This window comes from Pseudomonas sp. LBUM1679, from assembly GCF_059695565.1.
Genome location: NZ_CP166774.1, coordinates 122,501 through 353,186 on the forward strand (window position 1 = coordinate 122,501; position 230,686 = coordinate 353,186).

The following is a 230,686-nucleotide window of genomic DNA, read 5'->3' on the forward strand; positions in this document are numbered from 1 at the left end:
GAGGCGTAGCGAAAGCGAGTCTTAATAGGGCGTCTAGTCGCTGGGAATAGACCCGAAACCGGGCGATCTATCCATGGGCAGGTTGAAGGTTGGGTAACACTAACTGGAGGACCGAACCGACTACCGTTGAAAAGTTAGCGGATGACCTGTGGATCGGAGTGAAAGGCTAATCAAGCTCGGAGATAGCTGGTTCTCCTCGAAAGCTATTTAGGTAGCGCCTCATGTATCACTGTAGGGGGTAGAGCACTGTTTCGGCTAGGGGGTCATCCCGACTTACCAAACCGATGCAAACTCCGAATACCTACAAGTGCCGAGCATGGGAGACACACGGCGGGTGCTAACGTCCGTCGTGAAAAGGGAAACAACCCAGACCGTCAGCTAAGGTCCCAAAGTTATGGTTAAGTGGGAAACGATGTGGGAAGGCTTAGACAGCTAGGAGGTTGGCTTAGAAGCAGCCACCCTTTAAAGAAAGCGTAATAGCTCACTAGTCGAGTCGGCCTGCGCGGAAGATGTAACGGGGCTCAAACCATACACCGAAGCTACGGGTATCACTTAGGTGATGCGGTAGAGGAGCGTTCTGTAAGCCTGTGAAGGTGAGTTGAGAAGCTTGCTGGAGGTATCAGAAGTGCGAATGCTGACATGAGTAACGACAATGGGTGTGAAAAACACCCACGCCGAAAGACCAAGGTTTCCTGCGCAACGTTAATCGACGCAGGGTTAGTCGGTCCCTAAGGCGAGGCTGAAAAGCGTAGTCGATGGAAAACAGGTTAATATTCCTGTACTTCTGGTTATTGCGATGGAGGGACGGAGAAGGCTAGGCCAGCTTGGCGTTGGTTGTCCAAGTTTAAGGTGGTAGGCTGGAATCTTAGGTAAATCCGGGATTCTAAGGCCGAGAGCTGATGACGAGTGTTCTTTTAGAACACGAAGTGGTTGATGCCATGCTTCCAAGAAAAGCTTCTAAGCTTCAGGTAACCAGGAACCGTACCCCAAACCGACACAGGTGGTTGGGTAGAGAATACCAAGGCGCTTGAGAGAACTCGGGTGAAGGAACTAGGCAAAATGGCACCGTAACTTCGGGAGAAGGTGCGCCGGTGAGGGTGAAGCATTTACTGCGTAAGCCCATGCCGGTCGAAGATACCAGGCCGCTGCGACTGTTTATTAAAAACACAGCACTCTGCAAACACGAAAGTGGACGTATAGGGTGTGACGCCTGCCCGGTGCCGGAAGGTTAATTGATGGGGTTAGCTAACGCGAAGCTCTTGATCGAAGCCCCGGTAAACGGCGGCCGTAACTATAACGGTCCTAAGGTAGCGAAATTCCTTGTCGGGTAAGTTCCGACCTGCACGAATGGCGTAACGATGGCGGCGCTGTCTCCACCCGAGACTCAGTGAAATTGAAATCGCTGTGAAGATGCAGTGTATCCGCGGCTAGACGGAAAGACCCCGTGAACCTTTACTATAGCTTTGCACTGGACTTTGAATTTGCTTGTGTAGGATAGGTGGGAGGCTTTGAAGCGTGGACGCCAGTTCGCGTGGAGCCAACCTTGAAATACCACCCTGGCAACTTTGAGGTTCTAACTCAGGTCCGTTATCCGGATCGAGGACAGTGTATGGTGGGTAGTTTGACTGGGGCGGTCTCCTCCTAAAGAGTAACGGAGGAGTACGAAGGTGCGCTCAGACCGGTCGGAAATCGGTCGTAGAGTATAAAGGCAAAAGCGCGCTTGACTGCGAGACAGACACGTCGAGCAGGTACGAAAGTAGGTCTTAGTGATCCGGTGGTTCTGTATGGAAGGGCCATCGCTCAACGGATAAAAGGTACTCCGGGGATAACAGGCTGATACCGCCCAAGAGTTCATATCGACGGCGGTGTTTGGCACCTCGATGTCGGCTCATCACATCCTGGGGCTGAAGCCGGTCCCAAGGGTATGGCTGTTCGCCATTTAAAGTGGTACGCGAGCTGGGTTTAGAACGTCGTGAGACAGTTCGGTCCCTATCTGCCGTGGACGTTTGAGATTTGAGAGGGGCTGCTCCTAGTACGAGAGGACCGGAGTGGACGAACCTCTGGTGTTCCGGTTGTCACGCCAGTGGCATTGCCGGGTAGCTATGTTCGGAATAGATAACCGCTGAAAGCATCTAAGCGGGAAACTAGCCTCAAGATGAGATCTCACTGGGACCTTGAGTCCCCTGAAGGGCCGTCGAAGACTACGACGTTGATAGGTTGGGTGTGTAAGCGCTGTGAGGCGTTGAGCTAACCAATACTAATTGCCCGTGAGGCTTGACCATATAACACCCAAGCAATTTGCTGACCTGAAAAGGCACCAGATTGCGGTGTGTGAAGACGAAACGAACCGAAAGTTCGATCTCACAAAACACCGAAAACTATCACATACCCACTTTGCTGAAGCGAGGCCATCAGGCCGCGACTCGGTACCCGAATTTCTTGACGACCATAGAGCATTGGAACCACCTGATCCCATCCCGAACTCAGCAGTGAAACGATGCATCGCCGATGGTAGTGTGGGGTTTCCCCATGTGAGAGTAGGTCATCGTCAAGATTAAATTCCGAAACCCCTATCTGCGCATGCAGGTAGGGGTTTTGTTTTAGTAGAAGTCACTATTTTTTGCTGGCACGTTACAGCGTAACGGGCTGGTCACAGAATTTCTTGACGACCATAGAGCATTGGAACCACCTGATCCCATCCCGAACTCAGCAGTGAAACGATGCATCGCCGATGGTAGTGTGGGGTTTCCCCATGTGAGAGTAGGTCATCGTCAAGATTGAATTCCAGAACCCCTGTCTGCTAACGCAGACAGGGGTTTTGTTTTTGTCCGCTGTTTGTGTAGGCGCGAGTCACCCGCTGCTCCACCAGAGATGGATTCCCCTCCCCGCCAGGAAATTAGTTCAGGCCTTTCGCTCCAGTGTCACCCACCAGCGAGTGCGATAGCGCAGTTGCACGGGCAGGGTTTGCGGCAGGATGGCCAGCAGCTTGTCGGTGTCTTCAAGATGGAAAACCCCGGACAGGCGCAAGTCGGCGATGTCTGCCGAGCACTCCAGATAACCGTGCCGGTAGCGCGCGACTTCATTGAGAAAATCCTCCAGGCGCATATTGCGGGTCACAATCAGGCCGTCGACCCAGGCGCCTGCATCCATGTTCAGCGGCAGTACCGGTTTCGCCAGGTGATGATTGATCAAATAGCTTTGCCCGGCGGCCACCTGGATCGGCACACTGTCGGCAGCCAGCGGCGTATGAATCGCGACGATGCCACTGGTGACACTGAGTCGAGTGCAGTCGGCTTCCTGGCGCAGGATGTAACGTGCACCCACCCCTTCATACACGCCGTGGTGACTGTGCACCCGTAACGGTCGATCAAATGAAGAGCCTTCGTCGATTCCGCCACAGGTCACGATAATTTCCCCGCGAGTCAGTTTGATCTGCCGCTGCTGCGCGGTGTAATCCAGATCCACCGCACTGGCAGTGTTGAGCTCCAGGCGCGTGCCATCGGGTAACTGGAAGCCACGTCGCTCGCCGGTGGCGGTGGCGAAGTCAGCGGTCCATTGTTGCCAGCCCACTGCATCTTTGCCCAGCCATGCAGCAGAGCCTATCAGCAACACACCCGACAGCAGCTTCAGCGCCTGCCGTCTTCCCCGTCCCTGAGTGCTGTTTTCCAACGTATTGATGGCAACCTGCGCGCCAGGTACCGCTCGCGGGTTGCCGCTCAGTTCGGCATGCAGGGATTGCACTCGTTGCCAGGCCCGTTCGTGCTCAGGGTGTTCTGCCCGCCAGCTATCGCATTGCTGGCGCAGCCTGGGATTGGCTGCGTTGTTGCGCAGCCGCAGCAACCAATTGATCGCTTGCTGGACTATCTGCTGATGCGGCTCGCCGCGGGGATTCAACACTGAACTATCCATCGGAGCCCGAACGTCACAAATGATAATTAGTCGCAGTGTTATCAAGGGCTGGGGAATTTGCAACTGCTGCTGGGCGGAACGTCAGTGGGACCGCGTTATCGTTCTTCGCGAGGCTCGCGCGCCCATTAGATCTACGGCGAACACAGCATTTGTGTACGACGCAGATCCAGTGTGGGAGCGAGCTTGCTCGCGAAAGCGGTGGAGCATTCACCGCTAACTAATAGCCCTATACAAAAAGCTTCAACACATTGTTCATCGCATCATCGGCAAACCCCTGCACGAACGCCTCGAACCCCGCCGAGGTCCCGCCCTGCACCGGTTCGGCAATGATGGTCCAGGTCGCCCGGGCCTTGTCCGCACCCAACGCTTCAACACTCATCGCCGCCCACAAGTGGGCCACGCCCAACGTGTTGTAAATCGTGGTCCAGGTCATGTTAAGCGCCTGCTCATCCCGGGAATTGAGTTGTTCGACCACCAGATTGCCGTCCCTGAAGAATTTCTTGCGCAGGGACGACACGCCTTCGCCGGTCATCTCGATGTGCGACAGCGCCGGAATGAAGCGATCAAAGCCTGCAAAATTGCCGACCACGGCCCAGACTTGCGCGGCATCGGCCGGTACTTCTACCGAAGACAGGATCTGGCAGCCTTGAGGGTTTTTGATCAGGGTATCGGGTTGCAGAGTGCTCATGGTATTGCTCCGTTCTTGGTTGGGATGATCAGATGAAATTGATTTGTTTGAGGTAGTCGCAGCCACGACGCAGCAGCGCCGGGGATTTTTCCGGGTAGTGCGCGCCCATCTGGCGTACGCCGGCCTGGGCGTTGGCATGGCCAATCATGGAGATATCGCCGATGTCCTCTTCGAAGCCGTTGAGGTAGAAACCGAGTACACCGAACAGCGCGTTGTCGCTGTCGACCCGGCCCAGTTGCCGCTGCCAGTCGGCGACGCTGACCATCGAAAACGCCTGGCCGGCCTCGCGAAATGACGCGACGTAGGCGTCCCAGCTCAAAGGCTCGGGGTTGTGCAGGTTGAACACCGCTGTGTCGATCTGATAACGACTGGCGTGAAAGGCGATGAAGCGGGCGAGAAAATCCACCGGCATCAGGTCGAAATTCAGGGCGAATTCCGGTACCTGACCGAGCTGGATCGAGCCCTTGAGCATCAGCATCAAACGATTCTTGTGCGGTTGGCAGACCCCGGTGAGGCTGTTGAAACTGATGTTGCCGGGGCGATACAGATTGACCCGGACCCCACGCTCGCGAGCCCGCTCGAGGATGCGTTCAGCGACCCATTTCGACAGGTTGTAACCGTTCCTGATGTAGATCGGCGGGGTCTGTGCAGCGGGCACCTCAAGCACCCGGCCATCGGCGGAAAGGGTGCTGGAAGCCGAAAGCGTGGAGACGAAGTTGAAGATCTTTTTGCTGCGCCCTTCGCACAATCGCAGGCACTCGAAAATCGGCTCGACGTTGTCCCGGGCCAATGACTCGTAATCGAGGACGTGATTGACGTTGGCGGCGTTATGCACCAGTGCACCGAACTCCCGGTCCAGTCGCTCGTAGACAGCCTTGGCGAGCCCCAGTTCGGGACGGGTAATGTCCGCCGCATAAATCTGCACCCGGCTCAGGTCCAGATGCTCCAGACGGTTCTCTCGCAATGCGTGAGTGAAACGTTCGGTCGCCGATTGACCGCCTCCCTCGCGCACCAGACAGGCGACTTCGCTGGCGCCCCAGGCGAGCAGTGCCTCGACGATGTGCACACCGACAAAACTGTTGGCGCCGGTGACGATTACCTTGTGTACATCGCCCATGGAGCTCACCGGCAAGGGCTGCACATCCAGCTCGCGGAGGGCGTCGGCCATGGCCCGTTCGCTCAACACTGCTTCCGTGCCGCAGCCACGAACCAGTGTCGCCAGTTTGCTGATGGTCGGCAGTTCGATGAAGCGGTTGATCGAGATGCTGCGACCGAATTCCTCACGCAATCGCAGGAGCATGCGCGACAACAGGATCGAGTGGCCGCCCAGGTTGAAGAAGCTTTCGTCGGTGCAAATATCACTGGCCGGCAGCTCCAGCAACTCGGCCCAGATCGCCAGTAACAAGGCTTCATCGGCACTGACGGGCAACCGCCGCGGGTGGTTCTCAATAATGCTGACGGGCAGTTCCAGCAGCGCCTTGCGGTCGACCTTGCCGTTGCTGGCGAACGGCATGCTAGCCAGTTCGGTCCAGGCCGTGGGCTGCATGTAATCCGGCAGGCACCCAATGGCGTGTGCTTTGAGCGCTTCACGAGCAGTGCCGGGCTGGTCTTCCTGAGGCTGCGCGAGGAAGGCCAGGATGCGCCGCTGGCTGTCGATGACCACTGCCACCTGCCGGTACAGCCGACTGTCGCGCAGGCAGCGTTCGATCTCTTCCGGCTCGACCCGAAAACCGCGGATCTTCACCTGGTTGTCCTGGCGTCCGCACAGCTCGATGCCTTCGCCGGTCCACTTGGCCATGTCGCCGGTGCGGTAGGCGCGCAGGCGCTCACCATTGGCCAGGCGCACATTCAGATAGCGTTCGGCGGTCTGCTGCGGGTTATTCAAATAACCCATGCACACCCCCGGGCCGACGATGTACAGCTCGCCCGGGGTCTGTTCAGTCACCGGTTGCAACGCCTCATCGAGAATCAGCACCTGGCTGTTCGCAATCGGCGCACCGAGGGTGCGATTGCTGTCGCCGCTGCGCAGTTGTCGCGCGGTGATCAGCACCGTGGCTTCGGTCGGGCCATAGAGGTTGTAGAGCTTGCCCTGGCGAGTCAGTTGCTCGATGACCCAGGGCTCGCAGACATCGCCGCCAGTCATGACATGATCCAGGCACTGCAATTGATCCAGCGGCAGGATGCTCAACAGCGCCGGCGGCAAAAAGGCGTGGCTCAGTCGTTGGTGGCGGATCAGTTCCACCAGTTGCAACGGGTCGCGACGCTGATCGTCGCTGGGCACGATCAGCTCGGCACCCTGCAGCAGGGTCGGGAAAATATCGATCAGCGACGAGTCGAAACCCAGCGATGAAAACTGCAACACCCGGCTCTGTTCGGTCAGTTGCACGTAGTCGGCGTACCACGCGGTGAAGTGGGCGAGGTTGGCCTGGCTGAGCAATACGCCTTTGGGATGGCCGGTGGTGCCCGAGGTGTAGAGCGCCATGCAGGGCGCATCGAGATCGGGTCGCTGGCGTATCAAGGCTTGATCGACATCTGCATCGCAGATGTCGAGCCGGCTGATATCCAGACCGTGCATTTCGGCCGCGAGCGGGTGTTGCCCGTCGTGCAGCAGCAACACCGCCCCGGCATTCGACAGGATGTACTGCTGGCGTTGCAGCGGATGGCTGGGCTCCAGTGGCAGATACACCGCGCCGCTGCCAAGAATCGCCAGAATCCCCGCATACAGTGCGCTGCATTTCGCCAGGCAGATCCCGACCACCGCGGGTGCCGGGTGCTGATCGAGCAAGGGTTGCAAACGCTGCGCAATGGCGCGGCTCAGGGCATGCAGTTCGCGATAACTCAGTGACGTGCCGGCGACGTTCAGCGCCGGACGTTCGGCGCACTGAATGAAGCGCTGCTCGAGGCGCTCGATCATCGGCGTTTGCGCCCGTTGCAGCAGCCAGGGTTCTGCTGTGGTGTTGAGCCGATGGACAAAGGCCAGGCTCTCCAGAAACTGCAGATTTTCCACTCGCTCGAACGAGGTGCAGGTGCCAGGCGGGGCGAGCCGAAAATAATCGGCATCCCGGGAATAGCGGCTGATCAACAGCGCCACGTGGTCCACCAGTTCTGCCACTGCTCGCACACGCAACGCCTGACCGTTACCCGAAGGCTCATCGGCAATCGGTACGCGAGTCAGCCGTGTCGAGCCGTACAGGCACAGCAGGTCCAGCGGCGGCAGGCCTGAGGCTCCCGGCGTACCGACGCCCAGTTGCAGCGTCAGTCGCGGTACGTCGCCAAAGGAATCAACGGGCAGGCTGGCGTCGTCGATCAACACATCGACGGGCCCCGTGGGCTGCTCGTCGAGGGACGTCAGCCGCCTCGGCGCATGCCCCTGTTGTTCGAGTTCCAGCGCCAGGTCGATCAAGGCCTGGCTGCCTCCAATGAGCAGAATGTCGAGACGTCTCATGATGTGCTCCTCGTTAAGCCAGGTAGTCGCCCAGGGCGTCTTGCACGCACGGCGAATCAAGCAGCGAACTGCTGCGAAAAAACCGTACGATGTTGGCGACCAGCGGGTGATGGCGATTGATCGGGAAGGCCAGCCCCGAGACTTCGCCCTTGAGTGCGCGGCGTGCGCCATCGCTGATCGGCAACGACTCGATCAGGCGCAAGTCAAAGGACTGCTGGATGTCGTTGGTCAGGTACTGGCCGATGAACACCGGCAGGATGTGCGCAATGCATTGACGGTCGTCTTCGCTGGCGGTGTGCCAGTAGATGCGTACCAGCCGCGTCCAGAAGCCGGAGTGGCGGCCCTCGTCGAGCAAATGGTCGGCCATCAAACCCTTGATCGACTGCTTGACCGTGTCGTCCTTGGCGAACGCCGCGACATCTCCAGTGACGGTGTTCTCGGCGATGGCCACACAGATCAGTTCCACGGCGCTGCGCAGGTGGTGCGGTGCGAGTGCGACGGCCGCTGGAATGGCCCGACTCAATTCGATTTCATCCGGTAGCCCGATCGGCGTGATACCGGTCATGGCGATGGTCTGCTGCATGAAGTCCATGGCTACCAGCGCGTGGTAATCCTCGTCCACCACCACCGTCATGGCGTCGTAGCGGCAGGCGAACGGGAAGGCCAATGGGAAACGGTTTTTCGCGATGCTGCGGGCGGTCTTGTCGACGATCTCGGTTTCGAAGATCACCACGTCGTTGATGAACTTGTAGAGCGTCTGTACCAAGGCGAAATCGCGCTGCCCGGGGCACTCGCGCAGGAAGGTTTCGTTCAGCACCAGCGGCTGACGGCTCAAGGGATAGATCAGCTTGTCGTCGTTCTCCAGCACGCGGCGTGGGCGGGTGCGGATGGTGGCGCGGCTCTCCCAGGCGTCGGCGAAGGATTGGTAGTCGGCGACGTTCATGCGTTCACCTCGGCCACTGCTTCGCTAATGCTCAGGCGCAGGCCATCCCACAAGGCGATGCGGCTTTCCACGGCAGCGATGGCGCTGGCATAAACGTCTTCTTCACGCTGCGGATCGCCATTGACCCACCGCGCGAGCAGTGTTTCTGCCGCCGGGCCGTGGTCCTCGGAATCGACTTCGATGTGCCGCTGCAGGTAATAACGAAAGGTCGGTGCTTGCTCGATGCCGATGCCCCAGTCGTCGAGAATGCGCTGGAACATCTGCGGGATGACGCTTTCGCGACCGTGCAGAAAGGCCGCCGCGACACAATGGCCCGGCGCGTGCAGCGCGGTGTGCAAGGTGTGACGCACGAACTGCGCGGCCGCCGGATCGACCTCGACACTTCGCAACGCCACGTCATAGCTGACACCTTCGCGTTGCAGCGCCACGAAGCGTTCCACCGCGGCCGTACTTGCACCGACTTCGCGCATGGCATCCAGGTACAACTCGAAGTGGCTGTAATGACCCCGTGCCGGACGGTCATCGGACTCCTCGCCCAACACGATCTCGTTGATCAGCCGCGCGGCCTGCGGATCTCGTGGCGGTAGCCAGGGCAGTTGGACGCAGGTCAGCTCCTGTTGCAGGCGCTTGGTCAGCGACATGAAATCCCACACCGCAAATACATGGGATTCCATGAAACGTTGAAGTACCGGGAGCGACTGTATTTCAGCAAAGATCGGGTGCGCGCCAAGTTCTGCTTTCTTTAGATTAAGACGGTCTTTAGTGGATGTCATGGGTGAGCCTGTCAGTAGTGTGATCAATAAGTAACGGACACCTGAAGTTCTTAATGGCGAGCGAACGCCTCAAACTAATTGATACCGGATGGGTGTCTGTCATGCGTCTGGTTACGGCCGGCCAGTCAATATTCAATGGCGGCGGAGAAAAACTAATACATAAATAAAGTGCTGGGCAAGATGTTTCTAAACTATTTTAAAGTTCGGCTTTTTCAGATATGACAAGTTCCAATAAAACTTTTGAGCAAGGTTTTATTTGGATGCAGTTACTCCTTCCGGCTTATATAAGTCAGAATCGAATAAAGAGTGAATGCCTCACTCGAAGTAACTTTTTAATTAATTGCGTCGAAGTAATCCGAGGGGGTGGAAGTGGGCTGGGAATGCCGCCGATTCTTCCTTTCCCGTGACAAGACTCCTTCCGTTGGTCCTGGGTGCGAGGACGGCTCCGCTTCGTGCGGTGCGTCACCTGTTCATTATTCGTCGTCAGCCCAAGAGTGAGCGTAATTCGAGGCAGCCGCCATCATCGACGCGTGAAGGTTGTCGGTGCAATTATCGGGCGGGAGGGGGTGCGGATCGAAGAAAGGGGGCTTTGTGGAGGCGGGTGCATTCGCGGCAAACGAGGACGAGCAGTTCGATGTGCTTGCCCAGGCCTGCCGCAGGCGTTACTTCAAGGTTTTCCTGTTTTTTGCTTCAGGGCTGTCGAGGTAACGGGTGATGACCTCGACCGCGCGATTAAGGTGTTGTTCGAGCATCTTCACCGAGCGTTCGATGTCGCGGTCTTCCACGGCCCGTAACATCGCCCGGTGATCTTCCTGGGACAGTTTGCCCAGGCCCATGGCTTCCAGGTTGAAGCGCAGGAAGCGTTCTTCCTCATTCAGGCCGTCTTCCACCAGCTTCAATAGCCGCCGGTTCGGCGCCTTGCTGTACAGCGACATGTGGAACAGACGGTTGAGCCGGCCGATTTCGGTGTAGTCGTGTTGCGTTTCCAGTTCATCGATGTAGCGGGCGGCCTGCTGAAAATCCTCGTGGGTCAGCAACGGGATCGACAAGCGCAGGGCTTCGGATTCCAACAGGATCCGCAGCGCGTAGGTTTCAACGGCATCGCCCTGAACCAGCGGTGCGACCACCGCACCTTTATGCGCGGTCACGTTGAGCAGCGATTGGGCTTCGAGCTGGCGCAAGGCTTCGCGAACCGGCATGCGGCTGACGCCGAACAGGTCAGCCAGGTCCTGCTGGCGAAGGGCGGCGCCGCACGGGATGCGACCGTCGAGTATGGCAGCACGCAGGGTTTCTTCGATCACCGAGCGGGCCAGATGAGCAGGAATCGGCCCGTTGACCTTGATGCTGCTGAGAGGGTTGGGCTTCTGTGTCACTACAACGCACCCTGATTGACTGAGATAAATTTTGGATCCAATGGACACTAGTTAGTGTTGTACAAGATGTCAAACCATGTAGAAGACTGTATCAACAGTTTAGCGCGTCACCAGTGATCTCACCGTGCCATTGTCTTTTGCCGGGCCAGCCTTCACCATCAATCGACTCTATCTGCCCAACCTGGAAGCCTCGCCTTGGCAGCATGTTTCGCGATTCCACGGACGTTGCGCTGGCTATGCGGCGCGTTGCTGCTGGCTGGCGTCATGCCGGGCGGTCTGCACGCTGACTGGAACTTTTCCCTGATCAGTCGTCGGGCGCAGGCATTATACGGACCGCTGGGCGAAGGTCAGCAACGCATCGATGCCTGGCAGCAGTTATTGGCCACGCAGAAGCAGATCAGCGAGCCGGAACAGCTCAACGTGGTCAACCAGTTCTTCAACCGACAGCTGCATTACGAAGAGGACATCGACCTGTGGCGTCTGGTCGATTATTGGCAAACCCCGATCGAAGCCTTGTGGAAAGGCGCCGGCGATTGCGAGGACTTCGCTATCGCCAAATATTTCAGCCTGCGCCATCTCGGTGTTTCCAGTGACAAGTTACGCATCACCTACGTCAAGGCCGTGAGCCTGAACCGCGCCCATATGGTGTTGACCTATTACTCGAGTCCCGAGGCTGTGCCGCTGGTGCTCGACAGCCTGATTGATGGGATCAGGCCCGCCAGCCAACGAACCGACCTGCTGCCGGTCTACGCTTTCAATGCCGAAGGCGTGTGGCTACCGGGTGCCAAGGGCAGCAAACAGGTGGGTGACACCAAACATCTGTCCCGTTGGCAGGAGGTGCTGAAGAAGATGCAGGCAGAAGGTTTTCCTGTCGAGACGACCCACTAGGAACGCGCCCTCAGATGTCTCTGTTCAAACAACTGTTGATCGCTATCTGTCTGTTCCTCGTGGTCGCCTTCACCGGCAACTTTCAGTGGCGGTTGTTCGGGGAGCCCAAGCCTTGGGAGTAAGGCTTTCGACTTTGCGTCGTCAGTGAGTCCGCCTTCGCGAGCAAGCTCGCTCCCACATTGATTCTCGATCGAGCACAGAACTTCATTCACTGGAGATCCCTTGTGGGAGCGAGCTTGCTCGCGAAGACGTCAGCGCAGGCAATACCAAAGCTGGCGTAGGATCGGAGAGGGGGACAGCGGCGTCGGAGATTTCCTTCAAGTTGTAGCGGTATTGGTGAACTTGTCCGGCTTCAGGCCCGTGGTTAGTCTGGGATTGTCACTGAAAAAACGGTGACACGGATGTGCAAGTCCGACCAAACTGTTTAGGTATGCGCTCTGCCATTTTTTCGAGCATTTCGATGCTCGTTGCTTTATGGCGGCTGCGCGCAGGAGATCCTTGGATCTGCTGGGTGTCCTAAACAGTCCCGGTCTTGCACACCTGCGCACGGCCGCCACCCTATTCGCGTGCAAGCGAACGGTGACGGCCCCAACTTACTGTTTAGGGAAAATGGCCGATGGGGTTCATTTGTTGGTGGAACGGGCGCTGGATCACCTTGAATCGCCGGAGATGAGGTAGTCTCAGGCCAAGATTTAGCAGGGCAAACCTCGCGGTGAATTAAAAATCGCTTTCGCGAGCGGGCTCGCTCCCACATTTGATCGGGGTGATCACTGGATGTTGTACCGCACCAATTCAATGTGGGAGCGAGCCTGCTCGCGAAGGCGTCAGTGCAGGCAACGAAGCAGGTCGGCAGGTCAGATCAACCCCGCCTCATCCTCATCGACCAAACGACAACCCACCCAGCGCCTCACGGGCCTGGGACCGGTCCATGAGCTTGGCTTGCGCGGCGGCCGGAAGGTCGGTCACGCGAATCACCCCTTTGCTGGTCAATACCTGGATCAAGTCGTCGAGTACCCGGATCATGTCCAAGTCGCTTTGCTGGAGCTGCTGGCGGCCATGCCACGCCTGAATTTCCGGGTGATCGGCGGTCAGGCTTTCAGTTGCCTCGGCATAGGGCACAGCTTCCACGCGGACCAATTGACCCTGGGCATCTCGTTGCACATAGAACATGGCACTTCCCTCGAGCGTTGATTCCATGACTGCCAAGACCAGCATAGGCCAATCGCCGGCCGTGCACTCTATCGCACGGGCAGGTCGCCGGCGTACGGCGTCTGCAAATCACGCTCCGGAATTTCCCATATCAGCACCTTGGGTGGTGTCTGCAGATAGGCGGGGCGGGCGAAATAGTCTTTGGCAGCTCCCGAGAACTCGCCGCCGTCCTTGCCGAAATTGCCGATGGACGCACCCAGCGCCTCTTCCAGGAACCCGGCAAAGTTGGAGTTGCGCGAAAACGATGTGCCGATCAGTGCGGTGTTGGGCAGGTTGGCATCGCCGAATAGATCGTCCAGCGAATCAGCCTCCTCGGTGGGCGCGGCCAGCGCTTCACTGATCACCGATTGCACCGTCTGCTCGCCTGGTGGTTGCAGTGTCTGCGGCAGCCAATCGAGCCCGGCCAGACGAATCAGATCACCCGCTCGCGGCCGAGCCTCAGGTGAGTTCACCGAAAAGCGCTTTCGAGGCGACGCTTGCAACCCCATGTACCGAACCTGCGCTGCCACTGCCTGGGCGGCGGCTCTTGCGCCTGGTTCGCTCCAGTGGGTGTCGGTGCGCAGAAACGCCTGCTCGCCCAATGGCTGCAAGGTGCTCGTCAAGTCGAGCGCTGCGACGCCAGCAGCCTGCAAGGCGGCGGTCCATTGTTGTATGCGTTGTTGCAACACCTGCGGGCGATGCAGATCGCACAGCGCGGAGGTGGCGATGCGGCTTTTGTCCGGCACTACGCTCACCAGCAAGGTAATGCCTCGGGTGGCCAACTGCTTGTTCAGGCTGATCACCGCGTCCGCCTTGGCGTTGGCATTTCGCTCGGCGTGGCGATTGAGTTTCAGTTCGTCGATCAGGAACAGCCAGCCGGGGCAGCCTTGTCGAACCCGAGGGCCTGAGTCTTCAAGCAACAACCAGCTGGCGCCGCGTTCCAGATTGGCAGCGCCCACTGGCAGGGGCGCCTTGGACAATTCCCTGGCGATCCGGTGGGTGACGTCTCCCTCCAGAATGGCCTCGGTGGTGAGCGTGGGTGGTAGCAGTTCGACGTGTTGATGCCAGACCAGCCAGCTGCTGGACGCCAGGCCACCGATCATGAACATCAGCAATGCCACGCCCGCGACCGGGCTCGCACGGAGCGCCAGAGCGCTGGGCGGCACCGGTGCGGTGGAAGGCGAGGGCTCGGTCGTCGTCATCAGAATTGAAAGTACAGGAAGGGCACGGATTCACGGCTCGCGATCAGCGCGAACGAGAGCATGAAACCTGCCACGGGCCAAAGGGCCGCAGACACCGTGAGTAGCGCGGTGCCTGCGAATCGTCTTTCAACATAAGGCTGTAGCAACGGAGCGACAACACACAGCACCCCCAGCAAGGCCGCCAGGCTGTGATCCGGACGCAATGCCACACCCAAGGCATCGCCCAGAGCCAGGCCATGCAGGCCGAATTGGCCGGCGTACATGTTCAGCGCCGAGGCGAAGTCCGGGGCGCGGAACAGCGTCCATCCCAGGCACACGAACAACAGCGTCAGGGTGTGCGAGAGCACAGGGGGCAGGCTCGGCAGGTTGGACCTCACCCAGGCGCGATCAATGCACAGGGCCATGCCGTGGGCCGCTCCCCACAGCAGGTAGTTCCAGCTATCGCCACCGTGCCAGAGGCCGGCGATGGCCATGGTCAGAAACAGGTTGCGGTAGGTTTTCCAGGTGCCGCCACGGTTGCCGCCCAACGCAATGTACAGATAGTCACGCAGCCAACTGGACAGCGACAGATGCCAGCGCCGCCAGAAGTCCTGGATGCTGCTCGCAAGATAGGGGCGGTTGAAGTTCTCGGGGAAGTGAAAGCCCAGCATCAGGCCCAGGCCGATGGCCATGGCGCTGTAGCCGGCGAAGTCAAAGAACAGTTGCAGCGAATACGCAAGGCAGCCGATCCAGGCATCGACGAACGAAGGGTGCTCCAGGTGGAAGGCGATGTCGACGATGGGCGACAGGGTGTCGGCCACCAGCACCTTCATCGACATGCCGATCATGAACCGACGTGCGCCCAGCGAGAAGTTCTGCCAGCTGGCCGACCGTTGCACCAACTCGCGCCGGACCCAGTCGTAGCGGATGATCGGCCCGGCAATGGAGTGGCCGAACATGGAAATGTAGGTGGCGTAATTGATGAAGTTACGCTCCACCGGGACGGTGTGGCGGTGCACATCGACCAGGTAGGAAATCGCCTGCAGCACAATAAACGACAGCCCCGCCGGCAGCGCCACCCGCTGCCAATCAAGCGGCATGGCGCCGTACCAGGTGATCAGGTCACTCCAGGTGTAGGCCAGGATATTGGCGTATTTGTACCAGCAGAGCACGGCGGTGTTGAACACGATCAGTGCAATCAGCAGCCGTACCCGCAGCAGCGATTGCTCGCGGGTCCGGTCGATGACCAGGCCACCGACCCAGGCGACCATCGTCAGCAGCACATGCAACGCCAAAAACAGCGGGCTCAACCAGCCATAGAAGAACCAGCTGCCCAGCAGCAGGACGATGTTGCGCCAGGCCGGGCTGGCCAGCGCATAGACCAGCAGAAATGCCGGCAGGAACAGTGTCAGGAATTCAAGCGAGGCGAAAACCATGTCTGCGTCGCGATCCGGTCAGTGGGTCAGAGAATCCGTGATGGCCAGCAGTTTTGCGCCAGGCAGCAAGAATACGCTGTAGCGTTCCCCGGCCTTGAGTTCGCCAAGATCCAGGGTTGAGCCTGCATTGCTGTTGGCACACACCAGTTGCACGGACAACTTGACCGGATTGATGGATCTGCGTTGCACGCTTCCCAGGCTGACGGCTTTGAAAATATCGGCATTTCGCCCGGCAGGGCGCAGGCTTGCATCGCGGCAGCTGGCGTCCGTATTGAAAAACGCCAGCGAAGCCTTGAGGCCATTGAAGTCATCTGGCGTTTCACGAATAGTTGTCTGCGCAAGGCCCGCATTGGCATCGGGCAGGGCGACGATCGTCACAAACTCGCCGGGCGAAAAGCCAAGGGCCAGGGGTACGCTCTGCCCTTCAGCGTTCATCGTGCCCTCCAGCGATCTGCCCGGCTGGACGGGAAGGTAACCGGACACGGAATACAGCCCACCCAGTTCAACGCGCGTCGAGGCCGCGTCAACCGCCAGTGGCGCAGTCCCGGGCAGGGCATTTACAAAACGCACAAAGGCCGAGTCTTCGCTCGGCCCGGTGCTGTACAGCGGGATATCCGCACACGTGGCGGTGGTGCTCAGAAAAGCGCAAGCCAGGCCACCCGCCCTTGGGCGCCAGCCCTTCACTTATAGGCCCCTTTCACCGCCTCTTTGGGCAGATTGCCCAGGGCGGTGCCAATCGCATTCGCCCAGGATTTGTACCCGGCAATAGTGAAATGCTGGCCATCGATCGTGACCCACTCGCCGGGTTTGGAAAAACTCAGGGAGTCGATAAAGGTGCACGGCGCTACGTTGGTGGCGAGGAAATTCGACATCAATTGCGTGCGCGCATCATTCTTCTGATAAGGCCCGCCCGCCTTGCCCCACGCTGGACCGACCCAGGCGCACTTGGCACCGGTGGCGGCGATTTCCTTGGTCAGGCTGGTGACGTTTTGCCAGGCCCAGGCCTTGGGAAAGGCCGGTTTATCGTAGGACGCCATGGTGTCGGCAATGATGATCACCACCAGGTCCGGTTTTTCCGCGGCAATCAGCGTCGTGATGGGTGTGGTGCTGGCCTCGCGGCCTTTGATCACTTGCTTGCCGTTGATTTTATGTTCAGCGCCACAGTCGGCTTTCTTGGTAATCAGCCAATCGGCGGCATTCGCGCCGCAAGCGCCAATGGAGTGAACGAGTGCACCTTGGCGTGTCAGGTTATCGTTCAACGGCTCCATCAGCGTGTCTACGAGGCTCATGTGGCTCTCGCCCAAAACGAGAAGCGTCAGGCCGGCAATGGCTGAGGCAGGCATTGAGTGTTCCTTCGATCAATTGGAATAAGGAGATTGATAGGGGCTGACGGGCAAGGTCATCGGGCCTGTCATGTCCTCGAACATGTAGCGAAGGTACATGGCCCCCGAAAATTGTCGGTAATCTCGAGCGTTATCCAGGCCCATGTTGCCGCCCAGGAAGAAGTTGCTGCCCATGCGGTATTCACCCGAGGCGGCCAGGTTGTAGCCAACGCCGGTCTTGTTCATGCCAGGGTACTGGGCATCTCCGGCCGAGGCTTGCAGGGCCGAGTCGGTCGGAAAATAGTCGGCACGGTCCTGTTCGAAGTGCTGCACGCCCACCGAGCCTTTGAGCTGGTAAGAAAAGTTGGCCGTGCGCTGGCTCCAGGTGACCGGCATACCGATGGCAAAGAAGCTCTGCGGGCTGAAATAGCCGCCGTGGCCATAGGTATAGAAGCTTTGGTTGTTTTCATAGGACAGCGCGGTGGCGCTGACACCCAGGGTCAACGTGCTGTCAGGATCGTCATTACCCAGATACCAGTAGGCGCCGCTGCCGATCTCGCTACGGGCGTTGGATTCCACGTTGTTGCCTTCAAGCTTGTGCCAGGAAGCGAAACCATAGACGCCCACTTGCTGGTTGTCATAGCTCAGCTGACCGCGTGCACCATTGGCTGTTACACCCCCCCAGCTCTGGCCGGTACGTGCATCGCTGGTGCCTGCAAACGACGTCACACTGTCGGTGACCGGACGGCGTGAAGCATTCACCCCGTAACGGAAGTTGGGGTTAGCCTCGAAGGGGCGATCGACACGGACGCCACCCGCAGCGGTTGTGTAACGAAAGCCCATGGGTGTCGTGCCGATATCGGCCTTGATCCCGTGCTCGGGGTTCTCGATCGCAACGGACAGACCCACGCCGGTGTCTTTCTGTGAACCGGTAGAGTCCTCTGCCGCGACGGTCGGCCCGCCGCCAAAGCGTTGCGCCGAGTTCGAATTGGCACTGCCGGCGTTCACCGTCACCGGGGTCACACGAACGGCCAGACGGTTGTTGCCGGCCGGGAAGGTGGCTTCAAAGGGCGTTTCGACGGCCGTCATCTTGCTCAGGCCATCTTCGCTGTCGTTGCTGCGCACGCTCACGCCCTGCGCCACGTAGGCGCTGCGCTCTTGCAGAATGTCGTTGAGTGCCAGCTGCGCGGGCGTCATGTCGCTGCGTGGGTCGCTGGACGTTGTTGGTGCTGCGAAGGGGTTGTCCGAAGGGCCCTGTCCTGAAGACGGTCGACCATAGCCTTGCTGTACATAACCGGCAGTCTGCTGCACATGACCTTGCTGCACATAACCAGCAGGCTGCTGCGCATAGCCTTGCTGCGTATAACCGGCAGTCTGCTGCACATAACCTTGCTGCACATAACCAGCAGGTTGTTGAGCATAGGTCGGGGCTGCCTGGGGAGCACGGGCAGGCTGGGCGTACCCTGCGGGCGCTTGCCCGTAAGCCTGCGCCGGTGCCTGGTAGCTCTCGGCCACCGGGGCGGGAATGCCGTCCATCGAGCTCGCATAGCCTTGCGATTGTCCCGACTGACCGGGGTAGGCATCCGGCACCACTTGCGCCACGGGGTCAGTTGCGCTGGGGATCGATTCGGCCGGCAACGGAACGACTGCCCCCGCCGCCAGGGTAGTCGCACGGCGACGTTGACCGGGCATCCCGGCAAAAGGATTAGCCCCGGCATTTGCAGCATAACCTTGCGCCGGTGCGGGTGGATCGATTGCGTCCCGCTCTACGGCGACGGCTTTGCGCAGCAGTGTCGCGGCGTCTCCCGAACGGCCCATGCTGTTATAGATCCGTGCTGCCGTGGTCAGCAGTTGGGGGTCGCCGGGCGCGAGCTTCACCGCACGATCCACGGCTTTTTCCGCGAACGAGCGGTCCTGCGCCTGTAGCGCGGCATCGGCCGCACTGATCAGCAGCTGGGCGTTGTTGGCGTCTCGCTGGACCAGTGGGCGATAGAGCTCGAAGGCTTTTTTCCGATTGCCGCTGGCGGTGTACATCCGTGCCAGGGCGGAGACGGCGACACTGTCGCCCGGGCGCTGGGCCAAGGCTGGAGACAGGGTGTCATAGGCGGCTACCAGATCGCCGCGCTCGCGCAGGCGGTCAGCCTGACGAACACGATAGACATACAGCAGATCATCGTACTGGGCGCGTGCCTGCGTGCCCATCGGTTGCCCCTGCAAGTCATGCAGGATGCCGCTGACTTCCGCATCTTCGCCGCTCTTGAGCAATACGCCGGCGTATTGCAGCAACAGCTCCGCTGACGGTCTTGGCGTCTGGGACAGCAGGCTGCGCATCAACACCAGGCCACGGGCCGGGTCGCCGGCATCGACATAGGCCATCGCCAGGGATGCCAGGCGGGCCGGTCGCATTTGCCCGCTCAAGGACGATGTCAGCGGTTCGCTGCGCTCAAGCAGCGCCAGCGCTTCTTGTTTTTGCCCGCGCCTGGACACTTCAAGTGCCTTGCGGATCTGCACGTTGAGCTCGACGTCGGCGGCCAGCTCCTTGATGTCCGGGGTGCGTTCGGCGACGGGAATGCGCGAGAGCGCCGCCTGGGCTTTTTCCCATTCCTGCATCTGGGCGGACAACAATGCGCTGGTGTAAAGCGCATCGGGAAGGTCCGGCCGGGTTTTCAGCAGCTCATCGACGAGTTTACGAGCGGTTTGCGTCTCGCCGTTGCGAAGGTGGATGCGCGCCAGGGCGAATCGTGTCCAGGCGTCGTTCGGGTCTGCGCGCAGGGCCTCGCGATAAGCCTGCTGGGCGCCGGCCCAATCTCCCCGCTGCTCGGCAGCCTTGGCCTGTTGCGTAGCACGCAGGCCTCGCAAGCGGTTGGCATCGCCAAAACCGGCTTGCTCGGTGGGGGACAGTTTGTCCAGCCACTTGAGCGCTTCGTCAGCCTTGCCGGCCTGGGTCAACACACCAAGCAGACCGCTGCGCGCGTCGGCATTGGCAGGATACCGCGCCAGTACCTGGCGATATGTCGTTTCGGCGACATCCAGCTTGCCATCCTGAGCCTCAAGCCCTGCCAGTGCTACCAGCCCTGCCGGCTCGTTGGGCTGTTTTTGAATGGCTTGCTGGAACAATTGACGCGCCTGGTTCACGCGGCCCAGGCGTTGTGTTTCACGGGCGCGTTCCAACAACACCCAATACCGCACATTTTCCAATGCCGGTTGCCAGCGATTGCCGCCCGGTTGCCGGGTGGCCTGCTCAAGGTGCTTTTCGGCTTCGCCCAAACGGTTGAGTTGCTGGTACACCACGCCCATGCCACCGAGGGCGTCGACGTCATTGGATTTCTGTTGCAGGCGCGCCTGAAATTCTTTTTCAGCCGTGCGTTTGTCACCCGCATCGAGCGCCTTCAGGCCGCGGGCCACATGGGGGTCCTGTTGCCAGGCGGGGGCTTCTTTCGCCGTGACATTGGCCTTATTCATCCGCGCCCGAATGTCCTCATCGTCCGGGTGGACTTTGAGGAACTCTTCGAACAACGGCTTTTGTGCGGCTGTCGGCGTGTCGATCCAGGTCAGTGCCAGGCGCCAGCTTTCATCCGCATCACCACCGATATCGGCGCGGGTCGACAGTTTGGCCAGGGCACGAACACCTTCGGCACGACTGTCTTCGCGGCGCACCAACTGTTTGGCGAAAAACAGCGGTACGTACGGGTCGCTGGTTTTTTCCCGGATCAGCCGCTCAAAACCACGACGGGCCTCGGGCCAGCCGGCATCGGTATAGGCCAGGTTGTTGTAGTACTCACGCGCGAACAGGCCCTGCGGCTCGCGCCCACCCAGCACCTTGCGGTACTGCACAGCGGCGCCTTCGTGGTCACCGGCATCGACCAGGCGGCGAGCTTCCTGAAGCTGTTTCTGGCCCACGGCCGAGGCCATGGCGATCTCCTGCTCCAGGCGTTCGGCTTGCGGCGCAACTGGCTTCAACGCCTTGAGCCGGGTCAGATACGGCTGGGCCTGATCGGGCTTTTTCTGCTGGACAGCAACCATGCCGAGGCCAAAAAGCGCATCGGGTTGATTGGGCGAAAGACGCAGCAACTTCTCCCAGATCTCCGTGGCCCGTTGCGGGTTCTGGCGAGACTGCCAATAGTTGCCCTGCTCGATCAGCAGTGCTTGTGGATCGGTGGTCTCGGCCGGAGCGGAGGTACAGACCAGCGCAGCCAGGATTGCGACGGCTAGTGTGTGGCGGCGCGGGTACATGCGGACTCCCAGGATAGCTTCAGTGTTCCGTCGTTGAGGAACTGATAACGTTGTTCTGCCCAGCCCAGCCCGAACAGGCTGAGCATGTAGTGGTAATACATCGGTTGCACAGTGCCGGTGCGCATCTGCTCCTGCACCTTCTTCAAGGCCTGCTCGACAATGCGCTGCTGCTGCTCGGCCAGCCAGGGTTGCCCCTTGGCCAGAAAATACGGGATCAAGGCCGCCGAAAACCCGTACGGGCCATTGCCTTCGGTGCTGGCGCTGATGACTTGAACCTTTTCCGGCGGCATCCCGCTTGAGGCGGTAGCCGCGGCCATGCCGTCCAGGCGAGCGAGGATCGAGGCCGCCAGCGGGTCGCTCTTGGGCGTCATGCCGGCCCAGAGATAGACACGTATGGCGTCATAGCTGCCGAGCTGGCCTTTGAACGGATCGATGACAAACAGCCCCGAGGTGGCCGAGGTCCCGCGGTAGCCGACCCAGTCGGCGACAAAGCCATTGGGGCTGGAATCACGCAGCAGTCTGGCGGTGTTCTCAGCCACCTCTTGCCAAGGTCCGGCAGGTGTTTCCTTGGCCAGTCGGCGCAAGAGTGGAATGGGCAGGTAACTGGCATTCAAGCGCCACAGGTGGTCTGGCTGCACAAAGCCTTCCGGGCCTGGCAACACCATTTTGCCCAGGCCCGGCAAGTCGACCAGCAGGCGCGACTCGATAGTGGCCAGCAGGCGCTTGGCGTCCTCGCGGTAATCCGGGCGCTGCCAGATCCGAGCGGCTTCCAGCAGCGCGTAGACGAACCACAGGTCGGCATCGGCTGCGGAGTTCGCGTCCTGAATCGCCCACTTTCCGTCTTTACCCTGGCCCCACAACCAGCCCGGCAGATGCGTGCCGATGTCGCTGGAGGCCATGTTGGCCGCGGTCCAGCGCCAGAGTCGGTCGAAGGTCTGCGGATCGTTGCCGATCAGGGCGAAGAGCATTCCATAGGATTGCCCCTCTGATGTGCTTTGCTGTGGGTTCAGGCTGGAGCCGAGCATCCGCCCGTCTTCCTGTATGTAGCGCTGTGCAAAGTCCTGCCAAAGCGGCCAGTTCGAAGCGCTGCAAGCCTGGGCGTGAGCAGCGCCGGGCAGCAACACCAGGCCGCCGATCATGCCCAGCACTGTCCGCCGATACCCGCCCGTGCTCACACGCAGCACGCCGGTGAAGGCTTTAACGATCTCGCCAAGGCGCATCTCAGTGTTTCCCGACATCGGCATCGTCGGCCAGACGATGACGTGCGCGCGCGCGCAGCGACAGATAGGCCAGCACACTGACCAATGGAATGCACAGCGCGGTGATCAGCACCAGCAGAAACACATGCTGCGAGAGCATCCATTGCACGTACTTGAAGGGCCCGAGGTGACCGACGTAATACTGCTCGTCTGCGACCAGCGACTTGATGTGCTTGCCCTGAATCACGGCGAGGCTGCCTTGCAGCGCCTGGGTGTAGTCTTCACCGCCGATCAGCGCATCCGTTGCCTCAATCAAGCCTTCCGGCCGTGCACTGGCGATCAGTACCACGCTGCGCCCGCTTTTCAGGGGGGATTCGAAACCGGTCAGGTAAGTGCTGCTGCTCGTGCCCTTGAAGGTGAAAGTGCTGCGGGCCTGGCGCCGATTGGCGACCGGGTCGGGACTGATCCATTCGCGGATCCGCAGCGGCAGATCGGACAGATCAAACCGCTGGCGGTCACCGTCGACGCTGGCCGGCAAGTAGCTTGCCCATTGCTCCAGCAGCGGTTGGTTGGCGCCTGAAGCCAGGACAAGCAAGTCTTTATCCGCAAGCTCGCTGATCTGATCGGCCTGGGCTACGGTAACGGCAGTGGCGGGGTAACCGGTCGACTCGCCGAAGCGGCCCATCACCGTCAGGTAGGCCGCCAGTTCGGTGGTGCCGGCATTGTCCGGCAGGATGACCGCCGATTCGGACAGGTCCGCCATACGGGTGAACGGGAAGCCGCCGTCCTTGAAGACGCCCAGGTTGGGCATCGCCATGAAGTGCTCGTATTGACGCAGGTCCAGGGTCGATTCCGGATCGATCATGCCCCGCATGTTGTCGAGGATGATGTCGCGGCATTCGCCTTGTTTGGTGTAGTCGTAGACGAAGCGGATCTGCAAGCGTGACTGCAAGGCGACCGAGGTCAGCGGCAGCAACACATTGGTTTCCTGAGCCAGGCTCGGGTCTTTTTTCAGCATGGCCAAAAGGCTGGCGCCGCCGCCCAATTGCGCCACCGACGGCAAGGAAACGGACTTCATGAAGCTGTCGTTGAAGCTCACCATCAAACTCGATCCCGACACGCTCGGTGGTGGGGTGTAGCGATATTTGAGGTTCAGCTTGGCGCCGTCTTCCAGCCAGTTGAACAAGTCCGGTGGCAGGCGCATGGGCACGGTGACTGCGCCTGGGTTGATGCCCGAAACATTCAACACTTTGGGGCCAACCAGTTCACCGAGCTTGATCAGGCGATCGGTAGGCAGCCAGTTCGGCGCGTCATAGGGCTTGCGTGGTACCAGCGTATCCATCTGGTCGATTTCCACGTGGTTGCCGGTGAGTGCCTGGCTGCCCAGCGTCAGTGCAGCCGCAGCGCGCTTGAGCGCTTGCGAATCGGCACCCGAAATCACCAGCAGTTTGCCGAACGGGTCATTGGGGTTGGCAACCATGGACAGGCTCGGATCATCGGCCGTCGGCACCTGCAAGCCGGGGATCTGCGAGCCATCGGCACTGCTGATGAAGACGATCGCGTTACCTTTCTGCGGAATCTGGCTCAGGTTGGCCGTAAAGCGCGCGCCGCGATAGCTCGCCAACGCGCCCAGCCAGGAGGCCACCGTGCCAGCGGCTTCCAGGGTGGCGTTATCGGGCGCCTGGGCAAACACAAAGGGCATGTTCAGCACGCGGGCGTCGCGGCGATCGAAAAATGGCAGCGGCAGCGACGATAGATCATCGGGCAAGTCGATTTTCGACACGTTCAGGCTCAGGCGGCTTTCGTTGCTGATCTTCGCCCACAGGCTGGAGTGCATCGGGTCTTCGCATGCCATGGAGTAGTGGCCGATAAACTGCAAACCAAGGCGGTTGAATTCAGTGATCAGGTGCGCAGGGATATCAACGGTGGTCTTTTGCAGCGTGCCGGCGTTTTCCTTGGGCAGCGGCAGGCTGGCGGCGACTTCGTCGTTGACCATGACGTTGAGCTGCGAAAGTTCGCTCAGCAAGGCGGGCGAATAGGTGTACTGCAAGGTCACCTTGGCGCCTGTCACTACCTCATCGGCGCGCACGTCGAAGTTGACGCTGTCGGTCGCCTCCAGGCCGCGCAAGGTCATGGTGTAGTTTTTACCCAGCTCCTTGAGCGTCAGGTCGTAACGATCGCCGTTCGCGGTGCCCGCTGCAGGACTGGTTTCAGTGACCCCCCAGGCAGTCGAAGTCATGAGGCCGGCGCTGAGCAGCGAAGCGGCCATCAACATCCACGGGTAAGGTCGTGCATCGGCACGACGAAAGTGCTTGAGAGTCATTACTGATCCAGGAGAGGTTCGACGGCCTGAGGCACAGCACGTCGGCGCTTGAAAAGAAGACCGGTTTCTTTTGCAGTAGCTTTGAACAGTTCGATAATGCCTCGGACACCAATCAGGCTGATGTCTCGCAAGGCCCCCAGCGGGGTATCGACCTCGCCATTGCCCCAGGTCGAAGCCCAGGTATCGGCGCGCGAGAAGGTCAGACGCACCAACTCACTTTGCTGACGCAAGGTCATATGATCGAATTGGGCGCCGATCATCGTTTCGTTGCTGAACGCTACGGTGGCCGGGAACAGGCTGGTTTGAGTATTGCGAATGAGGGCGACCTGGATCTGCTCGCCACTGGCGAACCGGCTGCCATCGGACACGTGGATACCCAGCCCTTTCTGCGAGAAGTCCTGGGTCACGCCGTCGATTTCACTGCCGTCGGCACGCAGAATCTTGACCGGCAGATCGGCGCGTACCCGCGGCTCGGAGCGAATCTGCCGGGTTTCGCTGGCGACGGCCACCGATGCGCTGGTGATGATGATGTTGTAGACCGTCCAGGCCAGGTTGATCAGAACGGTGATGAGGGTATCGCCTGTACCCCAGATCAGTTCGTAAGTACCGAAGGCCAAGCCGGTCAAGTTCAGCAGCAACAGGATGATATAGGGGCGTGCCAGCTTCCATTCGAAGTATTCCTTGTCGATGATCCCGCCTTTGTCGGTCACGTTGAAACCACCGAACTTGGGATTCACCAAGGCCATCAGCACAGGCCGCATGATGTACCAGGCCAGTACCGTCTCGTAGACCTCGTTCCAGAACGAGTGACGGAATCGACCCTGAATGCGTGAGTTGGTCACGCTGGCATGGACGATATGCGGCAACACGTAGGCCATGATCATCAGCGCCGAGGCATGGTAAATCTGGGCGTCGAAGACCAGATAGGCCAAGGGCGCGGTCAGGAACACCAGACGCGGCAAGCCATAGAAAAAGTGCAGCATGGCGTTCGAATAGCAGATGCGCTGCCCCAGGCTCAGGCCCTTGCCGAGCAGTGGGTTGTCGGTCCGGAAAATCTGCGCCATGCCTCGGGCCCAGCGGATCCGCTGGCTGATGTGACGCGACAGGCTTTCGGTTGCAAGCCCGGCAGCCTGCGGGATGGCCAGGTAGGCGGTGTTATAGCCGGCGCGGTTGAGCTTGAGTGCCGTGTGGGCGTCCTCGGTCACGGTCTCGATGGCCACGCCGCCGACTTCTTCCAGAGGGGCCCGGCGGATGACTGCGCAGGAGCCGCAGAAGAAGGTCGCATTCCACAAGTCGTTGCCGTCCTGGACCAAACCGTAGAACAACTCGCCTTCGTTGGGGACGGTACGGAAGGTGTCCAGGTTTTTTTCGAACGGGTCCGGCGAGAAGAAAAAGTGCGGCGTCTGCAGCATTGCCAGCTTCGGATCCTTCAGGAACCAACCGAGGCTGATTTGCAGGAAAGAGCGGGTGGGCACGTGGTCGGCGTCGAAAATGGCAATGTACTCGCCACTGGTGACCTTCAGCGCTTCGTTCAGGTTGCCGGCCTTGGCGTGACGGTTGTTGTCGCGAACGATGTAGTTCACCCCGATCTGCTGGCAAAACACTTTGAAGTCTTCACGGCGGCCGTCATCGAGCACGTGCACGCGCAGCTTGTCCTTGGGCCAGTCGATGGCCTGGGCGGCAAAGATCGTCAGCTTCACGATGCCGAGGGATTCGTTGTACGAGGGGATGAACACATCGACCACCGGCCATTCAGCCGGAGGGGCGGTCAGCAGTATGGGTTTGCGCTGCAGGGGCCAGGCGGTTTGCAGGTAGCCGAACAACAGCACCACCAGGGCATACAGCTCGGCCAGGACCAGGCCGTAGCCGAAGAACATGTCCAGCCAGGTTTCAAACCCCAGGGTCGACGTCAACCGCCAGTACATATAGCGCAAGGACGCCACCACCGAGAACACGATCATTGCCAGCACTGGCAGGCGACCCGGGATCTTGCGGATCACCAGGATCGAGCCGAAGCACAGCAGGGCAAATACGACCTGGCTTTCCAGGTCCAGCGGCGCACAAATCATTGCGATCAATAACAGGCCGGCCACCAGGCAGGCACCGGCCTTGAGCAGCAGGCTCGCGGTGGGCGGCAGCTTTTCCACGCGCGCAAAAAGTGTGTCGAGCCACTGCTCTGAATTCAGATTGCTCATGAAAGTGACGACTCTTGAACCTGTGCGTGTGAAAGCAGGCCTGAAAGCGCCTTGGCAATCTCTTGAATGTCGTGACAACCCTGGCTGAGGGGCACTAGGTCCATCGGGTTACATTCGTAAGCCAGGGCTTCTCGGATACTGCGGTCCAGATGAACTACGCCTAGCAGGCTTATGCCCATGCGCTGCTTCAACACTTCGACCATGTCCATGCTGAAGCCATGAGTAGGGTCCAGCTGATTGATGATGCAGTGCAGCGTCGGGGGATGAAGTTTGCCCAGGCAAGGTTCGAGCCTGCGCTTCATTTGATCCAGTGCTCGATAAGATGCGGCATCAGGCAGCATAACGAGCACCAGGTGATCGGCGATATCCAGCGCTTGCTGCAAACTCTCGTCAATGCCGACGGGCAGATCCAGGATCACCACGTCTTTGTCGCTCAATTCCATGCGCTGCAGTTGTTGGAACAACCAGCGGCCATCTTTGGCCACGTTTTGCTGTACGCGCTGCAAGTCGGTGACAGCGGTCTTGCCATAAGGCACAAGCTGGCAATTACCAACGCCTGGCAGGCAAACATCGCGCCAGTTGTTGTCTCCCAGGCACGCCTGAGCAATGCCCGGTACGGTGTCCTGAATGCCGAAATGGAATTGCAGTGCATTCTGCGGGTCCAGATCGACCGCAAACACCTGACCGCCCTTTTGGGGGTGCAGGGTGCTGGCCAACATCGACGTCAACGTACTTCTGCCCACGCCCCCCTTGGCTGACACCACGGCCACTATCTGCGCTTTGATCCGCGCAGGGGCCACCGGGACTGCCTGGTCTTGAGCGCTCAGGCGCGCTTGAGCGGCTTTTTCCAGCAAGCTGCGCAAGGACCCAGGGGGCGATGCTTGAGTGGACGGGGCAAGGCTTGTCTCAGGCGCAGGCTTCCTGACAACGGGCTCGGCCGGCAACGGTGCCAGGGCCGTCGGAATGTTGACAGCAGCGTCGAGCACGGCGTCGATGGCCGCCTGTATTATGACAGATGCCTCAAGCGTCGTTTCAACGGTTGGAACGGAGGGCGGGATCGGCGTAGGCGTGGTGTCCGAAACCAGTACCGGGGCAGCAGGCTTTATCGGCAGGCGCACCGGTGGCACGAGCGGCAGTTCCTGATAGTCGTAGTGGGGCTCTATTTCTTTATAGCTATCCGCACTTGCCCCGAATGAGCTGAACAATGTTGCAATGTCATCTGCGCGATTCATGGAGTAGCCCCGTTCCTGCCTTCGGCGATCTGAAAATTTTCTTAGGCAGATTCGACCTAAATCACACACACACACAAAAACCCATATTCACGGCGGAATCTGGGAAAGAGGTGATGTCAGAGTGATGGTGTCAATAATTTGCTGTCAGGGCTACTTTTTTTTCAGATAAGCGCTAGAGTCAATTTTTTTGTGTCAAAAAAATGTCGATTCGTTCGCTGTTTGATGCACTGATCAGGAAAATCATTTTTCCGAAACCGTCGCTATATGCTTTATCGCGAGCCCTTCTAAGAGGGCGGCATCTTACTGCCTGGCGCGATTGAATGGCTGAGGTGCGTCAGCATTTTTACTTGTTCTGAAGAAATTTCCGACACAAGGAAGCGACCACGAGCTCTATATTCCCTATTGGAATTTAAGTCAATTCTATTATTCCAATATCTTGTAATCCTGCGCGCATGCGCAAAGCAATCCTTGCAGGAGCGAGGCTTGCCCGCGAAGACGGCCTAAAATACACCCCATCTTTAAGGCCATATCGTTATTCGCTAACGGTATTTAAATTTTAATTCTTATATCTATAAAGTCACTCTCCTGCGTACCTGCCGACCAATCGGCGCGCCGCACGACACGAACCAACACGGGACCTCCGTGAGTTTCTGATCGACGCGCGCCCTTGAGCGCCGTGCGTGGGAGTGATTTATGTCTGCAGCTACCGCTAGCCCAAGCGCCGCGACCATCGCGCCGCAAACCTTTGAAATTCGCCCGTTCAGTGGCGCCGTCGGTGCCGAAATCATCGGCCTCGATCTGTCCCGCCCGATCAATGACCAGGACTTCGCTCGCATTCACCGCGCACACCTGGATCATCACGTGGTGGTGTTCCGCGACCAGCGCATCACCCCGGAGCAGCAAATTGCCTTCAGCCGCCGGTTTGGTGTGTTGCAGATCCACGTACTCAAGCAGTTCCTGCTGGCCGGGCACCCGGAAATTCTCATCGTTTCCAACATCATCGAAAACGGCCAGTCCATCGGCCTCGGCGATGCCGGCAAGTTCTGGCACTCCGACCTTTCCTATAAAGAACTGCCGAGCCTGGGCTCGATGCTGCACGCCCAGGAACTGCCCGCCGAAGGCGGCGATACCTTGTTCGCCGACATGCACAAAGCCTGGGACAACTTGCCCGAGGCACTGCGCAAAGCCGTCGAAGGTCGCTCGGCCGCGCACTCCTACACGGCGCGCTACAGCGAAACCAAATTCGAAGGCAACTGGCGCCCGACCCTGACGCCCGAGCAGCTTGCTCAGGTCGCAGAAGTGGTGCACCCGATCGTGCGCACTCACCCGGAAAACGGCCGCAAGGCATTGTTCGTCAGCGAAGGTTTCACCACCCGCATCGTCGGTTTGCCGGAAGACGAGAGTCAGCAATTGCTCGCCGAGCTCTACGCTCACAGCGTGCTGGCGCAGAACATCTATCGCCATCAATGGCAGCCCCACGACCTGGTGTTCTGGGATAACCGTTCGCTGATCCACCTCGCCGCCGGATGCCCCAGTCATCTGCGCCGCAAGCTGTATCGCACCACCATCCAGGGCGACGCGCCTTTCTGATCTGTCGGAGAATTGCCATGTCCAAACGACTTCCATTTGCACCCTTGGCCGCGGCCATCGGCCTGGGTTTGAGCCTGATCGCCGGCAGCCTGGTGGCGCCGAGCGTGGCCCAGGCCGAAGGTGAAATCCGCATCGCCGAACAGTTCGGCATTGTTTACCTGTTGCTCAACGTCGTGCGCGATCAGAACCTGATCGAGAAATACGGCAAGCAGGAAGGCATCGACATCAAGGTCGACTGGACCCAGCTCTCCGGTGGCGCGGCGGTCAACGATGCGTTGCTCTCCGGTTCCATCGACATTGCCGGTGCTGGCGTCGGTCCGCTGCTGACCATCTGGGACCGCACCCACGGTAAGCAGAACGTCAAAGCCGTGGCTTCTCTGGGCAATTTCCCTTATTACCTGGTGAGCAACAATCCCAAGGTCAAGACCATCGCCGACTTCACCGAAAAGGACCGCATCGCGGTGCCGGCGGTAGGGGTCTCGGTGCAGTCGCGCTTCCTGCAATATGCCGCTGCCAAGCAGTGGGGCGACAAGGAATTCAATCGCCTCGACAAGTACACCATCGCCGTCCCGCACCCCGACGCCACGGCGGCGCTGATCGCGGGCGGCACCGAATTGAGCGGGCACTTCTCCAACCCGCCATTCCAGGATCAGGCGTTGGCCAATCCCAACGTGCATGTGGTGTTGAACACCTACGACCTGCTCGGCCCGAACTCGCCGACGGTGCTGTTCGCCACCGAGAAATTCCGTAACGAGAACCCGAAAACCTACAAGGCCTTCGTTGAGGCGCTGACTGAAGCGGCGCAGTTTGCCCAGAACGATAAAGGCGCGGCGGCCGACACTTACATCCGTGTCACCAAGGCAAAAATCGATCGCGCTGCGCTGTTGAAAATCATCGACAACCCGCAGTTCGAATTCAGCGTCACGCCGAAAAATACCTATCCGCTGGCTGAGTTCCTCTACCGCGTCGGCGCGATCAAGAACAAACCGGATTCGTGGAAGGACTACTTCTTCCAGGATGCCAAACCACTGCAAGGGAGCTGATCGAGATGAACGCCCCTTTGCAAGGCCACACGGCCAGCAACCCGATCGTGGCAGCCCAGGCGTTGCTGTCGGTCGACAAGGTCAGCCTGGAATACCGCACGCCGCAACGTGTGGTTCGGGCAACCCATCAGGTCAGTTTCGAAATCGATCCGGCGGACCGTTTTGTGCTGCTCGGTCCGTCCGGTTGCGGTAAATCGACATTGCTTAAAGCAGTCGCCGGATTCATCCAGCCCTGCGAGGGCGAAATTCGGCTGCAGGGGCAAACCGTCACTGCGCCGGGCCCCGACCGGATTGTGGTGTTTCAGGAGTTTGATCAGCTGCCGCCATGGAAAACCGTCAAACAGAACGTGATGTTCCCGCTGCTGGCCTCCCGAACCCTGAAGAAAAAGGAAGCCGAAGAACGGGCGCTGCACTATCTGGACAAGGTCGGGCTGGCGGCGTTTGCCGATGCCTACCCACATACCTTGTCCGGCGGGATGAAGGCCCGGGTAGCCATCGCCCGGGCATTGGCGATGCAGCCGAAAATCCTGCTGATGGACGAACCCTTCGCCGCGCTCGATGCGCTGACCCGACGCAAGATGCAGGAAGAATTACTGCTGCTTTGGGAAGAAGTGCGCTTCACGTTGCTGTTCGTCACTCACTCCATCGAAGAAGCGCTGGTGGTGGGCAATCGGATTTTGTTGCTGTCACCCCATCCGGGTCGCGTGCGGGCCGAAGTTCACAGCCATCAGTACGATTTGCACAGTCTCGGTGGCGTGGCTTTTCAGGCGTCAGCGCGACGCATTCATCGCTTGTTGTTCGATGAAGGCCAGTCACCGGAAACCGAGCGCGAGCTGGATTTTTCCGACATCCGCATCGCTTACTGAGCCATTGAGAGGAGTGCCCGATGAGCCAGTTTTCATCTGCGCGACAAGAATTCGAAACCGTTTTGCAGCCCCTGACGAGCGTGCCGCTGGAGCGTGAATTACCCCTTGGTCAGCGTTTGTGGCAACAGGGCTGGATTCGTAAAAGCCTGATCCTGATATTGCTGGCGGTGCTGTGGGAAGTGGTTGCCCGCATTCAGAACAACGACCTGCTGCTGCCGAGTTTCGTGCAAACCAGTCATGCGCTGTACGACGGCCTGCTCAGTGGCGAGTTGTTGGGCAAGGTGTGGATTTCCCTGGTGGTGCTGCTCAAGGGATACCTGATCGGCATCGTACTGGCATTTGCCTTGACCACCTTGGCAGTGTCGACGCAGTTCGGTCGCGACCTGTTGAGTACGCTCACCTCGATGTTCAACCCGCTGCCGGCGATTGCTCTATTGCCATTGGCGCTGCTGTGGTTCGGGCTGGGGCAGAACAGCCTGATTTTCGTGTTGGTGCATTCGGTGCTCTGGGCCTTGGCGCTGAACACCTATGCCGGGTTCCTCGGCGTCTCGGAAACCCTGCGCATGGCCGGGCGTAATTATGGATTGAAGGGCATGCGTTTCGTGCTGTTCATTCTGATCCCGGCGGCGCTGCCGTCGATCCTCGCCGGGCTGAAAATCGGCTGGGCTTTTGCCTGGCGCACGCTGATCGCGGCTGAATTGGTGTTTGGTGCTACCAGTGGTAAGGGTGGCTTGGGTTGGTACATTTTTCAGAATCGTAATGAGCTGTATACCGACAAGGTGTTTGCCGGGTTGGCGGTGGTGATTTTGATCGGGTTGCTGGTGGAGAATCTGGTGTTCGATACGTTGGAACGGGTGACGGTGAAGCGGTGGGGGATGCAACGGTGAGGCGGGAGCCGACGGCTAGCAACCGAAGAACGTTGCGGAGATTGTCCCAGATATTTCAAAGTATCCGACAATTTCGGTTGGCCTGCCGAAGCTGAGCAGCATCTCTTTGAACGTTGTCCAAAGCCGCTAACGCAGCCTGAAATTGAGCTTGCTGAGCTGCATGTTGCGCTGCCATTTGCGCTTGATGTTGCTCGAGGGCTCTCTGTTGGGCTGTAGGTACGCGCGGAACTGAGTTACCTGGATCATATGTACGAGGCGTGTGCATGCTATTAACCACATAGGTTTGAGGTTGTTGCGATCTGGCAAAAGTGTCAGCATTCGACAGAGCCATTGCTTCAGCATAAGACGGTGGCGGTGTATCAGTCGTTGGCAGTGAGTTTCTCCTGGTTACTCGCTGAGTGGAAGAACTTGCGCCTGAGCTTCTAAATCCACCTGCATTGGAAAAATCAGCGAATAACGCTCCGGGCCCTGTCAGCGCTGGACTCGGTGTAGAGACAACCTCTTGAACGTTGCTTGCACTCGAATGGCCGGATACCGTGCCCGTCCATTTACTGGTTTTCATGTTAACTAACAGTCCCCCAGCTGCCCTACCTAATTTCCTTCCTCCCCCTGAGACCCTGAATCCGGGGTCCCCAGACAAAAATCTTTTCACGCCGAAGATGAAGTCAAGCAGAGAATTGTGCCCCGTGGGGTCTGAGCGATTAATCGGATCCCCCACGCAATACATATACGGATTCAACCCACCCCGCCCAAACGGACTCCAGCTGTCCGGGCTATGGAAACGCATCAATCGCGGGTTGTACGCACGGTAGCCGTTGCCCAGCAAATACCAGCAGGTGTGCGCCTCGCGCAATTCGCCGTTGAAGCCCAGCCGCGTGGCGACTGCCTGTCGCGCGGACTGATGGCCGTAGGCGGAATAAGCCAGGCAATGGGTTGCGTTGCCAGCCACTTCGGCGAGTACCGAGTTTTGGTTATCAGTCGCCAGCAACACCGTGCGTTGCGTGTTCGATGGCTGTTGATCAACCGGATCTGTTGGCGGCATGGAACGGCTTCCTGGGTAAATGAGCGAAGTCAGTGCAATCCTTTGGTTTTACGCGCTTGCGCCAAGCTTGAGAACTATCAGAACTGCTAGGGTGTAGCATCGCAACCCGAACACGTTCACCCGTAGGAGCGAAGCTTGCTCGCGATGGGGGCGACTCGGTCACTGGGTAGACCGCGTTATCGTTCTTCGCGAGCAAGCTTGCTCCTACAGGGGGGGTAGGCTGTTAGCATTGCGTTTGAATCAATCCTGGTTAGATACGAGTGCTCAACATGCAGCTCCCGGACATGAACCTTCTGGTCGCCCTCGATGCGTTGCTCGACGAAGGCAGTGTGGTGGGCGCGGCGCGGCGGATGAATCTCAGCCCGGCGGCCATGAGCCGCACGCTGACGCGGATTCGCGAGGCCATTGGCGATCCGATCCTGGTGCGTGCCGGACGTGGCCTGGTACCGACGCCCAAGGCATTGGCCTTGCGCGAGCAGGTGCGGGATGTGGTCGAGCAGGCGGCGTTGCTGTTTCGCTCCGCCGATGAAGTGGAGTTGGGGAGCTTGCGCCGGCGGTTCAGTATTCGCGCCAACGATTTCTTCGTGGGTGTCTACGGCGGCAAGTTGTTCGACACGATGGAACGCCAGGCGCCGCTCTGTGAATTGCGTTTTGTCCCGGAGGGCGACGGGGATGACGAAGCGTTGCGTGAAGGACGTATCGATTTAAGCGTCAGCAACAACCGGCCGCTGATGCCGGAGGTGAAGGTGCAGAACCTGTTCTCCACGCATTTTGTCGGGTTGGTGCGCGAGGACCACCCACTGTTCGATGAAGAGATCACGGCGGAGCGCTATGCCGGTTTTTCCCACATCAGCATGTCCCGCCGCGGCATCGCCCGTGGCCCGATCGACACGGCGCTCAATGCCCTGGGGCTGGAACGGCGGGTGGCGGTGATTGCGCCGAGTTTCCATGCGGCCATGTTTGCGTTGCCTGATTCCGATCTGATTCTGCCGGTGCCCAAGGAGGCGTTGCTGAGTGTGCGGCGTCTGGGGTTGAAGCTGCGTTCATTCACCCTGCCGATTCCGCTGCCGACCCTCATGCTGACCCAGGCGTGGCACCCTCGTTTCGACAAGGATCCGGCGCATCGGTGGATGCGTGAGACGCTCAAGGCATGTTGCGATGCGACATGGCTGGCCGCACAACCCACCTCCAACTGAACGCCGACCCCTGTAGGAGCGAGCTTGCTCGCGATGAACCCGAGAGCACCGCGGGGTGTCAGGCTTGCAACGTTATCGTTGACGACCATCGCTGGCAAGCCAGCTCCTACAGGGGGTTTGTATTGCTGCATCCGACGCACTTATAACCTGCCAATAAGTTGATTTTCGTCAGCTACCACGTTTCTTAAAATGCTCTGGTAATCAAATCACCGGAGCTTGCAGTCAATGACTTCCCTCACGGTCACGGCACCTCTGGCCGCGGCCAGCCCGATTGCCGCCGTTACGCCACCGGTGTTCGGTCCGCGAATCATCATCGGCCTGCTGGGTGTGTTGCTGGCGGTGCTGGTGTCGGGCCTCAACGAGATGGTGACCAAGGTTGCCCTGGCCGACATTCGCGGCGCGTTGGCCATTGGCTACGACGAAGGCACCTGGCTGGTTGCCAGCTACACCGCGACCTCGGTGGCCGCCATGGCGTTCGCCCCCTGGTGTTCGGTGACGTTTTCGTTGCGGCGGTTCACCCTCTGCGCGATCAGTGCGTTCACCCTGTTGGGTGTGTTGTGCCCGTTCGCCCCGAATTACGAAAGCCTGCTGCTCCTGCGGACCCTGCAGGGCCTGGCCGGCGGCGCGTTGCCACCGATGCTGATGACCGTCGCGCTGCGTTTTTTGCCGGCCAGCGTGAAGCTCTATGGCCTGGCCGGTTACGCCTTGACGGCCACCTTCGGTCCCGGCCTTGGCACTCCGTTGGCCGGGTTATGGACCGAACATGTCGGCTGGCAATGGACCTTCTGGCAAATCATCGCACCCTGCCTGATTGCCATGGTCGCGGTGGCCTACGGCTTGCCCCAGGACCCTCTGCGCCTGGAGCGTTTCAAGCAATTCAACTGGCGCGGTTTGCTGCTGGGTTTTCCGGCGATCTGCATGCTGGTGATCGGCATCCTGCAGGGCAATCGGCTGGACTGGTTCGAGTCGAGCCTGATCTGCGGATTGCTCGGTGGCGGGCTATTGCTGTTGGTGCTGTTCCTGATCAACGAATGGTCGCAGCCGATCCCGTTTTTCAAGATGCAGATGCTCGGCATCCGCAACCTGTCGTTCGCCTTGCTGACACTGGCCGGGGTGCTGGTGGTGCTGTTGGCGGTGATCATCATTCCGTCCAGCTACCTGGCGCAGGTCCAGGGTTATCGCCCGGTGCAGACCGCGCCGATCATGCTGCTCGCGGCATTGCCACAGCTGATCGCACTGCCCTTGGTAGCGGCGCTGTGCAACCTGCGCTGGGTCGATTGTCGCTGGGTGCTGGGAATTGGCCTGAGCATGCTGGTGCTGTCGTGCATCGGCGGTTCGCAGCTGACGTCGGTGTGGATTCGCGACGATTTCTATGCGCTGCAACTATTGCAGATCTTCGGTCAGCCCATGGCGGTGTTGCCGCTGTTGATGCTCTCCACCGGTAGCATCAGCCCGCTGGAAGGGCCGTTCGCCTCGGCCTGGTTCAATACCGTGAAAGGCCTGTCGGCGGTGATCGCCACCGGTGTGATCGAAGCGCTGACCACGTCCAGGCTGCACTTTCATTCGACCATGCTGGTGGACAGCCTCGGTAACTCACCCCTGGCCGACAGCGACAGCGCGAGCCTTGCCCATCGATTGCACGAACAGGCCGTGGTGCTGACCGCTTCGGATCTTTATCTGTGCATGGCCGGCGTCGCCCTGGCGCTGATCCTGCTGATTTTCTGGCTGCCGACGCGGATCTATCCACCGCGCGCGCCGACTTGAATGCTCCACTGAAACAGAAGGTTTTTATGACGACTCAAGCAAAGCAAAAAGTGGCCGTTGGCGCCGTCGCGGTGGTGGCGGTCGGCGTGCTGGTTTATCTGCTGGTGCCGGGGATTTTCGGCCAGCGTACGCAACAGAGCACCAATGATGCCTTTGTCTCGGCGGACTTCACCCTGGTGGCGCCGCGCGTGGCCGGGTTTATCAAGGACGTGCTGGTGGAAGACAACCAGCAGGTCAAGGCCGGGCAGTTGCTGGCGGTCATCGATGACCGCGATCTGCGCGCCGCCGCCCAGGCCGCCGACGCCGAGACGCTGGTGGCGAGGGCGCAACTGCAAAATGCGCGGGCGACCCTCGAGCGTCAGACTTCGGTGATCGCCCAGGCCCAGGCCACCGTCGTTTCCGCCAAAGCCGAGGTGGCCTTCGCCGAGCATGAATTGAACCGCTACAACCACCTCGCCGGCGTCGGTGCCGGTACGGTGCAGAACGCTCAGCAAGCACGCACGCGCATCGATCAGGCCAGCGCGGGGTTAGCCAACGCCACGGCGGTACTGGCCGCGGAACGCAAGCAAGTGGAGATCCTTACCGCCCAGCGCGACGCGGCCGACGGTGGATTGAAACGGGCGCAAGCGGCGCTGGAAATGGCCAGTTATGAGCTGTCCTATACACGCATCGTTGCGCCTCAGGACGGCATGGTCGGCGAGCGTGCGGTGCGCGTCGGTGCCTATGTCACGCCCGGGAGCAAGATTCTGGCGGTGGTACCGCTCGCTCAGGCTTATGTGATCGCCAATTTTCAGGAAACCCAATTGACCGACGTACAGCCGGGACAGATCGTGCAGGTAAGCGTCGACAGCCTTGGCGGCGAAACCTTGCGTGGACGTGTCGAAAGCATCGCCCCGGCCACCGGGGTGACCTTTGCGTCGATCAAGCCGGACAATGCCACCGGCAATTTCACCAAGGTTGTGCAGCGGATTCCGGTGAAGATCGTGCTGGATGCCGGTCAGCCGCTGACTGAGCGGTTGCGGGTGGGGATGTCGGTGGAGGCGAGGATCGATACGGCGAGCGCTGGCGAGCATGAGGTTGCTCAAAGATGAAGATTTTTGTCGACTGTTCGGGCGCCTTCGCGAGCAAGTCGGATCGCCGCACCGCCGCTCCCACATTGGATCTGCTGAGTGCCCAAGCTTCATGCACAAAAGGAGATCCAGTGTGGGAGCGGGCTTGCTCGCGAAGAGGCCGGCTGCCTCAGCTAACCCTGTGCGCCTTACTCGTCATGAGCCTTTCAGCCTGCACCGTCGGCCCGGACTTCCAGAAACCTCAGGCGCAACAAGTCGCCGAGTGGTCGAAGCCGTCAAAAGCCGCCGCCAGTCAAGCCGTCACCGAAACCATGGGCGAACGCTGGTGGGAGGTGTTCCACGACCCGAAACTCTCGGCCCTGATCCAACGCGCCCAGATCGACAACCTCGACCTGAAACTCGCCAGCAGCCGCTTGCAGCAAAATCGCGCTGCACGTCAGGTAATTACTGCTGAGCGTTACCCAAATACCGCCGCCACGGGCAGCTACGGGCGTAAACGCAACAGCGGCAAAGGCCTGAACGATCCGTCGGGCAACAACGGCGACTCGGCATTCAATCTGTGGGACGCCGGCTTCTCCGCGTCCTGGGAGCTGGACTTCTGGGGCCGGGTGCGCCGCGAAACCGAGGCCGCCGATGCCACCCTGGAAGTCGCGGAAAATGACCGCCGCGGCGTGCTGCTATCAGTCCTCGCCGAAACCGCCCAGGACTACATACAGCTACGCGGTGTGCAAAGTACCCGAGTCGTCACCGAGCAGAACCTCGACGTCGCCCGCCATAGCCTGAAGCTCTCGCAGCTGCGCCTGGCCGACGGCGTCGCCACCGATCTGGATGTCGCCGAGGCCGCTGCGCAGGTCGCCGCCATCGAATCGCGCCTGCCGGCACTGGAGCAACGTCAGTCGCAACTGATCAACGCCCTCAGCCTGCTGATGGGCGAACCACCGCAAGCACTGCATGCCGAGTTATCTACAGAAGCCCCGGTACCGCAAACGCCGCGTCAGGTCGCCATCGGCCTGCCGTCGCAATTGGCCGAACGCCGCCCGGACATCCGCCAGGCCGAAGCCCGCCTGCATGCCGCCACCGCCAGCATCGGCGTGGCCAAGGGCGATTTCTATCCGCGGATCACCCTGTCGGGCAATGTCGGCGCCCAAGCCATGCAGCTGAGCGATTTTGGTTCCTGGGGCTCGCGCTCATTCGGTATAGGTCCGCAGTTCAGCCTGCCGCTGTTCGATGGCGGACGCTTGCGCGGCATGCTGCATCTGCGTGAAGCACAACAGCAGGAAGCGGCACTGGCTTATCAGCAAACCGTACTGCGCGCCTGGCATGAGATCGATGATCAACTGTCCGCCTACAACGCCAGCCAGCTGCGCCGCGACCGCCTTGCCGAAGCGGTACGCCAGAACCGGATCGCCCTGCGCACCGCGCAGCAGCAATATGTGGAAGGGGTGGTGGATTTCGTCAACGTTCTTACCGTGCAGGGTGAGTTGCTGGCGACTCAACAACAAAGGGTCGAAAGCTCGACCGGGGTTTCGCTGGCGATGGTCGGGTTGTACAAGGCGTTGGGCGGGGGATGGGAGTCGGTGTACCCGGCGGTAGAGACGGTGCAGCGTTAAGGTTTGGTACGGCCAAAAGATCGCAGCCTTCGGCAGCGCCTATAAAGGCTGCGATCTTTTGAGGCCGTCACGTTCAACTCATTCCTTCGCCGACAAATTCGCCATGCCCTTGAGCAACTCGATCGGCAGCGGGAAGACGATGGTCGAGCTCTTGTCTCCGGCGATCGAACTCAGCGTCTGCATGTACCGCAGCTGCATGGCACCCGGCTGGCGGCCGAGCATTTCGGCAGCCTGCATCAGTTTTTCCGAAGCTTGCAGTTCGCCTTCGGCATGGATCACTTTGGCCCGACGTTCCCGTTCGGCTTCGGCCTGTTTGGCAATCGCGCGAACCATCGATTCGTTGAGGTCCACGTGCTTGATCTCGACGTTGGCGACCTTGATGCCCCAGGCGTCGGTCTGGGCATCAAGCACTTGCTGGATATCGACGTTCAAGCGCTCGCGTTCGGCCAGCAGTTCATCCAGTTCATGTTTACCGAGCACCGCCCGCAACGTGGTTTGGGCCAGTTGGCTGGTGGCCATGAGGAAGTCTTCAACCTGGATGATCGCCTTCTGCGGATCGAGCACGCGGAAATACAGCACCGCATTGACCTTGACCGAGACGTTGTCGCGGGTGATCACGTCTTGCGGCGGCACGTCGAGGACCACGGTACGCAAGTCGACGCGAACCATCTGCTGGACCACTGGAATCAGCAGGATCAGGCCGGGGCCCTTGACCTGCCAGAAGCGCCCGAGCTGGAACACCACCCCGCGCTCGTATTCGCGCAGGATACGAAAGGTCGACCCCGCCAGTGCAATCAGCAGTAACAGCAGCGCGGCAAAACCCAGTTGCAGGCCCATGGTTATTCTCCACCCGGCGCCGCGTCAGCCGCGGCCACTTCCAACAGTAGTCCCTTGCGTGCCACCACCCGGACTCGTTGCCCGGGTTGCAGCGGCGTGGTGCTGAGTACCTGCCACTGCTCTCCTTGCAGGTGCACCCAGCCGTTACAGGCATTGCCGGCCTGCAACGACATCACTGCGGTCACGCTGCCAACCAGTCCTGCATCCCCACTGACGGTGTGGCGCGGCCGGGTTTTCAGGGCGTGGATCAGCAGGAAGATCAACAACAGGGCACTGATCAGTCCCAGGCCGATCATCAGCGGCACTGGCACCTCGGTATTGGTCAGGATCACCGCGCCGATCACGAACAACACAATGCCGCCCAAACCGATCACGCCGTAATTGGGCAGTGCCGCCTCGGCAATCAGAAACGCGATGCCAAACGTGATCAGCCAGATCCCGATGGGGTTGGGAGTCAGCAGGACCACCGTGTCCGCGGCGAAGACCGATCCGCTCAAGGCCAACAACAGCGCAACCGCACAGCAACGAATGTTCACTTGACCCTCCCTGCAGGAGCGAGCTTGTTCCGGGCGGCGTTCCGACGATGAACCTGAGAGCACCGTGCTGATTCAGGCAGTGCGCGTTGGCTCATCACTTCATACAGTCTAGTCGAGCTATTAATTGTACGAATTTTGATCAGTTGTTGACGTTGTCCGGTGGGCAGATTTCCCTCTTGTTTGCAGCAGCGGGCCTAGACTTTCAGTACAGAGAAAAAGCGTTAACCATCGTCCACCAGACACTGTCTGCGGACATCGAGGTGCATCATGCGTATGGCAAGAACCGTGCAGAGAAGCCTGGAAAAGGCTCAATGCGAATATGACATCGTCACCCACCCACACTCGGCCAGCAGCCTCGAAACGGCGCGGGTCGCGGGCATTCCTGCCGAACGGGTGGCGAAATCAGTCATTCTCGACGATCACCATGGTCATTACCTGATGGCCGTGCTCCCCGCCAGCCGCCACCTGGACCTGAGCAAAGTTCGCAGCAGTGGCGAATGGCAGGTCTCACGGGAAAGCAATCTGCCGCACCTGTTTGATGATTGCGAACGCGGCGCTGTGCCCGCCTTGGGTGAGGCCTATGGGCTCGATGTGGTTATCGATCCGCTGCTGACCCGGCAGAAAGATATTTATCTGGAAGCCGGCAACCACACCAACCTGCTGCACATGAACATGCCGGAGTTTCTGAAAATGGTGCCGCATGCCGAGGTGCGGGAGTTGAGTAGTTGAGTGTTGCAGCGCCCGTCGTATCGCCATCGCGGGCAAGCCGCTCCCACAGGTGATCACATATCCCTGTGGGAGCGGGCTTGCCCGCGATTGACCGCGCAGCGGTCATCCCATCATCAAGTCATAACGAAGGAACCCGACATGGAATCCCCAACCCACAGCCTCCCCTCGCTCTTCAAACAACTCGGCCTGCCTGATGACGCCGAAAGCATCGATAAATTCATCGCCACGCATTCACCGCTTAAACCGGAACTGCATCTGGCGGACGCTTTTTTCTGGAACGAGAGCCAGGCGGAGCTTTTACGGGACGAGATTCTGGATGACGCGGATTGGGCGGAAGTGGTGGATCAGTTGGACGTGCTGCTGAGGAAGGGGCGGGGGGTTTAAACCTGACCGGATGTAGGCTTGATGGTCGATACAAATTTGTTACAAAACTTGACCGGCTTTCCCTGCAGATGTCATATTGATAGTTAGCAAACTAACAGTGTGTATTGTCCTTCGTGCCGAAAACCCTCGACGCTCTCCAGATGAACATCAGCAGCTCCATGGTGGTGGCCGCCCGGCATTGGCGCAAAATCTGCCAGACCACGCTGGTCAACTATGGCATCTCTGAAGCCTGCGCCGTCCCGTTGTTGATGATCGGGCGTCTGGGCGAGGGTGTGCGGCAGGTGACGGTCGCGCAGGCAGCGGGGATGGAGAGCCCGTCCCTGGTGCGTCTGCTGGATCAACTGTGTCATGCCGGCTACGTCTGCCGTACCGCAGACGCCCATGACCGGCGCGCCAAATGCCTGAGCCTGACCGAGACCGGTCGGGAGTTGGTACAGGCCGTCGAAATCGAATTGGTGCGCTTGCGTCACGAAGTGCTCGAAGGCATCGAGCAGAGTGATCTGGAAGCGGCACTGCGGGTTCTCAAAGCCTTTGAATCGGCCAATCATTCACCGGTGGCCAATTCTTGAACGGTTTTTTCACCGGCATGCCCCCGGCCCGGGACTGGTTCTACGGTGTGCGTACGTTCGCGGCATCGATGATCGCGCTGTACATCGCCATGCTCATGCAAATGCCCCGTCCCTATTGGGCAATGGCCACGGTCTACATCGTTTCCAGTCCATTCGTCGGCCCCACCAGCTCCAAGGCGCTGTACCGCGCTGTCGGCACCCTGCTTGGCGCCGCCGCCGCGGTTTTTTTCGTGCCGATGTTTGTCCAGAGTCCGTATGTGTTGGTGGTGGTCATCGCGCTGTGGACCGGGACGCTGCTGTTTTTGTCCCTGCACCTGCGCACGGCCAACAGTTACGCCCTGATGCTGGCGGGTTACACCTTGCCGCTGATCGCCTTGCCGGTGGTGGATAATCCGCTGGCGGTATGGGACGTGGCGGAAGCGCGCACTGAAGAAATCTTTCTCGGTATCGCCGTTGCGGCGGTGGTGGGTGCGATGTTCTGGCCAAGGCGGCTGGCGCCGGTGTTCAACGATTCGGTGAGCAAATGGTTTACCGATGCTTCGACCTACAGCCTGCGATTCCTCAGCCGCAGCGTGCAGCCGGACGAGGTCAGCGCCCTGCGTTCATCGATGGTCGCGACATTCAATACCCTGGAATTGATGATCGGCCAGTTGCCCCATGAAGGTGCGCGGCCGCAAACCGTGCGCAACACCAAGGAACTGCGCGGGCGCATGATTCACCTGTTGCCGGTGATCGACGCGCTCGACGACGCGCTCTATGCCCTTGAACGGCGCACCCCCGAGCTGGTGGCCAGGTTTTCGCCGCTGCTGACTGCAACCACCGAGTGGCTTGGGCAGCAGAATGCCGACCTCGGCCGTTGGCAGGCACTGAAAAACCAGCTCGAAGCCCTGCAACCCTCCGCGGAGGCCTTGGACGATCGCAAGCAGTTGCTGTTTTCCAATGCCCTGTACCGTCTGGGTGAGTGGATCGATTTGTGGCAGGACTGCCGCAGCCTGCAATACGCCATCCAGTGCGAAAGCCAGGACAGCTGGCGGGCGGTGTATCGGCACTGGCGGCTCGGGCGGTTGTCGCCGTTTCTCGACCGTGGGCTGATGCTCTATTCGGCGGCGTCCACGGTCACTGCGATCATTGTCGCGTCGGTGCTGTGGATTCTGCTCGGCTGGACCGACGGTGGCTCCGCGGTGATTCTGGCGGCGGTGGCGTGCAGCTTCTTTGCCTCGATGGACGATCCGGCACCGCAGATCTACCGGTTCTTTTTCTGGACGGCGATGTCGGTGCTGTTCGCCAGCCTCTACCTGTTCTTGATCCTGCCTAACCTGCATGACTTCCCGATGCTGGTGCTGGCATTCGCCGTACCCTTCATCTGCATCGGCACCCTCACGGTAAAGCCCCAGTTCTACCTGGGCATGCTGCTGACCCTCGTCAATACCTCGTCTTTCATCAGCATTCAGGGGGCCTACGACGCGGACTTCCTCAGCTTCGCCAATTCCAACCTTGCCGGCCCCGTGGGTTTGCTGTTCGCCTTTGTCTGGACCCTGATCGCGCGGCCGTTCGGTGCGGAACTGGCGGCCAAGCGCCTGACCCGTTTCAGTTGGCGCGACATTGTCAGCCTCACCGAGCCGGCCTCGTTGGCCGAACACCGGCAGTTGGGCGTGCACATCCTCGATCGCCTGATGCAGCATCTGCCGCGGCTGGCCATGACCGGCCAGGACACGGGCATCGCGCTGCGCGAAGTACGTGTGGCGCTGAATCTGCTCGACCTGCTGGCCTATACACCGCGAGTGATCGGCGTACCACAAGTGCTGTTGCATCAAGTGGTGGCCGAAGTCGGCGAATACTTCAAGGCGTGCCTCAAGGCCGGCGAACGCTTGCCAGCGCCGAGCCCATTGTTGATGACTCTGGACCGCACCCGTCGCGCCCTTGACACCGAGTGCGATGAGGGCGCCCGTCTGCATTTGCTGCACGCCCTGAGCGGCTTGCGCCTGGCATTGCTGCCGGGTGTGGAGTTCGTCAGCGCAGGCGAACCTGAAGAACCGCTGCCCCATGGCATCGATGGAGCGCCTTTATGATCGGTGATCTGGATCTCAGCGGGGTGTTCCTGCCGACGCTGCTGGTGCTGATGGGTATTACGTACATGTTGTACCTGTTGGTGCACGGGTTGCTCACGCGCCTGCACTTTTACCGTCTGGTCTGGCACCGGGCATTGTTCAACGTGGCTCTCTACGCTTTGCTGCTCGGCGCCGTGGACTCACTCAGTCGATACCTGATGACATGAAAAAACCGTTTTTGACCCTCGGTCGCGTGGTGCTGACCCTGCTGATCGTGACCTTTGCCGTTGTCGTGGTCTGGCGCATGGTGATGTATTACATGTTTGCGCCCTGGACCCGTGACGGGCACATCCGTGCCGACATCGTGCAGATCGCTCCGGATGTCTCCGGGCTGATCCAGCAGGTTGCGGTGCGCGACAACCAATTGGTGAAACGTGGCCAGGTGCTGTTCAGCATCGACCAGGACCGCTTCAAACTGGCCCTGCGCCAGGCCAAGGCCGCAGTTGCAGACCGTCAGGAGACCCTGGCTCAGGCGCAACGGGAAGCCAAACGCAACCGTGGCCTCGGCAATCTGGTGCCGGGCGAGCAACTGGAAGAAAGCCAATCCCGGGTGGCTCGTGCGGAAGTGGCGCTGATGGAAGCCCAGGTTGCCGTGGATAGCGCCCAGCTCAACCTCGACCGCTCGACCATCCGCAGCCCGGTGGATGGCTACGTCAATGACCGTGCGCCGCGCAATCAGGAATTCGTCACCGCCGGACGCCCGGTGTTGTCGGTGGTGGACAGCAATTCCTTTCACATCGATGGCTATTTCGAAGAGACCAAGCTGGATGGCATTCATGTCGGTCAGCGCGTCGACATTCGGGTGATCGGTGACCGTGCACGCCTGCGCGGGCACGTGGAAAGTATCGTCGCCGGCATCGAAGACCGCGATCGCAGCAGCGGCAGCAACCTGTTGCCCAACGTCAACCCGGCGTTCAGCTGGGTGCGGCTGGCCCAGCGGATTCCGGTGCGGATCGCCTTCGACGAGGTGCCTGCGGACTTCCGCATGATTGCCGGCCGCACGGCCACGGTGTCGATTATTGACGATCAGACCGAGGAGCCCGCGAGATGAGCAAGGCTTCGGGTTGGGTGGTCGTCGGATTAGGCTTGCTGCTGTCGGCCTGTCAGGTGGTCGGGCCGGATTATCACCTGCCGGATGAAGCTGCCGTACACCGTGAAGATTTTCAGGGCGAGTTGGCGATGGATGGCAAAAATGTCGTTTCGGCACCGGTGCCCGGGGATTGGTGGCGCCTGTATCGGGATCCACGTCTTGATCAGCTGGTCCAGCAAGCCATGGCCTCCAACACCGATTTGCGCGTGGCGGCGGCGAACCTGTCCCGGGCCCGCGCTCTGGTCGACGAGGCTCAGGCTGCCGGTGGCTGGAGCGGTGGGGTGAAAATGGGGGCCCAGCGTTTACAGGAGTCCGGCGAAGCGTTCCTGCTGGCGGATAAAGTGCCGGTGGCCAACGTAGGTGACATCGGTATTACTACCTCGTATCAGTTTGACCTGTTCGGTACGTTGCAGCGCGGGATCGAAGCGGCCAAGGCCAATGCCGATGCGACTCAGGCCGCGGCGGATACTGCCCGAATCACCCTGGTGGCCGACGTCGTTCGGGCTTACACCCAAGTCTGCGCGGCCAACGAAGAGCGAGAAATCGCCCAGCACTCTCTCGACCTGCAAGCCCAGAGCACCACGCTGACACAACGGTTGCGTGACGCCGGGCGTGGCGATGAAACCCAGGTCACCCGCTCGCAAACCCAATTCAAGTCTTTGCGCGCCGACATGCCTCGCTATGAAGCGGCGCGCCAGGCTGGCCTGTTCCGCTTGTCGATGCTGCTGGCTAAACCGCTGGATCAGCTACCGGCCGGTACCGCCAGCTGCGCCGAGCTGCCGAAAATCGCGCAATTGTTGCCTGTGGGTGACGGCGTCACCTTGCTCAAACGCCGTCCCGACGTGCGGCAGGCCGAGCGCCGACTGGCTGCCGCGACGGCCGGCATTGGTATCGCCACCGGTGAGTTGTACCCGGACATCAGCATCGGCGCGACGGTCGGTACCGTCGGCATTCTGGAGAACCTCGGCAAACCGGCGACCAATCGCTGGGGCTTCGGCCCATTGCTGACCTGGACCGTTCCATCCAACGGCTCCCGGGCGCGAATCCGCGAGGCCGAAGCGACGACCCAGGGCGCGCTGGCGCATTTCGACGGCGTGGTGCTCAACGCCATCCGCGAAACCCAGACCGGCCTGGCCCAGTACTCCGCCTTGCTGCAGCGCCGCGACGCCTTGGCGGACGCAGAGCAGTCAGCGCAACTGGCCGCGGACCAGACCCACCGCTTTTTCACCGCCGGTCGCGCCTCGTTCCTGGCCGATCTGCAAGCCACGCGCACTTATACCGACGTACGGGCGCAATTGGCCGCCGCCAACACCCAGGTTGCCATGAGCCAGATCGATTTGTTCCTGGCGTTGGGCGGTGGCTGGGAAAGCGGACGAACGCAAGCCTCGAACCCCGGCAAACCCTGAGGCCGTTGCTATGCTTTGACTTGATGAGATCGCTTGCCGAGCTCATCGATCCAGGCACGCGTTGGTCATGGGGATACCAATAATGAAAAACCCTTATGCTCCCGGCTTCTGGTGCGCTATTGCGGCGTTGGTGCTGCTCTCGGCCACTTATTTCTACGGCATCATGCTGGCCCATCAAATCGACAAGGCACTGATTTTCCTCGACAGCGCCACTGCGCTGATTGCCGTGATGGCTATCGTGGTAGTGGCCTGGGCGTCGGTCCAGAGTCAGCGCATAAAAAAAAGACAATGTGAACAAGGCAAGACCCTGGTGCTGATCTGGGACACCAAGGTGGCGTTGCGTCGCGTCGAAACGGTGTTTGACCGGTATTTCTGGGGCAGTTACTGGCAACCGGGGCGCACGTTCCAGGAGGTCATGGGCGAACTCACCGGCACACCGCTGGAAAAAAGCCTCGAAGCGTTGAAAAAGCAATGTCTGGAGCTGGACAAGCAGATCGCCGAAGACGGCCGGCACTGGCTCAATAACGCCCGTGAACTCGCCGATGTCGCCACCGCCATGGCCCGAGAGCGCTATCAACTGGACTTCTGCGACCCGCGCGCGCAAGTGACGGGCGGGGCGGTGATCAATCGCGATTTTGAGGTGCTGGTTTATACGTGGACGGCGCGGCTCAAGAGCTTTGATCATCAGCTGGATGAGATTGAGGTCCAATATTCCTGACTTATGTCGCTTGCACTGACGCTATCGCGGGCAAGCCCGCTCCCACAGGTTGAGCGCAATCCCTGTGGGAGCGGGCTTGCCCGCGATGGCGATCTCATGACCACCGAAACTCTTACCCCCCACGCATGGTCCATAGACACTCTTTAACCTTTAATCATTGGGGCGCCCGGTGCGCCTGATGCTAATCTGCATTCCACTTTTCAGCGGAGTCGAGCCGTAACCCGTCAAGGGTTCAGGGAAGACGACCACACCTTCAACAACGGACATTGACTGGGTAACTCATGAATAAATCAGCAGGCGTGCTTCTGGGAATTGTCGTCGCCATCGGTGTCATCAGTGCCGGCGGTGCCTGGTACACCGGTACCAAGCTCGAAGGCGTGCTCAACACCTCGATCGCCGACGCCAACAAGGAATTGCAGGCCGCGCTGGTGGGTTCCAACGGCACGGCGTCCCTGGAATTGGTGTCGCTGGAGCGCAATGTATTCAGCAGCACCGCGCATTATCGTCTCAAGGGCGAAGGCGAAATGTTCGGCGAAGCACCGGTAGAACTGTTATTCGTCGATCACATCGAACATGGTCCGCTGCCGTTTTCACGCCTGGTATCGCTGAAGTGGCTGCCGGTCATGGCCACCAGTCACTACGAACTGGAAAGAACCCCGACCACCGAAAAATGGTTCGTCGCGGCCAAGGACAAATCCCCGCTCACTGGCTTGGTCAACATCGGCTACGACAATTCCACCAACGGCACCCTGCAAATGCTGCCGCTGGACGTGGCCCTGGATGACAAGTCCAACCTGAAGTTTTCCGGCCTCAACCTCGACGTCGCTGCCAGCGCCCAGGCGCAGAAGGTCAAGGCCAACGGCTACATGGATAGCCTGACGCTGACCACAGTGGCTGAAGACCAGACGCCGGTGAAGGTTGAGCTGAACGGCCTGACGTTTGCCAGCAACCTGGAAAAAAGCACCTACGGCTACTACACCGGCGAGAACACCCTTGAGCTGACCGACAGCCAAACCACCTTCGGCGCCCGGCAGTCGATACTGGGTTTCAAGAAATTTGAAATGAAGAACAAGACCGAGGAATCGGGCACCAGCGCTTCAGGGCGTGCCGATTACAAGGTGGGCGAAGTGTCCTTCAACGGCAAGACGGTCGGCTCTGCGCAGATGGCCATGAGCCTGAAGAACCTCGACATCCCGGCGACTCAGTCGCTGGTGCAGATTTACCAGACCAAACTGCAACCGTACGAGAAAGCCGCCGCTGAGGCCGCTGCCGCCGGTGAACCCGTGCCAGAGCTGGTCCTGACCCCGGCCGAAGAGGCCCAGGTCAAGACCGGTCTGGAGAAATTGCTGGCTGCCGGTCCGCAGATTGCTCTGGAGAATCTGTCGTTCCACACCACCAACGGTGAAAGCCGCGCCAATCTGGTGCTCGACCTGACCAAGCCCAAGTCGATGGACTTGCCACCGGATCAACTGACCCGGCAACTGATCGCCCTGCTGGACGTCAATCTGCAGGTGTCCAAGCCCATGCTCGTTGATTTGCTTAGCGTCCAGGGGCAGATCGACGGTCAGACCGATGCCAAGCTGATTGCCGACCAGGCCACCGCCACCGCCGACATGTTCAGCAGCATGGCGGTCGGTGCCCAGCTCGCAAAACTCGAAGGCAGTAGCATCGTCACCAAACTGCACTACGCTAACAATCAGGTGGAGTTCAACGGCCAGAAAATGACGGTCGAAGAATTTGCCGGCTTCGTGATGAGTAAGCTTGGGGGGGCTGGAAACATCCAGTAAAACCGGGGCTTACACACCGCACGCCCGGCCTCTGCTCCCAAGCAGACGTCGGGCGTTTTGCTGTCTGGCATTTGAGACGGGACGATGGATGACGCCTGCAGTTTCACGAATCTGAACAATTATTGTGTTCCCAATTACCCAGCGAGTTCGCATGCAAGACTGCCCTCAATAAAGTTTGGCTGGGTCACCTGGACCAGCTTTCCGTTACGAAAGGGCGAAGAGGGCATTGCGGCCCGGCTGGCCATGTAAGGATGCTGACGTATGCCGAGTATTGTTGCCCCTTTTGTTCAACGTGGTATGCGACCGCTGTTTCGCGTCGCGTTGTGCAGCCAGTTGATCTGGCCGATGTTAGCGTTTGCAAACACCCCTTACGATGAAATGGTGCTCGATGCCCGAGCCGGTCACTACACGCCCGCGCTCACCGCGCTGCGTCAGGTGCCACCGGACCAGGCCACCACCGATCAGATCAGCGATCACTTGCAGATCGCCAGTTGGGCCGGCCTGGACGCCGAAGTGATCAAGGTTTATGAAACCCAGGGGCGCACCCTGGACCTGCCCATTGCGGCCTTGACCGCGACTGCACGGGCTTACCGCAACCAGAAGCGCTGGGACGATGCGAGCCGGGTCTACAACAAAGCCTTGGCCATCGCACCGGACAACCAGGAGTTGCAACTGGGGCTGGCATTGACCCAGGCCGACTCCAGCAAGCCCGACCAGGCGGTAACGCGAGCCAGAGCGCTGGTGGCGGCTCAACCCAATGACGTTTCCCGCCGGATGGCCCTGGGCTACGCCTTGAATCGTGCCGGCAATCAATACGATTCGTTGTTCGAATACGATCAGGCCTTTGTCCGTTCCGGTAACGATCCACAAGTCGCCAGGGAGTATGTGGGTGCGATGCAACGTGCTCACCTGCCGGAACCGGCCTTGCGCCTGGCCCGTCAGCGCCCCGGGTTGATCGATCCGGTCACGATACGTCACCTCGAAGGCGACCTGGCCGCAGAACGTGTGCGGCTGGCTGAAATGCCTACCCGCAGCGAATCGGAGCGTTATGTGATCGCTGATCGCGCCCTGGCCGATTACGACAAATTGATTTCCACCTGGTCCGCGGATCCGCAGGCTAAAGATGACGTCATCCGCTGGCGCATCGACCGCATGGGTGCCCTCAAGGCCCGTTCGCGCACCGCCGAGGTCATCAGCGAACACCACAAGCTGCAGGCCGAAGGTGTGGAAGTGCCGACCTATGCCCAGCGCTGGGTGGCCGCGTCCTACCTGGACCAGCGCGAACCGGAAATCGCCACCGATATGTATCGTGCGATCCTGCTCACGCCGGATGCCGATCCTGGCAACCGTTTGCTAGACACCACCGCGCTTTACTACGCCTTGCTCGAAAGCGGCGAGGCCACCGAGGCGCGCGCAGTCGCCGAGGAGCTGGCCAAAACCCAGAGACCACGGGTCGAGCTCAAGGGCTTGCCTGGAGGCAACCCCAACGACGAATGGATGGACGCGCAACAACTCGCTGCCCAGGCCGGGACCTACAGTTCCGATCTGCCCCATGGCGAGGAGCGTCTGCAGGCCTTGGTCGAACAGGCGCCGGGCAACGTGAGCTTGCGTGTGTCTCAGGCCGACCTGTACCTGGCGCGGGGCTGGCCACGGCTTGCCGAGAGCAAGCTCAAGGAAGCCGAAAGCATGGCCCCGCGGGACATTAACCTGGAAATCGCCCAGGCCCACACCGCCACGGACCTGCAGGAATGGCGGCAGGTGGATGCCCTGACCGACGACGTGGTCGCGCGTTCCCCCGACAATCGTCAGGTCCAGCGCCTGCAACGTCAGCGTGAGGTCCATGACAAGTTCGAGTTGCGGGTAGAAGCGTTCGGCGGCAAGACTTATGGCGGCGATGACGACAACGTCGGCGCGGTCAACGGCAGTAAAGATTTCGGCATCGAAACCGTCCTGTACAGCCCGCCCATCGGTGAAGACTGGCGTGTGTTCGCCGGTGCCGGTTATGCCGAAGGCGACTTCCAGGAAGGAACCGGTAACCATAACTTCCAGCGCGTCGGGCTCGAACGCCGGACCCGCGACTTGACCCTGGAAGCGGAAGTCTCCAACCACTCCTATGGCTTCGGTTCCAAACAGGGCGCGCGTCTGGCGTTCGCCCATGACATCAACGATTACTGGCAGTACGGCGCCAGCCTGGAATACTTCGCCGCGGCGACACCGTTGCGGGCCTTGAACAGCGACATCACGGCCAATGGCGGCAGCGGTTTCATTCGCTGGCGGGCCAATGAAAGTCGCGAGTGGAAATTCGCGGTCAGTCCGTCTCACTTCAGCGACGGCAACGACCGCGTCGAAGCCTTGCTCACCGGGCGCGAAGGCATCTACAGCGCACCGACCGTGCAAGTCGATCTGGGATTGGAAGTCGGCGCCAGCCACAACTCCCTGTCTGACGACGTGCCGTATTTCAATCCCAAGTCCGATCTCAGCGTCCTGCCGATGGTCAGCGTCAATCACATGCTCTACGAGCGCTATGAAACTCGATGGAGTCAGCAGTTCCAGGCCGGCGCGGGTACTTACACCCAGCAATATCACTCCACCGGAGGCATGGCGCTGTTGGGCTATGGCCAGCGTTACAGCTGGAACGACGTGGTGGAGGTCGGCGGTATGTTAAGCGCAATCAACCGGCCATATGACGGAGAGCGGGAAACCGATCTGCGTCTGATGGTCGATCTTACTTTCCGCTTCTAGAGGGGTTTGAAAATGGCCTTGATGTCGCGTTTCTTCCTCCTGCTGGGAGTGCTGTTGATCAGCGCCTGCGCCCAGCAAGCACCGGCATTTGCGCCGCCGACCGAAAGGCCGGTGGTGACCAGCGAAGCCCCGTGGCCGAAAAACCATGTACTCGGCATCGCCTATCACGATGTCGATGACAAAGACCCCGACCAGGCGGTGGTGGCCGTGCGCACCGAGCGCCTGATCGAGCAGCTGGCCTGGTTGCGGGAGAACGGCTACCAGCCGGTCTCCGTCGACCAGGTCCTGGCGGCACGCAAAAAAGGAGGCCCCGACCTGCCTCCCAAAGCGGTCATGCTCAGTTTCGACGACGGTTATTCGAGCTTCTATACCCGGGTGATGCCGGTGCTGCGTGCCTATAAATGGCCTGCATTGCTGGCGCCGGTCGGAACCTGGGTCGACACCCCGCTGGACAAACCGGTGGATTTCGCCGGCATGCCGCGCAAGCGCTCGGAATTCCTGACCTGGGATCAGGTAAGGGAGGTTTCCCAATCCGGACTGGTGGAAATCGCTGCGCACACCGATGCCAATCACAAGGGCATCCTGGCTAACCCTCAGGGCAACCTGGAGCCGGCCGCCACGACCCGGCGTTACGATCCAGTCGCCAAACGCTATGAAACCGAAGCCGAGTTCCAGGCCCGTCAACGCGTGGATATCTTGGCGATCTCGGAGAAAATCCACAAAGTCACGGGTAAAAAGCCGCGAGTCTGGGTCTGGCCGTACGGCGCGGCGAGCGGCACCACGCTGCAAATCGTCAATGATCAGGATTACGAGATGGCCTTGACCCTGGAAGACGGGCTCGACACTCTGGATACCCTGATGAACAGCCCGCGTTACCTTGTTTCTTCTGACCCGGAAGGCGCGCGCTTCGCCAACAGCGTCGTCTCGGTGCAGTCGAAGAACGCAATGCGCGTCGTGCACGTAGACCTGGATAACGTCTACGACCCGGACCCGGCCCAGCAGGAAAGAAACCTGGGTAAATTGATCCAGCGCATGTCCGACATGGGCGCCAATACGGTGTTCCTGCAGGCCTTCGCCGATCCGAAGGGTGATGGCCTGGTGCGTTCGCTGTACTTCCCCAACCGTCACCTGCCGATGGCCGCCGACATTTTTGACCGCGTGGCCTGGCAGTTGCGCACCCGGGCCCATGTCAAAGTCTACGCCTGGATGCCAGTGCTGAGCTTTGCCCTGGATTCGAAGCTGCCGCGCGTGACGCGCTGGGACCCGGAAACCGGCACGACGGCGGTCGATCCGAACCAGTACAAACGCTTGTCGCCCTTCGATCCGAACGTACGGCGCATCATTGGTGAAATCTACGAAGACCTGGCGCGCATGTCATCGGTGCACGGCATCCTGTTTCACGATGACGCGCTGCTGTCGGACTTCGAAGACGCAGGCCCCGATGCCCTCAAGGTTTACGCCGCCAACGGTCTACCCGGCTCGATTTCCGCGCTGCGTGCCGATCCTGCAGTGCTGCAGCGCTGGACGCGCTTCAAGAGCCGCTACCTGATCGATTTCACCAAGGAACTGACCGCCAAGGTCCGCGCGATTCGTGGCCCGCAACTGGATACGGCGCGCAACATTTTCGCCGAACCAATGCTCAACCCCGAAAGTGAAGCCTGGTACGCGCAGAACCTTGATGACTTCCTCGTCACATACGACTGGACGGCGCCGATGGCCATGCCGTTGATGGAAAAACAGTCTTATGAAGACTCCGAAGCCTGGCTCGAGAAACTGGTCGCCACGGTCAAGGCTCGCCCAGGCGCGCTTGATCGCACCGTGTTCGAATTGCAGGCACGGGACTGGACGAAACAGGACCAGGCAGACATCGAAGGCGAACAATTGGCCGAGTGGATGCGAGTTCTGCAGCGTCAGGGCGTGACCAGTTTTGGCTACTACCCCGACAACTTCCTCGACAATCTGCCCGACCTGAAATCCGTACGGCCGGCCCTCTCCAACAAGTGGAATCCATAACATGCTGGATAGACTTCTGGCTTTACTGGTTCTGGCGATCGTCCTCGGGATTCCTCTGGGGCTGATCTTTCTGCTCACCGGACAATTCCTGATGGACTTCGTGTTCTTCTATCCACTGTTCATGTCGGGACTGTGGATCGCGGGGGGGCTCTATTTCTGGCTGCACTGGGAGCGGCACTGGCCGTGGAACGAAGACACCTTGCCGCCACCGCTGGCCGGCGAGCCGCTGATTTCAATCCTCGTCCCTTGCTTCAACGAAGGTGACAACGTCACTGAAACCATCCATGCGGCGCTGGGCCAGCAGTACCCGAACATCGAAGTCATCGCGATCAACGATGGTTCGAAAGACAACACGGGCGCGATACTCGACGCCTTGGCCGTGCAGGATCCGCGTTTGCGGGTACTGCACCTGGCGGAGAACCAGGGCAAGGCCGTGGCCCTGCGCATGGGCGCCATTGCAGCGCGTAGCGAGTACCTGGTGTGCATCGACGGTGATGCGCTGCTGGCACCCCATACCGCGGCTTACCTGGTTGCGCCGTTGCTCGAGAACCCGCGCCTCGGCGCGGTGACCGGCAACCCGCGGATCCGTACCCGTTCGACCCTGGTCGGCCGGGTGCAGGTTGGCGAGTTCTCCTCGATCATCGGTCTGATCAAACGTACCCAGCGCGTGTTCGGGCGGATCTTTACCGTCTCCGGCGTGGTCGTTGCTTTCCGTCGTACGGCCCTGCACCGGGTCGGCTACTGGAGCACGGACATGATCACCGAAGACATTGATATCAGCTGGAAGCTGCAACTGGACCACTGGAGCATTTTCTACGAGCCCCGTGCGCTGTGCTGGATCCTGATGCCGGAAACCCTGGGTGGTCTATGGAAGCAGCGTCTGCGCTGGGCCCAGGGCGGTGCGGAAGTGCTGTTCAAGAACATTCGCGGCATCTGGCAGTACCGTCATCGTTACCTCTGGCCGTTGCTGTTCGAATATTGCCTGTCCACCGGTTGGGCGTTCACCTTCCTGCTGTCGATAGTTTTATGGCTGGTGGGTCTGTACATCGCGTTGCCGGAAGTCATCGCGGTGCCCCGTATGTGGCCACCGGCGTTCACCGGCTTGCTGCTGGCAGTGGTCTGCCTGATGCAGTTCGGGGTCAGCCTTCTGATCGATCGGCGCTACGAAAAAGGTTTGGGCAAGACGATGTTCTGGGTGATCTGGTACCCGCTGGTGTTCTGGTTGGTCAGTCTGCTCACCACACTGGTCAGTTTTCCCAAAGTGCTGTTCCGTTTACGTCAGAAACGTGCGCGCTGGGTCAGTCCAGATCGCGGCATTCGGCCGCCTGGTGCCGATGAAGAGGAGATCGTCAAATGAAAATCATCACAACCCGGCAGCGGCCAGTGCTTATCGTGGTCGATACCTTGTTCACCGTCCTGGCCTGGGCCGGATTCCTGTATTTATTGTTTCTGGGTATCTGGCCATTGATCGGCAGCCACGACGGTCCGCGGATTGGCGCTTCAGCGTACGACGCCCTCGGCACCCTGCAGATTTATTTGTGGGTGGCGGTGTTCAACGCGGTGGTTCTGATCGGTTGGGCACGTTATCAACAACGTAAAAGCAAAAGCTACGCCCAGCGTCGACTCCCGGCCCCGGTCGTCGACGATCAGAGCTTGAGCAAAAGCTTCAAACTGTCCCGCGAACGGCTGCACAAATTGCGCAGCCCAGGTTCGATGACCATTCACAACGATCACGATGGCGATATCTCGCACGTGGTCAGCCACTTCTTTACTATCGATCCCCGGCAGCCGCTCTCCCTGCATCCTCTGGAGAATCCAAAAGTGGTCCGTCGTCCATCCGACGATGACGAAGGCAAAGAGCCGGTAAACCGCGCCTGAGCCTGACACGTACGCCCGTGTAGGAGCTGCCGCAGGCTGCGATCTTTTGATCTTGCTCTTTAAAGATCAAAAGATCGCAGCCTGCGGCAGCTCCTACACCGGTTATGCGAGGCTCATGGTCAGCCAACGTCCCGAATCAAGCGCCACGCCTCGTCCACCGGCAGTGGTTGTTTCATCCGTTCAGCGAGCATCGCCATCGCCCGTTCTTCATCGCAGGCGACGGCGGCTGCCACCACACCGTTCTTGCAGAACAGGCCGATAAAGGGCGGATGGTCGGGGTCACCCTTGAATTCGACTTCGTCCCAGGCCTCGGCATGGCCCAGGTAGTCGTAGTTTTTGCCGAAGTGCCAGGTCCAGAAAAACGGCACGTCGAGGTAATGCTCGTCGCCGCCGAGCATGTTCGCTGCCGCGATCCGTGCCTGTTGCTGGGCCAGGCGCCAATGCTCGATGCGCTGAGGCTGGCCATTGAGCGGGAAGGTCGCGATATCACCGGCGGCCCAGAGCCCAGCGGTCACGCGCATACCGCCGTCGACCGTCAGTGACTGATCTTTTTCCTTGGGTAAATCGGCAAACGGTGCGGTTGCCGGGCTGACGCCAATGCCGACCAGCACCAGGTCCGCTGGCAAACGTTGACCGTTGTCCAGTTTCACCGCTTCGACCTTGTCGGTGCCTTCTATCTGCGCGGCTTCGCTATCGGTGTGGAAGACCACGCCGTGGGCCACATGCCGGGCACGAATGGCCTTGCCGACCGCGTCGCCGAATTGCTTGGCGAAGGGTACGGCGTGGCGAGCCAGAACGGTGACGTCCAGACCGTATTCGCGCAGGGCCGAAGCAGACTCCAGGGCAATGAAACTGTCGCCGATGATCACCGCTCGCTGGCCAGGTTGCGCAGCGGCCAGAATCCGCTGCGCCTGATCCTTCGAGCGCAGCACGAAGACCTGCGGCAAGTCGGCACCGGGCAGAGTGAGCGGGTTGGGCGTGCCGCCGGTAGCGAGCAGGGCGGCGTCATACGTCAGCGACTGACCGTCAGCCAGTCGCAGGGTTTTATTCGCCGCATCCAGGCTGGCCACTTCACCCTTGATTCGCTCGATTCGCTGCTCGTGGTAGAAGCTTTCATCCCGCAGCGGTGGGACGTCCTCCGGCGGCATTTCACCGGCGATCACGAATTTGCTCAGCACCGTGCGGTCGTAGCCGGCGTCGGCTTCGCGGTCGATCAGCAGCACGCGGCCGCCAAAGCCTTTTTCGCGCAGCGCCGCCGCAGCTGCCGTGCCCGCGGCACCGGCACCGATGATCACGAACGTGCGCTCATCGTCAGCCGGCGGTGTGCTGCCAGCCGGCAGTGGCCGGTCGTCGACCCAAACCTCGTCTTCGCGCAGTTCTAGCGGGTAGCGCTTCAGGCTGTCCAGGGACGGCGGTTCACAGAGCGCACCGTCTTCGATCCGGTACGCGGCCTTGTGCCAGGGACAGATCAGCCGTCCGTTACACAGCGCGCCCTCGGCCAGCGGCGCCCCGGCATGGGGGCATTCACCCTGATAGGCGCGCAATTGATCGCCGACTCGCAGCAGGACGATTTTAGTGTCCGCGATCCGGACTTCCAGGCCACGGTTCTCGGGCACATCGGCGAAACGGGCGACGCGGTGCAGGGCCATGATCGCTTTCCTGACGGACGTTTCAGTTAAGAGTCCGGGGTTTCTTCCGAGGTTCAGCCAATTGCCGCTGCCAAGGCACGAACGGTCCGGCTATAGTTTGCACGCCGTCCATGGCCCCACCCGCACAAGGTGCTCCGGTATGACCCGATTGACCTCCCTGAACCCTTGGCTGGCGGCCGTTGCAGTCGCCCTTTGCGTGCAATATCCGGCGCAGGCCCAGGAGCGCTTCACCCTCAGTATCCCCGGTGTTACGGACAATCGCCTGTTCACGGCGGCAGCGGCCAGCGATGCTGCCGGTTGTGGCGGCAAGAATCAGTCACCGGCCCTGAGCTGGAACGCCGGCCCCCTGGGCACTTTGAGCTACGCCATTGTGATGCACGACCCCGATGGCCAGAAAGGCCTGGGCGTCGACCACTGGATTCACTATGGAATCAAGGCCGCGACCCACCAGATCCCGGCCGGAGTCGGCGCCAAATCCGCCCTCGAGGGCGTGGGCGGCAGCAACAGCAAAGGCACCACCGGCTACGTGGGTCCCTGCCCACCGGTCGGCGACAGCTCCCATCACTACATCATCCAGCTCTATGCCCTGGACCTGGCACCAGACGCCTTGCCCGCCGGCCTGAGCCGCGCGCAGCTGATGGAAAAGATCAAAGGCCATGTGTTGAAAAACAGCAGCGTGGTGCGGCGTTATCACCGCTGAAGTTTTTTCACTTCGGTTTAACCCGAACCGGTCGGGCTGCCCGTCTCAGAGGATGTATGGATCAATTTCCTCCTGAGGTCAGCCCCCATGTCCCTCCCTCTGCATTTCCTCCGCCCGGCCGCTCAGGGTTTCACCGTCGGGTTATTGCTGGCCGTGGCCGGTTGCGGTGTTTCGTCCAAGCCTGAATCCGCCTCGGTCTCGCCGCCGGCTCAAGGTGCGCTCAAAACAGAGGCGGTACGTAGCGAGGCGGTCATGGCGGACGCCACGATGGCCAAGCGCAGCGTGCGACCGGCACCCATGGCGGGCTTTGCGCCGATGCCTGAATCCGCTCCGGGAGGTTATCGAGACGAGCAGCGTGAGCAGTATCAAGCGCTGGCTGACAACCCGATTCATAGCGTGACCGAATCGCCGGTATCGACGTTCAGCGCCGACGTCGACACCGGCGCCTATGCCAACGTCCGCCGCTTGCTCAATCAAGGGCGCTTGCCGCCCGAAGGCGCGGTGCGCCTGGAGGAAATGGTCAATTACTTTCCCTACGATTACGCCTTGCCCGCCGATGGCTCGCCGTTTGGCGTAACCACTGAATTGGCGCCGTCACCGTGGAACCCGCATACCCGTTTGCTGCGCATCGGCATCAAGGCGTCCGACCGCACGGTGGCCGAACTGGCACCGGCAAACCTGGTGTTTCTGGTGGACGTGTCCGGCTCTATGGACCGTCGCGAAGGTTTGCCGTTGGTCAAAAGCACCCTGAAACTGCTGGTCGATCAGTTACGCGAGCAGGATCGGGTGTCATTGGTGGTCTACGCCGGCGATTCGCGCGTGGTCCTGGAACCGACTTCCGGACGGGAAAGAGCGAAAATTCGTACAGCTATCGATCAATTGACTGCAGGCGGCGCCACCGCTGGGGCGTCGGGGATCGAGCTGGCTTACCAAATGGCACAACAGGCGTTTATCCCCCAGGGTATCAACCGCATCCTGTTGGCCACCGACGGCGACTTCAACGTCGGCATCAGCGACTTCGACAGTCTCAAGCAAATGGCGGTGGATAAACGCAAGACCGGCGTGTCCCTGACCACCCTGGGGTTTGGTGTGGATAACTACAATGAACACCTGATGGAACAACTGGCCGATGCCGGCGACGGCAACTACGCCTACATCGACAACCTGCGCGAGGCGCGCAAGGTGCTGGTGGATCAGCTCGGTTCGACCCTCGCTGTCGTGGCAAAGAACGTAAAGCTGCAAGTGGAATTCAACCCGGCGCAGGTCAGCGAATACCGGTTGTTGGGGTACGAGAATCGCGCGCTGAAACGTGAGGATTTCAGCAATGACAAAATCGATGCGGGTGAAATCGGTGCAGGACATACCGTAACCGCGTTGTATGAAATTGTGCCCAAGGGTGAGAAGGGCTGGCTGGAGCCGTTGCGGTATGGCAAATCCGTGGCCGATGTTTCCGGGAACACCGGGGAATTGGCGATGTTGCGAGTGCGATATCAGTTGCCTGAGGGTGGGAATAGTCGCTTGATCGAGCGGTCGATCGTCGACAGTGAGGCCGGCAAAGCCAGTGATGACCTGCGATTTGCGGCGGCCGTGGCGGCGTTTTCCCAGCAGCTCAAGGATGGGCGTTATACCGGCGACTTCAGCCTGAAAGACACCGAAGCCTTGGCCCGCGGTGCTCGGGGTAATGATCAATTTGGTCTGCGGGCAGAGTTTGTGCAATTGGTGGAGTTGGCGCAGAGCCTGCGAATCTCGACCGCATCGAACCAACAGCCCAATGACCACCGGAAAGAGTGAAAGAGGCCAGCGCTGACATGTCCGATCCTGAAATCAGCTCAGCCGCCGGCAGCGACGAATCGCTGCTGGCCCGCTACCGTTCGGGCGACGGGCCGGCGTTCGAGATCTTGTACGCCCGCCATCGCCAGGGGCTTTATCGCTTCCTGGTCGGCCTGAGCGGCAAAGCCGAACTGGCCGAAGAGGTCTACCAGGAAACCTGGCTGAGCCTGATCCGCAGCAGCAGTCAGCCACAAGGTCGAGCGAATTTTCGTACCTGGCTCTACCAGATTGCCCGCAACCGCCTGATCGATCACTGGCGCAAACACGGCATCCACAACCCCTTGCACGACAGCTATGACGAACAACTTCACGCCCTGAGCGACGAGGCGGCCGATCCCGAACAACTGCTGAGCCTGAGTCGCGACAACCAGCGTCTCGAAGCCGCCCTGCAAAACCTGCCCGCCAACCAGCGTGAAGTGTTCCTGCTGCGAGCCCACGGTGACCTAGACCTGCCGCAAATCGCCACCCTCACCGAAACACCGCTGGAAACCGTCAAAAGCCGCTTGCGCTACGCCCAGCAAAAACTGCGTCGGCTGCTGGCCGAGGAGGTACTGACATGACTGACGCCCGTCCTACACCGGAAGAGGAAGTGGTGAAGCACTTTCGTGAACATGCTGCTGATGAACCACCGGCGCATCTCGACGCCTTCATCCTGGCCACCGCGCACCGCGGAGTCCCTGCGCCGAAACCCAGCCTGTGGCAACGCTGGGTTCAGGCATGCCAGAAGCCTCGTTGGCAGGTCGCATTTGCCAGCCTGGTCGGCGTGGCGCTGATGCTTGCTTTGGTGCAGCGCACGCCGGAACAAACGCCGAGCTACGACTTCGCCCCAGCGCCAAAAATATCCGCGCCGGTCGCTAAAAAAGAAACCGCACAAGCACCACCGTCGGCTGCACGCTCTCTGGCTGCCCCGGCCGGCGCTATGTCCGCACCTGCGCCCGCGGCGCCAATGGCCGATTTTGCCGCCCCTGCGCAGAGCGAATCGATCAACGCTGAAATGGCCGATGAAGCGAAGGTCAGCAAACGTGCAGCGGCTCCGGGGAAAACACTGGATGAACAGCTGCATGAGGTCCTGCGCCTGCAAAATGCCGGTCAGCAACAGGCCGCCGATGCGCTGTTGAAAACATTGCACAAGCGTTTCCCTGGAGAAAACCTCAAAGCCCGACTGAAGGAGCTACAGAAAAACTGAGGTACACAGCGGCCGCCAATTTGGCATCGACACCCGAAAGCGCGCACTATCGACCCATAGCCGATGCGTTGGAGGATGCCGTGGCAAAAAAAATCGACCGCATCGCCCAAATGCTCAACTGCCCGGTGAAGGGCGAAGAACTGCGGCGAGCAGTGACTGAGAGTCGTAAGGAGTTTCTGCTGGCCAAGCAGGAAGAGGGGGCTCCTGAAGAAGACGTCCCTGATGATGAGTTGATCGAGGACGAAGAAGACGATGATGAATACGACGAGTTCGACTGGACGACCGAGTGAAAGCCGCACACAAAGCACTACTCTTTCAAATTGCAGACCCCGACAAATCAGGACCCGCAATTTGAATGGTGGGTGGCGGCTATGTCTTACAAAAAACCGGAAGCTATGCCTGGTGCATCGCCGAGAGGCACACCGCGAGTGACTTGAAACACCGCCTGATCTGAGCAGTAGATGGCAGGCGTTAAGCCGATCGTTCCGGTCGGTCAGTATTACCGAACTCAAGCGTAGTCCCAGCACTGTGATCGAGCAGGCAGGCTCAGAGCCTATTGCTGTTCTCAACCACAATCGTCCCGCCGCTTATCTCCTGCCGCAGGCTGCTTATCAGCAATTGCTGGATCGATTACAGGCAGCAGAAATCCGTGAGGCCATTGCTGCCAGTCGCAATGATCCACGTCCGGCCATTGCGGCCGACACGGTGTTTGCTGAGCTCGATGCGTTTATAGATGAGGTCGCAGCTGAGCAGGGGCGTCCATGAGGCAACTGCTTTCTCTCCGCACATGCACGAGATGATTTGCAGCAAATCGCGAAATACATCGCCCGGGACAATCCTGGCCGTGCCAGGTCGTTCGTTGGTGAATTGCGAGCGCAATGTTCACGGCTGAATACGCAACCGCTGCTTGGGATTTCTCGGGATGACTACGCCAAGGGCGTGCAAATGATTACTCATGGCTGATATCTGATCTTTTACAGCGTGATCGCAAACGATGTTCACATTGAGCGCGTACTGCATAGCGCGAGAGACATCGGTCGACTGTTTGAATCAAGCAGCGTTGATCATTAGGCAAAACCACCCGGTTTAACAGCTAGATCGCCAGCGCCTACCGGTGGTTGACTAGAGACGCTCAGTTTACAATCGGCCTCAACAAGACCCCTGTCGGTTGATGCGCTAAGGCGCTGAGATTGCTCAGGGGTTTTTTATTGTCTGGTTTTTTGCGTTACCAGTCGTGTGTTGTCGATCGTGAGGGCTTTCCTGTTTATCAGCCTCCCTAAAGAGTGCACCCACAAAAAAGCCCCAGACCCTAAGGTCTGAGGCTTTCTCGTTGCTACGTATGGTGCACCAGGCGGGATTCGAACCCACGACCACTGCCTTCGGAGGGCAGTACTCTATCCAGCTGAGCTACTGGTGCAATGCGGGCGCCATGATACTCATAAGCGGTGCGGGCGTCCATGCTGCTGAATCGCCTGTGTTTTTAAGCGCCAAACGACCGTTCGCTACGCTGATCAGAAAAAACACGCAAATGCGCCGTTTTCGTTCTTTTTTTCGAACAGGCTATTGTCCTTTACCCCCTTTGATCCTAGGATTCGTTTGAGATTTCAAACGCTCTTGTCTGGGTGCTGAACCGCACGAGTCCAATCCGTGCGCTATTTATGTGCTTCAGCCCGGTGAATGATTTCCCTGACGGCAGCCTTCGAGGCGCCTTTCTACAATCATAATTCGCTCCGCGCTGGTCGCGGTGCTGTTAAGGAAAGCCGACATGCAGCTTAAAGACACCCAGTTGTTCCGCCAGCAAGCCTTTATCGATGGCGCTTGGGTCGATGCGGACAATGGTCAGACGATCAAGGTCAACAACCCGGCAACGGGCGAAATTCTGGGTACTGTGCCGAAAATGGGCGCTGCCGAAACCCGCCGTGCGATCGAAGCCGCTGACAAGGCGCTGCCGGCCTGGCGTGCACTGACCGCCAAGGATCGCGCGAACAAGCTGCGTCGCTGGTTCGAACTGATCATCGAGAACCAGGACGACCTCGCTCGCCTGATGACCCTGGAACAGGGCAAGCCATTGGCCGAAGCCAAGGGCGAGATCGTTTACGCCGCTTCCTTTATCGAGTGGTTCGCCGAAGAAGCCAAGCGCATCTACGGTGACGTGATTCCGGGCCACCAGCCCGACAAGCGCCTGATCGTGATCAAGCAGCCAATCGGCGTGACCGCTGCAATCACTCCGTGGAACTTCCCGGCCGCGATGATCACCCGTAAGGCGGGTCCAGCGCTGGCTGCCGGTTGCACCATGGTGCTCAAGCCTGCTTCGCAAACGCCATTCTCGGCATTCGCTTTGGCTGAACTGGCCCAGCGTGCCGGCATCCCGAACGGTGTGTTCAGCGTTGTTTCCGGCAGCGCCGGCGACATCGGCAGCGAGCTGACCAGCAACCCGATCGTGCGCAAACTGTCCTTCACTGGCTCGACCGAAATTGGTCGTCAGCTGATGGCTGAATGCGCCAAGGACATCAAGAAAGTGTCCCTGGAGCTGGGTGGCAACGCGCCGTTCATCGTGTTCGACGACGCGGACCTGGATAAGGCTGTCGAAGGCGCGATCATTTCCAAGTACCGCAACAACGGCCAGACCTGTGTCTGCGCCAACCGTCTGTACATCCAGGATTCGGTCTACGACGCGTTCGCCGAGAAGCTGAAAGTGGCCGTGGCCAAGCTCAAGATCGGTAACGGTCTGGAAGACGGCACCACCACTGGCCCGCTGATCGATGAAAAAGCCGTGGCCAAGGTTCAAGAGCACATCGCTGATGCCGTCAGCAAAGGCGCAACCGTGCTGGCCGGTGGCAAGGTCATGGAAGGCAACTTCTTCGAGCCGACCATCCTGACCAACGTGCCGAAGAACGCTGCCGTGGCCAAGGAAGAAACCTTCGGTCCATTGGCGCCGCTGTTCCGTTTCAAAGACGAAGCCGAAGTGATCGCGATGTCCAACGACACCGAGTTCGGCCTGGCTTCGTACTTCTATGCCCGCGACCTGGGTCGTGTGTTCCGTGTGGCTGAAGCCCTGGAATACGGCATGGTCGGCGTCAACACCGGGTTGATCTCCAACGAAGTCGCGCCGTTCGGCGGCATCAAGGCGTCGGGCCTGGGCCGTGAAGGCTCCAAGTACGGCATCGAAGATTACCTGGAAATCAAATACCTCTGCCTGGGCATCTAAGCTCGCAAGACAAGAGCCGGGCAAGGCATTGCTTCAAGCGGAAAGGGCACGAGAGCGCTGTCCCTTTCTGCGCTTCAAATGGAATTTTCTCTGTGGCTGGGAACGCTGCGGCAGTCGATCATCGCATGCTGCCGCAGTTGCCTCCCCGCCGCATTTTCCTTGAGCCACGCCGCCCGATGAGCGGCGAATGAGGACTGTATGAGCAAGACTAACGCATCTCTGATGAAACGCCGCGAAGCCGCTGTACCACGCGGTGTTGGCCAGATTCACCCGATCTTCGCCGAGTCCGCGAAGAACGCCACCGTGACCGACGTTGAAGGTCGCGAGTTCATCGACTTCGCCGGCGGTATCGCCGTGCTGAACACCGGCCACGTGCACCCGAAAATCATCGCCGCCGTGACCGAGCAGCTGAACAAGCTGACCCACACGTGCTTCCAGGTGCTGGCTTACGAGCCGTACGTAGAAGTGTGCGAAAAAATCAACGCCAAGGTGCCGGGTGATTTCGCCAAGAAAACCCTGCTGGTGACCACCGGTTCCGAAGCCGTGGAAAACTCGATCAAGATCGCCCGTGCCGCCACTGGCCGTGCCGGCGTGATCGCGTTCACCGGCGCTTACCACGGTCGCACCATGATGACCCTGGGCCTGACCGGTAAAGTCGTGCCTTACTCGGCCGGCATGGGCCTGATGCCAGGCGGCATCTTCCGCGCGCTGTACCCGAACGAACTGCACGGTGTGAGCATCGACGATTCGATCGCCAGCATCGAACGCATCTTCAAGAACGACGCCGAGCCGCGTGACATCGCCGCGATCATCATCGAGCCGGTTCAGGGCGAAGGTGGTTTCTACGTCGCGCCGAAAGAATTCATGAAGCGTCTGCGCGCACTGTGCGACCAGCACGGCATCCTGCTGATCGCTGACGAAGTACAGACTGGCGCTGGCCGTACCGGTACTTTCTTCGCCATGGAACAGATGGGCGTTGCCGCCGACCTGACCACCTTCGCCAAATCCATCGCTGGCGGCTTCCCGCTGGCCGGTGTCTGCGGCAAGGCCGAATACATGGACGCCATTGCTCCAGGCGGCCTGGGCGGCACCTACGCCGGTAGCCCGATCGCTTGCGCCGCAGCCCTGGCCGTGATGGAAGTGTTCGAAGAAGAGCACCTGCTGGACCGCTGCAAGGCGGTCGGCGAGCGTCTGGTGACTGGTCTGAAAGCCATCCAGGCCAAATACCCGGTGATCGGCGAAGTGCGTGCCCTGGGCGCGATGATCGCGGTCGAGCTGTTCGTCGACGGCGACAGCCACAAGCCGAATGCTCCAGCGGTAGCCGCGGTTGTGGCCAAGGCTCGCGACAAGGGCCTGATCCTGCTGTCCTGCGGCACTTACGGCAACGTTCTGCGTGTGCTGGTACCGCTGACTTCGCCGGATGAGCAACTGGACAAAGGCTTGGCGATCATCGAAGAGTGCTTTTCGGAGCTCTGATCGATTTGTGAGCTGATCGACAAAAAACCCGCTTCGGCGGGTTTTTTTACGTCCCCGGAACACCTCGTACTGTTTCCAGCGACCCGCATTGATTAAGGTGCACGCCTTGCCAATGGGGTGTGCAGATGACTGCTATGGTTTTACCCGCTGTACCGCGTGTGCTGATTGCCGAGGCCGACCCCTGGGCTCGTGACCTGCTCAAGCAAGTGCTGTTGAGCGTGCGCTGCGACGTACGGCTGGATCTGTGTGCCGATGGTCAGGACGCACTGCGCTTGCTCGCGGAATATCCCTACGACCTGGTGATCGCTGACTGGGCGTTGCCCGGCATCGATGGCTTGAATGTGTTGCGCAGTGTTCGCCAGCGCAAACGCAATCCGCCACTACCGTTCATTCTGATGAGCAGCCGTAACGACAGTGCCAGCGTGCGCCAAGCTTTGCCCCTGGCGCCTGCGGCCTATCTGACCAAACCCCTGAACATGGAAAGCCTGACCCGGCGTCTGCGGGGTTTACTGCTCAATGCTGGCGAGCAAGTGTTGTGCGATGGGCCGACGCTGGCGCCGGGCATGACCTTGTCGGTTTTCCTGGAGCGCCGACGCGAACTAGCTGATGGCGCATCCCTGATGACCGACGTGCAGTTGGCGCTCAAGCGCAGCCTCAATCCCGACAGCATCGATCTGACGCTGCTGCATGACGAGATCCGTACCGATCCGCAGATCACCGCCGTGCTGATCGCCGCCGCCAACAGCGCGGCCCAATATCAGGGTGTTGCCGTACAAACCCTGTCCCAGGCGCTGCACCGTCTTGGCATCGAACAAAGCATGAACCTGGTTCTGGGTTTGGCCCTCAAGCGCAGTGCGCGGTTCAGCGATCCATGCCTGGCGGACTACGCCGAGCGTTATTGTGAGCTGTCGCGGCACACCGCCGAATATGCGCGGTCCCTGGCGCGCTTGCTGGATCTGGATCAGGAGCGCTGTTATTGCGCCGGCATGCTGCATCGACTGGGCGAACTGGCGTTATTGCGGTCGTTGCAGGAATGGAAGCAAGCCGGGGGTGAGCTGGATGAGTGGGAGGAGGTAGGAAACGCGCTGGCGCAATTCGGTGCGGCGTATGGTTCGGCATTGCGCACCCGCTGGCGTTTGCCGCTGGAGTTGCGAGGCTTGATTGCGGCGGTCTACGAGCTCGGTGGCGGCGTTTACTCCCGTGAAGCGCTGGTGATGAACATGGCTGCTCAGTTGGCGCGTCTGCCCGGGCATGAGGGTGTTGAGGCGCTGGCGAAGAGCCGGACGGCTCGGTTGCTCAAGATCGGAGTGCCGGAATTGACGCGTCTGCGCCAAAGGCAAGCCTAGCCGGAGAGGATGCGGTTCTTGCCCTGGCGCTTCGCCTCGTACATCGCCGCATCGGCGCGGGCGAACAGGGCGTCGATGTTTTCATCCTCGGCCGTGAGGGCGGTCAGGCCTTGGCTGATAGTGATGCCGAACGTCTGGTCGTCATGGCAGAAGCTCAACCGCTGAATCTCCCGCTGCAGGCGCTCGGCCACTTGCATGGCCATGTCCGGTGCACAACCGGGAAATACCGCCGCGAACTCCTCACCGCCGATCCGCCCGAATACATCACCACGCCGCAAGGACCCACGACCGCTCTCGGCGATCCGTTGCAGCACGCTATCGCCCACCTGGTGGCCATAGGTGTCATTGATCACTTTGAAATCATCGATGTCCAGCAGCAGGAACGACAGAGGCGTGCCTTGATTTCGCGCCTGTTCGAATTCGTGGTTGGCGCATTCGAAGAAGTGCCGGCGGTTGCTGCTCTGGGTCAGTCCGTCCGTGGTAGCCAGGCGCTGCAGTTCGGTTTCCATGTGCTTCTTGTCGGTGATGTCTTCGGCAAATCCGACGATGATCACTGGCTGTCCCGGCTCGGCCAGACGGTTGATGAAGCACTTGTCACTCAGCCAGCGCACCTGGCCGTCGGCGGCGATGATGCGGTACTCACGGTCTTCAACGGCGCCTTTGACCAATACGTCGGCCAGGCTGCGCTCGGCATAGTCCAGGTCGTCGGGGTAAATGCTGTCGCGCCACTGGTTGTAGTCGGACAGTAAAAGGCCGACGGGACGGCCAAAAATCCGCTCATAGGCAGGGCTCACATAGAGCATCTGGCGGGCTTCCCAGTCGAATGCCCAGAGCACCGCGTTGACGCTCACCAGCAGGGAGCTGAACAGTTGTTCGCGTTCGCTCAGGCGCGCCACTTCGCCTTGGGCATGTATCAGCGCCATTAGCGTTTGCGCGGCCTCAGGCCACTGCGGAGGGGATGAGTCTTGTAGGTTTCTATTGACCATCGGAACGAAGTCTCAAAGGGCGTGTGCCGCTCGAGGTTCGAAAGCGGCCACCACAAAGCCCGCCTGGATGGCGAAGTGTCTTTGAGATAGGGGATTTGAAATGAAGTTCCCGCCTTTTGTGGCCAGGGAGCTTGCTCCCGCCGGGCGGTACACCGCAACAATCTGGCGATTGCGTTTTGTCCGTTAAAACGCATCGCCAGTGTTGCGGCTGCTTCGCAACCGAGCGGGAGCAAACTCCCTCGCCACAGGCGAGCCCCGCAGTAGTCGGTCAGGTGGTGGCAGGGCGCAGGGAGTAGGTTTTCAACTGGTCGGCGAAGTCGCGCAGAGACTGGATGCCGCTGGCTTCGGCTTCGTGTACCCAATCCTTGATGGCGGCCAGCATGTCGTGACCATTCGAGCTGGTCTTGAGCCAGATCTGTTGCAAGGCCAGGCGTTTCTCGTAGATGACCTTCAGCGCCTGACTGTGCTCGAGCATGGTCTGGATACGAAGGTGGTGTTTTTCATCCAGAAGGCTGGTTTCCCGCGAGAGCAGGCGTTTGGCCCGGTGGAACTGGTGACGGACCGAGTGATCGACCTTTTCCAGCTCTTGCTTGACCAGCGGGGCGATCACCAGCTTGCGGTACTGGGCCATGATCTGGAAGCGATTGTTGAGGATAGCCATGGCAGTGTCCATGTCCAGGTTGCCTTTACCTTCGACGCGGTGGGCAATCGGCGCGACGCGCTGGACCTTGGCCAAACGGAAGAAACTGAAGACTTGTATCCAGGCCCAGCCGAGATCGAATTCCCACTTCTTCACCGACAATTTCGCCGAGTTCGGGTAAGTGTGATGGTTGTTATGCAGTTCTTCGCCGCCGATCAGGATGCCCCATGGCACCAGATTGGTCGCCGCATCGCGGCATTCGAAGTTGCGGTAGCCGATGGCATGGCCCAGGCCGTTGACCACGCCGGCAGCCCAGACCGGGATCCACATCATCTGGATGGCCCAGATGGTGATACCGATGGTGCCGAACAGCAGCAGGTCGATAACGCCCATGATCGCGACGCCCAGCAGCGGGAAACGGCTGTACAGGTTGCGTTCGATCCAGTCATCCGGGCAGTTCTTGCCGTAGATGCGCAGGGTCTCGGGGTTTTCCGCTTCGGCGCGGTACAGCTCGGCACCTTTGCGCAGGACAGTGGACAACCCCTTGATGACCGGGCTGTGCGGGTCATCTTCGGTTTCGCATTTGGCGTGATGCTTGCGGTGGATAGCGGTCCACTCGCGGGTGTTCTGGGCTGTGGTCAACCACAGCCAGAAGCGGAAAAAATGTTTCAGGCCGGCATTGAGCTCAAGCGAGCGATGGGCTGAATAACGATGCAGATAGACCGTGACGCCAACGATCGTCACGTGGGTCATCAGCAGGGTGACTGCCACCAGTGACCAGGGCGACAAGCCGAGAAAACCTTCGTACCACATAGGCTATTGGGCCCTCGATAAAGAAAAAAACAGCCGTTGCATTATCACTGAGCCTACAGATAAAACCAGTCACCCTTTCAGATAAGAGTGGCTGGATGTTTCTTTAACCGATAATCCCATCCTTTTTGAAGGGGCATGGATGGCCGAATGTCCGCTACCTATCGCGATGCTCTGCGTGCCGCGCTGCTCTACCCTCTGGTTTCAATGGGCTGGCTGCAATCGAGTGGTCATTTATTGAGCAGTTTCTTCGATAGCTCCGAGGCGTTGCAGCGAGGACAACTGATCAACGGTTAGGCGGCCTCGAGCCTTGCAGCGTCCTTGAAGACGCCTTCGCCAGCAAGCCGGCTCCTACAGGGGCTGGGCAGGCCCATATTTTATTTTAGTTATATAAACATTCTTAAATAGTCTTTTTAAGAATATCCGCGCTTATCTACTATTGCTCTCACGCCGCAAGCAGTGCCGCCCACTGCCAGGCAACCTCTCAGTCGAAGGAGCAGCACCATGAGCGCATCCCTGCGTAGCGTTGACGGTCAAGACGAAGCCACCATCTTGCGTGAGATCCAGAGTGCCTTGCGCGACCTGCGGTTCGGCGCCGTGGAAATCACCGTGCACAACGCTCAGGTGGTCCAGATCGAACGCAAGGAAAAATTCCGTTTGCAGAACCCGGGCAATAAACCGAGCTGAAACAAAGATCAAAAGATCGCAGCCTGCGGCAGCTCCTACGGGGGATCGATGTAGGAACTGGCGAAGGCTGCGATGTTTTAACCGGCAACCGCGATTCCAACAAAACCATAAGAAAAGCCATTACCCACAGAATTCCAGGAGCTTTCACCATGTCGTCGATTCGTCATTTCGCTTTGGCCGCCCTGGCCAGCGCCCTATTTGCTGGTTCCGCGGTCGCCAAGGATTACGAACTGCTCAACGTGTCGTACGACCCGACCCGTGAGCTGTATCAGGATTACAACACCGAGTTCACCAGTTTCTGGAAGAAAGCACATCCGGGCGACAATGTGAAAATCCAGCAATCCCATGGTGGCTCGGGCAAACAGGGCCGGGCGGTGATCGACGGTCTGCGCGCCGACGTGGTGACGCTGGCCCTGGCGGGTGACATCGATGAAATCGCCAAGCTGGGCAAGACCCTGCCGGCCGACTGGCAGAAGCGTCTGCCAGAGGCGAGCACGCCGTACACCTCGACCATCGTGTTCCTGGTGCGCAAGGGCAATCCCAAAGGCATCAAGGATTGGGGCGACTTGACCAAGAGTGGTGTGGAAGTCATCACCCCGAACCCGAAAACCTCTGGCGGTGCACGCTGGAACTTCCTGGCAGCCTGGGCCTATGGCCTGAAAGCCAACGGCGGTGACGAAGCCAAGGCCAAGGAATACGTGCAGACCCTGTTCAAGCACGTTCCCGTTCTGGATACCGGTGCTCGCGGTTCGACCATCACCTTCGTCAACAACGGTCAGGGCGACGTGTTGCTGGCCTGGGAAAACGAAGCCTTCCTGGCGCTGAAAGAAGATGGTGGCGCCGACAAGTTCGACATCGTGGTGCCTTCGCTGTCGATCCTCGCCGAGCCTCCAGTGGCCGTAGTCGACAAAAACGCCGAGAAAAAGGGCAACACCGAAATTGCCGAAGCCTATTTGAAACACCTGTACAGCCCTGCGGGTCAGGAAATCGCGGCGAAAAACTTCTATCGTCCACGTGACAAGGACGTCGCAGCCAAGTATGCCAAACAGTTCCCGACCCTGGACCTGGTGACCATCGACAAGGACTTCGGCGGCTGGAAAACCGCGCAACCGAAATTTTTCAATGACGGTGGCGTGTTCGACCAGATTTACCAGGCGCAGTAATCTGCACCAGGTCATAAATGAGCCCCGATTTAACCGTCGGGGCTTTGCGCGTTCTCAACCAAGGACTTTTATGTCGCGTCGTATCTCCCCCGTCATACCCGGCTTCGGGCTGACGCTGGGCTACACCTTGGTGTACCTCAGCCTGATTGTGCTCATTCCACTGGCGGCGATGTTCGTGCATGCCGCTCAACTCACCTGGGATCAGTTCTGGGCGATTATCTCGGCGCCGCGGGTGCTGGCGGCGTTGAAGCTGAGCTTCGGCACCGCCCTCTACGCCGCGATCATCAACGGCATCATCGGCACATTGCTGGCCTGGGTGCTGGTGCGCTACACCTTCCCGGGACGAAAAATCATCGATGCGATGATCGATCTTCCGTTCGCATTGCCCACTGCCGTTGCCGGTATCGCGTTGACCGCGCTCTACGCGCCGAACGGCTGGGTGGGGCAGTTCGCGGCCGACCTGGGGTTCAAGATCGCGTATACCCCCCTCGGCATTACGCTGGCCCTGACTTTCGTAACGCTTCCATTCGTGGTACGTACAGTACAGCCAGTATTGGCCGATATCCCGCGTGAAGTCGAAGAGGCGGCAGCGTGTCTCGGTGCGAAACCGTTGCAGGTTTTCCGCCATATTCTGGTGCCGGCATTGCTGCCAGCCTGGTTGACTGGCTTCGCTTTGGCCTTTGCCCGCGGGGTTGGCGAGTATGGATCGGTGATTTTCATCGCCGGCAACATGCCGATGAAAACCGAGATCCTCCCGCTGCTGATCATGGTCAAGCTCGACCAGTACGATTACACCGGCGCTACCTCCATTGGTGTACTGATGCTGGTGGTTTCCTTCATCCTGTTGCTGCTGATCAACTTGCTGCAGCGGCGCATCGAAACCCCATAAGGAGGCGCACACATGTCCCAATCGTCTATTGCTGCTGCTTCCTCGAACGCCTCCCGCCGTGGCAGCGCCTCATCGCGGCGACTGCTGATCGGCCTAGGCTGGCTGATTTTTGCCCTGTTCCTGTTGTTGCCCCTGGTTATCGTGGTGTCCCAGGGCCTGAAGCTCGGAATCGGTGCGTTCTTCACCGCGATTTTTGAACCGGATGCGTTGTCGGCCCTGAAACTCACGATGATCGCCGTGCTGATTTCGGTGCCGCTGAACCTGGTGTTCGGCGTCAGTGCGGCGTGGTGCGTGAGCAAGTACTCGTTCCGCGGCAAAAGTATCCTCGTGACTCTGATCGACCTGCCGTTCTCGGTGTCGCCGGTGATCGCCGGCCTGGTCTATGTGCTGATGTTCGGCGCCCAGGGCTTGTTCGGGCCATGGTTGCAGGACCACGACATCCAGATCGTCTTCGCTTTGCCGGGCATCGTGCTGGCAACGATTTTCGTCACCGTGCCGTTCGTGGCCCGCGAGCTGATTCCGCTGATGCAGGAACAAGGCACCCAGGAAGAAGAGGCCGCCCGCCTGCTCGGCGCCAATGGCTGGCAGATGTTCTGGCATGTCACCGTACCCAACATCAAATGGGGCCTGATCTACGGCGTGGTGCTGTGTACCGCGCGGGCCATGGGTGAATTCGGTGCGGTGTCGGTGGTTTCCGGGCACATTCGCGGGGTGACCAACACCCTGCCGCTGCACGTCGAGATCCTCTACAACGAATACAACCACGTGGCCGCGTTCGCCGTGGCGAGCCTGTTGCTGATCCTGGCGCTCTTCATCCTGCTGCTCAAGCAGTGGAGCGAAAACCGTATTAACCGCCTGCGCGCCAGCGCCGCGGAGGAATAAGTCATGTCGATCGAAGTGCGTAACGTCAGCAAGAATTTCAACGCGTTCAAGGCGCTGGACAACATCAGCCTGGACATCCAAAGCGGCGAACTGGTCGCGCTGCTCGGCCCCTCTGGTTGCGGCAAGACCACGCTGTTACGGATCATCGCCGGCCTGGAAACGCCGGATCAGGGCAGCATCGTGTTTCACGGTGAAGATGTTTCCGGTCACGACGTGCGTGATCGCAACGTCGGCTTCGTGTTCCAGCACTACGCCCTGTTCCGCCACATGACCGTGTTCGACAACGTCGCGTTCGGCCTGCGCATGAAACCGAAAAACCAGCGCCCCAGCGAGAGCCAGATCGCGGTGAAAGTCCACGAATTGCTGAACATGGTGCAGCTGGACTGGTTGGCGGATCGCTATCCGGAACAGCTGTCCGGCGGTCAGCGTCAACGGATTGCCTTGGCCCGCGCCCTGGCGGTAGAGCCGAAGGTCCTGCTGCTCGACGAGCCGTTTGGCGCCCTCGACGCCAAGGTTCGTAAAGAACTGCGCCGCTGGCTCGCACGGCTGCACGAAGACATCAACCTGACCTCGGTCTTCGTGACCCACGACCAGGAAGAAGCCATGGAAGTCGCCGACCGCATCGTGGTGATGAACAAGGGTGTGATCGAGCAGATCGGCTCACCGGGCGACGTCTACGAAAACCCCGCCAGCGATTTCGTCTACCACTTCCTCGGCGACTCGAACCGTCTGCATTTGGGCGAAGACAACCATGTGCTGTTCCGTCCTCACGAAGTGTCGCTGTCGCGCCATGAACTGGAAGACCATCACGCCGCCGAGGTGCGGGATATCCGTCCATTGGGCGCGACGACCCGGGTAACGCTGAAGGTTGAAGGCCAGAGCGATTTGATCGAAGCGGAAGTGGTGAAGGATCACGACAGCCTGGTCGGGTTGGCGAAGGGCGAGACACTGTTCTTCAAGCCGAAGGTCTGGCAGAAAGTCGCCAACATCTAACCATTGTAGGAGCCGGCTTGCCGGCGATAGCGGTGTGTCTGACACACCGCGTTATCGTTGATCGCTGGCAAGCCAGCTCCTACAGGTCACCATTGTGTTCATGAATGACGAAAATCCTGTGGGAGCGGGCTTGCCCGCGAAGGCGTCCTACGCCGCAGCGTTTTTCTGGCGCAGACGCACACCCCCCGCCCGCGCCTCGATCTGCTCTTTGAGCTCCCGCCGCAGCCCCAGCAAAAACGCCAGCTCAACCACCACAAACAAGGGCCCGACAATCAACCCCGTCACATCATCGACAAACGCCGGCTTGCGTCCTTCATAGTGATGACCGACAAACTGAATCGCCCAGCCGATCACAAACATCCCGACGCCGCTCACCAACCAGACCAGCGTGATTTGCTGCGCCAGTACTTGACCTGCCCAAAGGCACAACCCGAGCAACACGGTCATCAACACCCCGAGGCGCAACTCCAGGCGCAAGTAAAACCACGCCGCCGCCAGCGCTACCAACACGGCCGGGGACAGCCAGCCCCCGGCCCATTGCGGACGGGACAGCAACACCGCCACCGCCACGACAATCAGCGGAATACCCCCCAAATGGGTAGCAATATTGCGCGGGTCACGATGGTAGGTGGCGTATTGACTGAGGTGGTCGACGAGGCTTTTCATTGTTGTTCCTCCTGTAGGGTAATGGATCATGCCATACGGCCCGGAGCAAGCTCGCTCCTGCAATTGCCTTAACTGAACAGCATTAAGGCGTTAGTGGTGGGCTTTGCGCGCGAACGCGCCTAGCCTGTGATGACGACAATTGAGGTGTGCCATGCGTGTGTTGTTAGTGGAAGACGAACCCGAACTCGCCAAGCTTCTGGCCAAGGGCCTGAGCGAGGCGAGTTATGCGGTGGATGTGGCCGTCAACGGGATGGCAGGCCGACGGTTTATCGAGTCCGGCGAGTACGAGCTGATCATCCTCGACGTGATGCTGCCGGGGCTCAACGGCTGGCAGTTGCTGCAACAGATCCGCAAGCTCGGCGAGACGCCGGTGCTGTTTCTCACGACTAAAGATGGCATCGAGGATCGCCTGCGCGGGCTGGAGCTGCATGAGGATGATTACCTGCTCAAGCCGTTTGCCGTGAGCGAGCTGGTGGCGCGGGTGCGCAAGTTGCTGCGGCGGGATCGGGGGCGCTGAGGCGTTTCTGTAGTGCCTGGTCTGGCCTCATCGCGAGCAAGCTCGCTCCCACATGGGTTCTGTGGTGTTTACCGATTTTCGTATCCGTTGGAGATCAAATGTGGGAGCGAGCTTGCTCGCGATGAGGCCTGACCAGGCAACACACCTTCCAGATCAGCGCAAACCCTCCCGAAACTGCCCCGGCGTCATCCCCGTCCAGCGCTTGAACGCGCGACTGAAGCTGCTGGTATCGGCAAACCCCAACAAATAGCTTATCTCACTCAACGAACACTGCGGATCACGCAGGTGCAGCAGCGCCAGGTTTTCGCGACTTTCATTGAGCAGCGTATCGAACCGACAGCCCTCGTCCGCCAGATGCCGTTGCAGGCTACGCAAGCTTAGGTGCAGGGCCTGGGCGATGCGTTCGGCGCTGGGCTCGCCTTCGGGTAATTGCTCTTCAATGGCGTCGCGGACCTTGCGCTCCCAGGTCAGGGGCTGGAGTTGCGCGAGGGTGCGCTTGAGCACCGTTTCGTTGTGCTCGGCCAGTTCCGGGTTGGCGTCATCCAGGTGGCTGTCGAAATCCACCAGGGCGAATTCCAATCGGTCTTCATCGGCGGCGAAGTACACCGGCGAGCGAAAGACTTTGTGCCATTGATGTGAATCGCTGGGTTCCGGACGCCGCAGATACACCGCCAGTGGCGCGTAGTCGCGCCCGAGACGATTGCGGCAGGTGCGTACGTAAATCGCCGCGAAGGCATCGATGGCTTCGAAAGCCGGGGCCGGATTGCCGGGCGGGATTTTCAGGCGGAAGCGGTAGCGGTCTTCGGTGCGGATCAGTTCCAGTTCCAGGGCATCGCTGACCACCTGGTGATAACGCACGATGCGCTCGAATACTTCCCGCAGACTGCCGCTGGCCACCAGCGCATAACCGAGCGCATGAAACGTGGTCGGGCTGACAAAGCGCGACACCCGCAAGCCGATCGCCGGGTCGCCGCTGACCTGCACCGCGATTTCCCACAGGCGCGTCGTTCCGGACAACGGGTAACGGGCGTTCGGGTCGTCCATCAGTTGCGGGTCGAGCCCCGCCTGCTGGCACAGGGCGGTGCTGTCGAGGCCCAGCGCATCGAGTTGCTTGCGCAGGGCACGGGTCCAGCTGGCGAGGGAGGTCGGTTCAGTCATGCTGATTGGCGCTTCCGGTCAACAGGTTGGCGTTCACGGCTACCAGCTTGCGAGGGTTCACAAGGCAGGATGCGAGCATCAATAACCAGAGGATGGAAGCATGGACGGTACTTCTGCAAGTCCCCAGCGACTGAATGCAGCACAGCGCGCGGCGCATATTCGTGAGGTGGTGCTGGCCAAGGGCGTCGAGCTGCGTCGGCGCTACCCGATTCTCAACCATCAGGATGCCTTGGGCGCGGGCATTCTGGCCTTCGCCCTGGCCGGGATGATCGGCTCGGCGACGCTCTACGTCACAGGGCACATGGCCTGGTGGGTGTGCCTGCTGCTCAACGCGTTCTTGGCCTCGCTGACCCACGAGCTGGAACACGACTTGATACATAGCATGTACTTTCGTAAACAACGTGTACCGCACAATCTAATGATGACGCTGGTTTGGCTGGCGCGGCCGAGCACGATCAACCCGTGGATTCGTCGGCATCTGCACCTCAATCATCATAAGGTCTCCGGTACGGAAACCGACCTGGAAGAGCGGGCGATCACCAACGGCGAACCCTGGGGATTTGCGCGCCTGCTGATGGTTGGCGACAACGTGATGTCGGCGCTCATCCGCATGTTGCGAGCCAGGACCTGGGCTCATAAATTCAGCATCATCAAGCGCACCCTGAAGGTTTACGCGCCACTGGCGCTGGTGCATTGGAGCGCGTGGTACGTGTTTCTCGGTTTTCACGCGGCAAACGGCATCGCGTCGCTGATGGGAACTTCTATCGAATGGTCGGCGACAACGCTGTCGGTGATGCAAGTGATCGACATCGCGGCGGTCGTGATCATCGGCCCGAATGTATTACGTACCTTTTGCCTGCATTTCGTCAGCTCGAACATGCACTACTACGGTGACGTGGAGCCGGGGAACGTGATCCAGCAGACGCAGGTGTTGAACCCATGGTGGATGTGGCCGATGCAGGCGTTCTGCTTCAATTTCGGCAGCAGCCACGGCATCCATCACTTTGTGGTGAAGGCGCCGTTTTACATCCGACAGATGACCGTGCCGGTGGCGCATAAGGTCATGCGCGAGATGGGTGTGCGGTTCAATGATTTCGGCACGTTCGGGCGGGCGAACCGGTTTGTGCGCAAGGAACGGCAGACAACTGAGGGCGTCCGATCAGCACAGGCCTAGGCTGTTCCCGCGCTCTGCGTGGGAACAGGATTTTTGCAGGTGCTGTTCACAGAAACGCCCGCTCAGTTGCCTGTGATCAGCACGCAGGTTTGTGCTTTGCAGCCCTTGGCATTGCTCAGCGTAACGAACTTGATCGCGGCGTCGGGGGTGGACGTGGAGATTGTGATGGTGGCGTTTTTGTAGTCCTGGGTTTGAAAGCTTTTATCCGGCAATACGACTCCTCTCCACTGCCCTTGATAAACCTGCAGAGGAAAGCTGGTTTTGTTTTTGATCTCAAGCTCAACCTTGGCTGCGTCGCCTGGTGACGCAGCCAAGGGCGCCAACGGCGCTGACAGCAATGCCGTGTAAACCAGCGGCTTGATAATTGAATGCATAAGTACTCTTCCTGAGTAGTTGAAGTGCGGGCTGCACTGTCCTGATCAAACGCTGAAGATGTAATGCGTCTATCGCGCCTACTGCAAGGATGTTGTTGTAAGTGGGAATGTATTTAATTACTTTTTGATCTATAAATAATTATAAATATTCTTTTAAAGAATAATGGTTTTGGTCAATAATTCATTCAGCGGCAGTATTCATCAAACCGAAACCTCTGCGCGCTAAAACGTTTACACAGAGCTCACCGCACTACCTTGCGAGTGTCTCCACAGAATTTATCGATTTTCCGGGGCCGTCTCCTTGGCAGGGTGCGGCCCCTTTTTTTGTTCTTTTGCCGCAAGCGACTGGTTCAACCGCAGGCGCCTAGCGTGCCGGCCTTTTTGATTTCTTGCCGCCATGGGTCGCGGCCTGTAGCAGCCACAGGGTGCGATTCCTATATTCTTTATAGGTCTTAATAAATAGCTTCTTATTCCTTAACGAATATAACTCTCCTCCCTATACTTGCGCAGGAACAGACACGCAGCAGGAGAGCTCCCCCATGCGCAACGAATCAATTCGCTACCTGATTGTGCCGGGCTGGCAAGGATCGCCAGATGATCATTGGCAAAGCCACTGGCAGAACAGCCTGCCGAATAGCGCACGGGTGGAGCAGGCCGACTGGCTGACTCCGCGTCGTGAAGATTGGGTCGCGGCGCTGGCCGAGGCGGTTGCCGCCGACAGCACGCCGGTGATCCTGATCGCCCATAGCCTGGGTTGCATCACCGTTGCCCACTGGGCGGCCACTGCTCCCTTGCAGTTCTTGCGTCAGGTTCGTGGTGCCTTGCTGGTCGCGCCCGCGGACGTCGAACGTCCGGCCTGCGCGCCGGCGCTGCGCAATTTCGCCCCCATTCCGACCCACCTTTTGCCATTCCCGAGCCAGGTCGTCAGTTCCGATAACGACAGCGCCGTGAGTGCGCCGCGTGCTTTGGAGCTGGCACGCAACTGGGGGGCCGAGGCGGGGATTTTGTCGGGGGCAGGGCATATCAATGTGAAGTCCGGTCACCAGCGCTGGGAGCAGGGTTTTGCTTATCTCTATCGCCTGCAAAACCGCATGGAACATCACGCCCTGCGCCGCGCCTGAATTTTCTTTTTTTAAACGCCCCCGTCTCCCGGCGGTTTTGGGCGGGAGTCTGCCATGAGTTTTGAAACGTTCGGTCAGCCGCTGCTGACCTTCCCCGATGCAGAAAAGAGTCCTCTGAGCATTCGCGCCAAGGCGTTGGTGTTCGTCGATCCGCGCTCGCGACAGTTGCGCCAGGAACTGGAGCAACTGGCGCCGCGTTCGATCTCCGTGTTGATCCGTGGCGAAACCGGTAGCGGGAAAGAATTGCTGGCGCGGCACATTCATCGGGCCAGTGATCGCGGCGGCTTGTTCGTTTCGGTGAATTGCGGCGCGATCAGCCCCACTTACGCCGATGCCGAATTGTTCGGCTATGCCGCCGGCAGCTATAGCGGTTCGGCCAGCAGCCGCGCCGGCTGGTTCGGTTCGGCCAATGGCGGGACGCTCTATCTGGACGAGATCGGCGACCTGCCGCTGCCGATCCAGATCAAACTGCTCGCCGCCCTGGAAAACCACGAAGTCACCCGCGTCGGTGCTCTGCAACCGAGTCCGGTGGACGTGCGCCTGGTGGCTGCCACCAGCATCGATCTGGCGCAGGCGGTCGCCGCCGGTAAATTTCACGAGCGGCTCTATCACTACCTGAGCGAAGGCCAGCTCGAACTGCCGGCCTTGCGCGAACGGGTAGGCGATATCCTGTCGCTGTCCGAATACTTCCTCGGTATCTACAGCCAGCGCCTGGACTTGCCCGTGCCGCTGATCAGCGAGGCTGCGCAGCATGTGCTGGAACAGCACAGTTGGCCGGGCAACACTCGAGAGCTGGAAAACGTCATTCACTTTGCGTTGCTGGTGAGCACGGGTGACGAGATTTTGCCGGAGCATCTGAATTTGCCTGAAGTACCTGCCACGCTGGGGGCGATCGAGCGGCAACTGAAGCACATCCTCACCAAAGGCACCGCCAGCGAGCAAGCAGCGCTGAAACAACTCTTGAAAGACACGGCGCTCTCGTAGGAGCAAGCTTGCTCGCGAACCAGACGCCGTGGTGTGTCAGGAAGGACGCCTTCGCTGGCAAGCCAGCTCCTACAAGTCATGCTGCGCTCCTGTAGGAGCAAGCTTGCTCGCGAACCAGACGACGCGGTGTGTCAGGAAGGACGCCTTCGCTGGCAAGCCAGCTCCTACAGGTCATGCGGCGCTCCTGTAGGAGCAAGCTTGCTCGCGAACCAGGCGCCGCGGTTTATCAGTTAGGACGCCTTCGCTGCAGTGCGGCGATCCGACAAGCCAGCGCCTACAGGTCAATGCGGTGGAATGCGGGCGCAGCGTGAATCAGCGCTGTATGAACAAAATGGAATATGAAAGTGAATAAAAGATATTGTTCGGGAATAAAAAATCCCGGTATTGTCCGCGTCATACCAGCGATAGCACTTCACTGGCACCTGTATTAATAGCCGTCGTCGATGACGACCGCGATTTTCGATAAGGACACTGCATGAAAAAGGTTCTGTTGTTCACCGCACTGGCGGCTGCCCTGACGGCGAGCCTGGCCCAGGCTGGCGAGAAACTGGTGGTGGCGGCGACCCCGGTCCCGCACGCCGAGATTCTGGAACTGATCAAGCCAACCCTCGCCAAAGAAGGCGTGGACCTGGAGATCAAAGTCTTCACCGACTACGTTCAGCCCAACGTACAGGTCGATCAGAAGCGTCTGGACGCCAACTACTTCCAGACCCTGCCGTACCTGAATAGCTTCAACGAAGGCAAAGGCACTAACCTGGTGACCGTGATCGGCGTACACGTCGAACCGTTCGGTGGTTATTCGAAGAAAGTCAAAACCCTGGCTGAGCTGAAAGACGGCGCCACCATCGCCATCCCGAACGAAGGCAGCAACAGTGGCCGCGCCCTGATCCTGCTGCAGAAGGCAGGCCTGATCGAGTTGAAAGACCCGAAAAACGCCCTGGCTACCCCGAAAGACATCGCCAAGAACCCGCACAACTTCAAGTTCAAGGAACTGGAGTCGGCCATGCTGCCGCGTGTTCTCGATCAGGTCGACCTGGACATGATCAACACCAACTACGCACTGGAAGCAGGTCTGAACCCGGCTAAAGACGCGCTGGTGATCGAAGGTGCCGACTCGCCTTACGTGAACTTCCTGGTGGCTCGTCCGGACAACAAGGACAGCGTCGCCATCCAGAAACTGGCCAAGGCGTTGACCAGTCCTGAAGTGAAAGCATTCATCGAGAAGAAATACAGCGGCGCGGTACTGCCGGCGTTCTGATTCGCGAGGTAAACCCCTTCAAGGTTTCAACGCCGACGGCTTTCGATAGCGTCGGCGTTTTTTTATGCAGAAGATCAAAAGATCGCAGCCTTCGGCAGCGCCTGCAGGCGTACCCAAAAACCCTGTAGGAGCTGCCGAAGGCTGCGATCTTTTGATATTGACGAATTGCGATGACACCAGACCGCAAGGCGTGATGGCAAACGGGTGATTGACCTGACTGCATAGTGATTCTGCACCACGCTACCTAGCAGTTCTGCTAGGTGGCGTGGTGCCGTCGTTGGTGCACACTAAGCGCCTGACGATGAGGAGTTTTGCAATGGAAACGCTCAATTCCGGCTCGTGTCGTTATCACTACAACGCACTGGATCAACTGACTGGGCTTGAGCCTTTCGGGCAAGCAACGTTGCAAAGGTTTTATCGTCTCGAGCATCTGGCAACCGAGCTTGGAGATCAGGTCAGCCGAAGCGTTTTCCAGCACGGCTCGTATTTGCTCGCGCTGCTTTCGCGGCAGGGGAATGTCACCAATACTCAACTGCTGGGTACCGATCAACAACGTTCCGTTTTGCAGGTCTCTGACCCCGCAGGACCGATGAATCGCGTCTACACGCCTTACGGCCATCGACCTGCCGGGCCCGGACCTGGCGACCTCTTGGGGTTTAATGGCGAAGCGATTGATCCCACTACCGGCCATTACCTGCTGGGCAATGGCCATCGGGCCTTCAACCCGATACTGATGCGTTTCAATAGCCCGGACAGATTGAGTCCGTTTGGTCGGGGTGGGTTGAATCCGTATGCGTATTGTCAGGGCGATCCGGTGAATTTCACTGATCCTACGGGACGAGAAGCCTGGCTACCCTGGATGGTCGTTGGAATGAACGTCGTGGGGTTTCTTTCGGGTGGTGTCGGGCTTGTCGCTGGAGGGCTCTCTGTCGCGGGTTTAAGAACCGCGGGTGTGGCGGCGTCTAAATCCCTCGTGAAAAAATCCGCGTACCTGGGGGTGGTAGGGGCGGTGTCAGGCTTTATCGGTGGCGGGGTCGGGATTACAAGATCCATCATGAACGCCACGGATCCGGATAATTCCGCACAGGATCCACTGCTTATCGTAATGGCCGCGTTCAGCGTGCTGTCTTTTGCTGCCTCAGGCACTTCGGTGGCTTATGCCTATCGTGCTCACAAGTTGAACAGGGCCGGTGCGTGGGACGTTGCTCGCAGCGCGCCGAAACCCCTGGAGTACAAAAATCCCCTGACGAATCTGCCGTCAGCTCCTCCTCCGACGCCCGGCACACCTCAAGCATCAGCTACATTGCCACCCGAGCCGATTGGTTTTGAGGCGTTCGGCTTTCCGGGGGGTGGTAACAAGAGGGTCGACCTTTCGAACAGACCACAGAACAGGCAGCCTCGCATTGTGTCGAACGCCCAAGACATTCGTCGCCACTCCAGATAGCGCCGCACGCAATACAGGTCCTTCAATCCGGCCAATACCACGCCGGCTCATCCAGTACCCGCTGCCCGACTATCCCGGTCTGACCCAGCGTCTTCTCGAGCACGATGCAATTGCATTCCTCATCCTCTTGCAGCGCCGAGATCAACCGCCGCGCATGGGACACCACCCACACCTGGCACTGCTCAGACGCCCGGATAATCAACCGCGCCAAGGCCGGCAACAGGTCAGGGTGCAGGCTGGTTTCCGGCTCGTTCAGCACCATCAGCGACGGGGGGCGGGGCGTCAGCAGTGCGGCAACCAGCAGCAAGTAGCGCAACGTCCCATCGGACAACTCGGCTGCCGATAACGGTCGCAACAACCCTTCCTGATAAAACTCAATGGCAAACCGTCCGCCCTGCAACGGCGCGATGCTCAATCGCGCGCCAGGGAACGCGTCACTGATCGCAGTCTGTAACGCTTCGGGATCACCGATTTCGCGAATGGTCTGCAACGCCGCCGCCAGATCACGACCGTCGTGGTGCAGCACCGGCGTGCGGGTGCCTAATTGCGGTTGACGCACCGGCGCATCGGCGTCGCTGCGAAAGTGATCGTAGAAACGCCAGCGGCGGATGAACTCACGCAGCTGCATGACTTCCGGCGAGGTGCGAAAGCTGCCGACCTGATCGAACAGGCTGTCGAAATTCGGCGTGTGCTGGGCCAGCACTTCCCAGCTGCGACCTTCACGGGTGCGAATCATCGGGCCGTCGCGATCCACCAGCAGGCTGGCCGGGCGGTAGAACGGACCGCTCCAGATGCATTCCTTTTTTATTTCCGGGTCCAGGGAAAACGCTGAAAGGCTCGGTTCTGGCAGACCCAATGCGATCGAGTAGCTGAAGTCCTCCCCGGCAAACCCCAGGCGCAGGCGTTTGGCGCCGTGCCGCACAGTCGCCTCGATCGGGACTTCGCCGTTGCGCATGCGTCGGCTGATGTTTTCCGGGCCGGCCCAGAAGGTCGAATCCAGCCCACCCTCGCGAGCCAAGGCATTGACCACGCCACCCTGGGCAGTTTCGGCCAACAGGCGCAAGGCGCGGTAGAGGTTGGATTTGCCACTGCCGTTGGGGCCAGTGATCAGGTTCAACCGGCCCAGCGGGATCACCAGTTTATTGATCGAGCGGTAGTTGGCTACCGCGAGCGTTTTGAGCATAAAGGACTTTCCATGTGGTCCCGAAACGGCATCAGGATAACCGCGTTGGCGAATTTGACTTGTAGGATCTATCTGCATCCCCTATAGGAGGAAGTGCCTATCAGCGTAGGCGAAGGTTGAACCCTGCTCTAAGCTCACAGTCGTATCGAACTGGCACGCCCGTACAACGCAAAGGAGTCTGCATGGCTGGTCCCGGATTGAAAACAGTGGTTGGCCTGAGTTTCCTGGCGTTGCTGACCGCCTGCGGCGAGAAGCCCCAGGTCGAAAAGGAGCGTCCGCGGGTTTTCGTGCAGGAGGTCAAGTCGGCTGACTACGCGGCTTCGGTGACCCTCACGGGTGATGTCCAGGCGCGGGTGCAGACGGAACTGTCGTTTCGCGTCGGCGGCAAGATCATCCAGCGCACCGTCGATGTTGGTGACCGGGTGTCGGCCAGGCAAGTGCTCGCCAGGCTCGATCCCAAGGACCTGCAAACCAGCGTCGATTCGGCCCAGGCGCAGGTGGTTGCCGAGCAGGCGCGGGTCAAACAGACCGCCGCCGCGTTCGTGCGCCAGCAAAAACTCCTGCCCAAGGGCTACACCAGCCAAAGCGAATACGATTCCGCCCAGGCCGCCTTGCGCAGCAGTCAAAGCGCCCTGGCGGCCGCCCAGGCACAATTGGCCAATGCCCGCGAACAACTGAGCTACACCGCGTTGATTGCCGACGCGCCGGGGGTGATTACCGCTCGCCAGGCCGAAGTCGGCCAAGTGGTGCAGGCCACGGTGCCGATTTTCAGCCTGGCCCGGGACGGTGAGCGCGACGCGGTGTTCAACGTCTATGAGTCGCTGTTGGCCGAACCGCCGTCGGATAAATCGGTGGTGGTCAGCTTGCTCGAAAACCCGGCGATCAAAACTACTGGCACCGTGCGTGAAATCACTCCGGCGGTGTCCGCGCAAACCGGTACGGTGCAGGTCAAAGTCAGCCTCAACGGCCTGCCGCAAGGCATGCAGCTCGGCTCCGTAGTGAGCGTCACGGCCAGGACGCCGGGCAAATCCGCCGTGGAATTGCCCTGGTCGGCGTTGACCAAAAACCTCAGCGACCCGGCCGTGTGGTTGGTGGACGACGAAGGCGTAGCGCAGCTGCACACGGTCACCGTCGGCCGGTACCTTACGGGCAAAGTCATTATCAGCGCCGGCCTTAAAGGTGGCGAAAAAGTGGTCATCGCCGGTGGTCAATTGCTGCACCCCGGCGTGAAGGTGGAGATCGCCGAAAACACCTATAAGGATTTAGCGGCGGGAGCCCAGCCATGAAGCGTCTGTTACTGGTTCTCGGTGGAGTGCTGCTGGTGGCCTGCTCGAAAAAAGAGCCACCGCCGGAGCCGGTACGCCCAGTGCTGTCGATCAAGGTCCAGGCGCTGGATGAGGAAAATCTCGGCCGCTTCGCCGGCAGCATCCAGGCCCGTTATGAAAGTAATATCGGTTTCCGCGTGCCGGGACGCATCGCCAGCCGCAATGTCGATGTCGGCGCCGAAGTCGAGAAGGGCGCCTTGCTCGCCACGCTTGACCCCACTGACCAGCAAAACCAGTTGCGCTCGGCCCAGGGCGATCTGGCTCGCATCCAGGCGCAGTTGATCAACGCCCAGGCCAACGCCCGCCGCCAGCAGGAACTGTTCGATCGCGGGGTCGGTGCGCAGGCCCAACTGGACATCGCGCAGACCGACCTCAAAACCACCCAGGCTTCCCTCGACCAGGCCAGGGCGGCCGTCGATCAGGCCAAGGATCAGCTCGATTACGTCCAACTGCGCACCGACCACAAAGCCATCGTCACGGCATGGAGCGCCGAAGCCGGGCAAGTGGTGACCGCCGGCCAGCAAGTGGTGACCCTGGCGCAGCCAGATATCAAGGAAGCCGTGATCGACCTGCCCGACACCCTGGTCGATCAATTGCCGACGGACGTGGTATTTCAGGTTGCCGCGCAATTGGACCCGAACATCACCACCACCGCCATCGTTCGCGAAATCGAACCCCAGGCGCAAAGTGCGACCCGTACCCGTCGCGCCCGCCTGAGCCTGACCGACACGCCACCGGGTTTGCGCCTCGGTACGGCCATCAGCGTGACCATCAGCTCCGCGATCAAACCGCGCATCGAACTGCCGCTGAGCGTGCTGCAAGAGGTGGATGGCAAATTGCGGATCTGGGTCGTCGATCCACAGACGCACACCGTTTCCCCGCGGGACGTCAGCCTCGTCAGCCGGACTGACAGCACCGTGGTCCTGACCAACAGCGTGAAGTCCGGCGAGCGGGTCGTCAGTGCGGGAGTGAACAGCCTCAAACCGGGGCAGAAAGTGAAAATCGACGAGGACAGCCCGCAATGAAAGGGAGTTTCAACTTATCCGAATGGGCCCTCAAACATCAGTCGTTTGTCTGGTATTTGATGTTCGTCGCGCTGCTGATGGGCGTGTTCTCGTACATGAACCTCGGTCGCGAAGAAGACCCGTCGTTCACCATCAAGACCATGGTGATCCAGACGCGCTGGCCGGGTGCGACCCAGGAAGAAACCCTCAAGCAGGTCACGGACCGCATCGAGAAAAAACTCGAAGAACTCGACTCTCTCGACTACGTGAAAAGCTACACCCGGCCTGGCGAATCGACAGTCTTCGTGTACCTGCGCGACACCACCAGTGCCAAGGATATTCCGCAAATCTGGTACCAGGTGCGCAAGAAGATCGACGACATTCGCGGCGAGTTCCCCAAGGGCTTGCAAGGGCCGGGGTTCAACGACGAATTCGGTGATGTGTTCGGCTCGGTCTACGCCTTTACTGCCGACGGGTTGTCGATGCGCCAGTTGCGCGATTACGTCGAACAGGTCCGTGCCGAGATCCGCGAAGTGCCGGGGCTGGGCAAGGTCGAGATGGTCGGTGAGCAGGATGAAGTACTCTATCTGAATTTCTCCACCCGCAAACTGGCGGCGCTAGGCATTGATCAGCGCCAGGTGGTGCAAAGCCTGCAATCGCAAAACGCGGTGACCCCGGCCGGGGTGATCGAGGCCGGGCCGGAGCGGATCTCCGTGCGCACATCCGGTCAGTTCGAGTCCGAGAAAGACCTGGCCAACGTCAATTTAAGGCTCAACGATCGTTTCTATCGTCTGGCCGACATCGCTGACATCTGTCGTGGCTATGTCGACCCGGCAACGCCGCAATTTCGCTTCAATGGTCAACCCGCCATCGGCCTGGCCATCGCCATGAAAAAAGGCGGCAACATTCAGGAATTCGGCAAGGCCCTGCACCAGCGCATGAATGACCTGACCGCCGACCTGCCGGTGGGCGTCGGCGTGCACACCGTTTCCGACCAGGCGGAGGTGGTGGAAAAAGCGGTCGGCGGCTTCACCAGCGCCTTGTTCGAGGCGGTGGTCATCGTGCTGGTCGTCAGCTTCATCAGCCTTGGCGTACGTGCCGGGCTGGTGGTGGCGTGCTCGATTCCGCTGGTGTTGGCGATGGTCTTCATCTTCATGGAATACAGCGGCATCACCATGCAGCGGATTTCCCTTGGCGCGCTGATCATCGCCCTCGGCCTGCTGGTGGACGACGCCATGATCACGGTGGAGATGATGGTCACCCGGCTGGAGATGGGGGAAACCAAGGAGCAGGCGGCCACGTTCGCCTATACCTCGACCGCGTTCCCGATGCTCACTGGTACCTTGGTGACAGTGGCCGGTTTTGTGCCTATTGGCCTGAACGCCAGCTCGGCGGGTGAGTACACCTTCACCCTGTTTGCGGTGATCGCCGTAGCGATGCTGGTGTCATGGGTGGTCGCGGTGTTGTTTGCGCCGGTGATCGGCGTGCACATCCTCAGTGCCAACGTGAAACCCCATGACGCGGAGCCCGGTCGCATCGGCCGCGCGTTCAATTACGGCATGCTCTGGGCCATGCGCAACCGCTGGTGGGCCATCGGCATCACCATTGCGCTGTTCGCGGCGTCGGTGTTCTCCATGCAGTTTGTGCAGAACCAGTTCTTCCCGTCCTCCGACAGGCCGGAAATCCTCGTCGACCTGAACCTGCCGCAAAACGCCTCGATCGCCGAAACCCGCAAGGCGGTGGACAAGCTCGAAGCGACCCTCAAGGACGATCCGGACATTGTGCGCTGGAGCACCTACATCGGCGAAGGTGCGATCCGTTTCTACCTGCCGCTGGATCAGCAATTGCAGAACCCGTACTACGCGCAATTGATCATTGTCAGCAAAGGCCTGGAGTCGCGCGAGGCCTTGAGCCAGCGCTTGCGTGAACGGCTGCGCAAAGACTTCGTCGGCATCGGCAGCTACGTCCAGGCCCTGGAAATGGGCCCGCCGGTGGGGCGGCCGATTCAGTACCGGGTCAGCGGCAAGGACATCGATCAGGTGCGCAAGCACGCGATCGCCCTGGCCACCGAGCTGGATAAAAACTCGCACATCGGCGAGATCATTTTCGACTGGAACGAGCCGGGCAAAGTCCTGCGCATCGACATCGCCCAGGACAAGGCGCGGCAACTGGGTCTGTCGTCGGAAGACGTGGCCAACCTGATGAACAGCATCGTGGTCGGCGCGCCCGTGACCCAGGTCGATGACGATATCTATCTGATCAATGTCGTGGGGCGCGCGATCGACGCGGAACGCGGTACGCCGGAAACCCTGCAGAATCTGCAGATCGTCACGCCGGGCGGCACCTCGATTCCGCTGCTGGCGTTCGCCACCGTGCGCTATGAACTTGAGCAACCGCTGGTGTGGCGCCGTGACCGCAAGCCGACCATCACCATCAAGGCCGCGGTGCATGACGAGATCCAGCCGACCGATCTGGTGAAACAGCTGAAACCGGACATCGAAAAATTCGCCGCCAGTTTGCCGGTGGGCTACAAGGTCGCCACCGGTGGTACGGTCGAGGAAAGCGGCAAGGCGCAGGGGCCGATCGCCAAGGTGGTGCCGTTGATGCTGTTCTTGATGGCGACCTTCCTGATGATCCAGTTGCACAGCGTGCAGAAGCTGTTCCTGGTGGCCAGCGTCGCACCGCTGGGCTTGATCGGCGTGGTGCTGGCGCTGATCCCGACCGGCACGCCCATGGGCTTCGTGGCGATCCTCGGCATCCTGGCACTGATCGGCATCATCATCCGCAACTCGGTGATCCTGGTGACCCAGATCGAGGCGTTCGAGAAGGACGGCTACGCACCGTGGGACGCGGTGCTGCAGGCGACCGAGCATCGGCGCCGACCGATTCTGCTGACCGCGGCAGCGGCGAGCCTGGGGATGATCCCGATCGCCCGGGAAGTGTTCTGGGGGCCGATGGCGTACGCGATGATTGGCGGGATCATCATCGCCACCTTGCTGACGCTGCTGTTTTTGCCGGCGCTGTATGTGGCCTGGTACAAGATTCGCGAGCCGAAGAAAGAGGTGCAGTAAGGCGAGCGCTACGCGCTCATCGCGGGCAAGCCCGCTCCCACAGTTGACCGAGTCGTACACAAGTTTTGTGTCCACTGAAGATCAAATGTGGGAGCGAGCTTGCTCGCGAAGAGGGCCTGACTGACTACGCCGTCTTACGCCAAACACTGGCCAACCAAGGCTGCTGCTCCCGCGGCAGCCCCGCCGGCCGATAGTAATGCTCCAGCTCGACAAACCCCGCTTCAGTCAACAACTTTTGCCACGCCTGAAGATCGTGATACGCCCCATAACGCGGCCCGTTCCACCCCTCCTGATTCTCCCCACGCGGATTGGAACTGAACAACACGCCACCTGGTTTCAACGCCCCACGCAGTTCTTTCAACACCCGAGGCAACTCCTGACGCGGGATGTGGAACAGCACAGCATTGGCAAAAATCCCGTCGAATCGCTCGGCGGGCAGATCGAGTTTCAGAAAGTCCTGCTGCCAGACCTCGCACCCGCTGTCCTCACGCGCCATCTGCGCGAACTTCTGCGACCCATCAAGCCCGACCGCGGTATGGCCCATGCGCGTGAAGGTCTGCAAATCACGCCCCGGCCCACAGCCAAAGTCAAGAATGTCGAACGGTGCCTCACCCTGGATATGCCGCAACAGGGCATCGATGTTCTGGCTGACATCGTGATCGCGGGTACCCTCGCGAAACCCTTCGGCCACCGAGTTGTAATGGCCCAGGGTGGTGGCGGTAATCTGCTCGAGGTCGGCGGGAGTCTGTTTCATGGTCGGCTGCGCAGGCAATGTGGATACGCCGAATATACGCCATCAGGCCTGGGGCTGCTGCGCAGCCATTCCCTGTAGGAGCAGCCGGTCGACGCTCGATTGCTCGCGAAAAACCTGAAAGCGCCGCGGGGTGTCAGGTTAACAGCGTTATCGTTGACGACCATCGCGAGCAAGCTCGCTCCCACAAGGGATCGCATCGTACACAAATGATGTGTTCTCTGAAGATCAAGTGTGGGAGCGAGACCGGCTTGCCGGCGAAGGCGATTTCACTGGCGCCTAATGACTTGGATCAGACTCGGCTTTCTTCATCCCCAGACAATCAATCGACCGATCAACCATGGCCTTGGCGATCTCCAGCAGATGCCAGATGGAAAACACCATGGCCCTGTCGGCGCCCTTGAGGTGGTCGCCACATTGATAGGCGGTGACCGACGCACAGCGCAGCAAATCGGCGATGTAGAGTTGGGTGTCTTCGAAGCTTATGTCGTCGCTGACGTTGTAGAACCGTAGCTCATCCGGTGCCGACGGTTGTTCGCCGGTCAGGTAGAAATCGATGGCTCGGTAGAGTGCGGAGCGGTCTCTGAGTAGATCGTCGTTTCTGGTTGAATTGGAGGGTGGATCGGGGACTGGTTTTTTCATCTGTGTTGCTCCTATTGCTACATGGGAGCCGACACTTCTCGCCTACTAAACGAGGGGTGGCAGCTGTGCGCAGGTTAGTAGGCCGGTCAATAGGAAACCCGGTGCATCCGAAGATGCCCCACGCACAGCCACCATATTCAATACCCGGCAGAGTTGCCGGGCATGAGCATGAAAACGCTATGCACCTATTGATTCGGGCTACTAAACCCGATCACTGATGAGCAGTGACGGACGAAGACTAGGCACGGAAATCTGTCGGCGCAAGCGTGCGGAATGATCTAGGAAATGTCCTGCAAAAGAAAGGGATTAGCCCTGTAGGAGAGCCGCTTTTCCTGTAGGAAAATTTACCTTTCAACGGGTAAATGACTTGTGGCGAGGGAGCTTGCTCCCGCTGGGTTGCGAAGCAGCCCCCAAACCATTCAATCAGGTGCGTCAGGCAAAACCGGTCGTCAGGGTTTGCGATTGCTGCGCAATCGAGCGGGACGGTGCGGCGTTCCGAGAAGCTCCCTCGCCACAAAAGTCCCGCAACGCCATCAACCTCAGCGTTTGTTGAGGCCTCGCGCCAATCTATCGCCACCCAGTTGAATGATCGCCACCAACACCACCAGCAACACAATCACCGTCAACATGATCTGGCTGTCGAACCGCTGATAGCCATACCGATAAGCAATATCCCCCAACCCACCGGCCCCAATCGCCCCGGCCATGGCCGAGGAGTTGATCATGGTCACCAAGGTAATCGTGAACCCCCCGACAATCCCCGGCAATGCCTCAGGCAACAGCACATGCCAGACGATGTGCCAACGCCGGCACCCCATCGCCTGTGCCGCTTCGATCAGCCCATGGTCGACCTCGCGCAGGCTGACTTCCGCGATGCGCGCAAAGAACGGTGTGGCGGCAATGGTCAGTGGCACGACAGCGGCCCAGACACCGTAAGTGGTGCCGACAATCAGCCGGGTAAACGGAATCAGCGCCACCATCAAAATCAAAAACGGAATCGAGCGAAACAGGTTCACGAATGCGCCCAGCGCGCGGTTCAGTGCCGGCGCTTCGTAGATGCCACCCTTGGAACTGGTGACCAGAATCACCGCCAGCGGTATACCCGCCAGCAGTGCGATCAGCGACGACACGCCGACCATCAGGAAGGTATCGATGAAACCTTGCAGCAAGCGATCAAACCACATAACCCAACACCTCCACCTGTTGCGCCCAATGGCCGGCGCGCTGACGTAATTCTTCGGCGCCGAGGGACGAACCGGTTACCGCCAGCAGCAGTTGCCCGAGGGCATGGCCCTGAATCCGTTCGACGCCACCTTGCAGCAAGCGCACGCGGCCACCGAGGGCGGCGAACAGCGCCGCCAGATCTGGTTCATCCGTGGCGCTGCCGGTGAATTGCAAGCGCAGTACAACAGCGGCATCTGAAGATTGCGGCTGCGAGCGCAACCGGGTTTGCAATTCTTCCGGCAGCGCGTATCGCAACGGTGCGAGCAAGGTCTTGCTGACCTCATGCTGCGGGTTGCCGAACACTTCCCACACCGGCCCTTGCTCGACGATTCGTCCGTGCTCCAGCACCACGACCCGGTCGCAGATATCGCGAATCACCGCCATCTCATGCGTGATCAGCACAATGGTCAAACCCAGGCGCTGATTGATCTCGCGCAGCAGGCCGAGGATCGATTGCGTGGTCTCCGGATCCAGCGCCGAAGTCGCTTCGTCGCACAGCAAGATCGCCGGGTCATGCACCAGCGCCCGGGCGATGCCGACGCGCTGTTTCTGCCCGCCGGACAGCTGCGCCGGATAGGCCTTGTGCTTCTCTTGCAAGCCCACCAATTCCAGCAGCTCGCGGACTTTCCGTTCGCGTTTTTCCTTCGGCACCCCGGCCACTTTCAGCGGCAGCTCGACGTTCTGCCAGACGGTCTTGGCCGACATCAGGTTGAAGTGCTGGAAGATCATGCCGATGCGTCGACGCAACGCTACCAGACGGTCTTCATCGAACTCGCCAATATCGACTTGGTCGATCAGCACGCGCCCGGTGCTCGGTTGTTCGAGACGATTGATAGTACGGATCAGCGACGACTTGCCGGCACCGCTACGGCCGATGATGCCGAACACTTCACCGCGCTGGATCGCCAGGTCGATGCCGTGCAATGCCGCCACGGGACCTTGTTGACCCTTGTAGGTTTTGCCCAGGCCGATAAAGCGCACGTGGGCGCAATTGAGGTCCGGGTGCAGTTCGGTCTGTTCGACATGCTCCGGGACAGGGCGGGGCTCTGGAATTTCCAGTCGCCGTTGGATCGCGGCCGTCATGCTCAGCTTTCCCAGCCGGCTTGGTAGAGCTTGCCATGGGCTTTATCCAGGGCTGCGCGAACGGCGGGTGAGTGCTGGTAGATGTCGACGAACTTGATCAGGCGCGGGTCGGTTTTGCTTGTCGGCTGGATCACGAACTGAATCACGTATTCCTTGTGATCGAGGCCGTCGAACAGCAGGGCAGAGCCGGCATCGAAGGTCTTCGACAGGCGGATGTAGGCCGGGTAGCCCTGGACCAGGTCGGCGTCATCGTAGGCGCGCACCAGTTGCACGGCTTCGACCTGAAGGATTTTGATTTTCTTCGGATTGGCGACGATGTCTTCTTCGGTGGCCTTGTAGCCGACCCCTGGTTTGAGCGTGATCAGCCCGGCCTTGGCCAGCAGCTGCAAGCCGCGCCCGCTGTTGATCGGATCGTTGGCGATGGCCACGCTGGCGCCTTCGGGCAGCTCGTCGAAGCTTTTGTATTTCTTCGAGTAGAGGCCAACGTTGTTGATGATCCCCGGGGCGAATGGCACCAGGTCAAAACCGGCGGCGGCCTTGGCGTTTTCCAGGAATGGGATGTGCTGGAAGTAGTTCACGTCGATGTCGCCGGCGGCGAGGCTGACGTTGGGGGCGATCCAATCGCTGAATTCCACCAGGTCGACTTGCAGGCCTTGTTTTTTGGCTTCTTCGACGGCGGCCTCCAGGGGGATGGCGAAGGCGGCGGTGGTGCCGACTTTCAGCGGCGCGTCGGCGGCGAAGAGGGTGGAGCTGAAGAGGCCTAGGGCCAGGGCCAGTGCTTTGACTGGGTGAGAGAGGTAGTTCTTGGTCATGGTGGGGTTTCCAGTCAGTGCATTAAATTTTTGGTGTCTGTTCGGGCCTCATCGCGGGCAAGCCCGCTCCCACAGGGATTGTGTGAACCCGAGAACACTGTGGGAGCGGGCTTGCCCGCGATGCTTTTAGCGGCGGTACGTCGAGCCTGTGTGTTGCTCAGGCAGATGCGCCCCTTCGTGAAACAACTTTTCGCGCAAAGAGCCGTTGTCGTAAGCCGTCTTGTACGACCCTCGACGCTGCAACTCCGGAACCACCAGCTCAATGAAATCGACATAGCTTTCCGGTGTGACGATCCGCGTCAGGTTGAAGCCATCGAGCCCGGTTTCGGCGATCCACGATTCCAGCTCATCGGCCACTTGCTCAGGCGAGCCAACTACGGTGATGTAGCGCCCGCCGAGGGCGTGTTGTTCGAGCAATTTGCGCCGGGTCCAGTCGTTGTTTTGCAGGTTTTTGGTGGCGGACTGGATGGCGTTGCTCTTCACGTACTGGATCGGCTCATCGATCTCGTATTCGGAAAAATCAATCCCGGTGGACGCCGAGAAATGCGCCACCCCGGCTTCGGCGCTGGCATAGCTCAGGTACTCGGCATGCTTGGCCCAGGCTTGTTCTTCAGTGGCGCCGACAATCACATTCAGTCCCATGAACACCTTGATGTCCTCGGGGTTGCGTCCGGCCTCGACCGCGCTGGCGCGAACCTTGTCCACTTGAGTCTTGGTCGACGGTTTGTTCTGGCCGCTGATGAACACGCACTCGGCATGGCGCCCGGCGAACTGCAAACCGCGATCGGAACTCCCCGCCTGGAACAGCACCGGCGTGCGTTGCGGCGACGGCTCGCAGAGGTGATAGCCCTCGACCTGATAGAACTCGCCCTTGTGCTCGACCTTGTGCACTTTCTCCGGTTGGGCATAGATCCGTTGCTTTGGGTCGTTGAGCACCGCGCCGTCTTCCCAGCTGCCTTCCCAGAGTTTGTAGAGCACTTGCAGGTATTCGTCAGCCTGGTCGTAGCGGCGGTCGTGCTCGACCTGTTCGCTCAGGCCCATGGCCTTGGCGGCGCTGTCGAGGTAGCCGGTGACGATGTTCCAGCCGACCCGGCCACGGCTCAGGTGATCGAGGGTCGACATACGCCGGGCGAACAGGTACGGCGCTTCGTAGGTCAGGTTGGCGGTCAGGCCGAAGCCGAGGTTTCTGGTGACGGCGGCCATGGCCGAGACCAGGAGCAGTGGATCGTTGACCGGCAACTGAATCGACTCTTTCAGCGTCACGTCCACTGAGTGCTGGTAGACGTCGTACACCCCGACGATGTCGGCGATGAACAGTCCGTCGAACAGCCCACGCTCCAACAGTTGTGCCAGTTCGGTCCAGTATTCGATGGTTTTGTACTGGGTGGAGTTGTCCCGTGGATGCGTCCACAGGCCGTGGTTGATGTGCCCGATGCAATTCATGTTGAAGGCATTGAGCAGGATCTTTTTCTTCGCCATCAGATGGTCCCCCGCAGCGGCGGGTTTTCATCGTTGAGGTAGTAATTGCCGACCGCGTGATACTTCCAGCGCACCGGGTCGTGCAGCGTGTGCACCCGCGCGTTGCGCCAGTGCCGATCCAGACCATGCTCGATCAACGTTGACTGACTGCCGGCGAGTTCGAACAGCGTGCTGCCTGCGGCGAGAGAGATTTCGGTGCTGATGGCCCGGGCTTCGGCGACGGCAATCGATGCGGCGGCGACGGTTTCGGCACTGGTCTCGACCTGAGCCTTGTCGAGGAATTCGCCGGCGCGCTCCAGCAAGGCTTCGGCGGCGTGCAGACGGATGCTCAAGTGGCCGAAGCTCTTGAGGGTCAGGGGGTCTTCGGTGGCTTTGTCGTTGCCGGAATCGATCCATGGCCGGGTCTTGGTGCGTACGAAATTCAGCGCATCTTCATAGGCGGCGCGGGCGATGCCGGTGTCGATAGCGGCGTGAAGAATCTGCGCCAGCGGGCCGACGGTAGTCGGACGCTCGAAAGCGCTCTGAAACGGGATCACGTCTTCGGCGGCGACGAAGACGTCTTCGAATACCACCGAACCGCTGCCGGTGGTGCGTTGGCCGAAACCGCTCCAGTCGTCGATGACCGTCAGGCCTTTGCTGTTGCGGGGTACGAAAGCCAGTTGCTGCACGCCGTGTTCATCCACCACCGAGGTCGGGATGCGCTGGGCGTAGATGGCGCCGGTGGCGTAGAACTTGCGGCCGTTGATGCGGTAACCCTCACCGTCGCGAGTGAGACGGGTGACGCGGTCGTGGGCGGTTTTTGTGCCGAGTTCGGCAAGTGCATTGCCGAAGCGTTGGCCTGCCAATACTTCGGCGTACAGACGTTTTTTCTGCTCGGCGCTGCCATTCACGCGCAACACTTCGAGGGCATAGAAATGGTTCTGCGGAATTTGTCCAAGAGAGCCGTCAGCCTGCGCGATCAGCGCGATCACCTTGGCCAGCGTGACATTGGAAACGCCGGCACCGCCATATTCCTTTGGCACGCTGATGCCCCACAGACCCGAGCGAGAAAACACTTCCAGTTCCGGGTGTGGCAGACGACGTTCACGGTCGCGCAAGGCGCTATCGCGTTTGAAATCTTCCGCCAGATCACTGGCGACAATAAGGGCTTGCTCATCGCTGGTTATGACCGCGACGTGGTGAGAAAGAGTCATGTGTTTCTCCAGAGATCTGGTCAAAAGGGTTCTGGTCGTCAAATCCAGGAGTGGCGAGCGGGCAACGTGCCGTTGAGGTGATAGGTGCCAACCGCGTGATATTTCCAACGCACCGGGTCATGCAGCGTGTGCACGCGAGCATTGCGCCAGTGGCGATCGAGGTTGAATTCGGCGAGGGTCGCGCGGCTGCCGGCCAGCTCGAAGAGTTTTTCGCTGGCCAGCAGCGAGATCTCGGTGGTCAGTACTTTGGCTTCGGCCACGGCAATCGAGGCACGCGCGGCGGACTCGGCAGTGAGCGGCGCGGCGTTGACCTGATCAAGCACCCGCCCGGCCTTGCGCAACAAGGCTTCGGCGGCGTGCAGTTCGATTTTCAGTTTGCCGATGTCGGCGATCACGTAGAGGTCATCGCTGGCCCTTTCGACCTTGGCATCGATCCATGGCCGGGCTCGGTTTTTCACGAACTCGATGGCGTCGTCGATGGCGCCCCGGGCGATACCGGCATCGATGGCCGCTTGAATCAACTGCGAGACTGCGCCCTGGATGTTCGGCTTGTCGTTGATCTTCCAGGTCTCCACCACCAGCTCGGCGTCGACCCGCACGTTGTTGAGCAAAATCGTGCCGCTGGCGGTGGTGCGCTGACCGAAACCGGACCAGTCATCCACGATGCGCAGGCCCGGTGTGCCGCGACGGACGAAGGCCAGCACTTGCCTGCCATCGTCGTTCAGCGCCTTGACCGCGACCCAATGGGCGAACAGGGCGCCGGTTGAATAGAACTTCTGGCCGTTGATGACAAAACCATCGCCATCGGCGGTGATCCGCGCTTTCAATTCAAGTGTGTTTTTGGTGCCGCGTTCCGGTCCGGCATTACCAATCCGCCAGCCTTCGAGCACGCTTTTGAACAGCTGCTTTTTCTGTGATTCGGTGGCGCTGCCGAGCACCAGATTGAGAATGCCGAACTGGTTCTGCGGGATTTGCCCGAGTGCCGGATCCGCCGCGGAAATGATCGCGAACACATCGGCGACAGTAACGAACGAAACCTGCGGGCCTCCGTACTCGCGAGGGATGGCAATGCTGCCCAGGCCGCTGCGGGTGAACTGTTCGATTTCCGACCACGGCAGCTTGCGCAGCTGGTCACGCTTGGCTGCCTGCAGGCGGGCGACCTGCGCCAGTTCATGGGCGGCCTTGATGGCTTGTGCATCGTTGCGCAAAACCTGCGCGGGCAACAACAGGGGGGCGATATCCAGATCACTCTGGAGGGTTGCTTCTGCCAGATTGGACATCAGTGCCGCTCCTTGGCTGCACGCAATGCCCTGGCGATCTGCACTGGGGTGATTGTGTTCCGGATCATACCTACCTCACATCTCATGGAACGCCGCGATGGTTGCGGCGAAGTAAAAACAAGAATGTCCGGTGGTCCGGTTCATATACCCTAAGCGCGTATAAATAATAAATAAACTAACTTTTAGGAATATACATAGAAGGCTGGGGCTATCGCGGTCCCTGTGGCGAGGGAGCTTGCTCCCGCTGGGGTGCGAAGCGCCCCCAAAATCTGTAGTCGCACGCTTTCGGTCAAGGCATAACGGTGATTTTTGCGACTGCTGCGCAGTCGAGCGGGAGCAAGCTCCCTCGCCACATCATCTCGTGCGGGGCTCCGCCGCTTTCAGTTCTTCCTTGAGCGGGACTTTGAGGTAGGGATTGGCGCAGCCGATTCTCAGCATGCGAGCCGGTGCCCAGCGCGAGTTGTTACCGACTCGATCGAGGATGCAGTAAGTCACTTCCAGCCGAAGGTCTTCCCCGGCTTCGAGAATGATTGCCGGCGGCACCCAGACCTGGATCGGCTGGCCGACGTCGCACGCCCTGAGCCTTGGCAGGTCCATGCGTACATCACCCCAGCGCAGGGTGATTTCGTCGTCGGCGGCCATATTCAGGTACGGCTCGATGGTCACCGGAACGCCACGCTTGATCTGATTCGCATTGACCCCCTGGCGGCGAATGGTCTCGGGGAGGCTCACTGGCGCCAGGCTCTGGTTTTCGTCGGTGAACATTGCAGGCGGTTGGCCACCGGGGCAGTCGAGTTTGATCTGGACGCGCACGGCGGGTGACAGGGCTGCCCCCTGCCCGACTTGCATGATCCGGTAGTGGATGCGTGAAGCACCGTTGGCAATAAAGCTTTCCGGCACTCGCAGACTGACGGTGTTGCCGACATCATGGGCACTCAGCACCCTGGAGGCCACGTAGCAGTTGTCCCAGAACAGTTCGATCAGGTCACCTTCATCCATGCCGGGATAGGGTGCCACGTCGACCAGCAGGTGAGCCGCCGAGGTGATGTTGATGCCGTTCTTGTGTGATTGCGCCAGGGAGGGCACAGCCAGTTCGGGTTTGTTCGAGATGCTTTTCATGGGTTCTCCTTGAAGTCTTGCAACGAAGTCCATTTCTGAAAATCAAAAATGCTGATTCCGAACAGCAAAACTGTTCATTACTTGAATTGAAATAATGATTGGGCGTGATGAAAATCAATTGTTGGGGACTAGATAAGAGTGCGCTTGAATACGTGTCAATAGAGCGGATTAGTCAAATACCAAATCCCGAGTAATTCAGAAAGTTCCTACGCATTGAAGTTAATAAGCCATGTCAATCCGTCGAACATACCTGTCAAGGTTCCCGGTTTATTGAGGTGAGGTGTGGCTGTACGACTGTCAGCCAATTCGGTTTTCAGAGTATTAGAGGGGGTCAATCTGTGACAGGGCATATATTTGTATCGCGCACGCTGACAAGAAACTATAGGTCGTGCGGACGTTAAGTACGGGGGGGTTGATCGAAGGGGAAAGGGACTTCCATCCATGGAAGTGACCCGTATTGCGCGGGTGTTTCAGGAGTGAGCGTTATTCAGAAACTTGCTGAGAAACTGTTTCGTCCGTTCTTCTTTCGGGTTGGCAAACAATGCCTTGGCTTCGCCTTGCTCGACGATCACCCCTTTATCGAAAAATACCACCCGGTTGGCCACGTCCCGGGCGAACCCCATTTCGTGGGTAACGATGACCATGGTGCGTCGCTCTTCGGCCAGGCTGCGGATGGTCGCCAGTACTTCGCCCACCAACTCGGGGTCGAGGGCCGAGGTGGGTTCGTCGAACAGAATCACTTCCGGCTCCATCGCCAGCGCACGGGCAATGGCCACACGCTGTTGCTGACCACCGGACAGGCGACGCGGGTAAGCGTCTTCCTTGCCCGCCAGACCGACCCTGGCCATCAGCTTTTTACCCAAGGCAATGGCGTCGGCCCGTGGGATTTTTTTCACGATGATCGGGCCTTCGATGACGTTTTCCAGGGCGGTCCGATGGGGGAACAGGTTGAAGTTCTGGAACACGAAGCCCACGTGCTGACGCAGGCGACGCACCAGGCTCTGCTGCTGGTTCAAAGGGCGGCTGCCATCGATCTCGATGTCACCGACCTTGATCCGGCCGCTGGTGGGTTCCTCCAGGAAGTTCAGGCAACGCAGGAACGTGGTCTTGCCCGAGCCACTGGGCCCGATGATCGCCACCACCTCACCTTCCTTCACTTCCAGATCGATGCCGTTGAGCACCACTTGACCCTTGAACTGCTTTGTCAGTTTTTCCACGACAATCATTGGGTCAGGACTCCTGGTCGTGCCGATTGACCCGCTCTTCCAACTTGTTCTGCAGGTGCGAGAGCACCGTGGCCAGAATCCAGTAGATCAGCGCGGCGGCAAGGTACATGGTGAACACTTCGAAGGTGCGTGCTGTAATCAGCTGCGCTTGGCGGAACAGCTCCGGCACCTGGATGGTGGCGGCCAGCGCGGTGTCCTTGACCAGCGAGATGAAGCTGTTGCCCAGCGGTGGCAATGCGGTGCGCATCGCTTGCGGGATGATGGCCCGGCGCAGGGTCTGCGCGCGGGTCATGCCGATACTGGCCGCAGCTTCCCACTGACCGCGCTCGATGGAGCTGATCGCGGAACGCAGGATTTCACAGGCATACGCGGCCATGTTCAGGGAGAAGCCGATCAGGGCCGCCGGCAGCGGATCGAGTTCCATGCCCAATTGCGGCAAGCCGTAATAGATCACGAACAGTTGCACCAGCAACGGCGTGCCGCGAAAGAACGACACGTAGATGCGGGCGATCCAGCTCACCAGCTTGAAGCGCGACAGGCGCATCAGTGCCAGGCCGAAGCCCAGCATGAGGCCGAAGAACATCCCGCCCAGGCTCAAGATGACCGTGTAGTAGGCCCCCTTGAGCAGGAAGGGCAGGGAGTCCAGTGCGAGTTGGAAAGCTTCTTCCATTATTTGGTGACGTCAGCGCTGAAGTATTTTTCCGAAAGCTTTTTCAGCGTACCGTCGGCACGCAGCTTGTCGATGGCTTTGTTCACCGCAGCCAGCAACTCAGGCTCGCCTTTGCGCAGGGCAATACCGGCTTCCTGACGGGAGAACGCTTCGCCGGCGGCGACAGTGTCCTTGGCCTTCTTGGCGTATTCCAGTGCGGCGAGGCGGTCGATCAGAATGGCGTCGATGCGGCCGACGCGCAGATCCTGGAACTTGGTCGGATCATCGTCATAGGTCTTGATGATGGCTTTAGGCTGATTGTCCTTGAGCCATTGTTCGTAGTTGGTGCCCAGGCCTACACCGACTTTTTTGCCGTCCAGATCGGCGGCGGTCTTGATGGTGTCTTTGTTCTTGGTCAGAACCAGCGCCTGAATCCCGGAAACGGTGTACGGCTCGGAGAAGTCATACTTCTTCTTGCGCTCTTCGGAGATGGTCACCTGGTTGATCACGGCGTCCAGACGCTTGGATTCCAGGGCTGCGAGGATACCGTCCCATTTGGTCGGTTGCAGTTTGACCTTCACGCCCAGCTCTTTGGCCAGGGCTTCGGAGAACTCGACTTCGAAGCCGGCCAGTTTGCCGTCGGCGTCGACGAAACTGAACGGTGGGTAGGTGCCTTCCAGGCCGACGTTGATCACGCCAGCGTCTTTGATTTTTTGCAGTTGCTCACCGGCAACCGCTTGCCCCAACAGGCCGGCGCTGAGTGCCAGGCCGAGCGAACCTACCAGCAGATTTCGACGTAGTGCGGAAAAATTCATGACAAGCCCCTGTGTTTTCTTATGAAGACGCTTTTAGGAAAGTTGGCAAATTCGGGATTTTAACGACTGCGATATCCTGCCCTAAAGCAGTCTATGCGTCTTGTTTCAAATTCGCCTGCGGCGCGACTATATGATGGGGTCTTTAGATTGGAAAATAATAAATATAACTTTTGTTATTCTTTTTTAGAATATACGTCTACTTCTTAAAGATCGCAGCCTGCGGCAGCTCCTACATGGATCGGCGTACTCGCGTAGGAGCTGCCGCAGGCTGCGATCTTTTGATCTTAAGCTTCGTTTACAGAAAATCCTTATAGGCAAACAACGCCGGCGCGCCACCCGTATGCAGGAAGATAATCGGCCCCTCATCAAAACGCTGGCGTCCAATCCCGTCCAACAATCCGGCCATGGCTTTACCGGTATAAACCGGGTCGAGCAGCAAACCTTCCTGGCTCGCCACCAGCTTTACCGCCGCCAGTGTCCCGGCATTCGGCTCGCCATAGCGCGGGCCGAAATATTCGTCCCACAGCTCGACTTTGAAACTCGCAGGCAAGCGCACTTCCAACAACTTCGCCGTCCGCTCGGCGAGGCCCTGGACCTTCGGTCGCTGATCTTCATCGCTGCGCGAAACCGTGACGCCAATCACCGGCAATTGCGGCAGTGCTTCGCTCAATGCCAGTGCCAGGCCACTGTGCGTGCCAGCGCTGCCCGAGGCCAGCACCACAGCGGCGAATGTGATGCCGGTGTCCTTGATCTGCTCGGCCAGTTCCAACCCGGCGCGCACATAACCCAAAGCGCCCAACGCATTCGAGCCGCCAATCGGCACCAGGTACGGCTTTTTGCCGTTGCTGCGCAGCCGTGCGGCCAACGCCTCCAACTGTTCGTCGGCGTTATCCAGGTTTTCTACCAACTCCACCTTGGCATCGAACAGATCCAGCAACAGCCGATTGCCGTTGCCGACATAGTTGGCGTCGTCGGTGCCAAGGGGGTTTTCCAGCAGTGCCACGCAGCCCAGACCCAGCCTGGCCGCAACGGCGGCGGTTTGGCGCACATGGTTGGACTGAAGCGCACCCGCGGTAATCAACGTGTCTGCGCCTTGTGCCAGGGCATCGGCCGCCAGGTATTCGAGTTTGCGCAGCTTGTTGCCACCCATGGCCAGCGGCGTCAGGTCATCGCGTTTGACGTAGAGATCGCGGCCCAGCCAGGTCGACAGGCGTTCGAGTTTTTCCAGTGGCGTGGGGTGGCCGAGCAGATCGAGGCGGTCAAAACGGGCGAGCTGTTGTTTGATCATGGTTTCCGTACTGGCGCAAGAATGTAGGAGCGAGCTTGCTCGCGATGGTCGCTAACGATAACGCGATAAGCCTGACACCCCGCGTCGGGTTCGGGTTTTTCGCGAGCAAGCTCGCTCCTACAGGGAGAGATCTCAGGACTATAGGCACGCCTATTTATCGGGGCAACCGCCAATCGCTTATAGCCAAAAGTGTTTGATTCAGCACAATTGGTTCTTAATCGCCGTCCAGACCTTGCGTAAAGTAATCGCCGTCAGCGCGGCCAGACAGTCCGGCCGCCCATGAGGAGTTTTTACCGTGAGCGAGCGTTCCAGCCATTGGCAATTGCAGACCATCGTCAGTCAGCTGCGTTCGGCGCGTGACGAATGGCGTGCCCAAAACGGCCGCGCCAGCGGCGAGCAGGGCGGTCGGGAGTTGCCTTCCCGAGCGGCCATGGCGGAGATTCTTGAAGCCTTGTGTGGTGCGTTGTTTCCGATGCGCCTGGGCCCGGTGGACCTGCGCGAAGAGAGTGAAGACTTCTATGTCGGCCACACGCTGGACGTGGCATTGAATGCGTTGCTAGCTCAGGCGCGACTGGAACTGCGCTACGCCGCCCGCCACGGCGCCACGGCCGAGACTGAAGTCGAAGCCAGGACCATTCAGATCATTCAGGACTTCGCCCTGGCCCTGCCAGGCTTGCGCAGTCTGTTGGACACCGACGTGCTGGCGGCCTACCACGGCGACCCGGCAGCGCGCAGCGTCGATGAAGTGTTGCTCTGCTACCCGGGCATCCTGGCAGTGATTCACCATCGCCTTGCCCATCACTTGTATCGCGCCGGGCTGCCGCTGCTCGCGCGGATCAGCGCGGAAATCGCCCATTCCGCCACCGGTATCGACATCCATCCGGGAGCGCAGATCGGTCGCAGCTTCTTCATCGATCATGGGACGGGCGTGGTGATCGGCGAGACCGCCATCATCGGCGAGCGTGTGCGGATTTATCAGGCCGTGACCCTGGGCGCCAAGCGCTTCCCGGCGGATGAGGACGGTCAGTTGCAGAAGGGGCAGCCGCGCCATCCGATTGTCGAGGATGATGTGGTGATCTATGCCGGGGCGACAATCCTGGGTCGGATCACCATCGGCAAGGGCTCGACCATTGGCGGTAACGTCTGGCTGACCCGCAGCGTACCGGCGGGGAGCAACCTGACTCAGGCGAATCTGCAACATGATGACGGGACGCAGAAGTAAATCCCCCGGTTTCTTGGTAACAGATAATCAGTCTTCGCTGGCTGTAGGACCTGTGTAGGAGCTGTGTAGGAGCTGTCTCGTGAAACGAGGCTGCGATCTTTTGATCTTGTTTCTTGAAAGCAAAATCAAAAGATCGCAGCCTCGTTTCACTCGACAGCTCCTACAAAACCCCCCAACCCCCGCGTCATACCCATCCTTGAGCTAGCGTACAAACAGCACCGCCGAGCCCTGCGATTAGTCCTTAGCACCCTATTTATGTTTAACTTGAACGCTCATTCAAGTTAAACCGCCGGTTTGCTGCCCGCTCACAACAGGAGGCTTGCCTTTGCCGAGTCCGTTACTGATTGCCCTGCTCCACCCCCGAGAGGTGCACCTTTCATGAGTGCATCGTCCCTCCCTCCAAGCGGCCAGGTCCGCATGAATCCGCCGGTGTTCTACTTTGCGGCGAGTTTCATTCTGTTGTTCGGCATTGTCGTGATCGCCATGCCCGAACAAGCCGGTGCCTGGTTACTGGCGGCGCAAAACTGGGCGGCCAACACGGTCGGCTGGTACTACATGCTCGCGATGACCCTGTATCTGGTCTTCGTGGTGGTCACCGCCTTGTCCGGCTACGGCAAGATCAAGCTCGGTGCCGACCACGACGAACCCGAATTCAGTTACCTGTCCTGGGCCGGCATGTTGTTCGCCGCCGGCATCAGCATCACGCTGTTTTTCTTTTGTGTGTCCGAACCGCTGACCCACTTGGCGCAACCGCCTCAGGGTGAGGCGGGTACGGCGGACGCGGCGCGTCAGGCGATGCAGATTCTGTTTTTGCACTGGGGCCTGCACGGTTGGGGCGTGTTCGCCTTCGTCGGCATGGCGCTGGCTTACTTCGCCTATCGTCACAACCTGCCGCTGGCTCTGCGCTCGGCGCTCTATCCGCTGATCGGCAAGCGCATCAACGGCCCGATCGGTTACGCGGTGGACGGCTTCGGCATCATCGCCACGGTATTCGGCCTCGGCGCCGACATGGGCTTTGGCGTATTGCACCTCAACTCGGGACTGGACTACCTGTTCGGCATCGCTCACACCCAGTGGATTCAGGTCGGCCTGATCACGCTGATGATGGGCGCGGCGATCCTGGTGGCCGTGTCCGGCGTCGATAAAGGCGTGCGGGTGATGTCCGACATCAACATGCTGCTGGCCTGCGCGCTGCTGCTGTTCGTGTTGTTTGCCGGGCCTACCCAGCACTTGCTCAACACGCTGATCCAGAACATCGGCGACTACCTCGGCGCCTTGCCGATGAAGAGTTTCGACCTTTACGCCTACGACAAACCCAGTGACTGGCTGGGCGGCTGGACGGTGTTCTACTGGGCCTGGTGGATTGCATGGTCGCCGTTCGTGGGCCTGTTTATCGCGCGGATTTCCCGGGGCCGGACCATCCGTGAATTTGTCTTCGGCGTGCTGCTGATTCCGCTGGGTTTCACCCTGGCCTGGATGTCGATCTTCGGCAACAGCGCCATCGATCAAGTGCTCAATCACGGGATGAGCGCGTTGGGCATGTCGGCCATCGACAATCCATCGATGACGCTTTACCTGCTGCTGGAAACCTATCCGTGGAGCAAAACCGTGATCGCGGTCACGGTGTTCATCAGCTTCGTGTTCTTCGTCACCTCGGCCGACTCCGGCACCGTGGTGCTGTCGACGCTGTCCGCCAAGGGCGGCAATCCGGATGAAGACGGGCCGAAATGGTTGCGGGTGTTCTGGGGCGCCATGACCGCACTGGTGACCAGTGCGCTGCTGTTTTCCGGCAGCATCGATGCACTGAAGTCAGCGGTGGTGCTGACCTCGTTGCCGTTCTCGTTGATTCTGCTGTTGATGATGTGGGGGCTGCACAAGGCGTTCTATCTGGAATCGCAGAAGCAGATCGCGCAGCTGCATTCCCTGGCCCCGGTCTCCGGCTCGCGCCGTGGCGGTTGGCGTCAGCGCTTGAGTCAGGCGGTGCATTTCCCGTCGCGGGATGAGGTTTACCGTTTCCTCGAAACGACGGTGCGTCCGGCGATTGAAGAAGTGACTGCGGTGTTCGTCGAGAAAGGGTTGAGCGTCGTCGCCCAGCCCGATCCGGCCAATGACAGCGTCAGCTTGGAAATCGGCCATGGCGAGCAACATCCGTTCATCTATCAGGTGCAGATGCGTGGCTACTTTACGCCGTCTTTCGCCCGTGGCGGCATGGGCTCCAAGGAACTCAACAACCGTCGTTACTACCGGGCCGAAGTGCATTTGAGCGAGGGCAGCCAGGACTACGATCTGGTGGGTTACACCAAGGAGCAGGTCATCAACGACATCCTCGACCAGTACGAGCGGCACATGCAGTTTTTGCATTTGGTGCGTTGATTCCCCAGGCGGCGGGGCTGGATTGTTCAGGTATCGGTGCTCAACACCATGAACAACACCAGCGCCGCCACTGGCACGCCAAACACAATGCTGCCAACCACCATTTCCGTGGTGACGGACTGGCCGGCCGTGACCACGCCGATGGCGCCGTTGATCATCGTCAGCGCCAGCCATAGCACGATGAAGCTGTAGGTCAGGGTCTGGCGGCTGAAGCCGATCTGTTCGCCGATGAACAGCATCAGCGCCAGCAGGACGAGGCCGAAGAAGATGATGATGGTGGTGTGCATGGTGAGTTTCCTCCCTGCGGATGTGTGGTGCCGGTCGAACCTGCCTACACCTCAGCTTAAACCAACCCACCATTGACCCGCAGAATTTGCCCGTTGACCCAGCCCGAGCCGGGACCCGCCAGGAAGGAAACGACGCGGGCGATGTCTTCCGGCTGTCCCAACCGTTCCAGTGGGGCCATCCTGGCGAAAGTCTGGATCTGCTCTTCGCTCTTGCCGTGCAGGAACAGCTCGGTGGCCACCGGTCCCGGGGCCACGGCATTGACGGTAATGTGGCGACCGCGCATTTCCTTGGCGAATACCTGGGTCAGGGATTCCACCGCTGCCTTGCTGGCGATGTACACCGCGTAACCTGGCAGGTTCATGCCGACGGTGCTGCTGGAGAAATTGATGATCCTGCCGCCGCTGTTCAGCCGGGTGGCGGCTTCACGCAGGGTGTTGAACGTGCCGCGGGCGTGAATGTTGAAGGTCTGGTCGAACAGTTCGTCCGTGTGTTCGGCCAGCGGCATCACGTTGAGAACGCCGGCGATGTTGACCAGCACATCGACCTTGCCCAGTTGGGTTTCGGTTTCGTCGAACATCCGGCGTACGTCATCGGCATTGGCTACGTCGGCCTTGATCGCTATGGCCTGGTGGCCGGCCTGGCGCAGTTCGACGACCAGCTTCGAGGCTTCAGTGGCGCTGCTGGCGTAGTTGATGGCGACGGCGAAACCTTCGCTGGCCAGTTGTTTGGCGATGACTGCACCGATGCCGCGGGAGGCGCCGGTCACGAGGGCAACTATCGACGTTGGGGTGGTCATGGTAGTAATTCCTTTGCATGTGTTTGCTTTGGGTGAGGCCAGATTCACATGTTTACTCGGGCCGATAAATGCACGAAAGTTGCCTTGACTGTTCAATAATTACCAACAATCGAAGACCAGGAGCGGGGCGTGGATCAAGTCAAGGCGATGAAGGTTTTCGTGCGGATCTACGAGCGCAGCAGCTTTACCCAGGCGGCCGATGACCTGAATCTGCCCCGGGCAACGCTGACCCACACCCTGAATCAGTTCGAAGCCTGGCTCGGCACGCGATTGCTCGAGCGCAGCACGCGCAAGGTGCGCCCGACGCTGGATGGCGAGGCCTACTACCAACGTTGCGTGCAGTTGCTGGCGGAACTGGAAGAAGCCGAACTGGCCTTTCGCAGCGTGGCGCCCAAGGGTCGATTGCGCGTGGATTTGCACGGCACGCTGGCCAGGCACTTTGTGATCCCGGCATTGCCGCAATTCATGGCCCGGTACCCGGATATCGAACTGTCCATCAGCGAGGCGGACCGCTTTGTCGACCTGATCGCCGAGGGTGTCGATTGTGTACTGCGTGCGGGCACCCTCGGCGACTCGGCGCTGATCGGCAAACGCGTCGCCAACCTGCGCCAGATCACCTGCGCCAGCCCTGCCTACCTGCGTCAATACGGCGAACCGAAAAACCTTGAAGACCTGAAGAACCATCGCGCGGTGAACTACGTTTCGCGCACCACCGCCAAGTTGTTTCCGTTTGAATTCATGGTCGATGGCCAGTTGCAGGAAGTCGCCATCGATGGCGCGATCTCGGTGTTCGGCGCGGAGATTTATGCCGCTTGCGCCATTGCCGGTCTGGGCTTGATCCAGTGTCCGCATTACCGGATGGAGACCCTGATTTCACAGGGCATGGTGCAGGAAATCCTGATCGATACGCCGCCACCGCCGATGCCGGTTTCAGTGTTGTATCCGCACAACCGACACATGTCGCCACGGGTTCGGGTGTTTGTGGATTGGCTGGGTGAGGTGTTTGCGCAGGCGGAGTAAAGATCAAAAGATCGCAGCCTTCGGCAGCTACATCTACAGGCATACGCCGACCCTGTAGGAGCCGGCTTGCTGGCGAAAGGGGTTCAAGCCATACGGTGCTCCAAGGGACGCCTTCGCTGCGGCGCGGCGATCCGACAAGCCAGCGCCTACAAAAACGTTTCAGCTTTTTCTCGAGTCCGAGGTTTATCGGCGTTTGTCTGGGCGTATGCTGGGCAACTTGCGAAGCAGTCGATACCAACTTCAAGACACACAAGAGAGGATTCGATGACCTACACCGCTGCCGAAAACCGCTACGATTCCATTCCTTACCGCCGCGTGGGGCGCAGCGGGCTGGTGCTGCCTGCACTGTCCCTGGGCCTGTGGCACAACTTCGGCGACAGCACGCCGATCGACACCCAGCGCGCCTTGTTGCGCACGGCCTTCGACCTGGGCATCAACCACTTCGACCTGGCCAACAACTACGGCCCGCCGTACGGCAGCGCCGAGATCAATTTCGGTCGTTTGCTGCGTGAAGACTTCAAGCAGTACCGTGACGAGCTGATCATCTCGAGCAAGGCCGGTTGGGACATGTGGGCCGGCCCTTATGGCCAGGGCGGCGGCTCGCGCAAGTACATGCTGGCCAGCCTGGATCAGAGCCTGCAGCGCCTGGGCCTGGACTACGTGGATATTTTCTATTCCCACCGCTTCGACCCGGACACCCCGCTGGAAGAAACCGCCAGCGCATTGGCCACCGCCGTGCAACAGGGCAAGGCGCTGTACATCGGCATCTCGTCGTATTCCGGGGTGAAAACCCGTGAAATGGCGGCCCTGCTCAAAGAGTGGAAAGTACCGTTGCTGATTCACCAGCCCGCTTACAACCTGCTCAACCGCTGGGTTGAAAAGGACCTGTTGGACACCACCGATGAGCTCGGCACGGGCGTGATCGCCTTTACTCCGCTTGCTCAGGGATTACTGACCGACAAGTACCTCAATGGCGTGCCCGCCGATGCGCGGGTCAACCGACCGGGCGGTGGTTCGTTGCAGGCGTCGCACTTGTCCGAAGCCAATATTGCTCACGTGCGTGCATTGAATGAAATCGCCCAGCGTCGTGGCCAGAGTCTGGCGCAGTTGGCGTTGGCCTGGACTTTACGCGACCCACGAGTGACCTCGGCACTGATCGGCGCGAGCCGGCCGGAACAGATTATCGAGAATGTCGGGGCGTTGCAGAATCTGAGCTTCAGTTCGCAGGAATTGGCGGAGATTGACGGGTTTGCCCAGGAGGGCGGGGTCAATCTTTGGGAGAAGCCTTCGACGGCTGAATAAGTGTTCGGCGCCGGGTTTTCCGGCGTCGGAAATACCGCTATCGCGGGCAAGCCCGCTCCCACAGGTTTTGTAGTTTGGCCAAAGATTTATGGTCAACCAGATCAACTGTGGGAGCGGGCTTGCTCGCGATGGGGCCATCAAATTCAGTAAAGAGACTGGGTGTTCACCTGAAAAACGGCACATCCCCCAACACTGTCGCCCGCTGCATCACCCGCCGCGCCGGCCGGTAATCATCGACCGCATAGTGCTGCGTCACACGGTTATCCCAGAACGCCACGTCATCCTTCTGCCAGCGCCAGCGAATGGTGAATTCCGGCCGGGTCGAATGGGCGAACAAAAATTTCAGGATCGTCTCGCTTTCGGTGTCCGACAGTTCGTTGATCTTCGACGTGAAACCTTCATTGACGAACAACGACCGCCGCCCGCTCACCGGGTGCGTACGAATCACCGGGTGTGACAGCGGCGGATTCTTCCTGCGCGTTTCTTCCCATTGGGCCAGCGCTTCAGGCGTGTTGCCGTAACGCTCCAGCGGGAACGAGCGGGTGAAGTCGTGGGTGGCGGTCAATCCTTCGAGCAAGCTTTTCAGCGGCGCAGAAAGTGCTTCATAGGCCGCAATGCCGCTGGCCCATAGCGTGTCGCCACCAAACTGCGGCAACAGCTTGGCGCTGAGCACGGCGCCCATGGCCGGGGTTGGCAAGAAGGTCACGTCGGTGTGCCAGATCGCGTTGTCACGCACGTCGGTGACGGCGGTGTCGAGGATCAGCACTTCGGGCTGTTCCGGTACATTCGGGTAGATCGGGTGTATATGCAGGTCACCGAAACAGGCAGCGAAACGCGCCTGCTGCTGCGGCTCGATCGGCTGGTCACGGAAAAACAGCACCTGATGTTTGAGCAGCGCCTGCTCGATGGCGTCGCGCTGTTCAAGGTTCAGCGGCTGACTGATGTCGACGCCGCTGATTTGGGCGCCGAGGGCCGAGCTAAGGGGGACGATTGTCAGGTTGCTCATGGTCTTTCTCTTTAAAAGTGGTGATCACTACTGGGTTAACGCCTAGTCGAATGCGTAGCGCAGACCGAAATTTGCCCCCCAGGGTTGTTCGATGCACTGCCCCTTCATGTAATCGAAATCCGCGTGCAATTGCAGATTGCCGGATAGGGCAAGTGCCAAGCCGGCACCCAGCTCTCCTCGGGTGCCATGAAGGTCATTCTTGAAGCGATGGCCATTGACCCTGACTTCGTTATCGCGGGCAAACTCTTGAGCCAGGGCGACTTTGATGTAAGGACGCAACAGATCAAAACGGTGCTCAACGGTCATGCCCAATTTGCCAAGCAATGAGCGTGTCGCCGCATTACGGGCCTGCAACTCGCTGTCCAGACTAAAACTTTGCCCCTGCACAACGACTGCCGAGAGCTGAGCAAAAGGCTCAGCGAACACTCGCTCGCTCAATTGAATCTGCCGTCCGGCCTCCAGCGATGCACCCAAGCCATAGTTACGATAATTACCCTTGGCTTTGCTGAAGTCACTCATCACCACATCAGCCCGGTTCTGAAACTGATTGAGCTTGAGCACACCATCTACGTAATACCCATCGTCATCCATCCAGGTGCCGTAGGTTCCCACATAGAAGCTATCTACGGTGCCCGACGAACCTCGCGCCAACGACAGGTCCGACTTGCTGTAACCAGCGAATACTCCCACTAACAGTGTTCCATCGACGCTGGACAGCGGTGTGTCTGCTCCTAGTGAAATACCGTACTGGTTTTGCTGATAGCCCAACCCGGAACTGCCCGAAACCTGGTACTTGTTGCCATAGCTACGCATCCAGCCGCCTCCCTGACCGTTTCCTCGAACCTCGCCCATCCGGCTACGCAAAGTACTCATTTCGCCGTACCAGACGGTCGGTGCGCTATTGAACAAGGCCTGGACACTTCGGGTGCCGGGACTTACCTCCTGTCCATTGCTGGTGAGGAACCAGTCGTCTCCCTGCTGCTCAAGACCGTAAGAAAACGCACCGAGGTCAACGCGACTCCCGAGCAAGGCAAACTTCGCACCGCCGCCGCCCGTGTGTACAACCTGCAATGGATCGAAGCCTGGCACCGGCTCGGCCCCGCTGTTTTGAATACTCAGCAGGTGACTGCCACTGGCCTGGCCGGCGACGTCGAGAAAATCGATCTGGCGGTTATTCATGTCCAGCTTCAGGCCAAAGGTGCCGCTACCGGTCAACTCGCCCACTGATAACCGGTGAAACTCAACGGACTGGCCAAAACTGATCAGGCCACCGTTAAGCGCCAACGACTTAATCCGACTGTCGCCATTGATGTCCCAGCGCACACCTTGATCGAGCTGGAGTCGCGTGACATCGGTCATGTGTCCAGTAAAGCGACTTCCGTTTTGCAGGTGCACATTGACCAGCTTGTTATCAGGAATGTTCAAGTTGCCATGCAGCACGCTGTTATCGACCACCAAATCGAGCTCACTGTCGGGCGCCAGGTCGAGCAATTCACCCTTGCCATTGCCGGCAGACAGCGTCGAACCGTTACGCACAATAATGTTTGCCGCTGCGCCAGCCTCGAGCTTGATCGCAGGCCCTGTGTGACTGCTCACATAACCTGAATCAATGACAGCACTATTGCCTTGGCCGCGAATATTCAACGCTGCAGCATCCTGCGCCTGTAATGAGCCGCCAACGAGTGCCAGGCTGCCACCATTGAGGTGTGCGCCGACAGCACCGGCACCATGAGCCTGGACATGTGAATTGTTGAGTTCGACCCTTCCACCGTGCTCCACCATCACGCCCGCGGAACCTTCGCCGAAGGTTTCGACATGGCTGTCCGTCAGTCTCACCAGGCTGGCGCTTCCCGAGGCGTGTACGCCATGGGCCTCCTTTCCGCGGGTGGTAATCGAAGAATGACTGCGCAGGTCAATAGACGAACCGCTCAATGCACTGACTCCATAGGATCGATCACCAGAGGTGGCGATGGAGCTGCCACTTAGCTCGATAGATGCTTTGCTGCCTGCATGAACGCCATGGGAACCGAGTCCCTCGGTCGTCACGACAAGGTCGCGTCCAATCAGGTTGCCGTATTGCCAACCCCAGATTCCGGCACTTCGATCCCCCAAGGTGGTAATCGATCCGCTCCCCAGGTTGACCTTGCCGGAGCTGGCGACAGAGAGCCCGTAGGCTTCATTGCCACTGGTGAAGATATCGGCCCGTTGCACATTCGCCTGGCCATGAAGACCGATTCGCAGTCCTCTTGCGCCGTCGCCCGAAGTGGCGATGGAAAGCCCACCGGTGGAGGTAAATTCACTGCCATAACCGTGCACATACACGCCATTGGCACCTTTGCCGGACGTCGCGACACTCATGTTTGACGCCTGGATTTTACCGCCGGTACGAGCATGCATAGCCGAGACACCGTCACCTGTGGTCTCGATCTCTCGATCATTGACACTGATTTGCGCACCATCCTCTACCAACACCTGATCACTGTCGGCCGCCAGTAGATTGCCACTCGAAAACAACAACGCCTGACTGATGGCGAACATGAGAAGAGCCTGACGGTTTAATCGGAAATGGGGCATCTAGATTGTTTCCATGTCATTGGATCTCGTAACGAGCCAATGACATCGCCAGGCCCACTTACTCGAAAGGGCGCTCAGCATGGGAACAATCATCTACAGTTGATATCGGACGAATCGGATAGCCTTGTGGGAGTTTTCAGCTTTCACCAAAACCGCGACCCAATATTCAGTGAGCCTGGCCGTGCCACGGCACCAGCTTGCGCTGCAGGGCGCGCAGGCCCATTTCCATGGTGAAGGCGATCAGGGCGATGACCAGAATCCCCAGCACCACCACATCGGTGACCAGGAACTGTGCGGCCGACTGCACCATGAAGCCCAGGCCACTGGTGGCAGCGATCAGCTCAGCGGCGACCAGGGTCGACCAACCCACACCCAGACCAATGCGCACACCGGTCAAGATGTCCGGCAACGCGCTCGGCAGAATCACATGGCGAATCAATTGCGCCCGGGTCGCGCCCAACGACTGCGCGGCCCGCAACCTGGCCGGGTCGACGGTGCGCACGCCGGTGGCAGTAGCGATGGCGATCGGGGCGAAGATCGCCAGGTAGATCAGCAACACTTTCGACAACTCACCGATGCCGCACCAGATCACGATCAGCGGCAAGTAGGCCAGTGGCGGGATAGGGCGGTAGAACTCGATCAGCGGATCGAGAATGCCTCGAGCGATGCGGTTGTGGCCGATGGCAATGCCAACGGGTACAGCGGTCAACACCGCGAAACCCAGGCCCAGACCGATACGACTCAGACTTGCGCCCAAGTGCTGCCATAAGGTGGAATCCATGTAGCCGGTGGTCACCAGCAGCCAGCCCTTTTGTAATACGGCAGACGGCGGCGGCAGGAACAGCGGCTCGATCATTCCAGTAGCGGTGACGGCCCACCAGATGGCCACGAGCGCGACCAGCGTCAGCACGCTGATCCAGCGCGTACTCAGGCTGCGGCGCAGCGCAATCACCGTCGAACCCGGTTTCACCGCCGCGGCGGGAATTTCATAGCTGCTCATGCGCGCTCCTGCCGCGTGGCGGCGCTGCGTTGGGAGAACACTTTGGCGAGCACGTGTTCGCGGGTTTCGATAAAACGCGGGTCGGATTTGATCGATCGTGCGGACTCACCGGCGGCGTAGCGCTGGCCGAAATCCAGGCTCAGGCGCTCGACGATCTGTCCAGGATCGGGCGCCAGCAGAATCAGATCCGTGGCGAGGAACACCGCTTCTTCGATGTCGTGGGTAATCAGAAAAACCGGTTTGGCGGTGCGCTGCCAGACTTGCAGCAGCAGCTCCTGCATCTGTTCGCGAGTGAAGGCATCGAGGGCGCCGAAGGGCTCGTCCATCAGCAATACGCGCGGGTCGGCGGCAAGCGCACGAGCCAGGCCGACGCGTTGCTTCTGCCCACCGGACAGCTGCCAGATGCGCCGGTTTTCGAAGCCGCAAAGGTCCACCAGCGCGAGCATTTCCCGGGCGCGGATTTCGCGTTTTTCCCGGGAAACACCCGCCAGCTCCAGGCCGAAGCCGACGTTGGCCAGCACGTCCTGCCAGGGCAGCAGGGCGTCGTCCTGGAACACTACGCCACGTTCGGCACTCGGGCCTTTGACCGGTACGCCATCAAGGGTGATGCGCCCGGCGCTGGGCTCGACGAACCCGGCAATCAGATTCAACAGCGAAGTCTTGCCACTGCCGGACGGGCCGAGGGCGACCAGCAATTGCCGGGGGCCCAGACTCAGGGAAATATCCGCCAGCACCGGTTCCGGGCTGCCCGGGTACTGTGCGCTGATGCGCTCCAGCTGTAGCAAAGCCATTGCGGTCAACTCCCGATCAATTGGTGATGAACTTGGCGCTGACGTACGGGGCGTAGTCCGGCAGCACGGCCTCGACCTTGCCTTGCTCCTTGAGGAACACAGCGGTATCGGTGATGGCCTTGGTGGTCGGCGCGCCGAGGGTGATCACCTGATCAGCTGCCAGCGGGAAGACGTTGCCTTGCAGCAGCAATGGAATATCGTTGGCCTTGGCACCGGACAGTTTCACCAGCTTGTCGACGTTGCTTTGATTGGCGAGCCAGGCTTTCGGGTCCTTGCGGTAATCGGCGTAGGCATCCAGGGTCACTTTGGCGAATGCGGTGACGATTTCCGGGTGCTTCTCGGCGAAATCCTTGCGCACGATCCAGGCATCAAATGTTGGCGCGCCGAACTTGGCCAGTTCGCCGGAGGTGATCAGCACTTTGCCGTTTTCCTTGGCCACACCGAGCGCGGGGTCCCACACGTAGGTGGCGTCGATGTCACCGCGTTTCCATGCAGCGATGATCGCGGGCGGTGCGAGATTGAGCACGGTGACTTTCGACGGGTCGATGTTCCAGTGCTTCAGCGCGGCGAGCAGGCTGTAGTGGCCGGTGGAAACGAAGGGCACGGCGATTTTCTTGCCGATCAGGTCCTGCGGGGTCTTGATCCCGGAACCGTCGCGGGCGACCAGGGCTTCGGCGGCGCCGATCTGGGTGGCGATGAGGAAGGTTTCCACCGGGACTTTGCGGGTGATTGCCGCTGTCAGGGGGCTGGAGCCGAGGTAGCCGATCTGTACGTCGCCGGACGCGATGGCGGCGATAATGTCGGCCCCGTTGTCGAATTTGCGCCAATCGATTTTGGCGTTGGTGGCTTTTTCGTAGGCGCCGTCGGCCTGGGCGACTTTGGCCGGGTCAACGGTGGTCTGATAGGCGACAGTGACGTCGGCGGCCTGGGCAAAGAAACTCACCGCAGCCAGCGATGCGGCCGCCAGGAGGCGAAAGGGGAAATTCAGTTTCATTGAGAAGCTCCTTGTCAGGCGACCGAGTGTCGGCGTGAAAGGAGACTAAATGATCTAAGAACTCGAAAATAAATAACTTTTTCGAATGAGCTTATGAGCGGAAAATTCTAAGAGCCACTACCGCGCGGTTCCCTGTAGGAGCCGGCTTGCTGGCGAAGGCGCCTTCAGGCTTGCGGTGAATTCCAGGCCGCCTTCGCTGGCAAGCCAGCTCCTACAGGGGGTTGTGTGGGGCCGCGATTGTTGCGGGATCCCGGATCTGTAGGAGCCGGCTTGCTGGCGAAGAGGTCCGCAGGACCTTCGGAGATTAGTTGCTGATGGCTAAAATACTGGCCTGATACGACCCGACAAACACATCGAAATCGCCGACTTCGTTCTGCTCCAGCTCCACCTGCTGCGCCAGAGACGAACGCGCCCGCTCTTCAAACTTCGCCTGGTCTTCGCTGCTCAACGGCTCGCTGCGGAAATATTCCGCATGCACCTGGCTCTGACGCAGGGAGAACTGAGCAAAACTTTCCTTGTGTTCAGCCATCGCCGCCAGCACTTGGGCCGATGGCGTCAGGGACGGATCCCGGACCTTGGCCAGTTGCGCATCCAAGGCCTTGCTATGGGCCTCGCCGCCGTGGCTCTGATCCAGCAGCGCCGCCAGCGGCGCAATCTTCTCCAGCAACTCGCTGGCCCACTCTTTCATATCCACCGGCTGACCATCGCGTTGCAGTTGCAGGCCCGGACGGCGACCCTCCTTGACCACGCTGAGGAAGTTCGAGGTCGCGTTCCCGCATGAGGTGTTGGTCAGCAGCGGGCTGTCGTTCAGCGCGCAGTACAGCAGGAATGCGTCGAGGAACCGCGACTCCGGCAGGTCGATGCCCATCGGCAGGAACGGGTTGATGTCCAGGCAGCGCACCTCGACGTACTGAATGCCACGGGCCACCAGGGCCTGGATCGGCCGTTCACCGGTGTAGGTCACGCGTTTGGGGCGGATGTTGGAGTAGTACTCGTTTTCGATCTGCAGGATATTGGTGTTGAGCTGGACCCACTCACCATCCTTGTGCGTGCCGATCTCGACATAGGGTGCATAGGGCGTGGCCACCGCTTTGCGCAGGCTGTCGGTGTAGCTGGCCAGATCGTTGTAGCAGGGCGTCAGGCCGGCCTGGGCATTGCTCTGGTAGCCCAGGTCGCTCATGCGCAAGCTGGTGGCATACGGCAGGTACAGGGTATCCGGGTCCAGTTGTTCCAACTGGTGCGAACGGCCGCGCAAGAAGCCGGCGTCCAGCGCTGGCGAAGCGCCGAACAGGTACATCAGCAACCAGCTATAGCGACGGAAGTTACGAATCAGCGCGATATAGGCCGACGACTGATAGTCGCGGTCGGTGCCGACAAAGCCTTCAGACGCTTTGAGCAGCGGCCAGAGCTTCTCCGGCAGGGAAAAGTTGTAATGGATCCCGGCGATGCACTGCATGGTCTTGCCGTAGCGCAGGGCCAGGCCCTTGCGGTAGACGTACTTGAGCTGACCGATGTTGGAGGTGCCGTAATAGGCGATCGGGATATCTTCCTCGGCCGGCAGCGGGCACGGCATCGATGGACTCCACAGGTACTCGTTGCCGAGCTTGCTGTAGGCAAAACGGTGAATGCTGTCCAGGCTCGCCAAGGTGTCCGCGGGATCGGGCAGGGCCGGGGTGATGAACTCCAGCAGCGACTCGGAATAGTCGGTGGTGATTTGTTCGTTGGTCAGCGCGGAACCCAATTCTTCCGGGTGCGGCGTTTGCGCCAGGCGACCTTCGCCGGTCACGCGCAGGCATTCACGTTCGATGCCGTGAAGACACTGCTCGAGCAGAGAGAGGTTAGCGCGCTCGCCGAGCAGAGCCAGGCGGCGGTTGAGAAGTTCGCTCAAGTTGGATTCCTTCACGCGTCAGTCGCCCCAATATGGGGGTGGGCAAGACGGTCTACAAGGGTGAAGTTGAAACTGGCGTTTTCGCCTGGTTTTTGAGCCGGTCAGACCAGTGTCAGTCAGCCAAGTCGCCACAATCCCTGTGGGAGCAGCCGGTCGACGCTCGATTGCTCGCGATGGCGGTGTATCAGACGACATGGAAGTTGACTGACACGCCCTCATCGCGAGCAAGCTCGCTCCCACAGGTTTTCTTAGCGCTGAAATTACCTCAAATGGAGGACATCTAGCTACAGGACAGCGAACGTGCCCTGTGCTTTTGCGACAAGTTTTTCGCCTTGCATCACGTCGGCTTCGACCACCAGTGTGCGGCGGCCCGGGTGAATGACCCGTGCCGTGCACATCACTGCACCGTCAGAAACGGCGCGAATGTAGTTGATCTTGCATTCGATGGTCACGCTCTGCTGGTCAAAGCCATGGCTGCTGGAACAGGCCAGCCCCATGGCAATGTCCACCAGGCTGAACAAGGCCCCGCCGTGCAGCTTGCCGCCGCGATTGCGCAGCGCTGGCTCAAGCGCCAGGGCGACTTGCGCCACCCCGGTTTCCAGGCTGTGCAAGCGACACCCCAGCAGCTTGAAAAACGCGCTTTCGGTCAGGCCGGCAGGCAGTTCCATCAGCGTTTCTTCAGCTGCTTGGCGTTGGCGAACAGCGAAGCCATGGCATTGTTGGCCGGAGCCGCTGCCGTGGTTTCCTTGCGCGGTGCGTTGTTCTGCGACTGGCGCGGAGCCGAACCAGGACGCGCGCCACGGGCACCGTCGATTTTCTCGCCCGGGGTGTCGCTCATGCGCATCGACAGGCCCACGCGTTTACGCGGGATGTCCACTTCCATGACCTTTACTTTCACCACGTCACCGGCTTTCACCGCTTCGCGGGGGTCCTTGATGAACTTCTCCGAAAGCGCAGAGATGTGCACCAAACCGTCCTGATGCACGCCGATGTCGACGAATGCGCCGAAGTTCGTCACGTTAGTCACCACGCCTTCGAGGATCATGCCCGGTTGCAGGTCCTTGAGGTCTTCGACGCCTTCCTGAAACTCGGCGGTCTTGAACCCGGGACGCGGGTCGCGACCCGGTTTTTCCAGCTCTTGCAGAATGTCGGTGACTGTTGGCAGACCGAACGTCTCGTCAGTGTACTTCTTCGGGTCAAGACGCTTGAGGAACGTGGCGTCGCCGATCAGCGAACGGATGTCGCGGTCGGTCTCGGCGGCGATGCGCTGAACCAGCGGATAGGCTTCAGGGTGAACCGCAGACGAATCCAGCGGGTTGTCGCCGTTCATCACGCGCAGGAAGCCGGCGGCCTGTTCGAAGGTTTTTTCGCCCAGGCGCGCGACTTTCTTCAATGCCGCACGGGTCTTGAATGCGCCATGCTCGTCGCGATGGCTGACGATGTTCTGCGCCAATGTCGCGTTGAGGCCGGAGATACGGGCCAGCAGCGCCACGGAAGCGGTGTTGACGTCGACGCCCACGGCGTTCACGCAGTCCTCGACCACGGCGTCCAGGCCGCGCGCGAGTTTCAGCTGCGATACGTCGTGCTGGTACTGGCCGACACCGATGGACTTCGGATCGATTTTCACCAGTTCGGCCAGCGGATCCTGGAGGCGGCGAGCGATCGACACCGCGCCACGGATCGACACGTCGAGGTCCGGGAATTCCTTGGAAGCCAGTTCCGACGCCGAGTAAACCGATGCACCGGCCTCGGACACCATGACCTTGGTCATCTTCATCGCTGGGTATTTTTTAATCAGTTCAGCCGCCAGCTTGTCGGTTTCGCGGCTGGCAGTGCCGTTGCCGATGGCGATCAGGTCCACCGCATGCTTGGCGCACAGGGCCGCGAGTATCGCGAGGGTCTGGTCCCACTTGTTATGCGGCACATGCGGGTACACCGTGGCGTGATCCAACAGCTTGCCGGTGGCATCGACCACGGCGACCTTGCAACCGGTGCGCAGGCCCGGGTCGAGGCCCAGGGTGGCGCGCGGGCCGGCTGGGGCCGACAGCAGCAAGTCGTGCAGGTTGTGTGCGAACACGTTGATCGCTTCGGTTTCCGCGCCATCGCGCAGTTCGCCCAGCAGGTCGGTTTCCAGGTGGGTGTAGAGCTTGACCTTCCAGGTCCAGCGCACCACTTCACCCAGCCATTTGTCGGCGGCGCGGTTCTGGTTCTGGATGCCGAATTGCTGGCCGATCATGCCTTCGCAGGGGTGCATGGTCCCCGGCAGCTCGTCGCCGACTTTCAACGCAGAGCTGAGGATGCCTTCGTTGCGGCCACGGAAAATCGCCAGGGCGCGGTGCGATGGCATGCTTTTCAGCGGTTCGTCGTGTTCGAAGTAGTCGCGGAACTTGGCGCCTGCCTCTTCCTTGCCGGCGATCACGCGGGCACTGAGGGTGGCTTCCTGCTTGAGGTAGCTGCGCAGCTTGTCCAGGAGGCCGGCGTTTTCGGCGAAGCGCTCCATCAGGATGTACTTGGCGCCTTCGAGGGCTGCCTTCACGTCCGCGACGCCTTTTTCGGCGTCGATGAAGCGCGCTGCTTCGGTTTCAGGGCTCAGGGTCGGGTCGTTGAACAAGCCGTCCGCCAGCTCACCGAGGCCGGCTTCCAGGGCGATCTGGCCCTTGGTGCGGCGTTTTTGCTTGTACGGCAGGTACAAGTCTTCGAGGCGGGTCTTGGTGTCGGCGAGCTTGATGTCGCGTTCAAGCTGCGGGGTCAGCTTGCCTTGCTCCTGGATGCTGGAGAGGATACTGATACGCCGTTCGTCGAGTTCTCGCAGGTAGCGCAGACGCTCTTCCAGATGACGCAGCTGGATGTCATCGAGGCTGCCGGTCACTTCTTTCCGGTAGCGGGCGATAAAGGGCACCGTGGAGCCTTCATCGAGTAGCGCGACGGCCGCTTCGACCTGTTGTGGGCGTACACCGAGTTCCTCGGCGATGCGGCTGTTGATGCTGTCCATAAAACCACCTGACAAATTGTGAAAGCAGGCTCGCAGGCACAGGGTAAAAGGCTCGGCGAGTCTGGTTGAGCGGCCTGGCCTGCGCCGCTACCTGGATCAACAGGCTTCCCGTTGACCCGTGAAATCGAACAATTACTGCCGATGCCGTGAAAATAAAAAAGCAGCCACCGCAGTAATGATCAGACGTTGCCTGACACAAAAGGCCGCGCATTATAACCAGCGTTCGGTCATTCGGGGGCATCAGAGGCTGTAGGCACAATGCCCGGATTCCTGGCGGAGAAGGAAAAATCTGCTAACAATGCACACGGTGCGTATAACGGCAGCTACGCCATAATGCGCGCCGAGATCAAAGGAGCATCCAATGAGCAGCACTGCAAACATTGCTGAAGGCGAAAAAATTCTTATCGTTGACGACGATCCTGGGCTCAGCAGCCTGCTGGAACGCTTTTTCGTCAGCAAGGGCTACCGCGCCCGCGCCGTCCCGAACACCGAGCAAATGGACCGCCTGCTGGCGCGTGAAGTGTTCAACCTGGTCGTCCTCGACCTGATGTTGCCCGGCGAAGACGGCTTGACCGCCTGCCGCCGCCTGCGCGGTGCGAACAATCAGATTCCAATCATCATGCTCACCGCCAAGGGCGATGAGCTGAGCCGCATCAAGGGCCTCGAGCTGGGCGCCGACGATTACCTGGCCAAACCATTCAACCCGGACGAGCTGATGGCTCGGGTCAAAGCGGTCCTGCGCCGTCAGGCAGCACCGGTGCCAGGCGCGCCGGGCAGCGAAGACGAAAGCGTGACCTTTGGTGACTACGAGCTGTCCCTGGCTACCCGCGAACTCAAGCGCGGCGACGAAGTGCACATGCTCACCACCGGGGAGTTCGCAGTGCTCAAGGCACTGGTGATGAACGCGCGCCAGCCACTGACCCGCGATAAACTGATGAATCTGGCCCGTGGTCGCGAGTGGGATGCGCTGGAGCGTTCCATCGACGTGCAGATTTCCCGTCTGCGCCGGATGATCGAACCTGATCCATCCAAGCCACGCTACATCCAGACGGTATGGGGCGTGGGTTACGTGTTCGTTCCGGATGGCGCTGCCACCAAGTGATCGGAAATTTGTAGGAGCGGGTCTTGCGGATGATTTGTCCGCAGACTCGCCAACCGCAATGTGCGAGCATCGCTCGCTCCTGCAAGTGTTAACGGTTATTCATGAAAACCCCGGTCTGGTTCCCCCAAAGCTTCTTCGCCCGCACCCTGTGGCTGGTACTGATTGTCGTCCTGTTTTCCAAGGCGCTGACCCTGGTTTATCTGTTGATGAACGAGGACGTGCTGGTGGACCGCCAATACAGCCACGGCGTCGCCCTGACGCTTCGCGCCTACTGGGCAGCGGATGAAGAAAACCGCGAGAAGATCGCCGATGCCGCCACCCTGATCAGGGTGGTGGGTGCCGGTGTGCCGGAAGGTGAACAGCACTGGCCGTACAGCGAGATCTACCAGCGACAGATGCAGGCCGAACTGGGAGCCGATACCGAAGTGCGATTACGCATGCACTCGCCGCCGGCGCTGTGGGTTCGGGCTCCCAGCCTGGGCGATGGCTGGCTGAAAGTGCCGCTTTACCCGCATCCGTTGCGGGGCCAGAAAATCTGGAATGTCCTCGGCTGGTTCCTCGCCATCGGCCTGCTGTCCACCGCCTCGGCGTGGATCTTCGTCAGCCAGCTAAACCAACCCTTGAAACGTCTGGTCTATGCCGCTCGGCAACTCGGCCAGGGTCGCAGCGTGCGCCTGCCGATCAGCGACACGCCCAGTGAAATGACCGAGGTGTACCGTGCCTTCAACCAGATGGCCGAAGACGTCGAACAGGCTGGGCGCGAGCGCGAATTGATGCTGGCCGGGGTGTCCCACGACCTGCGCACACCGCTGACCCGTTTGCGGCTGTCCCTGGAGTTGATGGGCGACCATAGCGACCTCACGGACGACATGGTGCGCGATATTGAAGACATGGACGCGATTCTCGACCAGTTCCTGGCCTTCATCCGCGATGGCCGTGACGAGTCGGTGGAAGAGGTGGACTTGACTGACCTGGTGCGCGAAGTTGCCGCGCCGTACAACCAGAATGAAGAAAAAGTCCAGCTACGCCTGGAGCCGATTCAACCCTTTCCCTTGCGTCGGGTGTCGATGAAGCGGCTGCTGAATAACCTGATAGGCAACGCGCTGCATCACGCTGGCAGCGGGGTCGAAGTGGCGGCTTATGTGTCCGGGGATGTCAGCGCACCCTATGTGGTGCTGAGTGTCATGGACCGGGGAGCGGGGATTGATCCGTCGGAGCTGGAAGCGATCTTCAATCCGTTCACCCGCGGTGATCGTGCCCGGGGCGGGAAGGGGACCGGGTTGGGATTGGCAATCGTGAAGCGGATTGCTTCGATGCATGGCGGCAATGTCGAACTGCGCAACCGGTCCGGTGGCGGGCTGGAAGCGCGGGTGCGGTTGCCGTTGGGGTTGATGTTGCCGCGGGATGCGGTCTGACGACAGCTACAAGCCTCAAGCCTCAAGCGAAAAGCAGGTCCAGCGTTAGACCGCCGTCGCTTTTCCCTTGCAGCTTGAAGCTTGCCACTTAAAGCTGCCTTTATCCTTTGCCTTTGGTGCGCGTCATATTCGGCCCACCATTCTTCTCCAGATGCTCGATGATGATCCCCGCGACATTCTTGCTGGTGGTGGTTTCAATCCCCTCCAGCCCCGGCGACGAGTTCACTTCCATCACCAGCGGACCATGATTGGAACGCAGGATATCCACGCCGGCCACGGCCAACCCCATCACCTTTGCCGCCCGCAATGCCGTCATGCGCTCTTCCGGCGTGATCTTGATCAGGCTGGCGCTGCCGCCCCGGTGCAGGTTGGAGCGAAACTCCCCGGGCTTGGCCTGGCGTTTCATCGCCGCAATCACCTTGTCGCCGACCACGAAGCAGCGAATGTCCGCACCGCCGGCTTCCTTGATGTATTCCTGAACCATGATGTTCTGCTTGAGGCCCATGAACGCCTCGATCACCGACTCCGCCGCGGTCGCAGTTTCACACAGCACCACGCCGATACCCTGGGTACCTTCCAGCACCTTGATCACCAGCGGCGCGCCGTTGACCATCGCGATCAAATCGGGAATGTCATCCGGGGAGTGGGCAAAACCGGTGACCGGCAAACCGATCCCGCGGCGCGACAGCAATTGCAGCGAACGCAGTTTGTCCCGCGAGCGGGCGATGGCCACCGATTCGTTGAGCGGAAACACGCCCATCATTTCGAACTGGCGCAACACCGCGCAGCCATAAAACGTCACCGACGCACCGATCCGTGGAATCACCGCGTCGAAACCTTCCAGCGGCTTGCCGCGGTAGTGGATCTGCGGCTTGTGGCTGGCAATGTTCATGTAGGCGCGCAAGGTGTCGATCACCACCATTTCATGGCCACGCTCAGTCCCGGCTTCAACCAGACGACGAGTGGAATACAGACGCGGGTTTCGCGACAGCACAGCGATCTTCATGCAACACCTGTGGAGGAGGTAGATACCGGGAACACCGGCTTGTCTTGTACGTATTTAATGCCCGGATTGACCACCAGCTGGCCGTCGATCAGGGCTTTGGAACCGAGTAACAGGCGATACCGCATGGACTTGCGGCAGGCGAGCGTGAACTCGACCCGCCAGACCCGATCACCGAGGGCCAGTGTAGTGCTGACCACGTAGCGCATCTGCGCGTGGCCGTTGGAGCTTTTGATGGTTTTGCGCGTCACCAGCGGTGCTTCGCAGCGCCGGTGGCGCAGTTGCACCACCGTGCCCAGGTGCGCAGTAAAGCGCACCCACTGTTCGCCCTCGCGCTCGAATGGCTCGATGTCGGTGGCGTGCAGACTGGAGGTGCTGGCGCCGGTGTCGATTTTTGCCCGCAGGCCTGCGACTCCCAAATCCGGGAGCGCCACCCACTCGCGCAGACCGACAACGGTCAAATGGTCAAATGTCTTCAATAGGAAAAAACCGGCGATTAACGCGTCCAGGCGCCAGGTGAGACCTGGGCCAACGCTTTGAATGCGGGCCTGGCGAACCAGTAACCCTGCATCAGAAATATTCCACAGTCCGCCAGGAAATCCCGTTCTCCAGCGCTTTCAATGCCTTCGGCAATGACTGTAACGTCCAACTCCGCACAGATTGTGACAATCCCTCGAACGATAGCCTGACGAACACGATCGCGGTCGACATCGCGGATCAGTGCCATGTCGAGTTTGATCAGGTCCGGTTGGAAATCAGCCAGCAGATTGAGCCCCGAGTAGCCCGCGCCGAAATCGTCGATGGCGGTCTTGAAGCCGAATTCGCGGTATTCACGCAGAATATTAGTCAAATGGCGATAGTTATCTACGTGCTGGCTTTCCAGGGTTTCGAAAATCAGCCGCTCGATGGGGAAATCGTGTTTTTTTGCCGCCTCCAGGGTGCTGCGAATACACAGCTCCGGACGGTAAACGGCGTTAGGCATGAAGTTGATCGACAAGTGTGTCTGCATATTTAAATTTGCCGCGCCTTCAATGGCCCGGGTCCGGCAGAGCTGGTCGAAACGGTAGCGGTTGTCGTCGGTGATCCGGTCGAGCACCGACAGCGCACCCTCTCCGGCAACGCCTCGTACCAATGCTTCATGGGCGAAAATGGACTGGTCGCGCAGATCGACGATCGGTTGATAGGCGAAGGCAAAGTCGAAGCCCAGTGGCTTGCTCTGTTGGCAACCCTGGCAATCGACCTTGGGCGAAGTCAATGAAGTCGGAAATATAGTCACTCGATCACTCCATGCCGGTGAACCGGCCTTGATCACATTCTATCTGGAGGGCCGGGTTCTTGCGCCCGACAGAAACGGTAGTACAGTTCCGACTATGGGCTGAAAGAGGAATTCAAGTGACACAAAAACAGGAAGAGGACGACAAGGTCCGTCTCGATAAGTGGTTGTGGGCCGCGCGTTTTTATAAAACACGTGCCTTGGCCAAGGCGGCGATAGAAGGCGGCAAGGTGCATTGCCGGGGCGAGCGCTGCAAACCGGGCAAGGAACCGAGGATCGGCGACGAGTTTCAGATTCGCCAAGGTTTCGAGGAACGCACGGTGGTGGTCCAGGCGTTATCCATTGTGCGCCGTGGCGCGCCGCAGGCTCAGGCGCTCTATGCCGAAACCGAAGGCAGCGTCGCCAAACGCGAAGCGGCGGCGGCCATGCGCAAGGCCGGGGCGCTGGGCGTGAGCACCGATGGCAAGCCCAGCAAGAAACAGCGACGGGATTTGTTCAAGTTTCGTGGCAGTAGCAATGACGAGTAGAGCTGTTGAACCTATGTCGTCCGGGCGAAATTGCACGAAGCTGACCGGCGCGGGTTTCACCTTGCTTGGAACAAACGCCGGATTGTCCATAAAATGCCTCCCTTGGTTGAACGTTGCGCACCACATCGGTGCGACAGAAGCAATTCAACGCTTGTAACCCTATTGCCATTACTTCAGATACCCAGACCTATGACCGACCTGACGGATACCGACTACACCCAACGCTTCATCTTCGATGACAGCGACACCCGCGGCGAGCTGGTTACGTTGGAGCGAAGCTATGCCGAAGCTCTTGCCAAACATCCCTATCCGGAGCCGGTGGCACAACTGCTTGGCGAACTGATGGCGGCAGCGTCGTTGCTGGTCGGCACCTTGAAGTTCGATGGCTTGCTGATTCTTCAGGCCCGCTCCGATGGCCCGGTGCCGCTGCTGATGATCGAATGTTCCAGCGAACGTGAGATCCGCGGGCTGGCCCGTTATGAGGCCGACAGGATTGCACCTGATGCGACCCTCGCCGACCTGATGCCCAACGGCGTATTGGCACTGACCGTCGATCCGGCCCAGGGCCAGCGCTACCAGGGCATCGTCGATCTTGACGGTGAAACCCTGTCGGATTGTTTCACCAACTATTTCGTCATGTCGCAGCAGGTGAATACGCGTTTCTGGCTGTACGCCGATGGCCGTCGTGCCCGCGGCCTGTTGCTGCAGCAATTACCCGCCGACCGTCTGAAAGATGCAGAAGAACGCGCCGCCAGCTGGCAGCACATCACCGCGCTGGCCAGCACCCTGACCGCCGATGAATTGCTTGGTCTAGACAACGAAACCGTACTTCATCGCCTCTACCACGAAGAGCAAGTCCGTCTGTTCGATGTGCAAAAACTGCGCTTCCGTTGCAGCTGCTCGCGCGAACGATCTGCCAATGCTCTGGTCAGTTTGGGACTTGAAGATGCGCAGGCACTGGTCATCGAACACGGTGGCAACATCGAGATCGACTGCCAGTTCTGCAACGAGCGCTACCTGTTCGACGCCGCCGATATCGTTCAATTATTCGCCGGTGCGGGCGTCGAGACGCCGTCAGATACCCGTCACTAAAACGGTTCAGCGCAGGTAAATTCACTGGTTAGTGCCGGATTTACGCCGTAACGACGGGAGGGCCCTACTATTTTTGGGCTTTTCTGGCATAATCCGGCCCACTTTTTTCGCGGTAGTAGTGCACGACTTTCTACTACAAAACGTTTGGAGCACACTCGGCCAATGGCCGACGGGGAACCTCATGACGCAAGCCAATAACGCCGTGTACACCGATCTGAGTGTTGATGATCTGGTTAAAGAAGCCCTCAATCGCGGTGAAGGCGAGCTTGCCGATACCGGCGCGCTGGTTGTTCGCACCGGTCACCGTACCGGCCGCTCGCCAGTCGATCGTTTCATCGTTGAAGAACCGACCACCCAGGACGCCATCGCCTGGGGCCCGATCAACCGCAAGTTCCCGGCCGACAAGTTCGATGCCCTGTGGGCTCGCGTCGAGGCATTCAACAACGCGCAAGAGCATTTCGTTTCCCATGTGCATGTAGGTGCGTCGGAAGATCACTACCTGGCCGTGAAGATGACCACCCAGACTGCCTGGCAGAACCTGTTCGGTCGTTGCCTGTTCATCAATCCGGCCCAGTACAACCCGGCTGGCCGTGACGAGTGGCAGGTGCTCAACGTTGCCAACTTCGAATGCGTTCCAGAACGTGACGGCACCAACTCCGACGGTTGCGTGATCCTCAACTTCGCACAGAAGAAAGTGCTGATCGCCGGCATGCGTTACGCCGGTGAAATGAAGAAAGCCATGTTCTCGGTGCAGAACTTCCTGCTGCCGGCCGCCGACGTGCTGCCGATGCACTGCGCCGCCAACATCGGCGAAGCGGGCGACGTGACGCTGTTCTTCGGTCTGTCCGGCACCGGCAAGACCACCCTGTCCGCCGATGAAAGCCGTTACCTGATCGGTGACGACGAGCACGGCTGGGGTGAAGGCGTTGTCTTCAACATCGAAGGCGGCTGCTACGCCAAGTGCATCGACCTGTCCGAGAAGAACGAGCCGGTCATCTGGAAAGCCATCAAGCACGGCGCAGTCCTGGAAAACGTCGTTATCGATGACGCCAAGCACGCCGATTACGCTGATGTCAGCCTGACCCAGAACAGCCGCGCCGCCTACCCGCTGGAGCATGTTGCCAAGCGTTCCGAGAAAAACCTCGGTGGCGAGCCAAACGCTGTGATCTTCCTGACCTGCGACCTGACCGGCGTCCTGCCGCCAGTCTCGATCCTCAGCGAAGAACAAGCGGCCTACCACTTCCTGTCCGGCTACACCGCGCTGGTGGGCTCGACCGAAATGGGTTCCGGCAGCGGCATCAAGTCGACCTTCTCCACCTGCTTCGGCGCACCGTTCTTCCCGCGTCCGGCCGGCGAATACGCAGAGCTGCTGATCAAGCGCATCCGCGGCTTCGGCTCCAAGGTCTACCTGGTCAACACCGGCTGGACCGGCGGCGGCTACGGCGTCGGCAAACGCTTCAACATCCCGACCACTCGCGGCGTGATCGCAGCGATCCAGAGCGGCGCGTTGATCGGTGCCGAAACCGAACACCTCGACACCATCAACCTCGACGTGCCACTGGCCGTACCGGGCGTTGAGACTGGCCTGTTGAACCCACGTAACACCTGGGCCGACAAGGCTGCTTACGATGAAGCCGCCAAGGCATTGGCTGGGTTGTTCGTTGAGAACTTCAAGAAGTTCGACGTGAGCGACGCAATCAAGGCTGCTGGGCCGAAGTTGTAAGGGTTGGTTTGATGTAATGAAAAAGCCGCCTTTAAGGCGGCTTTTTTGTGGGTGCTAGAAGGGCATACAGGAGATCAGTGTCATTGATTGCCCGTATTAGGTTTAGTGTTTTTCTTGGTTAACAAATTGGATAAAGAGTGAGTGTTCCAAGGGAAATCAGCAGTAATGTCCGATTTGGAGGTGGGGCTTTCAAATGCTCCCGTTTCCCTGTCGCGAACAGGTGACGATACCTTCACTGGAGTAACGCTACGTGCTCGTTGGCGTTTACTGGCTGCGAGGTTTGCTTTTGAGGTTAATTGGGCGTCTTGCAGGTGACGCCCCAACTCATCCACCGCGGCGAGCTTGCTCAAGTCTTTTTCCAAGCCCAGCACCTGCATCACTGACACATAAGCTCCCACTGTCACACCTGACCCGCCTGACTCTAGAGAGCGCAGTGTTGTCAGTGACATGCCAGCCCTTTCGGCAACCCGCTTGGCTGTCAGTTTACGGCGCAGCCGAGCGAGTTTGAGTCGCTCGCCAAACTCAGAGAGCAGCTTGGATGCTGCTGGCAAGAGCGGCGCTGTTTTCTTAGCCATGTACCATTATTCCTTCATTTTGAAGCCTGAACAGCCAGAATAATGGCACTTGTGTGTTCGGCCAGATGCTTTCCAAGGCCCGTGTTTCCCACCGTTGCACCTTGATCGCTCTGTAGAGCATGCCGATGGTCAGTGGGACTTTTTCGCCGCGACCCTTGGCCCTGCGTTTAAGGAACACATCAATTCCTTCAGGCTGGAAGTAGCGATAGCCGTCGTAGTCGATGAAGTCGATTGCGAATTGTTCTTCGAGCGCTTCCATCAGGTGTCGTGCATCAGCGTCGTCGCAACCCAGATCGAAGTTGATCGAGGTGGTGACGCTGATGGTTTTGCGTTCAGGCAGGCCGAGTTCTTCGTGCAGCAACTGCATTAGCAGATGCATGGTGTGGTCGTTGGGGAAATTGGGGGCGAGGTTCATTGGGGGTATCCGAAACACAGAGAGCAGCGGTCAACTCATTGGTGGTGGCGTATCCAACTGGTCACCAATGCAATGCTCGAAGATAGCTTCGAGACCACGATAATCACAGGTTACCGCATCGATATTCGCCGGAACCCATGCAGTGTCTTTGATCAGCCACCAGTCCACAGCAAACCCTGCATTGATGATGATCTGCTCAAACAAGATTCGCTGAGCTCGACCGTTACCTTCGCGAAAAGGGTGAATTACATTTAGGTCACCGTAGGTTTCCGCAATATTAGCAACGAGCTCCGCCTTACTGACGCCTACGAACCAAGCAGCACTTTCCATGAAGCGAAAAATTTTCTGGGCTTCCGGAGCGATTCGTTCTGCTGTGCAGAAAAGCGTGTCTCCTTTCCGAATATTCACTGTCCTTAGCAGTCCCGCCCATTCGTAGACATCGGAAAACAAGGATTTATGAATATGTTGAAAAACGCTGAGGTCGAACGGAGGGGGGATGAGACGGAATTTGCTGACGGCGATTTCTGAGAGTTCTCGTTCCGCTTTTTGTAGTTGCTCTTCATCATGAATGTTGAGCAGATTACGCAAAACGTCACTTTCAGGGTAGCAATAGGGGTCTTGACCGACCCCGTATTTGTCCACCATTAACGTGGATTCTGACGATATTTATTGAGTACCGACTCTCGCGTAGGGAGCGGCTTATCAGCATCGGCACGAGAAGTTTCGAAGCCTTCAAGGCGCAAGCTCGCCAAGTAATTTGAACGGCGCACCCTGTCGTAATAATCCTGTTTTTGCTGAAAAGTCAGTTCACTCATGACATCTGCCTCTTGGTGCAATGAGTAAGTGTAGCTCAAACGATCTGGTCGATAGACCGATATTTTTGATGTTTTGCGAGAAGGCCAGCGCTCGCCCCGAACGATCTCGTCCATTTGTTGCACACTTTCCATCAGCTCATCAAAAAACATGCTCATGGTTATCTCCGCTGTTTGATGCCAGCTTTCTACGCTGTTTGATCGTTCTCACGCAGAACGTGAGAACGACTTTTTCACTCAATTTCAGGCCGGGGCTTTCCAGTTCAGCATGCGTTGCTGGGCGACTTTGAGCAGGTCACAGCCGTCCTGGGTCAGGAGGTAGAGCGCGTGGGTGATGTGGGGAATGTCTTCGACGTCGCCTTGCTCGAAGCATTGGCAGTGCAGGGTTCGGAGCAATTCGCTGGAGGCTCGGATGCACTGGAGGGCGGCTTCCAGGATGTCATGGGGGTTGGCTTGTGTGTCGATGATCAGGGGCGGGGAATCGGTGAGGTTGGTTTGGAGTGGGCGGTATCGGTTTACGAACGGGTTTAATGTGGTCACTGAGGGACACCTCTATCTAATTGAAAAAATGTGCGTCTCTTTTTCGAGTGACCAAACTCGAGTCGCTGATTTGGCAGCGACTGTTCGACTATAAAAGCGAGCTCCCCGGCTGCGATAGAGGACGAGGTACTTTCAGTTGTAGGACCCAGATGAAGATTTCGTGGGGCGATGCCTACAGGTTTATTCAGCGCGATATTTTTTGCGATTGAGATCAGGCGCACCGCGTTATCGTTCTTCGCGGGCAAGCCTCGCTCCTACAGGAGATCGTGGTAGGTATCAGCCTGCGGTGGTTTTGGGTAATCGCTGTCGGGCCACCTCGAGCAGTTCGTGGCCGTCCTGGGTCAGCAGGTACAGCGCGCTGACGATGTTGGGAATGTCGCTCGCGTCCGCCTGTTTGAAACACAGGCAATACAGTGTTTCGAGCAGGTCGCTGGCGGCGCGGATGCGTTGGCGGGCGGCGTCGAGGATTTCGTGAGGATCGGCTTCGGTGTCGATGACCAGCACGGGGGTGTCGCTGTAGCTTGTTCTGAGCGGGCGGTAGCGGTCTTTGAGCGGATCGGTGTTGTTCATCGAGGTCAGTCCTGTGGGAAGTCGGGCAGTCTCGCCGGCAGGCCGACACACTGTTTCAGCCTCGCCGGAAACTATAGAAGGGGGACGCGCCACAGGACAAGACGGCCGCGATGGACAGGTTTTGTAGGGGTTTTCCAGCCCTTGGGATTCGACCTACAGGTTTGCGCGGTTTTTTACAGCAGATTCCCTGGAGGTAAAAAATCCCACGGGTTTGTCAGGCGGAGCGCGACACCCCTCGGTACGATGCGCGCCAGAATGTGTAAGACTTTTCTAAAGTGTCTGGTCGTGATGGCTGGCCGGAGGCTGGCGCGAGGCCGCTTCAAGGTCCATCAAACCTCTACCGTACGCTTCACTGTTGGCATAGATGCCAGTCCGGTTCGCCGTTGCCAGCAGGCGTTCGCGCACTTGCTGCGCGGTAAGCTCGGGATAGCGGCTGTGCAAGGCCGCCAGGGCACCGCTGACCAGCGCGGCAGCAGGTGAGGTGCCTGCGGTCTGTACGTATTCCCCATCCTTGCCGGTGGTCAGCAGGCCTTGCCCTGCGCCGGAATCGCCACCCGGTACGGCGATGCACCAGGCTGCCGCCACGCCGCAGTAGTTGGACTTGGCATTGATGCCGCTGCCGTCGCTTTTCAATGCCACCACGGCGATCCAGCCCTGTTCCAGTTCGGGCAGGGCGAGTGGCAAGCCGGGTTCGGCCAGCGGTTCACGTTTCAGTTCATTTCCGGTCGGGAACACAAATACCGCGCCTTCCCGGACCAGTTTTCGCGCGGTCACCAACGACTCCGGCATGACCTGGTTGTAGCGTGCCTCGTTGATCTCGGTCGCCGGGATGGCATTGGCCCACGAGTTGTTGAGAATGCGCGCGCCCTTGTCGAAACCGGCTTGCCAGGATTGTGCAATCTCACTGTCAAAGAAAAATGGCTCGTTGTCGTCGCCGAAACGAAAGGGGATCAGTTGTGCGTTGAACGCAACACCGTGCATGCCATGGTCATCCTTGTTGGCCGCGAGAATGCCGGCCATCTGGGTGCCGTGACCGATCCGGTCGAGGGTGCCGACCTTGTTCTCGACATAATCGAAGCCCGGATCACGGAGTCTTCCCTGAAAGGCCGGCAGGCTGCTGTTCAGGCCTGAGTCGACCAAAGCTACGGCCACGCCCTGGCCGGTACCGCCGCGGGCATACAGGGTTGAAGCGTGAATGACTGCCAGGCCCTTCTGGGCTCGATACTCCGGTGTTTCGAACCGGGTCGGATCGGTGACGGGTTGCACAGGGGTTGCGAGGCAGCCACTTAACAGCAATGGCAGCGCCAGCGCAGGGGCGAGTGAAAAAGCGGAGGGTTGAAGCATGGTCGTTCCTTGAGGAATATCCGCGCGCATCGGATGTCCTGCCGTGATGAAGTGTCGCGCAGAGTGGTTTATTCGAAGGTGAACCTTACCGGTGGAATTGGGCGCACGGGATGGAGGCAAAGTGCCCCGATTGTTTCGACCTATGGCGAAGGTTGACCCAATGGACGCTGTATCATCCCGTATCGTTTTTGCCCCAGACCTTTTCTCGACTCGCAGCGATCGCCGGCTAGGCTTTTGGCATCGCCGCAGTCAACGGAGTGACAGCTTATGCACAACACCCTGGAACAGGTTTTCGGTTATCCACAGTTTCGGCCCGGCCAGGAAGCGGCGGTCAGCGCGGTGTTGGCCGGGCGCTCGGCGGCGGCGATTTTTCCGACGGGCTCCGGCAAGTCGCTTTGCTACCAATTGCCAGCCTTGTTGCTGCCGCACCTGACGTTGGTGGTCTCGCCGTTGCTGGCGCTGATGCAGGATCAATTGGCCTTCCTGCAACGCCACGGCATTGCGGCGGGCAGTATCGATTCGGCCCAGAGCCGCGAGGATGCCAACGATGTGATGGCCCGGGCGAAGTCCGGCGAGCTGAAGATTTTGATGATTTCCGTGGAGCGCCTGAAAAACGAACGTTTCCGCAATTTCCTGCAGCAGGTGCCGATCTCGCTGCTGGTGGTGGACGAGGCCCACTGTATTTCCGAGTGGGGCCACAACTTCCGCCCCGACTATCTCAAGCTCCCCGACTACCAGCGCCAGTTCAACATCCCTCAGGCACTGCTGCTGACCGCCACGGCGACGCCCAGGGTGATCGCCGATATGGAAGCCAAATTCGCCATCGCCCCGGACGATGTGGTGACCACCGGCTTCTATCGGCCCAACCTCAATCTATTGGTGGAGCCGGTGCGCGGGCAGGACAAACGCCGGCGTCTCGTCGAGTGGATGAGCCAGCGTCCCGGCCAGCCGAGCATCGTCTATGTCACCCTGCAGAAAACCGCCGAGCACATCGCCGAACACCTGGGCCGCAACGGCATTCAGGCCGAGGCCTACCACGCCGGCCTGCCACATGAGCAGCGGGAAGCGATACAGAAGCGATTCATGGGCGGACAGTCCAATTGCATCGTCGCCACCATCGCCTTCGGCATGGGCATCGACAAGAGTGACATCCGCAACGTGGTGCATTTCGACCTGCCCAAATCCATCGAAAACTACAGCCAGGAAATCGGCCGCGCCGGGCGTGACGGACAGCCGTCCGACTGCCTGGTATTGGCCAACCGCGACAGCCTCAATGTGCTGGAAAACTTCGTCTACGGCGACACGCCGGAACTGGACGGCATCCGTTGCGTGCTGGATGAGTTGCAAGCCGCCGCGCCCGAGGGGCAGTGGGAGTTTCTGCTGGGGCCGTTGGCGGATCAGAGCAACATTCGCCAGTTGCCGCTCAAGACCTTGCTGGTGCAGCTGGAGCTGCGCGGGATCATCGCACCGCGTTATGCCTATTACGCCGAATACCGCTTCAAGTATCTGCAGGAGCCCGAGTTTTTGCTGGCGCGTTTCGAGGGTGAGCGCAGGGACTTCGTCGCGGCGATCATCCAGACCTCCACCCGTGCGCGGAGCTGGGCCACGGTGAATTTCGATGCGCTGTACCAGCAGTATCAAGCCGAGCGCAATCGAGTGGTCAAGGCGCTGGATTATTTCCAGGAGAAGGGTTGGGTCGAGCTTGAAAGCAAGCAGATGACCGATGTCTACAGCCTGCTGCAAACGGATTTCGACAGCGAAGCCCTGAGCGCCGAGCTGCACGCGTGTTTCACCCAGCATGAACGCACGGAAATCGCGCGGATTCACGCCATGCTCGAGCTGTTCGCCACCGACCATTGCCTGGGTTATCGCCTGGCGGCGTACTTCGGTGACGAGAATGCGCCGCGCCAATGCGGACATTGTTCGGTGTGTCACGGGCAGGTGGCGCGACTGCCGGCACCACCCGAGCTGCCGGCGCTTGTGGATAAAAACTTCGAAGCGTTGTGCGGCAATTTTATCCTCAGGCATGAGCAGCACACCGCCAGCGTGCCATCGGCCGAGCGTGTGACGCGGTTTTTGTGCGGGATCAGCGTACCGCTGTTTACCAAGCTCAAGGCGCGGTCGATTTCGGGGTTTGCGGCGCTGGAGGATTATCCCTATGGCCAAGTGCGGGAATGGGCCGAGATGCACTTCTGACCTGTTTTCGCCTTAAACTCGCCATCCAACTCCAGGAACCGACATAGATGTCCACCCCGATGCCCCAACGCACCGACTATCTCCACTTCCAACCCATCACCACGCGCTGGCATGACAACGATGCCTATGGCCACATCAACAACGTCACCTACTACAGTTTCTTCGACACGGCGGTGAATACCTATCTGATCGAAGTCGGCGGCCTGGATATCCATGACGGTGAAGTCGTGGGTTTTGTCGTGAGTTCGGCTTGCGATTACTTTGCCTCCATCGCCTTTCCTGACCGGATCGAGGTCGGTTTGCGCGTGGGCAAGCTGGGCAACAGTTCGGTTCAGTATGAGCTGGCGGTGTTCAAGGCCGGGGAGGCGGAGGCGTGTGCGGCGGGGCGTTTTGTTCATGTGTTCGTGGATCGGGCATCGAATCTGCCGGTGGCGATCCCTGCCGCGTTGCGCGGGTCGCTGGAGCAGTTGGTGGTTTGACGGGCAAAAAAATCGCAGCCCTCGGGCTGCGATTTTTTATCTGCCTGTCTGAAGCCATGCAGGCCTCAGTGACGGCGGTACTTCTTGTGATGATGCTTGCGATGGCCGTAGTGGTTACCACGATCATGGTTGTCGCCACGGTAGCGACGATCACCACGGCTGCGACGATCATCATCGTCGTCATCGCTCTTGTTGCCCATGTAGTTACCCAGCGCGCCACCGGCGCCGCCACCTGCTGCGGAGCCGATCAGGCTGCCGGTGGTGCCGCCCATGCTGCGGCCGACCACGTTACCGCCTGCTGCGCCCAACGCACCGCCAATGGCGGCTTCGCCACGGCTGCGTTTGTCTGCGCCAACTGCGCTACCACCCGCGCCGCCCAGGGCCGCGCCAATGGTGGAACCTGTACTGCCGCCTAACGACTGACCGACGACCGAGCCCAGAACCCCGCCCAATGCGCCGCCCACACCTGCTTCGGTGGTGCCGCCGGCAGAAGCGAAGCCACTGACCAGGCCAAGGGACAACAAGAGAATCGAGGAGAACTTCATAGAGAAACCTCAAGGGGATGACGGCGCGATCCTGAGGCTGTGTCATGGTTGTTACAATCGAAATCCGACGAGTAACACGACTTCAACACAATTCTATAAGTTACTGTTTTTTAGGCGGAACTTAACTGATTTTCGCCGGTCTTTAGTTACTTCGGAATGGCCGTTTTTGTGAAAATACGGCCTTTTTTGTGGGCGATTGGAAAGTAATTGATCCGGAAGATCCAGTGAATGTTCGACCGCTTTCGCGAGCAAGCTCGCTCCCACATTTCGATCGCGTTCCTTCTGGATGAACTCGGTCAACTGTGGGAGCGAGCTTGCTCGCGAATAGGCCGGCTCAGACGCCGCGTTAAGCCGACCTGGCCATGATGAGCCCAGTCTCACTCGCCGCTTCCAACCGGATTGCCACAAACTTCGACGTCGGCGTATGGCTGCCATCCCCGACGCTTTCCAGCGGTACCAGCGGATTGACTTCCGGATAATAAGCCGCTGCTTGCCCGGCAGGGATATCAAACGCCAGCAGTGTAAAGCCTTTCACCCGGCGCTCGCGGCCATCATCCCAGATCGAAACAATGTCCGCCTTCTGCCCTGGTTTGAACCCCAGGCGGATGATGTCGGCCTCGTTCACAAACAAGACGTCCCGTTGACCTTTCACTCCGCGATAACGGTCGTTGAGGCCATAAATGGTGGTGTTGTACTGATCGTGGGAACGCATTGACTGCATGATCAGGTCCGGCAACACCCCAGTGGCTCGAGTGCGTTCGTGCACCAGATCCCTGGGCAGGATGTTCGGGCGGAAATTCGCCCGCCCGGATGGCGTATTCCAGCGACGGGCAGCGGCGCTGTTGCCCAGGTAGAAACCGCCTGGAGTGCGGATCTTCTCGTTGAAATCGCGAAAGCCTGGAATGGTGTCGGCGATCAGGTCGCGGATACGGCTGTAATCGGCCACGAGCCAGTGCCAGTCCACCGGTTTGCTGCCCAGGGTCGCGGCTGCGATACCGGCGATGATCGCCGGCTCCGAGCGCATCTGGTTCGACAGCGGCTGCAACTGACCGTTTGAAGAGTGGACCATGCTGAACGAGTCTTCCACGGTCACCGCTTGCGGGCCTTCGGTCTGGATGTCGATGTCGGTGCGGCCCAGGCACGGCAGGATCAGCGCGTCTTTACCATGAGCCAGATGGCTACGATTGAGCTTGGTGCTGATCTGCACGGTCAGGTCGCAATTGGACAGAGCCTGGAAGGTGCGGGTGCTGTCCGGGGTGGCTTGGGCGAAGTTGCCGCCCAGGCCGATGAACACTTTCGCACGGCCATCGGCCATGGCGTGGATCGCCTCGACCACGTTGTGGCCGTTTTCCCGCGGCACCTTGAACTGGAAGCGACGCTCCAGCGAGTCGAGGAACGCCACCGGCGGGCATTCATTGATGCCCATGGTCCGGTCGCCCTGCACGTTACTGTGGCCGCGCACCGGGCACAGTCCGGCGCCCGGCCGGCCGATGTTGCCGCGCAGCAGCATCAGGTTGGCAATTTCCTGGATGGTCGCCACCGAATGGCGATGCTGGGTGATGCCCATGGCCCAGCACATGATCACGTTCTTGCCCTTGGCATACATGCGAGCGACTTGCTCGATCTCCACCAGTGTCAGGCCGGACTGCTCGACGACTTGCGCCCAGGATGTGTCGTCGATGACACCGAGGTATTCCAGCACGTTGACGCTGTGTTCATTGAGGAAGTCGTGATCAAACACTGCGGGTTCGCCAGCCTTCTGGGCGTCGCGCTCCCATTGCAGCAGGAATTTGGCCATGCCACGCAGGATCGCCATGTCGCCGCCCAGCGCCGGGCGGAAGTAGGCGGTGTTGGTCGGCTTGTCGCCGTTGGTGAGCATTTCGATCGGGTGCTGCGGGTGCTGGAAGCGCTCCAGTCCCCGCTCTTTCAACGGGTTGATGCAGACCACTTGAGCGCCGCGTTTCACGGCTTCGCGCAAAGGTTCGAGCATCCGCGGGTGGTTGGTGCCCGGGTTCTGGCCCCATACAAAAATCGCATCGGCGTGTTCGAAGTCGTTGAAGGTCACGGTGCCTTTGCCGACGCCGACACTTTGCGCCAACGCCACACCGCTGGCCTCGTGGCACATGTTCGAGCAGTCGGGAAAATTGTTGGTGCCGTAGGCGCGCACGAACAGCTGATACAAATACGCCGCTTCGTTGCTGGCTCGGCCCGAGGTGTAGAACTCGGCCTGATCCGGGCTCGACAGCCCTTGCAAGTGTTTACCGATCAGCGCGAACGCCGCTTCCCAACTGATCGGCTTGTAGCGATCGGTCTCGGCGTCGTAGCTCATCGGCTCGGTCAGACGGCCCTGATATTCCAGCCAATAGTCGCTCTGTTCCAGCAACGAACTGACGCTGTGCTTCGCGAAGAACGCACCATCGACCCGCCGTTTGGTCGCTTCCCAGTTCACCGCTTTGGCGCCGTTCTCGCAGAACATCACCAGGCCCTTTTCCGGAGAATCGCCCCACGCGCAACCGGGGCAGTCGAAGCCGCCGTTCTGGTTGGTCTTGAGCATGATGCGCAGGTTTTTCAGCGCGTTGTCGCTGGTCAACCAGGCCTGGGCCACGCTGATCAGTGCGCCCCAGCCACCGGCCGGGCCTTTGTAGGGCTTATAGCGGGGGACGGGTTTCTGGTCGGCTTGACGATGTTGACTCACGCTTGATTCTCCAATGCCGGGCTGTAGACCCGCGGCGCATTTTTCTGGGGCAGATGGATGAGATTGAGGTTGTGGCGGCGGGCCCATTGCACGGCAAGGCCCGTGGGCGACGACAGGCTGACCAGGGTCTGGATACCCGCGCGCAATACTTTCTGGATCAATTCAAGGCTGCAACGGCTGGTGACAATAGCCAGGCCGCCTTCAGTCGGGATCTTCTGGCGGATCAGCCCGCCGATCAGCTTGTCGAGGGCGTTGTGCCGGCCGATGTCTTCGCGGCCCAGCAGCAATTCACCCTTGGCGTCCATGAACACCGCCGCATGCACCGCGCCGCTGTACTGGCCGAGGGGCTGGAACGCGCCGATGCGCTGGCGCAGACCGTCGAGCCACTCCGCAGGCGGCAGGGGGGCGCCGGGCAATACTTTGAGGTCAGGCAACGCCTGTTCGACCGCTTCTACACCACAGAGCCCGCAACCGCTGGTGCCCGCCAGTTGCCGACGTTGCTGCTTGAGGTTCCAGAAGGCGCGGTTGGCGATGGTCACTTGCGCGTATTGCGCCGAGCCCGAGCCGCTGAGTTGCATGTCGTAGATGTCGCAGACGTCTTCGATGATGCCGCTGCCGAGGCTGAAGCCGACGATGAAATCCTCGAGATCCGTCGGCGTCACCAGCATCACTGCCTGGCTGATGCCGTTGTAGGCAATCGCCAGCGCGACTTCCTCGGCCAGCGCGGTGCTGTCCGATTCGGCGCTTTGCGTTTCGGTTTGGCGAAGGTTGCTGTAGCTGTAGGTCTGGCTGGCAGCGGGCGCGGGCGTTTCGAGGGCAGGCGCCGCGCAGACAGGACGCTTGGCGTTCATGGCATCACCGACGGTTTGATCAGCTTCAAGCCTATGCGCGTCAACGTGTCGCGTCTAATCGCTATTACTGATCTACCGATAGATGCCGTCGATCAAGAACCTGTCGGCGATTTCTGGTAGATCGCGAAACACGCTTCGGCCAATGCCGAACGTGGCGCGCTGCGACGCATGATCAACCCCAATTTGCCCAGGGTCTGTGCGTTTTCAATCGGCTGCAGGCGCAAATGATCCGTGAGGTTTTCCAGACCGCCCTCCAACGGCATTACGGCGCAACACAGCCCCCCGTGCACGGCTTGTATCAGTTGATGCACGGCGTCGGTCTGTAACAAGGGCTGCGGGGTCAGGCCGCGGCTGTGAAAGTTGTGGTCGATGGACTGGCGAAAATGCATGCCGCTGGTGAGCATGCCCAGCGGCAATTCGATCAACGATTCCCAGCTCAACGCTGCTTCGCCGAAGGTGTAGAAGCGTTGATCGTAGAGCAGGCCCATGCGGGTTTCGCTGAACGCCAGGGAATCGAAGCGCTCACCGTCCAGGCGTTCCAGGTATGAGACGCCGATGTCCAGGCGATTGTTCGCCAGTTGTTCGAGGATCTGTTCGGAACTCAGGGACGAAAGTTCGAAGCGCAGGTTCGGGTGATCGGCGTGCAGCCGTTGCATCAGTGGCAGCGGATCGAAGCTCGACAGCGGCACGACGCCCAGGCGCAGGGTGCCGACCAGGTTGCCGCGACAGGCGGCGGCTTCGGCCTGCAAACCATCGCAGGCGGCCAGTACGGTGCGTGCCCAGGCCAGCACTCGCTCGCCTGGTGCCGTGAAGCCTTCGAAGCGCTGGCCACGGTTGACCAATGGCAATTCGAGTTCTTCTTCGAGGCTGCGCAGGCGCATGGACAGGGTCGGCTGGGTGATGTGGCAGCGCGCGGCGGCCTGGCCGAAATGTCGGGTTTCGTCGAGGGCGATGAGGAATTTCAGCTGCTTGATGTCCATCTTCGCTCCAGAGCGCGGTGAAGCCCCCGATTCTAGCAAGCGGCGTCATTGGTCGGGTGGCAATCGCGGACTGCCGGCGTGGTCTAATCTTTTGCCTCTGGACCCCACTCCCAAGGAGAGAACACGATGAGCCTTTTCAGCTTTTTGAAAGATGCCGGTGAAAAAATCCTCGATGCGCTGACGCCGGACAAGGCCGAGGCCAACAGCGAGAAGTTGACCCAGCATGTGAAGGATGCACTGACGGGAATCGACACGTCTAAAATTCAGGTGAAAGTCGAGGGCGAGAAAATCATTGCCACCGGCGAGGCCGCCAGTCAGGAAGAGAAGGAAAAAATTCTTCTGGCACTGGGTAATGTGGCCGGTATCAGCGGTGTGGATGACCAGATCACGGTGACGGGACCTGTGGCCACACCGGCGAAGTTTGTCACGGTCGAGAAAGGCGACACGCTCAGTGCCATTTCCAAGCGTGTGTATGGCGATCCAAACAAATATCAAAAGATCTTCGAGGCCAACAAGCCGATGCTCAAGGATCCGAACAAGATTTATCCGGGGCAGTCGTTGCGGATTCCCGATTAAGGCTCAAGTCCGTGTGATGGCCTTCGCGGGCAAGCCACGCTCCCACAGGATCTGTGTCGTTCACGAAGGATGCGAACGACACAGATCCTGTGGGAGCGGGCTTGCCCGCGATACAGGCGACTCGGTCTAAAGCCCTGCGATGAGCTCCCGATAATCCCCCACCGCCGCAAACTCCGCCGTGTCCTTGGGCCCCTTACGACTGTCCGGCTCACTCACCGCCAACAAATGCGCCACGCCAAAATCCCGTGCACTGCGCAGGATCGGCAAGGTGTCGTCGATAAACAGGCTGCGCGCCGGATCAAAACCGATGTCCGCCTGCAAGGCATCCCAGAACTGCGGGTTTTCCTTGGCGAAACCGTAATCGTGAGAACTGATCAAACGCTCGAAGTACGGCGCCAGTTCGATTCTTTCCAGCTTCAGTGACAGTGAGTCGCGGTGGGCGTTGGTGATCAGCACCACGCGCTTGCCGGCCTGTTTGATCGCTGCCAGGAACGTGTCCGCATCCGGGCGCAGGGCGATCAGGTGAGCGGTTTCCAGTTTCAGCTCGCGCACCGACAGCTTCAGCTCGGCGCTCCAGAAATCCAGGCAATACCACTGCAACTGCCCGGCATTACGCTCGAACAGAGGCTGCAATTCCATCTCGGCCATGGCCCGGCTTACGCCATGCAACTCGGCATAACGCTGGGGCAGGTGCTCCATCCAGAAATGGTTGTCGAAGTGCAGGTCCAGCAGCGTACCGTCCATGTCCAGCAGAACGGTGTCGATGTCGTGCCAGGGCAGCAGGGACATAAAAAACTTCTCCAGCGGTAAAAAAGATATCCGGGGTAAACAATCAGGATAGGCCGGGTATAGTAACCCGCTATCACCCAGGAGCCGCTCATGCGCCAGAAACCCACCATCCTTGCCCGCGAGATCGTCGCCACCAGTCGTTTATTCTGCGTCGAAGCGTTGCAGTTGCGCTTTTCCAACGGTGTGGAGCGCACGTATGAGCGACTGGTCGGCAAGGGCGCCGGGTATGGCGCGGTGATGATCGTAGCGATGCTGGATGCGGACCACGCGATACTGGTCGAAGAGTACTGCGGTGGCACCGATGAATATGAGTTGTCCCTGCCCAAGGGCTTGATCGAGCCGGGCGAGGACGTGCTGGCGGCGGCCGAGCGTGAGCTCAAGGAAGAGGCCGGGTATGGCGCGCGGCAACTGGAACATCTGACCGAATTGTCGTTGTCACCCGGTTACATGAGCCAGAAAATTCAGGTGGTGCTGGCCACCGATCTGTACGAAGAACGTCTTGAAGGTGACGAGCCTGAGCCAATGGGCGTGGACAAGATCAACCTGCGTGAATTGTCGGCGTTGGCGCAGAACCCGCGGTTCACTGAGGGTCGTGCCTTGGCGTCGCTGTATCTGGTCCGTGATCTGCTGACTCAGCGCGGGGTATTTCTGCCATGAACTTCCCTCATCCGTTGATGGCGCCGGTGGTCGAGCTGGCATTGAAGGCGGGGGAATCGATCCTGCCGTTCTGGCGCATCGGCACCGCCGTGACCGCCAAGGCTGACGACTCTCCGGTCACTGCCGCAGACCTGGCCGCCCACCATGCGATTCTGGCCGGGCTGACCGCGCTGGACCCGACTATCCCGGTGTTGTCTGAAGAGGACGCCAACATCCCGCTGAGCGTCCGCGCTGGCTGGCAGCGCTGGTGGCTGGTGGACCCGCTGGACGGGACCAAGGAATTCATCGCCGGCAGCGAAGAGTTTACCGTCAACATCGCGTTGATCGAGCAGGGACGGGTGGTGTTTGGCGTGGTGTCGATGCCGACCAACGGCCGCTTTTATGTCGGTGGCGCGGGGCTGGGCGCCTGGCGGGGCGACCAGGGTAGCGAGCCGTCGCCGATTCAGGTGCGTGAGGTTCCAGCGATGGGCGAAGCGTTCACGGTCGTGGCCAGTCGTCGGCATTCGAGTCCGGAGCAGGAGCGGTTGCTGGCCGGCTTGAGCGACAGCCTGGGTGAGCTGCACTTGGCCAATATCGGCAGTTCGCTGAAGTTTTGTTTGTTGGCGGAAGGGGCCGCGGATTGCTATCCGCGCCTGGCGCCGACTTCGCAGTGGGACACGGCCGCGGCTCAGGGTGTGTTGGAAGGGGCTGGGGGCGAGGTACTGGACTTGAGCGGTCAGCCGTTCTGCTATCCGACGCGGGAGTCGTTGTTGAATGAATATTTCCTGGCGCTGCCGGCCAAGGCTGCGTGGCGGGAGAAGCTGTTGGCGTTGGCTCGGGCCTGAAGATCAAAAGATCGCAGCCTGCGGCAGCTCCTACAAGGATCGTTGTGAATCCGGATATCCGGTCGCTACGAAACCCTGTAGGAGCTGCCGAAGGCTGCGATCTTTTGCTTTACCGGTGCAGCACGTACTGCCCGGTAAACTTCACCGCGTCCTCCTCACTCCCCGCATTCACAATCCGTGAATGCAACGTCAACCGCGCCCGACCATAGCGTTCATACATCGTCAAAAACTTGTTCCAGACCGCCGCACTCGGCGCCTGGCAAATCGCCGTGGCATCGCCGGTCACCGGCAACGGATAGCTGATGTGCCCTTCCTGGATCACGATATGCCCGTCCTCGACGCCGGCTTCACGCAAACGTAAATGCAGCCAGCCCCAACCGGCCAGCACCGCGCCGCAATACAGGCTGCCGCCGAACATGGTGCTCTTGTGGTTGACGTTGGCTTCCAGCGGCAAGTGCAGGCGCAGTTGCTGGTCGTGCCAGTCGAGTACTGTGAGACCCATGTCCCGCGTCAGGGGAATGTCGTGGTGAAGGATCGATTCCAGGTGACGGCTGTCGCGGTTCATTAACGGGCCTCAGGCATGACGATGATGGTTTGACGATAGTTCAGTCGAGCTCGTCGTTGGTGGTGTGGGCTGCACTGTCGGCGAAGTTCAGCCCATGCTTGCGCAGTTTGTCGTGCAGGGTTTTACGCGGAATGCCCAAGGCTTCGGCGAGGCTGCGCACGGAACTGTGAGAGCGCGCCAGTTCCGCGGCAATCAGGCTCTTTTCAAAGTTTTCGACTTGCTCGCTGAGGCCGCCGCTGACCATCTCTACCGTACTGCCAGCCGCCGCGTCAGGCGCGCTGTTGTCCAGCGCCAGTTCCAGGCCCAGGGCAAAGCGTTCGGCAGCGTTCTGCAGTTCACGCACATTGCCTGGCCAGGTGTGGCGCAGCAGCAGGGCGCGTTGCCCCGGTTGCAGTTCATGGGGGGGTAAACCATGGCGGGCGCTGGCTTCGTCGGCGAAATGCTGGAACAGCATCAGCGCATCTTCGCCGCGCTCACGCAGGGGCGGAATGCGCAGCGGCGCGACGTTCAGGCGGTAATACAAGTCGGCACGGAAGCGCCCCTGATCGGCGGACTGGCGCAGGTCTTCCTTGGTCGCGGCGATGATGCGGATGTCCAGCGGGATCAACTGGTTGCCGCCCAGGCGCTCGACCACGCGCTCCTGCAGCAAGCGCAGCAACTTTACCTGCACGTCCAGGCTCATGCTTTCAATTTCATCGAGGAACAAGGTGCCGCCGTTGGCGAATTCGAACTTGCCGATGCGACGCTTCTGCGCGCCGGTAAAGGCGCCAGGCTCGTGGCCGAACAGCTCGCTTTCAACCACCGATTCGGCCAGGGCCCCGGCGTTGATCGCCACGAACGGACCGTTACGCCGGCTCGACAGGTCATGCAGCGCCCTGGCCACCACTTCTTTGCCGGCACCGGTTTCGCCGAGGATCAGCACGTCGGCCCTGGTCGCTGCCAATGCCCCGATCTGTTCGCGCAGGCGCAGCATCGGCGCCGATTGCCCGACCAGTCGTGCGCTCAGCGCATTACGATCACTCAGGGCCAGACGCAGGCTACGGTTGTCCAGCACCAATCGGCGCAGGGCCAGCGCGCGGCGTACGCTGTCGAGCAGCGCGTCACTGGCGAAGGGTTTTTCCAGAAAATCATAAGCCCCGGCGCGCATGGCCTGCACCGCCAGCGGCACATCGCCGTGACCGGTGATCAGCAGCACCGGCAGCTCCGGGTCCTGGGCGTGAAGTTCGGTCAGCAGTTCGATCCCGTCCATGCCGGGCATCCGGATGTCACTGACGACCACGCCGGGCCAGTCGCGCTCCAGTTGCCCGGCCAGGCCCTTGGCTTCGGCGAGCGGCAAGATCTTCAGCCCGGCCAGATCCAGGGTCTGGCTCAGGGCCTGGCGCAAGTGGGGATCGTCGTCGATCAACACCACCTGGATGCGGTTGTCGATGGTCATGCACTTCGGTCCTCGGACGGTTGCAGGCTCACGCCCGGTGCGCCTGGGCGCAACTTCAGGGTAATCAGGGCGCCGCCTTCCTTGTGGTTGGAGAACGACAGTTCACCGCCAAAGGCGCGCATCAGGGTTTCGCAGATCGCCAGCCCCAACCCAAGGCCCTGAGTCCGGGTCTTGGTGGTGTAGAACGGCTCGCTGGCGCGACCCAGTGCCTCCAGGCAGAACCCGGGGCCATTGTCGCGAATGTACAGCGTGACGCCGTCAACGGTGGATTGGGCACTCAACCAGAGTTTACGCGGCGGGCCTTTTTCCGTCAGGGCATCGAGGGCATTGGCCAATAGATTGCCCAGCACCTGGCGCAGACGGGTTTCCCCGGCCTCGACCCACAGGGTGGCGGCCGGCAAATCGCGGATCAGTTCGACTTCCATGCTGCGTCGGCGCTTGGCCAGCAGTGCCAGGGCATCGTCCAGCGCCGGTTGCAGGGCGACACTTTCCGGGGCGTGGCGATCACGCCGGGCGAAGGCGCGCAGGTGAGCAATGATCGAGGCCATGCGCCCGGTCAGTTCGCTGATCAACTTGAGGTTGCCGCGGGCATCGTCGGTGCGCTGATGATCCAACAGTACTTCGGCGTTCTCCGCGTAACTGCGGATGGCGGCGAGCGGTTGATTGAGTTCGTGGCTGATGCTCGCCGACATCGTGCCCAGCGCCGACAACTTGCCGGCCTGCACCAGATCGTCCTGGGCGCGAACCAGTTCCTGTTGGGCCTGTTCGCGTTCGAGCACTTCCTCTTTCAATCGCCGGTTGAGGCCTTCCAGGTCGCTGGTCCGCTCGGCGACCCGACCTTCCAGTTCGCGCCGGGCCTTGGCTTCGAAAGCGATCCGTTCCAGGTAGTGGCGCCGGCGCTGCATCATCAGGCCGAGCAACAGCATCAACACCAACAGTGTCGCGCCAGCGATGGCGACCACAGTGCGCACCGGGCGATCGATCAGGGTTCGGGGGGCGAGGATGCTGACGTTCCAACCGATTTCGTCAATCTGTTGGGTCTGAGTCAGCCAGGCGTCGGGGTTGAGATTCAACGGTTTTGGATCGCGGGTCGGGTAGGGCTGAATCGCAATGATGGCCTTGCGCTCTTCTTCACTCAATGGACGGGTCGAACGGAATCGCCACTCAGGCCGTGAAGTGAGAATGACTACGCCGTTATGGTCCGTCAGCAGCAGTTGTTCCGGGGTTTTGCCCCAGAGGCTTTCGGTATGGTCCAGGTCAACCTTGACCACCAGCACGCCGCGAATGTTCTCGCGATCGCGCACTGCGGCGGCGAAGAAGTAACCGCGTTTGGCCGACGTGGTGCCCAACCCGAAAAAGCGTCCGAGCCGTCCTTCCATGGCTTCGCTGAAATAGGGCCGGAAGGAAAAATTTCGTCCGACGAAACTGTCGTGTTTATCCCAGTTGGATGCGGCCAGGGTCTTGCCTGTGGCGTCCATCAGGTACATGACTTCGGCGCCGGTCTGGGCGCTGATGTTTTTCAATAAACGGTTGGCGTTGCCCTGGGTGACGCTATCGTCCGGTGCGCCAAGGACGGCTCGCAGGGCCGGCAGCTCACCGAGGATCTGCGGCAGTACTTCATAGCGGTGCAGGGTGCCCAGCAGGTTGGCGACGTAGAGATCGAGGGTCTGACGGTTCTGTCCGGCCAGTTCGCTGCGGTAATAGCGCTCGGCCAGATGCTCCAGCGGCCACAACAATGGCGCCAGGCACAGTGCGAGCAGGGCCAGGCTGCGCCAGCGGGGTCTGCGAGGAAGGGTCGAAGTCATGAGCATCCAGCGCCTGTGGGTACAGGCGCATTATGCCTAGGCTTGCGGGCGCAGTCTGCGCGCCGTGGGGGTTGCGTATCGTCTCCGGCAGTGGCGATATAAGCGCCTAATAACATTTCAGGGGTCGTTGTATGCCGCTCGCCACGTTGATTCATCGCGCCAGTCTGCCCGCTCCGCAAGTGTCTATGGCGCAAGCTCTGCAGCTGCTCGAAGGGCATTATGGGCTGAGCGGCAGGTTGCAGGCCCTCGGCAGTCAGCAGGACCTCAACTATCGTGTTGACAGTGATCAAGGGCAATTCGTCCTGAAAATCTGCCGTGGCGATTATTCAGCGCTGGAGCTGCAAGCCCAGCATGCAGGGCTCAGGCATTTGGCTGAACATCCCGAGGTGCAGGTGCCACGGGTGATTCCGGCGAACAATGGTGCAGACCTGCTGACCCTGGAAGTCGGCGGCCAAGCGGTGCATGTGCGCCTGCTCGATTACATCGAAGGCCGGTCGCTCACGCACCTGGATCACCTGCCCGGTTCAGTGGTGGCCGGGTTCGGTCGACTGTGTGGCGAAATGGATCTGGCACTGGCCGGTTTCGATCATCCGGGCCTCGAACGCACGCTGCAATGGGATGCCCGCCATGCCAGCGCGTTAATCGCCCATTTGCTGCCTGTCATCAAGGACGATCGGCAACGCGCGCTGATCGCCGGTGTGGCCGAACGTGCGGAGCGCCATTTACAGCCGCTTGTGGATAAGTTGCCGATGCAGGCCATCCACATGGACATCACCGACGACAATGTGGTCTGGCAGCGCGATTCGCAGCGCCAATGGCAATTGCAGGGGGTGATCGATTTCGGCGACCTGGTTCGCACCTGGCGCATCACCGATCTGTCGGTGACGTGCGCGGCGTTGTTGCATCACGCCGGCGGTGATCCTTTCTACATCTTGCCGGCAGTCCAGGCCTATCACGCGCTCAATCCGTTGCAGCCTGCCGAATTGCTGGCGCTCTGGCCGCTGATCGTCGCGCGGGCGGCGGTGCTGGTGCTCAGCGGCGAGCAACAGGTCAGTATCGATCCGGGTAACGCATACAGTCGCGACAACCTGACCCATGAGTGGGAAATTTTCCGTGTTGCCACCTCGGTGCCGTTGGCGTTGATGGAGGCGGCAATTCTTGCCGCGGTCGGTCAGGGCCTGGCGACTATCGACAGCGAAGGTTTTGCCCCGCTGCTGCCGGGGCTGGTGGGACGAGAGTTTGCCTTGATCGATTTGGGCGTGCTCAGCCCGCATTTCGACGCGGGTAACTGGGAGCAGGCAGGCATCGACCAGCGTCTATTGGCCGAAGCAGCTGCGACTCACGGTCTGGCGGCCAGCCGTTATGGGCAATACCGGCTGTCCCGTACCCGGCCGGACAGCGCCATTGAACCGGACACTTTCCCGTTGCACGTCGAGTTGCGAGTGCCCCATGGCACGGCTGTGGAATCGCCGTTTGCCGGTGTGGTGCATCAGCCGGCGCCTAACGTGTTGCAACTGGACGGCCCGCAATTGAGCGTGCGGTTATGGGGCGTGACGCCGTCGCTGCTCACCGGCGCGGCGCTGGTCAAAGGCCAGGTGCTGGGTTCGGTCAGCGGGCCGTTGGTGGTGCAGTTGTGCCGAGGTACATCGTTCGATGCGCCGCTGTTTTGCACGCCATCTCGCGCCGCTGCCTGGCAAGCGTTGTGCCCCTCGCCCGCGGCGTTGCTCGGGCTGGCCTGCGATGCACAAGAGGAGCTTGATTCGGCGACATTGCTGGCGCGCCGCGACGCCAGTTTCGCCCGCACGCAAAAACACTATTACCTCGACCCGCCGCGCATCGAACGCGGCTGGCGCAATCACCTGATCGACATGCAGGGTCGGTCTTACCTCGACATGCTCAACAACGTCGCGGTGCTTGGCCATGGTCATCCGCGCATGGCCGCGGTCGCCAGCCGCCAGTGGTCGCTGCTCAACACCAACTCGCGGTTCAACTACGCGGCGATCGCCGAGTTCTCCGAGCGCCTGCTGAAGTTGTCGCCGGACTCCATGGACCGCGTATTCCTGGTCAACAGCGGCAGCGAGGCCAATGACCTGGCGATTCGCCTGGCGTGGGCCTACAGCGGCGGGCGCGATATGCTCAGCGTACTGGAGGCCTATCACGGCTGGACAGTGGGCGCGGACGCAGTCTCGACCTCGATCGCCGACAACCCCAAGGCGTTGAGCAGCCGCCCGGACTGGGTACATCCGGTGACCGCGCCGAACACCTATCGCGGCGAATTCCGCGGCGCCGGCAGCGCACCGGACTACGTGCGCAGTGTCGAACACAACCTGGCAAAAATTGCCGGGCAGCAACGTCAACTCGCCGGTTTCATCTGCGAACCGGTGTACGGCAACGCCGGCGGCATCTCGCTGCCGCCGGGCTATTTGAAACAGGTCTACGCGCTGGTTCGCGCCCAGGGCGGCGTGTGCATCGCCGACGAAGTGCAGGTCGGTTACGGGCGCATGGGCAACTTCTTCTGGGGCTTTGAAGAGCAGGGCGTGGTGCCGGACATCATCACCATGGCCAAGGGCATGGGTAATGGCCAGCCGCTGGGCGCAGTCATCACCCGCAAGGAAATCGCCGAAGCGCTGGAGGCCGAGGGGTACTTCTTCTCGTCAGCTGGCGGCAGCCCGGTCAGTTGCCAGATCGGCATGGCGGTGCTGGATGTGATGGAGGAAGAAAAGCTCTGGGAAAACGCGCAGGTCGTGGGCGGGTATTTCAAGCAGCGTCTTGAGGCGCTGATCGATCTTCACCCGCTGGTGGGCGCGGTGCATGGTTCCGGCTTTTATCTGGGCGTCGAGCTGATTCGCAACCGTGAAACCCTGGAACCGGCGACGCAAGAAACCACAGCGCTGTGTGATCGGCTCCGTGAGCTGGGCATTTTCATGCAGCCGACCGGCGATTACCTGAACATCCTCAAGATCAAACCGCCGATGGTCACCTCACGCCAGAGTGTGGATTTCTTTGTCGACATGTTGGCGAAGGTGCTCGCCGAAGGTCTGTAGGTATTGCCGCTCAACCCCTGTAGGAGCTGCCGAAGGCTGCGATCTTTTGATCTTGCTGTTAAAAGCGAAGATCAAGAGATCGCAGCCTTCGGCAGCTCCTACATTGGGCTGTGTAATTTCGATTATTATCGGTTTTCTGCGCAAAAAATAAGACGGATGGAAGGATGATTGCTTTTAAAGCCGATATTTATCGGATATAAAGTCGTCGTCGCCCACGGTGTGGCCTCACCACACCCGGTGCGTCCCGTTTCTGTCATCGGTCGATGCCACACTCGACCCTCAAGCACTTGCTCAGGAGCCGATTCATGAGCCGTATCGTTACCGTCGCCGCTACCCAGATGGCTTGTTCCTGGGACCTTGAAGCCAACATCGAGACCGCCGAGAAGCTGGTCCGTGAGGCCGCGGCCAAAGGCGCGCAGATCATTTTGATCCAGGAGCTGTTCGAGGCTCCCTACTTCTGCCAGAAGCCGAACCCGGATTACCTGCAGCTGGCGACGACCGTGGAAGACAACGTCGCTATCAAGCATTTCCAGAAAGTCGCCAAGGAACTGCAGGTGGTGCTGCCGATCAGCTTCTATGAATTGGCTGGCCGCGCTCGTTTCAACAGCATCGCGATCATCGATGCCGACGGCAGCAACCTCGGGATTTATCGTAAAAGCCACATCCCGGACGGCCCTGGCTATCACGAAAAGTATTACTTCAACCCGGGTGATACCGGCTTCAAAGTCTGGAACACCCGTTACGCGAAAATCGGTGTGGGCATCTGCTGGGACCAGTGGTTCCCTGAGTGCGCGCGCAGCATGGCGCTGCAAGGCGCAGAAATCCTGTTCTATCCGACCGCCATCGGCAGCGAGCCACATGACAAGACCATTTCGTCCCGTGACCACTGGCAGCGTGTGCAACAAGGCCATGCCGGCGCCAACCTGATGCCGCTGATCGCCAGCAACCGCATCGGCAACGAAGAACAGGACGGCTACGACATCACGTTCTACGGCTCGTCGTTCATCGCCAACCAGTTCGGCGAGAAGGTTCAGGAACTCGACAAGACCGAAGAAGGCGTGCTGGTCCAGAGTTTCGACCTTGATGAGCTGGAGCACATCCGCAGCGCGTGGGGTACGTTCCGTGATCGTCGCCCGAACCTGTATGGCACACTGAAGACCCTCGACGGTTCCCTGGAGTCCTGATCGCTATGACCACTTTGAACAGCACCCCTCGCACTGACGGCTTTTACATGCCGGCCGAATGGGCGCCACACACCCAGACCTGGATGATCTGGCCCGAGCGCCCGGACAACTGGCGCCTGGGTGGCAAACCGGCGCAAGCCGCGCACGTGGCGGTTGCAAGAGCCATCGCCCGTTTCGAGCCGGTGACCGTGGCGGTATCCGCCGGTCAATACGAAAACGCTCGCGCCCGTCTCGACGTGCCGAATATTCGTGTCGTCGAAATGTCCAGTGATGACGCCTGGGTCCGCGACACCGGCCCGACGTTCGTGATCAATAACAGTGGCGAAGTCCGTGGTGTGAATTGGGACTTCAACGCGTGGGGCGGTTTCGATGGAGGCCTGTATTCGCCGTGGAACCGTGATTCGCAGGTGGGCGGCAAGATCCTCGAGATCGAACGTAGCCAGCGCTACCGCACCGAGGGCTTCGTGCTCGAAGGCGGCTCGATTCACGTCGATGGCGAAGGCACGCTGATCACCACTGAAGAATGCCTGCTTAACCGCAATCGCAATCCGCACATGAACCGGGCAGAAATAGAAGCGGTGCTCAGCGCGAATCTGGCTGTGGATAAAATCATCTGGCTGCCGGACGGGTTATTCAACGACGAAACCGATGGCCATGTGGATAACTTCTGCTGCTACGTGCGCCCGGGTGAAGTGCTGTTGGCCTGGACCGATGATCCGCAAGACCCGAACTACCCGCGCTGCCAGGCCGCAATGAAAGTGTTGCAAGGCAGCACCGACGCCAAGGGTCGCCCCTTCACGGTGCACAAGATGCCGATTCCGGGGCCGTTGTATGCGACCGAAGAGGAGTGCGCAGGTGTCGACCCGGTGGACGGCACTCAGGAGCGTAATCCGACGGTTCGTCTGGCCGGTTCCTACGTGAACTTCCTGATCGTCAACGGTGGCCTCATCGCGCCGAGTTTCGACGATCCATTGGACGGTCCGGCAAAAGAGATTCTGCAGGCGCTGTTCCCGCAGCACGAAGTGGTGATGGTACCGGGGCGCGAACTGTTACTGGGTGGCGGCAATATCCACTGCCTTACCCAACAACAGCCTGCGCCACACCAGGAATGAGTGCAGTTGTAACAGCTTGAGTTACAAGCAAAATCGACCAGGCAAGGTTTTCTCCTCAGAGCCTTGCAAGAGCCCGCAGCCCATCAGGATTGCGGGCTTTTTTGTCTCCGTCCGTCGACGATTCCGTTTCCTTGGCACAGCTCTTGTATCTGTCCTGGTGGTGAAGCAGGGAGGGGAGAACTGTGGTGTTCTGTCATAAACCCTGGATAAGTTAGCCGCTCACGAACCTGGAGAGAGCGTGGAAATGAACGCCGAAGTGAATGAAGTGAGCGAGCGGGCGTTGCATCCCCTGGTAGTAAACAGCGAATCGCTCCAGATCCTGCCGCACTGGTTGAAGTCCGATGGAACGCATCCGATCAAAGACACTTATCCGCGCCGGACGATGATCGAGCGCTATCCCGCCGGTTTATTCAGCGAAGCGGAGCTGCAAGCCTTGTGGGATGTGATGGAAGGATGCCAAATGAAATATTCTCAAACAGATAATTCGTAAGCCTTTATGCAGCTCATTGGCCCATTTTCGCTGCAGGTAAAATGGTTTGAGTTGAGCTGCGTGCGAACACAGATAAATCTTTTCTTAGACGATTTCGACCTATTCACAGACGATTCATGAAATTGACACACAGTTAACGGCGCGGCTACGATTCGCCCAACGCCTGTGGCTAACCGCCATGACTCATAAAATTACAATAAGGCCCGCCACGACTTCCTCGTGGGCGGGCCTTATTGTTTTAAGGTGAAAAAAGAGCGCAAAAGCGCCGTTTCAGCCGTTGGACACAGCGCGTATCAACCCGTAATAAGGAAAAGAACAAAATGTTGAACAAGCGAATCAGCCTGATCGCTCTGGGGATGTTGAGTGCCACACAGGCCATGGCTAACGACCAGGCCGAATCCAAGGGTTTTGTTGAAGACAGCAGCCTCAAAGTGCTGCTGCGCAATGCCTATATCAATCGCGACTACAAGGACGGCAACCCGGACAAAGCCGAGTGGGGCCAAGCGGCCATCGGCACCTTCTCGTCCGGTTTCACCCAAGGCACCGTCGGTGTGGGTGTAGATGCCTTCGGTCTGTACGCATTGCGGCTGGATGGCGGCAAAGGTCGCACCGGCGCACAAGGTATCGACTTCTTTAAAAAGGGCGACAGCGGCAGCGCGGCAGATGACCTGTCCAAGGGCGGCGCAGCGGTCAAATTCCGTCTCTCCAGCACCACGCTGACCTACGGCGACCAGATGCCGGTGTTGCCGGTGCTGAGTTACGACAACTCGCGCCTTCTGCCGGAAAGCTACACCGGCACCCTGATCACCTCCAAGGAGATCAAAGGCCTGGAGCTGAACGCCGGTCGCTTCACCGCCGAATCGCGCAAAAGCGCGGAAGGCCGTGACAGCGGTGGCTTGAAATCGATCAACGTGTTGGGCGGTAGCTACCAGTTCACTGAGCAGTTCAAGGCTGCGCTGTACGCCTCCGACGTCGAAGACGTGCTGAAGAAGCAATACGTGAACGCCAACTACGCGATCCCGATCGACAAGGATCAGTCCCTGACCCTGGACTTCAACGGCTACCGCACCAAGCTGGACGATTCCTACGTTCGCGAAAGCGGTGCCACCGGGGATGACAACAAGATCTGGAGCCTGGCCGCCACCTTCGCCACCGGTCCGCACTCGTTCACCCTCGCGCATCAGCGCAGCACGGGCGACAGCAACCTGGGCTACGCCTATGGCGGCTACCAGAAGGATCAAGGTCGTGTCGGCGACGGCGGCAACACCATCTACCTGGCGAACTCCTACTGGTCCGACTTCAACGCCGAAGACGAACGCAGCTGGCAGCTGGGCTACGGCCTCGACTTCACCACGTTTGGTGTTCCAGGCCTGACCTACAACGTCGCCTATGTGCGTGGCGACAACATCACCACGTCCACCAGCGAAGGCGGCACCGAGCGCGAAATTTTCAACCAGTTCAAGTACGTCGTGCAAAGCGGCGCGGCCAAAGACCTGAGCGTGAGACTGCGCAGCTCGGTCCTGCGCGTGTCGCAGAAATCCAGCGAATATAACGTCAGCGGCAACGAAGTACGGGTGTTCGTGGATTACCCGATCAACGTTTTCTGATGATCGGTTGCGGTATGCAGGCCTGATGCAAGGCTGAGGAAGAAAAAGCCCCGACTGGTTCGGGGCTTTTTTGTAGGTGCGATTCAGAGCTCGGCGCAGTCAGAAATTTCCTCCATTGAATCGGGACGGTTCGGAGCGCGAAAGGGATCAGGCTGATATTTAATGTGTGCTTGAACGATTGAAAATGCTGGACCAGAAATCCAACTGATGGTGGTTATTACTATGGTTGTATTGTTGAAATCCACATATGTGTGTTGTCGAATTGATAAGGATTTGAAGGCGTGTGCAGCTGAAGTCTTGAACGCCAGCGGTCTGAGTATCAGTGACGCCATGCATCTTTTTCTTCGTCAGGTCGTAGCAACTCAGGGGCTTCCGTTCGAACCGCGACAACCATCGGAGAAGACGGCCAGTGCCATGATGGAAGCACGAGATATTCGCCAGCGATTTTGCTCGAAAAAGGACGAGATTTCTGATGAGTGCGGATAGCGCTGTATCACTGTGCAAACCGTGATCGTCGATTAGATCACCGAACTCTGTAGGAGCCAGGCTTGCCGGCGAAGACATCCTCAGGATCGCTATCACGGGCAAGCCTGGCTCGCCTACCAAAAGCGATCACAGAGCTCATGTCGTCAAAATCCCGTTTCGGTAACACGTGTCGCCAACATGTCGTCCGCGGCGACATGTTTCCAGGACGTGTCGCAAAAAGTGGAAAATTGCGACACGTTAAGGCCTCATGTCTACACTGGCGACATGAGTGAAGCCTCTCTCTGCTCAAAAAACATACAAAATGATCAGGAACGCATCCATGACCGAACCGCTGCTGCCGTGGCAGGCCGACAGGCCCTACAACCAACTGCCGCTGCTACCGCCAGCAATCGAGCTGGAAACACGTGCAGTCCTCAAAAAATGCATTGAGGCACGCACCGCGCTGGCCGAGTTGAAACAGGCCGCAGAGCTGATTCCGAATCAAACGGTCCTGATCAATACCATTCCCCTGCTGGAAGCGAAAGACAGCTCGGAAATAGAAAGTATCGTCACTACCACGGACTTACTGTTCCAGCATGCCCAAGACACTGAAAACCATGCGGACCCGGCGACCAAGGAAGCGTTGCGTTATCGAACAGCGCTGAACCAAGGCTTTCTATCCTTGGCCCAAAGACCGTTGTCCACCAACACCGCAGTAGAAATCTGTCGCACCCTGAAAGGCGTGAAACTGGATATCCGCCGCACGCCAGGCACTCAGCTCGCGAATGACCGCACCGGTGAAGTCATCTACACCCCGCCCGAAGGGGAGGAACACGTGCGCGACCTTCTCGCCAACTGGGAGCGTTTTCTGCACAACGAAATCGAGCTCGATCCGCTGGTTCGCATGGCTGTCGGGCATTATCAGTTTGAGGCGATCCATCCCTTTATCGACGGGAACGGTCGTACCGGCCGGGTCCTCAACACCCTTTTTTTGATCCAGGAAGGCCTCCTGAACTTGCCTATCCTCTACCTCAGCCGCTACATCATTGCCTACCGTGCCGATTACTACCGGCTCTTGCTGGAAGTCACGACCAAACAAGCCTGGGAACCTTGGCTGTTGTTCATGCTGAGTGCCGTAGAAGAGACCGCTCGCTGGACCACGGCCAAGATTGCGGCCATCCGTGCATTGTCCGAACACACCATGCAGTTTGTACGTGAGCAACTGCCGAAAACCTATACACGCGAACTGGTGGATGTGATTTTCGAGCAGCCTTACTGCCGTATCAGCAATGTGGTCGAGAAGAAAATTGCTCAGCGCCAGGCTGCGTCACGGTATCTGAAAGAGCTGGTGGGGATTGGCGTATTGGAAGAGGTTCAGGTGGGCAAGGAGAAGCTATTTATTCATCCGAAGCTGATGCAATTACTCATTCGCGACAGCAACGAATTCAGGCGTTACGTTGGTTGAGAGGTGGTTTGTTGAAACTCAGAAAGCCCCGATCAATTCGGGGCTTTTTCATACATGCGATTCGCTTATGACGCGAGATTACTGCCTCGGTTGTTACACGGTGCGTCGAGCACCTTCACCACATCATCGATGATCGCCTTACTCATATCCTGCAAATAATGAGACGCCCAGGCATGCCGGTCGGTGTCGCGAACCATGGCGGCGTCTGATGCCAGAAGCTTGGCGATGTGGAGCAGATCGGAGGCGTGAGAGAGGGCTTGGATCACCGGGACACCGGCGTTGATGCGGAACAGCGGTTCGTTAGCGTGGAAGGAGAAGTGGGTGAGGCCGATGGTTTTCAGGTCTTGGGGGTTGGTCATTGTGCACCTCCGCTGTTTGGGCGGTTGTGGACGTGAGCCTGCGTAGCAGTAGCGAGAATTTGCAGTGGGTTGCAGATATTCATAAGGAGAACTCCGATTGGTTCCTGCATCGATTCGAGTTCTCAGGCCCGGTCGCTGAATTGGCAGCGACGGACTGAAAGTAGCTTGAGGGAAACGGATGCGCAATCGTGGCTAGGTGGTGGCGTGGGTTAGAGACCTTAGTGATTTTTATGGCTGGGCAATAATTTGCATAATATAAAGGCCTGCTGATGGCCGACGACTTGCTGAAGGAGATATCAGGAATGGACGTTGAACTGGATCAGTTTCAAAAGGATTTACTGGAATCTGTACGCGACATGAATCAGAGGCAAGACATTCCTATCGCTGAGGTTAGGTTGTTCATGCAGGAGCGCTTCGATTCACACATGTCGTGGTCAGCGACACGTTTTCAAAACGTGTCGCTGACACTGAAAAAATGCGACACGTAACAAGACGGACTACACCAAAAGAGGCTGAGTCCTACTGCAGAAAAAGCCAGCGATAACTACCAAGCAGCCCCCATCAATCGTCTACTGAGACGTTCGGAGGGCATCGGCTGTTCCAGGTAGGAATCCATCTTTTGAAGAAATTTGCTTTTGTAAGTGAGGCTGCAACACGGGAGTACAGGGACTTACCTGGCTGGGTGCAGGATGACTTCGGGAAAGACTTGATGCGTTTGCAGTACAGCGCGAATCCAGAGCTGGCAATAAAGCAGCTGAGTTCTGTGGGGGCAGGCGCTATTGAGTTGATCATCAATGGCAGCCCGGCCTACCGATGCATCTACATTGCGAAGTATGCGGACACGATATTTGTCCTTCATTCGTTCGTGAAAACGACGAACAGAACCGATCGTCACGCGATGGCGGTTGCGGAAGACCGGTTGAAGGAGCTGAAGAGAGAGCTTCGAAAAATGGGGCACAACGTCTAACAGGTGTGAGCTTGTGAAATGACGATCCGAGGCAAGGCACCGGCGTCGTTGGACGCCAATGTAAAGGTGGTGCGGAAGCCGAGTTTATCAAGCATGTCCATCATTGCATCGATCGTAAATTTCTCGATCTTGCCAGTGGTGAGCTCTGAGATGCGCGATTGGGTCACGTTCAACCGGGCTGCGGCTTCACTCTGTTTGAGGCCCAGTTTTTTTATGCAGTCAGTGATGAAGATTGATAGCTCCATTTTCAAAGCCATTTTGCTGGCGACTTCCTCGTCATGTGTGACATGGAAGGGGCTGTCGAAGAATTGAATTGTCATGGACGATGACCCTCTCGGGGGGATATCTAAAATTTAAGATAAATGAAGGTTAGCTGATTGATCATTTGATGCAAACGTTTTTCTGTCTGCACGACAAACTCATTACACTGCGTAACTAATGATGTTCCCCTCCCCATCTTTATCCCCCGCAGCCAACCTCATACATTGAGCTCCAACACCTACCCATCACCTCGATGAGCAGGTCACTGGAGATTCCTCATGCCTTTCGTAAGCGTACGCATCACCCGCGATGGCGTTACCTCTGAGCAGAAAGCTCAGGTGATCGCCGAAATCACTGAAACACTGGAGCGTGTCCTCAAGAAGGACCCGCACCTGACCCACATCGTGATCGAAGAAGTCGACACCGATAACTGGGGCTATGCCGGTATCACCACCACCCAGTACCGAAAACAATTGGCTGAAGAGGAGGGGAAGTCGTGACGCCGTCGGTCTCCATCGATTTCATCTCCGACGTGGTGTGCCCGTGGTGCGCCTTGGGTGCGACGGCGCTGGAACAAGCGATCGGGAACGTGGCGGGTGAAGTCTCGGTCGAGCTGACCTACAAGCCGTTCGAGTTGAACCCGGACATGCCGGCGGAAGGCGAGAAGGCGGTAGAGCACTTGATGCGCAAATACGGGCGCACCGCCGAGGACGTCGCAGCCGGTAAAGCGATGCAGATCGCTCGCGGTGAGGCCATCGGCTTCCAGTTCGATCTGGAGAAACGCAGCCACTTCTACAACACCTTCGATGCGCACCGTCTGCTGACGTGGGCGTTGCAGGAAGGGCGGCAGATCGAACTGAAGAAGATCCTGCTGCGCGCCTACTTCACTGACGGCCGGAACCCGAGCGATCACCAGACGCTGGTGAACCTGGCGGAGGAAGCGGGGTTGGATACGGACAGTGCACGTGAAGTGCTGGCATCCGGAGCGTTTAGCAACGAAGTGCGTGAGCTTGAAGCGTTTTACCGGCAACACGGCATCAATTCGGTACCGGCCATGGTCCTCAACGGTCGTCACCTGGTGTCCGGTTCGCAGTCGGTCGAGTACTACGAACAGATGTTGAGACAAATGGCGAAGATCCCCGCCGAAGCCTGATTACTTGTTTTTCAAACCATCATTTATGAGTAGAGGTTCATCATGAGCAATTCAAAAAAAGTCATCGTTATCACTGGCGCCTCTCAAGGTCTCGGCGCAGGCATGGTCAAGGCCTTCCGTGATCTGGATTACAAAGTCGTCGCCACATCGCGTTCGATCAAACCGTCCACCGACCCGGACATCCTCACCGTGGCAGGCGACATCGGCAACCCGGAGGTCGCCCAGCAAGTGATCCGTGAAACGATCGAACGTTTCGGCCGTATCGACACCCTGGTCAACAACGCCGGGATCTTCGTCGCCAAACCATTCACCGCATACACCGCTGAAGACTACGCCAATGTGCTCTCGGTGAACCTGAATGGCTTCTTCTACATCACCCAGCTCGCGATTACCGAAATGGAGAAACAAGGTAGCGGCCACGTCGTCAACATCACCACCAGCCTGGTGGACCATGCCATCGACGGTGTGCCGTCGGTACTGGCTTCGCTGACCAAGGGAGGCCTGAACGCGGCGACCAAATCCTTGGCCATCGAGTACGCCAAGCGCGGGATTCGGGTGAATGCGGTTTCCCCTGGCATCATCAAGACCCCGATGCATGGCGAGGAAACGCACGAAGCGCTGGGGAATTTGCACCCGGTTGGGCATATGGGGGAGATCAGCGACATTTCTCAGGCGGTTGTGTATCTGGACAGCGCCAATTTTGTCACTGGTGAAATCTTACATGTCGATGGTGGGCAGAGCGCGGGTCACTAATCTGACTTTTTCCAAACGGCATAAACAACAAAGCCCTCGTATTTTCATGAGGGCTTCGTTTGTAGGGTGCCGAATCACTACGCCCCTGCATTGTCTCTGAGCCTACCCGCCAAGTTTGATAACTCCAGGTACTTAGTGGTACGCCAAAAAAATCTAAATCCATCCTGTTGTTTCTACGACGTTTAAGAATTCATTGCTGAAGTCGTCCTGCTGCTTGCTCTGGTATGGCCGCCAGCGAACTAAACTGGTTGTATCTCTGGAGCAGATGTCTCTATAGAGGCAGGAGGTGTCAAATGGCGATTCAAGATACCTATCGGGAAATTGAACAGACCCTAGGTCAGGTACCAGAGTGGATTAAGCAGATGCCGGAAGGCGGAGCGAGCGGATTCTGGGGCGTGGCCCGGGACTTCTGGCTGGCGGATACCAAGATTCCTAATAAATACAAGGAGTTGATAGGTCTGGCGGTGTCCGGGGCGACCCGTTGTAAGTACTGCGCCCTGTTCCATACCGAAGCCGCGCGCTTGTTTGGCGCGAGCGACGAGGAAATTTCCGAAGCCGGCTTTATGGGGGCGTTGACCATGATGGGCAGCACCTTTATTAACGCCCAGCAGATCGACTACGAGCAGTTCCGGCAGGAAACGCTGAGTATCACCCGGTATGTCAAAGATCACTCGCAATCCAAAGCCGCTTAAGCCATTGCGGGAACCAGCCCTTCGCCAGCTGACGAAGGATAGTTTGATTGCAATCACCAGCGATGGTCCGAGGACCACCGCTCGGTGGCAAGCGGCTGTGCTGAGAGCCATCGGCGAACTAATGCAATACAGCGATACCGCCCGCGAAGAAAACCAAGACCTGCGCATTCCCTTCGCCAAAGCACTCCATGACCTCTATGCGGGGCAGAAGTCCGACGCCGAGTTGACGGAAATGGTGTTGCTGATGCTGGAAGTGGAAACCGCCCCCTTTCTCGGCGAAGGGCCACAGGCAGGAGCGGTATCTGCACCCCATCTGCGCCGCAGGATCAACCCCGGAAAGGATCCAGACTCCTGCTAGCTCTCGCTGGTGACGGCCGGTTGTGAAATTGTAACGGGGGGCAACCTGGACAAACAGAGGATTTGGGATCGGGCATATCTGGGCAGGATGGAGGGTGGCGCAGCCTGCAATCTTTTCAGGGGGCAATCGGATTCGCGGTTTGGAAGATCTGAAGATCAAAAGATCGCAGCCTTCGGCAGCTCCTACAGGGGGTATGTGCAACCGTAGGGTTTCTGGATTCCAGAAACAACAAAGGCCCGCATTTCTGCGAGCCTTTGTTTTGTATGGTGCCGGCACCAGGAGTCGAACCCGGGACCTACTGATTACAAGTCAGTTGCTCTACCAACTGAGCTATACCGGCGTGTTGGGCGACGATTATAGCGATTGGATTGGTTCTGTAAACCCCTGAATTCAGACTATTTTTGCGCGGGCGTCAGGCCAGTCCGGCGGACCCTTCTGCGGGACTGGCCTGCGCGATTGCTTTAGCGCCTTACACGCCGTTCTTGACGGCGTTGATCAGGTCCTGGCTCAGCACCTGCGCAGGCGCCACTTGCACGCTTTGGGTGTAGAACGGCGGCATGTTCTGGGCCAGTGTCGACAAGGCCTGTGCGGTGGTGGCGCCCGGTAGCAGCACGTATTGCAGGTTGGACGGATAGCTCTGCGGCACGGGGCCTTCCATGGTCGAGCCGTAGGCACCGAAGGTCATCACGGCCTGCGGTGTGGTGGGGTCGGGGGCGTAGAGGAAGACGAAGGTGCCGTACTTGGGGTGTGTCAGGTATTGCTCGGCCTGGGCGCGAACGGCCGGGTCGGGGTCGTTCATCAGGGTCCAGCGCATGACCGCGTAGCTGCGGGTGGTTTCCATGAAGGCGGTGCGAATCGGGGATTGGTTCTCGACGCCTGCCAGGCACACCAGCAGGTTGCCGAACGGGTCGATGAGGGCGACCGAGTTGAAGACCGTGCCTTGCTGCGCGGTCTTCAGCAGCGGCGGCGCGAGTTCTGCGCCGGGGTCGCGGGGGTTGGTCGATTGGACGGTCAGGGCGAACGGGCTGAGTGCGGTCAGTGCCTGGCGCACTTTGCTGTTGGCCGCAAGGTTTGCCGGGTTTTGCAGTTGGTCCGGCGGCAGGCCGCTGTTGTTGCTGGCCTCGCGCACGGTGTTGACGCTGGCGGAGAAGATGGAGCTGGTGAGGAAGTAGGCCGCCGAATCGATGGTCTCGCCACCGAACACCGGACTGTTCGAGCCCTGATAGGCGCGGCTGACCGGCGCTGCAATCGCGTAATAGCCCCAGGTGTCTTGCGCCTGTTGGCGGATCTGCGGCGGTAGCGAAGGGAAGTTGAATTGGCTGTTGTAGTTGATACCGGCGTAGTCATCGATTGCGCTGACGGCGACGTTGAAGCCTGCGGTCAATAGCGAACCGGCACACATGGCGCACGGGTCCAGCGTGGTGACGACGGTCAGTTGGCTGGGTGGCGGCAGGTTCAGCGGCGCGACGTTTTCGTAGTACCAGTCCACCAGCTGTCGTTCACCGTGGGCGGTCGGGTCATGGGGCAGGAAGTACGAGGTGCCACTGCCGGGAAAGGGCATTAGCACGTTGTTATGCAGCGCGGCGATGACTTCGCCGGTGGCGTTGTTGATGATCGCGCCGCCCACGGCGAAGGTTTGCTGCAGCGCAGCCTCGATGGCCTGGTTGGCGACGGTGTCGACGGCTTCCTGTGCACTGTTCAATGTGCTCATGATTTTCCCAGCTCCTTGCTGATTGAGCGTCAGACAATTCTGGCGCTTGGCAAAGATAGTTGAGGATTTGCGGGGGGGTTATGTTCATTTGGCGTAGCGCTTATGCACAACGGGATCTTTCCCACACCTGCTTAGAGGCAAAATTGCGGATCCGTTCTCATGTGCTCGCAAATGCCTGTTTTTCCGGTTTTTTTACAGGTGTACGAAATTTGAACAGTTGTGTTTCAGCGCCGAAACAGCTGGATATATTGGATCCAGGAAAATTTAATCAACAGAGTTATCCACAGGCTGAGGCGTTTTAGCGACGCTCGGCCAGGAGCAGGAAATTACGTGGCGTGAGCGGCGTTTCACAGAAGGTGCCGAGGTGAACGGTGTAATTCTGCTCGGAGAGGAAAAGCGACCGGTCGAGGTTCAGCCACAGCTCCAATGGGCGTCGGAAAAGTCCGCGCAGCAGCTCCAGGTTGCGCACTTCGGCCAGCCGCTGCCATCCGGCCGCTTCCAGGGCTGACCAGTCCTGCGCAGCGCTTGTGGATAAGTCTTTAAGCGCGGCCAAATGATGGCAGTAATCGGCGAAGGATTTATCCAGCCAGGCACTGGGCAGGGAAGGGGTGGGCAGGTATTCGTCACTGCCGCGCAGTTGCCGTTGCAGCAGGTCGAAGCCCAGGCGCCGGGCCATGGAGGTGTCGCGCTGGCGTCGGACGCGGGCGCCGGCGGTGACGGTTTCGCTCATCGGGAGCGAGAGATCATCGAGGGACAGCTGCAAGTCGGACCCCTTGGCCGCGAGGGAAAGCGCCTGATAGTCACTGGCACTGATCCGGTTGTAGCAGCAGGGCGCGATGGCCATCTGTTTGCAACCTGCCGTGCTGGCGAGTTGCATCAGGCGTACATGCAGATCACCGCAGGCGTGCAGCGCTACAGGCGTGTGCTCAGCCTTCAATAAGGCGGCGACACCCGGCGCGAGTACGTCTTGCTCGACATGCAGCGCATGCAATTGATGACGCTGGCTGAGGGTCTGGCCGCTGGCGACCAGTGCCCGGTCATATTCCAGGCAAGTGAGCTGCTGACCGGTTCGCAGCAAGCGTCGCCCCAAATGGCCTTTGCCCGAACACCAATCCAGCCAATGGTTGGGCACAGAAGTAAACGCCAGCCGACTGGCGAACGCTTCAATCTGCTGCCATTTGCGCCCTGGCACATCGACATTCAAGCGATGCCCGGGCGCTTCAAGCGCGTGCGCCGGCAATTCACCCACTGCGCTTAACTCAAGCGACAGCGCCGCCAGTGAAGCATAAGGCTGCGGCGCATCCAGCAAGCAAGGGTGGTTATGGCTGTTTTCCGCCTGTTCCAGCGACCGCGCCCGCAACCAAAGCGCCAACTCCGGGTAGGACGTTTCCCAGGGAAGTTGCAGATGGGTGAACGGTCGCGGCTTCCACAGCGCCTGATGCTCGAACAGAAAAGCATCCAGCGCGGCGAAACGGGCGAGCAAGTCCTCGCCCGTCAGCACGCGACCCTCAGCGCCCCTGGCAGGCATCGACGCGCAGCCAGCGCTCCAGCAGCTTGAAGCCGCGAACCAGCACGTAAGCCATCAGCAGGTAGAACATGCCCGCGGCGAAGAAGATCTCCACCGGCAGGTAGGTCCGGGCGATGATGGTGCGGGCCATGCCGGTGAGTTCCAGTAGGGTCACGGTGCTCGCCAGCGCGCTGGCCTTGAGCATCAGGATCACTTCGTTGCTGTAGGCCGGCAGGCCGATGCGCGCGGCTCGGGGCAGGATGATGTAGAACAGCGCCTTGGGCCGGGACATGCCCAGCGCCCGCGCCGCTTCGATCTCACCCGGGGGAATCGCCTGGATTGCACCGCGCAGGATCTCGGCGATGTAGGCCGCCGTGTGCAGGGTCATGGTCGCGGTGGCGCACCAGAACGGATCGCGCAGGTACGGCCACATCGAGCTGTTACGAATCGCGTCGAACTGTGCCAGGCCGTAATAGACCAGGAACAGCTGAACCAGCAGCGGCGTGCCACGGAAAAAGAAGATGTAGCCGTAGGGCAATGCCCGCACGTACCAGAGGCGCGACGAGCGGGCGATGCCCAACGGGATCGCCAGGAGCAACCCGGCGATTACGGCAATGGCCACCAGTTCCAGGGTCAGTGTCGCGCCCTGGGCCAGTTTCGGCAGCCATTTGATGATGACTTCCCAGTTCATTGGGTGCTCCTCGCGAAGCCGCGAGCGGCGCGTCGTTCCATAAAGTACATACCGGTCATGGCCAGAACGGTCAGGCCCAGGTACATGAAGGCGGCCACCATATAGAAGGTGAACGGTTGCTTGGACACGGTCACGCCGATTTGCGCGTGACGCATGATTTCTTCCAGGCCGATCACCGACACCAGCGCGGTGTCCTTCATCAGGATCATGAACAGGTTGCCCAGGCCCGGCAGGGCGATGCGCCACATCTGTGGCATGATCAACCGGGTGAAGATGCGAAATTTCGACAGGCCCAACGCTACGCCAGCTTCACGATGCCCCTTTGGGATCGCCAGGATCGCGCCACGAAACACTTCCGTGGCGTAGGCGCCGAAGCACAGGCCCAGCGCAATCACGCCAGCGGCGAACGCATTGAGTTCGAGGTCGGGGTTGCCGAAGAACTCGCCCAGGGCGCGCATCAGGTTGACCGTGCCGAAGTAGATCAACAGCACCCAGAGCAATTCCGGGATGCCGCGCACCAGGGTCGAATAAGTGCCGCCAAGCCATTGCAATGGTTTGTACGGCGAAGTTTTGGCCAGGGCGCCGAGCAGACCGAGCACCAGCCCCACGCACAAGGCCGAGAGTGCCAGTTTCACAGTCATCAGCGCGCCAGCGGCGAGCGCCGGGCCGAATCCGTAGAGATCGATAGTCATGGATGTCTTTTCAAGTCGCGGCAGGCAATGCCAGGGACGGGCGCCGTCAGCGAACGACGCCCGTCAGGCCAGTCAGAATCAATAGATGCTGAACGGGAAGTACTTGTCGTTGATCTTCTTGTAGGTGCCGTCAGCGACGATTTCTTTCAGTGCGGTATTCAGCTTGTCGCGAATCGCGTCGCCTTTACGTACTGCGATACCGATCTTGTCGCTTTCTTCCACCGGGTCGCCCTTGAATTCGTAAGCGCGGCCGGCGTCGCTTTTCAGCCATTCGTAGTTGACGTACTTGTCGGCCAGGATGCCGTCCAGGCGACCGGAAGTCAGGTCGAGGTAGGCGTTTTCCTGGGTGTCGTAGAGTTTGACTTCAACGCCTTCCATGTTGTCTTCCAGCCAGGTACCGGCGAGGGTCGCACGTTGGGCGCCGATCACTTTGCCTTGCAGGGAGTCCTTGTCGGTTTTGAAGTCGACGTTTTTCGGCGCGATGAATTGCAGCTTGTTGGAGTAGTACGGGTCGGTGAAGTCCACGGCTTGCTTGCGCTCGTCGGTGATCGACATCGAGGAGATCAGGAAGTCGAACTTCTTGGCGTTCAGGGCCGGAATGATGCCGTCCCAGTCGGACGTGACCACGGTGCATTCGACTTTCATCTTGGCGCACAGGGCGTCACCGATTTCCTTGTCGAAGCCGACGACATTGCCACTGGCATCTTTGTTGTTGAACGGCGGGTAGGCCGCTTCGATGCCCATCTTCAAGGTCTCGGCGGCGGCACCGGCGCTGAAGGCCAGGGTGACGGCAGCAGCCAGGAAGATTTTCTTGTAGTTCTGCATGCGGGTAGCTCCGTTAGCGGTTGCTGGACATGAATTGTTTGCAGCGCGCCGAAAGCGGGTTTTCGAACACCTGCTGTGGCGATCCTTGCTCTTCTACCAGGCCTTGGTGGAGGAACACCACTTCGCTGGAAACCTGACGGGCGAACCCCATTTCATGGGTGACCAGCAACATGGTGCGGCCTTCTTCGGCCAATGCACGGATGACATTAAGTACTTCCTGGACCATTTCCGGGTCAAGGGCAGAGGTGGGTTCGTCGAACAGAATCACCTTGGGCTGCATCGCCAGAGTGCGGGCGATAGCGGCGCGTTGCTGTTGACCGCCGGAAAGTTGCGACGGGTAGGCGTGGCGCTTGTCGGCGATGCCGACCTTGGCCAGCAGGGCTTCGGCGACTTCGATGGCCTCGGCCTTGCTCTGACCGAGCACGCGGCGCGGGGCTTCGATGATGTTGTCGAGCACGCTCATGTGCGGCCACAGATTAAAGTTTTGAAACACAAAACCGATCTCGCTGCGCAGGCGGTTGATCTGCCTGCCGTCGGCAGCGACCAGTTCACCGTTCTTCGCCACTTTGAGCTTGAGTTCTTCACCGGCCACCAGGATCTGGCCCTGGTGCGGGTTTTCCAGCAGGTTGATGCAGCGAAGGAACGTGGACTTGCCGGAACCGGAGGAACCCAGGATCGAGATCACATCGCCGTCGCGGGCGGTCAGCGAGATGCCTTTGAGCACCTCAAGCGAACCGTAGCGTTTGTGCAAGTTGCGGATTTCAAGCGCGGGCGTGGCCTCAGCCATGTGCGTTTCCTCATAGTGTTTCGCTCCTGCTGTTGGTTGGCCTTCCTGGCGAGGCGGCCAAGCTAGCATAGCGTCTGAATGGCAGCCAACAGCGCTACAGGTGGTAAACGGGTGGCGTGTGGCAGGTTGTCGCATCGGTACAGCAGACTGTCGCGCTGCTATCAACCGAACAACCGTTTGAACCCTGCTTTTACTTGAAAAGCGTGGTGGGTTTCACAAAAAGGGCGCGATGTTGCCAGCTTTGGCAGGGAGGTGGAAGCGCTAACCGCCCAAACATTGCGGATCTGCACTTTTATTGTGCGTCAAGAATTTTTCAGGTGTGTTTCTGGTGCGCGATTTCGTTCTTGTAGTGAGTCGCAGGGTAACGTTCTGGCGAAGTGCCATTAATTTCAATGACTTGCGATGATTGTCAGGTCACGCTACAAGCCCCGGATTTGAGGCGCCTGTAACATTTTGGCGCAATTATTGCGTGCAGAATAAGGAACGCCCCGTTGGTTTCTTTTTACGAGAAGGAATGCCAAGCGGGATGCACGCATTCGCTTTTCCTTACAAAGGTAGTTTCAATGAGCAGTACCCCAAGCTCCAATGGCCTCGAACAGGGGCTCAAACCGCGTCATGTGACCATGCTGTCGATCGCCGGGGTTATCGGTGCCGGCCTGTTCGTCGGCTCCGGCCACGCTATCGCTGCAGCAGGTCCGGCTGTGCTGTTGGCCTATGCTGCCGCAGGTACCCTGGTGGTGCTGGTGATGCGCATGCTCGGCGAAATGGCCGTTGCCTCGCCGGACACCGGCTCCTTCTCAACCTACGCCGATCGCGCGATCGGTCACTGGGCCGGTTTTACCATCGGCTGGCTCTACTGGTGGTTCTGGGTGCTGGTCATCCCGCTGGAGGCCAACGCCGCCGCAACCATCCTGCATGCCTGGTTCCCCAACGTGGCGATCTGGGCGTTCACCCTGGTCATCACCTTGCTGCTGACGGTGACCAACCTGTTCAGCGTGAAGAACTACGGTGAATTCGAATTCTGGTTCGCCCTGGTCAAAGTCCTGGCGATCATCGGTTTCATTGTCCTCGGCGTTCTGGCGATTTTCGGCTTCCTGCCAACCAGCCAGGTCAGCGGTGTGTCCCACTTGTTCGACACCCAAGGCTTCCTGCCAAACGGCATGGGCGCTGTACTCGCTGCCATGTTGACGACCATGTTCTCGTTCATGGGCACCGAAATCGTAACCATCGCGGCTGCGGAATCGAAGAACCCGGGCCAGCAAATCTCCAAGGCCACCAATTCGGTGATCTGGCGGATTGGCTTGTTCTACCTTGTATCGATCTTCATCGTCGTGGCGCTGGTGCCCTGGAATGACCCGGTGCTGGCAGCTGTCGGTTCCTACCAGACCGTGCTTGAGCGCATGGGTATCCCGAACGCCAAGCTGATCGTCGACATCGTTGTCTTGGTTGCCGTGACCAGCTGCCTGAATTCGGCGCTCTACACCGCGTCTCGCATGCTGTTCTCCCTCGGCAAGCGCGGCGATGCACCGGCCGTGTCCACGCGCACCAATGGCAGCGGCACGCCGTATTGGGCCGTGATCCTGTCCACCGCCGCCGCCTTCCTCGCGGTATTCGCCAACTACGTGGCGCCTGCCGCGGTGTTCGAATTCCTGCTGGCCAGCTCCGGCGCCATCGCGTTGCTGGTGTACCTGGTGATTGCGGTGTCCCAGCTGCGCATGCGCCAGAAGCGCGTGATTGCCGGTGAGAAGATTGCCTTCCGGATGTGGCTGTTCCCTGGCCTGACCTATGCGGTGATCGTGTTCATCGTCGGCATCCTGACAATCATGCTGTTCCAGGAAGCCCACCGCGTGGAGATCCTGGCGACCGGTCTGCTGAGCCTGTTGGTAGTGGCTACCGGTTTGCTTGTGGCTCGCCGTCGCAAGCTGCAGAAGCTGGGTGCGGTGGTGCTGAACTGATTCGTACCCTGTGACGCAAAACGGCCGCTGTCAGTGATGACAAGCGGCCGTTTTTGTTTTTGAAGGGGGAGCGGTTACTCGCCCTTTTCTTCCTGCGCATCCAGCGACTGACGATAGGTGTCCAGCGCTTTGCCAAAGTCGCTGATGAACTGCGGATCGGTCAGCCAGGCCTGGGCCGCATCGCGATCCATGCCGTCGGCCCACATGCGGTAGTCGATCAGCATGTCGGCAGCCAGGTGGGTGGCGGCCATGGCTTCGTTGTCGGCGTTTTCCATGTCCAGCAGGTCTGGATGGTCGCTGATGATGTCGGCGAGGTTCGACAGCAAGGTCTGCAGCATGACGTCGCGGCTGGTGGCTTCCGCGTCGCGCATTTTGCTGAACATCGCCAGGGTGTATTCCGGGATCGGCTCGCCGATGTCGCCCAGGTCATCGTCCAGTGCGGCGGGTTTTCTGCCGTGGATGTTGATTTGTTTGGCTTTGATCTTGGCGCGTTTGGCGCGTTTCTGTTGCTTGTTCAGGGAGGCCATGGGAACTCAGTTCGGTTGCTGTTGGTTTTGGGCTGCGATGATGTCGGACGCGGCCACGTAATCTGCCTGGAAGGCCGGGGATTCGATCCACGCCAGGGCGCCGGCTTCGTCCACTTCGGTGGACCATTGGCGGTACTCGATCAGCGCGCCGATGATGAAGTCGGTCGCTGTTTCTTCGCCTTCCTGCTCGAGCACCAGCGCGAGCAGCGGGTGTTCAAGAAAGGCCGCGCACATGGCTTGCTGGCTGATCTTTTGCGCCTCGATCATTTCTTTGAACAGGTCGGTCAGGTCCACCGAGTCGAAGTCGATGCGATCGTCGTTCGGGTCCAGTTCGACCGGCGCGGCGGCCCGTTGGCTGCGGTTCTGTTTGGCTTTGGCCTTGGCGCGGGTGGCGCGTTTTTGCTGCTTGTTGGCGGAGGCCATGGGCGTCGTTCCGTATTTCGTTGAGTGGGCAAGCCGATCAGCTGCGCGGCAATCGCCGCCCGGGGGCATCGGGGGCCAGTTCGCCGCTTTGCAGCCAGGACAATGCAATGGGCCATAGTGTGGCTTGGTATGGGCTGCGAAAAAAGGCGAAATGTCCGACTTCTTCTTCGCCGATGTCTTCGGGAGTGATTCGCAGGTGGGTGTTCGTGCTGTTGCTGAAGTAGCCGAGCAGGCGTTCTATGGCCGGGATCGTGCCGTAAGGATCGTCGCTGATGCTGATGGCCAGGGTTTTGGCTGTCACTGAGGTGAAGGGCAGCCCGCCAGCGTTAGCGATGATCACACGACCGCTGGGGCGCGTTTCGTATTGCGCAGTGGGCATGCACCAGTCGCGAACCACGCCGGCGGGCGTGTCTTCCAGCCAGCCGAGGCGTTTTCCGGGGAAGTAGCCATAGATCATCGTTAGCAGTGGCATCACCACATGCCACTTGCCGAACATCCGCCAGCGATGAGCGGGCGCATAGTCGCGCCAGTAGGCAAATTGCGCGCCCACCGTCACCAGGCGCCGGATCAGATGCCCAGAGGCTCCCAGGCCCGCTGCACAGCCTCCAAAGCTGTGCCCGACGACATCGATGGGCTGGCCGGGGAACTCGCGCTGAGCGCGCTTGAGCATCGCCTCGAAGTCCAGAGTGCCCCAGTCGGACCATGAAGCTTGCAGGCCTTTCAGCGATGAGGGGCGCGACTCGCCGATGCCGCGGTAGTCATAGGTGATGACGTCGAAGCCGTTGGCGAACAGGTAATCGGCAAACCGTGAGTAATGCCGGCAGCGAACCGAAGTGGCGGCGTTGATGATGACGATCGGACGCGCGATGTCCAAAGAGGCGTGCCGCCAAGTGAAGCCGCCGAGGATGAACCCGTCTGCGGCGGGCTCCCTGAACGCTTCGCCAGCAGTGGCGGTGTACGGTGGCAACTTGATTCGAGAGGGCGCCAGTGGTGGCATGTCCTGCAAATTCATCGGCTTCGGACCTTTGCGGGTAGCTGCCAACGATAATCCTCGCGCAGCTTATGGACAATCCATCCGTAGGGATCCGGGTGCCTGATTCAACAGTCGCTCTTCAATTGCGGCGGCTTCGTCCATGTACCATTTGCGTGCCTTGTCACTGTCGACTCGTAGCAGTCTGCGGTAGTAGGTCCAGCTCAATTCGAGACGCAGTGCGTCTCGAATTGAAATCGATCCGACGGCAGTCCCTGCTTGAGCAGTACAGCCTGTAGTCCATTTCGCAGTGTGTTCAAGGCCGAATCATTCTAAAACCGGCCAGGCACAGGGAAATCAAAGATAGGTAACGATTGGGTTCTGCGGAATCCGGGAGTACCCATGATGAAACATGTCCATGCGTTCATTTTGCCGCTCGCTGCCGTGGGGTTGGCTACAACCTGCACATGACGTTCGCTATCGGGCCAGAAAACAAATACACCCCCGATGTGGATGTGGTCATTCACAAAGCCCAGGGGCAAGCCGTGCTGACCCTGAGTCAGGCCGGCCCGCTGGTTTACGTTCAGCTGCCGCCCGGTCACTACACCGTCGTTGCGACTCGCAATGGTGAGGAGCGGCGTGACACAGCGGATGTTGGCAGTGGTGGCGCGCGCAATCTGGTTTTTCACTGGAGTGGTGATGAATAGTCGCGTCGTAGAAACAACGGGATTTCGTTAGCTTCAAATCCGCAAACAGCTGGCTGTTTGCGGATTGCCACGCGCCAGGGTTAGCGGTTTGCCAAAGCGCGATGGATGGTTTGCTGAAGAATCACCTTGGGGAGGAGGTATCAGCGGATGCTGCGGATGTTGCCTTTGTTGCCTTTGTTGCCTTTTACGGTGACGGAAACCTTTTTGAAGAAGAAGTAGTTTTCTTCGTTCACTTCATATCGAGGGGCGACGATCAGGTCAGCGCCGGAAGATTTGACCGCTTTGTAAGCCGCTGCCGATTTGACTGCGCTGACGGGATCCAGGCCAAGGCTGCCCAAGCCACCGCTCTGGCCACCATAGCTGACGCCTTCGGCGAACTGGGAATCGCCGCCAAACTTGAGGAAGCCGAACAGGACGTTGACCGAAGACTGACCGGAGATGGTGTCACCGACAGCGATGTCCGCTTTCAGATCTGCCTTGACGGTACTGTCGATCGGCGAAGATGGCTGGCTGTTGTTGTAGCTGACGCAGCCGCTGGCTGTGGCAATGATGGTCGACAGGGCGAGGAACTTCAAAAGCGTATTCAAGAACTGTTTCCTTACTTTGAAACGTTGAATGCAGGCAAATTTGCTGCTGCATTAGTTTCACTTTGTAAGGGCGCACACTCCATGAGACACATCCTAAAGCGATGTATGAAGGCTTGGTACAGCTGGAAGGAAAAGGGCGTGGTGGATGTAGGAATATTCAGCGGAGCTAGGGTTTGCTAAATCCCGGGCATAAAAAAACCCTGAATCTTGCGATTCAGGGTTTTCGGTATTTGGTGCCCAGAGACGGAATCGAACCGCCGACACGGGGATTTTCAATCCCCTGCTCTACCGACTGAGCTATCTGGGCAACGGGGCGCATTAAACGGGTTTTTCGGGGGGTCGTCAAGCAAGTTTTCAAAAAATATTTAATTATTACCGTCGCTTACGATCCGACCCCCGAGAAAGCGGGGTTATTCAGCCGGCGGAACGTAGCCGTCAGCCTTGGCGTAATCCTCGCCGGAAAAGAACTTGTCCATCTCGCCCTGAAGATATTTGCGGTCTTCGGCGTTCATCATGTTCAGGCGCTTTTCGTTGATCAGCAGGGTCTGGTGCTTTTGCCAGTCAGCCCAGGCCTTGGCCGAGACGTGGTCAAAAATGTCCTGGCCTTTGGCGCCCGGGAATGGAGCGCGCTCCAGGGCGGGCAATTCTTCTTTGTACTTGCGGCACATGATGGTGCGGGTCATGACGACTCTCCTGCGTTCAATACGGCGGCCGCGCGTTCGAGCAAGGTTTTGACCGGGGCGGCAAGGCCCAGGCGCGGCGGGGTGGCGAGGTTATACCAGAGCCAGTCGGCCTCGGCCACGTGATGGCCGGCTTCCTGGACCTGAACCAGCCAGGGTTCGATGGCCAGCTGGAAATGGCTGAAGGTGTGGATCAGGCTCGGCAATGCCTGTTGGCTGCCCAGTTCCAGCGAGTGCTGCGATGCCAGATGTTGCAGGTCGTCGAGGTCGTCGAGTTCCGGCAGGCTCCAGAGACCGCCCCAGAGGCCCGTGGAAGGGCGCCGGTAAAGCAGGATCGCGCCTTCGCCGTTGGCGAGCATCGGCATCAGCGTGCGCTTCTGTGGAATGGCCTTGCGCGGCTTGGGGATCGGGTAGCGGGTCTCGAGGCCGAGCATATGCGCTTCGCAGCCCTTTTCCAGCGGGCAGAGCAGGCAGCTCGGCTTGCTGCGGGTGCAGAGCGTGGCGCCCAGATCCATCATCGCCTGGGTGTAGGCATTGACCCGATCATGCGGCGTAAAGCGCTCGGCGTTGGCCCACAGCTGTTTGGCGACCTTGGGCTCGCCCGGATAACCCTCTTGCGCAGTAAAGCGCGCCAGCACCCGTTTGACGTTGCCGTCGAGGATCGGCGCCCGCAGGCCCATGCTCAGGCTGGCGATGGCGCCCGCCGTGGACAGGCCGATACCCGGCAGGTCCGTCAGCTTTTCCACATCCTGCGGAAACTCGCCGCCATAGTCGGCAACGACGATCTTCGCGGTCTTCTGCAAGTTGCGCGCGCGGGTGTAGTAACCGAGGCCGGTCCACAGGTGCAGGACTTCGTCCTCCGGCGCGGCGGCCAGGGCTTCGACCGTCGGCAACGACGCCATGAAGCGGTCGAAGTAATTCAGCACAGTGCTGACCTGGGTTTGCTGCAACATGATTTCCGAGACCCACACCCGATAGGGGGTGATGCCCTGTTGCCAGGGCAGATCGTGGCGGCCGTGGCGGTCATACCAGTCCAGTACCGCTGAAGAGAACTGCTCGGCTCTCATCGCTTGAACAGCCCCTTCAGTGCGTCTTTCAATTCAGGACTGACCTTGTCGCCAAGCTTCTCATCGATTTTTTCGCTGATTTTGTCGCCGGCCATTTTGCCCGCGACCTGGCCCATGCGTTCGTTATCGAGGCGGCAAGCCTTGGCGCCCAGTTCCAGCGGGCCACGGCAACGCAGCGGCCATTCGATGCCGACGAATTTCTCGCCGACCTGGCAGGCCGGGTCCGGCATGTCGCTCTTGTCGCCTTCGACGATGATGCCCACGCGGTAATCCATGCCCAGCACCCGCAGATCGACATCGCCGTCGCCGTTGACGGTCATGCCCGGGATGCGCACTTTTAGGTCCGGGTTACTGGCCACGCCATTACGGAAGGTCAGGTTGCCCTTGAGCTCCTGGAACGGCGTGTCCTTGCCCCTTGGCTCGCCGCTGAGGGTTTTGCGGTTCAGGGTGGCGATGCCTTTGCACAGTTGCTGTTCGAGATTGGCATTGAGCAACACGCCGTTGTTGATGACGAAGCTGGCGTTGCCGTTGAGGCTGTCGACCAGCGCGCTCTGGCTGTTGCCGCTGCCGGTCAGGTTGCTGTTGAGCGTGACCAGACCTTTGACCGGCGGATTTTTACCCTGGCTTTCGAGGATTTTTTCCACCGGGACCCGGCTGATGCGCGTCTGCATGTTCAGCGCCGGCACCGGCTGGCGCACGTCAAGGGTGCCCTTGGCTTCAAAGTTGCCGTCGTACAGGTCGCCGCGCAGGTTCTCCAGCGTCAGCAGGCCGCCCACGCCGGTGGCCTTGAGTGCAGCGTTGTGGATCGGCAGCTTGTCGAGGGTCAGTTGACCGAAGGTCAGGTCGGCGTCCACATCGAGTTTGCTCAGGCGTTCCACCGGCAGTAGCCGCGCAGTGCTCCACGGGCCTTTGGTCGGTGATGGTGGCAGTGGGGTGCTGCCCGCACCGGCCATGGCATTGGCCTCGGTGTTGGCGACTTCGGCCTCGCGTACCTGTTTTGCGCTGTTGGCTTCGGCGGATTTTGGCGGCAAGTAACGATCAACGTTGAAGGTGTCAGCCTTGAGGTTCGCCCGCAGCGATTGTTTGGCGAAGTCTTCGACGGCGATACGACCGCTGAAGGTGCTGTCGTCGACCTTCAGGTTGATGTCGTCGAACGACACGCTGGTCGGTGTACCGGAAAGACGGCTGGCCAGTTCGACTTTGCTCAGGCTGCCTTCAGCCATGGCCGGGAGTTTCTGGCCGATGCTGTCGACGAATTTCGCCAGGTCGAACTGGGCAATCGACAGGCCGCCGCTGATTTGCGGGGTCTTGTCGAGGTCGTTGACCTTCAGTTCACCCAAAGCGCGCAGTTGGTTGGCAGACAGCTTGATGCCGGTCCATTCGGCGACGTTAGCTGCTTTATCCAGCAACAACTGGCCCTGGGCGGCGAAGGTGATGGTTTTGCCTTGCAAAGGATCGCCGGCGATTTCACCGGAAAGTTTCATGTCTTCGAATTTGTAGCGTTGCAGCGCACGCTCGAAGCGCAGTTCGCCATTGAGCTCGGTACGGACTCGCAGAACCGGTTGGTTGGTGCCGAGAAACGCGGTGAGCTTGATCGGAATATTGGTCGAGTCGTGGACCGGCCCGGTGCTGAGCTGGATGCTTTCGGCGCTGAACAGCTTGCCGGTTTTTTCGTCGCTGTATTCAACGCGGGCGTTGTTGACGGTCAGGCTGTCGATGTCCAGGCGGATCGGCTGGGCCGGTTTTTCCGCTTGGGCGGTAGTCTGCGGTGCTGCAGCTTCGCTGGTGGCGGGCGGTGTGGCCGGGGTGGCAGGCGCCGGGACCTTGCCGATGTCTTCCCAGTTGCCGTGGCCGTCCTTGTCGCGATTCAGACGCAGGTTCAAGCCTTCGACACGCACGTCGCTCATCTGCACTTCACGGCGCAGCAGCGGCAGCACGCGAACCGAGAGGCCCAGCATCTGCAAGTCAGCGAACGGCTCGGTGGGCTTGGCCAGGGTCGCGACACTGGCTTCGTGCAATTCCAGGCCCAGCCAGGGAAACAGGCTCCAGCCGATATCGCCCGTGAGCGTCAGCTCGATGTGGGCCTTGTCGCGGGCAATCTGGCGAATCTCGTCTTTATAGTCGTTGGGATCGAAGAGGTGGGTCAGGGCAAAGCCCAGCGCCACAATGATCAGCAACAGCCCGAGAAGTACCAGACCCAGGATTTTGCCGAACGCTTTCATGGGCGAGTCCTTGTAGTTAGTCGAATTCGAAATTTAGCCGGGGAGTATAGCGCTCCGAAGCGGATGATCGGTCAGCGATCATGTAGGCAGTAGATCCAGCGGCTGGGTGGGTTCGCCAGCAAGCCGGCTCCTACATGTCATTACAGGTATAGCTACGGGGCTGTTGAATTCAGTCCGTCAGTGATATCACCTCTCGTGTTTCTGTTTCCGGCCCGCGCCCCTATAATGGTTGCCTTTTTCGCCCAATGATTTTGCGGAGCTGGTGATGGCCGAACGTAAGGCGTCAGTCGAGCGCGACACTCTGGAAACCCAGATCAAAGCCTCGATCAACCTGGATGGCACCGGAAAGGCCCGATTTGATATCGGTGTTCCTTTTCTTGAGCACATGCTGGACCAGATCGCCCGTCACGGGCTGATCGACCTGGATATTGTCAGCAAGGGCGACCTGCATATCGACGACCACCACACCGTGGAGGATGTCGGTATCACTCTGGGTCAGGCCTTTGCCAAAGCCATCGGCGACAAGAAAGGCATCCGTCGCTACGGCCACGCCTACGTGCCGCTCGATGAAGCGTTGTCGCGCGTGGTGATCGACTTCTCCGGCCGTCCTGGCCTGCAGATGCACGTTCCCTATACCCGCGCGACCGTCGGCGGTTTCGATGTTGACCTGTTCCAGGAATTCTTCCAGGGCTTCGTCAACCACGCCAACGTCAGCCTGCACATCGACAATCTGCGTGGGCACAACACCCACCACCAGATCGAAACCGTGTTCAAGGCTTTCGGCCGCGCCCTGCGCATGGCGGTAGAGCTGGATGACCGCATGGCCGGTCAGATGCCGTCGACCAAAGGCGTTCTGTAATGCAGACGGTCGCGGTTATCGATTACGGCATGGGCAACCTGCACTCGGTGGCCAAGGCCCTCGAGCACGTCGGTGCCGGCAAGGTCCTGATCACCAGCGATGCAGACGTGATTCGCGAAGCCGACCGGGTGGTATTCCCCGGCGTCGGCGCGATTCGCGACTGCATGGCGGAGATCCGTCGCCTGGGCTTCGATTCGCTGGTGCGTGAAGTCAGCCAGGACCGTCCGTTCCTCGGCATCTGCGTCGGCATGCAAGCCTTGCTCGACAGCAGTGAAGAGAACGACGGCGTCGACTGCATCGGCCTGTTTCCAGGCCAGGTGAAGTTCTTCGGCAAGGATTTGCACGAAGACGGCGAGCACTTGAAAGTGCCGCACATGGGCTGGAACGAAGTGAAACAGACGGTCTCGCACCCGCTGTGGCACAACATTCCCGACCTGGCGCGATTCTACTTCGTACACAGCTACTACATCGCCGCCGATAACCCTCGGCAAGTGGTGGGTGGCGGTCACTACGGCGTCGATTTTGCCGCTGCGCTGGCCGACGGCTCGCGTTTCGCCGTGCAGTTCCACCCGGAAAAGAGCCATACCCATGGCCTGCAATTGCTGCAGAACTTCGCCGCGTGGGATGGTCGCTGGTAAATGGCCGCCAAGAAGAAGCCACCGATCCTGACCCTCACTCCTGAACAGGAGAACGAGGCCAACCAGAAGATCAAACGCTTCATGGAGGATCGCTTCGAGCTCGACCTGGGTTCGTTCGAAGCGGCCGAAATCCTTGAGCTGTTTACCCGTGAAATTGCGCCGCACTATTACAACAGGGCGATTTTCGATGTGCAGACGCACCTTAAAGAGAGGTTCGAAAGCATCGAAAGCGACCTGTGGGCGCTCGAGAAAAACTGATTTTCGAGCGAAGCTGAACAATCGAATTTGAAGGTTTGCCAGATGCTGATTATTCCCGCTATCGATCTCAAAGACGGTGCCTGTGTTCGTCTGCGCCAGGGCCGCATGGAAGATTCCACAGTGTTCTCCGATGACCCGGTGAGCATGGCTGCCAAGTGGGTGGAGGGCGGTTGCCGCCGTCTGCATCTGGTCGACCTGAACGGTGCCTTCGAAGGCCAGCCGGTCAACGGCGAAGTGGTTACCGCCATTGCCAAGCGCTACCCGAACCTGCCGATCCAGATCGGCGGCGGTATCCGCTCCCTGGAAACCATCGAGCACTACGTCAAAGCGGGCGTGAGCTACGTGATCATCGGCACCAAAGCCGTGAAAGATCCGGCCTTCGTTGCCGAAGCCTGCCGCGCGTTCCCGGGCAAGGTGATTGTCGGCCTCGACGCCAAGGACGGTTTTGTCGCCACCGACGGCTGGGCTGAAATCAGCACGATTCAGGTGATCGACCTGGCCAAGCAGTTCGAAGCCGACGGCGTGTCCGCGATCGTTTATACCGACATTGCCAAAGACGGCATGATGCAAGGTTGCAATGTACCGTTCACCGCTGCGCTGGCCGCCGCGACGAAGATTCCGGTCATCGCTTCCGGCGGTATCCACAATCTGGGTGACATCAAGTCGCTGCTCGACGCCAGGGCACCAGGCATCATCGGCGCCATCACAGGCCGCGCGATTTATGAGGGCACGCTGGATGTGGCTGAAGCTCAGGCTTTCTGTGATAGCTACGCGGCCAGCTCCAAGCCATAAGCTGCAAGCTGCAAGCTGCAAGTTAGAAGCGCGACCGTGATCCGCTCTTTCTTGCAGCTTGTAGCTTGAAGCTTGCAACTCTTAATCGGAGATTAAGCTCATGGCGTTAGCCAAGCGCATCATCCCTTGCCTGGACGTGGAAAACGGCCGGGTGGTCAAGGGCGTCAAGTTCGAGAACATCCGCGATGCCGGCGATCCGGTGGAAATCGCCCGTCGCTACGACGAGCAGGGTGCCGACGAGATTACCTTTCTCGACATCACCGCCAGCGTCGACGGTCGCGACACCACGCTGCACACCGTCGAGCGCATGGCCAGCCAGGTGTTCATCCCGCTGACCGTGGGGGGTGGCGTGCGCACCGTGCAGGACATTCGCAATCTGCTGAATGCCGGCGCGGACAAGGTCTCGATCAATACCGCGGCGGTATTCAATCCGGAATTCGTTGGCGAAGCGGCGCAGCATTTCGGTTCGCAGTGCATTGTCGTCGCCATCGACGCCAAGAAGGTCTCCGGCCCGGGCGAAACCCCGCGCTGGGAAATCTTCACCCATGGCGGCCGCAAACCTACCGGTCTCGACGCGGTGGAGTGGGCGAAAAAAATGGAAGGCCTGGGCGCCGGTGAAATCCTGCTGACCAGCATGGACCAGGACGGCATGAAAAACGGCTTCGACCTGGGCGTCACCCGTGCCATCAGCGATGCGCTGGGCATTCCGGTCATCGCTTCCGGCGGCGTCGGTAACCTGCAGCATTTGGCCGACGGCATTCTCGAAGGCCACGCGAGTGCGGTGTTGGCGGCGAGTATTTTCCACTTTGGCGAATACACGGTGCAGGAAGCCAAGGCCTACATGGCCCATCGCGGCATCGTCATGCGCTAAAACAAATCGAAGCAGGCCAGTGGACAGCATGGCGGGCTCAAGGCACTCTTGAGCACGCCATGGATTTCGGTAGCCAGACATGCTTAGACGCCTTCTCCTCGCCCTCGCCAGCACTTCTGTGTTGCTCCTCAACGGGGCTCATGCGGTAGAAAGTCTCGACACCGATATGGTGCTGCTGACGGAAAATTTCCCGCCCTACAACATGGCAAAGAACGGCAAGAATTTCGCTCAGGACGAGAACATCAATGGCATCGCCGTGGACATCGTCCGCGAGATGTTCAAGCGCGCCGACATCACCTACAGCCTGACGCTACGTTTCCCCTGGGAGCGGATCTACAAGATCGCCCTCGAGAAACCCGGTTATGGCGTGTTCGTCATGGCACGGTTGCCGGACCGCGAGAAACTCTTCAAGTGGGTCGGCCCGATCGGCCCTGATGACTGGATCATGCTGGCCAGGGCTGACAGCAGGATCACCCTCGAGACGCTGGATCAGGCACGCAAATACAAGATTGGCGCCTACAAGGGTGATGCGATCGCCGTATCGCTGGCCAAGCTAGGGTTGAGGCCGATTGTCGTGCTGCGGGATCAGGACAATGCGAAGAAACTCACCAGCGGCCAGATTGACCTGTGGGCCACAGGCGACCCGGCCGGGCGGTATCTGGCGCGCCAGGAAGGCGTGAGCGGGCTCAAGACGGTGTTGCGTTTCAACAGTGCCGAGTTGTACCTGGCATTGAACAGGAATGTGCCGGACGAGGTGGTGGCCAGGCTTCAGGCCGCGCTGGATCAACTGCGCAAGGAAGGCGTGGTGGATGACATTATGGCGCGGTATCTCTAAGGCTATCAGCGAAACCTGACCCGACTCAAAACACTGTGGGAGCAGCCGGTCGACGCTCGATTGCTCGCGATAGCGGTCTAGCAGTCAACATATGAGTCGACTGTTATGGCCTCATCGCGAGCAATCGAGCGTCGACCGGCTGCTCCCACATTGGTTTTGTGGTGGAGCAAATTAGCGGTACACGCCATCCTTGCCATGTGCAGCGGTAGCGCGGTTGCCACGCACGCTGATCATCTGCTCGATATCGATCCAGTCAACTCCCTGGGCCTTGAGCTTGGGCAATTCACGCTCCAGCACCGCCAATGTCTGCGGGTAAGGATGCCCGATCATCACGGCCGAGCCCTGCTTGCGCGCCAGGCTGATGGCTGTCTGCAGCTGTGTGAAGATCGCCGCTTCCGTGGGCTCGTCATCCAGAAACACATCCCGCGAAACGCTCGCCAATGCAATCTTCTGCGCTTGGGCCGCCGCGACGGTCTGGGCGCTGGTGCGGCTGTCGACGAAAAACTTGTGCCGACGCTGCAAGTCAGCCATCAACCAGGCCATGGCAGCCGGTTGAGCGGTCATGCGGCTGCCCATGTGATTGTTGATGCCGGCGGTATGGGGCACCACCTTGAACGCCGCATTCAGGCGCTTCTCGAGTTCTTCGATCGGCAGCTCGGGATGCCAGGCGAATGGTCCGGTGGCTGGGGCCATGGGCATGTGCAGAATGACGATCTTGCCGGCGCGATGGGCTTCGCGAGCGAACTCGGTGGCGTGGGGTGTATCGGGCATGATCGCTGCGGTGACCGGGCCGGGCAGGGCCAGCACGCGGCGATCCTGGGGCAGGTTTTGCCCCAGGTCATCGATGATCAGGCTTAAATAGGCCTTTTGAGGCGGCGTCGCGACGGGCGTTGCGTGAGCAGCACCCGCCAGGCAGCACATCAGTGCGAGGATGAACCGCAAGCGCATCTCAGCGGCCAGAGGTGATGCTCAGCCCTTTGAGCAGGCTCAAGGCCTGGGCCAACTGATAATCGTCATCCTGCGGCATCGCCTTGGCTTTGCCGCTGGAGCCGGTAGGCTTGTCGGCGCCGCCGTTGCCATTGCCCAAGTGGCCTTGCAGGTCGGCTTCCTTGAAGTACTCGCCGTCCTGCTCGTTGGTGATCTTGGCCCTGCGCACTTCGATGTCCGGCACGATGCCCTGCGCCTGGATCGAGCGGCCGTTCGGCGTGTAGTACAGCGCCGTGGTGATTTTCAGTGCGCGCTCGTTATTGAGCGGCAGCACGGTCTGGACCGAGCCTTTGCCGAAACTGGTGGTGCCCATCACTACCGCACGCTTTTGATCCTGCAAGGCGCCGGCGACGATCTCCGAAGCCGAAGCGCTGCCGCCGTTGATCAATGCGACCATGGGCACGGCTTCGCTTTCGTCTTTGCCGGTGGCGGAGAAGCGCAGTTCGGAGTTGGCGATACGGCCCTTGGTGTAAACGATCAAGCCCTTGGTGATGAAGTGGTCGACCACTTCCACCGCCGCTTGCAGCACGCCGCCGGGGTTGTTGCGCAGGTCGAGGATGATGCCGTTGAGCTTCTTGCCATTGTCCTTGCGCAGCTTGGCCAGGGCCTTGGAAACCTCTTCGCCGGTCTTGACCTGGAACTGGGTGATGCGGATGTAGCCGTAGCCGGACTCCAGCAGCTGGCTCTTCACGCTCTTCACTTGAATGATGGCGCGAGCCAGGGTCACGTCGAACGGCGTGCCGCCGTCGCGCACCAGGGTCAGGGTGATCTTCTGGCCGATCTTGCCACGCATTTTGTCCACGGCTTCGGTCATGCTCTGGCCGCGGGTCGGTTGGCCGTTGATCTTGACGATGAAGTCGCCGGCCTGAATGCCAGCCTTGGACGCCGGGGTGTCATCGATCGGCGAGACCACCTTGATGAAACCGTCTTCGGCGCCGACTTCGATGCCCAGGCCGCCGAATTCGCCGCTGGTGCTTTCCTGCAGTTCAGCGAAGTCTTCCGGGCCCAGGTAGGCGGAATGCGGGTCGAGGTTGCTGAGCATGCCTTTGATGGCGTTTTCCAGCAGGGTTTTGTCGTCCACCGGTTCGACATAGGCCGCCTTGATCCGGTCCATGACCTCGGCGAAGGTGCGCAACTCTTCCAAAGGCAATGGCGCCTTGGTGGTCGCAGCAGTGCCCGCAGGTGCAACCGCCGGAGCAGGTTGAGCGGCGAACGCCAGAGGCGCGCCGATCACCAGGGCGATCGTCAGGGCTAGCGAGGTAAGGCGGGGCAAATGCAGCATGTCGAACGAACTCCTAATGTAGGTGATTCAGCGCCTATCCTTGCGCGCGGCACCATTGCGCGGGATCACTTGGGTGACCCTGCTGACGAATAGCGAAATACAGCGCTGGTGTGTCCTGACCGCCACTGTTGCCGACGGTGGAAATGGACTCGCCGGCTTTTACCACGTCACCTGCAGACTTGAGCAGCGTCTGGTTGTGACCATAAAGACTCAAGAAACCGTTGCCGTGGTCGAGAATCACCAGCAGCCCGGCGCCACGCAGCCAGTCGGCGAACACCACGCGACCGCCATGCACGGCGTGTACCTGGCTGCCGGCGGAGGCGCTGATCATCACGCCGTCCCACTTGGTGCGGGCGTCGTCGCCACGGGATTCGCCAAAGCGTGCAAGCAGTCGACCATCAACAGGCCAGGGAAGTTTTCCCCGGCTTGAAGCAAAAGGGCCACCAAAGGTTTCGCCTGAACTGGAAACCAGTGCGCCGGGGGTCGGTCTGACAGGTTTGCGTGGGGCGTCAGTGGCATCTGCTTGTGCCTGAGCCTCACGTAAACGCTTTTTTTCGGCTTCCTGCTGGGCGATCAGCGCTTTTTGCCGCGCTTCCTCTGCCTCGCGAGCCTGGCGGGCCAGGGTTTCCTCGATGGTTTTAAGGACTTTAGACAGGTCCGCCTGCTCTTGCTCGCGGGCGGCCAGTTTCTGATCGCGCGCCTTTACGTCGGTGTTGAGCTTGGCCAGTACTTGCTGGCGCTCCTCGCGGACTTTGTCGAGTTCGTCGCGCTGGCTGTCGAGGCTGCTTTTCTGCACGAGCAGTTGCGCCTGCTGCATGGCGATGTCTTTTTCGACATTGGCCAGTTGGCGCAAGGTTTCGTTGAAATTCTTCAGCTGCTCCAGGCGAGCCTGGCTCAGGTAGTCGTAATAGGTGAGGGTGCGGGCGAATTTTTCCGGGTTCTGCTGGTTCAGCAGCAGCTTCAGGTACTCCTGGCGGCCGTTCTGATAGGCCGCACGGGCCTGAATGGCGATCAGTCGTTGCTGTTCAATGCGCGCGCTCTGGAGTTTTTTTTTCTCTGCATCGAGTCGCTGCAACTCGGATTCGCTTTTCTGCAGCTCTTTTTGCAGGGCCTCGACCTGCTTCTCGAGCTTGCCCATCTCGGTCTCGGTGCCCTTGAGATCTTTCTGTACCCCGGACTTTTCTTCCTGCAATTTGCCCAGCAGTTTTTTCAGCTCGGCAATGTCCTGACGCGTGGCGTCCAACTGTTGTTGGGTTTGCGCGCGCTCGTCAGCAAAGGCCGGTTGGAGCAGGCAAGTCAGGGCAAGGGCTATCAGGACGCGAAGCATAGAGGCGGGTGATACCAGGGAAAGGGACGCCCTAGTATGCCCGCCAAGCGCTGCAAAAAAAACGCCCAATTGGGGCTGTGTGATGACTGGAGCGGGGTGCGGGGGTAATTAGCCTTCGAAACCACCACAAACCACTGTGGGAGCGAGCTTGCTCGCGATGGCGTCCTGACATTCAACATGGATGTTGGCTGTCAGATTGCTATCGCGAGCAAGCTCGCTCCCACAGGGTTTGGCTGTGTTTGTGCGACCGGGTTACACCAGAATCGAAGTCCCGGTCATTTCGGCTGGCTTTTCGAGGCCCAGCAACATCAACATGGTCGGCGCCACGTCTGCCAGCACGCCGCCTTCGCGAACCTTCAGGTCCCGCTTGCCGACATAAATGAACGGCACCGGCTCGGTGGTGTGGGCGGTGTGCGCCTGGCCAGTGGACTCGTCGGACATTTGCTCGACGTTACCGTGGTCGGCAGTGATCAGCGCTTCGCCGCCGACTTTTTCCAGGGCGTCGACGATGCGGCCGACGCACAGGTCCAGGCATTCAACGGCTTTGACGGCCGCGTCGAACACGCCGCTGTGGCCGACCATGTCGCCGTTGGCGTAGTTGACCACGATCACGTCATAACGCTGGTTGTCGATAGCGTCGACGATGCGGTCGGTGACTTCCGGGGCGCTCATCTCAGGCTGCAAGTCATACGTGGCGACTTTTGGCGACGGGATCAGGATGCGTTCCTCGCCCGGGAACGGTTCTTCACGACCGCCGGAGAAGAAGAAGGTCACGTGGGCGTATTTCTCTGTTTCGGCAATGCGTAGCTGGGTCTTGCCGTTTTTCGCCAGGTAGTCGCCCAGCACGTTGTCCAGGCTGCCGGCGGCGAAGGCCGAGGGCGCAGGGATGCTGGCGGCGTATTGGGTCAGCATGACGAATCCGGCCAGTTTTGGCTGGCGCGCACGCTCGAACTCATTGAAATCGTCTTCGACGAACACGCGGGTCAGTTCGCGGGCGCGGTCAGCACGGAAGTTCATGAACACCACGGCGTCGCCGTCTTCGACTTTGACCGGCTCACCGATGGACGTGGCCTTGACGAATTCGTCGCTCTCGCCACGTTCGTAGGCGGCTTGCAGGCCTTCCTGGGCGGTGGCGGCATTGAATTGGCCATTGCCGTCAACGATCAGGTTGTAGGCCTGGGACACGCGGTCCCAGCGGTTGTCGCGGTCCATGGCGAAGTAACGGCCGACAATGCTGGCGATCCGGCCTTTGCCGAGGGCCTGGAAGGTCGCGTCGAGCAGTTCGATGGACGACTGAGCGCTTTTCGGCGGCGTGTCGCGACCGTCGAGGAAGGCGTGCAGGTAGATTTTTTCGGCGCCGCGCTTGTAGGCCAGTTCAGCCATGGCCACCAGATGATCCTGGTGGCTGTGAACGCCGCCATCGGACAGCAGGCCCATGAAGTGCACGGCTTTGCCGGCGGCAACGGCTTTATCCACCGCGGCGCAGATGGTCGGGTTCTCGAAGAACTCGCCATCGCGGATCGATTTGGTCACGCGGGTGAAGTCCTGATACACCACGCGGCCGGCGCCGAGGTTCATGTGGCCGACTTCGGAGTTGCCCATCTGGCCATCCGGCAGGCCGACGTCCATGCCGCTGCCCGAAATCAGGCCGTTCGGCACGGTGGCCCACAGGCGGTCCAGCACGGGCTTTTTCGCCGCAAAGATGGCGTTGGATTCAGGGCTCTCACTGTGACCGAAGCCGTCGAGAATAATCAGGACCAAAGGTTTAGGCGTGGTAGTCATGGATTCCACTCGTGGCTGAGTTAAAAAGAGGGCGATGGAAAAGGGAGTGGCAGTTTAAAGCGAAGTTCCGACCGCGTCACCGCCGGACGGGGTTTGGCCCACCATAGTGGCTGTGTATACTGGCCGACATTTTAACGCCCTGGAACCTCCTTCGATGGTTGCTCACCTGATTGAATTTGCCACTAACCACTATCTGCTCGTCGGTATCTTCGTCGTACTGCTGGCGTTGCTGATTGCCTATCAGATGCAAGGCGGCGGCCGTAGTCTGAGCACCGGTGAACTGACCGGGCTGGTCAACAAGGACGCCGGCGTCGTCATCGACATTCGTTCGAACAAGGATTTTGCCGCCGGTCACATTGTGGGTGCGTTGAACATTCCCCACGACAAACTGGCTGCTCGTGTTGGTGAGCTGGAAAAGCACAAGGCCAAGACCATCATCCTGGTCGACGCTGTGGGCCAGACGGCCGGCACCCATGCCCGCGAACTGGTGAAAGCCGGCTTCACCGCCGCCAAGCTGTCCGGCGGTATTTCCAGCTGGAAAGGCGACAACTTGCCGTTGGTGAAGTGATATGAGCAACGTCGTCGTCTACTCCAGCGATTACTGCGGTTATTGCTCGCGAGCCAAGTACCTGCTCGAGAACAAAGGCGTGGCCTTCGAAGAGATCAAGGTCGATGGCAAGCCGCAGGTGCGCGCCGCCATGGCCCAGAAAGCGGGGCGTACGTCCGTGCCGCAGATCTGGATCGGTGAGCGCCACATTGGCGGCTGTGATGATTTGTTTGCCCTTGAGCGCACCGGTAAGCTCGACGAACTGCTCAAGGCCTGAACGCCTTCCCTATAAGACCCCAAGATCAGAAAGGATCTGAGATGACTGACCAACAGAACACTGCAGCTAGCGAAGAAGAAACCGCACCGCAATTCTCCTTGCAGCGCATCTACGTACGTGACTTGTCCTTCGAAGCCCCGAAAAGCCCGGCGATTTTCCGCCAGCAGTGGGAACCGAGCGTCGGTCTGGATCTGAACACCCGTCAAAAGGCGCTGGAAGGCGATTTCCATGAAGTCGTGCTGACCTTGTCGGTTACCGTGAAGAACGGTGAAAGCGGAGAAGTGGCGTTCATCGCTGAAGTGCAACAGGCCGGGATCTTCCTGATCAAGAACCTGGACGATGCTTCGATGAGTCACACCCTGGGCGCGTTCTGCCCGAACATCCTGTTCCCGTACGCGCGCGAAACCCTGGACAGCCTGGTGACCCGCGGTTCGTTCCCGGCACTGATGCTGGCTCCAGTGAACTTCGACGCGCTGTATGCACAAGAGCTGCAACGCATGCAGGCGGCTGGCGAGACTCCGACCGTTCAATAAGCTGCGCTGCTGAAAATCGCGGGCAAGCCCGCTCCCACAGGATTGTGCAAAACCTGTGGGAGCGGGCTTGCCCGCGATTGTTTCTGTCAGCCGAAAATGATCTTCGAGTTACTTGAACCCGAGCTGGCGCCAGCCTTCGTAGACGGCGACCGCCACGGTATTCGACAGGTTCAGGCTGCGGCAGCCTTCACGCATTGGTAGACGCAGGCGTTGTTCGCCGGGCAGGGCATCGAGCACTTCCGCCGGCAGGCCCCTACTTTCAGGGCCGAACAGGAACGCATCGCCCTCGGCGAAGCTGGCATCGTGGAACGGCCGTGAACCCTTTGTCGTGAAGGCGAACAGCCGTGGATGGCCAAGGCTCTCCAGGCAGCTGGCAAGGTCTGCGTGACGCTGCAGGGTGGCATACTCGTGGTAATCGAGGCCGGCCCGGCGCAGGCGCTTGTCGTCCATCTCGAAGCCCAGCGGCTCGATCAAATGCAGGTGGCAGCCGCTGTTGGCGCACAGCCTGATAACGTTGCCGGTATTCGGCGGAATTTCTGGTTGGAAAAGGATGACGTGAAACATGCACGGCTCCGAAGGTAAAGATGACCGGCATTCTACGCCGCCCGTGGACAAGCGATCGAAACTATTCCCGCGGGTGATGGCTTCGCTGGCGATTGTCGGGGTGATGGTGGGGTTGATGATCGGTCGCTTGACCACCCCCGACCCCAGCGAATTGCAGCAGATCGAGGTGACGGGCGACGGACTGGTGGTGTGGTTCAACAATGAACCCAAGACCCACGGCGAGTTCGTCGACGGCAGCCTCGCGCTGCTGTTCGAGGCCGAAGGCAAGGCACAGAAAGGTCAACTCAAGCTCAACGACAAGCGTGTGAACTGGCGAGTGCGTTCAAGTGATGGGGGGTTGTTGCTGACAGTGGTGGCGGCCCGGCCGCTGCGGGGCGAGTGGGCCGGTAGCGAAGTCGATGACCGCTGGCGGCTGGAGATCCATCTCCGAGAGTAATAAAAGAGGGAATCCCCGGCCTGCCTGTACCAAGGTTCCCGAAACGGGAGGGCTCATCGCTAGTGCGTTGTGAGCCCGGTGTAAAGAAGGAATCCCCGGCCTGCCTGTACCAAGGACCCCAAACTGGAAGGGCTCGTCGCATGTGCGGTGTGAGCCTGGTGTAAAGAAGGAATCCCCGGCCTGCCTGTACCAGGGTTCCCGAAACGGGAGGGCTCATCGCTAGTGCGTTGTGAGCCCTGTGTAAAGAAGGAACCCCTGACCTGCCTGTATCAAGGGCCCCAAAACTGCAGGGCTCGTCGCTTGTGCGGTGTGAGCCCGGTGTAAAGAGGGGAATCCCCGGCCTGCCTGTACCAAGGTCCCCGAAACCGGTGAGTGAAGTGAATCACTGAATGGACTATTGCAGGGGGCGTGCCAGGTTTTAACAAGTCGAAACAGAAACGCTCTCCGAAACGCTGAAAGCCCCGTATTTCGGGGCTTTCGTGTTTTTTCGATAGGGGTTCGATTGCGAAAGTCGGCGAGGTTTTGAATGAGTTTTTGTGCGCGATCGCGGTTCACCATGCATTGCGGCGGTGCACTCGCCCCTAAAAGCATCGCGGGCAAGCCCGCTCCCACAGGGTTCAATGGTGCTCACGCAATCGTGAAACACCACAATCCACTGTGGGAGCGGGCTTGCCCGCGATTGGATCTAACTGTCAGCGAAGTACTAACGGCCGGTTAACCCTCTTCCCCTTCATCATCATCCCCGCCATCCACCTTCATCCCCAATTCCTTGATCTTGCGCGTCAGGGTATTACGCCCCCAACCCAGCAACACCGCGGCATCGCGGCGGCGGCCAGCGGTGTGTTTGAGGGCGGTTTCGATCATGATCCGTTCGAAAGCCGGCACAGCGCTGTCGAGCAGGTTCGACTGGCCACGGGCCAGTGCCTGGTCAGCCCACTGCCGCAGCGCTTGCTCCCAGTTGGTCACTGGCGCCGAATCCTGCGGCAGGCTCAGCAGCTCCGGCGGCAGGTCACTGATGTGCACTTCGCGTCCTGAAGCCATCACCGTGATCCAGCGGCAGGTGTTCTCCAGCTGGCGCACGTTGCCGCCCCACGGCAGGTTCTTCAGGTATTCCTCGGTTTCGCTTTTCAGCAACTTGGGCTCCACCGCCAGTTCTTGCGCGGCGCGGCTGAGGAAGTGCTTGGCCAGGGTCGGGATGTCTTCGCGACGGTCCGACAGCCGTGGGATATGAATGCGGATCACGTTGAGGCGGTGGAACAAGTCTTCGCGGAATTTTCCGCCGTGCACCAGGGTTTCCAGATTCTGGTGCGTCGCGGCGATGATTCGCACATCGACCTTCACCGGCACATGACCGCCGACGCGGTAAAACTCACCGTCCGCCAGTACCCGCAACAAGCGAGTCTGAGTGTCCGCTGGCATGTCGCCGATCTCATCGAGGAACAGCGTACCGCCATCAGCTTGTTCAAAACGCCCGCGACGCAGGTTGGCCGCACCGGTGAACGCACCTTTCTCATGGCCAAACAGCTCGGACTCCATCAGGTCTTTCGGGATCGCTGCCATGTTCAGCGCGATGAACGGCGAAGACGCCCGAGGGCTGTGACGGTGCAGGGCATGGGCCACCAGTTCTTTACCGGTGCCGGATTCGCCGTTGATCAACACGGTGATGTTGGAATGGCTCAAGCGCCCGATGGCGCGAAACACTTCCTGCATCGCCGGCGCTTCACCGATGATTTCCGGGGTGCGGGTCAGAGCGACCGGGACTTCCAGGCCTTGTTGTTCCTGGGCGTGCTGGTTGGCGCGCTTGACCAGGGAAACCGCTTCGTCGACATCAAACGGCTTGGGCAGGTATTCAAACGCGCCGCCCTGATAGGACGCGACAGCGCTGTCCAGGTCGGAGTGCGCAGTCATGATGATCACTGGCAGCCGTGGGTGTTGTTCGCGAATCCGCGCCAGAAGGTCCAGGCCGCTGGCGCCGGGCATGCGGATGTCGGAAATGATCACGTCCGGCTGCTGACGCGCCAGGCGGCTCATCACACCATCGGCGCTGTCGAAGCTTTGCGTGGTCATGCCTTCTTGCTGCAGGGCTTTTTCCAGGACCCAACGGATAGAACGGTCGTCATCGACGATCCACACGGTTTCACTACGGCTCATGTCGATGTGGCTCCTTGTTCCAGTGGCAGAAAGATCGAGAAGGTGGTGTGGCCTGGATGGCTGTCACATTCGATCAGGCCCTGGTGCTGGCTGATGATGTTCTGGGTAATGGCCAGGCCCAGCCCGGTACCGTCCGGGCGCCCGCTGACCATGGGAAAGAAGATGGTTTCCTGCAGCTCGGCGGGAATGCCCGGACCGTTATCGATGATTTCGATCTTGGTCACCAGGCGATGGCGCACGTGGCCAATGGTGAACTGGCGCATGGCGCGGGTGCGCAAACTGATGCGGCCCAGGCGCAGCTCGTTCTGGGTGCTGATGGCCTGCATCGCGTTGCGCACGATGTTCAGCACGGCCTGGATCATTTGTTCGCGGTCGATCAACACGTCGGGAATGCTGGGGTCGTAGTCGCGCACCAAAGTGATGCAACCCTGGCTTTCAGCCTCGACCAGTTGGCCGACGCGCTCGAGCACTTCATGAATATTGCACATGGCCAGGGACGGTAGCTTGTTGGAGCCGAGCATGCGATCGACCAGGTTACGCAGGCGGTCGGCTTCTTCAATGATGACGTTGGTGTAGTCACGCAAGCTTTCTTCCGGCAATTCCCGGGCGAGCAATTGCGCCGCGCCGCGGATCCCGCCCAGCGGATTCTTGATTTCGTGAGCGAGACCGCGCACCAGCATCTTGCTGGTTTCCTGCTTCGACAGCTGGGCCTCTTCCTTGGTGATCCGCAGCAAACGGTCCCGGGGGTGGACTTCCAGCAGCAGCATGGTAGCGCCGTTGGCCAGGATCGGTGTCACCGCGTAATCCACGGTGAGGGTCTGGCCGGTGAGGGCGGTGAGCATCGCTTCGCGCTTGGTGAACGGGTGCGCCTGCTCGACCGCCTGGCGCAGGGAATTCAGCGCTTCGGGGGATTCGGTGAACAATTCACTGATGAACTGCCCATGGCTGCGCTGTCCACTGACGGCCAGGAGCATCTCCGCCGCCGGGTTCATGTACTCAAGACGCAGTTCGGCATCGAGCAGGATGGTGGCGGTGGTCAGGTTGTCGAGTAGCAAACGGTGTAGTGCGTCGCTTATGGTCATCAGGACCTCTTTTGGAGCGGAGCGTGCGCAAGAAACAAGCGTTGGTACAAGGAAAATGCAAAAACCAAACCAAGGCTCCGAAAAGAAGCGTTTGAGGCCTGAAACAGACGTTTGACGCTCGGTTGCGTGGCGTTCTGCCAGCTTTGACGGGTATTTTCGAACCAAAATGGGGTGGCGAGTGGATATGGGGCAGCATGTCGCCCCAATATAGTGCGCAAAGCTGAGCGAGGTTAGAAGAAAGGCAGGAAGGAATTTTTCTCTTCTTCGGGTTTGTCCTTGAGTGGACATTCCGGTCGTTGGCCGTAGTCATCGAGCGCACAGGGTGTGACCTGGCGTTTCTGCGCGAGGGATATGCGCAGCATGTGGAATGGCTGATTGGCCGTGCGTTCCACGGTGCGGCCCTGTTCGTCGAGGATCTCCACGGACAGGTGATGACTGCCGCGGTCGACGTTGCTTAGGGGGAAGACCGGGCTGGGGCCGGGTTCGGCAACGGGTTGGCCGTCCAGCAGCAGGCGGAAGCGGTGACCGCGTTGCAGGCCGGGCTCGCTGGTGACGCTGACGATCAATTCGCCGGCGCTGCTGCGGACAGTGGCGTCGGGCTCCGGTACCAGCACTCGCAGCATGTCATAGTGGAAAAGTGCCTTGGCTTCGGTCTTTTTACCTGCAGCGACAGGGGCTGCGGCGGTCGGGTTGGCTGACATGCGATTACTCGGGGCTATCGGCACTCGCTTGGCGTTGTCGGCGCCTGGTCGGTCGGTGAAGACCCGATTGCCCTGAGCGTCGACGTAGGTGAACACGTCGGCCGCTACGGGCAGGGCGATCCAGCATGCGATCAACAGCCAGCGCCTCACGGCTTATGCACCCGTTGTACGGTGAAGGTCACGCTCGGACTCTGCTGGACGATGTTTTCCCCGTCGATGACCTGCACCGCGAGGCTGTGCAAGCCGCGATCAATGTTCACCAGCTGCAGGATCGGCACGTTGCCGGGTTGGCCGTAGGGTTGGTCGTCCAGCAACAGCCTGAACAGATGCGGACCTTGCAGGCGAGGCTTGATCAATACGTTGACGGTGAAGGTGCCGTTGTTGGCGCGCAGGGCTTCGGTGGTCGGCAGGCCGGTCAACTCCAGCACCTCGTAGGCGCTGCGAGGCTGCTCGCGATCAATGGCGTCGGCAGGTGGCGCGGGTGCGCTTGGCGTCAGGGGCTCGACACTGTTGAGCGGCGGCAACTCGACCGGCTGCGCCTTCACGCCGTCGGGCGGTTGGTTGCTGTAGGCGGTGTTGCCGTTGGCGTCGGTGTACTTATAGATCTGCGCTGCGGCAGGCAGGGCGATCAGCAGCAACATCAGTAGCAAACCACGACCCATAAAATCGACCAGAAAATGAAAGCGTTGGGGGGCAGCATAGGTCAGGGGTGGTGGTTGACCCAAGTTGTTAATACTTGGGCATGATTTACCGAAGTCTCCCAAACACTGCAGTTCCCTGTGGGAGCGGGCTTGCCCGCGAAGGCGTCGGCACATCCAACAGTAATATTGACTGGTACAACGTTATCGCGGGCAAGCCCGCTCCCACAGGGTTCTTCATCGGTTGTGGAATCGTGTCAACAAAAAAGGCCTCCCGAAGGAGGCCTCTTTGTCACGCCGCTTGCGCAGGCGCTACCGGATCAGCAGCTGTAGTACAGCTCGTATTCCAGTGGGTGTACGAAGGTACGTACCTTGATTTCTTCTTCGCTTTTCAGGGCGATGTAAGCGTCGATGAAGTCGTCGCTGAAAACGCCGCCTTTGGTCAGGAACGCACGACCTTTGTCCAGCTCTTCCAGGGCTTCTTTCAGGCTGCCGCAAACTTGTGGGATCTCTTTCGCCTCTTCAGGCGGCAGGTCATACAGGTTTTTGTCAGCAGCGTCGCCAGGGTGGGTCTTGTTCTGGATACCGTCCAGGCCGGCCATTACCAGGGCAGCGAAGGCCAGGTACGGGTTGGCTGCCGGATCCGGGAAGCGAGCTTCGATACGGCGAGCGCGAGGGCTGGACACGTAAGGAATACGGATCGAAGCGGAACGGTTGCGAGCCGAGTAGGCCAGCATCACTGGAGCTTCGAAACCTGGGACCAGACGCTTGTAGGAGTTGGTCGACGGGTTGGTGAAGCCGTTCAGGGCCTTACCGTGCTTGATGATGCCGCCGATGAAGTACAGGGCGGTGTCGGACAGGCCGGCATAGCCTTCGCCAGCGAAGGTGTTCTTGCCATCTTTGGCGATGGACAGGTGAACGTGCATACCCGAACCGTTGTCGCCGTACAGCGGCTTAGGCATGAAGGTCGCGGTGCGGCCGTATGCGTCGGCAACGTTGTGTACGCAGTACTTCAGGGTCTGAACTTCGTCAGCCTTGGCCACCAGGGTGTTGAACTTCACACCGATTTCGTTCTGGCCGGCAGTCGCCACTTCGTGGTGGTGAACTTCGATGACCAGGCCCATTTCTTCCATGGCGTTGCACATGGAGGTACGGATTTCGTGGTCGTGGTCGAACGGCGGAACAGGGAAGTAGCCGCCTTTGACGCCTGGACGGTGGCCACGGTTGCCGCCTTCCACGTCCTGGTCGGACATCCACGAACCTTGTTCGGAGAAGATTTTGAACATGGAACCGGAGATGTCGGACTTGAACTTCACTTCGTCGAAGATGAAGAATTCAGGCTCTGGACCAACGAATACGGTGTCGCCGATACCGGTCGACTTCAGGTATTCCTCGGCACGCTTGGCGATCGCACGTGGGTCACGGTCGTAGCCTTGCATGGTCGAAGGCTCGATCACGTCGCAGACCAGGATCAGGGTCGGCTCTTCGGTGAACGGGTCGAGAACGGCAGTGCTGTCGTCCGGCATCAGGATCATGTCGGAGGCTTCGATGCCTTTCCAGCCAGCGATGGAGGAACCGTCGAACATTTTGCCTTCTTCGAAGAAAGCGTCATCCAGCGCGTCGCGAGCCGGCATGGTCACGTGATGCTGAGTGCCTTTGGTGTCTGTGAAGCGCAGATCAATCCACTTGACGTCATGATCTTTGATGAGTTGAACCGACTTCGACATAGTGTCCTCCGGGTGGATTCGGGCTTGGGTAGTGGAAGGCCCTTGGAATGTGGGTGATGCCGGCGCGAATACTCTGCCAAGGCAACCTGCCTCACAAGGGAGCAAATTGCATGCCAGTGCCCCATCATGGTTTTTTTGCCCCAATATCACGCTTATAAAGGCGCAATCAGTCATAAAGAACAAATTCACGCCCTGTAATGTGGCGCTCAATTCAATAAATGACCTGTTTTGGTGCGCGCGAAACCTTCTGTACATTAACTGGTTAAACCTTGAGCAATTTCCGCTATAATCCGCGCCCCCCTTTTTCGGCTGGCCCAGCGCGCGCTGTTTTCATGAAACTAATCGTAAAAGTCTTTCCCGAGATCACCATCAAGAGCCGCCCTGTACGGATGCGTTTCATCCGCCAGTTGGCCAAAAACATCCGTACCGTGCTCCGCGACCTGGACCCGGCTGTGGTGGTGAACGGTGTGTGGGACAATCTCGAGCTGGAAACCCGCGTCAGCGAGCCCAAGGCCCTGAAGGAGATGACCGAGCGCCTGAGCTGCATGCCGGGCATCGCGCATTTCCTGCAGGTCGATGAATACCCGCTGGGTGATTTCGACGACATCGTCGCCAAGTGCAAGCAGCACTTCGGCGAGGCGTTGGCCGGGAAGATCTTTTCGGTGCGCTGCAAACGTGCCGGCAAGCATGAATTCAGCTCGATGGACGTCGAGAAATACGTCGGCAGCCAGCTGCGTCGTCAGTGCGGCGCCGCCGGAATTTCGCTGAAAGAGCCTGAAATCGAAGTTCGCATCGAAATTCGCGACAAACGGTTGTTCGTGATCCACAACCAGCACAACAGCATCGGTGGTTATCCGTTGGGGGCCCTGGAACAGACGCTTGTACTGATGTCCGGCGGCTTCGATTCCACCGTTGCCGCTTACCAGATCATGCGCCGCGGGCTGATGAGCCATTTCTGCTTCTTCAATCTTGGCGGGCGTGCCCATGAGCTGGGCGTCATGGAGGTCGCGCATTTCATCTGGAAGAAGTACGGCAGCTCCCAACGCGTGTTATTTGTCAGTGTGCCGTTCGAGGAAGTACTGGGAGAAATTCTCGGGAAAGTCGATAACAGTCATATGGGTGTAGTTTTGAAGCGTATGATGTTGCGCGCTGCTTCCCGTATTGCCGATCGGCTGGAAATCGAAGCGCTGGTCACCGGCGAAGCGATTTCCCAGGTATCGAGCCAGACGCTGCCGAACCTGTCCGTGATCGACTGCGTGACCGACAAGCTGGTCTTGCGTCCGCTGATTGCCAGTCACAAGCAGGACATCATCGACCTGGCCAACGAAATCGGTACCGCCGACTTCGCCAAGCACATGCCGGAATACTGCGGGGTCATCTCGGTGAACCCCAAGACCCACGCCAAGCGTCCGCGCGTGGAGCATGAAGAGAAAGAATTCGACATGGCGGTACTCGAGCGTGCGCTCGAGAACGCCAAACTGGTGCCGATCGATCGCGTGATCGACGAATTGGGCCAGGACTTGCAGATCGAAGAAGTCAGCGAAGCACTGGCGGGCCAGATCATCATCGACATCCGTCACCCGGATGCCGCTGATGACGAGCCGTTGGAACTCGCTGGCATTGAGGTACAGACGATGCCGTTTTATGCATTGAACGCTCGTTTCAAGGAACTGGACCCTACTCGCCAGTACCTGCTGTATTGCGACAAAGGCGTGATGAGTCGCCTGCATGCCCACCATTTGCTCAGTGAGGGGCATGCCAATGTGCGCGTTTATCGACCGAGCTAAGAGCCCGGGGCTGTTTGCCTGTGGCCTGCGTCACCGGCCCCCCGACGCCGCCGTCAAGCTGTAACGGCAAGGCCTGACTCTACTGTTAATCGCTGCCAAGACTTGTCAGCGCACCGAATCCTCTGATCGAGATACACAAGTGATCGAAAATCTACGCAACATCGCCATCATTGCTCACGTTGACCATGGTAAAACCACCCTGGTAGACAAACTCTTGCGTCAATCCGGCACCCTGGAGCGCAACGAGCTCAACGACGAGCGCGTGATGGACTCCAACGACCAGGAGAAAGAACGCGGTATTACCATTCTGGCGAAAAACACCGCCATCAACTGGAACGGCTACCACATCAACATCGTGGACACCCCGGGCCACGCCGACTTCGGCGGCGAAGTTGAACGCGTAATGTCGATGGTTGACTCCGTTCTGCTGCTGGTTGACGCTCAAGACGGCCCTATGCCGCAAACCCGTTTCGTGACCAAGAAGGCTTTCGAAGCCGGCCTGCGTCCAATCGTGGTCATCAACAAGGTTGACCGTCCAGGCGCGCGTCCGGACTGGGTTCTGGACCAGATCTTCGACCTGTTCGACAACCTCGGTGCTACCGAAGAACAGCTGGACTTCAAAGTCGTCTACGCCTCGGCCCTGAACGGCATTGCCGGTCTGGAACACACCGACATGGCTGAAGACATGACCCCGCTGTACCAGTCGATCGTCGACAACGTACCAGCACCGAAAGTCGACCGTGACGGTCCGTTCCAGATGCAAATCTCGGCACTGGACTACAACAGCTTCCTGGGCATCATCGGCGTTGGCCGTATCGCTCGTGGTCGCGTCAAGCCGAACACCCAGGTTGTTGCGATCGATGCCGACGGCAAGCGCCGCAACGGCCGTATCCTGAAGCTGATGGGTCACCACGGTCTGCACCGCGTTGACGTTGAAGAAGCAGCTGCCGGCGACATCGTCTGCATCAGCGGCTTCGAGTCGCTTTTCATCTCCGACACTCTGTGCGATCCACAGAACGTTGAAGCGATGAAGCCGCTGACCGTTGACGAGCCAACCGTTTCGATGACCTTCCAGGTTAACGATTCGCCGTTCTGCGGCCGTGAAGGCAAGTTCGTCACCAGCCGTAACATCAAAGAGCGTCTGGACAAGGAACTGCTCTACAACGTTGCCCTGCGCGTTGAAGAAGGCGACACCGCCGACAAGTTCAAAGTGTCTGGCCGTGGTGAGCTGCACTTGTCCGTACTGATCGAAACCATGCGTCGCGAAGGCTTCGAAATGGGTGTTGGTCGTCCGGAAGTGATCATCCGTATGGTTGACGGCGTGAAGCACGAACCGTACGAAAACGTGACCATCGACCTGCCGGAAGAATCGCAAGGTTCGATCATGGAACAGATCGGTATCCGTAAAGGCGACCTGACCAACATGGTTCCGGATGGCAAGGGCCGTGTGCGCCTTGAGTACAACATCCCGGCTCGTGGCTTGATCGGTTTCCGTAACGAGTTCCTGACCCTGACCTCCGGTGCAGGCATCCTGACCTCGATCTTCGACCGTTACGACGTGATGAAGTCCGGCGACATGTCCGGCCGTCAGAACGGCGTGCTGGTGTCGGTGGCTACCGGTAAGGCGCTGACTTACTCGCTGGAAACCCTGCAAGCTCGCGGCAAACTGTTCCTGGGTCACGGCGAAGACGTGTACGAAGGTCAAATCGTCGGCATCAACAGCCGCGACAACGACCTGGGCGTCAACCCAACCAAAGGCAAGAAGCTCGACAACATGCGTGCTTCGGGTAAAGACGAAACCATCGCTCTGGTTCCGCCTATCCGTTTCACCCTGGAACAAGCGCTGGAATTCGTTCAAGAAGACGAATTGTGCGAAGTCACTCCTAAGTCCATCCGTCTTCGCAAGAAGATCCTGGGCGAAAGCGAGCGTACCCGCGCTGCCAAGAAGTCCGGTAACTAAGTCATTTAGTTAGCTGGCAAAAAAACGCCCCCGACCGCAAGGTCGGGGGCGTTTTTGTTTGTCTGGGTTTTTTGTGTTGCCTGAGCTGGCGCCATCGCGGGCAAGCCCGCTCCCACAGTGGTTTGGGGGGGGCACATAACCTGCGTTCAGCGCCGAACCCTGTGGGAGCGGGCTTGCCCGCGATGGGGTCCGGTTAGGCAGCGAGATTCTGGATCAGAACTTCTCGAGGGTCCGACGGCTCTCGCTGGTCTCACGCGCCACTTCTTTAGGTTTGTAAGCGCAATACCCCGGCCGAGGCCCGATTTTCGGGTGATTACGGCAAGTATCCGGGCGCTTTTCATAAATAGTGCACAGACGGCTCTTACGATCCAGGTACAGGCAATCGTTGTTGCTCATGCGCTGGAGGGTGAAGATCTCGGACTTCTGGTTGTAGCGCTCGACGATCCCTTCCTTCTGCAAGCGCTTGGCGATGTTCTTCGCTGGCTCGCCGCGCTCGAATTCGTCGACAATACCGATACGGATCAGATCCTTGATCTTGACCTCGACTGGCAGCGTGCAGCAGCTGGACACGCAGGAACCGCACATCGGCGCAGAGTACTTGGCCCAGGTATCGAGGCGATCGATCTCCGCGGCGGCGATCAGGTTGGACTTCATCATCGATTGTTACCAGCGTGTGCATCAGGGCGCGCGATCATACCGGGACTGGTGGATTTTTGAACAACCTTTCGCCAGATTTTTTCATGAATTGCCCAATGACCGCTGTATTCCGGCACGGGCCCTGCATTCTTTCCGGTGCGCGACAAGGTAATGTGGATCTATCTCACACTAACGGGAAAAACTGCCGAACCAGAGTTCCAACGACCTGTCTGACCGTCTAGGCTCAACTATTCCACGCTCGCCCGAGGTCCTATCGATGACTCAAGAACCACTTGTTCGCGAAGCCGAGGTGGCCGCATTTCGCGACGCCGTCTTGACCAAGCTCACCTATGCGGTGGGCAAAGACCCGGATCACGCCTTCGACCACGACTGGTTCGAGGCCATAGCCCTGGCAGCGCGCGATCACATGGTCGAGCACTGGATGGATCACACCCGGCAGATCTACCGCAAAGGTCAGAAACGGGTTTATTACCTCTCCCTGGAATTTCTCATCGGCCGGCTGCTCTACGACAGCCTGAGCAACCTCGGCCTGCTGGACGTGGCCCGCGAGGCCATGACCGAACTCGGCGTCGACCTTGAGCGCATCCGCCTGCTGGAGCCCGATGCGGCCCTTGGCAACGGTGGCCTCGGTCGTCTGGCCGCGTGCTTCATGGAAAGCATGTCGACCCTCGGCATCGCCGGGCACGGCTACGGCATTCGTTACGAGCACGGCTTGTTCCGTCAGGCCATCGTCGATGGCTGGCAGCAGGAACAGACCGAACACTGGCTGGATTTCGGCAACCCGTGGGAGTTCGAGCGGCCGGAGGTGGTTTATCCGATCGGTTTTGGCGGCAGCGTCGAAACCGTCACCGACGAAACGGGCAAATCCAAGCAAGTCTGGACCCCGGCGGAAACCGTGCGCGCGATTGCCTACGACACCCCGGTGGTCGGCTGGCGCGGGGCGAGCGTCAACACGCTGCGCCTGTGGCGTGCCCGTGCCATGGAAGATTTGCACCTGGAGCGCTTCAACGCCGGTGACCACTTGGGCGCCGTGGCGGAAGTCGCCCGGGCCGAAAGTATTTCCCGCGTACTCTACCCGGCCGACAGCACCGAAGCCGGCCAGGAGCTGCGCCTGCGCCAGGAATATTTCTTCGTCGCCGCGTCCTTGCAGGACTTGCTGCGCCGCCATCGCAACATGCACACCTCGGTCCTGACCCTGGGCGACCACGCGGCCATCCAGCTCAACGATACTCATCCCTCGATCGCCGTGGCCGAGCTGATGCGTCAGCTGGTTGATGTGTACGACGTGGCGTGGGACGCCGCCTGGCAGGTCACTGTCGACACGCTGTCCTACACCAACCACACGCTGTTGCCGGAAGCGCTGGAAACCTGGCCGGTCGGGTTGATGGAGCGCATGCTGCCGCGGCACATGCAGATCATTTACCTGATCAATGCCCAGCACATCGACTCGCTGAGGGCCAAGGGCGTCCATGACTTCGAAGTGCTGCGGGCGGTATCGCTGATCGAAGAAGACAACGGCCGTCGTGTGCGCATGGGTAACCTGGCATTCCTCGGTTCCCACAGTGTCAACGGCGTGTCCGCGCTGCACACGCAACTGATGCGCAAAACCGTGTTCTCCGAGTTGCACAAGCTCTATCCGGAGCGGATCAACAACAAGACCAACGGCATTACCTTCCGCCGCTGGCTCTACCAGGCCAACCCCGAACTGACCTCGATGATGGTCGATGCCCTCGGTCCGGATCTGCTCAATAACCCTGAAGAACGCTTGCGCGACCTGGAACCCTTTGCCGAGAAAGCCGCGTTCCGCAAGGCGTTCGCCGAGCAGCGCCTGCACAGCAAGAAAGCCTTGGCGTACATCATCCACGAGCGACTGGGGGTGGCGGTCAATCCGGCGGCGATGTTCGACGTACAGGTCAAACGGATCCACGAATACAAACGTCAGTTGCTGAACCTGCTGCACACCGTCGCGCTGTATCAGGCGATTCGTGCCGAGCCGGAAATCGACTGGGTGCCGCGGGTGAAGATTTTCGCCGGCAAGGCCGCAGCCAGTTATCACCAGGCCAAGCTCATCATCAAGTTGACCAACGACATCGCCCGGGTAGTGAACAACGACCCGACCGTGCGCGGCTTGCTCAAAGTGGTGTTCCTGCCTAACTACAACGTCAGCCTGGCGGAAAGCATCATTCCGGCAGCGGATTTGTCGGAGCAGATTTCTACCGCTGGCTTCGAGGCGTCGGGCACCAGCAACATGAAGTTCGGTCTAAACGGCGCGTTGACCATCGGCACGCTGGACGGGGCCAACGTGGAAATGTGCGAGTTCATCGGTGCCGAACACATGTTCATCTTCGGCCTCAGCGCCCAGCAGGTCGAGGCGCGCAAGCAGAACCACGAGTTCAATGCGACGCCGGATATTGCCGCGTCCCACCGCCTTAATGACGTGCTGCAGGCCATTCGCGGCGGCGTGTTCTCGCCGGATGATCCGTCTCGTTATACCGGGCTGATCGACTCGCTGATCGACTACGACCGTTTCCTGGTCTGCGCCGATTTCGATTCTTACTGGGACGCGCAGATGCGCGTTGAAGCCCATTGGCACGATTCCCAGGCATGGTGGCGTTCGGCGGTATTGAACACCTCCCGGATGGGCTGGTTCTCTTCCGACCGGACCATTCGCGAGTACGCCACGGATATCTGGAAGGCGCTGGAATAACTTTTAACGATAATTGCTAGCCAGGGTCCGACGGGTGTTGGGCCTGATCGATATACTAAGCGCCGGTTACAACGGGGCAAAGTATGGCTAGGCTCAGTCAAAGGCAATCCAATGTGGGAGCGAGCTTGCTCGCGATAGCGGACATGCATTCAGCATCAATGGTGAATGTACGGGCCCCATCGCGAGCAAGCTCGCTCCCACAAGGTTTGTGTTGTTTCAAAGCAGACTGAAGCCCAGATGCTGCATTGCTCGGATTTACCCATCGCGGGGCCGCTTAGGGATATCGACCATGCAATGGATGTTCATGCTGATTGGCCTGGTGCTGGGCTGGATGCTCGACGAGTCGTTCAGCGATGCGCTGTTGGGCGCACTGCTCGGGTTGGGGATCGGCCAGGCCATCCGCATCGGCCGTCTGGATTCCCAGGCTGCCGAGCAACGCTTGCAGATTGAGCAGGCACGGGTTGCGCTGCATGTGGTCGAGCAACGACTGGCATTGCTGGAGGTGTCAGGCGTCAAATCGGCTGAAGCCTGCGAACCCGCTCCGTCCGCTGAAATCATTGTCGACGAAGTGTCTGCCCACCCCCCCGAATTGATCTGGGAACTCCCGCCCGAACTCGAACCGATAACGGTTGCGGCCACCGAAACCAGTCCCCCGCGCCCTGTCGATGCCTGGAAACCCGGGCCGGTTGCCCGCAAACCGCATCAATCGGCCGTCCCTCTCGATCCCGATTTGATCGAACGCGCTATCAGCGTCGCCCGCGCCTGGCTGTTCGGCGGCAACACCGTCCTGCGAGTCGGCGTGGTGCTGTTGTTCCTTGGCCTGGCATTTCTACTGCGCTATGCCACCGAAGGCATGGTTGTGCCGATTGAGTTGCGTTACGCCGGCGTCGCGACGGCGGCATGGGTGCTTCTGGGGTTGGGTTGGTGGCTCAGAGCACGCAATAGCCATTACGCACGGGTGCTGCAAGGCACCGGGATCGCGGTGTTGTACCTGACCGTGTTTGCCGCGATGCGTCTGCATCTGCTGCTCGATCCAACGACGGCGTTGGGTCTGCTGGTCGCGGTGACAGTGTTCTCGGCGATTCTGGCCATTTCCCAGGACGCTTTGGGGTTGGCTGCCGCTGCGGCACTCGGCGGTTTCGCGGCGCCTATCCTGACCTCCACCGGCGCCGGCAATCACGTCGTGCTGTTCAGTTACTTCGCCTTGCTCAACGCCGGCATCCTCGCCATCGCCTGGTTCAAGGCCTGGCGTTTGCTCAACCTGATCGGTTTTGTCGGCACCTTCGGCATCGGTTTCGCCTGGGGCCTGCGCGCCTATGCGCCGGACCTGTTGTGGAGCACCGAGCCATTCCTGATCCTGTTCTTCCTGATGTACCTGGCCATCGGCCTGCTATTTGCCCGGCGCAAGCTGCTGGAGAGGGCCGACGAGGCCAAGGATGACAGCCGTGAGGCGCTGCCGCGCTGGTCGTCGCGCAAGGGTGACTATGTCGACGGCACCCTGCTGTTCGGCCCACCGCTGGTGGGCTTCGGCTTGCAGTTCGCGCTGGTCCGGCACCTGGATTTCGCCGCGGCGTTCAGTGCGTTGGTGCTGGGCGTGATTTATATGGGGCTCGCTCGATTGCTGACCGGGGGGCGGACCTTGCTGCTGGCGCAAACCTGTCTGGCGCTGGGCGTGATCTTCGCCAGCCTGGCGATTCCGCTGGGGCTCGACGCCCGCTGGACGGCTGCCGCCTGGGCAGTGGAAGGCGCGGGGATTTTCTGGCTCGGCCTGCGTCAGCAACGACCGCTGGCCCGGGCCTTTGCCTTGCTGCTGCAACTGGGTTCGGCGCTGGCGTTCCTCGGTGAACTGCGAATGGGCGCGAGCAGCCTGCTGGACGGGGCGCCTCTGGGTGCGTTGATGCTCGGCGGGGCGTTGTTGTTCAGCTTCTATCAATTGCGCAGCGCTTTGCCTGAACAGGCGTCGCAGTGGGAGCGTAAAGGGTTGCCAGTGCTGGCCAGCCTCGGTCTGGCCTTCCTTTACTTGCTGGCACCGCTGTTCTTCTTCACCCAAGGTACGGCGATCAGTTGGGCGCTGGCTGGGTTGGCGACGCTGTTTGTCGGTGTGCGTGTGCAATCGCGGACGTTCCTGTTCAGCGCTTTTGCCGTGCAATTACTGGGCGGCGCGGGGTTCCTGCTGGCCGGACCTGATCTGTTCGGGCCGTTGGCCAGCGAAGGTCTGCGCCCCTTGGCGCATGGCGGTTTCTGGACCCCGTTGGTGCTGGGACTGGCCGCGATGGTCGGGGCCTGGCGGTTGCAGCTCGGCAACCCTGCCTCGGCGCTCGATACATTGAGTTTGCAGCGTTTGTCCGACGTGTTGCTGGTGTGGGGCGCGCTCTGGTGGGCGCTGGCGTGGATCAGTGAAGTGCTGCGTTTTGCCCCTGTGAATGTGCAAGCGACGTTATTGCTGTGGGTCGCGGCGATCAGTGTCGCCTTGTGGGCAATATTGGCGCTGCGTCTGAGATGGCCGTCCCTGGGGTTGCTCTGCACCTTGCTGATGGCCGCCGCCGGTCTGGTATTGCTGGCGGCTTGGCATTCGCGTTATCACCCGGCTGCCCATTTCGCCTGGCTAGCCTGGACGGCGGTGTTCGTTGTGCATTTCATTTCCCTGCGGCGTCTGGCGCCAATGTTGCCGGCGCGTTCCCTGGGCACCGCCCATGTCCTCGGCTGTTGGCTGCTGATCGGTGTACTGGCGCTGGAGTTGCGCTACGGCTTGATGGTGTTGTCCGGGCACTACAACGCCTGGCGCTGGTTGGGTTGGGCAATGCTGCCGAGCCTGTATCTGCTGCTCGCGGCTGCGCCCCGTGTCTGGCCTTGGCCGGTGTCGGCTTATTCCCGGGAATACCGTCTGTACGCGGCAGCCCCCCTGGCATTGTTGATGCTCGGCTGGTTCTGGCTGGCGAACATCGTCAGTGATGGCACTGCCGAGCCGCTGCCCTATGTGCCGTTGATCAACCCGCTGGAGTCAGGCCTGCTGTTCACGCTGTTCGGCCTATACGTCTGGTCCCGCAGCGCGGTGACGCAATGGGCGATTCGCAAGGATTGCGCCGCGCATGCCGCGCAGCTGATCGCCGGGGTCTCGCTGTTTGCATTCTTTACTGCGCTGGTGATGCGCACCGCCCACCACTGGGGCGATGTGCCGTTCGAGCTGGATGCCTTGCTCGACTCCATGCGGGTTCAGGCCGGCCTTTCCATCGTCTGGACCTTGATCGCCCTGAGCCTGATGATCGGCGGTCATCTGCGCCATCGCCGTGAGGTCTGGCTGATCGGTGCGGCGCTGATCGGCGTAGTGGTGGCCAAGCTGTTCTTTGTCGAATTGAGTAACCGCGGCGGGCTGGCGCGGATCGTGTCGTTTATCGGCGTCGGTGTCTTGCTGTTGGTTGTCGGTTATTTCACCCCGTTGCCTCCCAAGCGTGATGCTGTGCCTGATCCTGCAAAGCCGGCCCCGCAAACCGAAGGCGTGTCGTCTTGAATCGACAAATGCACGCATTCCAATGGGGGAGCGAGCCTGCTCGCGAAGGCGATTTATCTGTCGGTAAAGACGCCGGTTTCGAACTACGCTCATCCGGGTGCATGAACTCTATTGGGTGTAACACGTCTGATAGGAGGAAATGCGCCCCGACTCGCGCTAAACTGCGCGGGTTTTCAGCCCCCCCATTCCACCGGAGCCTTCCATGTCCCGCGTTACCCTGAGTCGCTATTTGATTGAGCAGACCCGTAGCAACAACACCCCTGCCGATCTGCGTTTCCTGATCGAAGTGGTGGCGCGTGCTTGCAAAGAGATCAACCACGCCGTGTCCAAAGGCGCCCTCGGTGGTGTTCTGGGCAGCATGGGCACTGAAAACGTTCAAGGTGAAGTGCAGAAAAAACTCGACGTGATCTCCAACGAGATCCTGCTCGAAGCCAACGAATGGGGCGGTCACCTGGCCGGCATGGCGTCCGAAGAAATGGACAACGCCTACCAGATCCCGGGCAAATACCCGAAAGGCGCGTACCTGCTGGTTTTCGACCCACTGGACGGTTCCTCGAACATCGATATCAACGCGCCGGTCGGTACGATCTTCTCGGTGCTGCGTTGCCCGAACGAATACCTGAGCCAGAACGAGCCCTTGAACGAAAAGGCTTTCCTGCAGCCAGGCACCGAACAAGTGGCTGCCGGTTACGCGATCTACGGTCCACAGACCATGTTGATCCTGACCCTGGGCGATGGCGTGAAAGGCTTCACCCTGGACCGTGAAATGGGCAGCTTCGTGCTGACTCACGAAGACATCAAGATCCCGGAAACCACCCAGGAATTCGCGATCAACTCGTCCAACCAGCGTCACTGGGAGGCGCCGGTACAACGCTACGTCGGCGAATTGCTGGCTGGCGAAGAAGGCCCGCTGAAAAAGAACTACAACATGCGCTGGGTAGCCGCGATGGTTGCCGATGTGCACCGCATCCTGACCCGTGGCGGCTTGTTCATGTACCCGCGCGACAGCCGCGAGCCGTCCAAGCCGGGCAAGCTGCGTCTGATGTACGAAGCCAACCCGATGTCGTTCCTGGTTGAACAGGCCGGCGGCGCGTCCACCGATGGCCATCAGCGCATTCTCGACATCAAGCCTGACGGCTTGCACCAGCGTGTCGCGGTGTTCCTCGGCTCGAAAGAAGAAGTGGCACGCGTCACGGCTTACCATAAGGAATAAACCATGCCCGCGCCCTGGCAGCCGTTGCTCGAGTGGTGGTTCGGTACGTTCGAATCCCCCAGCGAAATAGCGGCTGACAAGGGCAGGTTATGGTTTGGCAAACGCGACAGCCAGGACCTCGAAGCGCGAACGCGTTTCGGGGGCTGGGTCGAGCAGGCACTGGCCGGCGGTTTGACCGAGTGGGCGCAACGTCCCGAAGGTTGGCTGGCCCTGGTGTTGTTGCTCGATCAACTGCCGCGGATGATCTTTCGCGACGCTCCCCAATCCTTTGCCGGCGATCTCAGGGCCCAGGCGCTGGTGGCGCAAGGCATTGCTGCGGATTTTGATCGGCAGTTGCGGCCTATCGAGCGGGTGTTTATCTATCTGGTGTTCGAGCACTGCGAGAATCTGGCGGTGCAGAATGAAGCGGTCTCAAGGTACATCGATCTGGTTGCCCAACAGCCGGAGGCCGATCGGACACTGTTTACCGATTATCTGAGCTATGCCGAGAAGCACCAGCAGGTGATTGCGCGGTTTGGACGGTTTCCGCATCGCAACGCGGTGTTGGGGCGCGAGTCTACGGCTGAGGAGTTGGCGTTTCTTTCGGGGCCTGGGTCTCGGTTCTAGCGTTTCGGTGTTGCTGATGCCGCCATCGCGGGCAAGTCGGATCGCCGCACCGCCGCTCCCACAGTGATTTCTGTCGTACACAAAATTTGTGTCCGCCGAAGATCATTGTGGGAGCGGCGGTGCGGCGATCCGACTTGCCCGCGATGAGGCCGGTAAAAGCGACTTAGATCCTGAAACTGCCCACCAACTGTTTAAGCCGCGCCGCCTGCTGCTCAAGATCAGCACACGCACGCAAGGTCGACTGCAAGTTCTCCACCCCTTCCTGGTTCAGCGTGTTGATCTCGGTAATGTCGACGTTGATCGACTCCACCACTGCCGTCTGTTCTTCCGTCGCCGTCGCCACCGACTGGTTCATCCCGTCGATCTCGCCGATACGCTGAGTGACACTGCCCAGGCGCTCGCCAGCCTGATTGGCAATGCCGACGCTGCTTTCGCTCTGGCGCTGGCTGTCGGTCATGATGCTCACCGCTTCCCGGGCGCCCACTTGCAGTTCTTCGATCATCTTCTGCACTTGCTGCGCCGAATCCTGAGTGCGGTGGGCGAGGTTGCGCACTTCATCGGCGACCACGGCAAACCCGCGTCCGGCTTCGCCCGCACGCGCCGCTTCAATGGCTGCGTTGAGCGCCAACAGGTTGGTCTGCTGCGAGATGCTGGTGATCACTTCCAGAATCTGCCCGATGTTGACCGTGTTGCTGTTGAGCGTCTCGATGTTGCCGCACGAATCGCTGATCTTCGCCGAGAGCTGTTGCATCGCCGCGATGGTTTTATCCACCACTTGCTGACCGTCCTCGGCCAGGCTGCGGGCATCGCTCGAGTGCTGGGAGGCGAGGGCGGCGTTCTGGGCGATTTCCTGGGCGGCAGCGCCCAGTTCGTTGATGGCTGCGGCGACGCTGCTGGTGCGCGAGGCTTGCTGATCGGAGTTGAACATCGACGAGTTCGACGCGGCCACCACACGCAAGGCCACTTCGTTGACCTGACCGGTGGCCGAGGCCACTTCCCGAATCGAGCTGTGGATACGTTCGACAAAGCGGTTGAACGAGGTGCCCAGTGCGCCGAATTCGTCGTGGCCGTGGATGGTCAGGCGTTTGGTCAGGTCACCTTCGCCTTCGGCGATGTCATGCATCGCGCGACCCATGGTCAACAGCGGCTGCATCAGGAAGCTGATCAACATACCCAGCAGCGCGATGATGATCACCACCGCGATCACCATGGCAATGATCGCCGAGGTGCGCAATTCGCTGAGCATCGCGAAGGCGGTTTCCTGGTCCAGGACCAGCGCGACATACCAGTCCGCCGATGGCACCCCGTTGACGTGGGTGAAGGAGATGAACTGGCGCTTGCCGTCGACCTCGACTTCTTTCATGCCAGGGCTGACTTTCGGCGCGCCGCTGGGGTAAGCGTCGACCAGGCTCTTGAGCACCAGTTTGCTGTCCGGGTGGATCAGGATCTTGCCGTCGGCGCTGACGATGAACGCTTGGCCGTGACCGCCGAAATTCAGCGAGTTAATGATGGCGCTGACACTGGACAGGTCGATGTCTGCGCCGACGACGCCAATCATCTGGTTCTGATGCTTCACCGGGGTGGCGACGGTGATCACCAGTTTGCCTGACGAGGCCGCGATGTAGGGTTCGGTAACGATAGTCTGCTGCGCACTATTGGCCGCCGTGTACCAGCCGCGGGTGCGGGGATCATAGTCCGCGGCGCGATTGCCGGCCGGAATCGAGAACATCACGCCATCGGTGCCGCCGAAGTAACTCAGTTGAAAGTTGCTGGTGTAGGCCGGCAGGTCGATGGCGCGCTTGAGGCTGGCCTGGGCGCTGCCATCGACGGCGAGTTGCTGGGACAGCGATTGCAGCAGCTGAATGCGACTTTCCAGCCAAGTCTGGATATTGCTGGTGGTCAGGCTGCCGAGTTCCTGCATCGAGGCTTCAGTACTGCTGCGCAAGGTCTGGCGCTGACGGTAGTCGTTGAACAGGATGAAACAAGCGAATGCAACGGCCACCACGAGGGCGGCAGCCAACAAGATCTTGTGGCTGAATTTCATGTTTCTGGTCATTAAATGATCTACCGCGGAGGGGGCTTGTGTAGGAGCGAGCTTGCTCCGGGCGGCGTTCCGGCGATGGATTTCAGGGCGCCGCGTGAAGTCAGCAAGCACGCGTTATCGTTGACGCCCATCGTCGGAGCGCCGTCTGGAGCAAGCTCGCTCCTACCTGTGTCGACTGGCCGGCGCCAAAGATTAGGCGTCTTTTGTCAAAATCGACGAAATATCCAACAGCAAAAGAAAGGGGCTGATTTTGCGCAAATTACCCAGACCAATGGCGAAACAAATAGCCGAACGGTCGGGGAACCACATGAGGGATTTCTCTTCTAAGCTTCTGCTTGGCAGACATGCCATTCCCCTTCGCCCCAGGAGCTACACCATGTCGCTGCGTTCTATCGCCCTGCTTTCGTTCTGCGTGTTGTTGGCTGCGTGCAGCAAGGTCAATCAGGAAAACTATTCGAAACTGTCGGCAGGCATGCCCAAGGCCGAGGTTGAAACCTTGCTGGGTAAACCCGCCGACTGCTCGGGCGCGCTCGGCATGTCCAGTTGCACCTGGGGCGACAAAAACAGCTTTATCAGCGTGCAGTACGCCGGTGACAAAGTACTGATGTTTTCCGGCCAAGGTCTGAAGTAATCCGGGGCGATACGCCCACGGGAGAAAAACAATGAAGCGGTTACTGATTTTACTTTTTGCCGGCCTGATACTAGCCGGCTGCGCCACTTCCGGCGAAGACCCGTTGGCGCCCAAGACCGTCGACAGTGTCAACCTCAAGCGTTACCAGGGCACCTGGTACGAGCTGGCTCGTCTGCCCATGTACTTCCAGCGCAACTGCGCGCAGTCCGAAGCCCATTACACCCTCAAGCCTGACGGCAACGTGCTGGTGTTGAACCGCTGCCTGACGTCGGACTGGCAATGGGAAGAGATCAAGGGCACGGCGTCTCCGCAGATCCCAGGCAAGACTGACAAGCTGTTGGTCGAATTCGACACCTGGGTCTCGCGTTTGCTGCCAGGTATGGTAAAGGGAGAATACTGGGTGTTGTACGTCAGCGAAGACTATAAGACGGCAATCGTTGGCGACTCGAGCCGCAAATATCTGTGGCTGTTGTCGCGGACTCCGACGGTTAACGGTGTAGTGCGCGAAGAACTGCTGAGCAAGGCGCGCCAGCAGGGCTACGACACCACGCGTCTGATCTGGCGCGCGTCGGATACGCAGATGGCCAAGACCTCGAACTGATCACATATATCCCCCTGTAGGAGCTGGCTTGCCAGCGAAGGCGGCCTATCAGTCAACATCATCGTTGAATCTGATGGCCTCTTCGCTGGCAAGCCAGCTCCTACAGGAGGTTTGCGTCAACCAGGGGATTTGCGTCAGCCGAGGAGATCGCGCAAGACCTGGGTGAACGCGCGATTGCTCTCTTCTTCGTCGGCATGACGCCCATCACGCACAACCCACTGGCCATTGACCAGCACATCGCGCACCTGTCGATCACCACCGGCAAACAACCACCGGTTCAAAATCCCGTCGCCACTGGCCGTCGCCAGGTACGGATCATTGCCGTCCAGCACCAGCCAATCCGCACGCTTGCCAACTTCCAGTGCACCGATCGGCTGCCCCAGCGCCTGAGCCCCGCCCTCCAGCGCAGCGTCGTACAGCGTGCGGCCAACCATTGGCTGATCCGCGCCATACAACCGGTTACGCCGCTGATCACGCAGCCGCTGGCCGTATTCCAGCCAACGCAATTCTTCCACCACGCTGAGCGACACATGGCTGTCGGAACCGATGCCCATGCGCCCGCCCTGGGCAAGGAAATCCACCGCCGGGAAAATCCCGTCGCCGAGGTTGGCTTCGGTGGTCAGGCACAGGCCGGCAATGGCGCGGCTCTTGGCCATCAGCGTGACTTCTTCCGGGTTGGCGTGGGTGGCGTGGACCAGGCACCAGCGTTGATCGACTTCGGTATTTTCGTACAGCCATTGCAGCGGACGCCGGCCACTCCAGCCCAGGCAGTCATCGACTTCCTTCTGCTGTTCGGCGATGTGAATGTGTACCGGGCACTGTTGGTCGCTGGCTGCCAGCACTTCGCTGATCTGCTGCGGTGTGACTGCACGCAACGAGTGGAAACACAGACCCAGCGACTGTGCCGGCTGTTGCGCCAGGATCGGCTGCAAGCGCGACTGCAGCTTGAGATAGTTTTCGGTGCTGTTGATAAAGCGCCGCTGGCCATCGTTCGGGGCCTGGCCGCCGAAACCGGAATGGCTGTACAGCACAGGCAGCAGCGTCAGGCCGATGCCGGCGGCACTGGCAGCCTGGCTGATGCGCAGGGCCAGTTCGGCCGGGTCTGCGTAAGGTTGGCCATTGCTGTCGTGGTGCACGTAATGAAATTCCGCGACCGAGGTGTAACCGGCCTTGAGCATTTCGATGTACAGCTGACGGGCGATGACGCCGAGTTGATCCGGGCTGATTTTTCCGACGAGGCGATACATCAAATCGCGCCAGGTCCAGAAACTGTCGTTCGGATTACCCGCCACTTCCGCCAGCCCGGCCATGGCCCGCTGGAAGGCGTGGGAGTGCAGATTGGGCATCCCCGGCAGCAGCGGACCGCTGAGCCGTTCGGCGCCATCTGCGTGAGAATCGGCCTGGATATGGGTCAGTATGCCCTCGGCATTGACCTCAAGACGTACATTGTTGGCCCATCCACTAGGCAGCAGCGCGCGATCGGCAAAGAAGGCGGACATGGTTCAGCACCCCATCGTGTGTTATTTGTATATACATATACAGACGTTTGCCTGCCCGGTAAACTCCGGCAAGCTAGCAACCTCTAACAAATGACCAAGGATTAACCGTGCCGACTCCGCCTGCCACATTGCCGCCGAATGCCAATCTGAGCGCCAATCTGGGCGACAGTCCGGCGCCCTTGTATGCCCGCGTCAAACAAATGATCACCCAGCAGATCGACAGTGGAAACTGGCCGCCGCACTACCGCGTTCCGTCGGAAAGCGAGCTGGTCAGTCAGCTGGGTTTCAGTCGCATGACCATCAACCGCGCCCTGCGCGAGATGACCGCCGACGGTCTGCTGGTGCGCATGCAGGGCGTCGGGACCTTCGTTGCCGAGCCGAAAAGCCAGTCCGCGCTGTTTGAAGTGCACAACATCGCCGACGAGATCGCCTCCCGTGGCCATCGCCACGCCTGCAAGGTGATCATCCTTGAAGAAGAAGCCGCCGGATCCGAGCGGGCGCTGGCGCTGGACATGCGTGAAGGCCAGAAGGTGTTTCACTCGCTGATCGTGCATTACGAAAACGATATCCCGGTGCAAATCGAAGACCGTTTCGTCAACGCACTGGTGGCGCCGGACTACCTCAAGCAGGATTTCACCCTGCAAACGCCATACGCCTATCTGAATCAGGTGGCACCGCTGACTGAAGGCGAACACGTGGTCGAGGCGATTCTGGCCGAGCCGACCGAATGCAAATTGCTGCAGATTGAAAAAGGCGAGCCGTGCCTGCTGATTCGTCGCCGGACCTGGTCCGGCCGTCAGCCGGTGACGGCCGCCCGTTTGATCCACCCAGGTTCGCGCCATCGTCTGGAAGGGCGCTTTCATAAGTAAGGGGCAAAGATGAGTCAGTTGAAAGTCTTGCGCGCGGCCGATTACCCGCGCATGCCGTGGAAGAACGGCGGCGGCAGCACTGAAGAAATTACCCGTGATGCAGGCGCCGGTCTTGATGGCTTCGGTTGGCGTCTTTCGATTGCCGATATCGGCGAATCGGGCGGCTTCTCGACGTTCGCCGGTTATGAGCGGGTGATCACCGTGCTGCAGGGCGAGGGCATGACCTTGTGCGTTGACGGCCAGGACACTCGGTCATTGTTACCGCTGGACCCGTTCGCCTTCAGCGGCGAGAGCCAGGTGTCCTGCGCGCTGCTCGGCGGGCCGATTCGCGATTTCAACCTGATTTATGCGCCGCAGCGCTACAGCGCGCGGTTGCAGTGGCTGGCGGGCGAGCAGCGGTTTTTCAGCTCGGCCGGGACGGTGTTGGTGTTCAGCGTGGCCGACGCGCAGGAAGTGAAGGTTGGTAACGACGCCTCACAACTGGGGCGGCATGACTGCCTGCAGCTCGACGGTAACGTCGGCCTGCTGGAAGTCTCCAGCAATGGCCAGTGCTGCGTGATTGAACTGACTGCACGCTGATTCAAGATTTTTAAAAGATCGCAGCCTCGTTTCACTCGACAGCTCCTACAGGATGAACACCATTCTCTGTAGGAGCTGTCGAGTGAAAACGAGGCTGCGATCTTTTGGTTTCCAGCGTTCCCCATTGCGCACCAACTTGTTACCGAACGCCCCAACGTGGCGCAAAACCACGCTCAAGTAACAGCGTTACCCCTTCCGAAAAATCCTCCCCGAAAAATTTCATCTTTGTCAGAGCCCTTGATTCAGGCGCTTTTCAGCCCTCTCAAACCTTTTCTTTAACACCCATCCAACAAGTTGGCCGCATGATTGCATATGCTTGTATGTACAAGTAAAGACGTATGCGTATGAGTCACGAAGACTCGACCGGCGTCCACTGATTCGCTGGTGTGCCTTTCTGCTCACCGGCTTGCTCGCCCACTGGGTTGGTTTGGATTGATTGCTGAGGAGTTCTTTTCGTGACTGAGAATAAACCTACTAAGTTTCGTGACGTTGAAATCCGCGCTGCCCGCGGTAACAAGCTGACCGCCAAAAGCTGGCTGACCGAAGCGCCGCTGCGCATGCTGATGAACAACCTCGACCCGGAAGTGGCCGAAAACCCTAAGGAATTGGTGGTTTACGGTGGTATCGGTCGTGCGGCACGTAACTGGGAATGCTACGACAAGATCGTCGAAAGCCTGACCAACCTGAACGACGACGAGACCCTGCTGGTGCAATCCGGCAAGCCGGTCGGCGTGTTCAAGACCCACACCAACGCCCCTCGCGTACTGATCGCCAACTCCAACCTGGTGCCACACTGGGCGAGCTGGGAACACTTCAACGAACTCGACGCCAAAGGCCTGGCCATGTACGGCCAGATGACCGCCGGCAGCTGGATCTACATCGGCAGCCAGGGCATCGTTCAAGGTACCTACGAAACTTTCGTCGAAGCCGGTCGCCAACACTACAACGATGACCTCAAAGGTCGTTGGGTCCTGACCGCAGGCCTCGGCGGCATGGGCGGCGCTCAACCTCTGGCGGCTACATTGGCCGGCGCGTGCTCGCTGAACATCGAATGCCAGCAGGTCAGCATCGATTTCCGCCTCAACAGCCGTTATGTCGATGAACAAGCCACCGACCTCGACGACGCGCTGGCCCGTATCGCCAAGTACACCAAGGAAGGCAAGGCGATCTCCATCGCACTGCTGGGCAACGCGGCGGAAATCCTGCCGGAACTGGTCAAGCGCGGCGTGCGCCCGGACATGGTCACCGACCAGACCAGCGCCCACGACCCGCTCAACGGTTACCTGCCGGCCGGCTGGACCTGGGAAGAGTACCGCGCTCGCGCCAAGACCGAGCCTGCTGCCGTGGTCAAAGCCGCCAAGCAATCGATGGCTGTGCACGTCAAAGCCATGCTCGAATTCCAGAAAATGGGCATTCCGACCTTCGACTACGGCAACAACATCCGTCAGATGGCCCAGGAAGAAGGCGTGGAAAACGCATTCGACTTCCCGGGCTTCGTACCGGCTTACATCCGTCCGCTGTTCTGCCGTGGCATCGGTCCATTCCGTTGGGCTGCACTGTCCGGCAACGCTGAAGACATCTACAAGACCGACGCCAAGGTCAAAGAACTGATCCCGGACGACGCCCACCTGCACAACTGGCTGGACATGGCGCGCGAGCGCATCAGCTTCCAGGGTCTGCCGGCACGTATCTGCTGGGTTGGCCTGGGCCTGCGCGCCAAGCTCGGCCTGGCGTTCAACGAAATGGTGCGCAGCGGTGAATTGTCCGCGCCAATCGTGATCGGTCGTGACCACCTGGACTCCGGTTCCGTAGCCAGCCCGAACCGCGAAACCGAGTCGATGCAGGACGGTTCCGATGCCGTGTCCGACTGGCCACTGCTCAACGCCCTGCTCAATACCGCGAGCGGCGCGACCTGGGTTTCCCTGCACCACGGCGGCGGCGTCGGCATGGGCTTCTCCCAGCACTCGGGCATGGTGATTGTCTGCGACGGTACTGACGAAGCGGCCGAGCGTATCGCTCGCGTACTGCACAACGACCCGGCGACCGGTGTCATGCGTCATGCCGATGCGGGTTATCAGATCGCGATCGACTGCGCCAAGGAGCAGGGGCTGAACCTGCCGATGATTACCGGCAAGTAACACAGGCCTTGGCCTGATGCAAAACCTGTAGGAGCGAGCGATGCGGCGCCCCGGCTTGCCCGCGAAGGCGTCTTTTCTGACACACCGCGGTTCGCGGGCAAGCCTCGCTCCTACAGGGGATCACCAACATCGACCAACAATCCACAGAGGTTGAATCATGGCTGTTAACAGCGATCGTGCAGGCAGTAAACCGTTGATCGAGAAGCGTTCGATCGACTACATCCCGGAAGCGGAGAGACACGGTCGTCTGTTGAGCCAGTTCACCCTGTGGATGGGTGCCAACCTGCAAATCACCGCGATTGTCACCGGGGCCCTGGCCGTGGTGCTGGGCGGTGACGTGTTCTGGTCGTTGATCGGTCTGTTGATCGGTCAACTGCTCGGCGGTGGCGTAATGGCGCTGCATGCGGCGCAAGGGCCCAAGCTTGGCCTGCCGCAGATGATCTCCAGCCGGGTACAGTTCGGCGTGTATGGCGCTGCCATCCCGATCGTGCTGGTCTGCCTGATGTACCTCGGTTTCACCGCAACGGGCACCGTGCTTTCCGGCCAGGCGCTGGGCCAGTTGTTTGGCGTCAGCGACAGCGTCGGTATCCTCATCTTCGCCAGTGTCATCGTGCTGGTCACGGTGCTTGGTTATCGGGTGATTCATTTCATCGGCCGTGTCGCCAGCGTCATTGGCGTGATTGCCTTCGTTTACCTGTTCAGTCGTCTGATGAGCCAGACTGACGTTGGCGCACTCCTGCAAATCCGCCACTTCAGCTGGACCAGCTTTCTGCTCGCGGTGTCGCTCGCGGCGTCCTGGCAGATCGCCTTTGGCCCCTACGTGGCTGACTATTCACGCTACCTGCCGAGCAAGACTTCCTCGGTGAAGACCTTTTTCGCCGCAGGCGCGGGTTCGGTCATTGGCGCACAGGTGGCGATGATCCTCGGCGTGCTTGCCGCTGCCTCGGCCAACGGGCAGTTCGCCGGCCACGAAGTGGCTTACATCGTGGGTCTGGGCGGTACCGGTGCCACCGCTGCGCTGCTGTACTTCAGCATCGCGTTCGGCAAGGTCACCATCTCCACGCTGAACTCCTACGGCAGCTTCATGTGCATTGCGACCGTCATCAGCGGTTTCCGTGGCGACCTGCGGGTCACGCGCTTGCAGCGTCTGGTCTTCGTGCTGGTCATCGTCGGCACTGCGACCCTGATCGCGTTGCTCGGTCAGCACTCGTTCCTCGGTGCGTTCAAGTCCTTCATCCTGTTCTTGCTGGCTTTCTTTACGCCATGGAGCGCGATCAACCTGGTGGACTACTACTGCATCACTCGCGAGCGCTATGACGTGCCGGCGCTGGCCGATCCGAACGGTCGCTACGGCCGTTGGAACCCCCTCGGTATCAGCGTCTATGTCTTCGGTGTGCTGGTGCAACTGCCGTTCATCTCCACCAAGTTCTATACCGGTCCGCTGGTGGAAGCCTTGGGTGGTGTGGATATTTCCTGGATCATCGGTCTGGTGCTTCCCGCAGCCCTGTATTACCTGTGTGCGAAACGATGGCACGGCGCAGTACCCGATCAACTGATCCTGCCTATCGAGCAGGACAGCGTTGTACAACCCAAAACAAGCGGGGCCGGTCGCGCTGCGGCGCAGGCCTGATTGGACGTGGACAGGGCTGGATGCCTCTTGACTGCCGTAAGCCAATTCATGATTAGGAGCGTCACACAATGAAATCGAACAAGACCCTGCTGACCACATTACTTTCCATGGGCCTGCTCGCCAGTGCCGGCGCCACTCAGGCCGCCGGTTGGTGCGAGTCGGGCAAACCGGTGAAATTCGCCGGCCTGAACTGGGAAAGCGGCATGCTGCTGACCGACGTGATGCAAATCGTGTTGGAGAAGGGCTACGACTGCAAGACCGACAGCCTGCCAGGCAACTCCATCACCATGGAAAACGCCCTGAGCAGTAACGACATTCAGGTGTTCGCCGAAGAATGGGTCGGCCGTAGTGAAGTCTGGAACAAGGCCGAGAAGGCCGGCAAGGTGGTGGGTATCGGCGCTCCGGTCGTTGGCGCGGTCGAAGGCTGGTATGTGCCGCGTTACGTGATCGAAGGCGACGCCAAGCGCAAGCTGGAGCCAAAAGCCCCGGACCTGAAAGCCATCGCCGATCTGGGCAAATACGCCACCGTGTTCAAGGACCAGGAAGAGCCAGCCAAGGGCCGTTTCTATAACTGCCCGGCTGGCTGGACCTGTGAGCTGGACAACAGCGAAATGCTCAAAAGCTACGGCCTGGAAAGCACCTACACCAACTTCCGCCCAGGCACCGGCCCGGCGCTGGACGCAGCGGTGCTGTCGAGCTACAAGCGTGGCGAGCCGATCCTGTTCTACTACTGGTCGCCCACCCCGCTGATGGGCCAGGTCGACCTGGTCAAGCTTGAAGAAAAACCGGGCGTGGACAAGAGCGTGACCATCAAGGTCGGCCTGTCCAAAACCTTCCACGAGCAAGCCCCGGAACTGGTGGCCGTACTGGAAAAGGTCAATCTGCCGATCGACCTGCTGAACCAGAACCTCGGGCGCATGGCCAAAGAGCGGATCGAGTCACCAAAACTGGCGAAAATCTTCCTCAAGGAACATCCTGAAGTCTGGCACGCGTGGGTGAGCGAAGACGCAGCCAAAAAGATCGACGCGGCCTTGTAGGTTGAGCTTCACCGGCTGCCGTCAGCGGCAGTCGGATGCTTGATTGCAACCCTTGATTGAGAGTCTCTTATGTTTCCCGAAAACTTTACCTTTTCCATCGCCGACTGGGTCAACAGTTGGGTCGATTCGCTGGTCACCAACTACGGCGACGTGTTCCGGCAAATCTCCGACACCCTGTTGTGGGCCATCGTCAATCTTGAAGGGCTGCTGCGTGCGGCCCCCTGGTGGCTGATGCTGGCGATCGTGGCGGGCGTTGCCTGGCACGCGACCCGCAAAGTCGTGACCACTGCCGTCATCGTTGGCCTGCTGTTCCTGGTGGGGGCGGTCGGCCTCTGGGACAAGCTGATGCAGACCCTGGCACTGATGATGGTGGCGACGGTCATTTCGGTGCTGATCGGCATTCCGCTGGGCATTCTCTCGGCGCGTAGCAATCGCCTGCGTTCGGTGCTGATGCCGCTGCTGGACATCATGCAGACCATGCCGAGTTTCGTGTACCTGATCCCGGTGCTGATGCTGTTCGGCCTGGGCAAGGTCCCGGCGATTTTCGCCACCGTCATCTACGCGGCGCCACCGCTGATCCGTCTGACCGACCTGGGCATTCGCCAGGTCGACGGTGAAGTGATGGAAGCGATCAATGCCTTCGGTGCCAACCGCTGGCAGCAACTGTTTGGCGTGCAACTGCCGCTGGCCCTGCCGAGCATCATGGCCGGGATCAACCAGACCACCATGATGGCCCTGTCGATGGTAGTGATTGCCTCGATGATCGGTGCCCGTGGCCTGGGCGAAGATGTGTTGGTGGGGATTCAGACCCTCAACGTCGGACGAGGCCTTGAAGCCGGTCTGGCGATCGTGATTCTGGCAGTGGTCATCGACCGCATTACTCAGGCGTATGGTCGGCCACGGCATGAGGTGAGCAAATGAGCAACGAAGCCATCAGCAAGATTGAAGTCAAGAACGTCTTCAAGATTTTCGGCAACCGTTCCAAGGAAGCACTGGCCATGGTCGGCCAGGGCAAGACCAAGGACCAGGTATTGGCCGAAACCGGCTGCGTGGTCGGCGTGAACGACCTGTCGCTGAGTATCGGCACGGGTGAGATCTTCGTGATCATGGGCCTGTCGGGTTCCGGCAAGTCGACGCTGGTGCGCCACTTCAATCGCCTGATCGACCCGACCAGTGGCGCGATCCTGGTGGACGGCGTGGACATCCTGCAATACGACATGGAAGCCCTGCGCGAATTTCGCCGACACAAGATCAGCATGGTGTTCCAGAGCTTCGGCCTGTTGCCGCACAAAACCGTGGTGGATAACGTCGCCTACGGCCTGAAAGTGCGTGGCGAGAGCAAGCAGATGTGCACCGAGCGCGCGCTGCACTGGATCAACACCGTGGGCCTCAAGGGCTATGAAAACAAATACCCGCATCAGTTGTCGGGCGGCATGCGCCAGCGTGTGGGCCTGGCCCGCGCATTGGCGGCGGACACCGACATCATCCTGATGGACGAAGCGTTCAGCGCCCTTGATCCACTCATCCGCGCAGAGATGCAGGACCAGTTGCTGGAACTGCAAAAGACCCTGCACAAGACCATCGTCTTCATCACCCACGACCTCGACGAGGCCGTGCGGATCGGCAACCGCATTGCGATCCTCAAGGATGGCCGCCTGATTCAGGTCGGTACGCCAAGAGAGATCCTGCATTCGCCGGCGGATGAGTATGTGGACCGGTTCGTGCAGCGGCGGGCGGCGGTGGTTTAAAGGTTTGCGGTGATCGGACGGGCCCCATCGCGGGCAAGCCCGCTCCCACAGGGATAGGTTGTGTTATGCAAATTGTGTTCACACCTCAGAACACTGTGGGAGCGGGCTTGCCCGCGATGAGGCCAGTAAAGCTGCATCAATTTTCAGGATGTACGGTTGAGGTTTAATGATGTCCCAGGCTGAAAAAATCGTAATCGCCGACGCCCCGTTGCGTTGGCAGGATGTCGTTGCCGTAGCCCGCCATGGCGCACAGCTGGAGCTGTCGACCCAGGCCTGGGCGCGGATCGAAAACGCCCAGGCCATCGTCCAGCGCATCGTCGCCAGCGGCGAACGCGCCTATGGCGTCAACACCGGTCTGGGGGCGTTGTGCAACGTCTCGCTCAAAGACGAGCAACTCAGCCAACTGTCGCGCAACACCTTGCTCAGTCACGCCTGCGGCGTTGGCGCTCCGTTGGCCGACGGGCAGACCCGCGCGATCATGTGTGCGGCCGTCCGCAATTACAGCCATGGCAAATCCGGCATTCATCGCCAAGTCGTCGAAGCCCTGCTGGCGCTGCTCAACCGCGGCATCACCCCGCAAGTGCCATCCCAGGGTTCGGTCGGTTACCTGACCCACATGGCCCACATCGGCATCGCGCTGCTGGGTGTCGGCAATGTGAGCTATCGCGGACAGATCGTTTCTGCGCAGCAGGCGCTGGCCGAAGAAGGTCTGCAACCGGTACAGCTCGGCGCCAAAGACGGTTTGTGCCTGGTCAACGGCACGCCGTGCATGACCGGTCTCAGCTGCCTGGCGATTGCCGACGCCACGCATCTGCTGCAGTGGGCTGACGTGATCGGGGCGATGAGCTTCGAAGCCCAGCGCGGTCAAATCGCAGCGTTCGATGCCGAAATCATCGCGCTTAAACCGCATCCGGGCATGCAACAGGTCGGGATCAACCTGCGCGCCTTGCTCGATGGCAGTGAAGTGATCGCCAGCAGTAAAGGCATTCGCACTCAGGACGCGTTGAGCATCCGCTCGATCCCGCAAGTCCACGGCGCCGCACGGGATCAACTGGCGCACGCGGTTCAACAGATCGAAACCGAACTCAACTCTGTCACTGACAACCCGATGTTGCTGGGCACGCCGGACAATTTCCGTATCGTGTCCCAGGCCAACCCGCACGGTCAGTCCGTGGCAATGGCTGCCGATCTGCTGGCCATCGCCATGGCAGAAATCGGCTCCATCGCCGAGCGGCGCCTGGATCGTTTGATCAACCCGCACGTCAGCGGTCTGCCAGCGTTTCTGGTAGCCAACCCGGGGGTGAACTCCGGGATGATGATCGTCCAGTACGTCGCCGCTTCGCTGTGCGCGGAAAACCGCCAATTGGCGCAACCGGCGGTGCTCGACAACTACGTCACCTCGGGCCTGCAGGAAGACCACCTGAGCCTGGGCACCAACGCGGCGTTGAAGCTGCACCGCGCGCTGGAAAACTGCACGCAGATCCTCGCCATCGAATATCTTCTGGCGGCCCAGGCGTTTGAATTCCTCAAGGAACAACGCTTTGGCGCCGGCACCGATGCCGCATGGCGTCTGCTGCGCGAACGGGTTCCGGCCTACGATCAGGACCGCTGGCTGGCGCCGGACATCGCCGCTGCGGCGGGCGTTTTGAAAGACCCGGTCTTGCTGCAAAAAGCCTTGCCGAATGTGAACTGATTTCCATACAAAACCAGCGTGCCAAGGCGCCAGCCCCCTCAAAAAGGCGGGAAGCGACGGACAACGGAAATCTCCGGAGCGTCTGGTAGTTAATAACACTCTCAAAAGGAGCAAAAAATGACTGCGCTTAATTTGATTCCCGGCCAACTGAGCCTTGCCCAACTGCGTGATGTCTATCAGCAGCCGGTGAAACTGACCCTCGACAACAGCGCCTCGGCGCAAATCGAAGCCAGCGTCGCCTGCGTGGAACAGATCCTCGCCGAGAACCGCACTGCCTACGGCATCAATACCGGTTTCGGCCTGCTGGCCTCGACCCGCATCGCCAGCGAAGACCTGGAAAACCTCCAGCGCTCGCTGGTGCTGTCCCACGCCGCCGGTGTCGGCGAGCCGATCAGCGACGCCCTGGTGCGCCTGGTCATGGTGCTCAAGGTCAACAGCCTGAGCCGTGGCTTCTCCGGCATTCGCCGAGTGGTGATCGACGCGTTGATCGCGCTGATCAACGCCGAGGTTTACCCGCACATTCCGTTGAAAGGTTCGGTCGGTGCCTCCGGTGACCTGGCGCCGTTGGCCCATATGTCGCTGGTGCTGCTTGGCGAAGGCAAGGCGCGCTACAAAGGCGAATGGATGGAAGCGACCGAAGCGCTGAAAGTCGCCGGTCTGACGCCGTTGACGCTGGCCGCGAAAGAAGGCCTGGCGTTGCTCAACGGCACTCAGGTGTCCACCGCTTACGCGTTGCGCGGTCTGTTTGAAGGTGAAGACCTGTTCGCTGGCGCCGTAGCGCTGGGGGCCCTGACCGTCGAAGCGGTATTGGGCTCGCGTTCGCCGTTCGATGCGCGCATCCACGCTGCGCGCGGCCAGAAAGGCCAGATCGACGCCGCTGCCGCTTACCGTGATTTGCTGGGCGAGCGCAGTGAAGTCTCCGACTCGCACCAGAACTGCGACAAGGTTCAGGACCCGTACTCCCTGCGCTGCCAGCCACAAGTCATGGGGGCGTGCCTGACTCAGTTCCGTCAGGCTGCCGAAGTGCTTGCAGTCGAGGCGAACGCGGTCTCCGACAACCCGCTGGTATTCGCCGCAGAAGGCGACGTGATCTCAGGCGGTAACTTCCACGCCGAACCGGTGGCCATGGCCGCCGACAACATGGCCCTGGCCATCGCTGAAATCGGCTCCCTGAGCGAGCGCCGTATCTCGCTGATGATGGACAAGCACATGTCGCAACTGCCGCCGTTCCTGGTGGCCAATGGCGGCGTGAACTCCGGCTTCATGATCGCCCAGGTGACGGCGGCGGCACTGGCGAGCGAGAACAAGGCGTTGTCCCACCCGCACTCGGTGGACAGCCTGCCGACTTCCGCGAACCAGGAAGACCACGTGTCGATGGCGCCGGCGGCAGGCAAGCGTTTGTGGGAAATGGCGGAAAATACTCGCGGGGTGCTCGCCGTGGAATGGTTGGCGGCGTGCCAGGGGCTGGATTTGCGTGAAGGTTTGAAGACTTCGCCGAAGCTGGAAAAGGCCCGGTCGATCCTGCGTAAAGAAGTGCCGTTTTATGAGAAAGACCGGTTCTTTGCGCCGGACATTAATGCTGCCAGCGAGTTGTTGGCGACGCGCTGCCTGAACGAACTGGTTTCGGCGAAGTTGCTGCCGAGCCTGTAAGGGCCTCTTCGCTGGCAAGCCAGCTCCTACGGGTATTGTGTCGTGTGCATGTTATGTATCCAACACCACCCCTGTGGGAGCGAGCTTGCTCGCGATTCGATTTTGAATTTGATGGAGATTCGGGATGAAAACTCTCTGGCAACACTGCCACGTCGCAACCATGGCGCAAGGCGTCTACTCGATTATCGAGGATGCGGCCATCGTGACGTCCGGTGCGCACATTGAGTGGATCGGCCCACGCGCTGAACTGCCGTCCGGTGAATACCCGGCCGTCAACGATTTGAACGGGGCCTGGGTCACGCCGGGCCTGATCGACTGCCACACCCATACGGTGTTCGGCGGTAACCGCAGCGGTGAATTCGAACAGCGGCTGCAAGGCGTCAGCTACTCGGAAATCGCGGCGGCCGGCGGCGGCATCGCCAGCACCGTGCGTGCCACTCGCGCGGCGACCGAGGACGAACTGTTCGCCAGTGCCGCCAAGCGTCTGAAAAGCCTGATCCGCGACGGGGTGACCACGGTCGAGATGAAGTCCGGCTACGGTCTGGACCTGGCCAGCGAGCGCAAGATTCTGCGGGTGATCCGCCGCCTCGGCGCCGAACTGCCGGTCAGCGTGCGCAGCACCTGCCTGGCCGCCCACGCCTTGCCACCGGAGTACGCCGATCGCGCCGACGACTACATCGATCACATCTGCGCTGAAATGCTACCGGCCCTGGCTGCCGAAGGGCTGGTGGATGCGGTGGATGCGTTCTGCGAATACCTGGCGTTCTCACCAGCGCAGGTCGAGCGCGTGTTCATCACTGCACAGGAGCTGGGCCTGCCGGTGAAGCTGCATGCCGAGCAACTGTCGTCCCTGCACGGTTCGAGTCTGGCGGCGCGTTACCATGCACTGTCAGCCGATCACCTGGAATTCATGACCGAAGACGACGCCATCGCCATGGCCGAGTCCGGCACCGTCGCGGTATTGCTGCCAGGGGCGTTCTACTTCCTGCGGGAAACCCAATTGCCGCCGATGGACGCCCTGCGCAAACACGGGGTGAAAATCGCCATCGCCAGCGACCTCAACCCCGGCACTTCGCCAGCGCTGTCGCTGCGCCTGATGCTGAACATGGCGTGCACCTGTTTCCGCATGACCCCGGAAGAAGCCCTGGCGGGCGCGACGATTCATGCCGCCACCGCGTTGGGCATGGCTCAAACCCATGGTTCGCTGGAGGCCGGCAAGGTCGCGGACTTCGTCGCCTGGCAAATTGATCGTCCCGCCGACCTGGCGTATTGGCTGGGCGGCGACCTGGAAAAACGCGTCGTGCGTCACGGCGTCGAAACTGGCATTCAGGAGAACAGTCGTGGATAAGGTTCTGAACTTCAAACAAGGCCGCGTGCCGCTGCTGATCAGCATGCCCCACGCCGGTCTGCGCCTGACCCCGGTGGTCGAAGCGGGGTTGATTGCCGATGCGAAAAGCCTGCCGGACACTGACTGGCATATACCCCGGCTTTACGAATTCGCCGCAGAGCTGGGCGCCAGCACGCTGGCAGCCGAGTACTCGCGGTTTGTAATCGACCTGAACCGACCGTCGGATGACAAGCCTTTGTACGTGGGCGCTACCACCGGACTGTATCCAGCGACGCTGTTCGATGGCATTCCATTGTTCCGCGAGGGCATGGAGCCGTCGGCGGCAGAACGGGCGACTTATCTTGAGCAGATCTGGACGCCGTATCACAGTACCTTGCAGAACGAGCTGGCGCGGCTCAAGGCCGAGTTTGGCTACGCATTGCTGTTCGATGCGCACTCGATTCGCTCGATCATCCCGCATCTGTTCGACGGCAAGCTGCCGGACTTCAACCTCGGCACCTTCAACGGCGCCAGTTGCGATCCGCAGTTGGCCAGTCAACTGGAAGCCATTTGCGCACGCCACGGCGAATACAGCCATGTGCTGAACGGTCGCTTCAAGGGCGGCCACATCACCCGGCATTACGGCAACCCGGCCGAGAACATCCATGCGGTGCAACTGGAGCTGGGCCAGTGCACCTACATGGAAGAGTTCGAGCCGTTCCGTTACCGCCCGGATCTGGCAGAGCCGACTCAGGTTGTGCTCAAGGAATTGTTGCAAGGGTTGTTGGCCTGGGGTGAAAAGCACTACGGATAATACGGTCCGGCGTGACCACCGATCCCTGTAGGAGCGAGCTTGCTCGCGAAGAACCTGAGAACGCCGCGGGGTGTCTGACTTGACGCGTTATCGTTGACGACCATCGCGAGCAATCGAGCGTCGACCGGCTGCTCCTACAGGGGATCGTGCTCTGACGTAATTCGGGTTTATGATGCCGGACGGCAGAATAATAGAAGTCCCCCCAGGGATGACCTCGACCCCTTACGGAGCGCGCAATGCAGACTTTGTACCCGCAGATCAAACCCCACGCCCGGCACGATCTGGCTGTCGATGCAACCCACACGCTCTATGTCGACGAAAGCGGTTCACCGGAAGGTTTGCCGGTAGTGTTCATCCACGGCGGCCCAGGCGCAGGGTGTGATGCCCAGAGCCGCCGTTATTTCGATCCGAACCTGTATCGCATCGTGACGTTCGACCAGCGCGGTTGCGGTCGCTCCACCCCCCACGCCAACCTGGAAAACAACACCACTTGGGATCTGGTCGCCGACCTTGAGCGCATCCGCAAACACCTGGGCATCGACAAATGGGTGTTGTTCGGTGGTTCGTGGGGTTCGACCCTGGCCCTTGCCTATGCGCAAAGCCACCCGGAGCGTGTCCATGGCCTGATTCTGCGCGGGATTTTTCTCTGCCGTCCGCAGGAAATCGAGTGGTTCTACCAGGCGGGTGCCAGCCGACTGTTTCCCGACTACTGGCAAGACTACATCGCGCCGATCCCGCAGGATGAGCGCGACGATTTGCTCTCGGCTTTCCACAAGCGCCTGGTCGGTACCGACCAGATCGCCCAGATGCACGCGGCCAAGGCCTGGTCCATGTGGGAAGGACGGACGGCGACCCTGCGTCCGAACCCGCTGGTGGTCGACCGTTTTTCCGAGCCACAGCGCGCGTTGTCCATCGCCCGTATCGAATGTCATTACTTCACCAACAACGCGTTCCTTGAACCGAACCAGCTGATCCGCGACATGGGCAAGATCGCCCATCTGCCTGGGGTCATCGTCCACGGTCGCTACGACGTGATCTGCCCGCTGGATAATGCCTGGGAACTGCATCAGAACTGGCCGAACAGTGAATTGCAGGTGATCCGTGACGCTGGCCATGCCGCTTCCGAGCCCGGCATTACCGATGCGCTGGTGCGTGCCGCCGATCTGATGGCCCGGCGTCTGCTCGATCTGGCGCCTGAAGAAGCATGAAGGCTCTGCTGCAACGCGTGCGAGGCGCGCGAGTCGAGGTAGCGGGGGAGGTGGTTGGCGCAGTGGACCAGGGTTTGCTGGTGCTGGTGGCCGTCGAGCCAGAGGATACTCGGGCCAGTGCCGACAAACTTCTGCATAAGCTGCTTAACTATCGAGTATTCAGCGATGCCGAGGGCAAGATGAATCTGTCCCTGGCGGATGTCGACGGCGGGTTGCTGCTGGTCTCTCAGTTCACCCTGGCCGCCGATACCCGAAGCGGGTTGCGTCCGGGCTTTTCGACCGCTGCCCCTCCGGCCCTGGGAGAGGAGCTTTTCGACTATCTTTTAGACAAGGCAAAACAGGTGCATGGCACTGTGGCATCAGGTAGATTCGGCGCGGATATGCAGGTGCACCTGGTCAACGATGGCCCGGTCACCTTTCTGTTACAGACGTGAAAGCGCTAGAAACAGGTTTTTAAGCTCTTTTCGACTGAAAACAGGGTTTTTTCGCGAGAAATACTGGGTTGCCCCTGATGTGTTGTAACGCGGCATACTAGATAATCGCGCGTTACGGGGATCAGCGTTCGTTGGCCCATTTTGACTTAGGTAGAGACTTGTCCGATACCTGTTGGGGAATCATTTAGCCCCAGAGGAGTCGGAACAATGCTCGCCAACTTGGCAAGAGTGTTTCGCAGGGTCGGTTTTTTACACCGCACACCGTGCTGGCGCTTTAACTGGCCGTTGGTTTTTTGATCTGTTTTCGGCGAGGGTTGCTCGTGATTGTTAGTCCCTGTAATGCACCAAAATTGTCTGCCAAACGGTTACGAAGCGCTCTGGTAGCGGGCTCTGCACTGCTTTGCCTGCTCAGCGCCGGCCAGCTTTGGGCATTCAATCTGGATGATGTATCGGTCAAGGCAAAAGAGCTGGCCGGGCAGAAATACGAAGCCCCGCGCAGTAACCTGCCGAACGAATTCCGCGAGATGAAATTCGCGGACTATCAGAAAATTCGTTTCCGCACCGAGAAAGCCGAGTGGGCCGATCAGAAAACCCCGTTCAAGCTGTCGTTCTATCACCAGGGCATGCACTTCGATACTCCGGTGAAAATCAACGAAATCACGGCTAACACCGTCGAAGAGATCAAATACGACCCTGAGCGATTTGATTTTGGCGACGTCAAGTTCGACCCTAAAGCCACCGAACAACTGGGTTATGCCGGTTTCCGTGTGCTGTACCCGATCAACAAGGCCGACAAGCAAGACGAGATCATGACGATGCTCGGTGCGAGCTACTTCCGTGTGGTCGGCAAGGGGCACACCTATGGCTTGTCCGCCCGCGGCATGGCGATCGATACCGCGTTGCCGTCCGGCGAAGAGTTCCCGCGTTTCACTGAGTTCTGGATTCAACAGCCGAAACCGGGTGACAAGCACCTGGTCATCTTCGCCCTGCTGGATTCGCCACGTGCCACCGGTGCTTACCGCCTGACCCTGCGTCCGGGCAGCGACACCGTGGTCGACGTCAAGGCCAAGATGTTCCTGCGTGACAAGGTCACCAAGCTTGGCGTTGCGCCATTGACCAGCATGTTCCTGTTCGGCGCCAACCAGCCGTCGAAGGTGCTGAACTACCGTCGCGAGCTGCATGACTCCAGCGGCCTGTCGATCCATGCCGGCAACGGCGAGTGGATCTGGCGCCCGCTGAACAACCCGAAACACCTGGCTGTCAGCAACTTCTCCATCGAAAACCCGCGCGGTTTCGGTCTGCTGCAACGTGGCCGTGACTTCAGCCATTACGAAGACCTCGATGACCGCTACGACAAGCGCCCAAGTGCCTGGATCGAGCCAAAAGGCGATTGGGGCAAGGGTTCTGTAGACCTGGTCGAGATTCCGACCGCCGACGAAACCAACGACAACATCGTGGCGTTCTGGAGCCCGGAAAAGCTGCCTGAGCCTGGCCAGCCGCTCGACGTTGCCTACCGCATGCACTGGACCATCGACGAAGCCGCCCTTCATGCGCCGGACAGCGCCTGGGTGCAACAGACCCTGCGTTCCACCGGTGACGTGAAACAGTCCAACCTGATTCGTCAGCCGGATGGCAGCGTTGCCTACCTGGTGGACTTCGAAGGCCCGTCGCTTTTGGCATTGCCTGCAGATACGGAAGTTCGCAGCCAGGTCAGCGTTGGCGAAAATGCCGAGCTGGTCGAGAACAGCGTGCGCTACAACCCTGAAACCAAGGGCTGGCGCCTGACCCTGCGCATGAAGATCAAGGACCCGAGCAAGGCCACGGAAATGCGTGCCGCACTGGTCAAGAACATCGTGACCGCCGACCTGGCCAAGCCCGTACCTGCCTCCAACTCTTCCGTTGCCAAGGCCGACAAGGTCGCCGCCAAACAGCAGGAGAAGCTGGACAAGGAAGCCAAGGACGCCAAGCAAGCTGAAGCCAAACAGGCCGAAGCCAAGCCTGTCGCGGATTCCAAGGATCAGGACAACAAAGACGCCAAGCAGCCTGCAGCTGCCGACGCGGCCCCAGCCACACCGGAATCGGCGCCGACTGAAGAAGTCCTGACCGAGACCTGGAGCTACCAGTTGCCTGCCGATGAGTAATTCTCAAGTACAGCCAGAGACGCTTGCCGAGTATCTGGCGCATCTGCCGATGACCGACGAGCAGCGCGCGGAACTCGCGGGCTGTCAGTCCTTCAGCGAATTGCACGAACGCCTGTCGTCTTCGACGTTCGACGCACCGACCGAG

202 protein-coding genes, 3 tRNA genes, 3 rRNA genes and 6 pseudogenes (2 of these 214 cut by a window edge) are annotated in these 230,686 nt (G+C 59.7%); 113 read left to right on the forward strand and 101 right to left on the reverse strand.

Going from position 1 to position 230,686, the window contains the following annotated elements:
* From ACA062_RS00590 to rrf (ACA062_RS00600), 3 genes are all read left to right on the forward strand, one after another.
* Positions 1-2,282, forward strand: a 23S ribosomal RNA gene (locus ACA062_RS00590) (it extends 610 nt beyond the left edge of the window).
* Between the two features lie 156 nt (positions 2,283-2,438).
* Positions 2,439-2,554, forward strand: a 5S ribosomal RNA gene (gene rrf, locus ACA062_RS00595).
* A gap of 107 nt (positions 2,555-2,661) precedes the next feature.
* A 5S ribosomal RNA gene (gene rrf, locus ACA062_RS00600) occupies positions 2,662-2,777 on the forward strand.
* A gap of 124 nt (positions 2,778-2,901) precedes the next feature.
* Here rrf (ACA062_RS00600) and ACA062_RS00605 read toward each other — a convergent pair.
* From ACA062_RS00605 to ACA062_RS00630, 6 genes are all read right to left on the reverse strand, one after another.
* Positions 2,902-3,909 (reverse strand): FecR domain-containing protein, encoded by a 1,008-nt coding sequence (locus tag ACA062_RS00605; RefSeq protein WP_497454780.1) that lies wholly within the window; start codon positions 3,907-3,909, stop codon positions 2,902-2,904.
* A gap of 226 nt (positions 3,910-4,135) precedes the next feature.
* Positions 4,136-4,597, reverse strand: coding sequence for an SRPBCC family protein (locus tag ACA062_RS00610; RefSeq protein ID WP_497454781.1), 462 nt, complete (start codon positions 4,595-4,597; stop codon positions 4,136-4,138).
* A gap of 28 nt (positions 4,598-4,625) precedes the next feature.
* Positions 4,626-8,042: an amino acid adenylation domain-containing protein gene (locus ACA062_RS00615; RefSeq protein WP_497454782.1), complete on the reverse strand. Its 3,417-nt coding sequence runs from the start codon at positions 8,040-8,042 to the stop codon at positions 4,626-4,628.
* A 13-nt stretch (positions 8,043-8,055) separates the two neighbouring features.
* Positions 8,056-8,985, reverse strand: coding sequence for a diiron oxygenase (locus ACA062_RS00620; RefSeq protein ID WP_497454783.1), 930 nt, complete (start codon positions 8,983-8,985; stop codon positions 8,056-8,058).
* Complete coding sequence (locus tag ACA062_RS00625; RefSeq protein WP_497454784.1) at positions 8,982-9,758, reverse strand: DUF3050 domain-containing protein; 777 nt, start codon at positions 9,756-9,758, stop codon at positions 8,982-8,984. Before ACA062_RS00625 ends, ACA062_RS00620 begins: the two co-directional genes overlap by 4 nt.
* A 662-nt stretch (positions 9,759-10,420) precedes the next feature.
* Positions 10,421-11,131: a GntR family transcriptional regulator gene (locus ACA062_RS00630; RefSeq protein ID WP_497454785.1), complete on the reverse strand. Its 711-nt coding sequence runs from the start codon at positions 11,129-11,131 to the stop codon at positions 10,421-10,423.
* Positions 11,132-11,326: 195 nt separating this feature from the next.
* On the opposite strand from ACA062_RS00630, the gene lapG reads away from it, so the two are divergent.
* Positions 11,327-12,019, forward strand: coding sequence for a cysteine protease LapG (gene lapG, locus ACA062_RS00635; RefSeq protein WP_497454786.1), 693 nt, complete (start codon positions 11,327-11,329; stop codon positions 12,017-12,019).
* 854 nt (positions 12,020-12,873) lie between these two features.
* Here the strand turns inward: lapG and ACA062_RS00640 are convergent.
* The 10 genes and pseudogenes from ACA062_RS00640 to bcsQ form a co-directional block, all read right to left on the reverse strand.
* A pseudogene (locus ACA062_RS00640) lies at positions 12,874-13,189 on the reverse strand (tryptophan synthase subunit beta).
* 68 nt (positions 13,190-13,257) lie between these two features.
* Positions 13,258-14,409: an alginate O-acetyltransferase AlgX-related protein gene (locus tag ACA062_RS00645; RefSeq protein WP_497454787.1), complete on the reverse strand. Its 1,152-nt coding sequence runs from the start codon at positions 14,407-14,409 to the stop codon at positions 13,258-13,260.
* Positions 14,409-15,824: an MBOAT family O-acyltransferase gene (locus tag ACA062_RS00650; protein ID WP_497454788.1), complete on the reverse strand. Its 1,416-nt coding sequence runs from the start codon at positions 15,822-15,824 to the stop codon at positions 14,409-14,411. The genes ACA062_RS00645 and ACA062_RS00650 overlap by 1 nt, the downstream gene beginning before the upstream one ends.
* An 18-nt stretch (positions 15,825-15,842) precedes the next feature.
* The gene (locus tag ACA062_RS00655; RefSeq protein WP_497454789.1) at positions 15,843-16,508 is read right to left on the reverse strand and encodes an alginate O-acetyltransferase AlgF; all 666 of its coding nucleotides are present in this window, start codon (positions 16,506-16,508) and stop codon (positions 15,843-15,845) included.
* Positions 16,505-17,167, reverse strand: coding sequence for an SGNH/GDSL hydrolase family protein (locus tag ACA062_RS00660; RefSeq protein WP_497454790.1), 663 nt, complete (start codon positions 17,165-17,167; stop codon positions 16,505-16,507). The genes ACA062_RS00655 and ACA062_RS00660 overlap by 4 nt, the downstream gene beginning before the upstream one ends.
* Positions 17,168-17,182: 15 nt before the next feature.
* Positions 17,183-21,379, reverse strand: a complete 4,197-nt coding sequence (locus ACA062_RS00665; protein WP_497454791.1) for a cellulose synthase subunit BcsC-related outer membrane protein — start codon at positions 21,377-21,379, stop codon at positions 17,183-17,185.
* Positions 21,355-22,518 (reverse strand): cellulose synthase complex periplasmic endoglucanase BcsZ, encoded by a 1,164-nt coding sequence (gene bcsZ, locus ACA062_RS00670; protein ID WP_497457338.1) that lies wholly within the window; start codon positions 22,516-22,518, stop codon positions 21,355-21,357. The genes ACA062_RS00665 and bcsZ overlap by 25 nt, the downstream gene beginning before the upstream one ends.
* An 82-nt stretch (positions 22,519-22,600) precedes the next feature.
* The gene (gene bcsB, locus ACA062_RS00675) at positions 22,601-24,901 is read right to left on the reverse strand and encodes a cellulose biosynthesis cyclic di-GMP-binding regulatory protein BcsB (RefSeq protein WP_497454792.1); all 2,301 of its coding nucleotides are present in this window, start codon (positions 24,899-24,901) and stop codon (positions 22,601-22,603) included.
* Positions 24,901-27,096 (reverse strand): UDP-forming cellulose synthase catalytic subunit, encoded by a 2,196-nt coding sequence (gene bcsA, locus ACA062_RS00680; protein ID WP_497454793.1) that lies wholly within the window; start codon positions 27,094-27,096, stop codon positions 24,901-24,903. The genes bcsB and bcsA overlap by 1 nt, the downstream gene beginning before the upstream one ends.
* Positions 27,093-28,328, reverse strand: a complete 1,236-nt coding sequence (bcsQ, locus tag ACA062_RS00685) for a cellulose biosynthesis protein BcsQ (protein ID WP_497454794.1) — start codon at positions 28,326-28,328, stop codon at positions 27,093-27,095. Before bcsQ ends, bcsA begins: the two co-directional genes overlap by 4 nt.
* 693 nt (positions 28,329-29,021) lie before the next feature.
* Between bcsQ and ACA062_RS00690 the strand changes: the two genes are divergently transcribed.
* Genes ACA062_RS00690 through ACA062_RS00705 form a run of 4 tightly spaced genes read left to right on the forward strand, consistent with a single transcriptional unit; the run spans position 29,022 to position 32,714 of the window.
* Positions 29,022-29,918: a TauD/TfdA dioxygenase family protein gene (locus ACA062_RS00690; protein ID WP_497454795.1), complete on the forward strand. Its 897-nt coding sequence runs from the start codon at positions 29,022-29,024 to the stop codon at positions 29,916-29,918.
* 17 nt (positions 29,919-29,935) lie between these two features.
* The gene (locus ACA062_RS00695; protein WP_497454796.1) at positions 29,936-30,961 is read left to right on the forward strand and encodes an ABC transporter substrate-binding protein; all 1,026 of its coding nucleotides are present in this window, start codon (positions 29,936-29,938) and stop codon (positions 30,959-30,961) included.
* A 5-nt stretch (positions 30,962-30,966) separates the two neighbouring features.
* Positions 30,967-31,827: an ABC transporter ATP-binding protein gene (locus ACA062_RS00700; protein WP_497454797.1), complete on the forward strand. Its 861-nt coding sequence runs from the start codon at positions 30,967-30,969 to the stop codon at positions 31,825-31,827.
* Positions 31,828-31,847: 20 nt separating this feature from the next.
* Positions 31,848-32,714, forward strand: a complete 867-nt coding sequence (locus tag ACA062_RS00705) for an ABC transporter permease (protein WP_497454798.1) — start codon at positions 31,848-31,850, stop codon at positions 32,712-32,714.
* A 55-nt stretch (positions 32,715-32,769) separates the two neighbouring features.
* Here the strand turns inward: ACA062_RS00705 and ACA062_RS00710 are convergent, their stop codons facing one another.
* Positions 32,770-33,756, reverse strand: a complete 987-nt coding sequence (locus ACA062_RS00710; protein ID WP_497454799.1) for an RHS repeat-associated core domain-containing protein — start codon at positions 33,754-33,756, stop codon at positions 32,770-32,772.
* A gap of 269 nt (positions 33,757-34,025) precedes the next feature.
* Here ACA062_RS00710 and ACA062_RS00715 point away from each other — a divergent pair, with 269 nt between their 5' ends.
* The 4 genes from ACA062_RS00715 to ACA062_RS00730 all read left to right on the forward strand — a co-directional run bounded on the left by ACA062_RS00715 (position 34,026) and on the right by ACA062_RS00730 (position 39,396).
* Positions 34,026-34,952 carry a LysR family transcriptional regulator gene (locus ACA062_RS00715; RefSeq protein WP_497454800.1) on the forward strand — a complete coding sequence of 309 codons (927 nt, stop codon included), beginning with the start codon at positions 34,026-34,028 and terminating at the stop codon, positions 34,950-34,952.
* A gap of 225 nt (positions 34,953-35,177) precedes the next feature.
* Positions 35,178-36,716, forward strand: a complete 1,539-nt coding sequence (locus ACA062_RS00720) for an MFS transporter (protein WP_497454801.1) — start codon at positions 35,178-35,180, stop codon at positions 36,714-36,716.
* Between the two features lie 26 nt (positions 36,717-36,742).
* Entirely contained in the window at positions 36,743-37,807 is a 1,065-nt protein-coding gene (locus tag ACA062_RS00725; RefSeq protein ID WP_497454802.1) for an HlyD family secretion protein, read from the forward strand.
* Positions 37,804-39,396: an efflux transporter outer membrane subunit gene (locus ACA062_RS00730; RefSeq protein ID WP_497454803.1), complete on the forward strand. Its 1,593-nt coding sequence runs from the start codon at positions 37,804-37,806 to the stop codon at positions 39,394-39,396. Before ACA062_RS00725 ends, ACA062_RS00730 begins: the two co-directional genes overlap by 4 nt.
* A gap of 78 nt (positions 39,397-39,474) precedes the next feature.
* On the opposite strand, the gene ACA062_RS00735 is transcribed toward ACA062_RS00730, so the two are convergent.
* Both ACA062_RS00735 and ACA062_RS00740 read right to left on the reverse strand, forming a co-directional pair.
* The gene (locus ACA062_RS00735) at positions 39,475-40,233 is read right to left on the reverse strand and encodes a slipin family protein (RefSeq protein WP_128873913.1); all 759 of its coding nucleotides are present in this window, start codon (positions 40,231-40,233) and stop codon (positions 39,475-39,477) included.
* Positions 40,234-40,235: 2 nt separating this feature from the next.
* Complete coding sequence (locus tag ACA062_RS00740) at positions 40,236-40,769, reverse strand: NfeD family protein (RefSeq protein WP_497454804.1); 534 nt, start codon at positions 40,767-40,769, stop codon at positions 40,236-40,238.
* A gap of 267 nt (positions 40,770-41,036) precedes the next feature.
* Here ACA062_RS00740 and ACA062_RS00745 point away from each other — a divergent pair, with 267 nt between their 5' ends.
* The 13 genes from ACA062_RS00745 to pgaD all read left to right on the forward strand — a co-directional run bounded on the left by ACA062_RS00745 (position 41,037) and on the right by pgaD (position 56,193).
* Positions 41,037-41,498, forward strand: coding sequence for an aminoacyl-tRNA deacylase (locus ACA062_RS00745; protein WP_307343119.1), 462 nt, complete (start codon positions 41,037-41,039; stop codon positions 41,496-41,498).
* A 138-nt stretch (positions 41,499-41,636) separates the two neighbouring features.
* A complete protein-coding gene (locus ACA062_RS00750; RefSeq protein ID WP_095054509.1) occupies positions 41,637-41,882 on the forward strand; it encodes a DUF2789 domain-containing protein in 246 nt (81 codons plus the stop codon).
* Positions 41,883-42,022: 140 nt separating this feature from the next.
* A complete protein-coding gene (locus tag ACA062_RS00755) occupies positions 42,023-42,451 on the forward strand; it encodes a MarR family winged helix-turn-helix transcriptional regulator (protein WP_497454805.1) in 429 nt (142 codons plus the stop codon).
* A complete protein-coding gene (locus ACA062_RS00760; protein ID WP_497454806.1) occupies positions 42,448-44,520 on the forward strand; it encodes an FUSC family protein in 2,073 nt (690 codons plus the stop codon). Before ACA062_RS00755 ends, ACA062_RS00760 begins: the two co-directional genes overlap by 4 nt.
* A complete protein-coding gene (locus tag ACA062_RS00765) occupies positions 44,517-44,726 on the forward strand; it encodes a DUF1656 domain-containing protein (RefSeq protein ID WP_497454807.1) in 210 nt (69 codons plus the stop codon). Before ACA062_RS00760 ends, ACA062_RS00765 begins: the two co-directional genes overlap by 4 nt.
* Positions 44,723-45,610 (forward strand): efflux RND transporter periplasmic adaptor subunit, encoded by an 888-nt coding sequence (locus ACA062_RS00770; RefSeq protein ID WP_497454808.1) that lies wholly within the window; start codon positions 44,723-44,725, stop codon positions 45,608-45,610. Before ACA062_RS00765 ends, ACA062_RS00770 begins: the two co-directional genes overlap by 4 nt.
* Positions 45,607-47,055 (forward strand): efflux transporter outer membrane subunit, encoded by a 1,449-nt coding sequence (locus tag ACA062_RS00775; protein WP_497454809.1) that lies wholly within the window; start codon positions 45,607-45,609, stop codon positions 47,053-47,055. Before ACA062_RS00770 ends, ACA062_RS00775 begins: the two co-directional genes overlap by 4 nt.
* Positions 47,056-47,137: 82 nt before the next feature.
* Entirely contained in the window at positions 47,138-47,773 is a 636-nt protein-coding gene (locus tag ACA062_RS00780) for an NADH:ubiquinone oxidoreductase subunit N (protein WP_497454810.1), read from the forward strand.
* Positions 47,774-48,054: 281 nt separating this feature from the next.
* Positions 48,055-49,560 (forward strand): YdgA family protein, encoded by a 1,506-nt coding sequence (locus tag ACA062_RS00785; RefSeq protein ID WP_497454811.1) that lies wholly within the window; start codon positions 48,055-48,057, stop codon positions 49,558-49,560.
* A gap of 261 nt (positions 49,561-49,821) precedes the next feature.
* Positions 49,822-52,302: a poly-beta-1,6 N-acetyl-D-glucosamine export porin PgaA gene (gene pgaA / locus ACA062_RS00790; RefSeq protein ID WP_497454812.1), complete on the forward strand. Its 2,481-nt coding sequence runs from the start codon at positions 49,822-49,824 to the stop codon at positions 52,300-52,302.
* A gap of 12 nt (positions 52,303-52,314) precedes the next feature.
* Positions 52,315-54,315: a poly-beta-1,6-N-acetyl-D-glucosamine N-deacetylase PgaB gene (pgaB, locus tag ACA062_RS00795; RefSeq protein WP_497454813.1), complete on the forward strand. Its 2,001-nt coding sequence runs from the start codon at positions 52,315-52,317 to the stop codon at positions 54,313-54,315.
* Between the two features lies 1 nt (position 54,316).
* Positions 54,317-55,672 (forward strand): poly-beta-1,6-N-acetyl-D-glucosamine synthase, encoded by a 1,356-nt coding sequence (pgaC, locus tag ACA062_RS00800; protein WP_497454814.1) that lies wholly within the window; start codon positions 54,317-54,319, stop codon positions 55,670-55,672.
* On the forward strand, positions 55,669-56,193 hold the full coding sequence (pgaD, locus tag ACA062_RS00805; RefSeq protein ID WP_497454815.1) for a poly-beta-1,6-N-acetyl-D-glucosamine biosynthesis protein PgaD: 525 nt from the start codon (positions 55,669-55,671) through the stop codon (positions 56,191-56,193). Before pgaC ends, pgaD begins: the two co-directional genes overlap by 4 nt.
* Before the next feature lie 119 nt (positions 56,194-56,312).
* Here pgaD and ACA062_RS00810 read toward each other — a convergent pair whose 3' ends face one another.
* The gene (locus ACA062_RS00810; protein ID WP_497454816.1) at positions 56,313-57,842 is read right to left on the reverse strand and encodes an FAD-dependent oxidoreductase; all 1,530 of its coding nucleotides are present in this window, start codon (positions 57,840-57,842) and stop codon (positions 56,313-56,315) included.
* A gap of 139 nt (positions 57,843-57,981) precedes the next feature.
* Between ACA062_RS00810 and ACA062_RS00815 the strand changes: the two genes are divergently transcribed.
* From ACA062_RS00815 to ACA062_RS00835, 5 genes are all read left to right on the forward strand, one after another.
* On the forward strand, positions 57,982-58,542 hold the full coding sequence (locus ACA062_RS00815; RefSeq protein ID WP_497454817.1) for a YbhB/YbcL family Raf kinase inhibitor-like protein: 561 nt from the start codon (positions 57,982-57,984) through the stop codon (positions 58,540-58,542).
* 87 nt (positions 58,543-58,629) lie between these two features.
* Complete coding sequence (locus ACA062_RS00820) at positions 58,630-60,333, forward strand: vWA domain-containing protein (RefSeq protein WP_497454818.1); 1,704 nt, start codon at positions 58,630-58,632, stop codon at positions 60,331-60,333.
* Between the two features lie 17 nt (positions 60,334-60,350).
* Entirely contained in the window at positions 60,351-60,932 is a 582-nt protein-coding gene (locus tag ACA062_RS00825; protein ID WP_497454819.1) for an RNA polymerase sigma factor, read from the forward strand.
* On the forward strand, positions 60,929-61,558 hold the full coding sequence (locus tag ACA062_RS00830; RefSeq protein ID WP_497454820.1) for a hypothetical protein: 630 nt from the start codon (positions 60,929-60,931) through the stop codon (positions 61,556-61,558). Before ACA062_RS00825 ends, ACA062_RS00830 begins: the two co-directional genes overlap by 4 nt.
* Before the next feature lie 20 nt (positions 61,559-61,578).
* On the forward strand, positions 61,579-61,848 hold the full coding sequence (locus ACA062_RS00835; RefSeq protein ID WP_497454821.1) for a hypothetical protein: 270 nt from the start codon (positions 61,579-61,581) through the stop codon (positions 61,846-61,848).
* 89 nt (positions 61,849-61,937) lie between these two features.
* Here the strand turns inward: ACA062_RS00835 and ACA062_RS00840 are convergent.
* Positions 61,938-62,039: pseudogene (locus ACA062_RS00840) on the reverse strand (DUF3077 domain-containing protein); the annotation flags it as partial.
* A 17-nt stretch (positions 62,040-62,056) separates the two neighbouring features.
* Between ACA062_RS00840 and ACA062_RS00845 the strand changes: the two are divergent.
* The gene (locus ACA062_RS00845; RefSeq protein ID WP_497457339.1) at positions 62,057-62,323 is read left to right on the forward strand and encodes a type II toxin-antitoxin system Phd/YefM family antitoxin; all 267 of its coding nucleotides are present in this window, start codon (positions 62,057-62,059) and stop codon (positions 62,321-62,323) included.
* Positions 62,324-62,359: 36 nt separating this feature from the next.
* A complete protein-coding gene (locus ACA062_RS00850) occupies positions 62,360-62,521 on the forward strand; it encodes a type II toxin-antitoxin system RelE/ParE family toxin (RefSeq protein WP_497454822.1) in 162 nt (53 codons plus the stop codon).
* A gap of 377 nt (positions 62,522-62,898) precedes the next feature.
* Here the strand turns inward: ACA062_RS00850 and ACA062_RS00855 are convergent.
* A tRNA-Arg gene (locus ACA062_RS00855) sits at positions 62,899-62,975 on the reverse strand.
* Positions 62,976-63,323: 348 nt separating this feature from the next.
* Here ACA062_RS00855 and gabD point away from each other — a divergent pair.
* The 3 genes from gabD to ACA062_RS00870 all read left to right on the forward strand — a co-directional run bounded on the left by gabD (position 63,324) and on the right by ACA062_RS00870 (position 67,588).
* Positions 63,324-64,766: an NADP-dependent succinate-semialdehyde dehydrogenase gene (gene gabD / locus ACA062_RS00860; RefSeq protein WP_128873893.1), complete on the forward strand. Its 1,443-nt coding sequence runs from the start codon at positions 63,324-63,326 to the stop codon at positions 64,764-64,766.
* Between the two features lie 198 nt (positions 64,767-64,964).
* Positions 64,965-66,242 (forward strand): 4-aminobutyrate--2-oxoglutarate transaminase, encoded by a 1,278-nt coding sequence (gabT, locus tag ACA062_RS00865; protein ID WP_033058568.1) that lies wholly within the window; start codon positions 64,965-64,967, stop codon positions 66,240-66,242.
* Positions 66,243-66,367: 125 nt separating this feature from the next.
* Positions 66,368-67,588: an HDOD domain-containing protein gene (locus ACA062_RS00870; RefSeq protein WP_497454823.1), complete on the forward strand. Its 1,221-nt coding sequence runs from the start codon at positions 66,368-66,370 to the stop codon at positions 67,586-67,588.
* Here the strand turns inward: ACA062_RS00870 and ACA062_RS00875 are convergent.
* On the reverse strand, positions 67,585-68,574 hold the full coding sequence (locus tag ACA062_RS00875; protein ID WP_497454824.1) for a GGDEF domain-containing protein: 990 nt from the start codon (positions 68,572-68,574) through the stop codon (positions 67,585-67,587). The genes ACA062_RS00870 and ACA062_RS00875 overlap by 4 nt on opposite strands.
* 268 nt (positions 68,575-68,842) lie before the next feature.
* The gene (gene desA / locus ACA062_RS00880; protein ID WP_497454825.1) at positions 68,843-70,027 is read right to left on the reverse strand and encodes a delta-9 fatty acid desaturase DesA; all 1,185 of its coding nucleotides are present in this window, start codon (positions 70,025-70,027) and stop codon (positions 68,843-68,845) included.
* Positions 70,028-70,174: 147 nt separating this feature from the next.
* On the opposite strand from desA, the gene ACA062_RS00885 reads away from it, so the two are divergent.
* The 6 genes from ACA062_RS00885 (at position 70,175) to ACA062_RS00910 (ending at position 74,638) form a co-directional block, all read left to right on the forward strand.
* Positions 70,175-70,321: a hypothetical protein gene (locus tag ACA062_RS00885; RefSeq protein WP_497457534.1), complete on the forward strand. Its 147-nt coding sequence runs from the start codon at positions 70,175-70,177 to the stop codon at positions 70,319-70,321.
* 207 nt (positions 70,322-70,528) lie between these two features.
* A complete protein-coding gene (gene oscA, locus ACA062_RS00890) occupies positions 70,529-70,711 on the forward strand; it encodes a sulfur starvation response protein OscA (protein ID WP_007941032.1) in 183 nt (60 codons plus the stop codon).
* A gap of 149 nt (positions 70,712-70,860) precedes the next feature.
* The gene (locus ACA062_RS00895) at positions 70,861-71,874 is read left to right on the forward strand and encodes a sulfate ABC transporter substrate-binding protein (protein ID WP_497454826.1); all 1,014 of its coding nucleotides are present in this window, start codon (positions 70,861-70,863) and stop codon (positions 71,872-71,874) included.
* 70 nt (positions 71,875-71,944) lie between these two features.
* Positions 71,945-72,763, forward strand: coding sequence for a sulfate ABC transporter permease subunit CysT (cysT, locus tag ACA062_RS00900; protein ID WP_462020291.1), 819 nt, complete (start codon positions 71,945-71,947; stop codon positions 72,761-72,763).
* 12 nt (positions 72,764-72,775) lie between these two features.
* Positions 72,776-73,645: a sulfate ABC transporter permease subunit CysW gene (gene cysW / locus ACA062_RS00905; RefSeq protein WP_155000405.1), complete on the forward strand. Its 870-nt coding sequence runs from the start codon at positions 72,776-72,778 to the stop codon at positions 73,643-73,645.
* A gap of 3 nt (positions 73,646-73,648) precedes the next feature.
* Positions 73,649-74,638 (forward strand): sulfate/molybdate ABC transporter ATP-binding protein, encoded by a 990-nt coding sequence (locus ACA062_RS00910; RefSeq protein WP_497454827.1) that lies wholly within the window; start codon positions 73,649-73,651, stop codon positions 74,636-74,638.
* A 147-nt stretch (positions 74,639-74,785) separates the two neighbouring features.
* Here ACA062_RS00910 and ACA062_RS00915 read toward each other — a convergent pair whose 3' ends face one another.
* Entirely contained in the window at positions 74,786-75,304 is a 519-nt protein-coding gene (locus tag ACA062_RS00915) for an Mpo1 family 2-hydroxy fatty acid dioxygenase (protein WP_497454828.1), read from the reverse strand.
* Positions 75,305-75,455: 151 nt separating this feature from the next.
* Here ACA062_RS00915 and ACA062_RS00920 point away from each other — a divergent pair, with 151 nt between their 5' ends.
* Positions 75,456-75,821: a response regulator gene (locus ACA062_RS00920; protein WP_497454829.1), complete on the forward strand. Its 366-nt coding sequence runs from the start codon at positions 75,456-75,458 to the stop codon at positions 75,819-75,821.
* 153 nt (positions 75,822-75,974) lie between these two features.
* On the opposite strand, the gene ACA062_RS00925 is transcribed toward ACA062_RS00920, so the two are convergent.
* The gene (locus tag ACA062_RS00925; RefSeq protein ID WP_497454830.1) at positions 75,975-76,979 is read right to left on the reverse strand and encodes an AraC family transcriptional regulator; all 1,005 of its coding nucleotides are present in this window, start codon (positions 76,977-76,979) and stop codon (positions 75,975-75,977) included.
* 100 nt (positions 76,980-77,079) lie between these two features.
* On the opposite strand from ACA062_RS00925, the gene ACA062_RS00930 reads away from it, so the two are divergent.
* Entirely contained in the window at positions 77,080-78,153 is a 1,074-nt protein-coding gene (locus tag ACA062_RS00930) for a fatty acid desaturase (RefSeq protein WP_497454831.1), read from the forward strand.
* Between the two features lie 62 nt (positions 78,154-78,215).
* Here the strand turns inward: ACA062_RS00930 and ACA062_RS00935 are convergent, their stop codons facing one another.
* Entirely contained in the window at positions 78,216-78,527 is a 312-nt protein-coding gene (locus tag ACA062_RS00935) for a putative periplasmic lipoprotein (protein ID WP_497454832.1), read from the reverse strand.
* A 539-nt stretch (positions 78,528-79,066) separates the two neighbouring features.
* Between ACA062_RS00935 and ACA062_RS00940 the strand changes: the two genes are divergently transcribed.
* The 4 genes from ACA062_RS00940 to ACA062_RS00955 all read left to right on the forward strand — a co-directional run bounded on the left by ACA062_RS00940 (position 79,067) and on the right by ACA062_RS00955 (position 83,334).
* Positions 79,067-79,648, forward strand: coding sequence for an alpha/beta hydrolase (locus ACA062_RS00940; protein WP_497454833.1), 582 nt, complete (start codon positions 79,067-79,069; stop codon positions 79,646-79,648).
* Positions 79,649-79,702: 54 nt separating this feature from the next.
* Positions 79,703-80,632: a sigma 54-interacting transcriptional regulator gene (locus tag ACA062_RS00945; protein ID WP_497454834.1), complete on the forward strand. Its 930-nt coding sequence runs from the start codon at positions 79,703-79,705 to the stop codon at positions 80,630-80,632.
* Between the two features lie 475 nt (positions 80,633-81,107).
* A complete protein-coding gene (locus ACA062_RS00950) occupies positions 81,108-81,890 on the forward strand; it encodes a MetQ/NlpA family ABC transporter substrate-binding protein (RefSeq protein ID WP_497454835.1) in 783 nt (260 codons plus the stop codon).
* 316 nt (positions 81,891-82,206) lie between these two features.
* The gene (locus tag ACA062_RS00955; protein WP_497454836.1) at positions 82,207-83,334 is read left to right on the forward strand and encodes an RHS repeat-associated core domain-containing protein; all 1,128 of its coding nucleotides are present in this window, start codon (positions 82,207-82,209) and stop codon (positions 83,332-83,334) included.
* A gap of 22 nt (positions 83,335-83,356) precedes the next feature.
* On the opposite strand, the gene ACA062_RS00960 is transcribed toward ACA062_RS00955, so the two are convergent.
* Positions 83,357-84,517, reverse strand: coding sequence for an AAA family ATPase (locus tag ACA062_RS00960; protein ID WP_497454837.1), 1,161 nt, complete (start codon positions 84,515-84,517; stop codon positions 83,357-83,359).
* Between the two features lie 182 nt (positions 84,518-84,699).
* Here ACA062_RS00960 and ACA062_RS00965 point away from each other — a divergent pair, with 182 nt between their 5' ends.
* The 3 genes from ACA062_RS00965 to ACA062_RS00975 are packed head-to-tail and all read left to right on the forward strand — an operon-like array spanning position 84,700 to position 89,917.
* On the forward strand, positions 84,700-85,803 hold the full coding sequence (locus ACA062_RS00965) for an efflux RND transporter periplasmic adaptor subunit (RefSeq protein ID WP_497454838.1): 1,104 nt from the start codon (positions 84,700-84,702) through the stop codon (positions 85,801-85,803).
* Complete coding sequence (locus ACA062_RS00970; RefSeq protein WP_497454839.1) at positions 85,800-86,867, forward strand: efflux RND transporter periplasmic adaptor subunit; 1,068 nt, start codon at positions 85,800-85,802, stop codon at positions 86,865-86,867. The genes ACA062_RS00965 and ACA062_RS00970 overlap by 4 nt, the downstream gene beginning before the upstream one ends.
* Positions 86,864-89,917, forward strand: a complete 3,054-nt coding sequence (locus ACA062_RS00975; protein WP_497454840.1) for an efflux RND transporter permease subunit — start codon at positions 86,864-86,866, stop codon at positions 89,915-89,917. Before ACA062_RS00970 ends, ACA062_RS00975 begins: the two co-directional genes overlap by 4 nt.
* 124 nt (positions 89,918-90,041) lie before the next feature.
* On the opposite strand, the gene ACA062_RS00980 is transcribed toward ACA062_RS00975, so the two are convergent.
* The 13 genes from ACA062_RS00980 to ACA062_RS01040 all read right to left on the reverse strand — a co-directional run bounded on the left by ACA062_RS00980 (position 90,042) and on the right by ACA062_RS01040 (position 103,478).
* A complete protein-coding gene (locus ACA062_RS00980) occupies positions 90,042-90,671 on the reverse strand; it encodes a class I SAM-dependent methyltransferase (protein ID WP_497454841.1) in 630 nt (209 codons plus the stop codon).
* A gap of 276 nt (positions 90,672-90,947) precedes the next feature.
* A complete protein-coding gene (locus ACA062_RS00985; RefSeq protein ID WP_497454842.1) occupies positions 90,948-91,310 on the reverse strand; it encodes a DUF6124 family protein in 363 nt (120 codons plus the stop codon).
* 539 nt (positions 91,311-91,849) lie between these two features.
* Positions 91,850-92,494 carry a methionine ABC transporter permease gene (locus ACA062_RS00990; RefSeq protein WP_154852881.1) on the reverse strand — a complete coding sequence of 215 codons (645 nt, stop codon included), beginning with the start codon at positions 92,492-92,494 and terminating at the stop codon, positions 91,850-91,852.
* On the reverse strand, positions 92,484-93,617 hold the full coding sequence (locus tag ACA062_RS00995; protein WP_497454843.1) for a methionine ABC transporter ATP-binding protein: 1,134 nt from the start codon (positions 93,615-93,617) through the stop codon (positions 92,484-92,486). The genes ACA062_RS00990 and ACA062_RS00995 overlap by 11 nt, the downstream gene beginning before the upstream one ends.
* A 2-nt stretch (positions 93,618-93,619) precedes the next feature.
* Entirely contained in the window at positions 93,620-94,429 is an 810-nt protein-coding gene (locus ACA062_RS01000) for a MetQ/NlpA family ABC transporter substrate-binding protein (protein WP_497454844.1), read from the reverse strand.
* A 126-nt stretch (positions 94,430-94,555) separates the two neighbouring features.
* Complete coding sequence (locus ACA062_RS01005; RefSeq protein ID WP_497454845.1) at positions 94,556-95,908, reverse strand: LLM class flavin-dependent oxidoreductase; 1,353 nt, start codon at positions 95,906-95,908, stop codon at positions 94,556-94,558.
* Complete coding sequence (locus ACA062_RS01010) at positions 95,908-97,101, reverse strand: SfnB family sulfur acquisition oxidoreductase (protein ID WP_497454846.1); 1,194 nt, start codon at positions 97,099-97,101, stop codon at positions 95,908-95,910. The genes ACA062_RS01005 and ACA062_RS01010 overlap by 1 nt, the downstream gene beginning before the upstream one ends.
* A gap of 38 nt (positions 97,102-97,139) precedes the next feature.
* The gene (locus ACA062_RS01015; RefSeq protein WP_497454847.1) at positions 97,140-98,381 is read right to left on the reverse strand and encodes an SfnB family sulfur acquisition oxidoreductase; all 1,242 of its coding nucleotides are present in this window, start codon (positions 98,379-98,381) and stop codon (positions 97,140-97,142) included.
* Between the two features lie 354 nt (positions 98,382-98,735).
* Positions 98,736-99,500, reverse strand: coding sequence for a hypothetical protein (locus ACA062_RS01020; protein ID WP_497454848.1), 765 nt, complete (start codon positions 99,498-99,500; stop codon positions 98,736-98,738).
* A gap of 470 nt (positions 99,501-99,970) precedes the next feature.
* On the reverse strand, positions 99,971-100,726 hold the full coding sequence (gene tcyN, locus ACA062_RS01025) for an L-cystine ABC transporter ATP-binding protein TcyN (protein ID WP_497454849.1): 756 nt from the start codon (positions 100,724-100,726) through the stop codon (positions 99,971-99,973).
* A 4-nt stretch (positions 100,727-100,730) separates the two neighbouring features.
* On the reverse strand, positions 100,731-101,396 hold the full coding sequence (gene tcyL / locus ACA062_RS01030) for a cystine ABC transporter permease (protein WP_010464804.1): 666 nt from the start codon (positions 101,394-101,396) through the stop codon (positions 100,731-100,733).
* The gene (gene tcyJ / locus ACA062_RS01035) at positions 101,396-102,190 is read right to left on the reverse strand and encodes a cystine ABC transporter substrate-binding protein (RefSeq protein ID WP_462003534.1); all 795 of its coding nucleotides are present in this window, start codon (positions 102,188-102,190) and stop codon (positions 101,396-101,398) included. Before tcyJ ends, tcyL begins: the two co-directional genes overlap by 1 nt.
* Before the next feature lie 295 nt (positions 102,191-102,485).
* Positions 102,486-103,478: a D-cysteine desulfhydrase gene (locus tag ACA062_RS01040; RefSeq protein ID WP_497454850.1), complete on the reverse strand. Its 993-nt coding sequence runs from the start codon at positions 103,476-103,478 to the stop codon at positions 102,486-102,488.
* Positions 103,479-103,773: 295 nt separating this feature from the next.
* On the opposite strand from ACA062_RS01040, the gene epsC reads away from it, so the two are divergent.
* Both epsC and betT read left to right on the forward strand, forming a co-directional pair.
* Positions 103,774-104,700 (forward strand): serine O-acetyltransferase EpsC, encoded by a 927-nt coding sequence (gene epsC / locus ACA062_RS01045; RefSeq protein ID WP_128873850.1) that lies wholly within the window; start codon positions 103,774-103,776, stop codon positions 104,698-104,700.
* 417 nt (positions 104,701-105,117) lie between these two features.
* A complete protein-coding gene (betT, locus tag ACA062_RS01050) occupies positions 105,118-107,073 on the forward strand; it encodes a choline transporter BetT (protein ID WP_497457340.1) in 1,956 nt (651 codons plus the stop codon).
* A 26-nt stretch (positions 107,074-107,099) separates the two neighbouring features.
* Here the strand turns inward: betT and ACA062_RS01055 are convergent, their stop codons facing one another.
* Positions 107,100-107,360 (reverse strand): hypothetical protein, encoded by a 261-nt coding sequence (locus ACA062_RS01055; RefSeq protein WP_497454851.1) that lies wholly within the window; start codon positions 107,358-107,360, stop codon positions 107,100-107,102.
* Between the two features lie 56 nt (positions 107,361-107,416).
* Positions 107,417-108,157 (reverse strand): SDR family oxidoreductase, encoded by a 741-nt coding sequence (locus ACA062_RS01060; RefSeq protein ID WP_497454852.1) that lies wholly within the window; start codon positions 108,155-108,157, stop codon positions 107,417-107,419.
* Between the two features lie 129 nt (positions 108,158-108,286).
* On the opposite strand from ACA062_RS01060, the gene ACA062_RS01065 reads away from it, so the two are divergent.
* Positions 108,287-109,177, forward strand: a complete 891-nt coding sequence (locus ACA062_RS01065; protein ID WP_497454853.1) for a LysR family transcriptional regulator — start codon at positions 108,287-108,289, stop codon at positions 109,175-109,177.
* Positions 109,178-109,441: 264 nt separating this feature from the next.
* Positions 109,442-110,479, forward strand: a complete 1,038-nt coding sequence (gene mgrA, locus ACA062_RS01070) for an L-glyceraldehyde 3-phosphate reductase (RefSeq protein ID WP_497454854.1) — start codon at positions 109,442-109,444, stop codon at positions 110,477-110,479.
* 163 nt (positions 110,480-110,642) lie between these two features.
* Here mgrA and tauD read toward each other — a convergent pair whose 3' ends face one another.
* The 8 genes from tauD to ACA062_RS01110 all read right to left on the reverse strand — a co-directional run bounded on the left by tauD (position 110,643) and on the right by ACA062_RS01110 (position 121,724).
* Positions 110,643-111,485, reverse strand: coding sequence for a taurine dioxygenase (tauD, locus tag ACA062_RS01075; protein WP_497454855.1), 843 nt, complete (start codon positions 111,483-111,485; stop codon positions 110,643-110,645).
* Positions 111,486-111,527: 42 nt separating this feature from the next.
* Positions 111,528-114,059: an autotransporter outer membrane beta-barrel domain-containing protein gene (locus tag ACA062_RS01080; RefSeq protein ID WP_497454856.1), complete on the reverse strand. Its 2,532-nt coding sequence runs from the start codon at positions 114,057-114,059 to the stop codon at positions 111,528-111,530.
* A 166-nt stretch (positions 114,060-114,225) separates the two neighbouring features.
* A complete protein-coding gene (gene tauC, locus ACA062_RS01085) occupies positions 114,226-115,059 on the reverse strand; it encodes a taurine ABC transporter permease TauC (RefSeq protein WP_497454857.1) in 834 nt (277 codons plus the stop codon).
* Positions 115,056-115,850, reverse strand: a complete 795-nt coding sequence (tauB, locus tag ACA062_RS01090; RefSeq protein ID WP_497454858.1) for a taurine ABC transporter ATP-binding subunit — start codon at positions 115,848-115,850, stop codon at positions 115,056-115,058. Before tauB ends, tauC begins: the two co-directional genes overlap by 4 nt.
* A gap of 16 nt (positions 115,851-115,866) precedes the next feature.
* Entirely contained in the window at positions 115,867-116,844 is a 978-nt protein-coding gene (gene tauA / locus ACA062_RS01095) for a taurine ABC transporter substrate-binding protein (protein ID WP_497454859.1), read from the reverse strand.
* A 304-nt stretch (positions 116,845-117,148) separates the two neighbouring features.
* Positions 117,149-118,732 (reverse strand): glutamate--cysteine ligase, encoded by a 1,584-nt coding sequence (gene gshA / locus ACA062_RS01100; RefSeq protein ID WP_497454860.1) that lies wholly within the window; start codon positions 118,730-118,732, stop codon positions 117,149-117,151.
* Between the two features lie 284 nt (positions 118,733-119,016).
* Complete coding sequence (locus tag ACA062_RS01105; RefSeq protein ID WP_497454861.1) at positions 119,017-119,400, reverse strand: PaaI family thioesterase; 384 nt, start codon at positions 119,398-119,400, stop codon at positions 119,017-119,019.
* The gene (locus ACA062_RS01110; RefSeq protein ID WP_497454862.1) at positions 119,400-121,724 is read right to left on the reverse strand and encodes a Tex family protein; all 2,325 of its coding nucleotides are present in this window, start codon (positions 121,722-121,724) and stop codon (positions 119,400-119,402) included. The genes ACA062_RS01105 and ACA062_RS01110 overlap by 1 nt, the downstream gene beginning before the upstream one ends.
* 361 nt (positions 121,725-122,085) lie before the next feature.
* Here ACA062_RS01110 and ompR point away from each other — a divergent pair, with 361 nt between their 5' ends.
* Both ompR and ACA062_RS01120 read left to right on the forward strand, forming a co-directional pair.
* Positions 122,086-122,826: an osmolarity response regulator transcription factor OmpR gene (gene ompR, locus ACA062_RS01115; RefSeq protein WP_064675389.1), complete on the forward strand. Its 741-nt coding sequence runs from the start codon at positions 122,086-122,088 to the stop codon at positions 122,824-122,826.
* Positions 122,827-122,927: 101 nt separating this feature from the next.
* Positions 122,928-124,241, forward strand: coding sequence for an ATP-binding protein (locus tag ACA062_RS01120; RefSeq protein WP_497454863.1), 1,314 nt, complete (start codon positions 122,928-122,930; stop codon positions 124,239-124,241).
* Positions 124,242-124,341: 100 nt separating this feature from the next.
* On the opposite strand, the gene rimK is transcribed toward ACA062_RS01120, so the two are convergent.
* Genes rimK through rimA form a run of 3 tightly spaced genes read right to left on the reverse strand, consistent with a single transcriptional unit; the run spans position 124,342 to position 126,520 of the window.
* On the reverse strand, positions 124,342-125,247 hold the full coding sequence (gene rimK, locus ACA062_RS01125; RefSeq protein WP_128873839.1) for a 30S ribosomal protein S6--L-glutamate ligase: 906 nt from the start codon (positions 125,245-125,247) through the stop codon (positions 124,342-124,344).
* On the reverse strand, positions 125,244-125,723 hold the full coding sequence (rimB, locus tag ACA062_RS01130) for a retropepsin-like aspartic endopeptidase RimB (RefSeq protein WP_064675392.1): 480 nt from the start codon (positions 125,721-125,723) through the stop codon (positions 125,244-125,246). The genes rimK and rimB overlap by 4 nt, the downstream gene beginning before the upstream one ends.
* Before the next feature lie 17 nt (positions 125,724-125,740).
* Complete coding sequence (gene rimA / locus ACA062_RS01135; RefSeq protein WP_497454864.1) at positions 125,741-126,520, reverse strand: S6 modification regulatory phosphodiesterase RimA; 780 nt, start codon at positions 126,518-126,520, stop codon at positions 125,741-125,743.
* Positions 126,521-126,636: 116 nt separating this feature from the next.
* On the opposite strand from rimA, the gene ACA062_RS01140 reads away from it, so the two are divergent.
* From ACA062_RS01140 to ACA062_RS01150, 3 genes are all read left to right on the forward strand, one after another.
* Positions 126,637-127,044 carry an RNA-binding S4 domain-containing protein gene (locus ACA062_RS01140; RefSeq protein ID WP_497454865.1) on the forward strand — a complete coding sequence of 136 codons (408 nt, stop codon included), beginning with the start codon at positions 126,637-126,639 and terminating at the stop codon, positions 127,042-127,044.
* Positions 127,045-127,233: 189 nt separating this feature from the next.
* Entirely contained in the window at positions 127,234-128,136 is a 903-nt protein-coding gene (hslO, locus tag ACA062_RS01145) for an Hsp33 family molecular chaperone HslO (protein WP_497454866.1), read from the forward strand.
* Positions 128,137-128,317: 181 nt separating this feature from the next.
* Entirely contained in the window at positions 128,318-129,859 is a 1,542-nt protein-coding gene (locus ACA062_RS01150; RefSeq protein WP_497454867.1) for a phosphoenolpyruvate carboxykinase, read from the forward strand.
* Between the two features lie 80 nt (positions 129,860-129,939).
* Here the strand turns inward: ACA062_RS01150 and ACA062_RS01155 are convergent, their stop codons facing one another.
* From ACA062_RS01155 to ACA062_RS01185, 7 genes and pseudogenes are all read right to left on the reverse strand, one after another.
* On the reverse strand, positions 129,940-130,434 hold the full coding sequence (locus tag ACA062_RS01155; protein WP_497454868.1) for a helix-turn-helix domain-containing protein: 495 nt from the start codon (positions 130,432-130,434) through the stop codon (positions 129,940-129,942).
* A 64-nt stretch (positions 130,435-130,498) separates the two neighbouring features.
* Positions 130,499-130,849: pseudogene (locus tag ACA062_RS01160) on the reverse strand (DUF1493 family protein); the annotation flags it as partial.
* Between the two features lie 30 nt (positions 130,850-130,879).
* Positions 130,880-131,494: a putative adenosine monophosphate-protein transferase Fic gene (locus tag ACA062_RS01165; protein WP_497454869.1), complete on the reverse strand. Its 615-nt coding sequence runs from the start codon at positions 131,492-131,494 to the stop codon at positions 130,880-130,882.
* The gene (locus tag ACA062_RS01170; protein ID WP_497457341.1) at positions 131,494-131,664 is read right to left on the reverse strand and encodes a YhfG family protein; all 171 of its coding nucleotides are present in this window, start codon (positions 131,662-131,664) and stop codon (positions 131,494-131,496) included. Before ACA062_RS01170 ends, ACA062_RS01165 begins: the two co-directional genes overlap by 1 nt.
* 240 nt (positions 131,665-131,904) lie before the next feature.
* The gene (locus tag ACA062_RS01175; RefSeq protein WP_497454870.1) at positions 131,905-132,201 is read right to left on the reverse strand and encodes a hypothetical protein; all 297 of its coding nucleotides are present in this window, start codon (positions 132,199-132,201) and stop codon (positions 131,905-131,907) included.
* A 276-nt stretch (positions 132,202-132,477) separates the two neighbouring features.
* Complete coding sequence (locus tag ACA062_RS01180; RefSeq protein WP_497454871.1) at positions 132,478-132,771, reverse strand: hypothetical protein; 294 nt, start codon at positions 132,769-132,771, stop codon at positions 132,478-132,480.
* Positions 132,772-133,041: 270 nt separating this feature from the next.
* The gene (locus tag ACA062_RS01185; protein ID WP_497454872.1) at positions 133,042-134,115 is read right to left on the reverse strand and encodes a S8 family peptidase; all 1,074 of its coding nucleotides are present in this window, start codon (positions 134,113-134,115) and stop codon (positions 133,042-133,044) included.
* Positions 134,116-134,382: 267 nt separating this feature from the next.
* On the opposite strand from ACA062_RS01185, the gene ACA062_RS01190 reads away from it, so the two are divergent.
* Positions 134,383-136,311 carry a RecQ family ATP-dependent DNA helicase gene (locus tag ACA062_RS01190; protein WP_497454873.1) on the forward strand — a complete coding sequence of 643 codons (1,929 nt, stop codon included), beginning with the start codon at positions 134,383-134,385 and terminating at the stop codon, positions 136,309-136,311.
* A gap of 47 nt (positions 136,312-136,358) precedes the next feature.
* A complete protein-coding gene (locus tag ACA062_RS01195) occupies positions 136,359-136,790 on the forward strand; it encodes an acyl-CoA thioesterase (protein WP_497454874.1) in 432 nt (143 codons plus the stop codon).
* A 65-nt stretch (positions 136,791-136,855) separates the two neighbouring features.
* Here the strand turns inward: ACA062_RS01195 and ACA062_RS01200 are convergent, their stop codons facing one another.
* From ACA062_RS01200 to ACA062_RS01215, 4 genes are all read right to left on the reverse strand, one after another.
* Entirely contained in the window at positions 136,856-137,335 is a 480-nt protein-coding gene (locus ACA062_RS01200) for a glycine zipper domain-containing protein (RefSeq protein ID WP_128873828.1), read from the reverse strand.
* A gap of 346 nt (positions 137,336-137,681) precedes the next feature.
* A complete protein-coding gene (locus ACA062_RS01205) occupies positions 137,682-140,030 on the reverse strand; it encodes an FdhF/YdeP family oxidoreductase (protein ID WP_497454875.1) in 2,349 nt (782 codons plus the stop codon).
* The gene (gene fdhD, locus ACA062_RS01210) at positions 140,027-140,881 is read right to left on the reverse strand and encodes a formate dehydrogenase accessory sulfurtransferase FdhD (RefSeq protein WP_497454876.1); all 855 of its coding nucleotides are present in this window, start codon (positions 140,879-140,881) and stop codon (positions 140,027-140,029) included. The genes ACA062_RS01205 and fdhD overlap by 4 nt, the downstream gene beginning before the upstream one ends.
* Before the next feature lie 92 nt (positions 140,882-140,973).
* The gene (locus tag ACA062_RS01215; protein ID WP_497454877.1) at positions 140,974-141,861 is read right to left on the reverse strand and encodes a LysR family transcriptional regulator; all 888 of its coding nucleotides are present in this window, start codon (positions 141,859-141,861) and stop codon (positions 140,974-140,976) included.
* A gap of 126 nt (positions 141,862-141,987) precedes the next feature.
* Between ACA062_RS01215 and lysM the strand changes: the two genes are divergently transcribed.
* Positions 141,988-142,437, forward strand: a complete 450-nt coding sequence (lysM, locus tag ACA062_RS01220; protein WP_497454878.1) for a peptidoglycan-binding protein LysM — start codon at positions 141,988-141,990, stop codon at positions 142,435-142,437.
* 126 nt (positions 142,438-142,563) lie between these two features.
* On the opposite strand, the gene yrfG is transcribed toward lysM, so the two are convergent.
* Positions 142,564-143,226 carry a GMP/IMP nucleotidase gene (gene yrfG / locus ACA062_RS01225; RefSeq protein ID WP_497454879.1) on the reverse strand — a complete coding sequence of 221 codons (663 nt, stop codon included), beginning with the start codon at positions 143,224-143,226 and terminating at the stop codon, positions 142,564-142,566.
* A gap of 90 nt (positions 143,227-143,316) precedes the next feature.
* Here yrfG and nudE point away from each other — a divergent pair, with 90 nt between their 5' ends.
* Together nudE and cysQ are read left to right on the forward strand one after the other, a co-directional pair.
* Positions 143,317-143,883 (forward strand): ADP compounds hydrolase NudE, encoded by a 567-nt coding sequence (gene nudE / locus ACA062_RS01230; RefSeq protein WP_497454880.1) that lies wholly within the window; start codon positions 143,317-143,319, stop codon positions 143,881-143,883.
* Positions 143,880-144,707: a 3'(2'),5'-bisphosphate nucleotidase CysQ gene (gene cysQ, locus ACA062_RS01235; protein ID WP_497454881.1), complete on the forward strand. Its 828-nt coding sequence runs from the start codon at positions 143,880-143,882 to the stop codon at positions 144,705-144,707. Before nudE ends, cysQ begins: the two co-directional genes overlap by 4 nt.
* Positions 144,708-144,816: 109 nt before the next feature.
* Here the strand turns inward: cysQ and ACA062_RS01240 are convergent, their stop codons facing one another.
* Genes ACA062_RS01240 through ACA062_RS01250 form a run of 3 tightly spaced genes read right to left on the reverse strand, consistent with a single transcriptional unit; the run spans position 144,817 to position 148,512 of the window.
* A complete protein-coding gene (locus tag ACA062_RS01240) occupies positions 144,817-145,272 on the reverse strand; it encodes a thioesterase domain-containing protein (protein ID WP_497454882.1) in 456 nt (151 codons plus the stop codon).
* Positions 145,273-145,312: 40 nt separating this feature from the next.
* A complete protein-coding gene (locus ACA062_RS01245) occupies positions 145,313-146,707 on the reverse strand; it encodes a sigma-54-dependent transcriptional regulator (RefSeq protein ID WP_497454883.1) in 1,395 nt (464 codons plus the stop codon).
* Complete coding sequence (locus ACA062_RS01250; RefSeq protein ID WP_497454884.1) at positions 146,704-148,512, reverse strand: sensor histidine kinase; 1,809 nt, start codon at positions 148,510-148,512, stop codon at positions 146,704-146,706. Before ACA062_RS01250 ends, ACA062_RS01245 begins: the two co-directional genes overlap by 4 nt.
* 131 nt (positions 148,513-148,643) lie before the next feature.
* Here ACA062_RS01250 and ACA062_RS01255 point away from each other — a divergent pair, with 131 nt between their 5' ends.
* From ACA062_RS01255 to fic, 7 genes are all read left to right on the forward strand, one after another.
* A complete protein-coding gene (locus ACA062_RS01255) occupies positions 148,644-151,556 on the forward strand; it encodes an aminotransferase (RefSeq protein ID WP_497454885.1) in 2,913 nt (970 codons plus the stop codon).
* Positions 151,557-151,861: 305 nt separating this feature from the next.
* Positions 151,862-152,740, forward strand: coding sequence for an N-carbamoylputrescine amidase (aguB, locus tag ACA062_RS01260; protein WP_497454886.1), 879 nt, complete (start codon positions 151,862-151,864; stop codon positions 152,738-152,740).
* 5 nt (positions 152,741-152,745) lie between these two features.
* Positions 152,746-153,852: an agmatine deiminase gene (gene aguA, locus ACA062_RS01265; RefSeq protein WP_497454887.1), complete on the forward strand. Its 1,107-nt coding sequence runs from the start codon at positions 152,746-152,748 to the stop codon at positions 153,850-153,852.
* A gap of 244 nt (positions 153,853-154,096) precedes the next feature.
* Entirely contained in the window at positions 154,097-154,342 is a 246-nt protein-coding gene (locus ACA062_RS01270) for a hypothetical protein (protein ID WP_497454888.1), read from the forward strand.
* Between the two features lie 320 nt (positions 154,343-154,662).
* Entirely contained in the window at positions 154,663-155,949 is a 1,287-nt protein-coding gene (locus tag ACA062_RS01275) for an OprD family porin (RefSeq protein WP_497454889.1), read from the forward strand.
* A 222-nt stretch (positions 155,950-156,171) separates the two neighbouring features.
* On the forward strand, positions 156,172-156,435 hold the full coding sequence (locus tag ACA062_RS01280; protein ID WP_497457342.1) for a type II toxin-antitoxin system RelB/DinJ family antitoxin: 264 nt from the start codon (positions 156,172-156,174) through the stop codon (positions 156,433-156,435).
* 319 nt (positions 156,436-156,754) lie between these two features.
* Positions 156,755-157,879, forward strand: coding sequence for a protein adenylyltransferase Fic (fic, locus tag ACA062_RS01285; protein ID WP_497454890.1), 1,125 nt, complete (start codon positions 156,755-156,757; stop codon positions 157,877-157,879).
* 65 nt (positions 157,880-157,944) lie between these two features.
* Here the strand turns inward: fic and ACA062_RS01290 are convergent, their stop codons facing one another.
* Entirely contained in the window at positions 157,945-158,238 is a 294-nt protein-coding gene (locus tag ACA062_RS01290) for a DUF3077 domain-containing protein (protein WP_497454891.1), read from the reverse strand.
* 302 nt (positions 158,239-158,540) lie between these two features.
* On the opposite strand from ACA062_RS01290, the gene ACA062_RS01295 reads away from it, so the two are divergent.
* Complete coding sequence (locus tag ACA062_RS01295) at positions 158,541-158,726, forward strand: hypothetical protein (protein WP_497454892.1); 186 nt, start codon at positions 158,541-158,543, stop codon at positions 158,724-158,726.
* A gap of 131 nt (positions 158,727-158,857) precedes the next feature.
* Complete coding sequence (locus tag ACA062_RS01300; protein WP_497454893.1) at positions 158,858-159,205, forward strand: type II toxin-antitoxin system RelE/ParE family toxin; 348 nt, start codon at positions 158,858-158,860, stop codon at positions 159,203-159,205.
* On the opposite strand, the gene ACA062_RS01305 is transcribed toward ACA062_RS01300, so the two are convergent.
* A complete protein-coding gene (locus tag ACA062_RS01305) occupies positions 159,202-159,525 on the reverse strand; it encodes a helix-turn-helix domain-containing protein (protein ID WP_497454894.1) in 324 nt (107 codons plus the stop codon). The genes ACA062_RS01300 and ACA062_RS01305 overlap by 4 nt on opposite strands.
* Positions 159,526-159,744: 219 nt before the next feature.
* Between ACA062_RS01305 and ACA062_RS01310 the strand changes: the two genes are divergently transcribed.
* From ACA062_RS01310 to ACA062_RS01330, 5 genes are all read left to right on the forward strand, one after another.
* Positions 159,745-159,966, forward strand: a complete 222-nt coding sequence (locus ACA062_RS01310) for a tautomerase family protein (protein ID WP_138963756.1) — start codon at positions 159,745-159,747, stop codon at positions 159,964-159,966.
* Positions 159,963-160,619, forward strand: a complete 657-nt coding sequence (locus tag ACA062_RS01315; RefSeq protein WP_497454895.1) for a DsbA family oxidoreductase — start codon at positions 159,963-159,965, stop codon at positions 160,617-160,619. The genes ACA062_RS01310 and ACA062_RS01315 overlap by 4 nt, the downstream gene beginning before the upstream one ends.
* A gap of 42 nt (positions 160,620-160,661) precedes the next feature.
* Entirely contained in the window at positions 160,662-161,372 is a 711-nt protein-coding gene (locus tag ACA062_RS01320) for an SDR family NAD(P)-dependent oxidoreductase (RefSeq protein ID WP_497439547.1), read from the forward strand.
* 293 nt (positions 161,373-161,665) lie between these two features.
* Complete coding sequence (locus tag ACA062_RS01325) at positions 161,666-162,064, forward strand: carboxymuconolactone decarboxylase family protein (protein WP_497454896.1); 399 nt, start codon at positions 161,666-161,668, stop codon at positions 162,062-162,064.
* Between the two features lie 43 nt (positions 162,065-162,107).
* Positions 162,108-162,422 carry a hypothetical protein gene (locus ACA062_RS01330; protein ID WP_497454897.1) on the forward strand — a complete coding sequence of 105 codons (315 nt, stop codon included), beginning with the start codon at positions 162,108-162,110 and terminating at the stop codon, positions 162,420-162,422.
* A 264-nt stretch (positions 162,423-162,686) separates the two neighbouring features.
* Here ACA062_RS01330 and ACA062_RS01335 read toward each other — a convergent pair.
* The 7 genes from ACA062_RS01335 to ACA062_RS01365 all read right to left on the reverse strand — a co-directional run bounded on the left by ACA062_RS01335 (position 162,687) and on the right by ACA062_RS01365 (position 168,635).
* Positions 162,687-162,762: transfer RNA gene (locus ACA062_RS01335), tRNA-Thr, on the reverse strand.
* 129 nt (positions 162,763-162,891) lie between these two features.
* Entirely contained in the window at positions 162,892-164,133 is a 1,242-nt protein-coding gene (locus ACA062_RS01340; protein ID WP_497454898.1) for a nucleoside deaminase, read from the reverse strand.
* 298 nt (positions 164,134-164,431) lie between these two features.
* Complete coding sequence (locus tag ACA062_RS01345; RefSeq protein ID WP_497454899.1) at positions 164,432-165,661, reverse strand: methyltransferase; 1,230 nt, start codon at positions 165,659-165,661, stop codon at positions 164,432-164,434.
* Complete coding sequence (locus ACA062_RS01350) at positions 165,642-166,331, reverse strand: ABC transporter permease (protein WP_497454900.1); 690 nt, start codon at positions 166,329-166,331, stop codon at positions 165,642-165,644. Before ACA062_RS01350 ends, ACA062_RS01345 begins: the two co-directional genes overlap by 20 nt.
* Positions 166,328-167,023 (reverse strand): ABC transporter permease, encoded by a 696-nt coding sequence (locus tag ACA062_RS01355; protein WP_497454901.1) that lies wholly within the window; start codon positions 167,021-167,023, stop codon positions 166,328-166,330. Before ACA062_RS01355 ends, ACA062_RS01350 begins: the two co-directional genes overlap by 4 nt.
* Positions 167,024-167,101: 78 nt before the next feature.
* Positions 167,102-167,848 carry an ABC transporter substrate-binding protein gene (locus tag ACA062_RS01360; protein WP_497454902.1) on the reverse strand — a complete coding sequence of 249 codons (747 nt, stop codon included), beginning with the start codon at positions 167,846-167,848 and terminating at the stop codon, positions 167,102-167,104.
* Positions 167,849-167,861: 13 nt separating this feature from the next.
* The gene (locus tag ACA062_RS01365; RefSeq protein ID WP_497454903.1) at positions 167,862-168,635 is read right to left on the reverse strand and encodes an ABC transporter ATP-binding protein; all 774 of its coding nucleotides are present in this window, start codon (positions 168,633-168,635) and stop codon (positions 167,862-167,864) included.
* 563 nt (positions 168,636-169,198) lie between these two features.
* Here ACA062_RS01365 and gabP point away from each other — a divergent pair.
* Positions 169,199-170,590, forward strand: a complete 1,392-nt coding sequence (gene gabP / locus ACA062_RS01370) for a GABA permease (protein WP_338921430.1) — start codon at positions 169,199-169,201, stop codon at positions 170,588-170,590.
* Between the two features lie 74 nt (positions 170,591-170,664).
* Here the strand turns inward: gabP and ACA062_RS01375 are convergent, their stop codons facing one another.
* The 4 genes and pseudogenes from ACA062_RS01375 to ACA062_RS01390 all read right to left on the reverse strand — a co-directional run.
* Positions 170,665-171,117, reverse strand: coding sequence for a hypothetical protein (locus ACA062_RS01375; RefSeq protein WP_497454904.1), 453 nt, complete (start codon positions 171,115-171,117; stop codon positions 170,665-170,667).
* A 6-nt stretch (positions 171,118-171,123) separates the two neighbouring features.
* Positions 171,124-171,540, reverse strand: coding sequence for a hypothetical protein (locus ACA062_RS01380; RefSeq protein WP_497454905.1), 417 nt, complete (start codon positions 171,538-171,540; stop codon positions 171,124-171,126).
* A gap of 37 nt (positions 171,541-171,577) precedes the next feature.
* On the reverse strand, positions 171,578-172,552 hold the full coding sequence (locus ACA062_RS01385; protein ID WP_497454906.1) for an alpha/beta hydrolase family protein: 975 nt from the start codon (positions 172,550-172,552) through the stop codon (positions 171,578-171,580).
* Between the two features lie 108 nt (positions 172,553-172,660).
* Positions 172,661-172,762 (reverse strand): annotated as a pseudogene (locus ACA062_RS01390) (DUF1016 N-terminal domain-containing protein); the annotation flags it as partial.
* A gap of 200 nt (positions 172,763-172,962) precedes the next feature.
* Between ACA062_RS01390 and ACA062_RS01395 the strand changes: the two are divergent.
* Positions 172,963-173,217: pseudogene (locus ACA062_RS01395) on the forward strand (carboxypeptidase regulatory-like domain-containing protein); the annotation flags it as partial.
* Between the two features lie 140 nt (positions 173,218-173,357).
* On the opposite strand, the gene ACA062_RS01400 reads toward ACA062_RS01395, so the two are convergent.
* The 5 genes from ACA062_RS01400 to ACA062_RS01420 all read right to left on the reverse strand — a co-directional run bounded on the left by ACA062_RS01400 (position 173,358) and on the right by ACA062_RS01420 (position 177,773).
* Positions 173,358-173,804, reverse strand: coding sequence for a hypothetical protein (locus tag ACA062_RS01400; RefSeq protein WP_497454907.1), 447 nt, complete (start codon positions 173,802-173,804; stop codon positions 173,358-173,360).
* 231 nt (positions 173,805-174,035) lie between these two features.
* Positions 174,036-174,111, reverse strand: a tRNA-Phe gene (locus ACA062_RS01405).
* A 103-nt stretch (positions 174,112-174,214) separates the two neighbouring features.
* Positions 174,215-174,487 (reverse strand): oxidative damage protection protein, encoded by a 273-nt coding sequence (locus ACA062_RS01410; protein WP_064675437.1) that lies wholly within the window; start codon positions 174,485-174,487, stop codon positions 174,215-174,217.
* The gene (gene mutY, locus ACA062_RS01415; protein ID WP_497454908.1) at positions 174,484-175,551 is read right to left on the reverse strand and encodes an A/G-specific adenine glycosylase; all 1,068 of its coding nucleotides are present in this window, start codon (positions 175,549-175,551) and stop codon (positions 174,484-174,486) included. Before mutY ends, ACA062_RS01410 begins: the two co-directional genes overlap by 4 nt.
* Positions 175,548-177,773 (reverse strand): AsmA family protein, encoded by a 2,226-nt coding sequence (locus tag ACA062_RS01420; protein ID WP_497454909.1) that lies wholly within the window; start codon positions 177,771-177,773, stop codon positions 175,548-175,550. The genes mutY and ACA062_RS01420 overlap by 4 nt, the downstream gene beginning before the upstream one ends.
* 265 nt (positions 177,774-178,038) lie before the next feature.
* On the opposite strand from ACA062_RS01420, the gene hisB reads away from it, so the two are divergent.
* The 6 genes from hisB (at position 178,039) to ACA062_RS01450 (ending at position 182,026) form a co-directional block, all read left to right on the forward strand.
* Positions 178,039-178,632 (forward strand): imidazoleglycerol-phosphate dehydratase HisB, encoded by a 594-nt coding sequence (gene hisB / locus ACA062_RS01425; RefSeq protein WP_497454910.1) that lies wholly within the window; start codon positions 178,039-178,041, stop codon positions 178,630-178,632.
* On the forward strand, positions 178,632-179,270 hold the full coding sequence (hisH, locus tag ACA062_RS01430; RefSeq protein ID WP_497454911.1) for an imidazole glycerol phosphate synthase subunit HisH: 639 nt from the start codon (positions 178,632-178,634) through the stop codon (positions 179,268-179,270). The genes hisB and hisH overlap by 1 nt, the downstream gene beginning before the upstream one ends.
* Entirely contained in the window at positions 179,271-179,528 is a 258-nt protein-coding gene (locus tag ACA062_RS01435; protein WP_157711279.1) for a DUF2164 domain-containing protein, read from the forward strand.
* Between the two features lie 42 nt (positions 179,529-179,570).
* Positions 179,571-180,320 carry a 1-(5-phosphoribosyl)-5-[(5-phosphoribosylamino)methylideneamino]imidazole-4-carboxamide isomerase gene (hisA, locus tag ACA062_RS01440; protein ID WP_497454912.1) on the forward strand — a complete coding sequence of 250 codons (750 nt, stop codon included), beginning with the start codon at positions 179,571-179,573 and terminating at the stop codon, positions 180,318-180,320.
* 100 nt (positions 180,321-180,420) lie between these two features.
* Positions 180,421-181,191 carry an imidazole glycerol phosphate synthase subunit HisF gene (gene hisF / locus ACA062_RS01445; protein WP_497454913.1) on the forward strand — a complete coding sequence of 257 codons (771 nt, stop codon included), beginning with the start codon at positions 180,421-180,423 and terminating at the stop codon, positions 181,189-181,191.
* Between the two features lie 79 nt (positions 181,192-181,270).
* Entirely contained in the window at positions 181,271-182,026 is a 756-nt protein-coding gene (locus ACA062_RS01450) for a substrate-binding periplasmic protein (protein ID WP_497454914.1), read from the forward strand.
* A 171-nt stretch (positions 182,027-182,197) separates the two neighbouring features.
* On the opposite strand, the gene ACA062_RS01455 is transcribed toward ACA062_RS01450, so the two are convergent.
* The 4 genes from ACA062_RS01455 to gpmI all read right to left on the reverse strand — a co-directional run bounded on the left by ACA062_RS01455 (position 182,198) and on the right by gpmI (position 187,404).
* On the reverse strand, positions 182,198-182,974 hold the full coding sequence (locus ACA062_RS01455; RefSeq protein WP_497454915.1) for a divergent polysaccharide deacetylase family protein: 777 nt from the start codon (positions 182,972-182,974) through the stop codon (positions 182,198-182,200).
* A gap of 1 nt (position 182,975) precedes the next feature.
* Entirely contained in the window at positions 182,976-184,295 is a 1,320-nt protein-coding gene (locus ACA062_RS01460; RefSeq protein ID WP_497454916.1) for a S41 family peptidase, read from the reverse strand.
* A gap of 34 nt (positions 184,296-184,329) precedes the next feature.
* Complete coding sequence (locus tag ACA062_RS01465) at positions 184,330-185,622, reverse strand: murein hydrolase activator EnvC family protein (RefSeq protein WP_497454917.1); 1,293 nt, start codon at positions 185,620-185,622, stop codon at positions 184,330-184,332.
* 252 nt (positions 185,623-185,874) lie between these two features.
* A complete protein-coding gene (gene gpmI, locus ACA062_RS01470; protein WP_497454918.1) occupies positions 185,875-187,404 on the reverse strand; it encodes a 2,3-bisphosphoglycerate-independent phosphoglycerate mutase in 1,530 nt (509 codons plus the stop codon).
* A gap of 154 nt (positions 187,405-187,558) precedes the next feature.
* On the opposite strand from gpmI, the gene ACA062_RS01475 reads away from it, so the two are divergent.
* From ACA062_RS01475 to secB, 3 genes are read left to right on the forward strand one after another with little or no spacing between them, the layout of a single operon-like run.
* On the forward strand, positions 187,559-187,972 hold the full coding sequence (locus tag ACA062_RS01475; RefSeq protein WP_497454919.1) for a rhodanese-like domain-containing protein: 414 nt from the start codon (positions 187,559-187,561) through the stop codon (positions 187,970-187,972).
* A 1-nt stretch (position 187,973) separates the two neighbouring features.
* Positions 187,974-188,228 (forward strand): glutaredoxin 3, encoded by a 255-nt coding sequence (grxC, locus tag ACA062_RS01480; protein WP_497454920.1) that lies wholly within the window; start codon positions 187,974-187,976, stop codon positions 188,226-188,228.
* A gap of 41 nt (positions 188,229-188,269) precedes the next feature.
* Positions 188,270-188,761 (forward strand): protein-export chaperone SecB, encoded by a 492-nt coding sequence (gene secB / locus ACA062_RS01485; protein ID WP_045061997.1) that lies wholly within the window; start codon positions 188,270-188,272, stop codon positions 188,759-188,761.
* Between the two features lie 108 nt (positions 188,762-188,869).
* Here secB and ACA062_RS01490 read toward each other — a convergent pair whose 3' ends face one another.
* Positions 188,870-189,325 (reverse strand): tRNA (cytidine(34)-2'-O)-methyltransferase, encoded by a 456-nt coding sequence (locus ACA062_RS01490; protein ID WP_007949025.1) that lies wholly within the window; start codon positions 189,323-189,325, stop codon positions 188,870-188,872.
* On the opposite strand from ACA062_RS01490, the gene ACA062_RS01495 reads away from it, so the two are divergent.
* Positions 189,324-189,761, forward strand: coding sequence for a hypothetical protein (locus ACA062_RS01495; protein WP_497454921.1), 438 nt, complete (start codon positions 189,324-189,326; stop codon positions 189,759-189,761). The two genes, ACA062_RS01490 and ACA062_RS01495, sit on opposite strands and share 2 nt — an antisense overlap.
* Positions 189,762-190,475: 714 nt before the next feature.
* Here the strand turns inward: ACA062_RS01495 and ntrC are convergent.
* From ntrC to glnA, 5 genes are all read right to left on the reverse strand, one after another.
* A complete protein-coding gene (ntrC, locus tag ACA062_RS01500) occupies positions 190,476-191,912 on the reverse strand; it encodes a nitrogen regulation protein NR(I) (RefSeq protein WP_497454922.1) in 1,437 nt (478 codons plus the stop codon).
* Entirely contained in the window at positions 191,909-192,994 is a 1,086-nt protein-coding gene (gene glnL / locus ACA062_RS01505; RefSeq protein WP_497454923.1) for a nitrogen regulation protein NR(II), read from the reverse strand. The genes ntrC and glnL overlap by 4 nt, the downstream gene beginning before the upstream one ends.
* Before the next feature lie 230 nt (positions 192,995-193,224).
* Positions 193,225-193,845, reverse strand: coding sequence for a DUF4124 domain-containing protein (locus ACA062_RS01510; RefSeq protein ID WP_497454924.1), 621 nt, complete (start codon positions 193,843-193,845; stop codon positions 193,225-193,227).
* The gene (locus tag ACA062_RS01515) at positions 193,842-194,357 is read right to left on the reverse strand and encodes a DUF4124 domain-containing protein (protein ID WP_497454925.1); all 516 of its coding nucleotides are present in this window, start codon (positions 194,355-194,357) and stop codon (positions 193,842-193,844) included. The genes ACA062_RS01510 and ACA062_RS01515 overlap by 4 nt, the downstream gene beginning before the upstream one ends.
* 296 nt (positions 194,358-194,653) lie before the next feature.
* Positions 194,654-196,060 (reverse strand): glutamate--ammonia ligase, encoded by a 1,407-nt coding sequence (gene glnA / locus ACA062_RS01520; RefSeq protein WP_497454926.1) that lies wholly within the window; start codon positions 196,058-196,060, stop codon positions 194,654-194,656.
* Between the two features lie 332 nt (positions 196,061-196,392).
* Between glnA and thiI the strand changes: the two genes are divergently transcribed.
* The gene (thiI, locus tag ACA062_RS01525; RefSeq protein WP_497454927.1) at positions 196,393-197,847 is read left to right on the forward strand and encodes a tRNA uracil 4-sulfurtransferase ThiI; all 1,455 of its coding nucleotides are present in this window, start codon (positions 196,393-196,395) and stop codon (positions 197,845-197,847) included.
* A 139-nt stretch (positions 197,848-197,986) separates the two neighbouring features.
* Positions 197,987-199,807, forward strand: a complete 1,821-nt coding sequence (gene typA / locus ACA062_RS01530; RefSeq protein WP_169357454.1) for a translational GTPase TypA — start codon at positions 197,987-197,989, stop codon at positions 199,805-199,807.
* Positions 199,808-200,020: 213 nt separating this feature from the next.
* On the opposite strand, the gene ACA062_RS01535 is transcribed toward typA, so the two are convergent.
* Positions 200,021-200,461, reverse strand: a complete 441-nt coding sequence (locus ACA062_RS01535) for a YkgJ family cysteine cluster protein (RefSeq protein WP_102136469.1) — start codon at positions 200,459-200,461, stop codon at positions 200,021-200,023.
* Between the two features lie 259 nt (positions 200,462-200,720).
* On the opposite strand from ACA062_RS01535, the gene ACA062_RS01540 reads away from it, so the two are divergent.
* The 4 genes from ACA062_RS01540 (at position 200,721) to ACA062_RS01555 (ending at position 208,498) form a co-directional block, all read left to right on the forward strand.
* The gene (locus ACA062_RS01540; protein ID WP_497454928.1) at positions 200,721-203,171 is read left to right on the forward strand and encodes a glycogen/starch/alpha-glucan phosphorylase; all 2,451 of its coding nucleotides are present in this window, start codon (positions 200,721-200,723) and stop codon (positions 203,169-203,171) included.
* 289 nt (positions 203,172-203,460) lie between these two features.
* The gene (locus ACA062_RS01545; protein ID WP_497454929.1) at positions 203,461-206,679 is read left to right on the forward strand and encodes a DUF2339 domain-containing protein; all 3,219 of its coding nucleotides are present in this window, start codon (positions 203,461-203,463) and stop codon (positions 206,677-206,679) included.
* A 202-nt stretch (positions 206,680-206,881) separates the two neighbouring features.
* On the forward strand, positions 206,882-207,892 hold the full coding sequence (locus ACA062_RS01550; protein WP_497454930.1) for a class 1 fructose-bisphosphatase: 1,011 nt from the start codon (positions 206,882-206,884) through the stop codon (positions 207,890-207,892).
* A 3-nt stretch (positions 207,893-207,895) separates the two neighbouring features.
* Complete coding sequence (locus tag ACA062_RS01555; protein WP_497454931.1) at positions 207,896-208,498, forward strand: DUF924 family protein; 603 nt, start codon at positions 207,896-207,898, stop codon at positions 208,496-208,498.
* 163 nt (positions 208,499-208,661) lie between these two features.
* Here ACA062_RS01555 and ACA062_RS01560 read toward each other — a convergent pair whose 3' ends face one another.
* Positions 208,662-209,426: a methyl-accepting chemotaxis protein gene (locus ACA062_RS01560; protein ID WP_497457343.1), complete on the reverse strand. Its 765-nt coding sequence runs from the start codon at positions 209,424-209,426 to the stop codon at positions 208,662-208,664.
* A gap of 93 nt (positions 209,427-209,519) precedes the next feature.
* Positions 209,520-210,554, reverse strand: a pseudogene (locus ACA062_RS01565) (HAMP domain-containing protein); the annotation flags it as partial.
* A 364-nt stretch (positions 210,555-210,918) separates the two neighbouring features.
* Between ACA062_RS01565 and ACA062_RS01570 the strand changes: the two are divergent.
* Both ACA062_RS01570 and ACA062_RS01575 read left to right on the forward strand, forming a co-directional pair.
* The gene (locus ACA062_RS01570) at positions 210,919-211,173 is read left to right on the forward strand and encodes a hypothetical protein (protein ID WP_128872236.1); all 255 of its coding nucleotides are present in this window, start codon (positions 210,919-210,921) and stop codon (positions 211,171-211,173) included.
* Positions 211,174-211,204: 31 nt separating this feature from the next.
* On the forward strand, positions 211,205-211,774 hold the full coding sequence (locus ACA062_RS01575) for a lipocalin family protein (RefSeq protein ID WP_497454932.1): 570 nt from the start codon (positions 211,205-211,207) through the stop codon (positions 211,772-211,774).
* A 134-nt stretch (positions 211,775-211,908) separates the two neighbouring features.
* Here ACA062_RS01575 and ACA062_RS01580 read toward each other — a convergent pair whose 3' ends face one another.
* A complete protein-coding gene (locus ACA062_RS01580; protein WP_497454933.1) occupies positions 211,909-213,273 on the reverse strand; it encodes a formimidoylglutamate deiminase in 1,365 nt (454 codons plus the stop codon).
* Between the two features lie 200 nt (positions 213,274-213,473).
* Here ACA062_RS01580 and hutC point away from each other — a divergent pair, with 200 nt between their 5' ends.
* The 15 genes from hutC to mdoH all read left to right on the forward strand — a co-directional run.
* Complete coding sequence (gene hutC / locus ACA062_RS01585; RefSeq protein ID WP_497457344.1) at positions 213,474-214,142, forward strand: histidine utilization transcriptional repressor HutC; 669 nt, start codon at positions 213,474-213,476, stop codon at positions 214,140-214,142.
* Between the two features lie 9 nt (positions 214,143-214,151).
* A complete protein-coding gene (locus ACA062_RS01590) occupies positions 214,152-214,721 on the forward strand; it encodes a HutD/Ves family protein (protein WP_497454934.1) in 570 nt (189 codons plus the stop codon).
* A gap of 455 nt (positions 214,722-215,176) precedes the next feature.
* On the forward strand, positions 215,177-216,859 hold the full coding sequence (gene hutU / locus ACA062_RS01595) for a urocanate hydratase (RefSeq protein WP_128872231.1): 1,683 nt from the start codon (positions 215,177-215,179) through the stop codon (positions 216,857-216,859).
* A 157-nt stretch (positions 216,860-217,016) separates the two neighbouring features.
* Positions 217,017-218,489 carry a purine-cytosine permease family protein gene (locus ACA062_RS01600; RefSeq protein ID WP_497454935.1) on the forward strand — a complete coding sequence of 491 codons (1,473 nt, stop codon included), beginning with the start codon at positions 217,017-217,019 and terminating at the stop codon, positions 218,487-218,489.
* Positions 218,490-218,557: 68 nt separating this feature from the next.
* Complete coding sequence (locus ACA062_RS01605; protein WP_497454936.1) at positions 218,558-219,526, forward strand: ABC transporter substrate-binding protein; 969 nt, start codon at positions 218,558-218,560, stop codon at positions 219,524-219,526.
* A gap of 69 nt (positions 219,527-219,595) precedes the next feature.
* The gene (locus ACA062_RS01610) at positions 219,596-220,447 is read left to right on the forward strand and encodes an ABC transporter permease (RefSeq protein WP_497454937.1); all 852 of its coding nucleotides are present in this window, start codon (positions 219,596-219,598) and stop codon (positions 220,445-220,447) included.
* Complete coding sequence (locus ACA062_RS01615; RefSeq protein WP_497454938.1) at positions 220,444-221,274, forward strand: quaternary amine ABC transporter ATP-binding protein; 831 nt, start codon at positions 220,444-220,446, stop codon at positions 221,272-221,274. Before ACA062_RS01610 ends, ACA062_RS01615 begins: the two co-directional genes overlap by 4 nt.
* Before the next feature lie 169 nt (positions 221,275-221,443).
* Entirely contained in the window at positions 221,444-222,967 is a 1,524-nt protein-coding gene (gene hutH, locus ACA062_RS01620) for a histidine ammonia-lyase (RefSeq protein WP_497457345.1), read from the forward strand.
* A 117-nt stretch (positions 222,968-223,084) separates the two neighbouring features.
* Entirely contained in the window at positions 223,085-224,617 is a 1,533-nt protein-coding gene (gene hutH, locus ACA062_RS01625; RefSeq protein WP_497454939.1) for a histidine ammonia-lyase, read from the forward strand.
* Positions 224,618-224,741: 124 nt separating this feature from the next.
* Complete coding sequence (gene hutI, locus ACA062_RS01630) at positions 224,742-225,965, forward strand: imidazolonepropionase (RefSeq protein WP_497454940.1); 1,224 nt, start codon at positions 224,742-224,744, stop codon at positions 225,963-225,965.
* The gene (gene hutG / locus ACA062_RS01635; protein WP_497454941.1) at positions 225,958-226,758 is read left to right on the forward strand and encodes an N-formylglutamate deformylase; all 801 of its coding nucleotides are present in this window, start codon (positions 225,958-225,960) and stop codon (positions 226,756-226,758) included. The genes hutI and hutG overlap by 8 nt, the downstream gene beginning before the upstream one ends.
* A gap of 236 nt (positions 226,759-226,994) precedes the next feature.
* A complete protein-coding gene (gene pip, locus ACA062_RS01640) occupies positions 226,995-227,966 on the forward strand; it encodes a prolyl aminopeptidase (RefSeq protein WP_497454942.1) in 972 nt (323 codons plus the stop codon).
* Positions 227,963-228,400 carry a D-aminoacyl-tRNA deacylase gene (gene dtd / locus ACA062_RS01645; protein WP_497454943.1) on the forward strand — a complete coding sequence of 146 codons (438 nt, stop codon included), beginning with the start codon at positions 227,963-227,965 and terminating at the stop codon, positions 228,398-228,400. The genes pip and dtd overlap by 4 nt, the downstream gene beginning before the upstream one ends.
* A gap of 320 nt (positions 228,401-228,720) precedes the next feature.
* Entirely contained in the window at positions 228,721-230,541 is a 1,821-nt protein-coding gene (locus ACA062_RS01650) for a glucan biosynthesis protein G (RefSeq protein ID WP_497454944.1), read from the forward strand.
* Positions 230,534-230,686, forward strand: the 5' end (the start) of a protein-coding gene (gene mdoH / locus ACA062_RS01655) for a glucans biosynthesis glucosyltransferase MdoH (RefSeq protein WP_497454945.1). The gene runs 2,418 nt beyond the window's last position; the window shows 153 of its 2,571 coding nt (coding positions 1-153); it begins with the start codon at positions 230,534-230,536; its stop codon lies beyond the right edge, outside the window. Before ACA062_RS01650 ends, mdoH begins: the two co-directional genes overlap by 8 nt.

Bases quoted from the DNA above. Each gene is read 5' to 3' on its own strand.
- ACA062_RS00605 (WP_497454780.1), bottom strand. From the start codon at position 3,909: ATGGATAGTTCAGTGTTGAATCCCCGCGGCGAGCCGCATCAGCAGATA.
- ACA062_RS00610 (WP_497454781.1), bottom strand. From the start codon at position 4,597: ATGAGCACTCTGCAACCCGATACCCTGATCAAAAACCCTCAAGGCTGC.
- ACA062_RS00615 (WP_497454782.1), bottom strand. From the start codon at position 8,042: ATGAGACGTCTCGACATTCTGCTCATTGGAGGCAGCCAGGCCTTGATC.
- ACA062_RS00620 (WP_497454783.1), bottom strand. From the start codon at position 8,985: ATGAACGTCGCCGACTACCAATCCTTCGCCGACGCCTGGGAGAGCCGC.
- ACA062_RS00625 (WP_497454784.1), bottom strand. From the start codon at position 9,758: ATGACATCCACTAAAGACCGTCTTAATCTAAAGAAAGCAGAACTTGGC.
- ACA062_RS00645 (WP_497454787.1), bottom strand. From the start codon at position 14,409: ATGACGACGACCGAGCCCTCGCCTTCCACCGCACCGGTGCCGCCCAGC.
- ACA062_RS00650 (WP_497454788.1), bottom strand. From the start codon at position 15,824: ATGGTTTTCGCCTCGCTTGAATTCCTGACACTGTTCCTGCCGGCATTT.
- ACA062_RS00660 (WP_497454790.1), bottom strand. From the start codon at position 17,167: ATGCCTGCCTCAGCCATTGCCGGCCTGACGCTTCTCGTTTTGGGCGAG.
- ACA062_RS00665 (WP_497454791.1), bottom strand. From the start codon at position 21,379: ATGTACCCGCGCCGCCACACACTAGCCGTCGCAATCCTGGCTGCGCTG.
- bcsZ (WP_497457338.1), bottom strand. From the start codon at position 22,518: ATGATCGGCGGCCTGGTGTTGCTGCCCGGCGCTGCTCACGCCCAGGCT.
- bcsB (WP_497454792.1), bottom strand. From the start codon at position 24,901: ATGACTCTCAAGCACTTTCGTCGTGCCGATGCACGACCTTACCCGTGG.
- bcsA (WP_497454793.1), bottom strand. From the start codon at position 27,096: ATGAGCAATCTGAATTCAGAGCAGTGGCTCGACACACTTTTTGCGCGC.
- bcsQ (WP_497454794.1), bottom strand. From the start codon at position 28,328: ATGAATCGCGCAGATGACATTGCAACATTGTTCAGCTCATTCGGGGCA.
- ACA062_RS00690 (WP_497454795.1), top strand. From the start codon at position 29,022: ATGTCTGCAGCTACCGCTAGCCCAAGCGCCGCGACCATCGCGCCGCAA.
- ACA062_RS00695 (WP_497454796.1), top strand. From the start codon at position 29,936: ATGTCCAAACGACTTCCATTTGCACCCTTGGCCGCGGCCATCGGCCTG.
- ACA062_RS00700 (WP_497454797.1), top strand. From the start codon at position 30,967: ATGAACGCCCCTTTGCAAGGCCACACGGCCAGCAACCCGATCGTGGCA.
- ACA062_RS00705 (WP_497454798.1), top strand. From the start codon at position 31,848: ATGAGCCAGTTTTCATCTGCGCGACAAGAATTCGAAACCGTTTTGCAG.
- ACA062_RS00710 (WP_497454799.1), bottom strand. From the start codon at position 33,756: ATGCCGCCAACAGATCCGGTTGATCAACAGCCATCGAACACGCAACGC.
- ACA062_RS00715 (WP_497454800.1), top strand. From the start codon at position 34,026: ATGCAGCTCCCGGACATGAACCTTCTGGTCGCCCTCGATGCGTTGCTC.
- ACA062_RS00720 (WP_497454801.1), top strand. From the start codon at position 35,178: ATGACTTCCCTCACGGTCACGGCACCTCTGGCCGCGGCCAGCCCGATT.
- ACA062_RS00725 (WP_497454802.1), top strand. From the start codon at position 36,743: ATGACGACTCAAGCAAAGCAAAAAGTGGCCGTTGGCGCCGTCGCGGTG.
- ACA062_RS00730 (WP_497454803.1), top strand. From the start codon at position 37,804: ATGAAGATTTTTGTCGACTGTTCGGGCGCCTTCGCGAGCAAGTCGGAT.
- ACA062_RS00735 (WP_128873913.1), bottom strand. From the start codon at position 40,233: ATGGGCCTGCAACTGGGTTTTGCCGCGCTGCTGTTACTGCTGATTGCA.
- ACA062_RS00745 (WP_307343119.1), top strand. From the start codon at position 41,037: ATGCGTATGGCAAGAACCGTGCAGAGAAGCCTGGAAAAGGCTCAATGC.
- ACA062_RS00750 (WP_095054509.1), top strand. From the start codon at position 41,637: ATGGAATCCCCAACCCACAGCCTCCCCTCGCTCTTCAAACAACTCGGC.
- ACA062_RS00755 (WP_497454805.1), top strand. From the start codon at position 42,023: ATGAACATCAGCAGCTCCATGGTGGTGGCCGCCCGGCATTGGCGCAAA.
- ACA062_RS00765 (WP_497454807.1), top strand. From the start codon at position 44,517: ATGATCGGTGATCTGGATCTCAGCGGGGTGTTCCTGCCGACGCTGCTG.
- ACA062_RS00770 (WP_497454808.1), top strand. From the start codon at position 44,723: ATGAAAAAACCGTTTTTGACCCTCGGTCGCGTGGTGCTGACCCTGCTG.
- ACA062_RS00775 (WP_497454809.1), top strand. From the start codon at position 45,607: ATGAGCAAGGCTTCGGGTTGGGTGGTCGTCGGATTAGGCTTGCTGCTG.
- ACA062_RS00780 (WP_497454810.1), top strand. From the start codon at position 47,138: ATGAAAAACCCTTATGCTCCCGGCTTCTGGTGCGCTATTGCGGCGTTG.
- ACA062_RS00785 (WP_497454811.1), top strand. From the start codon at position 48,055: ATGAATAAATCAGCAGGCGTGCTTCTGGGAATTGTCGTCGCCATCGGT.
- pgaA (WP_497454812.1), top strand. From the start codon at position 49,822: ATGCCGAGTATTGTTGCCCCTTTTGTTCAACGTGGTATGCGACCGCTG.
- pgaB (WP_497454813.1), top strand. From the start codon at position 52,315: ATGGCCTTGATGTCGCGTTTCTTCCTCCTGCTGGGAGTGCTGTTGATC.
- pgaC (WP_497454814.1), top strand. From the start codon at position 54,317: ATGCTGGATAGACTTCTGGCTTTACTGGTTCTGGCGATCGTCCTCGGG.
- pgaD (WP_497454815.1), top strand. From the start codon at position 55,669: ATGAAAATCATCACAACCCGGCAGCGGCCAGTGCTTATCGTGGTCGAT.
- ACA062_RS00810 (WP_497454816.1), bottom strand. From the start codon at position 57,842: ATGGCCCTGCACCGCGTCGCCCGTTTCGCCGATGTGCCCGAGAACCGT.
- ACA062_RS00815 (WP_497454817.1), top strand. From the start codon at position 57,982: ATGACCCGATTGACCTCCCTGAACCCTTGGCTGGCGGCCGTTGCAGTC.
- ACA062_RS00820 (WP_497454818.1), top strand. From the start codon at position 58,630: ATGTCCCTCCCTCTGCATTTCCTCCGCCCGGCCGCTCAGGGTTTCACC.
- ACA062_RS00825 (WP_497454819.1), top strand. From the start codon at position 60,351: ATGTCCGATCCTGAAATCAGCTCAGCCGCCGGCAGCGACGAATCGCTG.
- ACA062_RS00830 (WP_497454820.1), top strand. From the start codon at position 60,929: ATGACTGACGCCCGTCCTACACCGGAAGAGGAAGTGGTGAAGCACTTT.
- gabD (WP_128873893.1), top strand. From the start codon at position 63,324: ATGCAGCTTAAAGACACCCAGTTGTTCCGCCAGCAAGCCTTTATCGAT.
- gabT (WP_033058568.1), top strand. From the start codon at position 64,965: ATGAGCAAGACTAACGCATCTCTGATGAAACGCCGCGAAGCCGCTGTA.
- ACA062_RS00870 (WP_497454823.1), top strand. From the start codon at position 66,368: ATGACTGCTATGGTTTTACCCGCTGTACCGCGTGTGCTGATTGCCGAG.
- ACA062_RS00875 (WP_497454824.1), bottom strand. From the start codon at position 68,574: ATGGTCAATAGAAACCTACAAGACTCATCCCCTCCGCAGTGGCCTGAG.
- desA (WP_497454825.1), bottom strand. From the start codon at position 70,027: ATGTGGTACGAAGGTTTTCTCGGCTTGTCGCCCTGGTCACTGGTGGCA.
- ACA062_RS00885 (WP_497457534.1), top strand. From the start codon at position 70,175: ATGTCCGCTACCTATCGCGATGCTCTGCGTGCCGCGCTGCTCTACCCT.
- oscA (WP_007941032.1), top strand. From the start codon at position 70,529: ATGAGCGCATCCCTGCGTAGCGTTGACGGTCAAGACGAAGCCACCATC.
- ACA062_RS00895 (WP_497454826.1), top strand. From the start codon at position 70,861: ATGTCGTCGATTCGTCATTTCGCTTTGGCCGCCCTGGCCAGCGCCCTA.
- cysT (WP_462020291.1), top strand. From the start codon at position 71,945: ATGTCGCGTCGTATCTCCCCCGTCATACCCGGCTTCGGGCTGACGCTG.
- cysW (WP_155000405.1), top strand. From the start codon at position 72,776: ATGTCCCAATCGTCTATTGCTGCTGCTTCCTCGAACGCCTCCCGCCGT.
- ACA062_RS00910 (WP_497454827.1), top strand. From the start codon at position 73,649: ATGTCGATCGAAGTGCGTAACGTCAGCAAGAATTTCAACGCGTTCAAG.
- ACA062_RS00915 (WP_497454828.1), bottom strand. From the start codon at position 75,304: ATGAAAAGCCTCGTCGACCACCTCAGTCAATACGCCACCTACCATCGT.
- ACA062_RS00920 (WP_497454829.1), top strand. From the start codon at position 75,456: ATGCGTGTGTTGTTAGTGGAAGACGAACCCGAACTCGCCAAGCTTCTG.
- ACA062_RS00925 (WP_497454830.1), bottom strand. From the start codon at position 76,979: ATGACTGAACCGACCTCCCTCGCCAGCTGGACCCGTGCCCTGCGCAAG.
- ACA062_RS00930 (WP_497454831.1), top strand. From the start codon at position 77,080: ATGGACGGTACTTCTGCAAGTCCCCAGCGACTGAATGCAGCACAGCGC.
- ACA062_RS00935 (WP_497454832.1), bottom strand. From the start codon at position 78,527: ATGCATTCAATTATCAAGCCGCTGGTTTACACGGCATTGCTGTCAGCG.
- ACA062_RS00940 (WP_497454833.1), top strand. From the start codon at position 79,067: ATGCGCAACGAATCAATTCGCTACCTGATTGTGCCGGGCTGGCAAGGA.
- ACA062_RS00945 (WP_497454834.1), top strand. From the start codon at position 79,703: ATGAGTTTTGAAACGTTCGGTCAGCCGCTGCTGACCTTCCCCGATGCA.
- ACA062_RS00950 (WP_497454835.1), top strand. From the start codon at position 81,108: ATGAAAAAGGTTCTGTTGTTCACCGCACTGGCGGCTGCCCTGACGGCG.
- ACA062_RS00955 (WP_497454836.1), top strand. From the start codon at position 82,207: ATGGAAACGCTCAATTCCGGCTCGTGTCGTTATCACTACAACGCACTG.
- ACA062_RS00960 (WP_497454837.1), bottom strand. From the start codon at position 84,517: ATGCTCAAAACGCTCGCGGTAGCCAACTACCGCTCGATCAATAAACTG.
- ACA062_RS00965 (WP_497454838.1), top strand. From the start codon at position 84,700: ATGGCTGGTCCCGGATTGAAAACAGTGGTTGGCCTGAGTTTCCTGGCG.
- ACA062_RS00970 (WP_497454839.1), top strand. From the start codon at position 85,800: ATGAAGCGTCTGTTACTGGTTCTCGGTGGAGTGCTGCTGGTGGCCTGC.
- ACA062_RS00975 (WP_497454840.1), top strand. From the start codon at position 86,864: ATGAAAGGGAGTTTCAACTTATCCGAATGGGCCCTCAAACATCAGTCG.
- ACA062_RS00980 (WP_497454841.1), bottom strand. From the start codon at position 90,671: ATGAAACAGACTCCCGCCGACCTCGAGCAGATTACCGCCACCACCCTG.
- ACA062_RS00985 (WP_497454842.1), bottom strand. From the start codon at position 91,310: ATGAAAAAACCAGTCCCCGATCCACCCTCCAATTCAACCAGAAACGAC.
- ACA062_RS00990 (WP_154852881.1), bottom strand. From the start codon at position 92,494: ATGTGGTTTGATCGCTTGCTGCAAGGTTTCATCGATACCTTCCTGATG.
- ACA062_RS00995 (WP_497454843.1), bottom strand. From the start codon at position 93,617: ATGACGGCCGCGATCCAACGGCGACTGGAAATTCCAGAGCCCCGCCCT.
- ACA062_RS01000 (WP_497454844.1), bottom strand. From the start codon at position 94,429: ATGACCAAGAACTACCTCTCTCACCCAGTCAAAGCACTGGCCCTGGCC.
- ACA062_RS01005 (WP_497454845.1), bottom strand. From the start codon at position 95,908: ATGGCGAAGAAAAAGATCCTGCTCAATGCCTTCAACATGAATTGCATC.
- ACA062_RS01010 (WP_497454846.1), bottom strand. From the start codon at position 97,101: ATGACTCTTTCTCACCACGTCGCGGTCATAACCAGCGATGAGCAAGCC.
- ACA062_RS01015 (WP_497454847.1), bottom strand. From the start codon at position 98,381: ATGTCCAATCTGGCAGAAGCAACCCTCCAGAGTGATCTGGATATCGCC.
- ACA062_RS01020 (WP_497454848.1), bottom strand. From the start codon at position 99,500: ATGAAAAGCATCTCGAACAAACCCGAACTGGCTGTGCCCTCCCTGGCG.
- tcyN (WP_497454849.1), bottom strand. From the start codon at position 100,726: ATGATTGTCGTGGAAAAACTGACAAAGCAGTTCAAGGGTCAAGTGGTG.
- tcyL (WP_010464804.1), bottom strand. From the start codon at position 101,396: ATGGAAGAAGCTTTCCAACTCGCACTGGACTCCCTGCCCTTCCTGCTC.
- tcyJ (WP_462003534.1), bottom strand. From the start codon at position 102,190: ATGAATTTTTCCGCACTACGTCGAAATCTGCTGGTAGGTTCGCTCGGC.
- ACA062_RS01040 (WP_497454850.1), bottom strand. From the start codon at position 103,478: ATGATCAAACAACAGCTCGCCCGTTTTGACCGCCTCGATCTGCTCGGC.
- betT (WP_497457340.1), top strand. From the start codon at position 105,118: ATGAATCCGCCGGTGTTCTACTTTGCGGCGAGTTTCATTCTGTTGTTC.
- ACA062_RS01055 (WP_497454851.1), bottom strand. From the start codon at position 107,360: ATGCACACCACCATCATCATCTTCTTCGGCCTCGTCCTGCTGGCGCTG.
- ACA062_RS01060 (WP_497454852.1), bottom strand. From the start codon at position 108,157: ATGACCACCCCAACGTCGATAGTTGCCCTCGTGACCGGCGCCTCCCGC.
- mgrA (WP_497454854.1), top strand. From the start codon at position 109,442: ATGACCTACACCGCTGCCGAAAACCGCTACGATTCCATTCCTTACCGC.
- tauD (WP_497454855.1), bottom strand. From the start codon at position 111,485: ATGAGCAACCTGACAATCGTCCCCCTTAGCTCGGCCCTCGGCGCCCAA.
- ACA062_RS01080 (WP_497454856.1), bottom strand. From the start codon at position 114,059: ATGCCCCATTTCCGATTAAACCGTCAGGCTCTTCTCATGTTCGCCATC.
- tauC (WP_497454857.1), bottom strand. From the start codon at position 115,059: ATGAGCAGCTATGAAATTCCCGCCGCGGCGGTGAAACCGGGTTCGACG.
- tauB (WP_497454858.1), bottom strand. From the start codon at position 115,850: ATGGCTTTGCTACAGCTGGAGCGCATCAGCGCACAGTACCCGGGCAGC.
- tauA (WP_497454859.1), bottom strand. From the start codon at position 116,844: ATGAAACTGAATTTCCCCTTTCGCCTCCTGGCGGCCGCATCGCTGGCT.
- ACA062_RS01105 (WP_497454861.1), bottom strand. From the start codon at position 119,400: ATGGAACTGCCTGCCGGCCTGACCGAAAGCGCGTTTTTCAAGCTGCTG.
- ACA062_RS01110 (WP_497454862.1), bottom strand. From the start codon at position 121,724: ATGGACAGCATCAACAGCCGCATCGCCGAGGAACTCGGTGTACGCCCA.
- ompR (WP_064675389.1), top strand. From the start codon at position 122,086: ATGAGCAGCACTGCAAACATTGCTGAAGGCGAAAAAATTCTTATCGTT.
- ACA062_RS01120 (WP_497454863.1), top strand. From the start codon at position 122,928: ATGAAAACCCCGGTCTGGTTCCCCCAAAGCTTCTTCGCCCGCACCCTG.
- rimK (WP_128873839.1), bottom strand. From the start codon at position 125,247: ATGAAGATCGCTGTGCTGTCGCGAAACCCGCGTCTGTATTCCACTCGT.
- hslO (WP_497454866.1), top strand. From the start codon at position 127,234: ATGACCGACCTGACGGATACCGACTACACCCAACGCTTCATCTTCGAT.
- ACA062_RS01150 (WP_497454867.1), top strand. From the start codon at position 128,318: ATGACGCAAGCCAATAACGCCGTGTACACCGATCTGAGTGTTGATGAT.
- ACA062_RS01155 (WP_497454868.1), bottom strand. From the start codon at position 130,434: ATGGCTAAGAAAACAGCGCCGCTCTTGCCAGCAGCATCCAAGCTGCTC.
- ACA062_RS01165 (WP_497454869.1), bottom strand. From the start codon at position 131,494: ATGGTGGACAAATACGGGGTCGGTCAAGACCCCTATTGCTACCCTGAA.
- ACA062_RS01170 (WP_497457341.1), bottom strand. From the start codon at position 131,664: ATGAGTGAACTGACTTTTCAGCAAAAACAGGATTATTACGACAGGGTG.
- ACA062_RS01180 (WP_497454871.1), bottom strand. From the start codon at position 132,771: ATGAACAACACCGATCCGCTCAAAGACCGCTACCGCCCGCTCAGAACA.
- ACA062_RS01185 (WP_497454872.1), bottom strand. From the start codon at position 134,115: ATGCTTCAACCCTCCGCTTTTTCACTCGCCCCTGCGCTGGCGCTGCCA.
- ACA062_RS01190 (WP_497454873.1), top strand. From the start codon at position 134,383: ATGCACAACACCCTGGAACAGGTTTTCGGTTATCCACAGTTTCGGCCC.
- ACA062_RS01195 (WP_497454874.1), top strand. From the start codon at position 136,359: ATGTCCACCCCGATGCCCCAACGCACCGACTATCTCCACTTCCAACCC.
- ACA062_RS01200 (WP_128873828.1), bottom strand. From the start codon at position 137,335: ATGAAGTTCTCCTCGATTCTCTTGTTGTCCCTTGGCCTGGTCAGTGGC.
- fdhD (WP_497454876.1), bottom strand. From the start codon at position 140,881: ATGAACGCCAAGCGTCCTGTCTGCGCGGCGCCTGCCCTCGAAACGCCC.
- ACA062_RS01215 (WP_497454877.1), bottom strand. From the start codon at position 141,861: ATGGACATCAAGCAGCTGAAATTCCTCATCGCCCTCGACGAAACCCGA.
- lysM (WP_497454878.1), top strand. From the start codon at position 141,988: ATGAGCCTTTTCAGCTTTTTGAAAGATGCCGGTGAAAAAATCCTCGAT.
- yrfG (WP_497454879.1), bottom strand. From the start codon at position 143,226: ATGTCCCTGCTGCCCTGGCACGACATCGACACCGTTCTGCTGGACATG.
- nudE (WP_497454880.1), top strand. From the start codon at position 143,317: ATGCGCCAGAAACCCACCATCCTTGCCCGCGAGATCGTCGCCACCAGT.
- cysQ (WP_497454881.1), top strand. From the start codon at position 143,880: ATGAACTTCCCTCATCCGTTGATGGCGCCGGTGGTCGAGCTGGCATTG.
- ACA062_RS01240 (WP_497454882.1), bottom strand. From the start codon at position 145,272: ATGAACCGCGACAGCCGTCACCTGGAATCGATCCTTCACCACGACATT.
- ACA062_RS01245 (WP_497454883.1), bottom strand. From the start codon at position 146,707: ATGACCATCGACAACCGCATCCAGGTGGTGTTGATCGACGACGATCCC.
- ACA062_RS01250 (WP_497454884.1), bottom strand. From the start codon at position 148,512: ATGACTTCGACCCTTCCTCGCAGACCCCGCTGGCGCAGCCTGGCCCTG.
- ACA062_RS01255 (WP_497454885.1), top strand. From the start codon at position 148,644: ATGCCGCTCGCCACGTTGATTCATCGCGCCAGTCTGCCCGCTCCGCAA.
- aguB (WP_497454886.1), top strand. From the start codon at position 151,862: ATGAGCCGTATCGTTACCGTCGCCGCTACCCAGATGGCTTGTTCCTGG.
- aguA (WP_497454887.1), top strand. From the start codon at position 152,746: ATGACCACTTTGAACAGCACCCCTCGCACTGACGGCTTTTACATGCCG.
- ACA062_RS01270 (WP_497454888.1), top strand. From the start codon at position 154,097: ATGAACGCCGAAGTGAATGAAGTGAGCGAGCGGGCGTTGCATCCCCTG.
- ACA062_RS01275 (WP_497454889.1), top strand. From the start codon at position 154,663: ATGTTGAACAAGCGAATCAGCCTGATCGCTCTGGGGATGTTGAGTGCC.
- ACA062_RS01280 (WP_497457342.1), top strand. From the start codon at position 156,172: ATGGTTGTATTGTTGAAATCCACATATGTGTGTTGTCGAATTGATAAG.
- fic (WP_497454890.1), top strand. From the start codon at position 156,755: ATGACCGAACCGCTGCTGCCGTGGCAGGCCGACAGGCCCTACAACCAA.
- ACA062_RS01290 (WP_497454891.1), bottom strand. From the start codon at position 158,238: ATGACCAACCCCCAAGACCTGAAAACCATCGGCCTCACCCACTTCTCC.
- ACA062_RS01295 (WP_497454892.1), top strand. From the start codon at position 158,541: ATGGACGTTGAACTGGATCAGTTTCAAAAGGATTTACTGGAATCTGTA.
- ACA062_RS01305 (WP_497454894.1), bottom strand. From the start codon at position 159,525: ATGACAATTCAATTCTTCGACAGCCCCTTCCATGTCACACATGACGAG.
- ACA062_RS01310 (WP_138963756.1), top strand. From the start codon at position 159,745: ATGCCTTTCGTAAGCGTACGCATCACCCGCGATGGCGTTACCTCTGAG.
- ACA062_RS01320 (WP_497439547.1), top strand. From the start codon at position 160,662: ATGAGCAATTCAAAAAAAGTCATCGTTATCACTGGCGCCTCTCAAGGT.
- ACA062_RS01325 (WP_497454896.1), top strand. From the start codon at position 161,666: ATGGCGATTCAAGATACCTATCGGGAAATTGAACAGACCCTAGGTCAG.
- ACA062_RS01340 (WP_497454898.1), bottom strand. From the start codon at position 164,133: ATGAGCACATTGAACAGTGCACAGGAAGCCGTCGACACCGTCGCCAAC.
- ACA062_RS01345 (WP_497454899.1), bottom strand. From the start codon at position 165,661: ATGCCTGCCAGGGGCGCTGAGGGTCGCGTGCTGACGGGCGAGGACTTG.
- ACA062_RS01350 (WP_497454900.1), bottom strand. From the start codon at position 166,331: ATGAACTGGGAAGTCATCATCAAATGGCTGCCGAAACTGGCCCAGGGC.
- ACA062_RS01355 (WP_497454901.1), bottom strand. From the start codon at position 167,023: ATGACTATCGATCTCTACGGATTCGGCCCGGCGCTCGCCGCTGGCGCG.
- ACA062_RS01360 (WP_497454902.1), bottom strand. From the start codon at position 167,848: ATGCAGAACTACAAGAAAATCTTCCTGGCTGCTGCCGTCACCCTGGCC.
- ACA062_RS01365 (WP_497454903.1), bottom strand. From the start codon at position 168,635: ATGGCTGAGGCCACGCCCGCGCTTGAAATCCGCAACTTGCACAAACGC.
- gabP (WP_338921430.1), top strand. From the start codon at position 169,199: ATGAGCAGTACCCCAAGCTCCAATGGCCTCGAACAGGGGCTCAAACCG.
- ACA062_RS01375 (WP_497454904.1), bottom strand. From the start codon at position 171,117: ATGGCCTCCCTGAACAAGCAACAGAAACGCGCCAAACGCGCCAAGATC.
- ACA062_RS01380 (WP_497454905.1), bottom strand. From the start codon at position 171,540: ATGGCCTCCGCCAACAAGCAGCAAAAACGCGCCACCCGCGCCAAGGCC.
- ACA062_RS01385 (WP_497454906.1), bottom strand. From the start codon at position 172,552: ATGAATTTGCAGGACATGCCACCACTGGCGCCCTCTCGAATCAAGTTG.
- ACA062_RS01410 (WP_064675437.1), bottom strand. From the start codon at position 174,487: ATGACCCGCACCATCATGTGCCGCAAGTACAAAGAAGAATTGCCCGCC.
- mutY (WP_497454908.1), bottom strand. From the start codon at position 175,551: ATGAGAGCCGAGCAGTTCTCTTCAGCGGTACTGGACTGGTATGACCGC.
- ACA062_RS01420 (WP_497454909.1), bottom strand. From the start codon at position 177,773: ATGAAAGCGTTCGGCAAAATCCTGGGTCTGGTACTTCTCGGGCTGTTG.
- hisB (WP_497454910.1), top strand. From the start codon at position 178,039: ATGGCCGAACGTAAGGCGTCAGTCGAGCGCGACACTCTGGAAACCCAG.
- hisH (WP_497454911.1), top strand. From the start codon at position 178,632: ATGCAGACGGTCGCGGTTATCGATTACGGCATGGGCAACCTGCACTCG.
- ACA062_RS01435 (WP_157711279.1), top strand. From the start codon at position 179,271: ATGGCCGCCAAGAAGAAGCCACCGATCCTGACCCTCACTCCTGAACAG.
- hisA (WP_497454912.1), top strand. From the start codon at position 179,571: ATGCTGATTATTCCCGCTATCGATCTCAAAGACGGTGCCTGTGTTCGT.
- hisF (WP_497454913.1), top strand. From the start codon at position 180,421: ATGGCGTTAGCCAAGCGCATCATCCCTTGCCTGGACGTGGAAAACGGC.
- ACA062_RS01450 (WP_497454914.1), top strand. From the start codon at position 181,271: ATGCTTAGACGCCTTCTCCTCGCCCTCGCCAGCACTTCTGTGTTGCTC.
- ACA062_RS01455 (WP_497454915.1), bottom strand. From the start codon at position 182,974: ATGCGCTTGCGGTTCATCCTCGCACTGATGTGCTGCCTGGCGGGTGCT.
- ACA062_RS01460 (WP_497454916.1), bottom strand. From the start codon at position 184,295: ATGCTGCATTTGCCCCGCCTTACCTCGCTAGCCCTGACGATCGCCCTG.
- ACA062_RS01465 (WP_497454917.1), bottom strand. From the start codon at position 185,622: ATGCTTCGCGTCCTGATAGCCCTTGCCCTGACTTGCCTGCTCCAACCG.
- gpmI (WP_497454918.1), bottom strand. From the start codon at position 187,404: ATGACTACCACGCCTAAACCTTTGGTCCTGATTATTCTCGACGGCTTC.
- ACA062_RS01475 (WP_497454919.1), top strand. From the start codon at position 187,559: ATGGTTGCTCACCTGATTGAATTTGCCACTAACCACTATCTGCTCGTC.
- grxC (WP_497454920.1), top strand. From the start codon at position 187,974: ATGAGCAACGTCGTCGTCTACTCCAGCGATTACTGCGGTTATTGCTCG.
- secB (WP_045061997.1), top strand. From the start codon at position 188,270: ATGACTGACCAACAGAACACTGCAGCTAGCGAAGAAGAAACCGCACCG.
- ACA062_RS01495 (WP_497454921.1), top strand. From the start codon at position 189,324: ATGCACGGCTCCGAAGGTAAAGATGACCGGCATTCTACGCCGCCCGTG.
- ACA062_RS01490 (WP_007949025.1), bottom strand. From the start codon at position 189,325: ATGTTTCACGTCATCCTTTTCCAACCAGAAATTCCGCCGAATACCGGC.
- ntrC (WP_497454922.1), bottom strand. From the start codon at position 191,912: ATGAGCCGTAGTGAAACCGTGTGGATCGTCGATGACGACCGTTCTATC.
- glnL (WP_497454923.1), bottom strand. From the start codon at position 192,994: ATGACCATAAGCGACGCACTACACCGTTTGCTACTCGACAACCTGACC.
- ACA062_RS01515 (WP_497454925.1), bottom strand. From the start codon at position 194,357: ATGGGTCGTGGTTTGCTACTGATGTTGCTGCTGATCGCCCTGCCTGCC.
- glnA (WP_497454926.1), bottom strand. From the start codon at position 196,060: ATGTCGAAGTCGGTTCAACTCATCAAAGATCATGACGTCAAGTGGATT.
- thiI (WP_497454927.1), top strand. From the start codon at position 196,393: ATGAAACTAATCGTAAAAGTCTTTCCCGAGATCACCATCAAGAGCCGC.
- ACA062_RS01535 (WP_102136469.1), bottom strand. From the start codon at position 200,461: ATGAAGTCCAACCTGATCGCCGCCGCGGAGATCGATCGCCTCGATACC.
- ACA062_RS01540 (WP_497454928.1), top strand. From the start codon at position 200,721: ATGACTCAAGAACCACTTGTTCGCGAAGCCGAGGTGGCCGCATTTCGC.
- ACA062_RS01545 (WP_497454929.1), top strand. From the start codon at position 203,461: ATGCAATGGATGTTCATGCTGATTGGCCTGGTGCTGGGCTGGATGCTC.
- ACA062_RS01550 (WP_497454930.1), top strand. From the start codon at position 206,882: ATGTCCCGCGTTACCCTGAGTCGCTATTTGATTGAGCAGACCCGTAGC.
- ACA062_RS01555 (WP_497454931.1), top strand. From the start codon at position 207,896: ATGCCCGCGCCCTGGCAGCCGTTGCTCGAGTGGTGGTTCGGTACGTTC.
- ACA062_RS01560 (WP_497457343.1), bottom strand. From the start codon at position 209,426: ATGTTCAACTCCGATCAGCAAGCCTCGCGCACCAGCAGCGTCGCCGCA.
- ACA062_RS01570 (WP_128872236.1), top strand. From the start codon at position 210,919: ATGTCGCTGCGTTCTATCGCCCTGCTTTCGTTCTGCGTGTTGTTGGCT.
- ACA062_RS01575 (WP_497454932.1), top strand. From the start codon at position 211,205: ATGAAGCGGTTACTGATTTTACTTTTTGCCGGCCTGATACTAGCCGGC.
- ACA062_RS01580 (WP_497454933.1), bottom strand. From the start codon at position 213,273: ATGTCCGCCTTCTTTGCCGATCGCGCGCTGCTGCCTAGTGGATGGGCC.
- hutC (WP_497457344.1), top strand. From the start codon at position 213,474: ATGATCACCCAGCAGATCGACAGTGGAAACTGGCCGCCGCACTACCGC.
- ACA062_RS01590 (WP_497454934.1), top strand. From the start codon at position 214,152: ATGAGTCAGTTGAAAGTCTTGCGCGCGGCCGATTACCCGCGCATGCCG.
- ACA062_RS01600 (WP_497454935.1), top strand. From the start codon at position 217,017: ATGGCTGTTAACAGCGATCGTGCAGGCAGTAAACCGTTGATCGAGAAG.
- ACA062_RS01605 (WP_497454936.1), top strand. From the start codon at position 218,558: ATGAAATCGAACAAGACCCTGCTGACCACATTACTTTCCATGGGCCTG.
- ACA062_RS01610 (WP_497454937.1), top strand. From the start codon at position 219,596: ATGTTTCCCGAAAACTTTACCTTTTCCATCGCCGACTGGGTCAACAGT.
- ACA062_RS01615 (WP_497454938.1), top strand. From the start codon at position 220,444: ATGAGCAACGAAGCCATCAGCAAGATTGAAGTCAAGAACGTCTTCAAG.
- hutH (WP_497457345.1), top strand. From the start codon at position 221,444: ATGTCCCAGGCTGAAAAAATCGTAATCGCCGACGCCCCGTTGCGTTGG.
- hutH (WP_497454939.1), top strand. From the start codon at position 223,085: ATGACTGCGCTTAATTTGATTCCCGGCCAACTGAGCCTTGCCCAACTG.
- hutI (WP_497454940.1), top strand. From the start codon at position 224,742: ATGAAAACTCTCTGGCAACACTGCCACGTCGCAACCATGGCGCAAGGC.
- pip (WP_497454942.1), top strand. From the start codon at position 226,995: ATGCAGACTTTGTACCCGCAGATCAAACCCCACGCCCGGCACGATCTG.
- dtd (WP_497454943.1), top strand. From the start codon at position 227,963: ATGAAGGCTCTGCTGCAACGCGTGCGAGGCGCGCGAGTCGAGGTAGCG.